Annotated in this window: 179 protein-coding genes, 5 other RNA genes, 1 pseudogene and 2 riboswitches (2 of these 187 running past the window's edge); of the genes and pseudogenes, 88 read left to right on the forward strand and 97 right to left on the reverse strand. The window is 65.8% G+C overall.

The window, feature by feature from the left end:
- A protein-coding gene (gene gap / locus ABQY74_RS15650) for a type I glyceraldehyde-3-phosphate dehydrogenase (protein ID WP_024938165.1) crosses the window boundary here: on the reverse strand, positions 1 to 871 show its 5' portion. The gene continues 131 nt to the left of window position 1, outside the view; the window shows 871 of its 1,002 coding nt (coding positions 1–871); it begins with the start codon at positions 869 to 871; its stop codon lies beyond the left edge, outside the window.
- A gap of 489 nt (positions 872 to 1,360) precedes the next feature.
- Here gap and ABQY74_RS15655 point away from each other — a divergent pair, with 489 nt between their 5' ends.
- The 9 genes from ABQY74_RS15655 to ABQY74_RS15695 all read left to right on the forward strand — a co-directional run bounded on the left by ABQY74_RS15655 (position 1,361) and on the right by ABQY74_RS15695 (position 8,033).
- Entirely contained in the window at positions 1,361 to 1,873 is a 513-nt protein-coding gene (locus tag ABQY74_RS15655; RefSeq protein ID WP_184229920.1) for an SgcJ/EcaC family oxidoreductase, read from the forward strand.
- Positions 1,874 to 2,160: 287 nt separating this feature from the next.
- A complete protein-coding gene (locus tag ABQY74_RS15660) occupies positions 2,161 to 2,784 on the forward strand; it encodes an OmpW family protein (RefSeq protein ID WP_115511513.1) in 624 nt (207 codons plus the stop codon).
- Positions 2,785 to 2,903: 119 nt separating this feature from the next.
- Complete coding sequence (locus ABQY74_RS15665; protein WP_024938162.1) at positions 2,904 to 3,518, forward strand: OmpW family protein; 615 nt, start codon at positions 2,904 to 2,906, stop codon at positions 3,516 to 3,518.
- Positions 3,519 to 3,607: 89 nt separating this feature from the next.
- A complete protein-coding gene (locus tag ABQY74_RS15670; protein ID WP_065046627.1) occupies positions 3,608 to 4,423 on the forward strand; it encodes a S1/P1 nuclease in 816 nt (271 codons plus the stop codon).
- Positions 4,424 to 4,436: 13 nt separating this feature from the next.
- Entirely contained in the window at positions 4,437 to 5,261 is an 825-nt protein-coding gene (locus ABQY74_RS15675; protein ID WP_115511514.1) for an MBL fold metallo-hydrolase, read from the forward strand.
- A gap of 75 nt (positions 5,262 to 5,336) precedes the next feature.
- Complete coding sequence (modA, locus tag ABQY74_RS15680) at positions 5,337 to 6,113, forward strand: molybdate ABC transporter substrate-binding protein (protein WP_349792172.1); 777 nt, start codon at positions 5,337 to 5,339, stop codon at positions 6,111 to 6,113.
- Positions 6,114 to 6,128: 15 nt separating this feature from the next.
- The gene (gene modB, locus ABQY74_RS15685; protein ID WP_016902263.1) at positions 6,129 to 6,815 is read left to right on the forward strand and encodes a molybdate ABC transporter permease subunit; all 687 of its coding nucleotides are present in this window, start codon (positions 6,129 to 6,131) and stop codon (positions 6,813 to 6,815) included.
- Positions 6,815 to 7,429: a molybdenum ABC transporter ATP-binding protein gene (modC, locus tag ABQY74_RS15690; RefSeq protein ID WP_016902262.1), complete on the forward strand. Its 615-nt coding sequence runs from the start codon at positions 6,815 to 6,817 to the stop codon at positions 7,427 to 7,429. The genes modB and modC overlap by 1 nt, the downstream gene beginning before the upstream one ends.
- Positions 7,430 to 7,475: 46 nt before the next feature.
- Positions 7,476 to 8,033 carry a flavin reductase family protein gene (locus tag ABQY74_RS15695; RefSeq protein WP_349792174.1) on the forward strand — a complete coding sequence of 186 codons (558 nt, stop codon included), beginning with the start codon at positions 7,476 to 7,478 and terminating at the stop codon, positions 8,031 to 8,033.
- An 18-nt stretch (positions 8,034 to 8,051) separates the two neighbouring features.
- On the opposite strand, the gene ABQY74_RS15700 is transcribed toward ABQY74_RS15695, so the two are convergent.
- The 4 genes from ABQY74_RS15700 to ABQY74_RS15715 form a co-directional block, all read right to left on the reverse strand.
- Positions 8,052 to 8,645, reverse strand: a complete 594-nt coding sequence (locus ABQY74_RS15700; protein ID WP_372469919.1) for a hypothetical protein — start codon at positions 8,643 to 8,645, stop codon at positions 8,052 to 8,054.
- Positions 8,634 to 8,709: non-coding RNA, sX9 sRNA (locus ABQY74_RS15705), on the reverse strand. The genes ABQY74_RS15700 and ABQY74_RS15705 overlap by 12 nt, the downstream gene beginning before the upstream one ends.
- Before the next feature lie 70 nt (positions 8,710 to 8,779).
- Positions 8,780 to 10,072: a TonB family protein gene (locus ABQY74_RS15710; RefSeq protein ID WP_047127147.1), complete on the reverse strand. Its 1,293-nt coding sequence runs from the start codon at positions 10,070 to 10,072 to the stop codon at positions 8,780 to 8,782.
- Positions 10,062 to 10,430, reverse strand: a complete 369-nt coding sequence (locus tag ABQY74_RS15715; protein ID WP_047127148.1) for a BlaI/MecI/CopY family transcriptional regulator — start codon at positions 10,428 to 10,430, stop codon at positions 10,062 to 10,064. Before ABQY74_RS15715 ends, ABQY74_RS15710 begins: the two co-directional genes overlap by 11 nt.
- Before the next feature lie 152 nt (positions 10,431 to 10,582).
- Between ABQY74_RS15715 and ABQY74_RS15720 the strand changes: the two genes are divergently transcribed.
- The 5 genes from ABQY74_RS15720 (at position 10,583) to ABQY74_RS15740 (ending at position 18,729) form a co-directional block, all read left to right on the forward strand.
- On the forward strand, positions 10,583 to 12,541 hold the full coding sequence (locus ABQY74_RS15720; protein WP_349792177.1) for an acetyl-CoA hydrolase/transferase C-terminal domain-containing protein: 1,959 nt from the start codon (positions 10,583 to 10,585) through the stop codon (positions 12,539 to 12,541).
- 131 nt (positions 12,542 to 12,672) lie between these two features.
- Positions 12,673 to 13,848 carry a phosphatidylinositol-specific phospholipase C1-like protein gene (locus ABQY74_RS15725; protein WP_039525715.1) on the forward strand — a complete coding sequence of 392 codons (1,176 nt, stop codon included), beginning with the start codon at positions 12,673 to 12,675 and terminating at the stop codon, positions 13,846 to 13,848.
- Between the two features lie 134 nt (positions 13,849 to 13,982).
- The gene (locus ABQY74_RS15730) at positions 13,983 to 16,697 is read left to right on the forward strand and encodes a TonB-dependent receptor (protein ID WP_349792179.1); all 2,715 of its coding nucleotides are present in this window, start codon (positions 13,983 to 13,985) and stop codon (positions 16,695 to 16,697) included.
- A gap of 371 nt (positions 16,698 to 17,068) precedes the next feature.
- Positions 17,069 to 17,998 carry a L,D-transpeptidase gene (locus ABQY74_RS15735; RefSeq protein WP_205622423.1) on the forward strand — a complete coding sequence of 310 codons (930 nt, stop codon included), beginning with the start codon at positions 17,069 to 17,071 and terminating at the stop codon, positions 17,996 to 17,998.
- A 2-nt stretch (positions 17,999 to 18,000) separates the two neighbouring features.
- Positions 18,001 to 18,729: a M23 family metallopeptidase gene (locus ABQY74_RS15740; RefSeq protein ID WP_166764780.1), complete on the forward strand. Its 729-nt coding sequence runs from the start codon at positions 18,001 to 18,003 to the stop codon at positions 18,727 to 18,729.
- Between the two features lie 55 nt (positions 18,730 to 18,784).
- On the opposite strand, the gene ABQY74_RS15745 is transcribed toward ABQY74_RS15740, so the two are convergent.
- Positions 18,785 to 19,546, reverse strand: coding sequence for an SDR family NAD(P)-dependent oxidoreductase (locus ABQY74_RS15745; protein WP_166764781.1), 762 nt, complete (start codon positions 19,544 to 19,546; stop codon positions 18,785 to 18,787).
- Between the two features lie 98 nt (positions 19,547 to 19,644).
- Here ABQY74_RS15745 and ABQY74_RS15750 point away from each other — a divergent pair, with 98 nt between their 5' ends.
- On the forward strand, positions 19,645 to 20,616 hold the full coding sequence (locus ABQY74_RS15750) for a LysR family transcriptional regulator (RefSeq protein WP_180969176.1): 972 nt from the start codon (positions 19,645 to 19,647) through the stop codon (positions 20,614 to 20,616).
- A 290-nt stretch (positions 20,617 to 20,906) separates the two neighbouring features.
- On the opposite strand, the gene fhuE is transcribed toward ABQY74_RS15750, so the two are convergent.
- Positions 20,907 to 23,096 (reverse strand): ferric-rhodotorulic acid/ferric-coprogen receptor FhuE, encoded by a 2,190-nt coding sequence (gene fhuE, locus ABQY74_RS15755; RefSeq protein WP_349792182.1) that lies wholly within the window; start codon positions 23,094 to 23,096, stop codon positions 20,907 to 20,909.
- Positions 23,097 to 23,412: 316 nt separating this feature from the next.
- On the opposite strand from fhuE, the gene ABQY74_RS15760 reads away from it, so the two are divergent.
- Both ABQY74_RS15760 and ABQY74_RS15765 read left to right on the forward strand, forming a co-directional pair.
- Positions 23,413 to 23,847: an alpha/beta fold hydrolase gene (locus ABQY74_RS15760; protein ID WP_372470109.1), complete on the forward strand. Its 435-nt coding sequence runs from the start codon at positions 23,413 to 23,415 to the stop codon at positions 23,845 to 23,847.
- A pseudogene (locus ABQY74_RS15765) lies at positions 23,844 to 24,347 on the forward strand (alpha/beta hydrolase); the annotation flags it as partial. The gene ABQY74_RS15760 and the pseudogene ABQY74_RS15765, both read left to right, overlap by 4 nt.
- A gap of 254 nt (positions 24,348 to 24,601) precedes the next feature.
- Here ABQY74_RS15765 and tkt read toward each other — a convergent pair.
- From tkt to ABQY74_RS15830, 13 genes are all read right to left on the reverse strand, one after another.
- Positions 24,602 to 26,602 (reverse strand): transketolase, encoded by a 2,001-nt coding sequence (gene tkt / locus ABQY74_RS15770; RefSeq protein ID WP_349792184.1) that lies wholly within the window; start codon positions 26,600 to 26,602, stop codon positions 24,602 to 24,604.
- Positions 26,603 to 26,848: 246 nt separating this feature from the next.
- Positions 26,849 to 28,129, reverse strand: a complete 1,281-nt coding sequence (locus ABQY74_RS15775; RefSeq protein ID WP_349792186.1) for a dicarboxylate/amino acid:cation symporter — start codon at positions 28,127 to 28,129, stop codon at positions 26,849 to 26,851.
- A 1,103-nt stretch (positions 28,130 to 29,232) separates the two neighbouring features.
- Positions 29,233 to 30,972, reverse strand: coding sequence for a BatD family protein (locus ABQY74_RS15780; RefSeq protein WP_349792188.1), 1,740 nt, complete (start codon positions 30,970 to 30,972; stop codon positions 29,233 to 29,235).
- A complete protein-coding gene (locus tag ABQY74_RS15785; protein ID WP_349792190.1) occupies positions 30,969 to 32,822 on the reverse strand; it encodes a tetratricopeptide repeat protein in 1,854 nt (617 codons plus the stop codon). Before ABQY74_RS15785 ends, ABQY74_RS15780 begins: the two co-directional genes overlap by 4 nt.
- Entirely contained in the window at positions 32,819 to 33,826 is a 1,008-nt protein-coding gene (locus ABQY74_RS15790) for a VWA domain-containing protein (protein WP_016903579.1), read from the reverse strand. Before ABQY74_RS15790 ends, ABQY74_RS15785 begins: the two co-directional genes overlap by 4 nt.
- Entirely contained in the window at positions 33,823 to 34,284 is a 462-nt protein-coding gene (locus ABQY74_RS15795) for a DUF4381 domain-containing protein (protein ID WP_047129725.1), read from the reverse strand. The genes ABQY74_RS15790 and ABQY74_RS15795 overlap by 4 nt, the downstream gene beginning before the upstream one ends.
- A gap of 2 nt (positions 34,285 to 34,286) precedes the next feature.
- Positions 34,287 to 35,249: a DUF58 domain-containing protein gene (locus tag ABQY74_RS15800; protein ID WP_349792193.1), complete on the reverse strand. Its 963-nt coding sequence runs from the start codon at positions 35,247 to 35,249 to the stop codon at positions 34,287 to 34,289.
- Positions 35,250 to 35,271: 22 nt separating this feature from the next.
- Positions 35,272 to 36,291, reverse strand: coding sequence for a MoxR family ATPase (locus ABQY74_RS15805; protein ID WP_039525693.1), 1,020 nt, complete (start codon positions 36,289 to 36,291; stop codon positions 35,272 to 35,274).
- 288 nt (positions 36,292 to 36,579) lie between these two features.
- Positions 36,580 to 38,487 (reverse strand): type IV pilus secretin PilQ family protein, encoded by a 1,908-nt coding sequence (locus ABQY74_RS15810; protein WP_349792195.1) that lies wholly within the window; start codon positions 38,485 to 38,487, stop codon positions 36,580 to 36,582.
- A gap of 19 nt (positions 38,488 to 38,506) precedes the next feature.
- Positions 38,507 to 39,040, reverse strand: a complete 534-nt coding sequence (locus tag ABQY74_RS15815) for a pilus assembly protein PilP (RefSeq protein WP_016903584.1) — start codon at positions 39,038 to 39,040, stop codon at positions 38,507 to 38,509.
- Positions 39,037 to 39,702 (reverse strand): type 4a pilus biogenesis protein PilO, encoded by a 666-nt coding sequence (locus ABQY74_RS15820; RefSeq protein WP_016903585.1) that lies wholly within the window; start codon positions 39,700 to 39,702, stop codon positions 39,037 to 39,039. The genes ABQY74_RS15815 and ABQY74_RS15820 overlap by 4 nt, the downstream gene beginning before the upstream one ends.
- Positions 39,699 to 40,472 carry a PilN domain-containing protein gene (locus tag ABQY74_RS15825; protein WP_024938131.1) on the reverse strand — a complete coding sequence of 258 codons (774 nt, stop codon included), beginning with the start codon at positions 40,470 to 40,472 and terminating at the stop codon, positions 39,699 to 39,701. The genes ABQY74_RS15820 and ABQY74_RS15825 overlap by 4 nt, the downstream gene beginning before the upstream one ends.
- The gene (locus ABQY74_RS15830; protein WP_039423791.1) at positions 40,472 to 41,530 is read right to left on the reverse strand and encodes a pilus assembly protein PilM; all 1,059 of its coding nucleotides are present in this window, start codon (positions 41,528 to 41,530) and stop codon (positions 40,472 to 40,474) included. Before ABQY74_RS15830 ends, ABQY74_RS15825 begins: the two co-directional genes overlap by 1 nt.
- Before the next feature lie 118 nt (positions 41,531 to 41,648).
- Between ABQY74_RS15830 and ABQY74_RS15835 the strand changes: the two genes are divergently transcribed.
- Together ABQY74_RS15835 and ABQY74_RS15840 are read left to right on the forward strand one after the other, a co-directional pair.
- Positions 41,649 to 44,171, forward strand: coding sequence for a penicillin-binding protein 1A (locus ABQY74_RS15835; protein ID WP_349792283.1), 2,523 nt, complete (start codon positions 41,649 to 41,651; stop codon positions 44,169 to 44,171).
- 214 nt (positions 44,172 to 44,385) lie between these two features.
- A complete protein-coding gene (locus ABQY74_RS15840) occupies positions 44,386 to 45,036 on the forward strand; it encodes a hypothetical protein (RefSeq protein ID WP_102585199.1) in 651 nt (216 codons plus the stop codon).
- Positions 45,037 to 45,136: 100 nt separating this feature from the next.
- Here the strand turns inward: ABQY74_RS15840 and ABQY74_RS15845 are convergent, their stop codons facing one another.
- From ABQY74_RS15845 to ABQY74_RS15885, 9 genes are all read right to left on the reverse strand, one after another.
- Positions 45,137 to 46,426, reverse strand: coding sequence for a citrate synthase (locus ABQY74_RS15845; RefSeq protein WP_024938127.1), 1,290 nt, complete (start codon positions 46,424 to 46,426; stop codon positions 45,137 to 45,139).
- A 228-nt stretch (positions 46,427 to 46,654) separates the two neighbouring features.
- Complete coding sequence (locus ABQY74_RS15850) at positions 46,655 to 46,897, reverse strand: type B 50S ribosomal protein L31 (RefSeq protein ID WP_024938126.1); 243 nt, start codon at positions 46,895 to 46,897, stop codon at positions 46,655 to 46,657.
- Positions 46,898 to 46,968: 71 nt separating this feature from the next.
- Positions 46,969 to 47,907: a nucleoside hydrolase gene (locus tag ABQY74_RS15855; protein ID WP_104555325.1), complete on the reverse strand. Its 939-nt coding sequence runs from the start codon at positions 47,905 to 47,907 to the stop codon at positions 46,969 to 46,971.
- Between the two features lie 128 nt (positions 47,908 to 48,035).
- Positions 48,036 to 50,180: an ATP-dependent DNA helicase RecG gene (gene recG / locus ABQY74_RS15860; protein WP_349792197.1), complete on the reverse strand. Its 2,145-nt coding sequence runs from the start codon at positions 50,178 to 50,180 to the stop codon at positions 48,036 to 48,038.
- Positions 50,181 to 50,209: 29 nt separating this feature from the next.
- Complete coding sequence (locus tag ABQY74_RS15865; protein WP_024938123.1) at positions 50,210 to 50,590, reverse strand: RidA family protein; 381 nt, start codon at positions 50,588 to 50,590, stop codon at positions 50,210 to 50,212.
- Between the two features lie 272 nt (positions 50,591 to 50,862).
- Positions 50,863 to 53,034 carry a bifunctional (p)ppGpp synthetase/guanosine-3',5'-bis(diphosphate) 3'-pyrophosphohydrolase gene (locus tag ABQY74_RS15870; protein WP_039525675.1) on the reverse strand — a complete coding sequence of 724 codons (2,172 nt, stop codon included), beginning with the start codon at positions 53,032 to 53,034 and terminating at the stop codon, positions 50,863 to 50,865.
- Between the two features lie 127 nt (positions 53,035 to 53,161).
- Positions 53,162 to 53,461: a DNA-directed RNA polymerase subunit omega gene (rpoZ, locus tag ABQY74_RS15875; protein WP_002812428.1), complete on the reverse strand. Its 300-nt coding sequence runs from the start codon at positions 53,459 to 53,461 to the stop codon at positions 53,162 to 53,164.
- 127 nt (positions 53,462 to 53,588) lie between these two features.
- Positions 53,589 to 54,200 carry a guanylate kinase gene (gene gmk, locus ABQY74_RS15880; RefSeq protein WP_039525672.1) on the reverse strand — a complete coding sequence of 204 codons (612 nt, stop codon included), beginning with the start codon at positions 54,198 to 54,200 and terminating at the stop codon, positions 53,589 to 53,591.
- A gap of 151 nt (positions 54,201 to 54,351) precedes the next feature.
- On the reverse strand, positions 54,352 to 55,212 hold the full coding sequence (locus tag ABQY74_RS15885; protein WP_104626543.1) for a YicC/YloC family endoribonuclease: 861 nt from the start codon (positions 55,210 to 55,212) through the stop codon (positions 54,352 to 54,354).
- A gap of 109 nt (positions 55,213 to 55,321) precedes the next feature.
- Between ABQY74_RS15885 and rph the strand changes: the two genes are divergently transcribed.
- The 8 genes from rph to ABQY74_RS15925 all read left to right on the forward strand — a co-directional run bounded on the left by rph (position 55,322) and on the right by ABQY74_RS15925 (position 63,017).
- Positions 55,322 to 56,047, forward strand: a complete 726-nt coding sequence (rph, locus tag ABQY74_RS15890; RefSeq protein WP_024938119.1) for a ribonuclease PH — start codon at positions 55,322 to 55,324, stop codon at positions 56,045 to 56,047.
- Complete coding sequence (locus tag ABQY74_RS15895) at positions 56,044 to 56,436, forward strand: VOC family protein (RefSeq protein WP_016903569.1); 393 nt, start codon at positions 56,044 to 56,046, stop codon at positions 56,434 to 56,436. Before rph ends, ABQY74_RS15895 begins: the two co-directional genes overlap by 4 nt.
- Positions 56,433 to 57,032 (forward strand): RdgB/HAM1 family non-canonical purine NTP pyrophosphatase, encoded by a 600-nt coding sequence (rdgB, locus tag ABQY74_RS15900; protein ID WP_349792200.1) that lies wholly within the window; start codon positions 56,433 to 56,435, stop codon positions 57,030 to 57,032. The genes ABQY74_RS15895 and rdgB overlap by 4 nt, the downstream gene beginning before the upstream one ends.
- Positions 57,033 to 57,048: 16 nt before the next feature.
- Positions 57,049 to 58,206, forward strand: coding sequence for a radical SAM family heme chaperone HemW (hemW, locus tag ABQY74_RS15905; RefSeq protein ID WP_349792202.1), 1,158 nt, complete (start codon positions 57,049 to 57,051; stop codon positions 58,204 to 58,206).
- 222 nt (positions 58,207 to 58,428) lie between these two features.
- Positions 58,429 to 60,855 carry a DUF1631 domain-containing protein gene (locus ABQY74_RS15910; protein ID WP_349792203.1) on the forward strand — a complete coding sequence of 809 codons (2,427 nt, stop codon included), beginning with the start codon at positions 58,429 to 58,431 and terminating at the stop codon, positions 60,853 to 60,855.
- A complete protein-coding gene (locus ABQY74_RS15915; protein ID WP_349792205.1) occupies positions 60,852 to 61,199 on the forward strand; it encodes a PilZ domain-containing protein in 348 nt (115 codons plus the stop codon). Before ABQY74_RS15910 ends, ABQY74_RS15915 begins: the two co-directional genes overlap by 4 nt.
- A 65-nt stretch (positions 61,200 to 61,264) precedes the next feature.
- Complete coding sequence (pepQ, locus tag ABQY74_RS15920; RefSeq protein ID WP_349792207.1) at positions 61,265 to 62,590, forward strand: Xaa-Pro dipeptidase; 1,326 nt, start codon at positions 61,265 to 61,267, stop codon at positions 62,588 to 62,590.
- Between the two features lie 28 nt (positions 62,591 to 62,618).
- Complete coding sequence (locus tag ABQY74_RS15925) at positions 62,619 to 63,017, forward strand: XVIPCD domain-containing protein (protein WP_054592124.1); 399 nt, start codon at positions 62,619 to 62,621, stop codon at positions 63,015 to 63,017.
- A 185-nt stretch (positions 63,018 to 63,202) separates the two neighbouring features.
- Here the strand turns inward: ABQY74_RS15925 and ABQY74_RS15930 are convergent, their stop codons facing one another.
- Positions 63,203 to 64,543, reverse strand: coding sequence for an aminopeptidase P N-terminal domain-containing protein (locus ABQY74_RS15930; RefSeq protein WP_039519200.1), 1,341 nt, complete (start codon positions 64,541 to 64,543; stop codon positions 63,203 to 63,205).
- 13 nt (positions 64,544 to 64,556) lie between these two features.
- A complete protein-coding gene (locus tag ABQY74_RS15935; protein ID WP_016903562.1) occupies positions 64,557 to 65,099 on the reverse strand; it encodes a YecA family protein in 543 nt (180 codons plus the stop codon).
- A gap of 236 nt (positions 65,100 to 65,335) precedes the next feature.
- On the opposite strand from ABQY74_RS15935, the gene ABQY74_RS15940 reads away from it, so the two are divergent.
- From ABQY74_RS15940 to ABQY74_RS15975, 8 genes are all read left to right on the forward strand, one after another.
- Positions 65,336 to 65,557 (forward strand): TIGR02449 family protein, encoded by a 222-nt coding sequence (locus ABQY74_RS15940; RefSeq protein WP_024938110.1) that lies wholly within the window; start codon positions 65,336 to 65,338, stop codon positions 65,555 to 65,557.
- Complete coding sequence (locus tag ABQY74_RS15945; protein WP_016903560.1) at positions 65,554 to 65,853, forward strand: cell division protein ZapA; 300 nt, start codon at positions 65,554 to 65,556, stop codon at positions 65,851 to 65,853. The genes ABQY74_RS15940 and ABQY74_RS15945 overlap by 4 nt, the downstream gene beginning before the upstream one ends.
- Positions 65,854 to 65,949: 96 nt before the next feature.
- A non-coding RNA gene (ssrS, locus tag ABQY74_RS15950) (6S RNA) lies at positions 65,950 to 66,134 on the forward strand.
- A 276-nt stretch (positions 66,135 to 66,410) separates the two neighbouring features.
- Positions 66,411 to 67,001, forward strand: a complete 591-nt coding sequence (locus ABQY74_RS15955; RefSeq protein ID WP_184229951.1) for a 5-formyltetrahydrofolate cyclo-ligase — start codon at positions 66,411 to 66,413, stop codon at positions 66,999 to 67,001.
- The gene (locus tag ABQY74_RS15960) at positions 66,998 to 67,468 is read left to right on the forward strand and encodes an EVE domain-containing protein (RefSeq protein ID WP_039512412.1); all 471 of its coding nucleotides are present in this window, start codon (positions 66,998 to 67,000) and stop codon (positions 67,466 to 67,468) included. The genes ABQY74_RS15955 and ABQY74_RS15960 overlap by 4 nt, the downstream gene beginning before the upstream one ends.
- A 120-nt stretch (positions 67,469 to 67,588) precedes the next feature.
- Positions 67,589 to 68,236 (forward strand): ribose-5-phosphate isomerase RpiA, encoded by a 648-nt coding sequence (gene rpiA / locus ABQY74_RS15965; RefSeq protein ID WP_349792210.1) that lies wholly within the window; start codon positions 67,589 to 67,591, stop codon positions 68,234 to 68,236.
- Positions 68,237 to 68,399: 163 nt separating this feature from the next.
- Positions 68,400 to 68,849 carry a DUF192 domain-containing protein gene (locus ABQY74_RS15970; RefSeq protein ID WP_024938108.1) on the forward strand — a complete coding sequence of 150 codons (450 nt, stop codon included), beginning with the start codon at positions 68,400 to 68,402 and terminating at the stop codon, positions 68,847 to 68,849.
- Between the two features lie 40 nt (positions 68,850 to 68,889).
- Positions 68,890 to 69,771 (forward strand): SirB1 family protein, encoded by an 882-nt coding sequence (locus ABQY74_RS15975; RefSeq protein WP_024938107.1) that lies wholly within the window; start codon positions 68,890 to 68,892, stop codon positions 69,769 to 69,771.
- 104 nt (positions 69,772 to 69,875) lie between these two features.
- Here ABQY74_RS15975 and ABQY74_RS15980 read toward each other — a convergent pair.
- Together ABQY74_RS15980 and ABQY74_RS15985 are read right to left on the reverse strand one after the other, a co-directional pair.
- A non-coding RNA gene (locus ABQY74_RS15980) (sX9 sRNA) lies at positions 69,876 to 69,952 on the reverse strand.
- Positions 69,953 to 70,012: 60 nt separating this feature from the next.
- Positions 70,013 to 70,252, reverse strand: coding sequence for a rubredoxin (locus ABQY74_RS15985; RefSeq protein ID WP_024938106.1), 240 nt, complete (start codon positions 70,250 to 70,252; stop codon positions 70,013 to 70,015).
- A gap of 23 nt (positions 70,253 to 70,275) precedes the next feature.
- On the opposite strand from ABQY74_RS15985, the gene thiE reads away from it, so the two are divergent.
- A complete protein-coding gene (gene thiE / locus ABQY74_RS15990; RefSeq protein WP_349792213.1) occupies positions 70,276 to 70,899 on the forward strand; it encodes a thiamine phosphate synthase in 624 nt (207 codons plus the stop codon).
- Between the two features lie 894 nt (positions 70,900 to 71,793).
- Here thiE and ABQY74_RS15995 read toward each other — a convergent pair.
- A complete protein-coding gene (locus tag ABQY74_RS15995) occupies positions 71,794 to 74,970 on the reverse strand; it encodes a TonB-dependent receptor (protein WP_349792297.1) in 3,177 nt (1,058 codons plus the stop codon).
- 308 nt (positions 74,971 to 75,278) lie between these two features.
- Between ABQY74_RS15995 and hemL the strand changes: the two genes are divergently transcribed.
- The 3 genes from hemL to ABQY74_RS16010 all read left to right on the forward strand — a co-directional run bounded on the left by hemL (position 75,279) and on the right by ABQY74_RS16010 (position 81,091).
- Positions 75,279 to 76,568: a glutamate-1-semialdehyde 2,1-aminomutase gene (gene hemL / locus ABQY74_RS16000; RefSeq protein ID WP_349792299.1), complete on the forward strand. Its 1,290-nt coding sequence runs from the start codon at positions 75,279 to 75,281 to the stop codon at positions 76,566 to 76,568.
- A gap of 488 nt (positions 76,569 to 77,056) precedes the next feature.
- Positions 77,057 to 79,828 carry a LuxR C-terminal-related transcriptional regulator gene (locus ABQY74_RS16005; protein ID WP_184352126.1) on the forward strand — a complete coding sequence of 924 codons (2,772 nt, stop codon included), beginning with the start codon at positions 77,057 to 77,059 and terminating at the stop codon, positions 79,826 to 79,828.
- Between the two features lie 72 nt (positions 79,829 to 79,900).
- Positions 79,901 to 81,091 carry an FAD-dependent monooxygenase gene (locus ABQY74_RS16010; protein WP_349792301.1) on the forward strand — a complete coding sequence of 397 codons (1,191 nt, stop codon included), beginning with the start codon at positions 79,901 to 79,903 and terminating at the stop codon, positions 81,089 to 81,091.
- 224 nt (positions 81,092 to 81,315) lie between these two features.
- Here the strand turns inward: ABQY74_RS16010 and azu are convergent, their stop codons facing one another.
- The 6 genes from azu to ABQY74_RS16040 all read right to left on the reverse strand — a co-directional run bounded on the left by azu (position 81,316) and on the right by ABQY74_RS16040 (position 88,025).
- A complete protein-coding gene (gene azu / locus ABQY74_RS16015; RefSeq protein ID WP_016903022.1) occupies positions 81,316 to 81,765 on the reverse strand; it encodes an azurin in 450 nt (149 codons plus the stop codon).
- Positions 81,766 to 81,856: 91 nt separating this feature from the next.
- Complete coding sequence (locus ABQY74_RS16020; RefSeq protein WP_349792303.1) at positions 81,857 to 83,059, reverse strand: pyridoxal phosphate-dependent aminotransferase; 1,203 nt, start codon at positions 83,057 to 83,059, stop codon at positions 81,857 to 81,859.
- A 30-nt stretch (positions 83,060 to 83,089) separates the two neighbouring features.
- Positions 83,090 to 83,593 carry a RidA family protein gene (locus tag ABQY74_RS16025; RefSeq protein WP_104571603.1) on the reverse strand — a complete coding sequence of 168 codons (504 nt, stop codon included), beginning with the start codon at positions 83,591 to 83,593 and terminating at the stop codon, positions 83,090 to 83,092.
- A gap of 32 nt (positions 83,594 to 83,625) precedes the next feature.
- Positions 83,626 to 84,051 carry a cytochrome c gene (locus ABQY74_RS16030; protein ID WP_104571602.1) on the reverse strand — a complete coding sequence of 142 codons (426 nt, stop codon included), beginning with the start codon at positions 84,049 to 84,051 and terminating at the stop codon, positions 83,626 to 83,628.
- Positions 84,048 to 85,655, reverse strand: coding sequence for a flavin monoamine oxidase family protein (locus ABQY74_RS16035; RefSeq protein WP_349792306.1), 1,608 nt, complete (start codon positions 85,653 to 85,655; stop codon positions 84,048 to 84,050). Before ABQY74_RS16035 ends, ABQY74_RS16030 begins: the two co-directional genes overlap by 4 nt.
- Positions 85,656 to 85,742: 87 nt before the next feature.
- On the reverse strand, positions 85,743 to 88,025 hold the full coding sequence (locus ABQY74_RS16040) for a TonB-dependent receptor (protein WP_026064441.1): 2,283 nt from the start codon (positions 88,023 to 88,025) through the stop codon (positions 85,743 to 85,745).
- 297 nt (positions 88,026 to 88,322) lie between these two features.
- Between ABQY74_RS16040 and ABQY74_RS16045 the strand changes: the two genes are divergently transcribed.
- Positions 88,323 to 88,940 carry an HAD-IA family hydrolase gene (locus ABQY74_RS16045; protein WP_104555311.1) on the forward strand — a complete coding sequence of 206 codons (618 nt, stop codon included), beginning with the start codon at positions 88,323 to 88,325 and terminating at the stop codon, positions 88,938 to 88,940.
- 299 nt (positions 88,941 to 89,239) lie between these two features.
- Here the strand turns inward: ABQY74_RS16045 and ABQY74_RS16050 are convergent, their stop codons facing one another.
- Positions 89,240 to 90,466 carry an acetylornithine transaminase gene (locus ABQY74_RS16050; RefSeq protein WP_104555310.1) on the reverse strand — a complete coding sequence of 409 codons (1,227 nt, stop codon included), beginning with the start codon at positions 90,464 to 90,466 and terminating at the stop codon, positions 89,240 to 89,242.
- 72 nt (positions 90,467 to 90,538) lie between these two features.
- Here ABQY74_RS16050 and ABQY74_RS16055 point away from each other — a divergent pair, with 72 nt between their 5' ends.
- Positions 90,539 to 91,411, forward strand: coding sequence for an ion transporter (locus ABQY74_RS16055; RefSeq protein ID WP_102585218.1), 873 nt, complete (start codon positions 90,539 to 90,541; stop codon positions 91,409 to 91,411).
- An 816-nt stretch (positions 91,412 to 92,227) separates the two neighbouring features.
- On the opposite strand, the gene ABQY74_RS16060 is transcribed toward ABQY74_RS16055, so the two are convergent.
- From ABQY74_RS16060 to ABQY74_RS16075, 4 genes are all read right to left on the reverse strand, one after another.
- On the reverse strand, positions 92,228 to 93,169 hold the full coding sequence (locus ABQY74_RS16060) for a YiiG family protein (RefSeq protein WP_181105562.1): 942 nt from the start codon (positions 93,167 to 93,169) through the stop codon (positions 92,228 to 92,230).
- 107 nt (positions 93,170 to 93,276) lie between these two features.
- Entirely contained in the window at positions 93,277 to 94,248 is a 972-nt protein-coding gene (locus tag ABQY74_RS16065) for a YiiG family protein (protein WP_372469925.1), read from the reverse strand.
- Between the two features lie 218 nt (positions 94,249 to 94,466).
- Positions 94,467 to 95,282, reverse strand: coding sequence for an NAD(P)-dependent oxidoreductase (locus tag ABQY74_RS16070; RefSeq protein WP_102255919.1), 816 nt, complete (start codon positions 95,280 to 95,282; stop codon positions 94,467 to 94,469).
- Between the two features lie 128 nt (positions 95,283 to 95,410).
- Positions 95,411 to 96,070, reverse strand: coding sequence for a serine/threonine-protein kinase (locus ABQY74_RS16075; RefSeq protein ID WP_126967869.1), 660 nt, complete (start codon positions 96,068 to 96,070; stop codon positions 95,411 to 95,413).
- 158 nt (positions 96,071 to 96,228) lie between these two features.
- Here ABQY74_RS16075 and ABQY74_RS16080 point away from each other — a divergent pair, with 158 nt between their 5' ends.
- Entirely contained in the window at positions 96,229 to 98,316 is a 2,088-nt protein-coding gene (locus ABQY74_RS16080) for a bifunctional DedA family/phosphatase PAP2 family protein (RefSeq protein ID WP_104623711.1), read from the forward strand.
- 380 nt (positions 98,317 to 98,696) lie between these two features.
- Here ABQY74_RS16080 and ABQY74_RS16085 read toward each other — a convergent pair whose 3' ends face one another.
- From ABQY74_RS16085 to ABQY74_RS16100, 4 genes are all read right to left on the reverse strand, one after another.
- The gene (locus tag ABQY74_RS16085) at positions 98,697 to 99,581 is read right to left on the reverse strand and encodes a bestrophin family protein (protein WP_053054571.1); all 885 of its coding nucleotides are present in this window, start codon (positions 99,579 to 99,581) and stop codon (positions 98,697 to 98,699) included.
- A gap of 146 nt (positions 99,582 to 99,727) precedes the next feature.
- On the reverse strand, positions 99,728 to 100,324 hold the full coding sequence (locus ABQY74_RS16090; RefSeq protein ID WP_024940084.1) for an LON peptidase substrate-binding domain-containing protein: 597 nt from the start codon (positions 100,322 to 100,324) through the stop codon (positions 99,728 to 99,730).
- Positions 100,321 to 101,691: a UDP-N-acetylmuramate:L-alanyl-gamma-D-glutamyl-meso-diaminopimelate ligase gene (mpl, locus tag ABQY74_RS16095; RefSeq protein ID WP_349792310.1), complete on the reverse strand. Its 1,371-nt coding sequence runs from the start codon at positions 101,689 to 101,691 to the stop codon at positions 100,321 to 100,323. The genes ABQY74_RS16090 and mpl overlap by 4 nt, the downstream gene beginning before the upstream one ends.
- 341 nt (positions 101,692 to 102,032) lie before the next feature.
- Positions 102,033 to 102,596, reverse strand: coding sequence for an adenylate kinase (locus ABQY74_RS16100; protein WP_047127187.1), 564 nt, complete (start codon positions 102,594 to 102,596; stop codon positions 102,033 to 102,035).
- A 156-nt stretch (positions 102,597 to 102,752) separates the two neighbouring features.
- Between ABQY74_RS16100 and ABQY74_RS16105 the strand changes: the two genes are divergently transcribed.
- Positions 102,753 to 104,009: a 6-phosphofructokinase gene (locus tag ABQY74_RS16105; RefSeq protein WP_104600051.1), complete on the forward strand. Its 1,257-nt coding sequence runs from the start codon at positions 102,753 to 102,755 to the stop codon at positions 104,007 to 104,009.
- Between the two features lie 261 nt (positions 104,010 to 104,270).
- On the opposite strand, the gene ABQY74_RS16110 is transcribed toward ABQY74_RS16105, so the two are convergent.
- Entirely contained in the window at positions 104,271 to 104,792 is a 522-nt protein-coding gene (locus tag ABQY74_RS16110) for a hypothetical protein (RefSeq protein ID WP_349792661.1), read from the reverse strand.
- Between the two features lie 249 nt (positions 104,793 to 105,041).
- On the opposite strand from ABQY74_RS16110, the gene ABQY74_RS16115 reads away from it, so the two are divergent.
- Entirely contained in the window at positions 105,042 to 107,069 is a 2,028-nt protein-coding gene (locus ABQY74_RS16115; protein WP_349792312.1) for a sodium-translocating pyrophosphatase, read from the forward strand.
- 273 nt (positions 107,070 to 107,342) lie between these two features.
- Here ABQY74_RS16115 and ABQY74_RS16120 read toward each other — a convergent pair whose 3' ends face one another.
- Positions 107,343 to 107,825, reverse strand: coding sequence for a hypothetical protein (locus tag ABQY74_RS16120; protein WP_349792314.1), 483 nt, complete (start codon positions 107,823 to 107,825; stop codon positions 107,343 to 107,345).
- A 198-nt stretch (positions 107,826 to 108,023) separates the two neighbouring features.
- Between ABQY74_RS16120 and ppa the strand changes: the two genes are divergently transcribed.
- Together ppa and ABQY74_RS16130 are read left to right on the forward strand one after the other, a co-directional pair.
- Positions 108,024 to 108,560 carry an inorganic diphosphatase gene (gene ppa, locus ABQY74_RS16125; protein ID WP_002804918.1) on the forward strand — a complete coding sequence of 179 codons (537 nt, stop codon included), beginning with the start codon at positions 108,024 to 108,026 and terminating at the stop codon, positions 108,558 to 108,560.
- Between the two features lie 113 nt (positions 108,561 to 108,673).
- On the forward strand, positions 108,674 to 109,822 hold the full coding sequence (locus ABQY74_RS16130; protein WP_026064365.1) for an HDOD domain-containing protein: 1,149 nt from the start codon (positions 108,674 to 108,676) through the stop codon (positions 109,820 to 109,822).
- A 291-nt stretch (positions 109,823 to 110,113) separates the two neighbouring features.
- On the opposite strand, the gene ABQY74_RS16135 is transcribed toward ABQY74_RS16130, so the two are convergent.
- From ABQY74_RS16135 to thiC, 4 genes are all read right to left on the reverse strand, one after another.
- Positions 110,114 to 112,957, reverse strand: coding sequence for a TonB-dependent receptor (locus ABQY74_RS16135; protein ID WP_349792316.1), 2,844 nt, complete (start codon positions 112,955 to 112,957; stop codon positions 110,114 to 110,116).
- Between the two features lie 48 nt (positions 112,958 to 113,005).
- Complete coding sequence (locus ABQY74_RS16140; RefSeq protein ID WP_047127192.1) at positions 113,006 to 113,899, reverse strand: AraC family transcriptional regulator; 894 nt, start codon at positions 113,897 to 113,899, stop codon at positions 113,006 to 113,008.
- 110 nt (positions 113,900 to 114,009) lie between these two features.
- Positions 114,010 to 116,343 carry a winged helix-turn-helix domain-containing protein gene (locus ABQY74_RS16145; protein WP_349792663.1) on the reverse strand — a complete coding sequence of 778 codons (2,334 nt, stop codon included), beginning with the start codon at positions 116,341 to 116,343 and terminating at the stop codon, positions 114,010 to 114,012.
- Between the two features lie 424 nt (positions 116,344 to 116,767).
- On the reverse strand, positions 116,768 to 118,645 hold the full coding sequence (thiC, locus tag ABQY74_RS16150) for a phosphomethylpyrimidine synthase ThiC (RefSeq protein WP_167709634.1): 1,878 nt from the start codon (positions 118,643 to 118,645) through the stop codon (positions 116,768 to 116,770).
- Between the two features lie 114 nt (positions 118,646 to 118,759).
- Positions 118,760 to 118,857: riboswitch (TPP riboswitch) on the reverse strand.
- 430 nt (positions 118,858 to 119,287) lie between these two features.
- Between thiC and ABQY74_RS16155 the strand changes: the two genes are divergently transcribed.
- Positions 119,288 to 122,059, forward strand: coding sequence for a TonB-dependent receptor (locus ABQY74_RS16155; protein WP_349792665.1), 2,772 nt, complete (start codon positions 119,288 to 119,290; stop codon positions 122,057 to 122,059).
- Between the two features lie 311 nt (positions 122,060 to 122,370).
- Positions 122,371 to 124,269 (forward strand): prolyl oligopeptidase family serine peptidase, encoded by a 1,899-nt coding sequence (locus ABQY74_RS16160; RefSeq protein ID WP_372469926.1) that lies wholly within the window; start codon positions 122,371 to 122,373, stop codon positions 124,267 to 124,269.
- Positions 124,270 to 124,338: 69 nt separating this feature from the next.
- Here the strand turns inward: ABQY74_RS16160 and ABQY74_RS16165 are convergent, their stop codons facing one another.
- Positions 124,339 to 126,177: a methyl-accepting chemotaxis protein gene (locus ABQY74_RS16165; protein ID WP_349792319.1), complete on the reverse strand. Its 1,839-nt coding sequence runs from the start codon at positions 126,175 to 126,177 to the stop codon at positions 124,339 to 124,341.
- Positions 126,178 to 126,256: 79 nt separating this feature from the next.
- A complete protein-coding gene (gene ggt, locus ABQY74_RS16170) occupies positions 126,257 to 127,966 on the reverse strand; it encodes a gamma-glutamyltransferase (RefSeq protein ID WP_104560004.1) in 1,710 nt (569 codons plus the stop codon).
- Between the two features lie 642 nt (positions 127,967 to 128,608).
- Here ggt and ilvC point away from each other — a divergent pair.
- From ilvC to ABQY74_RS16195, 5 genes are all read left to right on the forward strand, one after another.
- Positions 128,609 to 129,610 carry a ketol-acid reductoisomerase gene (ilvC, locus tag ABQY74_RS16175; RefSeq protein WP_016902672.1) on the forward strand — a complete coding sequence of 334 codons (1,002 nt, stop codon included), beginning with the start codon at positions 128,609 to 128,611 and terminating at the stop codon, positions 129,608 to 129,610.
- A 42-nt stretch (positions 129,611 to 129,652) separates the two neighbouring features.
- On the forward strand, positions 129,653 to 131,374 hold the full coding sequence (gene ilvG, locus ABQY74_RS16180; RefSeq protein ID WP_349792321.1) for an acetolactate synthase 2 catalytic subunit: 1,722 nt from the start codon (positions 129,653 to 129,655) through the stop codon (positions 131,372 to 131,374).
- Positions 131,358 to 131,615, forward strand: a complete 258-nt coding sequence (locus ABQY74_RS16185; protein ID WP_016902670.1) for an ACT domain-containing protein — start codon at positions 131,358 to 131,360, stop codon at positions 131,613 to 131,615. Before ilvG ends, ABQY74_RS16185 begins: the two co-directional genes overlap by 17 nt.
- Positions 131,616 to 131,738: 123 nt before the next feature.
- Positions 131,739 to 132,809, forward strand: coding sequence for a threonine dehydratase (locus ABQY74_RS16190; protein WP_253657821.1), 1,071 nt, complete (start codon positions 131,739 to 131,741; stop codon positions 132,807 to 132,809).
- Positions 132,806 to 134,368 carry a 2-isopropylmalate synthase gene (locus ABQY74_RS16195; protein ID WP_065048240.1) on the forward strand — a complete coding sequence of 521 codons (1,563 nt, stop codon included), beginning with the start codon at positions 132,806 to 132,808 and terminating at the stop codon, positions 134,366 to 134,368. The genes ABQY74_RS16190 and ABQY74_RS16195 overlap by 4 nt, the downstream gene beginning before the upstream one ends.
- Before the next feature lie 1,322 nt (positions 134,369 to 135,690).
- Here the strand turns inward: ABQY74_RS16195 and leuB are convergent.
- The 4 genes from leuB to leuC all read right to left on the reverse strand — a co-directional run bounded on the left by leuB (position 135,691) and on the right by leuC (position 139,739).
- A complete protein-coding gene (leuB, locus tag ABQY74_RS16200; protein ID WP_166773185.1) occupies positions 135,691 to 136,764 on the reverse strand; it encodes a 3-isopropylmalate dehydrogenase in 1,074 nt (357 codons plus the stop codon).
- Between the two features lie 37 nt (positions 136,765 to 136,801).
- Positions 136,802 to 137,551 (reverse strand): class I SAM-dependent methyltransferase, encoded by a 750-nt coding sequence (locus ABQY74_RS16205; RefSeq protein WP_166773642.1) that lies wholly within the window; start codon positions 137,549 to 137,551, stop codon positions 136,802 to 136,804.
- 29 nt (positions 137,552 to 137,580) lie between these two features.
- Complete coding sequence (gene leuD / locus ABQY74_RS16210) at positions 137,581 to 138,228, reverse strand: 3-isopropylmalate dehydratase small subunit (RefSeq protein ID WP_349792325.1); 648 nt, start codon at positions 138,226 to 138,228, stop codon at positions 137,581 to 137,583.
- A gap of 71 nt (positions 138,229 to 138,299) precedes the next feature.
- The gene (leuC, locus tag ABQY74_RS16215; protein ID WP_102580725.1) at positions 138,300 to 139,739 is read right to left on the reverse strand and encodes a 3-isopropylmalate dehydratase large subunit; all 1,440 of its coding nucleotides are present in this window, start codon (positions 139,737 to 139,739) and stop codon (positions 138,300 to 138,302) included.
- Between the two features lie 120 nt (positions 139,740 to 139,859).
- On the opposite strand from leuC, the gene ABQY74_RS16220 reads away from it, so the two are divergent.
- Entirely contained in the window at positions 139,860 to 140,744 is an 885-nt protein-coding gene (locus ABQY74_RS16220) for a LysR family transcriptional regulator (RefSeq protein WP_349792328.1), read from the forward strand.
- 36 nt (positions 140,745 to 140,780) lie between these two features.
- On the opposite strand, the gene ABQY74_RS16225 is transcribed toward ABQY74_RS16220, so the two are convergent.
- Positions 140,781 to 143,828: a ligand-binding sensor domain-containing diguanylate cyclase gene (locus tag ABQY74_RS16225; RefSeq protein ID WP_243851927.1), complete on the reverse strand. Its 3,048-nt coding sequence runs from the start codon at positions 143,826 to 143,828 to the stop codon at positions 140,781 to 140,783.
- 232 nt (positions 143,829 to 144,060) lie between these two features.
- Here ABQY74_RS16225 and ABQY74_RS16230 point away from each other — a divergent pair, with 232 nt between their 5' ends.
- The 3 genes from ABQY74_RS16230 to ABQY74_RS16240 all read left to right on the forward strand — a co-directional run bounded on the left by ABQY74_RS16230 (position 144,061) and on the right by ABQY74_RS16240 (position 146,902).
- Entirely contained in the window at positions 144,061 to 144,714 is a 654-nt protein-coding gene (locus ABQY74_RS16230; RefSeq protein ID WP_102253463.1) for a TetR/AcrR family transcriptional regulator, read from the forward strand.
- A 128-nt stretch (positions 144,715 to 144,842) separates the two neighbouring features.
- Positions 144,843 to 145,499 (forward strand): protein-L-isoaspartate O-methyltransferase, encoded by a 657-nt coding sequence (locus ABQY74_RS16235; protein ID WP_024938983.1) that lies wholly within the window; start codon positions 144,843 to 144,845, stop codon positions 145,497 to 145,499.
- Positions 145,500 to 145,519: 20 nt separating this feature from the next.
- A complete protein-coding gene (locus tag ABQY74_RS16240; RefSeq protein WP_039525568.1) occupies positions 145,520 to 146,902 on the forward strand; it encodes a TolC family outer membrane protein in 1,383 nt (460 codons plus the stop codon).
- A 576-nt stretch (positions 146,903 to 147,478) separates the two neighbouring features.
- On the opposite strand, the gene waaA is transcribed toward ABQY74_RS16240, so the two are convergent.
- On the reverse strand, positions 147,479 to 148,795 hold the full coding sequence (waaA, locus tag ABQY74_RS16245; RefSeq protein ID WP_349792331.1) for a lipid IV(A) 3-deoxy-D-manno-octulosonic acid transferase: 1,317 nt from the start codon (positions 148,793 to 148,795) through the stop codon (positions 147,479 to 147,481).
- A 76-nt stretch (positions 148,796 to 148,871) separates the two neighbouring features.
- On the opposite strand from waaA, the gene ABQY74_RS16250 reads away from it, so the two are divergent.
- Positions 148,872 to 149,792, forward strand: a complete 921-nt coding sequence (locus tag ABQY74_RS16250) for an LpxL/LpxP family Kdo(2)-lipid IV(A) lauroyl/palmitoleoyl acyltransferase (RefSeq protein ID WP_349792333.1) — start codon at positions 148,872 to 148,874, stop codon at positions 149,790 to 149,792.
- A gap of 61 nt (positions 149,793 to 149,853) precedes the next feature.
- On the opposite strand, the gene ABQY74_RS16255 is transcribed toward ABQY74_RS16250, so the two are convergent.
- From ABQY74_RS16255 to ABQY74_RS16265, 3 genes are read right to left on the reverse strand one after another with little or no spacing between them, the layout of a single operon-like run.
- Positions 149,854 to 151,188, reverse strand: coding sequence for an O-antigen ligase (locus ABQY74_RS16255; RefSeq protein ID WP_166764564.1), 1,335 nt, complete (start codon positions 151,186 to 151,188; stop codon positions 149,854 to 149,856).
- Positions 151,169 to 152,281: a glycosyltransferase gene (locus tag ABQY74_RS16260; RefSeq protein ID WP_166773182.1), complete on the reverse strand. Its 1,113-nt coding sequence runs from the start codon at positions 152,279 to 152,281 to the stop codon at positions 151,169 to 151,171. Before ABQY74_RS16260 ends, ABQY74_RS16255 begins: the two co-directional genes overlap by 20 nt.
- A gap of 10 nt (positions 152,282 to 152,291) precedes the next feature.
- Complete coding sequence (locus ABQY74_RS16265) at positions 152,292 to 152,489, reverse strand: zinc-finger domain-containing protein (protein ID WP_016902555.1); 198 nt, start codon at positions 152,487 to 152,489, stop codon at positions 152,292 to 152,294.
- Between the two features lie 293 nt (positions 152,490 to 152,782).
- Here ABQY74_RS16265 and ABQY74_RS16270 point away from each other — a divergent pair, with 293 nt between their 5' ends.
- Complete coding sequence (locus ABQY74_RS16270; protein ID WP_115511552.1) at positions 152,783 to 156,145, forward strand: GH92 family glycosyl hydrolase; 3,363 nt, start codon at positions 152,783 to 152,785, stop codon at positions 156,143 to 156,145.
- A 323-nt stretch (positions 156,146 to 156,468) separates the two neighbouring features.
- On the opposite strand, the gene ABQY74_RS16275 is transcribed toward ABQY74_RS16270, so the two are convergent.
- The gene (locus tag ABQY74_RS16275) at positions 156,469 to 158,778 is read right to left on the reverse strand and encodes an NADP-dependent malic enzyme (protein ID WP_166773180.1); all 2,310 of its coding nucleotides are present in this window, start codon (positions 158,776 to 158,778) and stop codon (positions 156,469 to 156,471) included.
- 198 nt (positions 158,779 to 158,976) lie between these two features.
- Entirely contained in the window at positions 158,977 to 160,323 is a 1,347-nt protein-coding gene (locus ABQY74_RS16280; RefSeq protein WP_016902552.1) for a dicarboxylate/amino acid:cation symporter, read from the reverse strand.
- Between the two features lie 286 nt (positions 160,324 to 160,609).
- On the opposite strand from ABQY74_RS16280, the gene ABQY74_RS16285 reads away from it, so the two are divergent.
- The 4 genes from ABQY74_RS16285 to ABQY74_RS16300 all read left to right on the forward strand — a co-directional run bounded on the left by ABQY74_RS16285 (position 160,610) and on the right by ABQY74_RS16300 (position 167,074).
- The gene (locus tag ABQY74_RS16285) at positions 160,610 to 161,782 is read left to right on the forward strand and encodes an OprO/OprP family phosphate-selective porin (protein WP_016902551.1); all 1,173 of its coding nucleotides are present in this window, start codon (positions 160,610 to 160,612) and stop codon (positions 161,780 to 161,782) included.
- A gap of 203 nt (positions 161,783 to 161,985) precedes the next feature.
- A complete protein-coding gene (locus ABQY74_RS16290; RefSeq protein WP_349792670.1) occupies positions 161,986 to 164,634 on the forward strand; it encodes a PAS-domain containing protein in 2,649 nt (882 codons plus the stop codon).
- A gap of 314 nt (positions 164,635 to 164,948) precedes the next feature.
- Entirely contained in the window at positions 164,949 to 166,298 is a 1,350-nt protein-coding gene (locus tag ABQY74_RS16295; protein WP_349792672.1) for an MFS transporter, read from the forward strand.
- On the forward strand, positions 166,295 to 167,074 hold the full coding sequence (locus ABQY74_RS16300; protein ID WP_349792336.1) for a substrate-binding domain-containing protein: 780 nt from the start codon (positions 166,295 to 166,297) through the stop codon (positions 167,072 to 167,074). Before ABQY74_RS16295 ends, ABQY74_RS16300 begins: the two co-directional genes overlap by 4 nt.
- On the opposite strand, the gene ABQY74_RS16305 is transcribed toward ABQY74_RS16300, so the two are convergent.
- The gene (locus tag ABQY74_RS16305; RefSeq protein ID WP_349792674.1) at positions 167,066 to 167,968 is read right to left on the reverse strand and encodes a LysR family transcriptional regulator; all 903 of its coding nucleotides are present in this window, start codon (positions 167,966 to 167,968) and stop codon (positions 167,066 to 167,068) included. The two genes, ABQY74_RS16300 and ABQY74_RS16305, sit on opposite strands and share 9 nt — an antisense overlap.
- A 363-nt stretch (positions 167,969 to 168,331) precedes the next feature.
- On the opposite strand from ABQY74_RS16305, the gene ABQY74_RS16310 reads away from it, so the two are divergent.
- The gene (locus ABQY74_RS16310; RefSeq protein ID WP_241235790.1) at positions 168,332 to 170,452 is read left to right on the forward strand and encodes a TonB-dependent receptor; all 2,121 of its coding nucleotides are present in this window, start codon (positions 168,332 to 168,334) and stop codon (positions 170,450 to 170,452) included.
- Positions 170,453 to 171,398: 946 nt separating this feature from the next.
- Positions 171,399 to 172,469, forward strand: a complete 1,071-nt coding sequence (locus ABQY74_RS16315; RefSeq protein ID WP_349792339.1) for an aldo/keto reductase — start codon at positions 171,399 to 171,401, stop codon at positions 172,467 to 172,469.
- 193 nt (positions 172,470 to 172,662) lie between these two features.
- Here the strand turns inward: ABQY74_RS16315 and ABQY74_RS16320 are convergent, their stop codons facing one another.
- The 4 genes from ABQY74_RS16320 to ABQY74_RS16335 all read right to left on the reverse strand — a co-directional run bounded on the left by ABQY74_RS16320 (position 172,663) and on the right by ABQY74_RS16335 (position 176,622).
- Positions 172,663 to 173,301 (reverse strand): response regulator transcription factor, encoded by a 639-nt coding sequence (locus ABQY74_RS16320; protein WP_024938967.1) that lies wholly within the window; start codon positions 173,299 to 173,301, stop codon positions 172,663 to 172,665.
- Between the two features lie 192 nt (positions 173,302 to 173,493).
- Complete coding sequence (locus tag ABQY74_RS16325; RefSeq protein WP_024938966.1) at positions 173,494 to 174,543, reverse strand: ABC transporter substrate-binding protein; 1,050 nt, start codon at positions 174,541 to 174,543, stop codon at positions 173,494 to 173,496.
- The gene (locus tag ABQY74_RS16330; protein WP_349792341.1) at positions 174,543 to 175,928 is read right to left on the reverse strand and encodes a sensor histidine kinase N-terminal domain-containing protein; all 1,386 of its coding nucleotides are present in this window, start codon (positions 175,926 to 175,928) and stop codon (positions 174,543 to 174,545) included. Before ABQY74_RS16330 ends, ABQY74_RS16325 begins: the two co-directional genes overlap by 1 nt.
- The gene (locus ABQY74_RS16335; protein ID WP_016904741.1) at positions 175,921 to 176,622 is read right to left on the reverse strand and encodes a response regulator; all 702 of its coding nucleotides are present in this window, start codon (positions 176,620 to 176,622) and stop codon (positions 175,921 to 175,923) included. Before ABQY74_RS16335 ends, ABQY74_RS16330 begins: the two co-directional genes overlap by 8 nt.
- A 240-nt stretch (positions 176,623 to 176,862) precedes the next feature.
- Here ABQY74_RS16335 and ABQY74_RS16340 point away from each other — a divergent pair, with 240 nt between their 5' ends.
- The 3 genes from ABQY74_RS16340 to phbB all read left to right on the forward strand — a co-directional run bounded on the left by ABQY74_RS16340 (position 176,863) and on the right by phbB (position 180,397).
- On the forward strand, positions 176,863 to 178,056 hold the full coding sequence (locus tag ABQY74_RS16340) for an OprO/OprP family phosphate-selective porin (protein ID WP_047129291.1): 1,194 nt from the start codon (positions 176,863 to 176,865) through the stop codon (positions 178,054 to 178,056).
- Positions 178,057 to 178,158: 102 nt separating this feature from the next.
- Complete coding sequence (locus ABQY74_RS16345; RefSeq protein ID WP_039519049.1) at positions 178,159 to 179,487, forward strand: CitMHS family transporter; 1,329 nt, start codon at positions 178,159 to 178,161, stop codon at positions 179,485 to 179,487.
- Between the two features lie 169 nt (positions 179,488 to 179,656).
- Complete coding sequence (gene phbB / locus ABQY74_RS16350; protein ID WP_016904744.1) at positions 179,657 to 180,397, forward strand: acetoacetyl-CoA reductase; 741 nt, start codon at positions 179,657 to 179,659, stop codon at positions 180,395 to 180,397.
- A 4-nt stretch (positions 180,398 to 180,401) separates the two neighbouring features.
- Here the strand turns inward: phbB and ABQY74_RS16355 are convergent.
- Positions 180,402 to 180,477: non-coding RNA, sX9 sRNA (locus tag ABQY74_RS16355), on the reverse strand.
- A 291-nt stretch (positions 180,478 to 180,768) separates the two neighbouring features.
- Here ABQY74_RS16355 and ABQY74_RS16360 point away from each other — a divergent pair.
- Positions 180,769 to 181,800, forward strand: coding sequence for a LacI family DNA-binding transcriptional regulator (locus tag ABQY74_RS16360; RefSeq protein ID WP_024938961.1), 1,032 nt, complete (start codon positions 180,769 to 180,771; stop codon positions 181,798 to 181,800).
- A 136-nt stretch (positions 181,801 to 181,936) separates the two neighbouring features.
- Here the strand turns inward: ABQY74_RS16360 and ABQY74_RS16365 are convergent, their stop codons facing one another.
- Complete coding sequence (locus ABQY74_RS16365; protein WP_039525534.1) at positions 181,937 to 183,256, reverse strand: MFS transporter; 1,320 nt, start codon at positions 183,254 to 183,256, stop codon at positions 181,937 to 181,939.
- A gap of 267 nt (positions 183,257 to 183,523) precedes the next feature.
- On the opposite strand from ABQY74_RS16365, the gene ABQY74_RS16370 reads away from it, so the two are divergent.
- From ABQY74_RS16370 to ABQY74_RS16380, 3 genes are all read left to right on the forward strand, one after another.
- Entirely contained in the window at positions 183,524 to 185,980 is a 2,457-nt protein-coding gene (locus ABQY74_RS16370; RefSeq protein WP_164737014.1) for a TonB-dependent siderophore receptor, read from the forward strand.
- Positions 185,981 to 186,014: 34 nt separating this feature from the next.
- On the forward strand, positions 186,015 to 187,934 hold the full coding sequence (locus ABQY74_RS16375) for an alpha-amylase family protein (protein ID WP_349792344.1): 1,920 nt from the start codon (positions 186,015 to 186,017) through the stop codon (positions 187,932 to 187,934).
- Between the two features lie 415 nt (positions 187,935 to 188,349).
- Positions 188,350 to 188,426, forward strand: a non-coding RNA gene (locus ABQY74_RS16380) — sX9 sRNA.
- A gap of 64 nt (positions 188,427 to 188,490) precedes the next feature.
- On the opposite strand, the gene ABQY74_RS16385 is transcribed toward ABQY74_RS16380, so the two are convergent.
- From ABQY74_RS16385 to rsgA, 3 genes are all read right to left on the reverse strand, one after another.
- The gene (locus tag ABQY74_RS16385) at positions 188,491 to 189,171 is read right to left on the reverse strand and encodes a type 1 glutamine amidotransferase domain-containing protein (RefSeq protein WP_102585268.1); all 681 of its coding nucleotides are present in this window, start codon (positions 189,169 to 189,171) and stop codon (positions 188,491 to 188,493) included.
- Between the two features lie 217 nt (positions 189,172 to 189,388).
- Complete coding sequence (locus tag ABQY74_RS16390; RefSeq protein WP_115511561.1) at positions 189,389 to 190,651, reverse strand: flavohemoglobin expression-modulating QEGLA motif protein; 1,263 nt, start codon at positions 190,649 to 190,651, stop codon at positions 189,389 to 189,391.
- Positions 190,651 to 191,742, reverse strand: coding sequence for a ribosome small subunit-dependent GTPase A (gene rsgA / locus ABQY74_RS16395; RefSeq protein ID WP_024938955.1), 1,092 nt, complete (start codon positions 191,740 to 191,742; stop codon positions 190,651 to 190,653). Before rsgA ends, ABQY74_RS16390 begins: the two co-directional genes overlap by 1 nt.
- A 153-nt stretch (positions 191,743 to 191,895) precedes the next feature.
- On the opposite strand from rsgA, the gene ABQY74_RS16400 reads away from it, so the two are divergent.
- The 3 genes from ABQY74_RS16400 to ABQY74_RS16410 all read left to right on the forward strand — a co-directional run bounded on the left by ABQY74_RS16400 (position 191,896) and on the right by ABQY74_RS16410 (position 194,588).
- A complete protein-coding gene (locus ABQY74_RS16400) occupies positions 191,896 to 193,167 on the forward strand; it encodes a pyridoxal phosphate-dependent aminotransferase (RefSeq protein WP_115511562.1) in 1,272 nt (423 codons plus the stop codon).
- A complete protein-coding gene (locus ABQY74_RS16405) occupies positions 193,167 to 193,844 on the forward strand; it encodes an SGNH/GDSL hydrolase family protein (RefSeq protein WP_053045781.1) in 678 nt (225 codons plus the stop codon). Before ABQY74_RS16400 ends, ABQY74_RS16405 begins: the two co-directional genes overlap by 1 nt.
- A gap of 72 nt (positions 193,845 to 193,916) precedes the next feature.
- Positions 193,917 to 194,588 carry a methyltransferase gene (locus ABQY74_RS16410; RefSeq protein WP_003483442.1) on the forward strand — a complete coding sequence of 224 codons (672 nt, stop codon included), beginning with the start codon at positions 193,917 to 193,919 and terminating at the stop codon, positions 194,586 to 194,588.
- 1,240 nt (positions 194,589 to 195,828) lie between these two features.
- On the opposite strand, the gene ABQY74_RS16415 is transcribed toward ABQY74_RS16410, so the two are convergent.
- Positions 195,829 to 198,024 (reverse strand): TonB-dependent siderophore receptor, encoded by a 2,196-nt coding sequence (locus tag ABQY74_RS16415; protein WP_349792347.1) that lies wholly within the window; start codon positions 198,022 to 198,024, stop codon positions 195,829 to 195,831.
- 290 nt (positions 198,025 to 198,314) lie between these two features.
- On the reverse strand, positions 198,315 to 199,106 hold the full coding sequence (locus ABQY74_RS16420) for a polysaccharide deacetylase family protein (RefSeq protein WP_181109910.1): 792 nt from the start codon (positions 199,104 to 199,106) through the stop codon (positions 198,315 to 198,317).
- Positions 199,107 to 199,151: 45 nt separating this feature from the next.
- Here ABQY74_RS16420 and grxD point away from each other — a divergent pair, with 45 nt between their 5' ends.
- Entirely contained in the window at positions 199,152 to 200,078 is a 927-nt protein-coding gene (gene grxD / locus ABQY74_RS16425; RefSeq protein WP_102255887.1) for a Grx4 family monothiol glutaredoxin, read from the forward strand.
- A gap of 165 nt (positions 200,079 to 200,243) precedes the next feature.
- Positions 200,244 to 201,113, forward strand: a complete 870-nt coding sequence (locus tag ABQY74_RS16430; protein ID WP_184352096.1) for a hypothetical protein — start codon at positions 200,244 to 200,246, stop codon at positions 201,111 to 201,113.
- A gap of 292 nt (positions 201,114 to 201,405) precedes the next feature.
- Here ABQY74_RS16430 and ABQY74_RS16435 read toward each other — a convergent pair whose 3' ends face one another.
- Positions 201,406 to 201,966: a DUF924 family protein gene (locus tag ABQY74_RS16435; RefSeq protein WP_349792350.1), complete on the reverse strand. Its 561-nt coding sequence runs from the start codon at positions 201,964 to 201,966 to the stop codon at positions 201,406 to 201,408.
- Between the two features lie 140 nt (positions 201,967 to 202,106).
- Here ABQY74_RS16435 and ABQY74_RS16440 point away from each other — a divergent pair, with 140 nt between their 5' ends.
- From ABQY74_RS16440 to ABQY74_RS16465, 6 genes are all read left to right on the forward strand, one after another.
- Positions 202,107 to 203,507, forward strand: coding sequence for an amidohydrolase (locus ABQY74_RS16440; protein ID WP_039519021.1), 1,401 nt, complete (start codon positions 202,107 to 202,109; stop codon positions 203,505 to 203,507).
- Positions 203,504 to 204,784, forward strand: a complete 1,281-nt coding sequence (locus tag ABQY74_RS16445) for an amidohydrolase family protein (protein WP_039525514.1) — start codon at positions 203,504 to 203,506, stop codon at positions 204,782 to 204,784. Before ABQY74_RS16440 ends, ABQY74_RS16445 begins: the two co-directional genes overlap by 4 nt.
- Positions 204,785 to 204,923: 139 nt before the next feature.
- Entirely contained in the window at positions 204,924 to 205,490 is a 567-nt protein-coding gene (locus ABQY74_RS16450; protein ID WP_104627800.1) for a hypothetical protein, read from the forward strand.
- Positions 205,487 to 205,903 (forward strand): DUF2809 domain-containing protein, encoded by a 417-nt coding sequence (locus ABQY74_RS16455; RefSeq protein WP_349792352.1) that lies wholly within the window; start codon positions 205,487 to 205,489, stop codon positions 205,901 to 205,903. Before ABQY74_RS16450 ends, ABQY74_RS16455 begins: the two co-directional genes overlap by 4 nt.
- 141 nt (positions 205,904 to 206,044) lie before the next feature.
- Complete coding sequence (locus ABQY74_RS16460; RefSeq protein ID WP_181109916.1) at positions 206,045 to 206,371, forward strand: hypothetical protein; 327 nt, start codon at positions 206,045 to 206,047, stop codon at positions 206,369 to 206,371.
- A gap of 246 nt (positions 206,372 to 206,617) precedes the next feature.
- Positions 206,618 to 208,219, forward strand: coding sequence for a rhamnogalacturonan lyase B N-terminal domain-containing protein (locus ABQY74_RS16465; RefSeq protein ID WP_349792354.1), 1,602 nt, complete (start codon positions 206,618 to 206,620; stop codon positions 208,217 to 208,219).
- 292 nt (positions 208,220 to 208,511) lie between these two features.
- Here ABQY74_RS16465 and ABQY74_RS16470 read toward each other — a convergent pair whose 3' ends face one another.
- Positions 208,512 to 209,258, reverse strand: a complete 747-nt coding sequence (locus ABQY74_RS16470) for a cellulase (RefSeq protein ID WP_349782679.1) — start codon at positions 209,256 to 209,258, stop codon at positions 208,512 to 208,514.
- Positions 209,259 to 209,682: 424 nt separating this feature from the next.
- Positions 209,683 to 210,498: a cellulase gene (locus ABQY74_RS16475; protein WP_016902289.1), complete on the reverse strand. Its 816-nt coding sequence runs from the start codon at positions 210,496 to 210,498 to the stop codon at positions 209,683 to 209,685.
- A 479-nt stretch (positions 210,499 to 210,977) separates the two neighbouring features.
- On the opposite strand from ABQY74_RS16475, the gene ABQY74_RS16480 reads away from it, so the two are divergent.
- Positions 210,978 to 211,922, forward strand: coding sequence for a DegV family protein (locus ABQY74_RS16480; protein ID WP_039525510.1), 945 nt, complete (start codon positions 210,978 to 210,980; stop codon positions 211,920 to 211,922).
- A 1,126-nt stretch (positions 211,923 to 213,048) separates the two neighbouring features.
- Here ABQY74_RS16480 and ABQY74_RS16485 read toward each other — a convergent pair.
- The 6 genes from ABQY74_RS16485 to ABQY74_RS16510 all read right to left on the reverse strand — a co-directional run bounded on the left by ABQY74_RS16485 (position 213,049) and on the right by ABQY74_RS16510 (position 219,094).
- Positions 213,049 to 214,629, reverse strand: a complete 1,581-nt coding sequence (locus ABQY74_RS16485; RefSeq protein ID WP_349792357.1) for a CocE/NonD family hydrolase — start codon at positions 214,627 to 214,629, stop codon at positions 213,049 to 213,051.
- Between the two features lie 425 nt (positions 214,630 to 215,054).
- Positions 215,055 to 216,029, reverse strand: coding sequence for a thiamine-phosphate kinase (gene thiL, locus ABQY74_RS16490; protein ID WP_047129305.1), 975 nt, complete (start codon positions 216,027 to 216,029; stop codon positions 215,055 to 215,057).
- A gap of 119 nt (positions 216,030 to 216,148) precedes the next feature.
- On the reverse strand, positions 216,149 to 216,637 hold the full coding sequence (gene nusB, locus ABQY74_RS16495; RefSeq protein WP_024940797.1) for a transcription antitermination factor NusB: 489 nt from the start codon (positions 216,635 to 216,637) through the stop codon (positions 216,149 to 216,151).
- A complete protein-coding gene (gene ribH / locus ABQY74_RS16500; protein WP_005997267.1) occupies positions 216,634 to 217,098 on the reverse strand; it encodes a 6,7-dimethyl-8-ribityllumazine synthase in 465 nt (154 codons plus the stop codon). The genes nusB and ribH overlap by 4 nt, the downstream gene beginning before the upstream one ends.
- 257 nt (positions 217,099 to 217,355) lie before the next feature.
- The gene (gene ribB, locus ABQY74_RS16505; RefSeq protein ID WP_039525502.1) at positions 217,356 to 218,495 is read right to left on the reverse strand and encodes a 3,4-dihydroxy-2-butanone-4-phosphate synthase; all 1,140 of its coding nucleotides are present in this window, start codon (positions 218,493 to 218,495) and stop codon (positions 217,356 to 217,358) included.
- Positions 218,492 to 219,094 carry a riboflavin synthase gene (locus ABQY74_RS16510; protein WP_104600012.1) on the reverse strand — a complete coding sequence of 201 codons (603 nt, stop codon included), beginning with the start codon at positions 219,092 to 219,094 and terminating at the stop codon, positions 218,492 to 218,494. Before ABQY74_RS16510 ends, ribB begins: the two co-directional genes overlap by 4 nt.
- 162 nt (positions 219,095 to 219,256) lie before the next feature.
- A riboswitch (FMN riboswitch) is annotated at positions 219,257 to 219,435 on the reverse strand.
- A 218-nt stretch (positions 219,436 to 219,653) separates the two neighbouring features.
- Between ABQY74_RS16510 and ABQY74_RS16515 the strand changes: the two genes are divergently transcribed.
- Positions 219,654 to 220,277, forward strand: coding sequence for an outer membrane beta-barrel protein (locus ABQY74_RS16515; protein WP_104644510.1), 624 nt, complete (start codon positions 219,654 to 219,656; stop codon positions 220,275 to 220,277).
- Positions 220,278 to 220,372: 95 nt separating this feature from the next.
- Here ABQY74_RS16515 and ribD read toward each other — a convergent pair whose 3' ends face one another.
- The 5 genes from ribD to ABQY74_RS16540 all read right to left on the reverse strand — a co-directional run bounded on the left by ribD (position 220,373) and on the right by ABQY74_RS16540 (position 224,527).
- Positions 220,373 to 221,467 (reverse strand): bifunctional diaminohydroxyphosphoribosylaminopyrimidine deaminase/5-amino-6-(5-phosphoribosylamino)uracil reductase RibD, encoded by a 1,095-nt coding sequence (ribD, locus tag ABQY74_RS16520; RefSeq protein WP_104644509.1) that lies wholly within the window; start codon positions 221,465 to 221,467, stop codon positions 220,373 to 220,375.
- Entirely contained in the window at positions 221,464 to 221,949 is a 486-nt protein-coding gene (locus tag ABQY74_RS16525) for a GNAT family N-acetyltransferase (protein ID WP_046344295.1), read from the reverse strand. Before ABQY74_RS16525 ends, ribD begins: the two co-directional genes overlap by 4 nt.
- On the reverse strand, positions 221,946 to 222,470 hold the full coding sequence (gene nrdR, locus ABQY74_RS16530) for a transcriptional regulator NrdR (RefSeq protein WP_006453216.1): 525 nt from the start codon (positions 222,468 to 222,470) through the stop codon (positions 221,946 to 221,948). The genes ABQY74_RS16525 and nrdR overlap by 4 nt, the downstream gene beginning before the upstream one ends.
- A gap of 101 nt (positions 222,471 to 222,571) precedes the next feature.
- Positions 222,572 to 223,825, reverse strand: coding sequence for a serine hydroxymethyltransferase (gene glyA / locus ABQY74_RS16535; RefSeq protein ID WP_047127243.1), 1,254 nt, complete (start codon positions 223,823 to 223,825; stop codon positions 222,572 to 222,574).
- A 195-nt stretch (positions 223,826 to 224,020) separates the two neighbouring features.
- On the reverse strand, positions 224,021 to 224,527 hold the full coding sequence (locus ABQY74_RS16540; protein WP_039518985.1) for an RcnB family protein: 507 nt from the start codon (positions 224,525 to 224,527) through the stop codon (positions 224,021 to 224,023).
- A gap of 226 nt (positions 224,528 to 224,753) precedes the next feature.
- On the opposite strand from ABQY74_RS16540, the gene ettA reads away from it, so the two are divergent.
- Complete coding sequence (gene ettA / locus ABQY74_RS16545; protein WP_039512462.1) at positions 224,754 to 226,415, forward strand: energy-dependent translational throttle protein EttA; 1,662 nt, start codon at positions 224,754 to 224,756, stop codon at positions 226,413 to 226,415.
- Positions 226,416 to 226,475: 60 nt separating this feature from the next.
- Here ettA and def read toward each other — a convergent pair whose 3' ends face one another.
- Both def and arsC read right to left on the reverse strand, forming a co-directional pair.
- Positions 226,476 to 226,991 (reverse strand): peptide deformylase, encoded by a 516-nt coding sequence (gene def, locus ABQY74_RS16550; protein ID WP_024940593.1) that lies wholly within the window; start codon positions 226,989 to 226,991, stop codon positions 226,476 to 226,478.
- 190 nt (positions 226,992 to 227,181) lie between these two features.
- Complete coding sequence (gene arsC / locus ABQY74_RS16555; protein WP_104600010.1) at positions 227,182 to 227,604, reverse strand: arsenate reductase (glutaredoxin); 423 nt, start codon at positions 227,602 to 227,604, stop codon at positions 227,182 to 227,184.
- A 682-nt stretch (positions 227,605 to 228,286) separates the two neighbouring features.
- Between arsC and ABQY74_RS16560 the strand changes: the two genes are divergently transcribed.
- Positions 228,287 to 228,700 (forward strand): post-PEP-CTERM-1 domain-containing protein, encoded by a 414-nt coding sequence (locus ABQY74_RS16560; protein ID WP_039525487.1) that lies wholly within the window; start codon positions 228,287 to 228,289, stop codon positions 228,698 to 228,700.
- Complete coding sequence (locus tag ABQY74_RS16565; RefSeq protein WP_349792362.1) at positions 228,693 to 230,351, forward strand: PA domain-containing protein; 1,659 nt, start codon at positions 228,693 to 228,695, stop codon at positions 230,349 to 230,351. The genes ABQY74_RS16560 and ABQY74_RS16565 overlap by 8 nt, the downstream gene beginning before the upstream one ends.
- A gap of 237 nt (positions 230,352 to 230,588) precedes the next feature.
- Here the strand turns inward: ABQY74_RS16565 and ABQY74_RS16570 are convergent, their stop codons facing one another.
- On the reverse strand, positions 230,589 to 230,686 hold the end of the coding sequence (locus tag ABQY74_RS16570) for a cellulose biosynthesis protein BcsC (protein WP_126968303.1). The gene runs 4,438 nt beyond the window's last position; only the last 98 of its 4,536 coding nucleotides appear in the window; its start codon lies off the right edge, out of view — the gene reads right to left on this strand; the stop codon is at positions 230,589 to 230,591.

Below are 230,686 nucleotides of genomic sequence, written 5' to 3' on the forward strand. Positions count from 1 at the left end.
AGGTTTCGCCGCGGAAGTCGGTGGCCACGACCTTGTCTTCGGTGTAACCGAGCACACCCTTCAAGGCGCCTTCGCTCTGCGCCTTCACTTCGGCGCAGATCTCGGCGTAGGTAGCCGGCTTTTCCAGTTCGACGGTGAGGTCGACCACCGACACGTCCGAGGTCGGCACGCGGAAGCTCATGCCGGTCAGCTTCTTGTTGAGCTCGGGGATCACCACACCCACGGCCTTGGCGGCACCGGTGGAGGACGGGATGATGTTCTCCAGGATGCCGCGCCCACCGCGCCAATCCTTGTTCGACGGGCCGTCCACGGTCTTCTGCGTCGCCGTGGCCGCGTGCACGGTGGTCATCAGGCCGCGCTTGATGCCCCACTTGTCGTTGATCACCTTGGCCAACGGCGCCAGGCAGTTGGTGGTGCACGAGGCGTTGGAAACGATCGCTTCGCCCTTGTAGGTGTTGTCGTTGACGCCGAACACGAACATCGGCGTGTCGTCCTTGGACGGTGCCGACAGGATCACCTTCTTGGCGCCCGCGTCGAGGTGCTTCTGCGCGGTTTCCTTGGTCAGGAACAGGCCGGTGGACTCGATCACCACGTCGGCGCCGACTGCATCCCACTTGAGGTTGGCCGGATCGCGTTCCTGGGTCAGGCGGATCTTGTTGCCGTTGACGATCAGCGTGTTGCCGTCGACCGACACATCGGCCTTGAAGCGGCCATGCACCGAGTCGTACTGCAGCATGTAGGCGAGGTAATCGGGCTCGAGCAGGTCATTGATGGCCACGATCTCGATGTCATTGGCGAAGTTCTGCACCGCAGAGCGCAGCACGTTGCGGCCGATGCGACCGAATCCGTTGATGCCAACCTTGATTGCCATGTTCACTAGCTCCTGCGGCCGCGATGGCGCGGCGGATGGAAAGGGACCGCCATTCTAGCAGCGTCGCACTCGTGCAGCCGTGCTGCCGCCAGCGCTGCAGCATATGGCGCTAGGACTTTGTGCCGTGGTGCATGCGTGGTGGGGGATTGGGGAATCGGGAATCGGGAATCGGGAATCGAAAGGTGGGCACGCTATGTGGGTGCCGTCAATCGACAAGGTGATGAGCTCGATGCTGCCGGCGCGATGCGGTGGGGCTGACGCCTGCCTGACTCGAGGGCCCGTGACGATCTGAGGTGCGGCACGGACGCGGCAGTCGAAACCACGCCTTATCTTTCGATATATCCAATCCAATTCAATTACTTAAGTTCTACGCCGATACGCTGAGAGGCGTATCGATGCATATGCCGAACAGCAGCATTTCGGCGCTCCGTGGATTTCGATACTGGCCCTGCCTGCTGAGGCGCCCATCCATCACAACGGAGATTCCCCATGCGTCGCACCCTTTTCTCTCTGGTTCTGGCCCTGGCCACCACCCCGGCGCTGGCTGGCGGCGTGATGCACTACACCGAAAAGGCCTCGCTGCCCGCCGATGGCGAAGCGCGCGAAGTCGCTGCGCTGTTCGACACCTGGAACGCGGCGCTGGCCACCGGCAACCCGCACAAGGTGGCCGACCTGTACGCGCCGGACGGTGTGTTGCTGCCGACCGTCTCCAACGAAGTGCGCGCCTCGCGTGCGCAGATCGAAAAATACTTCGAGATGTTCCTGACCAAGAAGCCGCAAGGCGTCGTCAATTACCGCACCGTGCGCGTGCTCGATGACGACAGTGCAGTGGATGCCGGCGTCTATACCTTCACGCTGACCGACAAGGACGGCAAGAAGAGCAAGGTGCAAGCGCGCTACACCTTCGTGTACGAAAAGCGCGACGACAAATGGCTGATCATCAACCACCACAGCTCGGCGATGCCGGAAGTGGATGCGCCCAAGCTCGCCAAGGTCAAGTAAGTGCGCGAGCGCTGCAGCCACCTGCTCGCTGCCTGCTCCACCGCGCACGCAGGCGGCGGCGCTCCTCCCCCGCCGCCGCCTGCGCCAGGCGCATCGCGTTGCAGACCGGACGCGATGCGCCGGTGCGATCACCGGTATGGCGCAGATCGCTGCTGTCGCTGCCGGTCCCTGCTCGAATCCGCGCATGGCCCACAGCGTCGTTACACGGACGGATTGATCAGGATCAAGGCATCCAGCGGGCAAACCATCAAGACTTCTTCCATCCCCTGCACACAACGAGAGTTTCCATGCGCATGCGCTCTACCCTTCTGCTCGCCGGCCTGGCCGCCAGCTTCGCCAGCGTCCCCGCATTGGCTCAATCCAAAGGTGACTGGACCGTTGCCGTCGGTGCCCACCAGGTCGCTCCCAAGTCCGATAACGGCCGTCTGGTCGGCGGCACGCTGGAGGCGGAGGTCGGCAAGGACATCAAGCCGACCTTCACCGCCGAATACTTCATCGCCGACAACCTGGGCATCGAAGTACTGGCTGCGCTGCCGTTCGAGCACGACATCGCGCTCCGTGGCTTGGGGCGTGTCGGCAGCACCAAGCATCTGCCGCCGGTGATCTCGTTGCAGTACCACTTCAACAGCCAGGGCAAGCTCTCGCCGTTCGTTGGCGCGGGCATCAACTACACCCGTTTCTTCAGCACCGACACGCGCGGCGCGCTGGCCGGCAGCGAGCTGGAACTGGACGATTCCTGGGGCCTGGCACTGCACGCGGGCGTGGACTACAAGCTCAGCGACCGCGGCGCGCTGCGGGTAAACCTGCGCTGGATCGACATCGACACCGAAGCGCGCCTCGACGGCAACCGCATCGGCACCGTCAACATCGACCCGCTGGTCTACGGCGTGGCCTACGTGCACCGGTTCTGAGCTCGGCAGCGTGCGCGATGCATCTCTGGCACACTTGGCGTCCAGGGACGTGAATCCACCGCCGGAGTTGCGGACAGGTTGGTCACGTCGACCGCCTGTCCGACCTATCCGGGGATTCCATGAGCATGCTGATCCGTACCGCCCTCGCCATCGCACTGGCCGCCTCGGCCGCACCCGCCCTTGCACAATCGGCCGGCCACTGGACCACGGGCTACGGCGCCGGCTATGTCTCGCCCAAGTCCGACAGCGGCAGCTTCGGCGGCACGCGTGCCGAGATCAAGGGCGCCCCGGCGCTGTCGTTCACCTACGAATACTTCCTGCGCAACAACCTCGGCATCGAGGTGCATGCCGCGGTGTCGGGCAAGCACGATCTGGAGCTTGAGGGCGTCGGCAAGGTGGGCAGCTATTGGTCGGTGCCGCCGAGCGTGCTGTTGCAGTACCACATCAATGGCTACGGCACGGTGTCGCCGTTCGTGGGTGTCGGCATCAACTACACCACGTTTGTCGGTGAGGACGTCGATGACGCCTTCGGCAATGGCGACCTGAGCTTCGACGACTCGGTGGGCGCCACCGCGCATGTCGGTGTGGACTTCATCTTCAACGATCGCAGCGGCCTGCGGGTGGACGCGCGCTGGACGAATTCGCGCAGCAACGTCGACTTCAATGGCAGCCGGCTGGGCAAGGCGCGGATCGATCCGCTGACCTATGGCGTGTCGTACCTGGTGTACTTCTGAGCATGCCGCTGACGCCACGCTGAGCCGTGGCTGTGCTTCGACCGGAGACGGCCATCAAACCGTCCCGGACCGATGCGTACAATTGCCGGATGAAGACCTTCTCCCCTCGCATCCTCCTTGTTGCCGCAACCGTGGTCGCGGCCCTTCAGCCCATCAGCGCCTTCGCCTGGGGGCCTCAAGGCCACCGCCTGGTGGCGCGCATTGCCGAGACCGAACTGAGCCCGCAGGCGCAAGCGCAGGTGGCGCAATTGCTCAAGGGCGAAGCCAACCCGACATTGGCCGGTGTCGCCAGCTGGGCCGACGAGCTGCGCGAGCACGACCCGGAGCTGGGCAAGCGCTCCGGGCCCTGGCATTACGTCAATCTTGGCGAGCACGACTGCACGTATGCGCCGCCACGCGACTGCCCGGATGGCAACTGCGTGATCGCCGCGCTCGACCGGCAGACCGCGCTACTTGCCGACCGCAGCCAGCCGCTGGATGTGCGCCGGCAGGCCCTGAAGTTCGTGGTGCATTTTGTCGGCGACATCCATCAGCCGATGCATGCCGGCTACGCGCACGACAAGGGCGGCAATGAATTCCAGCTGCAGGTCGCCGGCAAGGGCAGCAACCTGCATGCGCTGTGGGACAGCGGCATGCTCAACGACCGCCATCTTGATGACGATGCGTATCTGCAACGCTTGCTGGCGTTGCCGGCGACCGCTGCGACATCGCCGGTGCTGCCACCGCCGGCTGCGGCATGGGCGCAGGCCTCCTGCAAGATCGCGGTCACGCCCGGCGTCTATCCGAGCAAGCACGTGTTGCCGGACGACTACATCGCGACCTATCGTCCGCTTGCCGAGACCCAATTGCGCGAGGCTGGCGACCGACTGGCCGCCGTGCTCAATGCGGCGCTGGCCGCGCCCTGAGATGGAGACGCCAATGCAGCCCGAGGTGCTTGCGTTCTTTCACGCCGACAGCAACACCTTCACCTATGTGGTCGCCGACGCGGCGACCGGGGCGGCAGCGGTGATCGACCCGGCGCTGGACTATGCGGCCGACACAGGCAAGGTCGGCACGCGCGCCGCGCAAGCCATCGTCGATGCCGTCGCCCAACACGGCTGGCAGGTGCAGTGGCTGCTGGAAACCCATGCGCATGCCGATCACCTGTCTGCCGCACAGTGGCTGAAGCAGCACTGGCCGCAGGCACGCATCGGCATCGGAGAGGGCATACGCGATGTGCAGCAGACGCTTGCGCCACGTTGTGCTTTACCGGACGACTTCCGTGCCGACGGCTCGCAGTTCGATCATCTGTTCGCCGATGACGAGCGCTTCGAGCTCGGCACGCTGCAGGTACGTGTCATCGCGGTGCCCGGGCATACCAGCGACAGCATCGCGTACCTGATCGGCGATGCGCTGTTCCCCGGCGATTCGTTGTTCATGCCGGACGCCGGCACCGCACGCTGCGATTTCCCCGGCGGCGATGCACGGCAACTGTTCGCCTCGATCCAGCGCATGTACGCGCTGCCGGAAGACACACGCGTGTTCGTCTGCCACGACTACGGCCCGGGCGGCCGTGAGGTGGCGTACCAGACCAGCATCGGCGAGCAGCGGCGCAGCAATATCCACGTGCGCGACGGCGTGAAAATCGATGCATTCGTGGCGCAGCGCCAGGCCCGCGATGCCACGCTGCCCGAGCCCAGGTTGATCCGGCCGGCATTGCAGACCAATCTGCAGGCCGGCCGCTGCGACGGCGTGCTTGGCTGACGCGCCAGCATAGCCACCACGCGGCGCATGACGCGCAGCCGCTATGATCGCTGCCTGACCCTGCTGGAGCTTCCCATGCGCACGATCGGTTTTTGGCAGCGCGCGTTCTGCGTGCTGATGCTTGCCCTGCCCGTCCTGGCCACTGCGCAGACCGCGCCGGTGACGGTGTTTGCTGCAGCAAGCCTGAAGGAATCCATGGACGAGGCCGCGGCCGCTTACGAAAAGGCGACCGGCACGCCGGTGCGCGTCTCCTACGCCGCCAGCTCAGCACTGGCGCGCCAGATCGAGCAAGGCGCACCGGCAGACGTGTTCTTTTCGGCCGACCTGGAATGGATGGACTATCTGCAGCAACGCGGCCTGGTCGTGCCGGCGCAGCGCCGCAACCTGCTCGGCAATACCCTGGTGTTGATCGCCCCGGCCACCAGCAAGCTGCGCGTGGATCCGCGCCAGCCCGGCGCGATTGCCAAGGCGCTCGGCGACAGCGGTCGGTTGGCGGTTGGCCAGACCAACAGCGTGCCGGCCGGCAAGTATGCCGCCGCAGCGCTACGCAAACTCGGCCAGTGGGAGGGTGTGCGCAATCGCCTGGCCGAGTCCGAAAGCGTGCGCGCCGCATTGATGCTGGTCTCGCGTGGCGAAGCGCCGCTGGGCATCGTGTACGGCTCGGATGCACGCGCCGAACCCAAGGTCCGCGTGGTCGCCACCCTCCCCGCCGATAGCCACGACGCCATCGTGTATCCGGTGGCTGCGTTGAAGAACAGCAGCAATGGCGGCACGGCCGCGTTCGTGCAATGGCTGGGCAGCAAGCCGGCCAGGGCGATCTTTGTTCGCCATGGTTTTTCGTTGCAGGATTGAGGCGCGCCGTTGTCGATGTTCACCCCGCAGGAGCTGACCGCGATCGGCCTGAGTCTCAAGGTCGCCATCGTTGCGGCCATCGCCAGCCTGCCGCCGGGCATCGCCTGCGGCTGGCTGCTGGCGCGGCGGCGCTTTCCGGGCAAGGCGCTGCTGGACGCCCTGCTGCATCTGCCGCTGGTGATGCCGCCGGTGGTGACCGGCTACGCGCTGCTGGTGGTGCTGGGCACGCAGGGGCCGGTCGGCAGCTGGTTGCTGGAACACCTCGGTGTCCAGTTCGCGTTCCGCTGGACCGGCGCGGCGCTGGCATGCGCGGTGATGGGATTTCCGCTGATGGTGCGCGCGATCCGCTTGTCCATCGAAGCAACCGACCGCCGTCTTGAAGCAGCCGCCGCCACGCTCGGTGCGGGCCCGTGGCGGGTGTTCTTCAGCATTACCTTGCCGCTGGCCTGGCCGGGCCTGGTCGCCGGCATGGTGCTGGCGTTCGCCAAGGCCTTGGGCGAATTCGGCGCGACCATCACCTTCGTGTCCAATATTCCTGGCGAAACCCAGACCTTGTCGTCGGCCATCTACGGGCTGATGCAGGTGCCGGGCATGGAATCGGGCGTGTGGCGGCTGGCCGGCGTTGCGCTGGCAATTTCGCTGGCGGCGCTGCTGCTGTCCGAGTGGCTGGTGCGCAGGCCGCATCCGCGCGAGGACGGCTGATGCTCGATATCGACCTGCAGCTGCAGCGCGGCAATTTCCAGCGGCATCTCCACATCCAGGACCAGGCGCGGGTGGTGGCCCTGGTCGGTCCTTCCGGTGCGGGCAAGACCACGGTGCTCAATGCCATCGCCGGGCTGGTGCAGCCGCAGGCCGGGCATATCCGCATCGACGGGCGCTGCCTGTACGACGCCCGGCAAGGCATCAACCTGCCCACGCACAAGCGCAGGATCGGCTATGTGTTCCAGGATGCGCGGCTGTTCCCGCATCTGGATGTGCGCCGCAATCTGCGTTACGGCCGGCATGCGCGTGGCACGGCGCCATTCGGTTTCGACGATGTGGTGGCGCTGTTGGGGATTGGGCCGTTGCTGCAACGCCGGCCGCGCAATCTGTCCGGGGGCGAAGCGCAGCGCGTGGCGATCGGCCGCGCCTTGTTGTCGCAACCGGCGATCCTGTTGTTCGATGAGCCCTTGTCGGCACTGGATCAGGCGCGCCGCGAAGAACTGATTCCCTACCTGCAACGCGTGCGCGACGAGATCCGCCTGCCGATGCTGTATGTCAGCCACAATCCCGACGAGGTGCAGCGCATCGCCGATAGCGTGCATGTGCTGGAATGAGCGCATCGGCATTGTCGATCACCGCATTCAATCAGTTGGTGTGTCCATGAAACAGTATCGAAAGCACGAATTCCCGGTGGAGCAGGCGCGCCGCTTCCTGGAACCGGGGCCGGTGGTGCTGGTGAGCTCGGCCCACAAGGGCCAGCGCGACATCATGACCATGGGCTGGCACATGGTGCTGGAGTTTTCGCCCTCGCTGATCGCGTGCTGCATCGCCCCCGGCAACCACAGTTTCGAACTGGTCCGGCGCAGCAAGCAATGCGTGATCAACCTGCCGACGGCCGAGCTGCTCGACACCGTGATCGGCATCGGCAACAGCAGCGGTGCACAGATCGACAAGTTCGACCACTTCGGGCTGACCGCCGTGCCCGGCCAACGGGTCGCAGCGCCGGCCATCGCCGAGTGCTACGCCAGTTTCGAATGCCGCCTGCACGACGGCCGGCAGATCAACCGCCACGCGCTCTTCGTCTGGGAAGTGGTGAACGCGCAAGTGGCCAAGCGGCCTGCGCTCCCAAGAACGGTGCACTACCGCGGCGATGGCCGCTTCATGCTGTCCGGCGACGAAGTCTCGCGGCGGCGCCTGTTCGCACCCGACATGCTCTGATCGCAGCGATGCGCGCGCTCAACGCGCCACCTTGCCGGTGCGCACGCTGACCTTGCCCTGCCGCATTTCGAAGGTGAACGCGAACGACAGCGTCACCGGTACCGGCTGCTGGCTGATGGCGCCGCTGCAATCGTCCAGCGCAGCCGGCTGCGCCACACCTGCGGCAAACGTGCACAGCGCAGCCGGAACAAACTGCCATTGCTGCACCGTGGTACGCACCGACTGCACCAGATCGGCGTTATCCGGCAGCAGACCGGCCGCGCATTCGTCGCGATCGGACATGGGGTCGACGCGCTGTACCGCGCCGTCGGCGGTCAGGATCACATGCGCGCACACGGTGGTCGGCGGCAAGCTCTGCCGTGGCGAATCGGCCGGCAGCACCGGCGCATCGCTGCGCAGCGCGCGCGGCATGCGGAAGCGCTGCGCCGGCGCCAGTGTGTAAGACTGGATGGAGCCGCCGCCATCGCCGCCCGATTGCGCGCTCAGCATGCGCTGGTCCACCGAATCTTCGCGCTGGCTGCGCTGCTGTTCCTGCACCCCTTGCGTTGCACATGCGCCAAGCGACAGCGCCAGGATTGCAGCGCAGGTCGGCGCGAGGGCGGCCGACAACACGTGGCGAGCAGTCGTCGGGTGGGCGTGGCCAGCGCGCAGGAACCGGGGTGTACGAGTGGTACATGCCAATCCTGGGCACCGGCCCCGCCCGCCAGACAGTTGTGCAGTCGTTTTGCTGGTTGCGCTGGATTGCATCACGGCCTCTCCCGCCTTGCGCAGCCCGCTGAAGCACAACCGGCAAGGCGGTTGGACGCTGGCGCCTCCGAGCGCGCGGCGGCGGCATCGGTAGACGTTTGCTCCGGCCCATCCAGTTCGAACTTCACCGGCACGCGCACCGTGGAAGCAATCGGCTTGCCATGTACATAAACAGGTTTCAGCCGCCACTGGCGCGCTGCCTCCAGCACCGCTTGATCGAACACGCCGGCCGGCCTGCTCTGCACAATGTCGATGTGCTGCGGCCTGCCCGCAGAGTCGATGTCGATCTGCAGTTCGACAAAGCCCTCGATACCGCCGTTAAACGCGGCTGCCGGATATCTCGGCGGTTGCATCGTGGCGAAATCCACCGCGTTGCCGGCCGCCAGCGCCGGTTGTGCCGCTAACGCAATGCGTGCCGGCTGCAGCGCCCAGGCGGCTGTACTGATCGTCGCCGCCAGCAGCAGGACCATCGCCACGCGCCAGCGCGCACGTCCGGCAGCGATGGGGGAACCGCGCAGCGCCGCGATCCGCTGCGTCAACGGATGCGATGCAGCCCAGTGACAGGCGAGCGGCGTAAAGTCGCGTCCAAGCTGAGTCTTGAGCATGGCGGTGGCGTAACTGCGGCGCTTGCCCGGATGTTGCGCTAGCACGGCCGCATCGCAGGCCAGTTCCTGATCCAGCCGGAACGCACGCCAGCCCAGATGCATCAGCGGGTTGAACCAGCCGATGCAGAGCATCAGCGCCGCCAGCAGATTGGCGTGCAGGTCGCCGCGGCGCAGATGCATGCGCTCGTGCGCCAGGATCAGGGCGCGCTCATCGGCGTTGTAGCGCTCACTGAAATCCACCGGCAGCACGATGCGCGGACGCCAGAGTCCCAACGATGCAGGAAGACCGGCATCGCGCGCGGCCGACCAGAGCCGGTCGTCGAGCCGGTGCAACGGCCCCAGGCTGCGCATGAAACGCCGTTGCCGCGTCCACAATCCGATCGCCATCACCATCGCGCCGCCCAGCCATGCTGCTGCCAGCCATGTTGCCCACGCACGACCTTCGCCATGCACGCTGGACAGCGCCGGCATGGCGGTCAGCGCCGGCAATCCTGGCACTGTGATGCCCAGAGACGGACCGGGCAACAAGGCCGCCACCAGCGCCAGCGGGACGCAGGGCCAGATCGCATACGCCGCGCCGGCACCCGACAGCTTGCGCAGTGGGCGACGCAGGAGCAGGCAGACCAGCAGCGCAGCGGTGGTGTACAGCGTTGCGCGCGACAACAGGACCCAGGCCTCAGGGTTCATCGTCCAGCTCCTTGAGCAGTTGTTTCAGTTCCGCGATATCGGATGCGCTGAGCTTTCCGCGCTCGCTGAAGTGCGCCACCAATGGCGCCACCCGCCCGCCGAACAGGCGCTGCAGCAATCCCTCGCTCTGTTGCTGCACCCATTGCTCGCGCGCCAGCAAAGGCGAATAGAGATAGCGTCGCCCTTGTTTCTCGGCACGGATGGCGCCCTTGCCAAGCAGGCGGTTGAGCAAGGTCTTGACGGTGGGCTCGGCCCAGTCGCTGTGGCCTGCCAGCGCGGCGACCACGTCGTCGGCGCTGCGTGGCGCCGCATCCCAGAGCACCTGCATCACCACCGCTTCGGCGTCACTGATCGACATGCGATTACATCCGTAATTTTTATCGATTACGCATGTAAAACTTGCGCCTGTCAAGCGTGTTTTCGATTGCCTTGCGGGAAATGCATGCGCCGACCCGGCCTTGTCGGCAATCCAGATACCTGCCCCGCCATCGCCTCGGCTACCCTGCACCGATGACCGAACACCTCACCGACCTGCCCGGCGCGGTTGCGCACATCCTGCAACGCCTCGATGGCCCGCTGCGCGTCGGCGCGCCGTTGGGCATCGGCAAGCCGCACCGGTTGTTGAACGCGTTGTATGCGCAGCTCAAGCACATGCCGACGCGGCCGCTGGCGCTGTACACGGCGCTGTCGCTCAACCCGCCCAAGCCCGGCGCGGGACTGGAGGCACGCTTTGCGGCGCCGTTCATTGCGCGCCATTTCGGCGAGGATTTCCCGCGTCTTGCCTATGTCGATGACATGCTGCGCGATGCGCTGCCGGCGCATGTGCAGGTGGAAGAGTTCTACATGCAGTCCGGCGGGCTGCTGCACTCCACCCAGGCGCAGGCCGACTACACGAGCCTCAACTACACCCATGCTGCCGCGGCGGTGGCGCAGCGCGCGCCGAACCTGATCGTGCAGAAGGTGGCGCGCGAACCGAGCGGCACGCGGCTGTCGTTGTCGTGCAACAACGACATCACCCAGGACACGCTGGATGCGGTGCAGGCGCTCGGCCTGCCGCGCCCCATGCTGGTGGCGGAAGTGGACACGCAACTGCCGTGGATTGGCGGGACCGCGGCAGTGGAGGAGGCGTTCTTCGATCTGGTGATCGACCTGCCCGGTCCGTCGCCGCGCCTGTTCGGGTTGCCCAGGCAACCGGTGAACAGCGTCGACTACGCCATCGGCCTGTATGCCAGCGCGCTGGTCCGCGATGGCGGCACCCTGCAGATCGGCATCGGTACCCTGGCCGATGCGCTGAGCCATGCGCTGGTACTGCGACATACCGACAACGCCACCTACCGGCGCGTGCTGCAGGCGCTGGACCCGGAACTGGAACAGCATCCTGCGGTGCGCGCCAGCGGTGGCCTGGCGCCGTTCGAGATTGGCCTGTACGGCTGCAGCGAAATGCTCAACGAAGGGTTCAAGCAGTTGGTGGACAGCGGCGTGATCCGCCGCAAGGTGCACGACGATCTGGCGCTGATGCAGCGCATCGCCGACGGCAGCGCCGATGCGGCCGATCACGCGCGCCTGGCCCGCGAAGGCGAGTTCCTGCATGGGGCGTTCTATCTCGGCTCACCGGATTTCTACCAGTGGCTACGCGAGCTGGATGCGGACACGCGCGATGCCATCGGCATGCGTCGCATCAGCGAGATCAATCAGCTGTATGGCGGCAACGAAGCGCTGGAGCGGCTGCAACGCCGCGATGCGCGCTTCTTCAACTCCTGCATGATGGCCACCGCGCTCGGCGCGGCGGTGTCCGACGGGCTGGAAGATGGCCGTGTGGTTTCCGGCGTCGGCGGCCAGTACAACTTCGTGGCGATGGCGCATGCCCTGCCGCAGGCGCGCAGCGCGTTGATGCTGCGGGCCACGCGCGATGCCGGTGCACACGCAGCGAGCAACGTGCGCTGGAATTACGGGCACACCACCATCCCGCGCCATCTGCGCGATCTGTACATCACCGAGTACGGCATCGCCGACCTGCGCCACCAGACCGATCAGGATTGCGTGCTGGCGATGGCCGGCATCTGCGATGCACGCTTCCAGGACGCATTGCTGGCAACCGCCAAGGCATCGCGCAAGCTGCGTGGCGACCCTGCACTGCCTGCGCGTGCGCAACGCAACACGCCGCAGGCACTGGAACAGGCGCTGGCGCCGTACCGCCGCGATGGCAGCCTGCCCGACTACCCGCTCGGCAGCGACTTCACCGAGGTCGAACAGCACCTGCTGCGCGCCCTGAGCTGGCTCAAACGCGCAACCGCCGGCAATAGCGCAAAGCTGATGACCGTCTGGCGGGCACTGCTGTCACGCAAGAGCGACGATGCATACGAAGCCGCCGGTCTGCAACGGATGGCACTGGATGCGCCACGCAGCATCGCCGAACACGTGCAGGCGCGGCTGCTGGCGTATGCCTTGCGGAAGACCGGAGTGCCCTGAAGCGTCCGTGTCGCGAAAAGCGATGCCATGGCGCGTTTTTCGCACTGTGACGCACGACGGCAATACGGCGGAAAGCCTTGCGTCAAATTTGGCTCGGATGATGGCGACCACCTTCTTTCCGGCTTGGCTGCATGCGCTGCTTATTCGTTGTTTCGGCTGTGAATCCAGGCGATGACCGCACAGCGAAGCCATCACGCGCAAGGCGAAGCAACACACGCAGCGCTGCATGCCTTGGCCTGCTGATGCTGGCCGGCGTGACCGCGCATGCCGCGCCTCGCCTCACCGATCTGCAATACATCGGCAGCCACAACAGCTACCACGCCGGCTTCGCCCCCAGCGAAGCGACGCTGCTGCAACGACTAAGTCCGGAGCTGTTCGCGGCACTGGATTACCGCCATCCGCCGCTGAGGCAACAACTGGACGATGGCGTCAGACAACTCGAACTGGATGTCTTCGCCGACGCCAACGGTGGTCGCTACGCACACCCGGCCATCGTCGCGCAAATCGCCAGGGCCGGCTTGCCGCCCGCACCGCCCAGCGCACCGGCCGGAGTGATGGATAAACCCGGCTTCAAGGTCATGCACGTGCAGGACGTGGACCAGCGCAGCACCTGCCAGCCCTTGATCGCGTGCCTGCAGGAAGTGCGCGCGTGGTCGAAGCAGCACCCCGGGCATGTGCCGATCTTTATCCTGCTGGAAACCAAGCAGGCGCCGGTGCAACTGGCGTTTCCGACCGTGCAGCCGGAGCCGTTCGATCCGGCGGCGATGGATGCATTGGATGCCGAACTGCGCTCGGTGTTCCGACCCGGCGAGTACCTCAGCCCGGATCAGGTCCGTGGCAACGCAGCCACGCTCAACGCCGCGGTGCTTGCGCACGGCTGGCCGTCGTTGAGCGAGGCACGCGGCAAGGTGGTGTTCCTGCTCGACCAACGCGCGGCCGGTGCCAGCTACCTACCCGGGCATCCGTCGCTGCGCGGACGCGTGTGCTTCACCAATGCCGTGCCTGGCCAAGACGATGCCGCCTTCACCGAACTCAACGATGGCCCTGCCGAGACGATCACCCAATTGGTGAAAGCCGGCTACCTGGTGCGCACGCGTACCGACGCCGACCTGAAGGAAGCGCTGCAACACGACACCACCCGCCGCGACCGCATGCTGGCCAGCGGCGCACAGTTGCTCAGCACCGACTTCCCCGCACATGAGCCGGCCGGCAACGGTTACGTGGTGCGCTTCGAAGGCGATGCGGTCGCACGCTGCAATCCGCAGCTGGCGCAGGCGCACTGCAAGGGCGTCGACCTCGGGCATTGAGTCGGGGTCACTGCCGTCGTCGCAATCTCCGCACCACACACAGACCTGTCGCAACGGAAGGCGTCGGCGATGCACACCCGCACCCGCGATACGGGGCCGGGCACTCCACCTTCTCCAACCACGCGAGCCATTGCATGCAGTCCCCACGCACCACCCATCGCCTGACCTGCGCCATCGCACTGGCACTGTGCGCGCCGGCGTTTGCCGAGACGCCGGAGCTCGGCACCACCACGCTGGATTCGGTCAACGTGCAGGCCAAGCACACCGCCGCACCGGGATCACTCAACGAACAGCGCCTGTCCAGCAGCGTCAACAGCGTGATGAGCAAGCAGCAGATCGATGCAATCCCCTCGGGCGGCATCGCCGATGTCGTGTCGCACATGCCGGGCCTGTCCGCATACAGCGACATGCACCTGGGCCAGGCCACCACCGGCGAGAACGCCTACGTCAGCATTCGCGGCATGGACGCCAGCTATAACGCCTACACGCTCAACGGCTTCGGCATGCCGGAAACCGATTCATCCACGCGCGCCATCCCGTTGAACATGCTGGCGCCGTTCGGCATCCAGTCGGTGCAGGTGTCCAAATCGCCCACACCCGATATGCCCGGCGATTCGATCGGCGGCGCGATCGACATGCGCACGCCCAATGCCTTTGACTTCGGCCAGGATGTCTACGCCAAGAGCACCGCGCAGGGCCAGTTCAATGCCCTGGCCTCGAAGCTGGGCGGCAAGGACAGCGGCGGCACTTTCCAGCAGGAGCTGGCCTGGAAGTTTGGCGATGGCCATGCCTTCGGCCTCTACGCATCGGCGTATTACGGCAGGAACAACAACATGGCGCAGGCGCCGGCGCCCAACAGCAAATACGTGCCGGCCGATCCCGCCCTCGCCACTGCAACCGACCTGCGCGATGTCGGGCCGTTGATCAGCACCCGCTACAAGTACAGCCTCTACACCAGCCAGATCGAACGCTACGGCGGCAACCTCTCGCTGGATTGGCAAGGCGACAACAGCGCGCTGTACGCGCGTGCCATCTACGGCAGCTACGGCGTCACCGGGCAGCAGGACCAGTCCAGCGCGCGCCTGGAAACCTATCGCAACCAGCCCACCGCCGTGCGTGGCGGCTACTTCAACACGCACGATATCGACGAAAAACTGGCAACGCTGCAATTGGGAGGCCAGACCACGCTGGGCCGCCTGCGCTTCGACTACGGCAGCTCGGTCGGTCGCGGCACTCGCAGCCGCCCGGACTACGTGTCGGCAAGCTTGTATGGCTTTACGCCCGGCAGTTTCGCCTTCGACCTCAGCAACCCCCGCTATCCCAGCATCGCGCCAAGCACGCCGGGCTTGCAGGACTTCTTCTACAACCTGGATTCGTCGTTGCTGTGGAAGGTGCAGGGGCACGACGCCGGCAGTCACGACAACCGCGTCAACGCACACACCGATATCACCTACCAGGTCGACGGCGATGTGCTGGACAGCATCAAGCTCGGGCTGTCTGCCGACCACTCCGACCGCGGCGCCTACGATCACCCGTTCTTCCACAAGGACGGCAACTTCGTCACCAACGGGCCGTATTTTGGCGGTCCCAATTACGCCTTCCCCACCGCAGGCGGGCCGCCACTGAGCGCGATCCCGGGCCGCGTCACCTATAACGCCTTCGATGGGCGTTACGCCGGACCGTTCAAACTGCTGGACCGCAACTGGATGCTCGCGCAGGCGCTGCCCTACAAGTACGTCGACGATCCCAATGGCGCAGGCGTCTATACCGCCAACGACTACAACGCCAACACCACCTCCAGCACCGAGGCGATCTATTCCGGTTATGCAATGGCCGCGCTGCATGTCGGCTCAGTGAGCGTACTGCCCGGCGTGCGCTACGAGTTGACCCGCTATGCGGCCGAATCCTGGCAATCCAGCGGCGATGGCAGCACCGGCAGCTTCGTCGGCACCGGAAGCACCTATGGGCAAGTGCTGCCGGGCATCAGCATCAACTATCGGCCGGATGATCTCACCGTGTATCGGGCTTCGTTGCGGCGCAGTTTCAGCCGGCCGGCGTTCGGCCTGATCTCCGGCGAGACGGTGTACACCATCGACGATACCCAGAAAGTGGTCGGCATCTCCAGGCCCAATCCCGATCTGCAGCCGAGCAAGGCCGACAACGCCGATCTCTCCGCCGAGTTCTACGATCACAGCGGCGGCGTGCTCAGCGCATCGACCTATTACAAGCGCATCACCGGCTTCGTCTACACCTCGCAATCGGCGACCAGCAACGACAACACACTGGGCGGGCTGGTACCGACCGGCACCACCTTCGAAAACGGCGTGCCGGTGACCATGCCGCAGAACGGTGGCACCGCCAAGCTCTATGGACTGGAGCTGGCAGCGAGCAAGCGCCTGCAGGAGTTGCCGGGCCTGTGGAGCAACGTCGGCGTCACCGCCAACCTCACGCTGCAGCACAGCGAAGCAGACAGCAGACGCAGCGACCAACCGGAAAAGACCTGGCTGCCACGCGCACCCGAGCGCATCTACAACCTGGATCTGTTCTACGACGATACGCATCTGCGCGCCGACCTGAGCTACAACTACACCGGCCTGCAATTGCTGGGGCTGACCAGCGACCGGCTCAACTATTATCTGCAACCGGTCAAATCGCTGGACTTCACCGCCACCTATCATCTGCCGCACCACGTCGATGTCGGTGTGTCGGCCAAGAACCTGCTCAATGCCGCCACGTTCTACGAAACCCAGGGCAAGTCCAGGCGCTACATGGCCTACGACCCCGGCGCCGACGGCGCCTATGTACAGACCGGACGGGTATACATGCTGACCTTGGGCTACACCTACTGACGGCAGACCTGCAGACAGCTGCGGCGCAATGTCTGCAGCTGCAGGGACCGGGTCTGCACCACTCCGTATCGATCGCCTGACTGACATGCAGGCGATCGATTGCGGTGTGGCGCACCACGCCCACCGCCAACCGGATGGAAGCATCAACAACGGGTGGCGGCATCGAATCGGCAGCTGTGCGGAGGCGAGATAGCAGGTATCCACTCCTGACCCGCATCGCGACTGCGTCCCCAGTCAGTCCCGGTGCAGCCATTTCACGCAGACCACGCAGGCGGCTCGGGCAAGGTGCGCGCATGCCTCTTCCGGACCTGCTCATGCCACCACGCATCTACGCTCGCGCCTGCTTGCTCGCCCTTGCTCTGGGCACCTCCCTGTCCGCACTGGCGCAAGCGCCGCAGCCTGCCGCGGCACCTGCGCCTACACCTGCAGCAGCTCCCGCTGCAACGGTCGTGCCGACCGGCCCGCGTTCGGACCTGCATGCGCAGGTGCTGCTGGATCGCGCGCATTTCTCGCCGGGACAGATCGACGGCGAGCGTGGTTCCAACCAGAAGCGTGCGGTGTCCGGATTTCAGGCAGCGCACAAGATCAAGGTCACCGGTGAGCTGGATGACGCCACCTGGCAGGCCTTGCAGGCCGACACCACGCCGGCGCTGGTGCAATACACGCTCACCGATGCCGATGTGGCCGGGCCGTTCCTGCCGATTCCGAAAGGGCCGGCCGAACAGGCCAAGCTGACGTCGCTGGGCTACACCTCGGTGGACGAGGCGCTGGGCGAGCGTTTCCATGCCGCTCCGGAACTGCTGCGCCAGCTCAATCCCGGCGTGGATTTGAACAAGGCCGGTGGCGTGATCCAGGTGCCCAACATCGACGGCGTCCCGCCATTGGCCAAGCCGGCCAAGCTGGTGGTCGACAAGTCCGAGTCGACGCTGCGCCTGTTCGATGCCGACGGCAAGGTGTATGCGCAGTTCCCGGTGTCCTCCGGCAGCAAGCACGATCCGCTGCCGATCGGCCGCTGGAAGGTGCTGGGCGTGGCGCGCGACCCGGTGTTCAAGTACAACCCCAAGCTGTTCTGGGACGCGAAGAAGGGTGATCAAAAGGCCACCCTGCCCTCCGGCCCGAACAACCCGGTCGGACGCGTGTGGATCGATCTGTCCAAGCCGCATTACGGCCTGCACGGCACGCCGGAACCCGGCCATGTCGGCAAGACCGAATCGCATGGTTGTGTGCGCCTGACCAACTGGGACGTGGTCAATCTGGCCAGCGTGGTGGGCCCGTCCATGCCGGTGGTGATGCAGGAGTAAGCATGAAACTGCTGATGATGCTGGTGGTCGGTGTCTTGCTCGGTGCAGCCGGCTATTGGTGGCTGGAACGCGAGGCACCACAGGCGGCGGTGGCACCGACGTCCGCAGCTGCACCCGCGGTGACAGCGCAGCCCGACGCGGCAGAGGCGGCAATGGCAACGTCTTCTGCGGCTCCAGCGGTTGCCGCTCCAGCCGTTGCCGCATCGTCGCCATCCACCGAGGTGATGCCCGCCGCAAATACGCCAGCCGCGCCTGCGTCTGCAGGCTCTCCTGAAGCTGCGAATTCAGGCAGCGGCCTGCTGATTCCGGTGCAAGGCATCAGCAGCGGCCAGCTGCAGGACACCTTTACCGACGCACGCAGCGAAGGCCGCGTGCACGATGCCATCGACATTCTTGCTCCGACCGGCACACCGGTCATTGCAGTTGCAGACGGCACGGTCGAGAAACTGTTCAACAGCGAGCGTGGCGGCCTGACCGTCTACCAGTTCGATCCAAACGGCACGTATTGCTACTACTACGCGCACCTGGAACGGTATGCCGACGGCCTGGCAGAAAAGCAGGCAATCAAGCGTGGCCAGGTCATCGGCTACGTCGGCAGCACCGGCAATGCCGATCCTGCCGCACCGCATCTGCACTTCGAGATCCACCGCCTGGGGCCGGAAAAACAATGGTGGAAGGGAGAGGTCTTGAATCCCTATCCCGTATTGCATGGCGACCAGACCCTGCAGTGATGCACCAGGCGGTGATGCAGACACAGGCCTGCGCGTGATGCGCAGGCCTGTGCATTCAGATCAACATGCCGCCCGATACCTCGATGCGTTGCGCATTGATCCAACCGGTTCCCGGCGCGAGTAACGCAGCGACCACCGGCCCGATATCGTCCGGCAGCCCTGGGCGCCCCAGCGCCGTGACCAACGACACCATCGCATTGACCTGTGCGTTATCGCGCACGCTGCCGCCGTTGAAGTCTGTCTCGATCGCACCCGGCGCCAGCGTATTGGCACGAATGCCACGCGCGCCCAGTTCCTTGGCCAGATAACGCGTGAACACCTCCACCCCGCCTTTCATCATCGCGTAAGCCGAGGCACCGGGCAGCGCGAAGCGTGCCAGGCCGCTGGATACATTGAGGATGCGTCCGCCGTCGGCGATCAACGGCAGCAACGCCTGGGTCAGGAAATACGGCCCCTTGAGATGGATGTTGACCAGGGCGTCGAACTGCGCCGGCGTGGTGTCGGCGATGGCCGCGTGCAGCCCGGTACCCGCGTTGTTGACCAGCGCATCGAACTGCGTGCGATCCCAACCGGCCAGCACCTGCTTCAACTGCTCAGCGAATGCCGCGAATGACTCGGCGTCGGCAACATCCAGCGGCAGTGCCTGCGCACGGCGGCCAAGCGTTTGGATCTCGGCGACCACCGCAGCGGCCTCATCTGCCTGGCTGCGGTACGTCAGCACGATATCGCTGCCGTCTGCAGCGAGCGCAAGCGCGGCATTGCGGCCCAGGCCGCGGCTGCCGCCGGTGATCAGGGTGATCGGTGTGGTGGTCGACATGGATGGACTCCGTTGCGTGTTGGGATGCGATTTGGGGCGATCACAGCGCTGGTTTGTAACCGCTGGCGGGGGTGACATTGCCTGGCCGTCCAAGACTATTGCGCTTGCCGCGCCACATAAATCGGTCCAACCTGATTGCACCGTTCAAGAACGTCGACCAATCGATGGATACCCTGGAGTCGCTGCGCGCCTTCCTGCGCGTCGCCGAGCTCGGCAGTTTCACCCGCGCCGCCGAAACGCTGGGCCTGCCCAAAGCCAGCGTCTCCACCGCGGTGCAGCGGCTCGAAGCCTCGCTTGGGACGCAGCTTTTGCATCGCACGACGCGCCGCGTGCAACTCACCGGCGACGGCACCGCGTTCTACCAACGCAGCCGCGATCTGCTCGACGACATGGACGAGTTGCAGAGCATGTTTCAGCGCGAACGCAGCCAGCTGCGCGGGCGCTTGCGGGTGGACATGTCCTCCGGCATCGCGCGCAATTTCGTGATTCCCGCGCTGCCCACGTTCCTGGCGCAGCACCCGCAGCTGGAGGTGGAAATCAGCGGCACCGACCGCCGCGTCGATGTGGTGCGCGAAGGCTTCGATTGCGTGTTGCGCGTGGGCACGCTCGAAGACACCAATCTGGTCGCACGACCGCTCGGCGTGTTTCGCATCATCAACTGCGCCAGTGCCGACTACCTCGCACGACGGGGCATGCCGCAGCGCCTGGACGATCTGGCTCACCACGATCTGGTGCATTACGTGCCGACGCTGGGCCAGCGATCGTCCGGCTTCGAGTACCGCGATGGACCGGCCTACCAGCTACTGCCGATGCGCGGCCCGGTGACGGTCAACAACGGCGATGCCTATCTTGCTGCGGCATTGGCGGGCCTGGGAATCATCCAGGCGCCGGCCAGCCCGTTGCGCCCGCACCTGGACAGCGGCGCCTTGATCGAGCTGCTGGCCGCCATCGCGCCGGAACCGATGCCGGTCACCTTGCTCTACGCGCAGCGTCGCCATCTGCCGCAACGCGTAGGTGCGTTCATGGACTGGGTTACGGAGGTGATGGCACCGTATCTGGAACCGCTGTAGCCCCGGGCCACCGTCGATGCGATTGCCGGCACGTCTTCGCGTGCGCGTGTGCGCAGGCAGGAAGTGTTTCTGTAGCGCGCCGACATTGGCGGGAGGCATCAGTCGCTTGCGTGCCACTTCGATACCACCGAAGCAAACCGATATCAGCAGGCAGTGCGGCATGCGCCGCAGATCCACGATCACTCCGCTGGCGCCAGACACAAAAACAGGCACCTTCTGCAAGGTGCCTGCATCGTTGCAACATGCAACACCAGGCCAGGCGCTGACATCGCGCCCAGCCCGGTCTTCGATCAGAACGTGTAGTTGAAGGTCAGCATGCCGTTGCGCGAGGCGCCCCATGCGCCATAGCCACCGTTGAACTGAGAGTAGTAGCGCTTGTCGAGCAGGTTGTCGATATTGAGCTGCACCGAGAACTGCGGCGACAGCCGGTAGCGCGCAAACGCGCTGACCAGTGCGTAAGCGCTCTGCTGAAAGGCACCGTAGACCGGGTCCACATAGTACGAGCGGTTCTGCCAGTTGACGCCACCACCCACGGTCAGATCGCTCCACGCACCTTGCGGGGTGTAGCTGTTGAACAGCTTGAGGGTGGTGCGCGGCAGATGCGTATTGATCGAGGTGCCGCTGTCATCGCGGGCGGTGTAGTGCGAGGCGCCGAAGGTGGTGTTCCAGCTCTCGGTCACCCGCCCGGACACCTCGAAATCGAAGCCTTCGCTGACCACGCCGTTGGCGGCTTCATACGCCGACTCGCTGCTACCGGGAACGAAGCCGCCGGTGGCCACGCCCAGGTTGTCCTGCTCGATGCGGAACACCGCAAGCGAGGCGTTGAGCCTGTCGTCGAACCACGCTGCCTTGACGCCGGCTTCGTAGCCCTTGCCGGTCAACGGATCCAGGTAGCCGCCATTGGCATCGCGCAGGGTCTGCGGGTTAAAGATTTCGGTGTAGCTGACGTACGTCGACCACACATCGTTGATGTCGTAGACCAGACCGGCGTACGGGGTGACTTCGGTCTGGCTGTCGGAGAACGGCGCCAGTCCCTGCGTGGCATCGAAGTTGCCGCCATCGATCTGCCAGTCGGTGTAGCGCGCGCCCACCAGCAACTTCAGCGAATCGGCCAGCGAGAAGCGTGCAGCCACGTAGGCCGCCTTCTGCTTGATGGTGCCGGTGCTCTGCACCGTGCGCGGGCTCCAGTTGGGTTCCGGATAGGCACCGGTCCAGCCGAGGTAGCTGTCCAGCGGCGCCGGGAAATCGAAGGTGCCGTTATTGACGTACTCGCGGCGGTTGTAGCTGGCGCCGGCAACCAGCTGATGCTCGCGGCCGAACAGCTGGAACGGACCTTCCGCATAGACGTCGGCACCATCGGCCTTGCGCTCGGTCAGGTAGTTGCCCGAATACGGCACCACGCCGCCACCGGTGGCGCGGTCGAACCCGAAGATCGTATAGAACGGATAGAACAGGTGATTGGCCGCTTCGGTCTTCTCGTGGCTCAGATTGGCCTTGAGGGTCCAGCCGTTGTTGAAGCTCTGCTGCAGGCTGGCGAAGGTGCGCTGCAGGCGCGTGTCCCAGAACGTCCAGTCGGCCGCCGGGTTGAACGACCGATCATAGTTGGTGCGGGTGCCATCGCTGTAGAACAGCGGGAAGCCGCCCCAGGTGACATCGTTCGATTCCTTCTTCTGGTACTCGTAGCCCACGCTCAGCAAGGTGCTGTCGGTGAGATCGGCATCGATGATCGCCGAGCCGATCTTCTTGCGCAGGCCGTAGCGGTCCATGTCCGACTCGCCGTCCTGGTACACGCCGATCACGCGCGCACGCACGGTGCCTTCGGGGCTGAGCGGCACGGTGACATCGGCCACGCTGCGGGTCTTGTTGAAATCGCCACCGCCCACCGACACGGTGCCGGTGAAGTCGCGGCTGAGCGCATGCTTGCGCACCAGGTTGATCGAGGCCGACGGGTTGCCCGAGCCGGTCAGCAGGCCGGTGGCGCCACGCACCACTTCGACGCGGTCGTACAGCGCCACGTCCAGCGCCGAATCGCCGTAGCTCCAGGCCTGCTCCATGTAGGCCGGGATGCCGTCGAACTGGTAGTTGTCGATGTAGAAACCACGCGCGTAGAACTCCAGCCGCTCGCTGTCGCTCTGCGCCACCGAGATGCCGGTGACGTTGTTGAGCACGTCGGTGATGCTCTGCAGGTTCTGGTCGTCCATGCGGTCGCGGGTGATCACGGTGACCGACTGCGGGATCTCCCGCAGCGACAGGTCCATGCGCGTGCCGGCGGTGGTCTTCTCCACCGTATAGCCCTTGGCCTGCTCGCCCTGCACGATGAGCCGGTCCAGGGTGGTGACCTCGGCATCGCCGGCGGCGGCAGGCGTCTCGGCCAATGCCTGGCCAGCGGCCATCGCGCACAGCGCGGCGAACAGCGCGCGCGGCAGGGCACGGCGACGCGCGCCCACGGAAACAAGACGCAACTCGGTACTACGGATCATCGGGAACTCCAACGCAGACGGATCAGACCACGCGCTGCGAAGACGCCGCGCCGGCAACAAGGGGGAGGAAACGGTGTGCCTTACCAGCGGCAGCGCGCCATTTTAATGGGAATGATTCACATTTTAAATAGCCGGATTGACATATTTTTAGCATTTACTTGACACAAGCGAGCGCTACCTGGGCAGGAGGAGCACTACGCAACTCCCGGTTTGACCTCAGCCATTGCAGCCGAACTCGCATAGACGCGACACTCGGAACGGGAGCTACTGAACAGTTGGCTGACGTAGCGACGGAACGCACTACAACGGGGATCACATGAAGAAATGCTGGATAGCTATCGCTCTACTGCTGTTGTGCACGCCGGCAGTGAGCGCTGCTGCAGGGCCAGATAAAACGTCGCTGAACGAGGCTTGCCGGGTACCCGGCAACGCCGTGCACGAGGCAGGTCTTGTGCAGATCGGAGGCATCCAGCAATGGGTCACGATCGAAGGTCAGGACTGCCGCAATCCGGTGGTGCTGATCGTCCATGGCGGGCCGGGCAACCCCAACACGCCGTTCGCGCATCGCCTGTTCGGCAGCTGGACGCGCGACTTCACCATCGTGCAGTGGGATCAGCGCGGCTCTGGCAAGACCTACGCGGCAAGCAAACCTGCCGACGGCGAGACGCTGACCATGCAGCGGCTGACCAGGACGGTAGCGCGGTCGCGCGCTATGCCACGCAACGGCTGGGCAAATCCAAGCTCATCCTGATGGGTGGATCGTGGGGCTCGGCACTGTCGGTCAATATCGCCAAGGCAAATCCCAGTCTGTTCCATGCGTATGTCGGTACAGCGCAACTGGTCAATTACCAGGACGATATGGCGGCCAGTTACACCAAGACGCTGAGCCTGGCCAGCGTAGCCAGCGATGCAGACGCGATCGGCAAGCTAGAGAAGATCGGCCCGCCGCCATGGACCAACCCGCGCAACTTCGGCGTTTTGAGGCGCCTGACGCGCAAGTACGAAGCCTTGAGTACCGACCCGGCACCGGAAGACTGGTTCACCTTCGCAGCGGAGTACGACACGCCCGACTACCGTGCAGCCTATGAGGCCGGAGAAGACTATTCCTTCCTGCAGTTCGTCGGGCTGGCAGGCGACGGCATGGGCCCGCAGATCGACCTGCGCACACTCGGGCCGCAGTTCGCCATGCCTGTCTATCTGATTCAGGGCGAACAGGATCTGGTCACCCCAGCCCAGATCAGCAAAGCCTATTTCGATGGTCTTTCTGCACCGAGCAAGGAATTCCTGCTGCTGCCACGCACCGGGCACGACCCCAACCCGCCGATGATGGACGCACAGCTGAAAGTGCTGACCAGAATCCGCGCAGCGGCGATGGCCAACGACGCACGCTGAAACACGCAACGCGCTCGTTGAATGATGAAGTACCGCACATCGCGCATTGATCACGAGATCCAACAAAAAAGCCGGCTTTCGCCGGCTTTTTCTTTCAGGCACCACGCAAGGCGTTACAGCGCCTTGGCTGCCGCGACCACATGCTCGGCGGTGATCTTGAAGTACGCGTACAGCTGATCGGCCGGTGCCGAGGCGCCGAAGGTGTCGATACCGACCGCATCGCCATCCAGGCCCACGTACTTGCGCCAGAAACCGGTCACGCCCGCTTCCACCGCCACGCGCTTGCGCACCGCATTGGGCAGCACCGACTCGCGATAGGCCGCATCCTGGCGATCGAACACATCGGTCGACGGCATCGACACCACGCGCGTCTTCAGCCCGGCCGCGTCCAGGGTCTGCTTGGCTTCCACCGCCAGCCCGACTTCCGAACCGGTGGCGATCAGGATCACGTCGGGCGTGCCGCCTTCAGCATCGGCCAGCACATAACCGCCGCGCTCGATCAGCTTGAGCTGCTCATCACTGCGCGGCTGGTGCTGCAGGTTCTGGCGACTGAACACCAGGCAGCTCGGGCCGTCCTTGCGGGTGATGGCGGCCTTCCAGCTCACCGCCGATTCCACTGCATCGCCCGGGCGCCACACATCGTTGTTAGGGATGTAGCGCAGCGAGGCCAGGTGTTCCACCGGCTGATGGGTCGGGCCGTCCTCGCCCAGGCCGATCGAGTCGTGCGTGTACACGTGGATGGCATGGGCCGGATTCAACGCGCTCATGCGCACGCCGTTGCGCGCGTAATCGCTGAACACCAGGAAGGTGGCGTCGAACGGAATGAAGCCGCCATGCAGCGCCAGGCCATTGGCGATGGCGGTCATGCCGAACTCGCGCACGCCGTAATAGACGTAGTTGGCATCCGGATCATCGGTGGCCACCGACTTGCTGGCCTTCCACAAGGTCAGGTTGGAATGCGCCAGATCGGCCGAACCGCCGATCAATTCGGGCAACAACGGCGCGAACGCTTCGATCGCCAGCTGCGAGGCCTTGCGCGAGGCGATGGTCTGGCCGTCCTGCTGCGCCTTGGCGATGTAGGCATCGGCCTGGGCGATGAAGTCGGCCGGCAGCTCGCCGTGCGAGCGGCGGGTCAGCTCGGCAGCTTCGGTGGCGTACTGCTTGCCGTACTTGTCGAACAGCTGCTCCCACTCGGCCTGACGCAGGGTGCCGGTGCCACCTGCGCGCCAGCCGGCGTAGATCTCTTCGGGAATCTCGAAGGGGCCGTACGGCCACTCCAGCGCCTTGCGGGCGCCCTCGAGTTCTTCCTTGCCCAGCGGTGCGCCGTGCGAGGATTCCTTGCCGGCCTTGCTCGGTGCGCCGAAGCCGATCTTGGTGCGGCAGCAGATCAGCGTGGGCTTGTCGGTGTTCTCCAGCGCGGTCTCGATGGCGGCCTTGATCTTCTCGGCGTCATGTCCGTCCACATCGCGGATCACATGCCAGCCATAGGCCTCGAAGCGCTCCGGGGTGTTGTCGCTGAACCAGCCGGCGGTGTTGCCGTCGATGGAAATCTGGTTGTTGTCCCAGAACGCGACCAGCTTGCCCAGGCCCCAGGTGCCGGCCAGCGAGGCGGCTTCATGGGAAATGCCTTCCATCATGCAGCCATCGCCCATGAACACCCAGGTACGGTGGTCGACGATTTCCAGCTCCGGGCGGTTGTAGCGCTGCGCCAGCAACTTCTCGGCCAGCGCGAACCCGACCGCATTGGCGAAGCCCTGCCCGAGCGGGCCGGTGGTGGTCTCCACGCCGGGGGTTTCGCTGCGCTCGGGGTGACCGGCGGTCTTGCTGTGCAGCTGACGGAACTGCTTGAGCTGCTCGATCGGCAGGTCATAGCCGGACAGGTGCAGCAGCGCGTACTGCAGCATCGAGCCGTGGCCGTTGGACAGCACGAAACGGTCGCGGTTGAACCACTGCGGGTTGTTCGGGTTGTGCCGGAAGAAATCGTTCCACAGCACTTCGGCGATATCGGCCATGCCCATCGGCATGCCGGGATGGCCGGATTTGGCGGCTTCGACCGCATCGGCGGCGAGAAAACGGATGGCGTTGGCCAGCTGGCGGCGGGTGGGCTGGGTCATGGGCGTCTATGGAAGCGGAGGGGAACACCGCTGGAAGCGGAGACGCTCATTCTCCCACAGAGCGCGTTAGGGGGCTGGGATTGGGGAGTCGGGAATGGACAATCGGGAATTGGGAATCGGGTGCAGTGCTGCAGGTTGGTCGCTGACGCCGCTCTCACCAAAGCTACCGCTGCGGTGCAACAGGACCTCACTTCACACGCAACGATCGCTATAGCCCGCTCTTACCCATTCCCGATTCCCCACTCCCTATTCCTCGCCCTTGGCAACCAAGGTCGTCAGCGCCAGATCGCCGGTCACGTTCAGCGCTGTCCGGCACATATCCAGGAAATGATTGACGCCCAGGATCATGCCGATGCCGACCGGGTTGACCCCGACCATCGCGCAGATCAGCGCCACCACCGGCAGCGAGCCGGACGGCACGCCGGCGGTGCCGATGCCACCCAGGATGCAGACCAGCATCACCATGAACTGCTGGCCGATGCTCAGGTCCACGTTGAAGAATTGCGCCAGGAAGATCACCGTCACCCCTTCGAACAAGGCGGTGCCGTTCTGGTTGGCGGTGGCGCCCACGGTCAGCACGAAACGCGACACCCGCGGTGGCAGGCCCATCTCGTCAGCCACGCGCAGCGCGGTCGGCAGGGTCGCGTTACTGGAGGCGGTGGAGAACGCCATCATCGTGGCCGCCTGGGTCTGCCTGAAGAAGCCGATCGGCGAACGCCCGGCGAACTTCACTGCCAGCCCGTAGCTGACCACCATGTGCAGGCCCAGCGCCAGCACCACCACGCCCACATAAGCGCCCAGGCGGATCAGCAGATCAAAGCCGAACAGCGCGGCCAGATTGAACATGAAACAGGCCACCGCATACGGCGCCAGGCGGATCACCAAGCCGATCAGGGTCATCGAGATTTCGAAGATGCCCTCGATGCCGCGCTTGAGCGTGGCCACCTTTTCGTCGGCGGTCAGCACCATGCCCACGCCGAACATCACCGCAAAGAACATCAGCGACAGGATCGCGCCGTTGCTGGACGCTGCCGCGATCACGTTGCTGGGCACGATCGACAACAGCATGTCCATGCCCTGCGGCTGGGTGCCGGAGCTGGAGATAATCTCGCGGGTGCGCTCGGCGTTCTGCTGGATCAGCTGGTTGGCCAGCTGCGGGTCCACGCCGGCACCAGGCTTGAGCACATTCACCAGCACCAGCCCCAGCAACACCGCCACGCCGGACAGCACGACGGTGTAGCCCAGGGTGCGCCAGCCCACACGCCCGAGCGCACGGATGTCGCCCATTTCGGAAATGCCCATCACCAATGCCGAGAACAGCAGCGGCACGATCAGCATGAAGATCAGATTGAGGAAGATCTGCGAGAACGGAGTGGTGACGTATTTGGTGACCACGCGCACCCAGTCGGCATCGCTGCCGGCCAGGTAGTAGACGGCCAGACCCAGCAGCAGACCGACGGCGAAGCCAATGCCCATCTTCCAATGCAGGGGCAGGACCGAGCGGCGTGCGGCGGGGGATGCAGTCATCTGGTCGGGCCTTGATCTGGACACAAGTCACGGAGCTTAACAAACGCCATCGACGCGGCCACCTACCCGGCCTGCCGCGGTGCGCCCGCCCGAGGGTAGGTGGACCTCCTCACGTCAGCCGATACGGGCGCTGGAGCGTTCAACACATCTGGCACGCTCGCCGTTGGCAGGCAGAGCCGATATTTGGAACTGCCTATAGCGGGCCGCGATGCCCAATCGCTTTTTTTGGACGCCATGGGAGCCGGCCATGAGTTCTTGCTTGCGACCATGCACACCGACCATCCCGACAGGTCCTTGCCCGCTCACCGTCGCGGGACCTTACGCGGCATGGATGCCGCGTAAGAGCCTACAAGGACGTACTTGCGGCGTGTCCCGCGAGGGTGGGCGGGCAAGGGCCCTGCAGCGAAGTCGCAGACCCGTCGCTCTGTAACTGATCTCTCCACACTATCCAAGCGCATCGAGACACAACGTACAAAGCAACCAAGACTTCAAACTGTAGTGTCGTCGAGGCGCGATCGGATGCTTGAATCAGAAGCCTGGTGAGTCGAGTGCGCGGTGCCCTCGCCGCTTGCGGGACACGCCGTGAATCCGTCCATGGAGGCTCCTTGGCGGCATCCATGCCGCCAAGGGTCCCGCAACCGGCAAGGACACCGCGCCAGAGAGTTGGCCGATTGCTTTCTTGAAGGCATGTCGCTCGACTTGCGCTAGGCAGGTGAGAAGCCTGTAGGTTGCGTGTTGAAAGCCTGTCGGCTATTTGCAATGGGAAGGCGATAAGAAGCTGGTGGGACCCAGAGTGATGCGCCCAGCGCACTCGTGCTCTGCTTGCAACCAACCACACCGACCATCTCGACTGGCCCTTGCCCGGCCACCGTCGCGGGACCTTACGCGGCATGGATGCCGCGTAAGAGCCTACAAGGACGTACTTGCGGCGTGTCTCGCGAGGGTGGGCGGGCAAGGACCTCGCAGCCAGGTCACAGACCCAACGCCTTGTTTTAAGCAGCACAGGTGAACAACCAGGTGCAACCGGGATCAATCCGTCAAAGCCGGACAGGACATGGTGATCATCTAGACCCAGTCAGCAACTTCCGACGCAGCGAAACCGATCAAGGCGCCGGCGGATACAGCGGCGCCAAGACCTCCGGCTCCGCAGCCGTGGCATGTCGCCAACGCGGGCCCTTGGCAAAGGCCTCGCGCAAGGCCGAACGTGCACTGGTCACGTCGCCATCGCCGCCCCAACGGGCACGCTGCATCTGTGCCACCGCTGCCCGCTGCGCCGGGTCGCTCAACGCTGCCAGCACGCTGTCGATATCGGCAACGCCGGCCATGCCGCACAACACTGCGGCCACGTCGTCCATGCCGCCGGTATCGAGCGCGCGTCGCAGCTCGGCCACACCGTGCGTCACACGCCGGCCGGGCGCAGCTGCATCGCTGGTGTTGATCACCGGCGCGCCGTGCGAACCGCCGCGACGCCGTAACAAGGCCCACACCAGGGTGGCAATCCACAGCAGCGCAAAGCCGCTCGCCGCAGCGATCCAGCCCCATGGCCGTTGCGTGGCCGCAGCCTGCTGCAGACTCAGCGTGCCGGCCGCAGCGGTTGGCGCAGCGTTATCCGGTGATGGACTGGCTGCAGGCGTTGGCGCGGGCGCGGGCGTCGCAAACGCACCGCTGCCTGCCGCCACATCCAGCGTAAGGTCCGGCAACGCCGCGGTCTTGGCTGCCGCCGCGCCCACATCCCACCATGCCACCTGCAAGCCGGGCACCACCAGCGGACCGGCGCGATTGGGCACGATCGAATAACGGCGGGTCAGCCGCAGCTGCGGCGAGCCATCCACGAAGCGTTCTTCATACTGCGGCGGCTCGGCGAACACCTGCGCGTCGGGCACGCTCGGGGTCGGCAATTCCGGGAACTGCGCCTGGGTGGCGCCGCGTGCGCTGGCCTCCACCACGATCTGGGCCGCTTCACCGGCGGTGGCGCGCTGCGGCGTGGTCGTATACCGCAACTGCAGGCTGCGCAGCGGCAACCACGGCTGCGGCGCGTTGGCTGGTTGTGCGCGCACCTGCAGTGGGATGCTGGCACTACGCGCGCTCAGCTCGCCATTGCCACGACCGAAATAGTCGTCGAAGAAGCCGCCGACCGAGCGGCCATTGAAGCGCGCCGACGGCAACACCAGCCGGCCGCTGCGCTCGGGCACCAGCAGATAGCGCCGCTCGACCACGTTGTATTGGCGGTTATTGAGTACCTTGACCGAACTGACGTCGTCGCCGATGCGCTGCAGCGATGCACCATCGGGCGCTTCCAGATCCAGCTCGCCGGACGCCAGCTGCGTGGCGAAATACAGCCGCACCACTACGCCCACACTTTGCTGCACATAGGGCTGCGGATCGTCCACCTGCGTCTGCACAAAGGCATCCTCGTTGCCTTGCGCCGCCGCTGCTGCGCCGGGCGCGCTACTGCCGGCATCGCTTGCCGACGCGCCCACCTGCAACCGCAACGGTTCGGTGCGCTCGTTACCCACGCGGATCGCCGGCACGATCAGCTCGCCGCTCTTGCGCGGCGTCAGCACCACGCCGAACAGCGCGCGCACCGTCACCGACCCATTGGTCACCTGCATCTGCTGGTTGGCGCTCTTGGCCCCCAGCGCGAAGTCGTTGCGCAACGGCGTGTAATCCGGATCGACACCGCGTTGATCGGTTTCGATATTCAACATCACTACGTCGCCGGCATCGGCGCTGTCGCGGTCCAGCCACGCGCGCGTGACGGCACCCACCGGTGCACAGGTGAGCAGCATCACGCTGGCCAACATGCCGATCGCCGCGCGGCGCAAATGGTGTGTGCCGATCATCGTCCGTCCCGTTGCCTGCGTTCGTGTTCCAGCCTGAATTTGGTGCGCAGCAGGCTGCCCGGATCATCCGGCACCCGCCGCAACCAGGCATCCACCGCCTGACGTTGCTCGCGTTGCTCCGGCGTTTCGTTCGCCGATGCCGCAGCGGCCTGCTTGCCGTTTGCATCGGCGCTCTTGTCGCCAGCCTGCGCCATCGCCTGCTGCATCTTTTGCCGCTGCGCGGCATCGGCCTGCTGCTGCGCCTTGGCATCGGCCGATTGCGGCGCTGCGTCCTGCTTGCTCTGCTCGCCCTGGCCGTTTTTGGACTGCTGGTTCTGCGAGGCTGCGTCCTGCGGCGCCTGCGCAGGCGGCTGATCCTTGCCGTCCTGTTTGCCTTGCGCATCCTGCTTGCCTTGTCCGTCCTGGCCGGGCTTTGGAGCGTTCTGCTTGTTCTGCCCGGACTGATTCTGGCCGGAGCCGTCCTGACCGGATTGCTTCTGGTAGTCGGACTGGCCCTTGCCGTCCTTGCCCTTGCCGTCCTTGTTGTTTTGCTGCTGACGCTTGCGCGCCGCCTCCACCGCCGCACGATTGGCGATGGCGTCGGGCTGATCCGGATGTTGCTTGAGCGCCCGGTCGTAAGCCGCAATCGCTTCGTCGTACTGGCCCTGCCTGGCCAGCGCGTTGCCGAGGTTGTACAGACCCTCATCGGTGGGCACATTTTCGAAGGCTTTTTGTGCCGCGGCGAAATCGCCCTTGCGATACGCCTGCACTCCGGCATCCAGGCGTTGCTGCTGCACCTGGTCGGCGCGTTGCCACAAGGTGCCGTCGGCAGCATGCGCGGGTTGGGCCAGCGGCAACACGCACACCAATGCAAGTACCGTCACAACCGCACGCCGCCGGAACGCCAGCAGTGCCAACAGCATCACCGGCAGCAGCAGCCAGTAGCCCTCGTCCAGCCAGGTCTTGCCGCCGGTGGACTCGGCAGCTTCATCGGCCAGCGGCTGTTGCGCCGGGTCGAGCACGCCAAGCGCACGCAGGTCCGCATCGTCGGCGGTGATGCGCGCATAGCGACCACCGCCCTGCCCGGCAAGATCGCGCAGGCTGCCTTCATCCAGTTTTGTCTGCGCAATCTCACCGGTCGTGGTGCGATAGGCCGCGCCGCGCGCGCTCCCCACGCCGAGCGCGGACACGCTGAATCCACGTGAGCGCGCCAACCGTGCGGAACTTCCGGCCGCACGATCAGCGCTGTCGCTGACCAGCAGGATGTCGCCTTGCTTGAAGCCCGCCTGCAGCAGCAACTGCGTGGCCGCGTCGATCGCCGCATCGGCGCGCTTGCCGTCCACCGGCATCACCGATGGCGACAGCGCATCCAGAAACAACGCCACGTTGGCGGTGTCTTCGGTCAACGGCGCAACGGTGAAACTCTCGCCCGCATAGACCAGCAATGCGACTTCGCCACCGGCCCGCTTGCGTAACAACGTGGCCAACTTGGCCCGCGCCTGCAGCAGACGCGATGGCGGCAGGTCGTTGGCGGTGATGCTGGAGGACAGGTCCAGCGCCACCACCAGCGGCATGCTGGAGTGATACACCGGCCGCTCGGTCTGCCGCCAGCTCGGCCCGGTCATCGCCAGCACCGCCAGCGCATAGGTCAGCGCAGCCAGCACGAATCCCAGCCATCCCCGCCGACTGCCGGACACCAGCAAGGTCGGCAACAGATGCGCATCCACGCTTTGCCGCCACACGTCCGCATCGCGTCGACGCAACTGCCACAGCACTGCCGCCGGCACGATCGCCAGAAGCGCCCACAGCAACCCCGGGCGCAGCAGATGCAGCGACTGCAGCCCGCCTGCCAGTTCGGTCAGCGCGTTCATCGCCATCTCCGCGGCAACACATAGGCCAGCAGCGCAATCACGATGGCAGCGCCCAACGGCCAGTAATAGCGTTCCACGCGCGGCTGCACCGAGGGGCCGAGCGCCTTGACCGGCTCCAGCCGATCCAGCTCGGCATAGATGCCGGCCAGTTCTTCGGTATCGCGGGCACGGAAAAAGCGCCCACCGGTTTGCGCGGCGATCTTGCGCAAGCCGTCTTCGTCGATATCGTCGTTGCCCGTGGCCGGAATCGGCACGCCGAACAACGAATAGCCGCCGTTGCCGCCGAAGGCGATCGTATGCACGCGCACGCCTTCGGCCTTGGCAAGCTCGGCGGCCTTGAGCGGATTGAGCACGCCTGCGGTGTTGACGCCGTCGGTGAGCAACACCACCACGCGCTGGCCCTGCTTCTGCTCGCGCAGCCGTTTGACCGACAACGCGATCGCATCGCCGATCGCCGTTTCGCGCCCGGCCAGTCCCACCACGCTGTCGGCCAACTGGTCGCGCACGGAGGTCAGGTCGGCGGTCAACGGCGTCAACGCGTAGGCGCGCTGACCGAACACCAGCAAGCCGACCCGATCGCCGTCGCGACGATCCAGAAAGTCCGACAACACCGCCTTGGCGGCGGTCAGGCGATCCACCACATTGCCGCCGAGCACCATGTCCGGCTCGCTCATGCTGCCGGACAGATCCACCGCCAGCATCATCTGCCGTGCCTCGCGCGGCGGCTGGATCACATCGCCCAATTGTTGTGGGCGCGCGAGCGCTGCGCATAGGAAAAACCAGCCCAGCCAGGCAAGCCAGCGCGGCACCCGCAATACCGGTGCGCTGTTTGCCTGCGCAACCGCATGCAGTTGATCGGCGTAAGGCACACGCAGCGCCGCCGTATCGGCACGGCGCTGCGGCCAGAACCACATCAGCAACGGCAGCGGCATCAACCACCATGCCCACGGCCATGCGCAGTGCGCCAGCGCATCCTGCCATTGCGACCATTGCAGCCAGTTCATCGCCGGCCTCGCATCAGACTCAGAAAACGCTGCCGCGCCAGCGCCTGCACCGCATCCAGATCGGTCACCGCCGGCGCACGTTGAAAGCCGCCGTCCAGCAGCGCGCGCCCCGGTCCCTGCGAAAAGGCCTGCGTCTTGCTTTTGCGCCCGTCCAGAAACTGCAGCCATGCCTCGCCCTGCAGCCGGTCGGCCTGCGCATCGACGCTGCGCGCTGCGCGTCGCAGCAACACCGACAACGCGGCCAGACGCTGCGCAGGAGTCGTTGCGCGCTGCAGCTCGGCATCGAATGCCGCCAGCCAGCGCCGCTGCTGCTGACGACGGCGACGCCACCACCACCATGCGCTGCCAAGCACCAGGACCACTGCCGCGATCACCAGCCACCAGCCCGGCGCCAGCGGCCACCATGGCGGCGACGGCGGCAGATGGACATCGCGTAGCGGCAGCGATTGCGGCGACATCGTCATCGACTCCGCACGGCGCTACTGCCGCCCAACCAGGCATCGCTGGCATCGTCGGTGGACAGGCGATGCAAGCGCACACCGCGTGCCTGCAAGACCGCGGTCAATTGTTCCAGCGGCGCCACGAATTCGGCCTGCCAACGCGCACGTCCGGCCTGCGTGGACAGGTCGATCGCAATGCGCTCGCCGCGCACATCGAAACTGAGTGCGCGGGCCGGTGGCGCCAGCTCCAGCGGGTCGACCAGCACGATCACCACCACCTCGTGATGCAAGGCCAGGCCCGACCAGCGCGTGGCAGAAATCCTGCTGGCGCTGCGCGCATCGGCCAGCACGGTCAGCCGCGCACCCGGGCGCAGCAACCGCGCGGCATGGTCCAGTGCCACCTCCAGACCTGCATCGCCGGACGGCGGCTGCGTGTACCAGCGCGCCAACGCATCCAGCACCGGTAATACGCCGCGTTGACCCGAGCGTGGTGCAATCGGCGCCTCGCTGGCAGTGCCACGCAGCGCGGCGATCCGGTCGCCCTGCCGCTGCGCCAGCCACGCCGCGACCGCGCCGGCACGGGCGGCCTGCACCGATTTGTAGCGCACCCGCGTACCGAAGAACAGCGCCGGTGAGGTATCGGCCACAATCAGGCTCAAGCGTTCGCGCTCGGCCTGGAACAATTTGGTGTGCGCGCGCCCGGTACGCGCGGTGACCCGCCAGTCGATATGCCGCGCATCGTCGCCGGCCACGTACTCGCGCGACTCGGCGTATTCCATCCCGCGCCCACGCGTTGCCGCCGGCACCGGCCCGACCAGCCCATGGCGGCCACGCCCTGGTTGCCCGCGATGGGTCGCGGTGCCGCGCAGCGCGATCAGCTCCGCCAGCGTCGGCCGCAGCCCATCGCCGGCGATCGACGCCGGAGCGGTGACAGGGGAAGAAGACGGCATCGAAGACATCGGATTCTGGTCAGAGGACGGCATACCTCGGCGACACGCTACCCGATCAGGGCAGCGGAATCTTTTCCAGCAAGGCGGCGACCAGACGTTCGCCATCCCAGCCTTCGGCAGTGGCTTCGTAGCTGGGAAGCACGCGATGACGCAGCACATCCGGCGCAATTGCGCGGATATCGTCCGGGGTCACGTAGTCGCGCCCGGCCAGCCATGCACGCGCCCGTGCGCAGCGCTCCAGCGCGATCGACCCACGCGGGCTCGCGCCCCAGGCAATCCGCCGCGCCAGTGCCGGGTCGTAGCGCTGCGCATCACGCGATGCGAGCACGATCTCGATCAGGTAACGCTCCAGCTGCGGCGCCAGATGCACGTCCAGCACCACCCGACGCGCGGCGAAGACATCTTCCAGCGGGATCTTGTCGGGTACCGTCTCGTGCTTTTCCAGGGTGTCGCGCGCGGCCTCACGTGCCAGCCGCAGGATCTCCGCCTCGGCATCGGCCTGTGGATAACCGATACGCACGTGCATCAGGAAGCGATCCAGCTGCGCCTCGGGCAACGGGAAGGTGCCTTCCTGCTCGATCGGGTTCTGCGTAGCCATCACCAGGAACAGCTGCGGCAGCGCATAGGTGTGCCGCCCGACGGTGACCTGACGCTCGCCCATCGCCTCCAGCAGTGCCGACTGCACCTTGGCCGGTGCACGGTTGATCTCGTCGGCCAGCAGGATCGGATGGAAGATCGGCCCGGGCATGAACTCGAACCGGCTGTCCTGCGGTCGCCAGATCTCGGTGCCGGTCAGATCGGAGGGCAGCAAGTCGGGGGTGAACTGCACCCGCGCAAAATCCGCCTCCAGCCGCGAGGCCAGCGCGCGGATCGCGGTAGTCTTGGCCAACCCGGGCGCGCCCTCGACCAGCAGATGCCCATCGGCCAGCAGGGCGATCAGCAACCGTTCGACCAGCGCGGACTGGCCCACGATGCGCTGCGCCAGCGACTCGCGCAGCAGGGTGAATTGACGGTGCAACCGGTCCTCGGCGGGCGCGGCAGCGGCTTCTGGGGGCAACAGCGGCGGTGCGTTCATAGGCCCAGTGTGACCGATTCGAGCGCAATTGGTTCATTCAGTAGCACACGGATGTTCAGTGAGTGGCGCAGGTTTGACTTACGTCACTATGCAACTAGCTACTTGGAAGATCTTGTTGGACGGATCGAATGCTGGAACGCTTCCATTTCTGTCACCGGTGCGCGCGCGGGCCTCAGAAAACGTCAAGCCCTAGCAAAAGCGATCCTGACCTGGTATCGCTTGCTATGCGTTCAATCACCGCATAAAGAAAAAAGCCGCTTTCGCGGCCTTTTTCCGATTCGGCTTCTCTTATGGAGTAGCGCTTGCGACACGCAATACCTTAGGTGTTACGAAGACGAGCAACTCGGCCTTCTCCTTGCTGCGCCCCCTTTTCTTGAAAAGGTTCCCGAGGAACGGGATGTCGCCAAGGAAAGGGACCTTCGCAATGCTCTCACGATCGTTGAACTCGTAGACGCCGCCGATGACGACTGTCTCACCATCACCAACCAGAACGGCCGTATTAACTTCACGACGGTTGATCTCTGGAACGGTACCGTAGCCATCGAGCACGATGAAACGAGCAACCTCATCCTTCTTAACATTCATATTCAAGAACACGCGATTGTCATTGGTGATGGTCGGAGTGACCTTTAGCTCCAACAGCACTTCTTTGAACTGCACGTTGGCCTGGGACTGACCACCGCCACTGGCAGCAGTAATCGTCACATAACCAATTTCCCGACCCTGCTTGATAACGCCTTCACGCTGATTTGCCGTAACGATACGCGGATTGGAAACGACTTCCCCTCGCCCCTCTTCCTGCATCGCCGACAACTCCATGTCGAGAGCGAAGTTGCGTCCAAGCAAGGTGTATGCAATAGCACCTGGCGTGTTTGTAGTGAAAACTCCACCCGCGGGAAGGTTGAAGTTTAGACCCCCAGGAACATTATGAATTCCATCATTAATAATTGACACATTATTAGAAGTACTACCACTGATAACACTGGTATTGTCGCCATACTGACGACGCCCGGCGATACCAAACCGCGCACCCAAGTCACGTGCAAACGTATCGGTCGCGATCACAATGCGGCTTTCGATCAACACCTGATCCACCGGCCGATCGATATGCGAAATCAGCTCGCGCATCTGCGCGACCTTCTTCGGAATATCGCTGATCATCAGGGTGTTTGTGCGCTCGTCGGCAACCAGGCGACCGCGAGGCGACAAAAATCCATTGTCCTGCTGGCCACCTTGTCCACCTTGACCGCCGCCCTGACCACCACCACCGCCACCAATCCCCTTGGCCTCCGTCAGCGCTTTGAAGATCACGGCCGCGTTGTGGTAATTGATCTGCACGTAATCGGTGATCAGATCCTCGCGGTTTTCGATCGCGATGCGGGCGTCTTCTTTGTCCTGCTCGAACTTGGCCAGCTCCGGCTGCGGGGCGACCCACACCACGCCGCCGTCGCGGCGCTTGTCCAGCCCCTTGGCGCGCAGCACGATGTCCAGCGCCTGGTCCCACGGCACGTTCATCAGGCGCAACGTGACATTGCCCTGCACGGTATCGGAGGCGACGATATTGAGGTTGGATTCCTCGGCGATCAGCTGCAGCACGGTGCGTACCGGCACGTCCTGAAAGTTGAACGTCACCGGGCGGCCGCTGTAACCGCGCGCAGCGATCTGCGCGGCGGCCTGGGTGACGGCTGCGGCGCTGACGCCACCGACCGCGGGCTGGCCCTTGCGCGGAGTGATTTCGACCACGTATTCGTTGCCGGTCTGGTAGGCCAGCGAATCGAACGCGCCCTTGGTCGACAGCACCAGCTGCGACCCCGAGCCCGACGGCTTGACCTCGACGCGCTGCACCGGCGTTGCAAAGTCGGTGACGTTGAGCGGGCGCTGCAGTTCGGCAGGCAGGCGTGCGTTGCTGATGTCGACCAGCACGTTGTCGCCCTGCGTGCGCAGATCCGGGCTGGCGCCCTGGCCGTCGAACTGCAGGATCAGACGGCCAGCGCCATCCTCACCACGTTTGAAATCGATCTTGGACACCGCCAGGCTCGCCGGAGCGGTCTTGGCCGGGTCCTGCACAGGCTGCTTCAGTGCCGCCGCCGAGAACGCGCTACCGCTCGCCAGCGCCAGCGCGAACCCCATCGCGCAGGCCTGGAATACCGCGTGGCGTCGAACCGGACGCAGCCGCCGGGCATTGGAAAACGTCATCGTGCTATCCCCTATCACTTTATTGATCATCCAATGCGAGCGCGGCCGGCCGTTCAAGCCATCCGCCCGCACCGTCCGGCACAAGTTCAATCAGCTCGATGCGGTCTTCGTAGACCCCGGTGACCCGGCCATCGCTCTGTCCCAGATACACGCCCGGCCGCACCCGGTAGGTCACCTTGTCGGGCGCCATGACCAGCGCAACCAGGCCCGAGCCGCCGCCAATGGTCCCCACCATGTCGAGGGCGTCGAGCGGATAGGCCTCCAGCGGCTCCTTGCGCCGGTTCGGATCCGGACGCGTGCCGTTGCCGCCTTCCGCACTGACCCAGGCATCGCTAAACGGGTCGCGCATCGATTGCGCGGCATATTCGAACGTCTCGAACTGCTGCATCACCGGCAATGGCTCCAACGGCGGCGCCGGCCGTGCGCGCACTTCGGCGACCCAGGCTTCCAGGTTCGGCGCATCGCCCGGTGTGCTGGTCACACCGCGCGTACACGCCGGCAATACAGCAATTAGCGCCACGCAGGACAGGATCTTGAGCAGTTTCGTGGTCATTGGCCGCCCTTCTTCGCAGCGTCGGCCGCAGCCTTCTCCTGCTCGGCCATTTCCTCATCGTCCAGATAACGATAGGTCTTGACCGTGCCGGACAGTTCCAGCGCCCCGCGCGGGGTGATGCCGGCCTTGGGATCCTTCGGCTTGAGGTTGATGTCGTGCATGGTCAGGATCACCACGCGCGGCAACGACGCCACACCGCTGACGAAGGCACCGAACTGGTGGTAACTACCCACCATGCGCAAGGCGATCGGCTTTTCGGCGTAGAACTCCTTCGGCGATTCCGGGCCCGGCTGGAACAACTCGTTGGACAGGCCGCTGGACAGCGCGGTCTGCGAGATGTCGATGATCAGATCCGGCATTTCGGTCTTGCTGGGCAGCTGCCGCAGCATCTGCTGCAGCACCTGTTCCATCTGCGCGAGCTGCTGCTTGAGCGGCTCCAGATTCACCGCGCGGCCCTGCTGGGTCTCGAACTCGGTGCGCAGCTGTGTTTCGGTACCTTCCAGGCCTTCGAGTTCATCGCGCTTGCCGCTGATCAACAGGAACCAGGCCAGCACCATGATGAACAGGCCGACCACCACGCAGAACACGATGCGTGCCTGCTGCGGCCAGCCGCCGATGTTGTTGAAATCCAGATCGCTGAGCTTGAATGCTTTCTTACTCATGACGCCGCCCCCTCCTGCGGCCGATTGGCGGACGCCGGCGCTGGCTGCACGGGTGCAGGAGCAGCGGCCGGCGACGTGGCAGGCGCAGGTGCTGCAGGTGCCGCCGCTGGCGCGCCCGCAGGGGCCGTACCGGCTGGCGTTGCACCCGGCGCTTGCGCATCGACCGGTGCGGTGCCGTTCTTGTCGGCCTCGTTCGGATTGGCCAGCTTGACCTTGAGCGTGAACACGTACGGCAGCGTCTTGGTGTCCATCGACGGTCCCGCGGGCTGCCCGGCCTTGTCCTGGCTCTTGGCCTCGATGATCGACAGGTCCGGATTGGTCATCCAGCCCGAGCCTTCCAGGTTGCGCATATAGGTACTGACGCGCGCGTTGGACTGCGAACGTCCTTCCAGGGTGAGGATGTCGCCGTCCTGCTTGATGTTGGTCAAGGCCACGCCATCGGGGATGGTGCGCACCAGCGAATCGAACAGATGCACCATCTGCGAACGATTGGCCTGCAGTTCCTCGATCACCTTCTTGCGGGCGAGCAGGCGGTCCTTCTTCTTGTCGAGCTCCTTGATCTCTTCGTTCTGCGCCTTGACCTTGTCGATCTCGGCGGTCAGGAAGGCATTGCGCTCGGTCTGGCCGCTGATCTGCGCGTCGTAGTAGAACCAGATCAGGACCGACAGCAGCACGCCGCCCAACGCGGCGAAGCCCAGCATCGAATAGAACTCACGCTCGCGCGCCTTCCGGCGCTCGGCGCGCCAGGGCAAAAGATTGATTCTTGCCATCAGTCAAAGCTCCTCAGGGCCAGGCCGGTGGCGATCATCAATGCAGGTGCATCCAGCGCCAGCGCATGCGCCTGGACCTTCGGGCCCAGCGTCATCTGCGCGAGCGGGTTGGCGACCACGGTGGTCACGCCGAGCTGTTCTTCCACCATTTCCGGCAGGCGCGACAGCGCAGCGCAGCCGCCGGCCAGCACGATGCAGTCGACGCGATTGAATTCGCTGCCCGCGTAGAAGAACTGCAGCAAGCGGCTGATCTGCTGCACCGTCGCCTCCTTGAACGGCTCCAGCACTTCGACCTCGTAGCTCTCCGGCAAGCCGCCCTGACGCTTGGCCAGGCCGGCCTCCTCGTAGGTCAACCCGTAACGGCGCATCACCTCGTCGGTGAGCTGCTTGCCGCCGAAGACCTGCTCGCGGCTATACAGGCTGCGACCGGAGCGCAGCACGCTCAGCGTGGTCATGGTCGCGCCGATGTCCACCAGCGCAACCACTGCGTCGGCGGCCACCGGCAACTCGCTGGCGACCAGGGCAAAGGCGTTCTCGACCGCGAAGGCCTCCACGTCCATCACCTTGGCGGTCAGGCCACCGAGTTCCAGCGCGGACTGGCGCAGTTCCACATTCTCCGAACGCGAGGCCGCCAGCAGCACCTGGACCATGTCCGGGCTGTTGGGCATCGGGCCGAGCACCTCGAAGTCAAGATTGACTTCCTCGATCGGGTACGGGATGTAGTTGGTGGCTTCCAGTTCGACCTGGGCTTCCAGATCGCTGTCGTCCAGATCGGCCGGCATCGGAATCAGCTTGGTGATCACCGCCGACCCGGCCACCGCAGCTGCGGCGTTCTTGGCCTTGCTGCCGGAACGGTTGATGGCGCGACGAATCGCTTCGCCAACCGCCTCGACTTCGACGATGTTCTTTTCCACGACCGCATTTGGCGGCAACGGTTCCACCGCGTAATGCTCCACGCGGAAACGGTTCCCGCTGCGCGACAGCTGCAAGAGCTTGACCGCAGTGGAACTGATATCGACACCAATCAGTGGCGATTGACTCTTGGGTAGAAGCCCCACGGAAACTCCCCTGCCGATGGGCACTTGGACGCTTGTCTGCGCCCTCGTATTAATAATTAAATTTTAACAGGTGACAAGCCCTTCACGCGCAAGGCAATGGCCCCGCGACGTGACCCCAGTGCTGTTTCCTGCGATCCCCAGAGTTCGGCCCCAGCCAAACCCGGCGTCATCTATACTCTGTGACCAAGAAATCTGCAATCGGAATCTCTCTTACATGCCCCGTATTCGCCGTTGGCTGGGCTGGATCCTGGCCGCGTTCGTGGTGCTCGCCCTGCTTGGCGCTATTGCTGCCGGCGGCCTGTATTACGCCATTTCCTCCAAGTTGCCGGACGTGCAGTCGCTCAAGCAGGTCGAGCTGCAGGAGCCGATGTACGTCTATTCCAGCGACGGCCGCCTGATGGCCGTCTATGGCGAGACCCGGCGCTACCCCGTCCAGATGAAGGACGTGCCGCTGCGCCTGAAGCAGGCCTTCCTGGCGACAGAGGACGCGCGCTTCTACGAACATGGCGGCGTGGACTACAAGGGCATCGCCCGCGCGGTGTGGCTGCTGGCCAGCACCGACGCCAAACGCGTGCCGGGTGGTTCGACCATCACCCAGCAGGTGGCACGGCAGTTCTTCCTCAGTTCCGAATACAGCTACACCCGCAAGCTCGCCGAGATCCTACTGGCGCGCAAGATCGAGAGCGAGCTGAGCAAGGACGAGATCTTTGAGCTGTATCTCAACAAGAGCTTCTTCGGGAACCGCGCCTACGGCGTGGGTGCTGCGGCCGAGTACTACTACGGCAAGAAGATGAGCGAGTTGAGCCTGGACGAGATGGCCTCGCTGGCCGGCATCCCCAAGTTCCCGTCCAGCGGCAACCCGATCAGCAATCCGGAACGCGCGCAGGAGCGCCGCGATTACTACGTGCTGCAACGCATGGCCGACCTGGGCTTTGTCAGCCAGGCCGAAGCCGATGCCGCCAAGGCGGTGCCGATGCACGCCAAGCCGCACGAGCCGCCGGTCGAGGTCTACGCCCCGTACGTGGCCGAGCTGGTGCGCCAGGAAATGATCGCCAAGTACGGCGGCGATGTGCTCAACAAGGGCTACCACGTCACCACCACCATCGATGCCACGCTGCAGACCGGCGCCGATGCGGCGGTTGCCGAAGGCCTGCGCCTGTACGACCACCGACACGGCTGGCATGGCGTGGAGCAGCATTTCGATGTCGCCGCCGATGCGGATGCCGCGGCACTGGCCAAGCATCTGTCCGGCGTGTTCACCCAGGGCGGCCTGCGCGCGGTGATCGTGGCACGCACCAATGCCGACGGCGGCGTGACCGTCGTGCAGAGCGACAAGACCGAGCTGACCTTGCCGGCCAGCGCCAGTCGCTGGACCAACAAGACGCCGGCCAAGCTGCTGACGCGCGGCGACCTGACCCGCATCCGCGCCGGCGAGAAGGAGGGCGAGTGGATCATCGACCAGTTGCCGCGCGGCCAGGCCGCGCTGGTGTCGCTGGATGCCAACAGCGGTGCGCTGCGCGCGCTGGTTGGCGGTTTCAGCTTCGCCGGCAACAAGTTCAACCGCGCCACCCAGGCGCGCCGCCAGCCGGGCTCCAGCTTCAAGCCGTTCGTGTATGCGGCCGCGTTCGAGAAAGGCTTCAACCCGGCCTCGATCGTGCTCGATGCGCCGGTGGTGTTCCGCGACCGCCGCGGCAAGACCTGGTCGCCGCAGAACGATGGCGGTGGCTTCCGCGGCCCGATGCGCTTGCGCGAGGCGCTGGTGCAATCGCGCAACCTGGTCTCGGTCCGCTTGCTGGATGCGATCAGCGTCGATTTCGCACGCAAGTACATCAGCCAGTTCGGCTTCCAGGAAGCTGAGCTGCCGCCCAACCTGTCGATGTCGCTGGGCACGGCCTCGCTGACGCCGTTGTCGGTGGCGCGTGGCTATGCGGTGTTCGCCAATGGCGGCTCGCGAGTGGAGACCTGGATCGTGGACGAGGTCAAGGACCGCGACGGCAATGTGGTCTTCAAGGAAGTGCCGGCGGTGGCCTGCCGTACCTGCGCCTTGCAGGGCGGCAATGTCGCGCCGGTGAGCCAGGTGGTGGACGGCTTCAACTTCGGCGCCCCCGCCCTGCCCAAATCGATCGAACCGACCACGACAACGCCGGCCACGCCGGCAGAGACCGCCCCGGCAGCCACTGCCGAAACCAAGATCGCGCCGCGCGCCATCGACGAGCGTACCGCCTACCAGCTGGTCTCGATGATGCGCGACGTGGTCCAGCGCGGCACCGGCACCGCGGCCAAGGTGCTGGGGCGCGAGGACGTCGGCGGCAAGACCGGCTCGACCAACGATCACCGTGACGCTTGGTTCTCCGGTTTCGGCGGTCCCTATGCCACCACGGTGTGGGTGGGTCGCGACGACTTCCGTTCGCTCGGCTATCGCGAGTACGGCGGCAAGGCGGCACTGCCGATCTGGATCGACTACATGCGCGTGGCGCTGAAGGACAAGCCGATCGCCGCCAACGACCCGCCCGACGGCATGACCCAGGCCACCCTCAATGGTGCGGTGGAATGGGTGAAGAACGAGGACCTGGATCGCCTGCAGGACTACGACTACGGCCTGCAGGAACAGCAGGACGAGAAGGCCTTCGATATCTTTTGAGGGCGGGGATTCGGGAATCGGGATTGGGGAATCGGAACGGCTTCGTCCGCCCGATTCCCCGATCGGGTCCGCGGAATCGACTGTCTCCGGCTGCAGTAGAAGGGACCGGGCAATCGCCATCGCGTGATTGCCCTTGCAGGGAAACACGGGGCATTCGCCACCTCTTCATGCCGCTGTTGTAGAGTCGAACCAGGTTCATTAGGGGAGCCCGGTCATGCATCACGCGCGCGAACACGCCGATACGCGAACCCGAGAACGTCGCCATCGCCTGGCGCACGAAGCGGCCCGGCTGATGGCCGAGGGTGGCATCCGTGATTTTCATCAGGCCAAGCTCAAGGCGGCCAGCCGGCTGGGCATCCACGACGACGCATCGCTGCCGCGCAACCGCGAGATCGAAGATGCGTTGCGCGAGCACCAGCGCCTGTTCGCCGGGCCTGCGCACGGGCTGCGGCTGCGCCAACGTCGCGAAGCCGCATTGCGCGCGCTGGAGTTTCTTAGCCCGTTCCAGCCGCGCCTGGCCGGCCCGGTGCTCGATGGCACGGCCGACGCCAACGCGCCAGTGCAGCTGCAGTTGCACAGCGACGATGCCGACGCCGTGCAGCGCTTCCTGGAAGAACACCGCATTCCGGCCGAATCGCGTACGCGCCGGCTGCGCCTGGACCGCGAGCGCACGGCCGAGTTTCCGGTGTGGCTGTTCAGTGCCGAGGAACTGACCTTCGACCTGACCGTGCTGCCGTACGATGCCTTGCGCCAGGCACCGTTATCGCAGCTGGACGAAAAACCGATGCAGCGCGCCTCGGCCGCCCAGTTGCGTCAGTTGCTGGCAGAAGGGGATGGTGGCGACGCCCTGCCGCGCACGCGCTGATCGCAGCGCCATGACGCGTGACCACTGACCACAACGCCAACCCGCAAAAGCAAACGCCCCGCAATGCGGGGCGTTCGTTCAAGCAGACAACCGCAGGCGCTTAGCGCTGGCCGGCGTCGGTGTAGTCGCGCTTGTCGTAGCCGGTGTAGATCTGGCGCGGACGGCCGATCTTCATTTCCGGGTCGACCTGCTGCTCCAGCCAATGCGACACCCAGCCGGCGGTGCGTGCGATGGCAAACATCACGGTGAACATTTCCACCGGGATGTTCAGCGCCTTGTAGATCAGGCCCGAGTAGAAGTCGACGTTCGGGTACAGCTTGCGCTGCACGAAGTAGTCGTCCTTCAGCGCCGCTTCTTCCAGTTTCAGCGCCACTTCCAGCAGCGGATCGTTGACGCCCAGTTCGCCCAGCACCTTGTGGGTCATCTCGCGGATGATCTTGGCGCGCGGGTCGAAGTTCTTGTAGACGCGGTGACCGAAGCCCATCAGGCGGAACGAGGAGTTCTTGTCCTTGGCCTTGGCCACGGCGGACTCGACGTTGTCGGCGGTGCCGATCTCTTCCAGCATCTTCAGCACGGCTTCGTTGGCGCCACCGTGTGCCGGGCCCCACAGCGCGGTGATGCCCGCTGCGACCGAGGCGTACGGATTGGCACCGGTCGAACCGACCAGACGCACGGTCGAGGTCGAGGCGTTCTGCTCGTGATCGGCATGCAGGATGAACAGCAGATCCAGCGCCTTGGCCACCACCGGATTGATCTCCAGCGGCTCGCTCGGCACCTCGAACATCATGTGCAGGAAGCGGTCAACGTAGTTGAGGTTGTTGCGCGGGTAGCGGATCGGCCAGCCGATCGAATAGCGGTACGCGGCAGCAGCCAGGGTCGGCACCTTGGCGATCAGACGGATGGCGGCCTGGCGGCGCTGCTCCGGATCGTTGAGGTCCAGGGTGTCGTGGTAGAACGCCGACAACGAGGCGACCGAACCGGCCAGCATGGCCATCGGGTGGGCGTCATGGCGGAAGCCACCGAGGAAGTTCTTCAGCGACTCGTGCATCATCGTGTGATGCGTGACTTCGTGGTCGAACTTCTTGAATTCGTCCGCGGTCGGCAGCTCGCCGTTCATCAGCAGGTACGAGACTTCGAGGAAGCTGGACTTCTCGGCCAACTGTTCGATCGGGTAGCCGCGATACAGCAACACGCCGTTGTCGCCATCGATGTAGGTGATGGCCGACTTGCAGCTGGCGGTGGCGGTAAAGCCCGAGTCGTAGGTGAACAGACCGGTTTCTTTGGTCAGCTTTGAAATATCGACGCAATCATTGCCAAGCGTGGGCTTGAGAACCGGCAGAACAACCGACTTGTCGCCGGCGTTGAGCGTGACCTGATCAAGATCGGACACTGTGTACGCTCCTTCAGTGGAAGGCGCCTGTCACCAAATGGGCAGGCACGTGATGGAAGTCCAGGGCATCGCCCCGGATCACGTCATTATCGCACAGCAACATTTTGGCCGTCGCTTGGACAGAAGTCGTAGACGCCCCGTCGACGGCGTGAAAACGAAGTTGCCGCCGCCCAAAAAACAACGGCCGCGCAATGCGCGGCCGCTGCTGGTACAGCCCGTCCTGCAAGCTCAGCGCGCGTAGCGCTTCTGGAACTTGTCGATCCGGCCGCCGGTGTCGATCACCTTGTGCTTGCCGGTATAGAACGGGTGCGAGGCCGAGGAAATATCCACCTTGATCAGCGGGTATTCCTGGCCGTCTTCCCACTTCACGGTCTCTTTCGAGCTCATGGTGGAACGGGTCAGAATCTTGAAATCGGACGTCACGTCGTGGAAGACGACGTCGTTGTAGCTGGGATGAACGTTATCTTTCATGGACTTGGCGCCGGGCTGCCTGGATAAGCCGGGCATTATAGCGGCCTCCAGACGCCCGACGCAAGATCGCCCTAGCCCGCCGCCAACGCCGCCGCGACCAGGCCGAAGAATTGCGGGCGATCGTAGTCCAGCAGCAGGTTGGCGTTGTCGGGGTTGCCATCCCGGCGCTCCCAGTCCACCAGGGTCATGCCGCGGGTGTGGGTACCGGTCAGCTCGATATGCACCGGCCGCTGCTCCAGTCGCTGCGCGCCCTCCGGATGCAGCGCGAACGCCATCGCAAGCGCGTCGGCGGCGTACCAGTGCTCGCCACGGCTGTCTTCGGACCACAGCCGGGTCTTGCGCGAAATTTCCTCGTAGAACCGCGCCTGCGCGGAGTCAGCTGCCAGCCACTGCTCGACATCGCGATGCAGCAGCCCGTGCGCGATGGTGGCTTCCCAGTCGGCCACGTCGAACTGCGGAAAACCGCGGAACACGATATGTGCCGCTTCCGGGTCGAAGCCGATATTGAATTCGGCCGCGGCGGTGATGTTGCCGTGCCCGGTCAGCGCCCCGCCCATCACCACCAGCCGCGCCACGCGCTGCGGCAGGGTCGGATCCAGCGTCAGGGCCAGGGCCAGATTGGTCAGCGGACCGAGCGCGACCAGCAGCAGCTCGCCAGCGTATTCGTGCGACAGGCGCAGGATGGCCAGCGCGGCGTGCTCGGTCTCGGCAGTGCGTTTGGCCGGCGCCAGGCCGACATCGCCAAAGCCGTCGATGCCATGCACATGCGCCGCGTCCACCGAGGGATGCAGCAGCGGCTGCGGGCAGCCCGCATAGACCGGCACATCGTCGCGCCCGGCAATCTCGCAGACCTTCAAGGCGTTGCGCACGGTGTGCTCCAGGCCCACATTGCCGGCGGCGATGGTCAGGCCAACGACCTCATGCCGGGTGTCGTTGAAGGCCATCAGCAAGGCCAGCGCGTCGTCCACGCCCGGGTCGGTGTCGATCAGCAGCGGTATCTTTTTGGTCATGGGATTGGAGATTGGTCATTCGGGATTCGTTGCCGCATCTTCGCAAGGATCGGCCGGTCACGCGAACCTATAGGCCGCAGCAGCCAGCTCTGACCAATCCCGAATCCCGAATCCCCAATCACCGCCGCTCAAGCCGCGGCATAACGCACCGCGCTGCCGATCCAGCGCGCGACCACGCGGTCGGCAATGTCCGGCGCTTCGGCCAGCAGCCGTTCGGCGAGCACCTGCACGCGCGGCAGCAGCCCGGCATCGCGGGTGAGATCAGCGATGCGGAAACTGGCCAGACCGGTCTGCCGCGTGCCCAGCAATTCGCCGGGGCCACGCAGCTCCAGATCCTTTTCTGCGATCACGAAGCCGTTGTTGGTCTGGCGCATGGTTTCCAGGCGTTGCCGCGCCATCATCGACAACGGGGCCTGATACAGCAGCACGCAGCTGGACGCGGCTGCGCCGCGACCGACCCGGCCGCGCAACTGGTGCAACTGCGCCAGACCCAGGCGCTCGGCATTCTCGATGATCATCAGTGAGGCGTTGGGCACGTCCACGCCGACCTCGATCACCGTGGTGGCGACCAGCAGATCGGTCTGGCCCTGCTTGAAATCCAGCATCGCCTTCTGTTTTTCCGCCGCTTTCATGCGCCCGTGCACCAGCGCCACGCGCACGCCGGGCAATTGCGCGGACAGGGCTTCGAAGGTGGCCTCCGCTGCCTGGGCCTCGATCCTCGGCGGGCCACTGGGCGCGCCCTTGCCGGGCTCCTCGCTTTCTTCGATCAAGGTGCAGACCCAATACGCCTGGCGCCCTTCGGCGCAGGCGGCGCGGATGCGCTCGACCAGGTCCGGCCGACGCTCGGCACTGAGCACGATGGTCTGCACCGGCGTGCGCCCGGGCGGCAGTTCGTCGATGGCCGAGACATCCAGATCCGCATAGGTGGACATCGCCAGGGTGCGCGGGATCGGCGTGGCGGTCATCACCAACTGATGCGGCACGCTGCCGGCGGCCGCACCCTTGTCGCGCAAGGCCAGGCGCTGATGCACGCCGAAGCGGTGCTGCTCGTCGATGATGGCCAGTGCCAGATCGTGGAAGACCACCGCGTCCTGCATCAGGGCGTGGGTGCCGACCACCACCTGCGCCTGGCCGGAGGCCACCTCGGCCATTGCCGCAGCGCGTGCCTTGCCGGTGACCTTGCCGGCCAACCAGACGATGCGCACGCCCAGCGGTTCCAGCCAGCCACGTAGATTGGTCAGGTGCTGCTCGGCCAGCAGCTCGGTCGGCGCAGCCAGTGCGACCTGCTTGCCCTGCTCCACCGCCAGCATCGCGGCCAATGCGGCGACCACGGTCTTGCCGCTGCCGACATCGCCCTGCACCAGCCGCAGCATCGGCGACGGTTTTGCCAGGTCGCGGGCAATCTGCGCGAACACGCGCTGCTGCGCACCGGTAAGCTGGAACGGCAATGCCGCGCGCAGCTGCTGTACCAGGGTGCCGTTGCCAGGCAGCAGCGGTGCGCGGAAGCGCTGCAAGGCGATGCGCTGGCGACGCAGGCTGAGCTGATGCGCCAGCAATTCTTCGATCGCCAGGCGTTGCTGGGCCGGATGACCGCCTGCGAGCAGTTGCTGCGGGTCGGTGTTCACCGGCGGGCGATGCATCGTCAGCAGCGCGGCGCGCAGCGAGGGCAGTTGTTCGTCCTGCAGCCAGTGCGGCGGCAGCAGTTCCAGCGCGGCCTCGGCCGGCAAGCGCTCCAGCGCCTGGCCGATGAGCTTGCGCAATGTGGCCGGGCCCACGCCTTCCAGCACCGGATAGACCGGATCCAGGCTGTCACCTAGGCCGGCGTCCTCGCCCGGTGCCAGCACGCGGTAACTGGGGTGCACGATTTCCCAGCCGTTCTGTCCTGGCTTGGGCGTGCCGAACACCCGCAGCCGCGTGCCCGGTGCGAACTGCGCGACCTGCGCCGCGCGGAAATGGAAGAAGCGCAGCACCACGCTGCCATGCGACTCGTCCGAGACCGCCACCCGCAACACTGGCCGGTAACGGAAGCCGCGCTCCACCGCATCCACACGCCCTTCGATCTGCGCCGGCACGCCGCTCTGCAACTGCGCGATCGTGGTCAGCCGGGTGCGATCTTCGTAGCGCAACGGCAGATGCAGCCACAGATCCTGCAGCGTCGAGATGCCGCGCGCAGCGAATTTCTCGGCCACCTTGGGGCCGACGCCGGGCAGGCTGGCAAGCGAGGCCTGGCCTGCGACGGCCAGGCGCGGGGTGACGGTCGCTGCGCGCGGCACGGCAGGGCGCTCGGGTCAGCCGAGCTGGATCAGTCGAGCACCATCACCGCATCGACCTCGAAGCCGGCACCCTTGGGCAGGCCGGAGACTTCGATGGTCGAACGCGCCGGGAACGGGGCCTGGAAATACTCCTGCATCACTGCGTTGACGGCGGCAAACTGGCCGAGATCGGTGAGGTACAGGCCCAAACGCACGATCTTGTCGAGCGAGCCACCGGCGGCTTCGGCCACCGCCTTGAGGTTGTCGAACGCGCGGCGTGCCTGCACGCCAACATCGCCCGGCACGATCTCGCCGGTGGCCGGATCCAGCGGGATCTGCCCGGAGAAATACACCGTGTTGCCGGCACGCACGGCCTGCGAATATGGGCCAATGGCGGCAGGCGCCTGGTCGGTATGGATGATCTGGGACATGGAAGCTCCACTGCAAAGATGTGTGCTGCAGTTTAGGCGTTTGTGCGGATTTGCTCGACTGTTGCGCACGATCTTGTTGCCACGCATCTTGCGAAGATCGCCAGACACCGTGCTGGCGTACCGGACAGATCGCGCTGCAAGGGCGGCGTGGAGCCTGACCGAGCACGCGCGCGGCGCTCGCTACCTGCCGCCGCGGCAGGCCCGAGACACGGCGTCGGCGCATCAGTGCAGGCTGTTGCGCGGGCGGCCTCAGCGCGCCGCCACCCGGGCCGCTACTGCCGCCCTACGCTCTGCACCACATGCAGGCGCCGCAGCCGGCGCATCACTTCGGCTAGATGGCGGCGGTCGCGGACCTGGATGTTGAAGCGCAGCACCGCGGCGTTGAAATCGCGGTCCAGGTAATCCACGCGTTCGATATTGGACTGGCTCTGCGCAATCGCCGCAGCCAGCTGGGCCAGCACGCCGGTGCGGTTTTCCACCTCGACCACCAATGCGGTGTCGTAATCGCCGGTCACGCCCGAGTCCCAGTCGATCGGCACCCAGCGTTCGGGCGATTTGCGCAGCTCGGCCAGGTTGGGGCAGTCCAGACGGTGCACCACGATGCCCTTGCCGGCGGTGTGGTAACCCATGATTTCGTCGCCGGGAATCGGCTGGCAACAGTTGGCGAAGCTGATCACGCCGCGCTCGCTGCCGTCGATCAGGATCTTTTCGTGCGAATGCTTGGAGTGGCCGCCACCGCGCAATTCGGCGTAGGCCATCAGCGCCTGCGCGGCCTGGGTCGGCATCCAGTTGCCCAGCGCCACGTCGGCCAGCAAGGCTTCCAGGCGGGGATAGCGATGCTCGGTGAGGAAGGCGTCCAGGCGGCCCTTGGGCAACCGCTCCAGCGAGCTGTCCATCGCTTCCAGCGCGCGATCGAGCATGCGGTGGCCGAGCTGCACGGCGTCCTCATGTTCAAGCTGCTTGAGCTGGTGACGGATCGCGGTACGCGCCTTGCTGCTGACCACGAACTCCAGCCACTGCGGCTTGGGCGTGGCCGAGCGCGCGGTGATGATTTCCACCGCCTGGCCACTGGCCAGCTTGGTGCGCAGCGGCACCAGCTTCTTGTCCACCCGCGAGGCGACCGCGCGGTTGCCCACGTCGGTGTGCACCGCGTAGGCGAAATCCAGCGCGGTGGAGTTGCGCGGCAGCGCCAGGATCTTGCCCTTGGGCGTGAACAGATAGACCTCGTCCGGGAACAGGTCGACCTTGACGTTGTCCAGGAACTCCAGCGACGAGCCGGCCGCACGCTGCGAATCGATCAACTCCACGATCCAGTCGTGCGCGCGGCTCTGCGCGCTGTTGGGCGAGGCCGAGCCGACCTTGTAGGTCCAGTGCGCGGCCACGCCGCGTTCGGCGATCAGGTCCATCTCCTCGGTGCGGATCTGCACTTCGATCGGCGAGCCGTACGGGCCGAACAACACGGTGTGCAGTGACTGATAGCCGTTGGCCTTGGGGATGGCGATGAAATCGCGGAAACGCCCGTCCAGTGGCTTGAAGGTGGCATGCACCGCACCGAGCGCGTGATAGCAATCGGCCACCGAGCGCACCACCAGGCGGAAGCCGAACACATCCATCACCTGGTCGAAGGACTTGTTCTCTTCGTGCATCTTGGAATAAATGCTCCAAGGCGTCTTGATGCGACTGACCAGGCGATGCTCCAGCCCTTCCTTGGCCAGCCGCTGCGACAGTTGCACTTCCACCTGCGCCATCGATTCGCGCCGCACCACCGGCTGGCTGCGGATATGTTTTTCGATGATGGCGTGACGCCACGGATACAGCGCGCGGAAGCCCAAATTCTGCAGCTCGGACTTGATCAGGCTCATGCCCAGGCGCTGGGCGATCGGCGCGTAGATCTCCAGCGTTTCGCGCGCGATGCGGCTGCGCGCCTCGCTGCTCTGCGCGCCCAGCGTGCGCATGTTGTGCAGGCGGTCGGCCAGCTTGATCATGATCACGCGCAGGTCGCGCGACATCGCCAGCAGCATCTTGCGGAAGCTCTCCGCCGCCGCTTCCTGGCGGTCGCGGAACTTGAGCTTGTCCAGCTTGGTGACGCCATCGACCAGCTCGGCCACCGCTTCACCGAATTCCGACGCCAGCTCTTCGCGGGTCAGCGGGGTGTCTTCGATGGTGTCGTGCAGGATCGCGGCGATCAGCGATTCCATGTCCAGGCCGAGCTCGGCGAGCACGCCGGCCACCGCGACCGGATGGGTGATGTACGGCTCGCCCGACTTGCGGGTCTGGCCGGCATGCGCGCTGGCGCCCACTTCCCAGGCACGGCGCAGGATCGGCAGCTGCTCCTTGGGAAGGTAGCTGGCCGCGCGTTCGAGGTGCAGGACGTAGTCGGGGATGGCCTGGTCGGAAGACGGAGACGTCACGACGGTCGCCTGGGCAGTGGGGCCTGGGTTCATGCCGGAAGACTATGCCAGCAACGCAGTCACGGCAAACGTTTGCACACCGCAGGCGACAAAGCGGGCCCGAAACGAAAACAGCCCGCACATGGCGGGCTGTTCAGATCGATCGCAGCGATGCGAACAATCAATCGTCGTTCTTGGACATGTCTTCGTCGGCAACGACTTCGGCAGCAGCCCATTCCAGCGCTTCGCGTTCGGCGCGTTCGCGCTCGGCCTTCTCGACTTCGTCGATCAGCGCGTTGTCGATCCGGCGTGCGGCGATCTCGCGCAGTGCCATCACGGTGGGCTTGTCGCTGGCGTCGGCATTTTCGATCAACGGCTGCACGCCGTTGGCGAGCTGACGGGCGCGCTTGGACGCCATCATGACCAGCTCGAAACGGTTGTTCACGACTTCCAGGCAATCTTCTACGGTAATGCGGGCCATGCGGGCTCCCGGCGACCAGCAACGGCCGCGCATCGAATGAGGGAAAGGGGGCGGAGTGTACGCCCGGGCCGCCGTCACGGCAACCTGGGCCTATTCAGTTTCCTTTGGAATCAGGGATTTGAGCCGCTCAGTCCAGCAAGGCCCGGATCAACTCCGCATGCCGCTGCTGTTGCGCCTGCCGGCGCAGCCGGCTGGCGGTGAAGATCGCGCACATCTCCGAGACCGCGGTGTCGAAGGTCTCGTTGATGATGACGTAGTCGAACTCCTCGAAATGCAGCATCTCTTCGCGGGCGGCGGCCAGACGCTGCGCCATCACGTCCTCGCTGTCCTGGCCGCGCTTGCGCATGCGCTCGTCCAGCGCCTGGCGCGACGGCGGCAGGATGAACACGCTGACCGCGTCGGGCACCTTCTGGCGCACCTGACGCGCGCCCTGCCAGTCGATCTCCAGCAGCACGTCGTGACCGGCGGCCAGCTGCGGCTCCACCGACTGCCGCGCGGTGCCCTTCCAGTCGCCATGCACCAGTGCGTATTCGAAAAAGTCGCCCGCTTCGATCATGCCCTGGAACTCGTCGGCGGAGACGAAATGGTAGTGCTCGGCATGCCGTTCGCCCGGCCGCGGCGCACGCGAGGTGAACGAGATCGACAAGGCGATCTTGGGATCACGCGCCAGGGTGGCGTTGACGATGCTGCTCTTGCCGGCGCCGGAAGGGGCCGCAACGATATAGAGGGTGCCGCGCATAGGGTCAGGGATTCGGGCTTGGGGAGTCGGGATTCGCGAACGGGCTGCGGACCGGTACCACCGGGGTCGATATGCTACCGGTATTGGCCGCGCCCCGCTGAAACCCGGGATGGCCGTCGACCAATCCCGAATCCCCAATCACCACTCCCGGCTACTCGATGTTCTGCACCTGCTCGCGGATCTGGTCGATCAGCACCTTCAGATCCACCGCGGCGTTGGAGGTGCGGCTGTCCACCGACTTGGAGCCGAGCGTATTGGCTTCGCGGTTGAATTCCTGCAGTAGGAAGTCCAGGCGGCGGCCGACCGGCTCGCGTTGCCTGAGCACGCGGCGGATCTCGGCGATGTGGCTGGACAGGCGGTCAAGCTCTTCGTCCACGTCCAGCTTCTGCAGCCACAGCACCAGTTCCTGCTCGGCGCGCCCCGGGTCCACCGGATGCGGCAGATCGGCCAGCCGGGCGGCCAGCTTGGCACGCTGACCTTCGCGGATGACGGGAATCAGCGTGCGCACCTCGGCGGCGATGCGTTCGATGGCATCGACCCGCTCGCTGATCGCCTCGGCCAGCTTGCCGCCTTCGCGCTCGCGCGCGGCGACGAAACTGTCCACCACTTCGTCCAGTAATGCCAGGGCCTGCGCCTGCAACGCCGGTGCGTCCACGTCCTGCACCTGCAGCACGCCGGGCAACTGCAACAACTCGGTGAAGCCGACCTGCAGCTTGGGGAACATCCCATCTAGACGCGTTGCCAGTGCGCCCAGTTCCTGCAGCAGCGATTCGTTCACGGCCAGGGTCTGCGCGTTGTCCGGCGCGCGCAGGCGCAGCGCCAGATCCAGCTTGCCGCGGCTGTTTTTCGCCGCCACGCGCTCGCGCAGCAGCGGCTCCAGCGCACGCAGTTCTTCGGGCAGGCGCACGCCCACTTCCAGAAACCGATGGTTGACCGAGCGCAGCTCGCAGCCGAGCGTGCCCCAGGGCGTGATGCGTTCGCCACCAGCAAACGCGGTCATGCTTCGAATCATCGTCAGTCCCATGCCTTCAAAGCGCGAATGGTACCCTAGCGGCCCGCGCTGGCTGACCGCCCCGCCACGCGCCGACCCAGACCCACCTCCCGACTTCCGGACTCATCGCATGACCTTTTCCCGTCCCAGCGGCCGCACGGCCGACCAGCTGCGCCCGGTGCGCATCGAACGCGCCTTCACCCGTCACGCCGAAGGCTCGGTGCTGGTCAGCTTCGGCGACACCCGCGTGCTGTGCACCGCCAGCGTGGAAAACCGCGTCCCCGGATTCCTGCGCGGCAAAGGCGAAGGCTGGGTGACCGCCGAATACGGCATGCTGCCGCGCTCCACCCATACCCGTTCCGATCGCGAAGCCGCACGTGGCAAGCAGGGTGGACGCACGCTGGAAATCCAGCGCCTGATCGGCCGCGCACTGCGCGCCTGCGTGGATCGCAATGCCCTGGGCGAACGCACCATCACCCTGGACTGCGACGTGCTGCAGGCCGATGGCGGCACCCGCACCGCCGCGATCACCGGCGCCTACGTGGCGCTGGCCGATGCGGTGAACCTGCTGCTCAAGCGCGGCGACATCAAGAAGCACCCGCTGATCGGCGCCGTGGCCGCGGTGTCGGTGGGCATCTATCGCGGCGAGCCGGTGCTGGATCTGGACTATCCCGAAGACAGCGACTGCGACACCGACATGAATGTGGTGATGAATGACGGTGGCGGCTTCATCGAGCTGCAGGGCACCGCCGAAGGCCACGCCTTCCGCCGCGACGAACTCAACGCATTGCTCGCACTCGCCGAACAAGGCATGAGCGAACTGTTCGCCCTGCAACGCGCTGCACTGGCCGGATGAGCCGGCGCATCGCCCTGACCACCTTGCTGGTCGCCGACTACGACGCGGCGATCGCCTGGTACACCGGTGCGCTGGGCTTCCAGGTGCTGGAGGATCGCGCACTTGGCGACGGCAAGCGTTGGGTGGTGATCGGCCCGGGCAGCGCGCAGGACGCCGGCTTGCTGCTCGCGCAGCCGGCCGACGCCGCCCAGCGCGCGCGCATCGGCGACCAGACCGGGGGGCGGGTGGATCATTTTCTCTACACCGACGACTTCTGGCGCGACCACGCGGCGATGCAGGCGTTCGGGGTGGAATTCCTGGAAACCCCGCGCGAGGAACCGTACGGCACGGTCGTGGTGTTCCGCGATCTGTACGGCACCAAGTGGGACCTGCTGGAGCCCAAGCAATGAAACAACTGGTCCTGGCCAGCGGCAACGCCGGCAAGCTGGAAGAACTGCGTGCCATGCTCGCCGACCTGCCGCTACGCATCGTGGCGCAAGGCGAGCTCGGCGTGGACGATGTGCCGGAAACCGGCCTGACCTTCGTCGAGAACGCCTTGATCAAGGCACGCCATGCCAGCGCGGTCACCGGCCTGCCGGCAATGGCCGACGACTCCGGCCTGATCGTCGATGCGCTCGGCGGCGCACCCGGCCTGTACAGCGCGCGCTATGCCGGCAGCCCGACCGATGCGCAGGCCAACAACGCCAAGCTGCTCGACGCCATGCGCGCCGTGCCGGCCGAGCGCCGCAGCGCGCGGTTTTACGCGGTGATCGTACTGCTGCGTCACCCGGAAGATCCGCAACCGCTGATCGCCGAAGGCAGCTGGGAAGGGGTGATCACCACCGAACCACGCGGCACCGGCGGCTTCGGCTACAACCCGGTGTTCCTGGATCCGCTGCATGGCCTGACCGCTGCGGAGATGGATACCGCGCTGAAGAACCGGCTGAGCCACCGTGCGGTGGCGCTGGCCACGCTGCAGCACAAACTGCACGCCCTGTCGCTGTGAACCCTGGCCTGACGCAGTGCCCGACCTGATTCCACCGCCGCTGTCGCTTTACGTGCACCTGCCCTGGTGCGTGCGCAAATGCCCGTACTGCGATTTCAACTCGCATGCGGCCAAGGGCGCCCTGCCGTTCGAGGACTACGTGGATGCGCTGATCCGCGACCTGGATGCGGACCTGCCGCTGGTGTGGGGACGCGTGGTGCATTCGGTGTTCTTCGGCGGCGGCACGCCGAGCCTGTTTCCGCCCGAAGCCATCGACAGATTTCTGCAAGCCGCCGCCGCGCGGCTGCGCTTTGCACCAAATCTGGAGATCACCCTGGAAACCAATCCAGGCACCGCCGAGCATGGCCGCTTCGACGGCTATCGCGCCGCCGGCGTGAACCGGCTGAGCTTCGGCGTGCAGACCTTCGACGATGTGGCGCTGCAGCGGCTGGGTCGCATCCACGACAGTGCCGAGGCCGAGCGTGCGATCAAGCTGGCGCAGGACGCCGGCTACGACAATTTCAATATCGACCTGATGTACGCGCTGCCCGAGCAGACCCTGGCACAGGCCGAGCGCGATCTCGAACGCGCCTTCGCGCTGCAGCCCACCCACATGTCGCATTACCAGCTCACGCTGGAGCCGAACACGGTGTTCTTCGCGCGGCCGCCCAAGGGCATTCCCGACGACGATGCGGCCTGGGACATGCAGGAGCATTGCCAGCGCCTGCTGGCCGAGGCCGGCTACGCGCAGTACGAAGTGAGCGCCTACGCCAGGCCCGGGCGGCAATGCGCGCACAATCTCAATTACTGGCGCTTCGGCGATTACCTGGGCATCGGCGCCGGGGCGCACGGCAAGATCAGTTCCGGCGCCGAACAGCATGTGCTGCGACGCTGGAAGCACAAGCATCCGCAGAGTTACCTGGCCAGCGCCGGCAGCGCGGCGTCGATCGGCGGCGACGAGATCGTGCCGCGCGAGCGGCTGCCGTTCGAATACATGCTCAACCTACTGCGCCTGCACGAGGGCTTCGCCCTGCGCGACTTCGAAGTCTCCACCGGCCTGGCCGCGTCGGTCATCGAGTTGCCCGTGGCCCGTGCGATCGCGCGAGGCTGGATGACCGCGCAGCACGGACGCGTGGTGCCGACCGAGCTGGGCCGCCGCTTCACCAATGACGTGGTCGAGCTGTTTCTGGGCTGATCGCGGCGATCGCGGCGCGGCACAGCAGCCAGCACGCCGCGCCGTGATCGGTAGCGCACGCGACAGCACTGGCGCGTAGATCCAGCGATTTTGCGTCACACGCGCCCTCGTATGAGGGTAGCGACCGTAGCGGGCAAGCCGCGTCATGCGCCCGCGCGGTCGCTGCCCGGCGGAAAAACATGCTACATAGCTCACGCCTCGCACCGAGCCCGCCTCCCCCGGATGTCCACTCCCGCCTCCTCCCTGCAGCACACGCTCAGCAGCCCGCTCGCCGATGCGCCGGTTTCCGCGCGCGGGCGGCGCCTGCTCGCCGCGCTACACGCGCACTGCGTGCAGGCGCTCAGCGGGCCGCTGCGGCTGACCATCGTCGAGCTGGAACGCGAGCTGCTGCATCAGGCCGAGCATGCACGCAACAGCCAGATCCAGGCCGAAACCTATGCGCAGACGCGCGGCCTGCGTGACCACATCGATCGGTTTCCGCAGGCGTTCCTGCAGCAACTGGCGCAGGACCTGGCCACGCTGCGCGATCGCCCGTCGCTGATGCCAATAGCCGATGTATCGGCGCATCCGCAGATGCTCACCCTAGTGGAGGACACCGATATCGATCGCGATATCGTGCTCAGCGAGATTGCGCGCCGTGAGACCTCCCGCCGCGCCGATGCGCTGCAATTGCTGGCGCAGCGGGTGGCGGTGATCGGCGCGGTGGCCGAGTTCGAACTGGAAGCAGTGCCGCTCGGCCCGTACGCCTTGTGCCGCGTGCTGCGCCAGTGCGGCGAAACGCTGGGACTGAGCCTGGATGGGCAGCTGACGCTGTACCGCGTGTTCGAGCGTCAGGTCATCGAGCGTTTGAACGATCTGTACGAGCGCGCCAACGGCACGCTCGCGCAGGAGGGCATCCTGCCGGGGCTGATCTATCACCCTTACCTGGTCAAGCCCACCCAGGTGCAGACGCGGCGCGCACCGCCCGCAGCAGCCACCGCACCGAAGGATGCTGCGGCCGCCAGCGCGCGCGCGCTGCCGCCGCGCAACGGGCGGCCTGCAACCGGCTGGAGCGGGCAATCGGCACCGACACCGTGGCAGAGCGTGCTACTGGATCCGCCCGCTCTGCCGATGACACTGGCAGGGGCGACCTACGGTGAGCAGACAGCACCTGCCCTGAGCGATGCAGTGCAGGCGCTCGGCGGCCTGATGTCGTCGGCGCGTCAGTCGCAGGCAGCCGGTAACCTAGGCGCAGCGGCGAATCAAAGCTCTGCAAATCACGGCGCAGCGCCTGCGGCCAGCGCGCAGACAACACCCGAAAAAGCATCTCCCCGGCTCGCCGCCTCGGCCGTGCCCAAGGCAGCCGTCAGCGACGCACTGGCCAGCCTGCAGGGCACGCTGGCGGCACAGGCAGCAGCGGCGGCGCAGCCCAGCGGCATCGATGCGGTGCAGCGCCAGCTGCTTGCCTTGCTGCGGGCGCAACACGGCCCCGACGCCGCGCTGTCGCCGCAGGACACCGACACCTTCGATCTGCTCGGCCTGCTCTACGCGCAGATGCAACGCGAAGTCCGCGAGCAGACCCCGGCGCAGGCCCTGCTCGCCAAGTTGCAGGTGCCGGTGGTGCGCGCGGCCTTGGCCGATACGCATTTCTTCGTGCGCGACCAGCACCCGGTGCGCGAATTGCTCAACACCGTGGCCGAGTCCGGCGCGGTCTGGCTGGGCGACGACGACGTCGACCCGCAGTTGCTGCACAAGCTGGGCAGCGCGGTGGACCGGATCGTCAACGACTACCAGGGCGACGAGGCCGTATTCGCCGCGGCCAACGACGATATCCAGGCGCATCTGCGCGCCTCGGCGCGCAAGGCCGACCTCGCCGAGCGCCGCCATGTGGATGCGGCGCGCGGCAAGGAGCGGCTGGAGTCGGCCAAGCAGCAGGCCGAGGCGCGCATCGAGCAGTTGTGCGAGCAGAGCGTTCCGCCGCGCTTCGTGCAGGCGCTGCTGCGTCAGGCATGGTCGGACGTGCTGACGCTGACATTGCTGCGCCAGGGCGAGCAATCGCCCGAATGGGACGAGCGCCAGGCCCTGACCGCGCGTATCGCCGAAGTCACTTGCCGCAGCAAGGGGCAACCTGCCGACATCGCGCTCGGCACCGAGATCGAAACCGCGCTGCTGCAGGTCGGCTATCACCACGATGAAGCGGCGGCGATTGCGCGGCGCCTGTCCACGCCCGGCGGCGAGGACGAGATGACCTCGCGCACCGAACTCGCTTCCAGGCTCAAGGCGCGCACGCGGCTGGGCGACCAGGGCGACAGCGCACCGCGCAAGGACGTCGCCGGCCCGCGTTCGCCGACCGAAGAGGCCTGCTACACGCAGCTGCGCAGCCTGCCGTTCGGCAGCTGGTTCGAGTTCGTGATCAACCAGCAGGGCGACCTGCGTCGGCAACGGCTGTCCTGGTACAGCCCGATGACCGGCAACGCGCTGTTCGTCAATCAACGTGGGCAAAAGGTCGCCGAGCACTCGCTGGATGGCCTGTCGCGGTTGATGGCCGGCGGCCAGGCGCGCCTGCTGGTCGAAGAGAAATCGCGGCTGATCGACCGCGCCTGGCATGCCACCGTGCGCACGCTGCGCAGCCTGGCCGGCCAGGCGCCCATTGCAGAGGCCAACCCATGATTCAGGACACCCGCCGCGCACCGCGCCGCCAGCCGTCCGACCTGCTACCGGTGACCGACATGCTCAGCGAGGCGCAGATCGGCCGGGTCGGCAATGTCTCGGAAACCGGCATGCTGCTGCTGGCCTCGGTTCCGCTGCATGACGACGCCCTGTATCAATTGCGCTTCAGCCTGCCCGAGCGCATCGGCCGTGCCACCGAGATCGATGTCGGCGTGCATCTGTTGTGGACCGAAGCCGCGCACGCACCCGGACAGGCCTGGGCCGGCTTCCGCTTCCTGACCATGTCCGAGCCGCATCGCCAACGCCTGCGCGCCTGGATCGCCGAAGAACACATGCTGGGCTGAAGGACAGCATCACCACGATTACGGCAAAATCGCGACCTGTCTTTGCATTGCCGATCGAGCCCCGCATGCCCCAGCCGTCCTTGAGCCACCTGTATTCCGACCACCTGCGCACGCTGACCGCGCGCGCCGACGAGGCGCTGCAGCGCGGCGGCTTCGACCACCTGGTGGTGCCCAGCGGCAGCCTGCATTACCAGGTGTTCGACGACCGCGACTATCCCTACGCGGTCAATCCACAGTTCAAGGCCTGGGTGCCGCTGACGCGGGTGCCCAACAGCTGGCTGGTCTACACCCCGGGCAAGCGCCCGACGCTGATCTTCTGCCAGCCGTTCGACTACTGGCATGTGGTGCCCGACGCGCCCAGCGGCTGGTGGGTGGAGCACTGCGACATCCATATCATCCGTACCCCGGACCAGGCCCTGGCGCTGCTGCCCAGGCAGATCGACCGTTGCGCCATCCTGGGCGAGGCGCAGAGCGCGCTCGGTGCGTATGTGCCGAACAATCCGCAGCCGGTGCTCGATTACCTGGAGTACCAGCGCGCGTTCAAGACGCCGTACGAACTGGCGTTGCTGCGCATCGCCCAGCAGTTGGCAGTGCGCGGCCATCGCGCCGCCGAAGCGGCCTTCCGCGCCGGCCAGAGCGAGTTCGGCATCCATATGGCCTACTGCGCCGCCGTCGGTCAGGACGCCAACGAACTGCCCTACGGCAACATCATCGCGCTCAACGAGCACAGCGCGGTGCTGCACTACACCGAACTCGGCCAGCAGCCGCCGCAGCCGCTGCGCAGCTTCCTGATCGATGCCGGTGCTTCGGCCTACGGCTATGCCAGCGACATCACCCGCACCTATGCCGCCGACCCCGGCAGCGAATTCCAGGCCCTGATCGATGCAGTGGATGCCGCACAGGTGCGCATGGGCCAGGGCGTGCGCAGCGGCGTGGATTACAAGCAGTTGCACGTGGATGCGCATCTGGCCCTGATGGGCATCCTCAAGGACTTCGGCATCCTCACCGTGTCGCCGGAAGCTGCGCTCGCCACCGGCGTCAGCGCCGCATTCTTCCCGCACGGCCTGGGCCATCTGATCGGCCTGCAGGTGCATGACGTGGCAGGCTTTGCGGCCAGCGACCGCGGCGGCCGCATCGAACGCCCCGCCGGCCACCCGTATCTGCGCCTGACCCGCGTGCTGGAACCGGGCATGGTGGTCACCATCGAACCGGGCGTGTACTTCATCGACATGCTGCTGGACGAAGTGAAGAAGAACGGCCACGCCGCCAGCGTCGACTGGGCACGCGTTGCGCAGTTCAAACCCTACGGCGGCATCCGTATCGAAGACGAGGTGGTGTGCACCGATGGCGCGCCCGAAAACCTGACCCGCCCGGTGTTTGCCGCCCCTTGAATCCTTCCGCACCGCACGGAGCATTGCCATGAACGATCCACGTCAGTCCTCGCATCCCGACCATCCGATGTATCAACAGATCCAGCGCGGCGTGCATGCAATCGATGCGGCACATGGACGCACACCCGACCAGACCAGCGACCGGCTCAGCGCCGCCCTGTTGCCGCTGGCCAAGGAAGGCGGCCTGTCGCGCGTGGACCACGTGCTGATGAGCGAGGCCAACAATCGCGGCGTGCACGGTGGCGAAAACGTGTTCGTGGTGCAGGGCGACCCGGCCAACCCGGCGCATCTGCGCGCGCACATGAAGACCGAGCAGGCATTGAGCACGCCGGAAGCGCAGTCGTTTGCACGCGCGCAGCAACTGGTGACGCCGGGCGAACAGGTCCAGCAGCCCGAACGCACCCAGACGCCCCAGCTGGGCCAGTAGAACGGCGCGCAGCACAACGGCCGGGCGCCTCATGTTTGCAAGGCGCCCGGCGCAGCGCGCGCCGAGCGACGCCGCCGCCCTCAGCCGGATACGCCGCGCAATCTCAACCAAGCCGGCAGTGCGCGTGTTGCTCGCAAGGCAATGCACCGATCCAGGTCAGGACGGCTCATGGCGGCATGACCGCGCTATGCGCGCAACGCGTCGCGGTCCGCCATCTCCGCTTCGATCTCATCGGCGCTGCGCGCCAGCGCATCGGTCAGCACCCGATGGCCGTCGGCGGTGATCAGCACATTGTCTTCGGTGCGAATGCCGATGCCGCGCCACCTGGCCTCCACCGTGGTGTCGTCGGCGGAGATGTAGAGCCCCGGTTCGATGGTGAACACCATGCCGGGCTCGAGCAGACGCGAGTCGCCAGCCAACCGGTAGTCGCCCACATCGTGCACATCCAGCCCCAGCCAGTGGCCGGTCTTGTGCCGATAGAAGCGCTTGTAATGGCCGTCGGCGATATTGCGCTCCAGCTTGCCCTTAAGCAGGCCGAGCTGCAGCAGTCCTTCGGTCAGGGTCTGCACCGCGGCCAGATGGCCGGCTTCGTAGGGCACGCCGGGGCGCGCCTGCGCCAGCGCGGCAGCCTGCGCAGCGCCGACCAGATCGTGCAGCGCACGCTGCGCCGGGGTGAAACGGCCGTTGACCGGAAAGGTGCGGGTGATATCAGCCGCGTAACCGCGGTACTCGGCGCCGGCATCGATCAGCACCAGCTCGCCATCGCGGCTGCGCGCGTTGTTGGCGCGGTAGTGCAGCACACAGGCATTGCTGCCGGTGCCGACGATGCTGCCGTATGCCGGCCACGCATCGGCGGCGCGGAACGCGCACTCCACCTCGGCCTGCAGTTCGTACTCGTGCACCCCCGGCCGCGCCAGCCGCATGGCGGCGCGATGCGCGCGCACGCTGATGTCGGCGGCCTGCTGCATCAATGCGATCTCGTCGCGCGACTTGAACAGCCGCTGCTCGTGCAGCAGATGCCCGAGCTCGAGGAATTCATGCGGCGGCTGCGCGCCGTGGCGCACCTGCTCGCGCACGCGCTTGAGCCAGCCGATCAGCTTGAGGTCGAAGTCGACATCGCGCCCGAAGTGGTAATAGACGCGGCTGCGCCCTTCCAGCAGGCCCGGCAGGATCTCGTCGACATCGTCGATGGGATAGGCATCGTCCATGCCGTAGCGCTCCACCGCGCCTTCCTGGCCCTCGCGCGGGCCATCCCAGGCCTCGCGCTCGGCATCGCGCTCGCGGCAGAACAGGATCGCCTCGCCATGCTTGCGGCCCGGCACCAGCACCAGCACCGCTTCCGGCTCGGGGAAGCCGCTCAGATACCAGAAATCCGAATCCTGCCGGTACGGGTAGTGGGTGTCGTGGCTACGCACCCGCTCGGGCGCGGCCGGCAGGATCAGGATGGCCTGATCGCCGGCCATCTGCATCAGCTGCTTGCGCCGACGCGCGTACTCGGCCGCGCCGATCCCGGTGAGTTTTTTCATGGCGGTTACGCGGTCAGTTCAGACGTTGGCGGAAGCGCGGCCCCATCACGCAGTCGCCATGCAGCAACAGCACCGCCACGCGCACGAACTCCTCGATCTCCGCCAGGGCGGTGTCGTCTTCGTCGGCTGCATCGAAATCGTCGCTGGACGCCTGCGCCAGCCGCGCCAGGTCTTGCAGCGCCTCTTCGCCCTCTTCGGTCAGTGCCGGGCGCTGCTGCGCCGCCAGGCCGAAGCCGCCCAGAAAGGCGCGACACCAGTCGAACAAGGCATCGGTGCGCGCCGCCAGCGGTGCACCGTCATCGATCAGCAGCAGTTCGAAGGCGAAATCGCGGTCTTCCAGCTGCGCCACCGTGGCCTGACGCATCTGGTCCAGCGCCCCGCCCTGCTTGGGCGCCACCTGCGCGGTGTCGGCCAGAATGCGCGCCAGCCAGTCGCCGCTGTCGGCACCGCCACCGGAGAGCCACCCGCACAGCCCGCCATGCAACTCCGCTGCGGAGGAAGCCAACTCCAACTGGCGACTTTCGTTTTGCACAGCGGTTACATCAGGCAGATCCATCGGGTCATCCAGGCTGGGAACAGGAGGTGCCGGCACATGGGCCGGCGATTTGACTTCCCAGTGTATCAAGGCACCCCGCGTCGGCCGCCAGCGGCGCGTTCCATACGGGTTCAACGCGTGTGACGCCGGCCGCGCCGGGCGCAGCGCAAGCCCTTGTCGGGATTGGCCTGACGGCGGGTAAGCGGGCTGCGATCGGGCGCTTGACCGCCGCGCGCACGCGCCCCTATCGTGAGCGCATGGACAACGCCGCTGCCCTCGCCCAGATCCGCGCACTTGCCGCCCGTGTGGAGGCCCTGGTGGAGCGCAGCCAGCGGTTGACCGACGAGAACCGCAGCCTGCGTCACCAGCAGGAACAGTTGATCGGCGAGCGTGCGCAATTGCTGACCAAAAACGAACAGGCGCGCTCGCGCGTGGAAGCGATGATCGTGCGGTTGAAATCCCTGGAGCAGCACACGTGAGCAACAACGAGCCGGTCAGCGTGCGTATTCTGGATCGTGAATACACCGTTGGCGTCACCGCCGACGAACGCGAGAGCCTCACCGCTGCGGCGCGCCTGCTGGATCTGCGCATGCGCGAGATTCGCGGCAGCAATCGCATGGCAGCGGTGGACCGCGTTGCGGTGCTGGCCGCACTCAACCTGGCGCATGAATTGCAGCAGCTGCGCGATCAGCAAGCGCTATACGACCGTGAACTGGCCAACACGCTGGACAGCTTGAATCGCCGCCTGGACAGCGTGTCCGACACGCCGCGTTGAGGTGCAGTTCGCACTGTCGTCGCAAATATGAACTTTCAATTGCGCCGGCCGACGAATGGGCTAGCCATCGCGCAGCAGAGGTCTATACTTCACCTGCGTTCTCTGCTGTAAACGACAGCGTGCAAAACATTCGCCTTGTCCCTTAATTACGACCACGGGGGCGCGACGAAGCCGGGAGTGCAAGTCCGCCTTGTAGCGGGAAGCCCGATGGCCTCACAACGTCCCCACTTGAACCCCGGGTTCAAGGTCGTTTCGCCCGCATCGTTCACGGCGGAGAATGCAAATCTGAAACGGCGCCTTCGGGCGCCGTTTCTTTTTGCGTGCCTGAAAGGCGCGGCACGCGCAGTTCGGCTGCGCCGCTGTTGCAATGACTGCGCCAAGGCATGCGTGCGTGCGTGCGTGCGTGCGTGCATGCGGCGCAATGTTGCAAGTACTGCACGCACGCGCCCAACGACAGGCGAGAGACTTGCCGGCACCGCGATCGGTGGGACACACGCAGCTAGGCAGGCGCGCCCACGCGATCGACAATATCCCTCCGCCCATCGCTGCGAGACGCCATGACCGACGACCGAGACGCCTTGCGCCAGCAGTTGCGCGCGCTGCGCCGCAGCCTGCCCGCAGCGCAGCGCCTGGCAGCCGCCGATGCGCTGGCCGAGCGCCTGCTGGCGCTGCCGTTCGCGCCGCAGACCGGTGCGGTGGCCGGGTACTGGGCAATGGATGGCGAAATCGCGCTGCACCGCTGGCAACTGAGCCTGCCGCCCGGCGTGCGCTATTGCCTGCCGGTGCTGGATGGGCGCGTCTTGCGCTTTGCGCCGTGGCGGCCGGGCCAGGGGCTGGTCAGCAACCGCTACGGCATCCCCGAGCCGGACGTGGCACGCGCCGAGCTGCTTGCACCCGAGGAGATGGCGCTGGTGGTGACGCCGTTGACCGGCTTCGACGCGCAGTGCCGGCGGCTGGGCATGGGAGGCGGCTGGTATGATCGCAGCTTCGCGTTCCGGCACCGCCAGACGCCGCCGCCCTGGCTGGTCGGCGTCGGCTTCGCCGCGCAGCAGCTACCCGCCCTGCCCACCGAATCCTGGGACGTGGCGGTGGATGCGATCTGCACCGAACACGCCACCTTCCTGAAAGACGACGCCGTTTCCGTATGACTGCCCGCAAGCGCTACTGGTTGATGAAGTCCGAGCCGGACACGTTTTCCATCGATGATCTGGAACGCGTCGGCACCGAACCGTGGAACGGCGTGCGCAACTACCAGGCGCGCAACTTCATGCGTGACGGCATGCATGTCGGCGACGGGGTGTTGTTCTACCACTCCAACTGCAAGGTGCCGGGCATTGTCGGCATCGCCAAGGTCGCCAGCGCGGCGTATCCGGACGACACCCAGTTCGACCCCAAATCCGACTACCACGACCCCAAGGCCACCCGCGAAGATCCGCGCTGGATGCTGGTGGACGTGGCCTTCGAGCGCAAACTCAAGCGCACGATCGCACTGGACGAAATCAAGCAGCAGGCCGACGCACTGGGCGAAGGCTTCCCACTGATCGCCCGCGGCAACCGCCTGTCGATCCTGCCGGTCACCGCCGCGCAGTGGAAATTGTTGCTGGCGATGGAGTAGCCGGGAGTAGAGATTCGGGATTTGCGATTTGTAAATCCCGGCTCGGCCCAGCCGCTCTTGCGATTCCCCAATCCCGATTCCCCAATCCCGATTCCCGATTCCCCAATCCCGAGCCCCCAAATGTCCGAAGCAAAACGCCTGGCCGCCGAAAAAGCGATCGATTACGTGGAAGACGGCATGATCGTCGGGGTCGGTACCGGTTCAACGGTGGCCTACTTCATCGATGCCTTGGGCCGCATCAGCCACCGCATCAAGGGGGCGGTGTCCAGCTCCGAGCAGAGCAGCGCGCAGCTCAGGCGCCACGGCATCGAGGTGCTGGATCTCAACCACACCGGCAATCTGTCGCTGTATGTGGATGGCGCCGACGAGTGCGACCCGAACCGTTGCCTGATCAAGGGCGGCGGCGCAGCGTTGACGCGCGAGAAGATCATTGCCGAGGCCAGCGAGCGCTTCATCTGCATCGTCGACCCGAGCAAGCAGGTGCCGGTGCTGGGCAAGTTCCCGCTGCCGGTGGAAGTGATTCCGATGGCGCGCAGCCTGGTGGCCCGCCAGATCCTGGCGCTCACCGGCGGTCAGCCGGTATGGCGCGATGGCGTGGTCACCGACAACGGCAACGTGGTGCTGGACGTGCACAACCTGCAGATCACCGACCCGGTGGCGCTGGAGCGCAGCTTGAACCAGATTCCCGGCGTGGTCTGCGTGGGCCTGTTCGCGCGTCGCCCGGCCGATGTGGTGATCGTCGGTGGCGAGCCGCTGCGGGTGATCTGAGCGATCGCGTGCAGGCACGCGCATACGCAGTTGCGGCCCGCGTTGCGAAGCGACAGCGGGCCGGACTCCTGTCACCTGCGATGACGGTACGACGCACCACAGCGGCTTGACGCACGCGGCCGCTTGGCAGATGGTGCGGCATCCCCGCCCACTGGTATGCCGCATGCGCCGTCTTTGCCTCCTCGCCCTTGCGTTGTTGATCCTGCTCAGCGGCTGCGCCAGCAGCGGCGGCACCTGGGTGGAACTGGCCGGCACGCGCTACCAGGTGGAGCTGGCGCAAAACGATGCCGACCGCGCCAAAGGCCTGATGTTTCGCGATGCCATGGCGGACGATCACGGCATGCTGTTCGTCCACGACCGCCAGGAACCGCTGGCGTACTGGATGAAAAACACCAAGATCGCGCTGGATATCCTGTATTTCGACAATGAGCGTCGGCTAGTGTCGCAACAGCGCGACGTGCCGCCGTGTTCGGCCGGCGACGCCTGCCCGCCCTACCCCAGCAAGCGCCCGGCCCGTTATGTGCTGGAACTCAATGCCGGCCAGGCCGCCAGGCTCAACCTGCAGGACGGCGCCAGCCTGACCCTGAGCCCGGATATCCCAAAGCTCAAGTGAATCTCACGCGACAGGCCCTTCCTGTCAGGAAGTACCGGACTTGAACCACGCGCCGCTTGCCGACACTCTTGGCAGCATGGTCGACATGCTCCCACTTCCCCATTGGACCGCGCTCGCCAGCCTGGACGACGACGCAGTGCCGTTGATGTCCACCGCGCTGCTCATCGCGCGCGACGAGTATCCGCAGCTGGACGCCGAGCTGTACGACACGCTGGTGCAAAGCCACGTCGAGCATCTGCGCCGCGAGGTGGAGGCGATCGACCTATGGCCGCTGAAGATGGCCGCGGTCAATCGCTACCTGTTCGACGAGCTGGGCTATTCGGGCAATCACGACGAGTACTACGACCCGCGCAACAGCTACCTCAACCAGGTCTTCGAGCGCCGCCTGGGCAACCCGATCTCGCTGGCGATGGTGCAGATCGAAGTCGCGCGCCGGCTGGGCATTCCACTGGCCGGCGTGTCGTTTCCCGGGCATTTCCTGGTGCGTTTGCCAGTGGACGACGGCGTGCTGGTCATGGATCCGTTCAACGGCGGCCGCCCGCTGGGCGTGGACGAGCTGCGCGAGCGCGCGCGTCCGCACCTGGGTGGCGAGATCCCCGACGACCGCGCCCTGGCGCAGATCCTCGACCCCGCACCGCATCGCGCGATCCTGATTCGCATCCTGCGCAATCTGCACGGCGTCTACGCCGATGCCGAGCACTGGGACCGCGCCGCGCGCAGTGCCGACCGCATCCTGAAGCTGGTGCCGGACCAGCCCGAGGCACTACGCGATCGCGGCATGGCCTATCTGCATCTGGGCCACCGCAACGGTGCACGCCACGATCTGTCGCGCTATCTGCAGCTCAACCCCAGTGCGCAGGATGCAACCAATCTGCATGAGCATCTGGTCGAGCTGAACAGTCAGCGCGCGCGCGCGCACTGAAAACACAGCCTTCGAGGCCCTCGCCGGCGCCATGCGAACGTGTGCCGGCGATGTTGTGGCGCGAAAAACGCAGCGACCCAGCTGAGCCGCCAAGACAGTAGAGCGGCGAACAAAAGGTAGAGAGCGGTCGTCAGGTGGGTGCGGACGGCGCGCTCAGAACCGGAGTGTACGAGTGGTACATGCCGATCCCGAGCACCGCAGCGCCCGCCTGACGGCGGCGCAGTAGTTTTGTTGGCCGCTCTTAGTCGATCTCGACCATCTCGAAGTCGTCCTTGGTCACGCCGCAATCCGGGCAGGTCCAGGTGTCGGGAACGTCCTGCCAGGCGGTGCCCGGGGCGATGCCCTCTTCGGGGATGCCGTCGGCCTCGTGGTAGAGAAACCCGCAGACGACGCACATCCAGGTGCGGTAGGTGGTCGTGGATGTCTCGCTCATCGGATAATCGCGGTCACGCAACGGTGGGGCTGCATTGTCCCATCCCACCCACCGCTTCCGGAAGCGCTGCCATGCCCGACCTGCACAACGCCCGCGGCGTCTACCTCATCACGCCCGACGAACCCGACACCGCACGCCTGATCGCGCGCACCTTGCCGCTGCTGCCCGCTGTCACCTGGCTGCAGTACCGTAACAAGCAGGCCACCGCGCCGCTGCGCCTGGAGCAGGCCAGCGCGCTGCGCGAGGCGTGCGCTGCGCACGGCGTGCCGTTGATCATCAACGACGATGCACAGCTGGCACGACAGGTGGGCGCGCAGGGCGTGCACCTGGGCGAAGACGATGGCGAGGCGGCGGCCGCACGAGCGCTGTTGGGCGAACAGGCCATCATCGGGGTGTCGTGCTACGACGAGATCGCGCGCGCGCGCGCAGCGGTCGCGGCCGGTGCCAGCTACGTGGCCTTCGGCGCGTTCTTCCCAACGACCACCAAGGTGACGACACGTCGCGCAACGCCGGCGTTGCTGCAGCAAGCCGCAGCGCTGGAAGTGCCGCGCGTGGCGATCGGTGGCATCGCGGCTGCGCAGGTGCCCGAATTGGCGGCTGCAGGTGCCGAATTGATTGCGGTGGTCAGCGGCGTGTACGCCGCGCCTGACCCGCTCGCGGCAGTGCAGGCATATCGGGCCGGGTTTGCACGCTAGCGTGGCTGGCAGACGACAGACGTCACCCGCGACACGCGCAAGCGAAGACACAAGAGACCGAGACTCGAGTCGAAGCGTTGTTTATTAGATGCAGTCAAAAGCTCGGTTGGTCGAGGGCGCAGTGCCCTCACCGCTCGCGGGACACGCCGTGAATCCGTCCGTGGAGGCTGCTTGGCGGCATCCATGCCGCCAAGGGCCCCGCAATCGGCAAGGACACCGCACCAGGAAATTTGCCGGCTGTTTTCTTGAGAGCTTGTTGCGCGGCTTACGGTGGCAGATGAGGCGCTTGCAGGTCGCGTGTTGAAAGCTTGTCCACTGCCCGGCTTGCGATAGGGAGGTGGCGGGAAGCTGGTTGATGCATAGTGATTCGACCAGCGCACGCCATGCCCTGCTTGCAACCACGCACGCCGACCATCTTGACCGGTCCTTGCCCGCCCACCGTCGCGGGACCTTACGCGGCATGGATGCCGCGTAAGAGCCTACAAGGACGTACTTGCGGCGTGTCCTGCGATGGTGGGCGGGCAAGGACCCCGCAGCAAACTCACAGCGTAGAGGGCGCGGCGAGGACACCCACCAGAAAGTCAGTCGGTTGCTTTATCCAAAACCATGCACACCCACTATCCCGACTGGCCCTTGCCCGCCCACCGTCGCGGGACCTTACGCGGCATGGATGCCGCGTAAGAGCCTACACGGACGTACTTGCGGCGTGTCCCGCGATGGTGGGCGGGCAAGGGCCCCGCAGCCAAACTGCAGATTAACCGCTCTACAACCGATCTATGCGCACGACCAATCCTCCAACAGCGCATACGAAGAGCGGCGTGACGTACAGACAACAAGGCAGCGACGCGTGCCATCACGCGTCGCTGCCGGGACCGACCTTATCGCCTGCCGCGATTAGAAGTCGTAGCTCAATGTCACCCGGCCCGAGCGCGGTGCCTGGTAGGCCACGACCTGATCCCAGAGCGGATTGGTGGTGTTGTCGGGCAACTGCGAGAACGGGTAGATGTTGGTTGCGGTCTGCTCGTTGGTGATGTTGAACACGTCAAAGCGCAGTGCCAGCTTGCCGGCGGCGAATGCCGGCTTGTAGGTCACGCCCATGTCGAGCTGCGCGATCCAGCCCAGCCGCCCCTGCGAGCCGGGAGGCGATGCTACGCCGGTACCGGTCTCCGGGTTGTAGCAGTAGTGGTAAGGACCGCCGGTGATCGCGCTGCCACCGTAGCCGGCCGGGTCGGTGCCGGTGTAGTTGTCGCCGTAGTAGTTGCCCAGGCAATTGTGTGGCGCGCCCGAGATCAGGCTGAAGTTGGCCGACGCGCCCCATTGCGGAGTGAACTGGTAGAAGCCGAACAACTTGAGCTGGTGGCGATGATCGTTGGATTGGTCGCCGTTGAAGTGTTCCATCAGCGCCGCGTGGTCCCAGCTCTGCGTGGTGGAGACCGAGGCCTGGCCCTGGTAGCTGCCCAAAGCGCCGCCGGTGCGCCACAGGTCAGAACGCACCTGACCTTCGGTGGTGCCGTAGCTATGCGACCACACGTAGTTGACCTTGGCGTACCACTTGCCGTCGAACGGACGTTCCAGATTGAATTCGACCGCCGAGTAATTGCGCTTGAACTTCGGGAAGCCGGCCGCCTCGCGGCTCACCGACACTTCATGGAACTGGCCATCGGTGCCGATCACGCCCCAGGTGTTGGTCTGGCCCGGATTGATCAGCGATGCACCGGCAACCTGCGAGGAGTCGATGGTCACGCCCTGCGCGGCCGCAGCGGCGATCAACGCCGTATTGGAAACGTCGTAGTTCTGATCGTCGATCCCCGCATTGAGGCGGCGGTGCGTGCCGCGCACGCCCAGCACCCAGCCGGTGTCCAGCTGCTTGGTGAAACCGAGGATGACTTCGTCCTGGTTCTCGCCCTCGATGTCCTTGACTACTGCGGTGCGCACGTCGGCGATGCGGCCGAAGCGCGAATTGGCCGACACGGCCGAACCCAGCTGCTGCGCCAGAATCGGCGTGCCATCGGCGTTGATGCCGCTGTAGGTGAAGTAGGTATCGGTGGTGGTGGCCGGGGTGAACAGGCTCACTGCCGACAACGGCAGGCCGAGGTAATAACGGCCCACGTTGCCGAACACCTTCAGGCTGGAATCGCCGTTGACGTCCCAGCTGAAGCCCAGCCGCGGCGCCCAGGCGTTATCCACTTCGATGTAGGGGTCGCCGAACGGGGTGTAGTTGGTGAACTCGTCCTTGCGCAGGCCGATGCTCAGCAGCAGGTTGTCGGTGACCTGCCACTTGTCTTCGATGTAATAGGCGCGTTGCTTGGCCTCGTAGGAATACAGGCTGGTGTTGATGTTGCGCACCACGTAATAGCCGCTGGACCCGTTGACCGGATCGACCAGGCCCGGGCTCGGCGCGCCGATGCCGCCGGCTTCGTTGGCCGACTGGCTGACCAGCCCGCCAGTCCGCAGGCCATTGGGATCGTTGGTCTGGCCATAGGTCCACGCAAAGCCCGGGCCGGACAGCACCGAGCCCACATCGATACCCTCGGACTTCTGGTTATCGATACCGAAGTTGAGCGTGTGGTGGCCGATGCGCCATTCCAGATTCAGGCGTTGATTGTCTTTCTTGTATTCGCGATCCGGTGAACTGACCGAGGTGACCAGCTGATTGCCGATGCGCGGTGTGCCGCCGGTGTAGGCCGGATTCTGCAGCGCGGCACTGTTGATGACCGGCCCGCCGGCCGCGTTGTAGTTGAAGGGCGTCAGCTCGTCGGGCGTTTTCATCTTGCCGTACAGCGCGGTCACGGTGAGGTTGTTGCTGAGGTAGCCGGTGTACTTGCCGGTGAACAAGGTCGGCCCGGTCTTCCAGGTGGACTCGTCGGTGAAATAGCTGCCGCGCTGGCGATTGACATAGTCGTAGCGGTAGATCGACCCGTTGGTCTCTGCCTCGTCGCTGGCGCCGGTCACCTCGATCAGGTGGTTGTCGGTGATGTTCCAGTCCACCTTGGCGTACCAGCGCTTCTGCTTGTAGTCGTAATCGGTCAGACCACCGGTGCGGCCGTTGTCGGTGTCGCGATTGGTGCCGACGCGTACGCCGTCCGAATCCACCTGTTCGGCGGCCAGGAAGAAGAACAGCTTGTCCTGGATGATCGGCCCGCCGACATAGGCGCTGTAGGTGGTCTGGTTGGCTTCGGCCTCGCTCGCCGGCTGATACAGGCCATTGGCCGAGCGCGCGTAGCGGTAGGCGGCGTTGTTGATCGTGCTGCCCTGGCTGTCCGGGCGCCAGTAGATGTCGCGCTGATTGGCCTTGAGGCCGTTCGGCTCCCAGATCACCGCCGCGCCGAACTTCCACTCATTGGTGCCGCGCTTGCCGATCTGGTTGATCACGCCGCCATTGGCGCGGCCGTACTGCGCGCCGTAGCCGCCGGTGAAGATTTCCTGCTGGTCGATGGCGCCGTACGGCAGGGTCAGGCCGCCCAGGTTGTTGCTGATGGTGGTGGTGTTGAAACCGTTGAGGTAATAGGCGTTTTCGCTGGCGGCCGAGCCGCCGAAGCTGGGCAGCGAGCCGCCGAGCGGGCCATTGTCGAAACCGCCGCTGTTGACCACCACGCCCGGTGCGAGCAGCGCGATTGCCTCGGCGGTGCGGCCCAGCGGCAGTTGCTGCAACTGCTCGGCGGTGACCACGGTGCGGGTGTCCACGCTGCTGACGTCGATGGTGGTCAGGCCTGCGGCGGTGACGGTCACGCTGTCCAGGGTCTGCATGCCGCTACCCGCTGCGGCGGCGAACGAGACGTCGGTGTTGGCGCCGACGGTGATCGCGACGTTCTCGCGCGTCTCCACCACCGCGCCATCGCGCTTGACGGTGACTTTGTAGGTGCCCAGCGGCAGGTTGCCGGCGGTGTAACGGCCGCGCGCATCCACCGGTACTTCGCGGCTGAACCCGCTGTTGTTTTCCACCAGCACGCTGGTGCCGCTGCTCTGCCCCACGCTGCCGACGATGCTGCCGCTGGTGGACTGCGCGTGGACGCTCCCCATGGCCATGACCAGCGCCAACGCCAAGGCACGCTTCTGGATACTACGGTTCATGCTGTCTCCCCCAAGTCTGGAACTGTCGGCAACGCGACAAAAATGAACGGCGCCAATGGCTACCGGAATCACACTCTCTGAACATCCGCCGCAGGAGGCCAATGACCGCGGGTCATCTGCTCATGCCAAACCGTCGATACCGTCCCGTTCGATCATAGGCAGCCGGGTTGCCCTACCCGCCCGCTCCGACGGGTAGGCAGGCACCTGGTGGGTAGGCGGATAGGGGCCGCAAGCCTGACAATGGCAAGTGCGCTGCCCGCAATCGGGTCGCGCCGCCCCCACTCGGTACCACTCAAGGATCTGCGCGCATGAACCACACCCGCTCTCACGCCCTGTTCGCCCAGGCGCAGACGCTGCTGCCCGGCGGCGTCAACTCACCGGTGCGTGCGTTCAAGTCGGTCGGCGGCGAGCCGTTCTTCGTGGCGCGCGCCGATGGCCCGTATCTGTATGACGTGGACGACAACCGCTACATCGACTACGTGGGCTCGTGGGGGCCGATGATTGCCGGCCACAATCACCCGGCAGTACGCGAAGCGGTGGAGCGCGCGATCCGCGACGGCCTGTCCTTCGGTGCACCGTGTGCGGCCGAAGTCACCATGGCCGAGACAATCCACCGGCTGGTGCCGTCCTGCGAGATGGTGCGCATGGTCAATTCCGGCACCGAAGCCACGCTGTCGGCCGTGCGCCTGGCGCGCGGCGCCACCGGGCGCAACCGCATCGTCAAGTTCGAAGGCTGCTATCACGGCCATGGCGACTCGTTCCTGGTCAAGGCCGGCAGCGGCATGCTGACCCTGGGCGTGCCGACCTCGCCGGGCGTGCCGTCCGGCCTGAGCGAGCTGACCGCCACCCTCAGTTTCAACGACTTCGAAGGCGCCACCGCCATGTTCGACGAGATCGGCGCCGACGTGGCGGCAGTGATCATCGAACCGGTGGTCGGCAACGCCAACTGCATTCCGCCGCAGGCCGGCTACCTGCAGCATCTGCGCACGCTGTGCACCCGGCATGGCGCGCTGCTGATCTTCGACGAGGTGATGACCGGTTTCCGCGTCGCGCTCGGTGGCGCGCAGGCGCATTACGGGGTCACCCCGGACCTGAGCACCTTCGGCAAGATCATCGGCGGCGGCATGCCGGTGGGCGCGTACGGCGGCCGGCGCGACTTGATGGAGCAGATCGCTCCGGCCGGCCCGATCTACCAGGCCGGCACCTTGTCGGGTAACCCGGTGGCGATGGCGGCCGGCTTGGCGATGCTGGAACTGGTGCAGGAGCCGGGCTTCCACGCCCGCCTGAGCGAGGCCACCAGCGTGTTGTGCGAGGGACTGGAAGATGCCGCGCGCGCGGCCGGCATTGCCGTCACCACCAATCAGGTCGGCGGCATGTTCGGGCTGTTCTTCACCGACAAGATCGTGGAGAGCTACGCGCAGGCCACTGCCTGCGACATCACCACCTTCAACCGTTTCTTCCACGCGATGCTGCAGCGGGGCGTGTATCTGGCGCCGTCGGCGTACGAGGCCGGCTTCATGTCCAGCGCGCACGACGCGGCAGTGATCGAGGCCACGCTGGCCGCCGCGCGCGAGGCGTTTGCGGAAGTGGCGCACTGAAGCGTCTTCGGACGTCGTCTTGTCTGCGAGCTGGCACGGACACGCTGACCTTGTGTGGCGTTGAAAGCCAGGCGTGATCGCGTGCGTCGCGATGCTCACCGATGGCGCTGGCCGCAAGGCTCGCGGCACCGGTGATGCCTGATGTGTATCTCGGGCCCGCGCCGACGCTGAACAGGCGCGGCGCCGGCGTCGGGTCCGGGCCCATGGTGTCCGGATGGACTCGGCTGTTGCCTGGCGCCGGCGCACACCCTGCGCCAGCGCTTGCGCCATTCAGGCGACGGCGCAACGACAAGCTTTGCTTTTGTCTTGTGGCTGTCATACCTTTCTGAAAGGTGTCCACGGATGGGCATGGGTGGGGACCCTCGAAGCAGCCGATATGACGTTGTCGCCGGTCACGGTGACGCGATCTGCATCGCCGCTGGTTCATCACGATCTGCAGCGTGTCGAGCCGGCGCGCTGCCGACGCTTGCCAGGGCCGCCCTCGCCTCATGCTCAAGCCTGTTGCGTTGCTCACACCGCGCCCCTCACCGTCGCGCGATTCCGCCCTTCCCGATTGGCTGCTTGCCAGCAAGCTGGAGCCGCCGCTGCCGCGTACCGGTGCGGTGGTGCGCGGCGCGTTGCTGGCGGCGCTGGATCAGGCCCAGGCCCGGCCACTCACCCTGCTGCTGGCACCGCCCGGATTCGGCAAGACCACGCTGCTGGCGCAGTGGCATGCGCAGCTGCGCGCACGCGAGCACGCGGCCGTGGCCTGGCTGTCGCTGGACGAAGAGGACGCCGATGCCGCGCGCTTCCTTGGCCATCTGGCGTTGGCGATCCAGCACGCAGGTGCCGATCCGGCGCTGTGCGCCGCAGTGCTGCACAACCGCGACCAGGATCCGCGCGAGGCGGTGACGGTGCTGATCCGCGCACTGCGCACGGCGCCACGGCGCATCAGCGTGATTCTCGACGATTACGACCGGCTCGGCAGCGGCATCGTCGACGAGCTGGTGCTGCGGCTGGTCGAACACGGCGGCGGACGCCTGCACCTGCTGCTGGCCACCCGGCGCGTGCCGGCACTGCCGCTGGCGCGGCTGGACCTGCAGGCGCAGCTCAGCCGTCTCGGCAGTGCGCAACTGGCGCTGGATGAGCACGAGGCACAGGCATTGCTGGGGCCCCAGGTCCCGGCGCCGGTGGTGGACGAATTGCTGCGCTACACCGAAGGCTGGCCGGTGGCGCTGCATCTGGCGCGCCTGTGGCTGGAGGGCGGCGCGCAACGTCAACAGGAGGTGGCCGCGCGTTTTTCCGGCCGCAGTGCGCAGATTGCCGCGTACCTGGCCGAACAGGTGGTCAACGACCTGGATGCCGACACGCGCGACCTGCTGTTGCGGACCAGCCCACTGGAGCGCGTCAACGCAGCGCTGGCCGATGCGGTGCGCCAGCGCGACGACAGCGGCCGGTTGCTGGCGCGGCTGGAACATTTTCACGGCCTGCTGGTGCCCATGGATGGCGAGCGCGAATGGTTCCGCTATCACCCCTTGTTTGCCGACTTCCTGCAGCAACTGCTCGATCGCGAACATCCCGGCCAGGCCACGCACCTGCATCAACGGGCCGCACGCTGGTTTGGCGAGCATCAGCATCTGGCCGAAGCGGTGCGGCACGCATCGCGTGCCGAGTGCGGCGACCTGGCCGCCAGCTACATCGCGCGCGCCGGCACCTGGCAATTGGTGCTGACCCACGGCACGCACGAGGTGCGTGCATTGCTCCGGCATTTCGAACACCGCACCATCCGCGACACCCCGGCGCTGAATCTCACCCAGGCGCATCTGCATGCAAGGCTCGGCGAGTTCAGCCATGCGCGCCTGCTGCTGGAACGCTTCCGCGACTTTCCAGCGGCGCTGCGTGAGCCCTTGCAGCGCGACTACACAGTGGTGGTGGCGCTGTTGCGCGATCGCCTCGACGAAATCTGCGGCAACCCGCATGGCCTGACCCAGATCGCCGCGCAGGCATCCGCGCTGGACGAGGACGATCATCTGGGCCGCGGCATGCTGCTGTGCATCTGCGCCACCACCGCCATTGCGCAGGGCGCCTTTGCATTGGCCGAACGCTACGCCCTGAACGCACGCGACGCGATGCAGCGCGGTGGCAGCGAACCGGGCGCAAGCCAGGCGCTGCTGGCGTTGGGCCAGAGCTTTTTCTACCGCGGGCAACTCGGCGACGCCGAAGCCTGTTACCGGCAGGCCCTGAACTGGTGCGCCCGCACCCCGCAACTGGATCGCGTGCTGGAGGCCGCCGGCCAGTGCCTGCTCGCGCAATTGCATTACGAACGCGGCCACCATGACGATGCGGCCGACCTGCTGCATCCGGCGCTGGAATTGCTGGAGCAGCACGACGGCGGCATGGACGTGCTGGCTGCCGCCTACGACACCGCGCTGGGACTGGAGCGTGTGCGCGACCACAGCGGGCGCAGTGCACTGGCGCTGCTCGAACACGTCGAACAGATCGCCCACGGGCGCAAGCTGACGCGCCTGTCGGAGCTGGCTGCTGCCTGGCGCTTGATGCTGCTGCTGGAACATCCGGGCAATGCCGCCATCGATGTGGTGATCGCCCGTACCGGCGGCGAATCCGGCTTGGCGCATACGCTGCGCTCGCCCCACCGCTGGCGCGATCGTGCGGCGATGGGCTTTGCGCTGGCACGCTGGCACCGGCTGGCCGGACGCAGCAGTGCCGCGCTGACCATCCTTGGCCAGATCGAACAGGCCTGCCTGGCCAATGACAATCTGTGCCACCTCGCGCGCACCCGCGCACGCATCGCACTGGTGCTGCAGCAGCGTGGCGAACTGGCCGCGGCGCTGCCGCATCTGTACAGCGCGCTCGATCATGTAGCGCTGACGCAGAGCTGGCAGGCGATCGTCGAACTCGGACTGCCGGCCAAGGCAATGCTGCGCTCGCTGCGTCAACACGACCCGCAGACCGTCGGCGGCACCACCCGCGCACTCACCATCCAGGCCCTGCTCGAACGCCTCAGCGGCGACGAGGACCCGGCCGGCGACATCTTCAGCGAGCGCGAGCTGGAAGTGCTCGCGCAGCTGGCACGTGGGTATTCCAACAAGCAGATCGCGCGCTGTCTGCACCTGTCGGAAAACACGGTCAAGTTCCACTTGAAGAACCTCTATCGCAAGCTCGATGCACGCAGCCGCGAAAGCGCGTTGGCGCAGGCCTTGCAACGCGGGTTGTTGCGCGCAGCGGATCCGCCTGGCAGTGCGGAGACGTCGCCAGGCTGACCGCCAGCGCCGGCGCTGGCTTCCGTCGAAAAATACATCATGTATGATGTATTTTTGTCGGGGGCTCACAGCATGGCTGGTCGCATCCTTGTCACGGGCGCCAGCGTTGCCGGCACCACCACGGCCTGGTGGCTTGCCAGGTATGGCCGCGATGTTGAAGTCGTGGAGCGCGCGCCGGCGTTCCGCGACGGCGGGCAGAACGTGGACGTGCGCGGCACTGCGCGAGACGTGCTGCGCCGGATGGGCCTGGAGGCGTTGCTGCTCGAACGCAGCACCCGGGAGCGCGGCACCGATTGGGTCACCGAAGACAATCACGTGGTCGGCCGCTTCGAAGCGGCGCACTCCGACACCGACGGCGGCCCGACCGCGGAGATGGAAATCCGCCGCGGCGATATCGCCCGGATCATCTACGAGGCCGCAGCAGCGCAAGGAGTGCGCTTTCGCTTCGGTGACAGCATCGAACACATTGAGCAGCACGACGGCGGCGTCCAGGTCACCTTTGCCAGCGGCCATCAGGAAACCTATGCACTTGTAGTGATCGCCGAGGGCGTCGGCTCGCACACCCGGGAGCTGGTTTTCCCCGCAGAGAATCGGCCGCGCTGGATGGACCTGACGATTGCCTATTTCAGCATTCCGCAGATCGCCAGTGACGGCGTCTATGCGCGGCAATACAACACGCTGGGTGGTCGGGGAGCGGTGGTGAAACCTGCACGCGACGGCAAGTTGGGAGTCTATCTCGGCATCCAGAAGCGACCCGGTCACGAGAACGGCTGGAGCGTGGCGCAGCAGCGCGCCTTCATTCACGCGCAGTTCTCCGCGCTGGGCTGGGAGTTTCCGCGCATCCTGGATGCGATGACGGACGTCGACGACTTCTACTTCGATGTGCTGCGCCAGGTACGCATGGACCGCTGGTCCAACGGTCGGGTGGTCCTGACCGGCGATGCGGCATGGTGCCCGACCGCACTGTCCGGCATCGGCACCACGCTTGCGATCGTGGGTGCCTACGTCCTTGCCGGAGAGCTTGCCAGGTCGGACACGCCGGCAACCGCCTTCGCGCACTACGAACGCATCATGCGCCCCTTCGTCAAACAGGGGCAGAACATTCCCAAGCTGGTTCCGCGCCTGCTGTGGCCGCATACCCGCTTTGGCCTGGCAGTGCTGCGCAACGCCATCCGCCTGGCCAGCCGGCCCGCACTCAGGTCGTTCATCAACAACCATTTTGCACGGGACGCCAATGCCATCGCCTTGCCAAGCTACGAGTAGACCAACCGATTGACCGGGAGAGCCCGTTAAAAACGCAGACCACATAGCGTTCGGCGAAAGACGCTGATGCGCCAACGCCGGAACCAGAAGCACCGTCTACGACTGTAGTTGGCGCTGCCGTCCGCTCCGCTCACGATTGCCCTGGAGCACGCGGCGTGACCGCGTGCCAGCTCCCTCACACTTCACTCCTGCCGCGGCCACGCACACCTGCGGCACGTGACAGCTCAACCAAAACTCAGCGTGCCCTTCATCATCGCCCAGTGGCCGGGGAACGAGCAGAAGAAGGTGTAATCGCCGCCCTTGCTCAACTTGCTGGTGGGAAAGCTGACCGTGGTGCTGTCGCCGCCGCCGATCACCTTGGTGTGCGCGATCACGCGCGCGTCGGCCTTGGGCAGATAGCTGTCGGCAATGGTGGAGCGTATGCCGGCATTGGCCACTGCCTGGAAGTCGGCGGACTTGGTCAGCACCCAGTTGTGCCCCATCACCGTGGCGGCCATCTTGCCGGAGTGCTTGAGCGTGAGGTCCACTTGCGTGCAGTCGGGTGCCAGCTTGATCGCGCTCTGGTCGAACTTCATCTGATCGTTGCCGGTGATGGTGACAGCGCAGGTACGCGCCCATGCCGAAGGCGCCAGCAGCACCAGACCAAGCACGGCAAATGTCGAAAACACTTTCAAGGGAACACTCCTGCGTTAAGGGATGCGCGACGCCCAGCGCGCCTGGCCACACCAGCGCGTTCGCATGCGCCGGTGGTGCCAGAGTAACGCCTCATGCGTAACGGAAAAAATCATCCATCGGATCATGCACAGCGGCCGTGGCGTCCGGCAGCGGTAACGGGCCGCGCTTGCCGGCGATCACCTGCACGAAGGCCTGCTTGAAGCGTGCCATCTCCGCGTCGGTGCCGACGGTGATGCGCGACCAGGTCGGCCACACCGGCCAGCTGCGCCCGATGAACACGCCATGGGTGGCCATGTCGTCCTTGAAGCCGGCGGCCGGGCGCTTCACATCGACCATGAAGCAGTTGCTCTCCGAGGCGGTGCAGGCGTAGCCCTGCCTGGCGAGAAACTCCATCACGTCCTTGCGTGTGGCCGCGGTGCGTGCGCGGCGCTGCGGCACCAGTGCGGGATCGCGCAGGCTGGCCAGGCCTGCGGCGGCGGCGGTCACCGGCAGGCTGTTGACGCTGTAGAACATCAGCTTGGCCAGCAGGTCCGGGCGCGCGGCCGCATAGCCCAGGCGAATGCCGGCCATGCCGTAGAGCTTGGAGAAGGTACGCAACACCACCACGTCCTCGCCCGCGGCGACCATGTCGACCACGCTGCTGGTGCTCTGCGCGAAGTGGATATAGGCCTCGTCCACCACCAGCACGCTGCCCTTGGGCTTGTGCGCCAATGCGTAGTCCAGATCCTTGCGTGCGGTGACCGACCCGGTGGGATTGTTGGGATTGCAGATGTAGATCACGCCGGGGCTGGCGTCGGCGGCGCACATCGCCTGCACATCGTGCGAGAAGTCCTTGCGCAATGGCACCTTGATCAGGTTTGCGCCATTGCGGGTGGCGGCGCGCCAACCGGATTCGTAGGTGGGGTCGGCAGTGACCAGCGCGGCGCTGGGCGAGGTGAACGCCAGCATGGTGTAGTCCAGCGGCTCGGTGGAGCCGGCGTAGGCCATCAGGTGATTGACCGGCAGCTTGAGCTCGGCGGCCAGGGTATCCATCAGCTCCATCTGCACATCGCGCAGGTAGCGTCCGCCTTGCGGTGCGATCTGCGCGATGGCCTTGACCGCGGCCGCCGACGGGCCATCGGGAAACTCGTTGGAGCCGATCATCACCGGCGACAGCGCACTGGCCGGCATCGGCGCGATGGCGGCGGAACGTTCGGCGGCACTGGCCAGCAGCGGCAGCGCACTTGCACCGGCAGCGCCGGCAAACAGCGCGGAATCGCGCAGAAACGAGCGGCGCGAAAGAGCAGTTTTCATGACAACCTCCAGCAGGACGGCACGACGGATTCAGGGACGAACGGCGACCACTTCGATTTCCACCCGATACAGCGGATTGCCGAGCGCGGCGATCTGGAAGGCCGAGCGTGCCGGCAGGTTGGGCTGCTCCTTGGTACCGAAGAACTGGCGGTAACCCTCCATGAATCCGTTGAAATCCATCTTGCCGCCCATGGCCGGATCGCCGACCAGAAACACCTGCATCTTCACCACATCGCCCATCCCCAAGCCGAGCGCTGCGAGTTGCTGCTTGATCTGGTTCAACACGCTCACCGTCTGCGCCTTGGTATCGCCATAGGCGGCAGCCGAATCTTTGGGCACACTGGCATCCACCACCGCCGGCACCTTGCCGCTGACATAGACGGTGGCCTTGCCGGCGGGAATTTCCACGGCGGCAGCGATGGGGAAATCGCTGTTGGGGATCTTGTGGCGGATCACCTCGGCGGCGTGCGCAGCGGTGAGGCCCGCAGACCACAACAGGGCAGCGGTGAGGACGGCTGTCACTGGACGGGACATGGCAACTCCTTGCATGAGAGGGAAAGGGGGCATCAGTGACGCAGCAATTTGACGTCGTCGACGGTGACGCGCTCGGCGTGGTCGTTGCCGAAGTGCGTGCGTACATAACTCACCACTTCGGCCACCTGGCGGTCGTTGAGCATCTCGCCGAAGCCGGGCATGCCGGCGTGGCCGTCGAGCACCATCATGGTGACGTAGGGTCCAGCGGCCAGCTTTGGATTGCCGGCAAGCGCGGGGTATTCGCCGGCACCTTGCGCGCCGTGCCCGGCCGGCATGTGGCAGCCCTGGCAGATCGCCTGGTAGACATCCTGGCCGGATGCCTTGGCAAAGCCCTGTTGCGGGAACAGCTGGGTGGCATCGGAACTCTGCGCCCGCGCATCGTATGCGCCCGGCGGCACCAGCAAGACAGCCATCGCAACGACGAAGCTGACCCCGGCCAATCGTGGTAACAGATTCATGCGCGACCTCCTCCGGCCAGCACTTTGCGATGCAGACGGCCGACGACATCGTGCGCGGACAAGATCGCGCCTTCCTGCCAGGCCGGAATATAGGAGACGTGTTCACCAGCCAGCGCCAGGCGCCCATCGATCTGGCACAGCGGCGTGTAGTGCTCGGCACGCGCCTGCTCGCTCCACATGCCGAAACAGCCATGCGTGAACGGCACACGGTGCCAGCCGACCGAAATGCCGTTCTCGAACTCGCGTGGATATTGCGGATGCAGCTGCGTGCCGTATTCGACCGCCTTGCGCACGCGCTGATCCGGCGGCATCGAGGTGAACTGGTAGGCGTCCAGTCCCCAGACGTAGGCACCGAGCAGCACGCCCTTGCCGGGGCTGTGATAGTTGGTGCTGGGATAGCTGATCAAGGTGATCGGCAGATCGGTGTAGCTGATGCCGCCGTAGATGGCCTCGTCCTCTTCCCAGAAGCGGCGCTTGAACTGCAGGCCCACCTTCACCGATGCCGCGTACGGCACCTGGCCGATCGCGGTGGTCATCGCGTCGCCGGCGGTGACCGGAATGCGGCTGAGCACCGACAACGGAATCGTGCAGATGCACCAATCGGCGCTGGCGATGCGTTCTTCGCCGCCATGCGCGGCGTCCTGCCAGGACACACGCACGCCGTTGCCGTCCTGATCGATCCTGGTGACCTTGGCGTTGTAGGTGATGGCATTGCCAAGCTGCTTCGCGAATGCCTTGCCGATCTGGTCCATGCCGCCCACCGGCTGGAACATGGTGGTCTGCATTTCGTAGTTGTTGCCGGCCGCCAGCGTGGTCCACAGACGCGAGCGCAACACGTCCTGCACGCTGAAGGGATCGGAGAACTCCGGCTTGCCCGACAGGCCGCCGCCGGGATATCGCGCAAAGCCGCGCCGCTCGCTGCTGTCCTTGCCTTTGACGTAGCCGAACTTGTGGTCGAGCGCGCCCCAGGTCCGCAAGGACTCCAACAGCACCTCCTGGTCTTCGCGGCTCACGCTCTTGTCCAGCGCCTGCTGCTGGGTGCACTTGGCCAGCAGCTCGGACACGTGGCCCTTGTAATCGGCATCGATGGCGCGAAAGCGCTGCGGTTTGCCGCCAAAGCCTTGCTGGCTGTGCAACAGCGCGTTGTAGTTGACCTGGTTGAATGCCTCTAGGGCCACACCGAATTGCTTGCAGTAACTCAGCACCGCCTTGTGGTGATGCGGAATGCGCCACGGCCCCGGATTGAGGTACAGCCCGTCGTCGAACTGGCAATGCTGGGTCGCCCCGCCGAGTTCGGTATAACGGTCGCCGCCGCGCAGCGTCCAGTTACGCCCACCGGGGCGGTCGTTGTATTCCAGCACCTGCACGCGGTACCCCGCCTTGCGCAGTTCGAAGGCCGCAGCCATGCCGGCCAGCCCTGCCCCCAGAATCAGCACCGAGGCGCCCTTTGGGTCGCCATCCAGTTGCAGCGGCCCTTTGAAATTTGATTCGGCGGCCATGCCCAGGCTGCTCATCGCCTGGTACATCATCGCGCCGCCAGCGGTCATGCCGATGCGCGCCAGCAGTTGCCGCCGCGTCATCGCCCCAGAATGATTGCCTTGCATCAACGCGTAGTCCTTGCATGTCATGGAACGAGTGCGACTGACAAAACGCATGACGCGGCCGGCAGTGACGCCGGCCGCATCACCGCCTCAGAACTTGTAGGACAGACTGGCGAACAGCTGGCGCGGTGCGATCAACTGGTACGAGCCGGAACTCTCGTTCGGGAACACCGCACCGATCGCATCGTCCTTGTCGAACAGGTTGTAGACCGACAACTGCAGCCGCCCACCGGCCAGGAACCCGGCATCCTCGCCCTGGTAGCCGAGGCTGCCGTTGACGATGAAGGTGGCATCCACCTGGTCGGTATTGAGCGTGTCGCCGTAGCGCTTGCCGGTGTATTTGGTGTCGAGGTTGGCGAAGAAATGCTCGCCCTCCCAACCGCCGTTGAGGCTGAACATCACCTTGGGCGAGTCCGGCACTTCGTTGCCTTCCACCTGCACCAGGTTGCCGCTGACCGGGCCGAAATAGTTGTCCTGGAACTCGGACTTGTTCCAGGTCAGCGACGCCCCCAGCCGCCAGCCCGGTGCCGGCTTCCACATGCCGGACACTTCCGCGCCATAGGTCTGCACGTCGCCGACGTTGGCGTAGATCGTGGGCGCGACCACCAATGGATCCGGGTCGGTCAGCGCGATGATGCGGTTTTCGTAATCGATCTTGTAGGCGGCGACGTAGCCGCTCCACTGGCTGGATTCGGCGCGGATGCCGATATCGATATTGGTGGATTCCTCCGGCGCAATATCCGGATTGAATGCGCCCGAGGTCAACGCCAGCCGCGGCGCCGAGCTGAAGTTCTCCGCGTAGTTGGCGAATACCTGCACGCCTTCGGCGAGCTGGAAGCTGGCGCCGACCTGCGGCTGGAACCAGTCGCTGTTCTTGATGGTGACATCGCGGCGCACGCCGACATTGAAGTCATCGAGATTGGCGATGCCGTTGTAGTCGCGTTTGACATCCAGTCCCTTGGCACCGAACTCCATGGTGAGCCGGTCATCGAGCAGGCGCAGCGTGTCCTTGATGTAGAGCTGCTTCACCTCGGTGGAGAAATGGTTGTCGTAGTAGATGACGATCGGCAGCGAGCCCTTGAGCAGTGCGCCGGTGGCCGGGTCCAGGTTGTACAGCGGGCGCACCTGGTCAAAGTCGTAGTTCTCGTACCACGCACCGACTTCGAGCTTGTTGTGCTCGGTCTCCCACGACACCGCAGTAGTCACGCCGTAGCGATCGCCACCCATGATTTCCTCGCGCCGCGTCATCGCACCGACGCGGGTGACATTGCCGTTGGCATCGACGATCTGCGGGTCGTTGATGGCGATATCGGTGCGCCCCGGCGTACCGGCGATGGCATCGTTGTACAGGCCGGTGGCCGTGCTCGGCGGCGTGCCGCCGACGCCGTAACCATGCTTGTTCTCGTAGTAGCCGGTGAAGGTGAAACCGATCGCGTCGTTGAACAGGAAATCGCCGTGCAGGCTGAGCAGCGAGTCGCGGCGGCCGTTCTGCCATTCGCTGTAATGCTCGGCATCCACTTCCGGATTGCCGGTGATGCGTTCGTGCAGATCCCACGCGACCGAGCCGTCAGAGTTGTACGACTGCACGTCGTAGTCCTTGCGGTTGTTGTAGATCCAGCCCAGGGTCAGGTGGCCCACGTCCCAGGCCTGGCGGATCTTGGCTTCGAAGTGATCGCTCTTCTGCGTGGCCGGTTCCATGTCCCACACCCCGCCCTGCGTGCGCGAGGCAGACAGATAGGCGCTGGGGCCGCCTTCCCACCAATCCGGCGTATCCAGGCGCACGAAGCTGCGTACCAGATCGTCCGAGCCGATGGTCTGGGTGAGATTGCCGCTCCAGCTATCGCCGCCTTTCGGGGGCAGGCTGGTGTAGCGGATCGCACCGCCAAGTGCGTGGTACGAAGGCTGGGTGACATCGCCGGAACCGGCCGACACGGTGACGTCGAGCAGGTTCTCGCTGGACACGTAGCGGGTGATCGGGCCGCCTTCGCGGGTGTCGAAGGTTTCGATCGGAATGCCGTCCAGGGTCACGCCGATCTGGTTGGCGGAAAAGCCGCGGATGGTCATCGAGTCGCCGAATTCGTACAGCCCGAACGGATCGGTGGTCTGCACATTCACGCCGGGCAGGCTCGCCAGTAACTGCTGTGGTGCCACGCCGGGCACCTGGGCCTGGATCTCGGCAACGGAGATGGAAGCCGTGGTGCGCGTGGAGCCGGTACCGACCACGCTGACCGCGTCCAGCGTGCGCGCTTCCTGTGCCAGGACGGGCAGGCTGTGTGCACCAGCCAGCACCAAGGTCATCGAAGCCAGCGTGCGACCACGCGTGGCGGTGGTGAGAATGGCGGCGACCGACGCCGCCAGTTGATCGGTGTTCAAGCGCTTGCGCATGCAATCGACCCCCTGGATGGTGTGACGTGCTGAGTGACCGGGCCCGCTCCCCAAGACCGGCTGACACCGCGGATGCGGCATGCATCGACCATACCCAGCACAGTTCCACCGCAAGTGCCGCGCGGAGGGTAGGGGCGGCGCGGGTGGGTAGGTTGCTGCCGAATTCAACGATCTGAATAGGTACTATCCCCACCCACCTGCGTGCATCCGGACATACCAGGTCTTGCACGCTTGCCATGCCGCGGCGAATCGACAACGCTGCCCCGCCACATCCCGAGTCCGCCCATGCCGCCTGCAGCACCGTCCCTGTTACTGCTCGATTTCGACGGCGTGCTGGCCAGCTATTCGCGACCGCGCCGTGTGGCGGCGCTTGCCAATGCGGCGGCGTGCACGCCGCAGCGTGTGCAACAGGTGTTGTTCGAGCAGGGCCTGGAGCGCGCCTACGACGCCGGGGTGATCGACACGCCGGCGTATCTGGCACAGCTCAGCGAGGGTCTTGGCTGCGCGATCGATCGCGCCACCTGGATCGACGCACGCGTGGCGGCATGCCGCGCCGACCCGGCGGTGCTGACGCAGGTGCTGGCGGTGGCGGCAACCACCGCGGTGGCGGTGCTCACCAACAACGGGCCATTGATGGCGGAAGCGATTGAGCGGATCGTGCCGCCGCTGTTTCCGCTATTGCAGGGCCGCGTGCTGTGCAGCGGCGCGCTCGGCGGCCGAAAGCCCGATGTGCAGGTGTATCAGCGCGCGCTTGCACAACTGGATGCTAGTGCTGCGCGCACGTTGCTTGTCGACGATCTATTCGTCAACGTCCGCGGCGCCCGCGCTGCCGGCCTGCATGCGGACACGGTGCGCGATGCGCGGGCGTTGCGGCGGGTGTTGAAACGGTATGGGCTGGGGTGAAGGGCCGGGATTGGGGAATCGGGAATCGGGAATCGGGAATGGTTGAGCATCACGAAACACTGATCACCCTCAAGGGTTAGGCAAGACGCTGCTCGCAGCATTGAACGCGTTGGCGTCCACGATCGGGTACAGCGTTGGCGCTGTGAGTCCGTGTCGGGTTAATGACGAACGCAGAAGCGAGCCCCTCTCGCGCCGGGTGACTTAGCGCCAATCAAGAAACCCAACGACCCGCGCCGCTTACCCCGCCGCGCTCACCGTCGCGGCACCCGCCACGACGGCGCAGAAAGCGCAGGACTCCATCACTTCTGCGCCACGTACTCGGCAATCGCCAGGCGCAAGCGCTCCAACCCATCGGCCAGCTCGGCATCGGTCAGATTCAGTGCCGGCACGAAGCGCAGCACATCCGGCCCCGCCTGCAGCAACAACAGGCCATGCTTGGCGGCAAAATCCAGGATCGCGCCGGCCTGCCCGGCATGCGCCGGCGCCAGTACCGCGCCCAGCATCAGGCCACGCCCGCGGATCTGGGCGAACAGGCCGAACTCGGTGTTGAGCGCCTCCAGGCCGGTGCGCAGCGCCGCAGACTGACGCGCTACGTTCTCGGCGATGTGCGGCGAGGCCAGCTTGCGCAGCGCCACGCGCGCCACCGCCGCGGCCAGCGGGTTGCCGCCGAAGGTGGTGCCGTGCGCGCCAAACTGCATGGTTTCGGCCACCTTGGGGCCGGCCAGCATCGCGCCGATCGGGAAGCCGCCACCCAGCGCCTTGGCCAGCGTCACGATGTCCGGCGTCACCTGCTCCTGCCAATGCGCGAACAGCGTGCCGGTACGGCCCATGCCGCACTGGATCTCGTCCAGCACCAGCAGTGCATCGTGCTGGTCGCACAACGCACGCACGCGGCTCAGGAAACCCGGCGCCGCCGGCATCACCCCGCCCTCGCCCTGGATCGGCTCGACCATCACCGCGGCCACATCGCCCGAGGCCATGGCCGCTTCCAGCGCGGCGACATCGTTGAAGTCCACATAGCGAAACCCGCCGGGCAGCGGCTCGTAGCCTTCCTGGTACTTGGGCTGCGCGGTGGCGGTGACCGCCGCCAGGGTGCGTCCATGGAAGCTGCCGCGGAAGGTCACGATCACGCGCTTGTCGGCCGGGCGGCCCTGACTGCTGGCCCACTTGCGCACCAGCTTGATCGCCGCTTCGTTGGCCTCGGTACCCGAATTGCACAGGAACACCTTGTGCGCGAAGCGCGAGGCGGTGACCAGCTCTTCGGCCAGCTTCAGCGGCGGTGCGCTGAAGAACACATTGCTGGTGTGCCACAGCTTGCCGGCCTGCTCGGTCAGCGCGGCCATCAGGTCCGGATCGTTGTGGCCCAGCCCGCTGACCGCAATACCGGCGGACAGATCCACATACTCGCGGCCCTGGTCGTCCCACACGCGACTGCCCTGGCCACGCTCCAGCACCACCTGGCGCGGGCGATACACCGGCAGGTAGTAATGCGCGAGGGACAGGGGCGAATCGGCAGCGGTGCTCATGATGGTGGGTCACAGAAGCGGAGGGAGAACGCGCATTCTCGCGCATTCGCCGGCCTGCGGCACAATGCGCGGATGCGCCCCTTCTCCGATCCTCAGCTCACTCCCGCCACCGACCACGGCTGGCGCCGGCAATGGTTCGACATCATCTACCGGCACGACACCCGCCCATCGCGCAATTTCGACCTGATGCTGGTGGTGGCGATCCTCACCAGCGTGGTGGTGATCATGATCGACAGCGTGCCGCGCATCCATTCGCATTCGGCGCACTGGCTGGTGCCGCTGGAATGGGCGTTCACGGTCTTGTTCACCATCGAATACGCGTTGCGCTTGGCGGTGGTGCGGCGCCCGCTGCATTACGCACTGAGCGTATGGGGCGTGATCGATCTGCTCTCGATTCTGCCCAGCTATCTGTCGTTCTTCGTGCCCGGTGCGCAGACGCTGCTGGTGGTGCGCGTGCTGCGCATCCTGCGTCTGTTCCGCATCCTCAAGCTCACCCGCTACATCGAAGAAAGCGGGCAACTGGTGGACGCGCTGTGGCGCAGCCGGCGTAAGGTGCTGGTGTTCCTGTTCAGCGTGCTCACCATCACCGTGATCGCTGGCGCCACCATGTATGTGATCGAAGGACCGCAACACGGGTTCACCAGCATCCCGACCAGCATGTACTGGGCCATCGTGACCATGGCCACGGTGGGGTTTGGCGACCTAGTGCCGCAGACCACGCTGGGCCGCTTCATCACCTCGGCGCTGATCCTGATCGGCTACAGCATCATCGCCGTGCCCACCGGCATCTACACAGCCGAACTGGCCAGCACGCTGCGCGAAGGTGGCCACACCGGCAAGCGCGATACGCGCAATTGCCCACGTTGCGGGCTGGAAGGCCACGCGCCCGATGCACGCTATTGCCGCCAGTGTGCCGAGCCGCTGCCGGAGATCTCCAACGGCTGAAGCGGTGCTGCCGACGCGACGCAACGCCTGCGCCCGCCGAGAAGCGGAGGCAGCCGGCTTTGCGGTTCCCATCGGCACACCACAAGGCTGACATGTGCGGTGGTCTTATCGATTTCGGAACCCTTGGCGGCAAGGATGCCGCTACGGAGCCTGCTGGCACGGATTCACTGCGTGTCTCGCAAGCGGTGGGGGCATCGCGCCGTCGACTCGCCGAACTTTTGATCTGAGCAGCTGATCGCGCCTAACACGGTCACGCTTCCAGGTCTCGACTTCTTTATGTGTTGTGTTTCGATGGACTTGAATAGTGCTGATGGATCAGTCGTAGAGCGAATGATCTGTGCTTGGCTGCGGGGCCCTTGCCCGCCCACCATCGCAGGACACGCCGCAAGTACGTCCATGTAGGCTCTTACGCGGCATCCATGCCGCGTAAGGTCCCGCGACGATGGGCGGGCAAGGACCTGTCGAGATGATCGGTGTGCATGTTGCAAGCAGGTAATGAGGTGTGCTGCTTGTTTAGTGGCGTGCTCACTCAGTTGTCCAAGGCAAGCCGAGCAATAAGCAGGCTTTCAATAGAGCAACCTGGAAGCTTTCTGGTGCGGTGTCCTTGCCGATTGCAGGCCCCTTGGCGGCATGGATGCCGCCAAGGGGCCTCCACGGATGGATTCACGGCGTGTCCCGCGAGCGGTGAGGGCACCGCGCCCTCGACCAACTCTGCCTGGAAACATCCGCTGAAGTTCTAGATCGCAGCGTCGTTGAAGCTTGCACAATCACCTGCGCGATGCGCTTACACAACGCGACAGGAGTGCCTGCAGAGCATCAATGCGACATGCGGTTGCTCATATCGATCAGATCGTTGTAGCTGGCCAGCACGGCCTGGCGGGTGCCGCCCGGCGGCATCGAACCGCTTTCCAGCAGCATCTGCTCGCTCTTGTTCAATGGTGTCTTGGTGCGGATACGTTCGACCAGTCGTCCCGACTCGCGCGCCAGCTTGTCGGCGGAGCGTTCCATGTGGCCCCACATCGCATCGCCCTGGCCGACCTTGGCCTTCTGCGCCTCTTCCAGAATGCCTTGGTAACGCGCGAGCTGGGACTGCGCTGCGGCAAGATCCGGCGTGTCGCTGTCGAGCACCTGCACCAGCTGCTTGCCTTCGCCGATGATCTTCAGGTGATACCAGGAGGCGCTGCGGCCTTCTTCCTTTTCGATCGCATCGATCTGCGCCTGGCGACGCATGTCTTCGTTACGTTCGAGTGCGGTATTCATGGCTTCACCGGCTTCGAAGAAGGCGTGATAGGCCTGCATCAACGGCGTGTGCAGCGCCTTCATGCCCTTGCCGTCGTCGCGCAGATAATCCTCGCGGTCGTAGTAGCGCACCGCTTCGCCGATACGCTCGTTGAGCGTGGTGAACCGTTCCTGATAGGTCTTGGCCACCGGATCGAGCTCGGGGTTGGCCGGCGTTTGCGCCAGCGCCGCGGTCATCGGCGCACCACATTCGTCCACGTGATGCGACAGTACCGTGCCCGGTGCATGGATACCGCTTTCCTTGCCGGTCGGGCCAGCCTCGGGGTCCTGCATCCACTCGATGTATTGCTGGTAGCTCTCGTGGATCGGCTGCTCAACGCCGTTGAAGCACGTGATGTAGGCATTGATCTTGTCGGCGCCTTCCACTGCGGCGGCGGGTGCGTCTTTCTGGCAGCCGGCAAGCAGCGCGGCGAAAGTCATCGCCGCGGTGAGCGGCGCATAACGAAGTCGAAGGGTCATCTTGGGTTCCAGTGATGGGTTGAACGAGGTGGCTGCCGCAGCGTGCGGCCGAATGACATCTGGCGCGGCGCACCCTCGGTACGCGCGCGGCGGGTGCAGCGCGGCAATTACTGACGATTGCTTTCGAACACCAGCGCGTTGTACGTGTTGAGCAACTTGCGTGGCGAACCCTCCGGCGCCAGCGAGGGGTTGTCCAGCCAGCCCTGTTCCATCTTGCTATAGGGCGTTCTTTCGACCACGCGTTTCACCCGCGCCTTGGCTTGTCTGCGGAAGGTTTCCGCAGCGGTCTCGAAGCTATTCCAGTCCAGCCTGCCCGGTTCCTGATCGGCCACCTGGGCATGCGCCTCGTCGGAGAGGCGGTTGAAGCCGTCCAGCAGCGTAGTGACCCGTGGCACGTCGAACTGCTGCTCTTCCAGCGCATCGGCGATCTCCTTGGCGTCGAGTATCATCGCCAGCCGGTAGTATTCGCGCGTGCGGCCCTCGCCCTGCTCCAGCATCTTGAGTTTTTCGCGTTGCGCCGCGTCGTTTTGGGTGTCAAGTTCGGCGCTAAAGGCGGTGCTGGCATCGGCATAGGTGGCCAGCACCTCCATCAGCTCCGGGTGCAGCTGCTTGCCCTTGGCGAACTGGTCGTCTTCGTAGTCCTGACGCGTGTAGTAGTCGGCTACCGCGTGACTGATCGGCTGCAGCGCCTTCAATGCCGCGCGGTAGTCGCGCGCCGCCTTGTCCAATGCAGGCAGCGACGGGTTCGCCGCAGCGGCCGCGCTGACCGGCGCATCGCACTGCTTCATGTCGTAGGCGTCGATATCGTACGGGCCGGTCATGCCGGATTCGCGACCGGTCGGGCCGGCGAACGGGTCCTGCATCCAGCCGGTGTATTGCCTGGCGCCGGCGTGCACCTTCGCATCGATGCGGTTGAAGCAGTCGATGTAGGCGCCGAGCTTTGCGGTCACGCCTTGCAGGGAGTCCGGCTGTTTTTCACTCGTCTTGGCATCGGTTGCAGGCGGCGACTTGCCTTCGCAAGCGGCCACCAGGACGGACACGGACGCCGCCAAAACGACTACACGGAACATCGAAGACACGCGCTGCACATCCCTGTTGGAAACGGTTTCAGCTGCGCACGATAGCAAACACGACTGTGAACTCCCTGTGCTCACGCCCGGGCGCCTACGGCATGGCTTGCACGCGCGGGCGCGGCCGCTGGTCCGCCGCATCGATTTTTTCGAATCGCGCTGGCCGCATGCGCCGCTGACGGCGTACCCGTATGAGACCGGCTGCGCGCGCGGGCCGTTGGCCGCGCTCAGTCGAGAAACAGATCCGGCAACAACGCGCGCGACGGGTCGACCGCGTAGCCGCTCAGATCGGTGATGCCGGCCTCGGCCAGCACCTGGTCGTCGATCAGGAACTGGCCATGAAATCCGGCCGCCTCACGCGTCAGCACCGCATGTGCCGCGTCGGCCATGATTTCCGGCCGGCGACACGCGGCCGCATCCACGCCATCGATCATGTTGATCGCATCGGTGGCGATCACCGTGCGCGGCCACAGCGCATTGATCGCCACACCTTGCGGGCCGAACTCGGCTGCCAGCCCCAGCGTCACCAGGCTCATACCCATCTTGGCCAGCGTGTAGCCGGTATGCGCGCCCCACCACGCCGGGTTCAAGGACGGTGGCGGCGCCAGCGTGAGGATGTGCGGATTGGGCGCCTGCAACAGATGCGGCAGGCACGCTTGTGCGCACAGAAAACTGCCGCGCGCGTTGACCTGCTGCATCAGGTCAAAGCGCTTCATCGGCGTCTCCAACGCGCCACGCAACCAGATCGCACTGGCGTTGTTGACCAGGATATCGATGCCGCCAAACGCATCGACCGTGGCAGCCACCGCGGCACGCACCTGCGCTTCGTCGCGGATATCGCACTTGAGCGCCAGCGCCTGCCCACCAGCCGCAGTCACCGCCGCGGCCGCGCTGTGGATGGTGCCGGGCAACTTGGGATTGGCCACTGCCGATTTGGCCGCAATCGCCACATTGGCCCCATCCCGCGCCGCCCGCAACGCAATCGCCAGGCCGATCCCGCGCGAGGCACCGGTGATGAAGAGGGTTTTGCCGTTTAGGGTCATGGGATTGGGGAATCGAGAATGGGGAATCGCAAAAGCTTAGCCCCTTGGACGTTCAGTAGCCGACGAACGATCAGCTGCCGCGATGTGCTCTACCGATTCCCTACTTCCGATTCCCGATTCCCCGCACCTCAAGGCCTCGGCCCCCGCCCCTCGTTGTCTTCCCAATGCAGCACGCGGCGGGTCACGAAGCGGTAGACCGGCTTGCCGGTGGCGAACCACAGCTTGCGGACCCAGGACGTGCGCTTGAGCACGCGGCGTTCCACCGGGGTGATCGCGGCCGGGCAGTACATGCGCTTGTGCTTGAGCAGGTGCCGCAGATCTTCGCGTGCAAGCAGACGCATCCAGGGCGCGCGTGGATTGCCGCGTACCGCCAGCTGGAAATCGATCACCGCCGGGCTGCCGTCGTCCTGCACCAGCCAGTTGGCTTCCTTGGCCAGATCGTTGTGCGCCACCCCGCGGCGGTGCAACTGCTGCAACAACCTGCGCGCACGGCGGAAGTAGGCCAGATCGCCGCGCGGTGGGCGCTGGTACATCGCATCGCCGGCCAGATAGCTGCGGTCCAGATGGCGTCCGTCCCAGTGCAACAGACGCGGTGTCCGCGCCAGGCCATCGAGCTGGCGCAGGGCCAGGGCTTCGCGCCGCGCCAGCCACCAGGCCACACCGCGCAGCAGCCACGGCGCCGCGCTCAGGTCGCGCCGCACGAACAGGCGATCGGCGTCGCGGATCAGCAGGATGCGCCCGAAGGTATCGGACTTCAGCGGTAGGTTGCCGACGGGTTCGTCACTCATCCCCCATTGTAGGCGGGGCGCCTGCATCGCCACAGCGGGCGTTGCCTGCGGTCAAGCTCGCGTACGCTCTGATCCGCCCGCAACCCGAGGTGAAGCGGACCGGGCGATGTGACGAGGGCGCAAGTCACCTGGTCGCCATGCCCACCTATAATCGTGGGATGAATTCATGGATCGACGCCACGCTGGAGTGGATCGGACACCACCCCACCCTGGCTGGCGTGGTGATCTTTGCCATCGCATTTTCCGATGCGGTGATCGTGCTCGGCGCCATCGTGCCAGCGCTGCCATTGCTGTTCGCCATCGGCGTGCTGATCGGGCTGGGGCAGATCAACGGGCCGTATGCGGTGGCCTGCGCCACCCTGGGCGCCTTCGTCGGGGATGCGCTGAGCTTCTGGGTCGGCCATCGTTGGGGCCACCAGTTGCACGCCTACTGGCCGTTTCGCCGCTACCCGCAACTGCTGGAGCGTGGCGAGCTGCTGTTCCGGCGCAATGCCTTCAAGAGCATCCTGATCGCACGTTATGTGGGCGCGGTGCGGCCATTCGTGCCGGCCATCGCCGGCATGTCGCACATGCCGTTCAAACGCTATCTGATCGCCAGCGCCCTGGCGTGCATCTCGTGGGCGCTGCTGTTTCTGGTGCCCGGCTGGGTACTGGGCACCGCCTACGACGCGGTGGCCGCGGTGGCCGGCAGGCTGTTCGTGGTGGTCGCCTTGCTGGCCGCCGTGATCGGCCTGGCCTGGGCGATGGTGCTGTACTCGTACCGCTGGTCGGCCGGCCATCTGGACGCCTTGCTGGCGCGCCTGCTGGAGTGGTCGCATCGGCATCCGGTGCTGGGCAACTGGTCGGTGAGCGTGTTCGACCCGCGCCGTCGCGAGTCGGTGCCGCTGGCGATGATGGCGTTGATGCTGTTGCTGCTGGGCTGGGGCTGGTTCGTGTTGCTGATGGTGGTGCTGGCGCACGGTGAGCCGCTGCGCGTGGACCTGGCCGTGCACGACCTGATGCTGGCGCTGCGCAACCCGCTGGCCGACTACCCGATGGTGGCGCTGGCCTCGCTGGGCGATTGGCAGGTGCTGCTGCCGGCGATTGCGGCGGCGATGGGCTATCTGGCCTGGCGGCGCCGCTGGATGGCGGTGGCGCACTGGGTGATCGCGCTGGCCTTCGGCCTGGCGTTGACTCAGTTGCTGGGCGCCACCGTGCAGGTCGTACGCCCGCCGGCGGCCAGCAGCGGTTTCGGGTTTCCGTCGGTGGCGGTCACCATGGCCACGATCGGCTTTGGTTTCTTTGCGCTGCTGATCGCGCGCGAGCTGCCAGGACGGCGCCGGGTGTGGCCGTATCTGGTCAGCGGCGCAATCGTGTCGCTGATCGGCTTCGCGCGCCTGTATCTGGGCGCGCACTGGCTCAGCGACGTGGTCGGCGGCATGCTGTTCGGCATCTTCTGGCTGCTGGTGCTGGGCATCGCCTATCGCCGTCGCGCCACCCGCGCGTTCTGGGTCAAGCCGGTCTCGTGGATCTTCTACGGCGTGTTCCTGACCTGCGCGATCATGTTCGCGCCGCGCAACCTGGGCACCAAGCTGGCCAGGTTCGAACCGCCGCCGCCGTTGCTGATGGAGTTGCCCGCCAGTGACTGGTGGAATGGCCAGTGGCGCCTGCTGCCCGCACGCCGCAATGAATTCGACGACGACCAGCGCTGGCCGCTGGACGTGCAACTGGCCGGCCCGCTGGCACCGCTGCAGCGTCAGCTGGAAGCACGCGGTTGGCGGGTGCAACCGCAAGCCGGTTGGGAACAGGCGCTGCATCTGCTGGATGTCAGTGGCCGCCCGGACGAGGTGCCGATCCTGCCGGCCACGCTGGACACGCAGGTCGAAGCCCTGCTGATGGTGCGTCACGCTGCGCCCGGCCATGTGCATGTGTTGCGCCTGTGGCCGGCGGCCGCACGCCTGCAGCCCGGCGCGCAACCGTTGTGGGTGGGCAGCACGCAGACGCTGCGCTACAGCCGCCACTTCAGCCTGATCGGCCTGTGGTATCCGCTGCGTGGGGTCGACCCGGCACTGAGCGCCCTGCGCCAGGCACTGGACCCATTACCGTATCGCCTGGAACAGCGCCGACGCTCGCAGGTGCCGGTGATCCTGATCGACAGCACGTCGGGAAATGCGCTGTGGCAAGAGGACAAAGACAACGCTGCACCGCAGACGGAAACCACGGCATCCGATCCGGCCGCATCGGGTTCGTCACAACAGCGCCGTTGATGGATCGGGCAACAGCGATCGGTCAACGAACGCGCTGTCCTGTAGATAAGAACTGCTAATAAAACTTCTTGAACGCTGTATCGATGGCGGCAACGTATCCGCATCGCTTGGATGCAGCCGAATGTATAGGCCACCAGCCTGGTTGGTCGAGCGCGCTGCGCCCTCACCGCTCGCGCGACACGTAGTGCACCCGTCCGTGGAGGCTCGGTGGCAGCATCCCGCGACGGTGGGCGGACAAGGGCCCCTGCAGCCGAGCCGCAGATCAGCCGCTCTACAACCGACGCATCCGCACTGTTCGATCAGCTCTCGAGGTGACCGAGAGCGTGCGCTTCAGCGCCGTTTGGATACGCACGAACCGCATTGGTGCAGGCGCAATGCACTCACCACAGCACGCCATCCACCGGCTGCATCGGCTCGGGCGCCTGCTCGCCGATGGCCTGCAGCGCGTCGATTTCCACCGTCCGGCACATGCTGTCCAGCGGCAGGTCGTGGATGGTATTGGCGAACGGGTCGACCAACTCATCGCCGATCTTGAGCACCGCCAGGAACATCAGGCCCGCCACGGTCGACCCCACCGGCGTTGCGTATTGCAGCGTCTCCACCAGGCCGATCGGCAGCAGCACGCAGAATAGCCGCGTGAACAGGTTCGGATAGAAGCGGTATTGATACGGCAACGGCGTATTTTTCAGCCGTTCCATGCCGCCCTGCGCGTTGGCGATATCCACCAGGATGCGCTCGACACTGGCTTGTTGAATGCTGTCGATCCAGCCATCACGACGCGCCTGCTCGACGCTGCGGCCGGTGGTGTCGAGCAGGCCATTGGCGACATTGGTGCGCGTGATCACCGCGGCCACTTCGTCGGCATGCAGACGCGGCTCCAGCGCCATCGCCACCGGAAGCCGGCGCAGCTGGCAGCGCAACGCATTGACGTAAGCGATCTGGCGCAGCGCGATGGTGCGGCCCAGCGCTGCCGCTTCCGGCGCGGACAGGATGCTGATGCTCAGGCGTACCAGATTGCGCGATGCATTGATCATCTGGCCCCACAGCACACGCCCTTCCCACCAGCGTTGATAGGTCGAGTTGGCGCGAAAGCCCAGGAACAACGCCAGCGCCGAACCGAAGATGGTCAACGGCAATGCGGGCGCGCGGAACGGCAGCACGTAGTAGATGATCGTGATCAACACGTCCCAGACGAACAACACCGCCAGGGTCCGCCAGACCTGACTGAACACATCCGCCACACGCGGTTTGACATCGATGATCAAGGCACACTCCGTGGATCGAAAACGGGTGACACCCATGCGCGCATCCACTGCATGGATGCCATCGTGAGCGCACTCAAGCGTGGCGAGTGTGCCGTTGCAAGGGTGCAAGCGCGGTGACGGATTACGCGCGCGCTTGGCTCACCGCGTCACGGCATCCAGGCCAGCAACTGGTCCAGGCGCCGATGCGGATCGTCCAGCTGCAACAGCGACAGACGCTGCTGCTCGGTCAGCGGCAGCAGTTCGGCCAAGCGCCAGCCGACCCATGCCGCCTGGTCCAGCAGTTCCGGCCCGGCAGAGGCGAATTGGCCGCCGACCTGTTCGAGCATGCGCTCGAGCACGGTCGCCAGCAGGCCATGCTCGGGCCGCAGTTCGTCATCGCTGTCGGGCTCGCACCAACTCACCTCGCCAACCACCAACCCGTTGTCGCGGATGCGCGAGCGCTGCACACGGAAGCGACGCGTGCCACGCAGGCGCAGCACCAACACGCCGTCGGCACCGACATCGAAATCCTCGATACGCACTTCGGTACCGAACGCAGCGGGTGTTGCCGGCACGCCGACTTCGCTGCCATCCAGGATCAGGCACACACCGAAGCTGCTGCCGGCGCGGCCGCTCTCGCGCACCAGGTCCAGATAGCGGCGCTCGAACACGCGCAAGCCCATTGCCGCACCCGGCAACAGCACGTTGTGCAGCGGAAACAGCGGCAAGGCGCTGGTGTCGGCGGTGGTCGTGAGGCCGGTCATCGGGACAATTGCGCCAGGAAGCGACGCGGCGCGCCATCGAAACCGCCATTGGACATGAACACCACATGGTCGCCCGGCTGCGCAATCTCGCCCAGTGTCTGCAGCAACGCCTCCACGTCATGCGCCAGGTGCGCGTCACCGCGCACCTGCGCGATGATCGGTGCGGCATCCCAGGCCAGTTCGGGGCGATGCAGAAACACCACCGCATCGGCATCGCGCAACGACGGCGCCAACGCCTGCGCATGTGCGCCCAGCCGCATCGAATTGCTGCGCGGCTCCATTGCCACCAGCACGCGCGCCGCACCAACCTTCGCACGCAAGCCCTGCAAGGTGGTCGCAATCGCAGTGGGGTGATGAGCGAAGTCGTCGTACACGGTGATCTCGCGCGCCTGCCCCAACAGTTCCAGCCGCCGTTTGACGCTTTGAAAGCGCGCCAGCGCCGGCATCACCGTCGCCGGATCCACGCCCACCGCATGCACGGCCGCCAGCGCCGCCAATCCATTGAGCACGTTATGCCGCCCGACCAGCGGCCACTGCACCTGGCCGATCTCCACTCCACGCTGCAGCACCGCGAACGCGCTGCCGTCCGCGGCGATCAAGCGGGCGCTCCACTCGAGAGAGGCATCGAAACCGAAGCGCTCCACCGGCGTCCAGCAGCCCATCGCCAGCACCTCGGCCAAGCGCGCATCCTCGCCGTTGACGATCAGCCGCCCGCGCGCCGGCACCGTGCGCACCAGATGATGGAACTGGCGCTGGATCGCGGCCACGTCCGGAAAGATGTCGGCGTGGTCGTACTCGAGGTTGTTGAGGATCGCCACCAGCGGCCGGTAGTGCACGAACTTGCTGCGCTTGTCGAAGAACGCGGTGTCGTATTCGTCCGCCTCCACCACAAATTCACGCCCCTGGCCCAACCGCGCCGAGACCCCGAAGTCTTCGGCCACGCCACCGATCAGAAAGCCCGGCGCGCGCCCGGCGGCCTCCAGTAGATAGCTCAGGATGGTGGTGGTGGTGGTCTTGCCGTGGGTGCCGGCCACGGCCAGGGTGTCGCGGCCCGGCAACACCTGCTCGGCCAGCCACTGCGCACCGGAGCTGTAGCGACGGCCGGCATCGAGCACGGCTTCCACCGCCGGGTTGCCGCGCGACAAGGCATTGCCGATGACGACATCGCTGGCATCGGCCGAAATATTGGACGGCGCGTAGCCTTGTGCCAGCGCGATGCCGAGGGTTTCCAACTGGGTGGACATCGGCGGATAGATGGCCTGGTCGCTGCCCTCTACCTGCCAGCCCAGCTCGCGCGCAAGGGCGGCGACACCGCCCATGAAAGTCCCGGCGATGCCGAGGATGTGGAGTTTGGTCATGGAGCGCATTGTCGCCGATCGCCGGAGTTGCCGGCCATTCCGCCTCGCTGCCGAGCGCAGCGTCAGGAAAGACCTACCGTACTGTCGGGAATTTCCCGATATGCGAACTGCGTCACACCCATCACTATACTGAACGCCAGTCGCAGCACCCCTTTGGTCCTACTCCCCAAGAGGCCAAATCCCCAGGGAGCTCATGCTGTGGGGCTCTGAGCAAGCTCATTACTGGCGTTATTCTGCCCCGGGCGTCTTGTACGCCCGGGGTTTTTCTTTTGTGCAATCAACGCATTGCGTGAGCCATGCGAGCTGCCAGCGCGCGGATGGACCGGGCGCACTGCCCGGTCCGAACCGTCTCAGCGACCGAGCGCGGTGCCGATACGCTGCAGCACTTCATCCAGCGAGCCCACGCCATCCACGCGTGCCAGCTTGCCGCGCTGTTCGTAGAAACCGATCACCGGTGCCGTGGAGTCGGTATAGACCTGCAGGCGCTTGCGCACCGACTCGGGATTGTCGTCCTCGCGGCCCTCGGCCTTGGCGCGGCCGGCGATGCGCTCCACCAGCAATTCGCTGGCCACATCCAGCTGCACCACCGCATCCAGCGGCTGACCGATCTTGCCGAGCAGGTCGTCCAGCGCATTGGCCTGCGCCACGTTGCGCGGATAGCCGTCGAGGATGAAACCCTTGGCGACATCGGCCTGACCGAGCCGCGCCTCCAGCATGCCGAGCAGGATCTCGTCGGAGACCAGATCGCCGCGTGCCATCACTTCCTTGGCCTTCAGGCCAAGCGGCGAGCCGGCGGCCACTTCGGCGCGCAGCAGATCGCCGGTGGAAATATGCGGGATCTCAAACTTGTCTTTGAGACGTGTCGCCTGGGTGCCCTTGCCCGAACCGGGCGGTCCCAACAGAACCAATCGCATCAGTGGACTCCACTTTCGAATAAAAACGCGTTGCGGTTGGCGGCGTTAGACTCAGGTCTTCGCCAGCGCTGACCGTATGGTCGTGCAGCTTACCGCATCCGGGGAATGTCCCGGCACTGTCCCCTGCGCCATGTCCCATCGAGGAGCCCGTCCCCTATGTCTACTGGCAACTTGCTGTATGCCCAATCCGGCGGCGTCACTGCCGTCATCAACGCCACCGCCGCCGGCGTGATCACCGAGGCGCGCGCACGCAAGATCAAGGTACTGGCCGCACGCAACGGCATCCTGGGCGCATTGCGCGAGGAGCTGATCGACACGTCGAAGGAGTCCGCCGCCGCAATCGCCGCACTGGCGCAGACCCCGGGCGGCGCGTTCGGTTCGTGCCGCTACAAGCTCAAATCGCTGGAAGAAGACAGCGCCAAGTACGAGCGCCTGCTCGATGTGCTGCGTGCGCACGACGTGCGCTGGTTCCTCTACAACGGCGGCAACGACTCGGCCGATACCGCCTGGAAGGTCTCGCAGCTGGCCAAGGCCTATGGTTACCCGTTGCACTGCATCGGCGTGCCCAAGACCATTGACAACGATCTGGCGGTGACCGACACCTGCCCCGGCTTCGGCTCGGCGGCCAAATACACCGCAGTGTCGGTGCGCGAGGCGGCACTGGATGTCGCCGCCATGGCCGACACCTCGACCAAGGTCTTCATTTATGAGGCGATGGGCCGCCACGCAGGCTGGCTGGCCGCTGCCGCAGGCTTGGCCGGCCAGGGCCCGGACGACGCACCGCAGATCATCCTGCTGCCCGAGCGGGCCTACGACCAGGCCGCGTTTCTGGCCAAGGTCAAGCAGGTGGTGGAAAAGGTCGGCTGGTGCGTGGTCGTGGCCAGCGAAGGCATCCAGGACGCACACGGCAGCTTCGTCGCCGATGCCGGCGGCGCGGCCGATTCGTTCGGCCATGCGCAACTGGGCGGCGTTGCCTCGTTTCTCGCTGCGCAGGTAAAGCAGGAACTCGGCTACAAGGTGCACTGGACCCTGCCCGATTACCTGCAGCGTTCCGCACGCCATCTGGCGTCCAAGACTGACTGGGAACAGGCACAGGCGGTCGGCAAGGCCGCGGTGCAATACGCGCTCAAGGGCATGAACGCGGTGATCCCGGTGATCGAACGCGTCAGCGACGCGCCGTACCGCTGGAAGATCGTGCCGGCTCCGCTGCACAAGGTGGCGAACCACGAAAAGAAGATGCCGCCCAGCTTCCTGCGCAAGGACGGCTTCGGCATCACCGAGCGCGCCCGCCGCTACTTCGCCCCGTTGATCAAGGGCGAAGCGCCGCTGGCCTACGGCAGCGATGGGTTGCCGAAGTATGTGACGTTGAAGAACGTGGCGGTGGCGAAGAAACTGCCGAAGTGGGAGGGATAACGTCGGCATGGGCGATCGGAAGAGGTAATGGGCACTGCACGCCCATACACTCGCTCGCACTTCTGCCTTAGTGCTCATGCGCCGCGACACGGGATGCGGGACATCGATACAGCGCTTACCTTCATCGTCCAGGCTTTTTGCGGCACTGATCGATGAATCCGCCGCTGCGACGGTAGATCGCGGTCTTGCGAAGCGTCATATAAACAACCCCGGCCTGGCCGGGGTTTGTCGTTGATCGCGTGACTGAAGCGAACGCCTGAGTTACTGACAGGCCTTGCCTTCCATCGTCTGCTGCGCAGCAAACATCGGCACCTGCGGGATCTTTCCGGCGGCAGCCTGTTGCTTGGCGTCTTCCAGATAGATGCGCGACTGGCCTTGCCCGTCGAGCTGCGGCTTGGCATCCACCGGCTTGCGCCAGACGCGCACCACCGCCTGCTGCGCGGGGCAGGCCGCGCTGGGGACGCGAATCACGTCGTTGAAGATCCAGCCCGATGCGACGCTGGGCGTGGCCTTGGCGAAATCCACGAAGCGGGCGCGTGGCTGGCAGGTGGGACTGCTGCGCACCACCGACAAGGTATACGGCTGTGCAGCATTGCCGGTGAACACGCCTTCCAGGCGCGCACAGGCTTCGGGAATATGGCGAAGGGTGTGCACGGCGCCAACCGCTTGCGCGGTGCCGGCCGGGCGCTGTTTCAATTCCGGCGTCGGTTCGGCAGCCAGAGCATGGGCGCTGAGCAGTACTGCAGCGATCGTCACGGCATATTTTGACGCGTGGTTCGACATATTCACTCCTGGATCGGCTCGATCACGTTGGCCGCAGGCTGTCATGCCGCGACTGAACGACGCGCCAAAGCCGCGGTGGTGGCAGCGGCGCAGGCCGCGGCGCATACTCGCCCGCAATCCGGCCACCCGAACATCGCGACGCGCATTACGGCCTCCATGGCCGTCGAGTCCGTATTCGCCACCCCACTCGCTGCGTGCATCGCCCTTGGTTCGTCCCGACCGGACGACATCCATTCTCTGGGAGGGGTCATGCTGGAACACTACGGGTTACCACTTGCGCTGGGGTGTGCGGTCCTGGCAATCGTCTATGGCGGTGTATCGGCACGCTGGGTGATCGCGCAGCCGAGCGGCAACGCACGCATGCAAGAGATCGCCGCCGCGATCCAGGAAGGTGCACGCGCGTATCTCAACCGGCAATACCTCACCATTTCGATTGCCGGCGGCGTGCTGTTCGTCCTGGTCGGGCTGTTTCTGAGTTGGTACACCGCCATCGGGTTTGCGATCGGTGCGGTGCTATCTGGGTTGGCCGGCTATATCGGCATGAACGTGTCGGTACGCGCCAACGTGCGCACGGCCGAGGCCGCACGCCATGGCATCGGCCGTGCGATGGATGTGGCGTTCCGTGGTGGCGCCATCACCGGCATGCTGGTGGTGGGGCTGGGATTGCTCGGGGTGGCAGGCTATTACGCGGTGCTGCAAGCGATGGGACTGCCGCTGGAGCGCAACCTGCATGCGCTGGTAGGGCTGGCATTCGGCTCGTCGCTGATTTCGATCTTCGCGCGCCTGGGTGGCGGTATTTTCACCAAGGGTGCGGATGTGGGCGCCGATCTGGTCGGCAAGGTGGAAGCCGGCATCCCCGAGGACGACCCGCGCAACCCGGCGGTGATCGCCGACAACGTGGGCGACAATGTCGGCGACTGCGCCGGCATGGCGGCGGATCTGTTCGAAACCTATGCGGTCACCGTGATCGCCACGATGCTGCTCGGCAGCCTGACGTTGAGTGAAACCGGTCCGCACGCGGTGCTGTACCCGCTGGTGCTGGGCGGTGTCTCCATCATCGCCTCGATCGTGGGCGCCTCGTTCGTCAAGGTCAAAGCGGGCGGCTCGATCATGGGCGCGCTCTACAAAGGCGTGATCGTTTCCGGCGTCTTGGCCGCACTCGCCTACTGGCCGATCACCCAGTCGCTGATGCGCGATAACACCCATGGCGCCACGGCCTTGTATGCCTGCGCATTGATCGGCCTGGTGCTCACCGGCCTGATCGTCTGGATCACCGAGTACTACACCGGCACCCAATACAAGCCGGTGCAGCAGGTGGCCGCCGCAAGCACCACCGGCCACGGCACCAACATCATTGCCGGCCTGGGCGTCTCGATGAAATCCACCGCGCTGCCGGTGATCGCGGTGTGCGCGGCAATCTGGGGCGCGTTTCATTTTGGCGGTTTGTACGGCATTGCAACCGCAGCGACCGCAATGCTGTCGATGGCCGGTATGATCGTGGCGCTGGATGCGTACGGGCCCATCACCGACAACGCCGGCGGCATCGCCGAGATGGCCGAGCTGCCGCCGGAGGTGCGCAACATCACCGACCCGCTGGATGCGGTGGGCAACACCACCAAGGCGGTCACCAAGGGCTATGCGATCGGCTCGGCCGCGCTGGCCGCACTGGTGCTGTTTGCCGACTACACGCACAACCTGCAGGCGGCCAATCCCGGCGAGGTCTTCGCCTTCGACCTGTCCGACCACAGCGTGATCATCGGCTTGTTGATCGGCGGCTTGATCCCTTATCTGTTCGGCGCAATGGCGATGGAAGCGGTGGGGCGCGCGGCAGGCGCGGTGGTCGAAGAAGTGCGTCGCCAGTTCCGCGAGATTCCCGGGATCATGGCCGGCACCGCCAAGCCTCAATACGACCGCGCAGTCGACATGCTGACCCGCTCGGCGATCCGCGAAATGATCCTGCCCTCGCTGCTGCCGGTGGTGGTGCCGGTGGTGGTCGGGCTGCTGCTCGGCCCGCGTGCCCTGGGCGGCTTGTTGATCGGCACGATCGTGACCGGCCTGTTCCTGGCGATCTCGATGACCACCGGCGGCGGGGCCTGGGACAACGCCAAGAAGTACATCGAAGACGGCCACTTTGGCGGCAAGGGCAGCGAGGCGCACAAGGCCGCCATCACCGGTGACACGGTAGGCGACCCGTACAAGGACACCGCCGGGCCGGCGATCAATCCGCTGATCAAGATCATCAACATCGTGGCCCTGCTGCTGGTGCCGCTGCTTTGAGGCCGACTTTTCGCAAGCCGCAGGCCGATCGAAGCTGATGGGAACCGGGACCCGGAACGTGCCGGCTCACGTTCCGGGTCCCAGGCACCGCACCGGTCCCTGCGCCGGCTTGCACCGCTTGTCGGCCCGCTACGGGCAGGCGATAGGTCTGTGGCCTTGAGGTCCGCGTGCCGCATCGGCTCGCACCGGCCGACGCGGGGCAGGCCCCGCGCCCGCACGCAATCACTGCACCGGGCAGCACACCGGGCCACAGCTTGCGCTGTGACACGCCCCTCAGAGGCAACCGATCAAGCCGTCATAGATCGGCGGCGCGCCACCGGGCAGCGGCTCGAACAGCGGGTTGTTCACCGCCAGGGTGCGGTACATCTCGTCCAGACGCGTCCCTGCCTTCAGGGGTGCCGTGCAGCGCCAGACCCGACTGTCCGAGCGCAGGTAGCCGCTGCCGGGATCGACGCTGACCTCGCTGGCACCGAAGGTCCAGATGCAGCTGCGCACCACCCCGCTGACCCGATGCACCGAGCAACGCAAGCGCAGCGGCTGGTAGTCGCTGAACTCGCCGCCGCAAAAGGTGTCGCCGCAGATGTTGTCGAAATCTTGTTCCAGCCGCTGCTCCAGATCGACAAAGGCTTCCCAGCCTTCGCCATTGGCGGGCCAGTCCACCGCATCGACGAAGGTCGGCGCCGGCGTCGCCGCAGAGGCGAAATTGACGGCACCGGAGAGCAGCAGCACAACGAGCAAACGCACAGGTTTGAACATGGCAGTTCCCAAGCAGTGGATGAGTCTGCAGCGTGCGCCGCGCCGCGGGCCGCGACGATCGGGGAGCTTCCCGGGATGAACGCGGGCTATGCCGCACGCGGCGGTCAGAACATTGCCCATTCAGTGTCGCTGCACCGCAACAGCCGAACGCGTAGAATCGCGCTCCACACACTAGATGACGCCTCGGGAGTTACGCGCATGGGTCTTGAACTGGTCACCTCCGGCAAGAATCTGCCGGAAGAAATCAACGTCGTCATCGAAATTCCGAAGGATTCGGAGCCGGTCAAGTACGAAGTGGACAAGGCCAGCGGCGCGATCTTCGTCGACCGCATCCTGTCCACCCCGATGCGTTACCCCTGCAACTACGGCTATGTGCCCAACACCCTGTGCGGCGACGGCGACCCGGCCGATGTACTGGTGGTGCTGCCGCTGCCGTTGGTGCCCGGTTCGGTAGTGCGTTGCCGTCCGGTCGGCGTGCTGCGCATGAGCGATGAGGCCGGCAGCGACGAAAAGATCCTGGCTGTGCCGATCGAGAAGATCTTCTCCGGCTACGCGCATATCGAGGATATCGACCAGGTGTCCAGCCACTGGATGGAGCGCATCGGCCATTTCTTCGAGCATTACAAGGACTTGGAGAAGGGCAAGTGGGTCAAGCTGGATGGCTGGGGCGGCGCGGCCGAGGCCAAGCGCATCCTGGTGGAGTCGGTGGAACGCTATAATTCCGACGCACCCTGATCCAACGACCGTGATGCAGCCCCGCAACCGCGGGGCGATCGGGATCACGCTTCCGGCGTGATCCCGGTGACCGCCGGCGGCAGATTGGGTACATTGCCGACAGCGTTTGGCCGGTGTCTGCCACCGGTGACTCTTGGGGAAGTGTCTTGCGTATTCTGTTTGTTGGGGACGAAGCCAGTCTTCCGTCCGAACTGAGCGACTATGTCGCCGATCTGGGTGATCAGTGGCAGGTACAGCAGGTTGCCGACGGCAATTCGGCGATCGAAGCGGCTGCGTTGTCGCCGTTCGATGCGGTCATCGTCGCCCCCGTCCTGCCTGATCTCACGTCCGCCACGTTGCTGGGGCAGATCCGTACGCTGCGCCCGGACACCATCCGCATCGCCCTGATCGATGCCCAGGATGGTCAGCGCACGCCGCCGGCGCGCATCATTGGCGTGGCGCACCGCTTCCTGCCGATGCCGCTGGCCCCGGAAGTCCTGCTTGAAGCCATCACCAGCCTGGAAGAACTGCGCGATCTGCTCGGCAACCCGCGCCTGCGCGCGGCAATCGGCCGGATCGAAAAACTGCCGTCGCCGCCGCATCTGTATCTGAGCCTGATGCATGCGCTGGAAGAAGACGAAGGCGCCGACGCGGCCGATATCGCCAAGCTGATCGCCGGCGATCCGGCGATTGCGGCCAAGGTGCTGCAGCTGTGCAATTCCGCGTTCTTCTCCGGCGGCCGCAGCATCACCGATCTGCGCACGGCAGTGACCCGCCTAGGCGTGGCCACGTTGCGCGACCTGGTCCTGGCCAGTGAAGTGTTCTCGGTGCAGACCCTGACCCCGGCCGAGCGCAATGCGATGCAGCGCCGCGCCCTGCTCTCCTCGCGGCTGGCCGCCAAGGTGTTGCCGCCGACCAGCGCAGAACTCGGCTCCACCGCCGCGCTGCTGGCCGATATCGGCCTGCTGCTGCCTGGCGTGCGCGACGAACGCGAACCGCCACTGGAAGGCGGCGACGATCGTCTGGGCCATACCGAAGCCGGCGCGTACCTGCTCGGCCTGTGGGGCCTGCCGATGCCGATCATCGAAGCGGTGGCCTTTCATCGCCACCCGCAACGCTCCAGCCTGCGCAGTTTCTGGGTGACCGGCGCGGTGCATGTGGCCACCGCATTGGCCAGCGGCGAAACCGTGGACGAAGAGTACCTGTCCAAGGTCGGTGTACTCACACGCCTGCCGACCTGGCGCGAACAGGCCGATACCTTGTTGGGGCTTGCTGAGGCTTGAACTGCTGGCAAGTAAAAAAGCGCGGCGAAAGCCGCGTTTTTTTTTGCCTGTGCTGCAACAAAGCTGCACTGGGAAGACAGCTAGTGCGCCTGGCGTTTCCCTTTCATTCCACGGATTGTCACATCCACGCAGATGTCATCAGTGATGGCTGTCGCGTCGGCTGAGCGTCAGCACAGTCGCTTGACGAGCGGACGATCAAGAAAGCCGGCGATGCCTTTATCGCATCCGCCTCACCATAAAAAAAGGACGGGCCTTGCGGCCCGTCCTCTTGTGTTACAGCGCGTCGATGGATCAGAAACGCTGGGTGTACTTCATGTACACGAAGCGACCGATTTCGAAGCCGCCGTAATAGGCAAAGCTGCTGTTCGGTGCCGAGTACTGCAGCGGACCGCGGTGATCGAACACGTTGTTCGCGCCGAGTGCGATCGTTGCGTCCCACGGTGCCTTCCAGTTGACCTGCAGGTCGTGGAAGGTGTTGGAACCAGTGTGGCGCAGCGGATCGGATTCGCCGTTGGCGAAATGGTCGGGTGCATCGCAATAGCCCTCGGCCAGCGTGATGCAGCTTTCCTTCATGCCCGAGTAGTAACGCAGGGTGTAGTTGACGCCGAAATCACCCAGCGCCCAGTTCACGCCAACGTTGGAGCGCACGCGGAAGATACCCGGCTCGCCAACGCGGCCGATCATGATGGCGTTGCCCGCGCTGTCCTGGCCGGCTTCGTCGTACTTGCTGACGTAGCTGGTCTGCCAATCCAGGGTGAAAGAGCCGATTGCAGTTTCCGGCAAACGATACTTCACGCCCAGGTCGTAGCCTTCGGTTTCCATCTGGCCGAGGTTGGCCACGCCGTAGGTCATCGACGAGATATGGCCGTCGGCTGCACGCGTCACGCCTGCGCAGCGCTCCGAGTTGCCCAGCACATAGCAGTCGCGCAGGATGCGGTCGACGCTATCGGCGATGATCATGTCGTTGATCTCGTAGCGGTACCAATCCAGCGAGATATCCAGGCCCTGCACCCAACGCGGGCTCCACACCAGACCAGCGGTCTTGCTGGTGGAGGTTTCCGGCTTCAGGTTCGGGTTGGCACCGCTGACGAATTCGTCAGGCGTCTGGCACGGGTAGGTCGTGCAAGGCACGAAGCCCTGGCCGAGCTGGGTGTAGCCCAACGGTACACCAGCATTGGTACAGGCCGCATTGCCGTTGACGCTGTTCGGAGCACCGACGCCGCAGGGATCGATGTAATCCTCGAAGCTGCTGCTCAGGCCGCCGTACAGATCGCTGATGGTCGGAGCGCGGAAGCCTTCCGCATAGGTCGCACGCACCAGCAGGTCTTCCAGCGGACGCCAGGTCAGGCCGAACTTCGAGTTCAGCGTGTCACCGAAGTTGCTGTAGTCCGAATAACGCGTCGCAGCGTTGAAGGTCAGTTCCTTGGCGAATGCGACGTCGCTCAGCAGCGGCACATTCAATTCAAGGTAGACCTCGTCCAGCGAGTACTCGCCCTGCGTGGTCTTGGCACCCAGGCCCGTGCTCTCGCCCGACTGCGCGAATGCGTCAGGAGAGAAACGGCCTTCTTCCTTGCGGTGTTCATAGCCAACGGCAATGCCCAGGTCGCCAGCCGGCAGTTCAACGATCGAACCGGACAGGTTGGCAGTGAAGCTGGTGGTCTTGGTCAGGCCGGTATCGGTGAAGGTGGGGAACAAGAATTCCTGCAACGCCGGATCGGCGAGCGAGCCCTGACCTGCAACGTTATACGGCAGCAACGGATTCCACGGACGGCAAGCCGACAGCGAGGTCGGGTTGGCAGCGGTACCGCACTGTGCAACGCCCTGGCCGTTGATGAAGGACGGGCCCAGTGCCTGACGCGATGCGATCAGGCTCATGTCGCCACGGCTGCGCTTGGTGTTCTCGTTGCGATTCCACAACGCGCCAACGTCCCAGTCCCAGGTCTTGCCACCGAGATCGAAGTAACCGCTCAAGGTCGGCGCGAAGCGCAGGGTCTTGAGCTGGTTTTCGGTGGCGCGCGGCACTTCCCACAGACGGCGACGGAAATCGACGTCCTGGCCAACCGGGTTGAATGCGCTGCCGGCTTCCAGCGGCGTGCCGAACGAGCCGGACTGGTACGGATAACCCGCGATCTGTCCGTCGGTCGTGCGCTCGTTGTAGGCGATGTCGGCGTTGAAAGTGATGGCATCGGCAACGTCATAGTTGACGTTGGCAAACACCGACTTCCGCTCGATACCGGTCTGCACCATCATCTGCTGGTTCGAGTTGGCGTACTCGGCCGGGGTGATGGGGTGATAGTCGGCCGGATTGTTCGGGTTGCCGCCAGCATTGAGGGTCTGCCACACCGCGGTGTCCGGATCCGCACAGTCGACCTGCAGCGGATTGCACCACGAGCCATTCTGGCTGATCGGGCTCCAGCTGTTCGGGGTGGAGTTGGGACCACGCGAGCCGTCGCGGCTGAACCAGCGGTTCTTGGCGAACACCGGATCCTGCTTGGAATACTCAGCCGACAGCGTCACGCCACCGCGCTCGCCCTGCGAGCCGACAGTGAAGGAGTACTGCGTGCTATCACCGTCGCCCTGACCAAACTGGCCGAACTGCACGCTGGCTTCAGCGCCGTCGAAACGCTTGCGGGTGATGACGTTGACCACACCGGCAATGGCATCAGAGCCGTAGATGGACGAGGCGCCATCCTTCAGCACTTCGATACGCTCGATTGCCGACATCGGAATCTGGCTGAGATCCTGCAGACCGGAGGTCGATGCACCCAGACGCTTACCGTTCACCAGCACCAACGTACGCTGCGCACCGAGGTTACGCAGATCGACGTAGTAACCGCCGACGTCTTCGCCCGACGACAACGCATCAGCACGCGAAATCGCCGGCGAGCCAGCGGAGGTCAGGTTCTGCAGCACGTCGGCGACGGAGGTCAGACCCTGCTTTTCCAGTGCCTGACGGTCAAGCGTCAAGATCGGCTGCTGGGTCTCGACATCGGCGCTGCGAATGCGCGAACCGGTGATCTCGATACGGTCCAGCGTGGTGGTCGATTCTTGCGCGACGGCAAATGCCGGCGTCAACGCGATCGCAATACCGGCGGGCAACAGGCCCAGCCGCACTGCGGAGGTGCGAAGGTTCATCAATCTCTCCAGGGTTCGTTAGTGGCGCGTTAAGCGCCCCTGTGCAAATTACGATTGCGTGAACATCGTCGCTTTGCGCGTCACGTTCCGTGGCTTTGCCGAATCTGGCGGATTTGTCGTTTGGTCGCGGTAATGCGATGCGGAGACACCGAAACGCGCACGAAATGCGCGCGCAAAGCTGCAGCAATTGTCGAACCCGCTTGCCGCCGCAACCTCGCCGATCATCATCGAGGTATCGCGCAGCAGATCGGAGGCGCGCTCCAGCCGCAACCGTGCCGACAGGGCCTGCGGACTTTCCTCGTACAGGCTCTGGAACGTCTTGGACACATACCAGCTGGAGAAGTTGGTCAGCTGCGCCAGCTCGGCGATGCGCACCACGCGGTCGCTGTTGCCTTCCAGATACAGGCGCGCGCGTTGCATGCGACCGAAGACCTGACGACGACGGCTGCGCGAGCGCCCCGGGCAGCGCTGCTCCTGCGCGATGAAGTCGCGTTGCATCGCAGCCAGATGCAGCAACAACGGGCGTGCCGATGCGCTGCCGCTCTGTGCGGCCGCGTTGCGCCACAGGCGCAGTGCAATACGCAGATCGCCACGCGACAGCTGGCTGCGTCCCGGATACAGCGTGGCGTCGGTCAACTCGGCCAGCGATTGCAGGCTGTCGCCATCGAGGCTGACGCCGACACAGAGCGCGCTGCGATCAGCCTGCACGGTGGGATGCGATTCCTTGTCGAAGGCGATCCAGTCGCCAGCGCGTAGACGGAAGCGCCCTTCCTTGGACTCCACCCAGGCGCGGCCGCGCAGCTGCACCCACAGCGTGAAGGTGGTGGCCGCGGTCCGGATGCTGCCCAGGCGCGAGACCGCCAGACAGGTCGTCGACGTCGGCTCGCTGGCACCGTCCAATGAGAGTGCGAGTCCGCGATCTGCGGTGATGACCTGTTGCATGGTGGCAGCCCCCTGTACAAAAGAGGGCGTAGTGTTTTGCCGAATCTGGCGTGAGTCAGGAAGTTCCGACGAAGGTCTGCCGAAATTGCCACGAAGTCTTTCCGAAGAACTTACGAGGCGACTTTCCTCAGCACGATCAACAGGTTGGATATCACACCAAGCGGTGTGGCCAGGCGTTCCGGCAACGGCATGAAGGCGATCGAGCTGCCATCTTCCTCCGCCAGTGCCACATACAGCGCACCACTGCGCTGATCCACGCTGAAACCGTTGATGGTGGTGTACTTGGCCGCGTCCAGGCAGCGCCCGTCACCACCGCGCAGCTCACTGTCATGGGTGGCGCAGGTGTCGGTGGACGACAGGTAATGCACCTGGCCACGCGCGCCGGGCGCCCAGCTGCGATAGCGCCAGCGCGAGGGTTGCTGCGGATCGACCGGCTGCAAGGTGTCGGCCGCCAGCGACGGGGCGACCTGCCATAGCCCGCCACCGGTCAGACGCGTCAGCAATACCTGGCCGCTGACGCGGTCCAGCCGCAACTGCGAGACGTCCTGCAGCGACGCCAGCGCGCGCCATGGAGCGCTGCGTCTGTCGTAGAGCGTGGCGAAGGTGTGCCCGTCATCGGCGGCAGCCACCACCAACAACCGATCGGGATCGGGAACATGGATCGCCTGCAACGGTCGCGCCTGCGGCACCGGTAGCCGCAACGCCTTGCCCGTGCCCGGGGTCACTTCGAACAGTGCCGCATGCCCCTGCGCGTCGCTGCCGCTGACCAGCACGCGTTGCGAGTCGGCCGACCAATCGGCGGCCTGGCGCGCATCCGGCCGCAGGCCTTCGATCAGGCGCACCGAGCCAGGTTTGCCGACATCGCCCCACCACAGGCCGTACGCACCGGAGCGATTGGAGGCAAAGATCAACTGGCGCCCGTCCGGCGCGATCATCGGCTGGTCGTCGCGCCCGCTGGAAGGAAACAGCCGGCGGCGGATGTAGCCGCCATTCATGGGGTCGTGGATGACCTGATAGACGCCAAATTGTGGTTTGCGCTGCACGAAGACCAGATGGCCGTGCGCCACATCCGGCGCCTGCGCATCGTCCACACCGAGGTCATGCAGGCTGTGGTCGACCAGATCGAGCCGGTAGAGCCGCGCCTCGCTGTCCACACGACGCCCGAAGATCAGGCCGCTGCCGTCGGGCAACCAGCTCCAGCCGCGGATATCGGCGTTGTCGTGGGTCAGCCGCTCGGCGGTTCCACCGTTTGCCGGGATGCGCCACAGATCGCCAAGCTGCGGATTGCGCAGAAACACGATCCAGTGCCCGTCGGGCGAATAGCGCGGCGTGTAGTCGAAGTCGCTCGGTTGCGCGCTGTAGCTCAGCGGCTGCCATTGGCCGGTTTCCAGATCCAGCCGCCGCATGCGCGGCGCTCCGTGCGCGCCGGTCATGCTGCCGAACAGCAGGGCACGGCCGTCCGGCGACCAACTGAAACTCAGCATGTCCGCACCGTCGCAGCGCGCCACCTCGCGTGCAGCAGCCGGGCCGTTGGCGGCGGCAATCATGATGCGGCAGCTGCCATCGGGCGCCTGCCGCGAAAAGGCGATCTCGCGTCCATCCGGCGACCAGGCCGGCAACCGATCGGAGATGCCGGCCGCCGGCGTGTCGAGCACGCGCGGGTAAGCATTGTTGGTGGTCTTGACCAGGATCGAGGTGCCTGCGCGATCGCTGGTCAGCGAGGCGTAGGCCACCATCGCCCCGTCCGGCGACAGGCTGGGCGTGAGATCGAAACCACCGCCTGCGGTGATGATCTGATACGGGCGCTTGGGGCTGCCGAGCACTGCCGAGGCCGCTGCCGCATCGCGCTCGGGCGCGCGCATCCATAGCGTCCGCGCCGCCAGCGCCAGCACCACCAGCAAAGCCACGCTGGCCACCGCCAGGGCCATCCATCGGCGCTGCTTCGCTGCAGCCGACGCAGCCGGAACCGGTGCTGGGGGCTGCCGGGTGACCGGGCTGCGCTGCAACGCGGCAGTGGCGGTGACGCCGGCGGTGCGGTTGCGCTCGTCGGGCTCGTTGTCCGATGCGGTCACCGCCGTTGCAGGCGCGGCAACATCGGCCGGACCGTCCGACGGCTGCTCCCACGCAACCGGGGCCAGCAGCCGATAGCCGGTTTTGGCAATGGTCTCGATATGCTCGAAGCGCTGGCTGCCGTTGCTGGCCAATGCCTTGCGCAGTTGCGTGACCGCCTGGGTCACCACGTCGTTGGTCGGCAAGGTGTCGGGCCAGACCTCGGCCAACAGCTGCTCGCGCGTCACCACCTGGCCCGGCTGCCGCGCCAGCGTCAGCAATACCGCCAGGGATTTTGGTGCCAGACGCGCGGCGCGCTTGGCGCCGGGCGCATGCACTTCGCGCGAGGCGACGTCGACCACGCACTGGCCGACACGTAACCGGCCCGATGGCATCGCATTAGCGGGAGGAACACTCATCGGCAAGAAACACGCATCGGCATGCAAGGACTACAAAGAACGCAACACGCACTTCGCGCGAAACGCCAAATTCAGCAAAGGACCACAACCAACTGTGTCATGCATCCATTTGGTGCAAATTTTACTCTATGCCTCGTTGCTTCCCTACGACAGGTGGCGACGTCAGGCTCTCTCTCTCTCGCCGACGAATTCAAATAATTACGATGTCCCCTTCGCGCCTCTGGCGCGATTTTTTTATCTGCGATTCAGGAAAATGCCGCGAAATGCTTGCGCGCTGTAACCGCTTGCAACGCAGTCGCAACGCGGCACTTGCGCACCGCGCTGCGATCTGACTAAGCCGAAACTGAATTTTTCTTAAGCAGCCAGTCGATTTGTAGCAACGCAACGATGGCGCTGCATGTCACGTGGCGCGATACACCTGCGCGCCTTGCGCCAGAAACTGCGCCGACTTTTCTTCCATTCCCGCCGACAAGGCATGCGCCTCGCCCATACCGTGCTCGGCCGCGTAATCGCGCACGTCCTGGGTGATCTTCATCGAGCAGAAATGTGGCCCGCACATCGAGCAAAAGTGCGCCAGCTTGTGTGCGTCCTTGGGCAGGGTTTCATCATGGAACTCCTTGGCCTTTTCCGGATCCAGCCCGAGATGGAACTGGTCGTCCCAACGGAATTCGAAACGCGCCTTGCTCAAGGCGTTGTCGCGCACCTGCGCACCGGGATGCCCCTTGGCCAAGTCCGCGGCATGCGCGGCGATCTTGTAGGCCATGATGCCGTCGCGTACGTCCTGCCGGTTGGGCAGGCCCAGATGTTCCTTGGGCGTGACATAGCAAAGCATCGCGGTGCCGAACCAGCCGATCATCGCCGCACCGATGGCGCTGGTGATGTGGTCGTAGCCAGGCGCGATATCGGTGGTCAGCGGCCCCAAGGTATAGAACGGCGCCTCGCCGCATTCGCGCAGCTGCTTGTCCATGTTTTCCTTGATCAGTTGCATCGGCACGTGCCCCGGACCTTCGATCATGGTCTGCACATCGTGCTTCCAGGCGATCCTGGTCAGCTCGCCCAGCGTTTCCAGCTCGCCGAACTGGGCTGCGTCGTTGGCATCGGCAATGCAGCCCGGGCGCAGGCCATCGCCCAGCGAAAACGCCACGTCATAGGCCTTCATGATCTGGCAGATGTCTTCGAAATGCGTGTAGAGGAAGTTTTCCTTGTGATGGGCCAGGCACCACTTGGCCAGGATCGACCCGCCGCGCGAGACGATGCCGGTCACCCGCTTTGCCGTCAGCGGCACATAGCGCAGCAGCACGCCGGCGTGGATGGTGAAGTAATCCACGCCCTGCTCGGCCTGCTCGATCAAGGTGTCGCGAAAGATCTCCCAGGTAAGCTCTTCCGCACGCCCGTCGACCTTTTCCAGCGCCTGATAAATCGGCACCGTGCCGATCGGTACCGGCGAGTTGCGGATGATCCATTCGCGCGTTTCGTGGATGTGCTTGCCGGTGGACAGGTCCATCACCGTGTCGCCGCCCCAGCGGATCGACCACACCAGCTTTTCAACTTCCTCTGCGATGCCGGACGACACCGCGCTGTTACCGATGTTGGCGTTGATCTTGGTCAGGAAATTGCGACCGATGATCATCGGTTCGCTTTCCGGGTGATTGATGTTGTTGGGCAGGATCGCGCGGCCACGTGCGATTTCGTCACGCACGAATTCCGGCGTGATGCGTTGCTGGATCGCGGCCCCGAAAGCTTCGCCCGGATGTTGCTTGCGCAGCATCGCGTCGGCCACCGCTTCCAGGCGCTGGTTTTCGCGGATCGCCACGAACTCCATTTCCGGGGTGATGATGCCGCGCCGCGCGTAATGCATCTGGGTGACATTGGCACCCTCGCGCGCCACGCGTGGCAGGCGCCGCGCAGGAAAACGCACCGCATCCAGACGCGCATCGTGCTCGCGGCCGCGGCCGAAGCTGGAACTCAGGCCGTCCAGCGCAACGGTATCGCCACGCTCGGCGATCCAGCGCGCGCGCAGCGGCGCCAGACCGGCTGCAAGATCGATCGCGGCATGCGGGTCGGTATACGGCCCGGAGGTGTCGTAGACGCTGAGCGGCGCATTGTCTTCGCCACCGAACAGGGTCGGTGTGCGGGTCAATGCAATCTCGCGCATCGGCACCTGCAGGTCGGCGCGCGAGCCCTGCACGAAGATCTTGCGGGAGCCTGGAATCGGCTGGGTCACAGCCTCGGACAGCGACTGGGCTTGTTGCTGCAAAACGGTCGGCGCGGCATTCATGGCGTTCGTCCTGTGTGCTGGAAGACCAGCACCCACGGCGCTGGCCCTGCGAAGGATTCGCAGGCGGACGAAGCGGCGGCGCTCAATGGCGATGCACCCGTGCAGGCACGGACCATCGCATCTAACGAAGCTTCCCTACGCCGGTATCAGCCGGATCAGGTTCGAAGGGACTATCTCAACCGCAGCGCACTGCGGTACCCCCACTTCGGCGGCGATTAAACCACATCGCACCGTGCACGGCTGAAAAAAATATCGCGGGACGTCGGCAACGCGCCCGCACCGAGTGCGCCAGCGGCGCATGCCGTTCTGGGCAGCGAACGCTGCCCACCTGGCAGAGCGTGCAGCAGTAGCCTCGCCTTCCACAGCGACATATGTCTCCGCCTGCCACCGCAGGTCGGCGGTGCACATGCACGGCCTCGCCACGGCATTGCATGGCGCGTCCACGCACTACGCGCGCCGTGCCGCAACAAGGCGCCGATTGGCGAAAAACGGTGGCGATACCCGCTCGTTAAATTCCCGCTAAGCCTGCGTGTCGTGTCGATGAACACACGCGTGCAGGTGCCATCCAACGGGGATCGCGCTGTCGTTCCTCCTCTACCGGAAATCGCCGTACACATGACTATGTCCACGCTCCACCCGACCCTGCATCGGGGCTCGCTCGCGATCGCCATCGGCCTGTGCATCACCACCAGTGCCGTTGCCCAGGAACAGACCGACAAGAGTCCGACCAATCTGGACAAGATCGAAGTCACCGGCTCGCGCATCCGCTCGGTCGATGTGGAAAATTCGCAACCGGTGCTGGTGCTCACGCGCCAGGACATCGAAAAGCAGGGCCTGACCTCGGTGGCCGACGTGCTCAAGCGCATCCCCTCCAATGGCGCCACGATGAACTCCACCGTCAACAACGGCGGCGACGGCTCGGCCACCGTGAGCCTGCGCAACCTCGGTGCCTCGCGCACCTTGGTGCTGGTCAACGGACGGCGCTGGGTATCGGGCCTGTCCGGCTCGGTGGATCTCAACACCATTCCGTCGGCCATCGTGGAGCGCGTGGAAGTGCTCAAGGACGGTGCCTCGTCGATCTATGGTTCCGATGCCATCGCCGGCGTGGTCAACATCATCACCCGCAGCGATTTCGATGGTGCCGAGGTCAATGCCTACGTCGGCCAGTACGGCCAGGGTGACGGTCAGCGCACCTCGTTCGATGCCACCGTGGGCGCCACCAGCGAGCATGGCAATCTGGTGATCGGGCTGTCCAGCGTCAAGGAAGATGCGGTGATGGCAGGCGACCGCGAGATATCGGCCGAGCCGGTGTATGGCGCAGGGTCGTCGGCCTACAGCAGCTACTCGGCAAGTGGCCGTCTGCGCGCAGGTGGCAACAGCGGTGCCTGGACCGTGTTACCCGGCAGCGCAACCGCCAGCGGCGACAGCAATTATCCGCGCTACGGCCTGGACGAGTACACCGCCTTCAATACCTCCGACTACGGCTACAACTACGCCAAGGACAATTACCTGGTCACGCCGCAGAAGCGCGATGCCTTGTACGTGCAAGGCAACTACGCACTCACCGACAACGTGCGCTTCAAGTTCGATGGCCTCTACAACCGCCGCCAATCGTCGCAGCAGCTGGCCGGCTTTCCGCTGGCCTCGGTCAACACCGGCATCCTGATGAGCGGCGACAGCTACTACAACCCGTACAACAGCGCCTACGGCGGCGACGGGCGCGATGTGGGCTGGTCGCACCGGTTGACCGAATTCGCGCGCACCTACCAGCAGGACGTCAAGACCTCGCACGTGTATACCGGGCTGGAAGGCGATTTCCAGTTTGCGGACAGGCAGTTCAGCTGGGACGTGGGCTTTGCGCACAATCAGACCGACCAGACCGAAACCCAGTACGGCGACGTCAATCTGCTAAACCTGGGCAACGCGCTCGGTGCCTCCGGCATCGTCAATGGCACCCTGTCGTGCCTGGACAGCGGCGGCGCCGTCATTGCCGGCTGCGTGCCGTTCAATCCCTTGTCGCCGGCCGGTGGCGTGACCCAGGAGATGCTGGACTACATCCTGTTCACCGCGCACAACACCTACCAGTACAAGAACAGCAGTTTCACTGCCAACCTCACCGGCGATCTGTTCGAGCTTCCCGCCGGCTGGATGAGCTTTGCCGCCGGTGTCGAGCATCGCGAGGAAAGCGGCTTCTCCTCGCCGGATGCGTTGATTTCGGCCGGTTACACCTCGGGCAATTCGTTTACGCCCACCTCCGGCTCGTACACGCTCAACGACTACTACACCGAAGTGGCGATTCCGCTACTGAAGGATGTGGCCGGTGCGCAGTTGCTGGAATTGAGCGCAGCCGTGCGTTACTCGGACTACAACACCTTCGGCAGCACCACCAACAGCAAATTCGGCTTCAAGTGGAAGCCGGTCGCCGACCTGTTGATCCGTGGCAACTACGCCACCGGCTTCCGCGCGCCATCGATCGAAAACCTGTACCTGGGCGCATCGGACAGCTTCGATACCTATTCCGATCCCTGCTCGACCAACAGCACCTCCTACATCGGCACGATTGCCGCCGCGTGCGCGGCCGGCGGCGTACCGGCCAATTACGTGGCCGAGTACAACAGCGCCAGCGGCAACTCCGGCCAGACCATCTATCCGTTCACCTACACCAGCAACGCCAACCTGCAGCCGGAAAAATCCAAGAACGCCACGCTCGGTTTCGTCTACAGCCCCGCCTCGGTGCAAGGCCTGGATGTGTCGCTGGACTGGTGGAAGATCAAGATCACCGACGCCATCACCGAATTCAGCGCCAACCAGATCCTGTCGCAGTGTTATCAGTTCAATGTCTCGGCGTTCTGCGACCTGGTCACCCGCGATGCCACCGGCGCCATCACCGGCCTGGTGATCCAGCCGGTGAACGTCGGCGAGCAACGCATGGAAGGCTACGATTTCACCGCACGCTACAAGCTGCCGCAGACCGCGATCGGCCAGTTCATGCTGACGCTGGATTCGACCTACGTGGCGGTCAACGAGCAGAAGCAGGACGACAATTCGGCCTGGGAAAGCTACAACGGCATCTACCACACCGATAACCCGAACTGGCGCACGCGCGGCACGCTCACCCTGGACTGGAGCTACGGCAACCTGGCCGCCAACTGGGCCGTACGTTACTACTCGGGCATGAAGGACTACGACTCGGAGCTGGACGATGCCGGCAACTATCGCCACGTCGCGGCAACTGCGTTCAACGACATGCAGGTGTCTTACCAGCTGCCGTGGAATGCAACCGTGCGCGTGGGTTTGAACAACGTCTTCGACCGCGACCCACCGGTGGCGCTCAGCGCCTCTGCCAATTCGTTCGATTCGGCCTATGCCATCCCGGGACGCTACAGCTATCTGCAGTACACCCAGCGCTTCTGATCGCGCGCCCTTGGGCCGCCGGGCCCGCTGGCTGGATACGCCGGTTGTCACAACGGCCTCCCTCGGGAGGTCGTTGTGCATGTGCCAGGGCTGACACGCAGGCGGCCGCCTGGCACGCAGCACGCCAGCGGCGCCATGCAGGGACATTTCCACGGCACATCACCCCGCTAGCCTGCAGTCACTACAACAAGAAACCCGCTCTCTCTCCCTGCCGCCGATCTTTGGCGGCTTTTTTTTGGACCTACTTGCCACAGCCGTCGCCGGTTCGTTATCGTTCTGTGAAACAGGGGATGGACGACGCAGATGCAGGTATGCACCGGTTTGGCTGGGCGGCAGTGCTGCTGACGGGAATATTTTCAGGGACCGCGCAGGCCGCCTCTGCGCCGCCTGTCGAGGCATTCGTCGAATCCGGTCCGATCACCTCGCCGGCGATGTCACCCGATGGAAAGCATCTGGCGGTCAGCGCGGATCTGGGCGATGGCAACTACGCGCTGGTGGTCTACCGCATCGCCGGCATGCAATCCACCACGATGCTGCGCTTGCCGCGCTATGAATTGCCGGTGCGCATTGCCTGGGTCAGCGACCGGCGGCTGGTGATCGGCAAGGGGCGCAAACTCGGCTCGCTGGAAGAACCCGTGCCGATGGGGGAGATCATCGCCACCGATCTGGATGGCAGCAATCAGCGCTATGTGTACGGCTACCTGCAAAGCACGCGCAATGCGGGCCTGGAGCGCGGATTCGGCTATATCGAGGGCCTGCCGAGTCGCCGCAACGGGCACTTCTACATGCGGCGTCTGTCACTGGACTCGCGCCACTCGATGCTCTACGACGTCGACGCCAACACCCATCGCCTGATGGCCGACATCGACGTCCCCGATCTGCGGTTCGTGCTCGACCACGATGGCGTGGCGCACTACGCGTACGGCACCGACGACAACGATAACCCGTTGCTGTTCCGCCGCTCGGGCAATGGCTGGTCGCCAATGACCCAGGTCCAGGCCAGCTGGCGACCAATCGCATTCGCGCGGCAGCCGGGCCGCCTCTATGGCTGGTACAGCGACGCGGGTGGCCCTGCAGTCCTGGTGGCCACCGATCCCGATGGCCAGCAGCGCAGCGTGCTTGCGTCGGACCCGTTCTACAGCGTGGATGACCTGCAGTGGGGTTCGGCGCCGCAAACGCCGTTTGCTGCACGGCTGGGGCCAGGGCGGCCGACACTGCGCTATTTCGAGCAGGACACCGCCGAAGCGCAACTGCACCGGAGCCTGAGCCAGACCCTGGCCGGCCAGTACGTGGACTTCATCAATTTCACCGAGGACGGCAATGGCCTGCTGCTGAGGGCCTACAGCGACCGCGATGCCGGAGCCTGGTACATCTTCGACCGGCCGAGCAATACGCTCAAACTCGTCATCAAGGCACGCAATGCATTGCAGGCGGCGCAGATGAGCGAGCGGCGCATGGTGACCTTTCAAGCCAGCGACGGCTTGACCCTGGACGGCGTGCTCACCGTTCCCGGCAACGCCGCAAACGGGGTGCGCATGCCGATGATCCTGCTGCCGCACGGCGGCCCGCACGCAGATGGCGATGGCTGGGCCTTCGATACCGACGCCCAGTTCCTGGCCAGCCGCGGGTATCTGGTGCTGCAGGTTAACTATCGCGGCGGCCTGGGTCGTGGCAACCGGTTCGAGCGCGCCGGATATCGCCAGTGGGGCGAACGCATCCAGGACGATCTGATCGACGGCGTACGCTGGGCGGTGGGCCAGGGACTGGCCGATCAGACGCGCATCTGCAGCTATGGCGCCAGTTTCGGCGCGTATGCCGCCATGATGGTGCAGGTCAAGGCGCCGGAGTTGTTCCGCTGCGCGGTCGGTGTGGCCAGCATCTATGATCTGCAGATGATGTACAGCAAGGGCGACATCAATCGCAGCGAGTACGGCCTGAAGTATCTGGAGCGCGCCATCGGCCGTGATGCCGCCGAACTGGCCGCACACTCCCCGGTGATGTTGGCCGAGCGCATCAAGGTGCCGGTGCTGCTCGTGCACGGCGAAGAGGACGAACGCGCCCCGTTTGCACAGGCCAAGAGCCTGCGCGCGGCATTGACGCGCAGCGGCAACGCGCCGCAGTGGATGGCCGTTGCCAAGGAAGGCCACGGTTTCTACAAGGAAGCCAATCAGGTCACCTTCTACCGCACGCTCGAACGCTTTCTTGCCTAGCAGTTGGGTGACACCACCACAGCGACGACGTCCAGTGCCGTATCCGCCGCGCCGCAGTGACCACGCAAGCTAGTCCAGCGTATAGCCCACCCGCAAACCACCCCAGTGCTTGCGGCCGACGTAGATCGGGGCCGACAGGTCGAACATGATCTGGCCGGTGTCGCGGCGGTAGACCTGCAGGCGATACGGGTCGGTGTGCGCGCCCACGCTGCGGCCGACGCGGTCGGTGAACTTGCGCTTGGTGCGGTTGCCGACCAGATCGCGCTTGGGATCGCCGGTCAGCGGCTGGGTGAAGCGCAGATTGTGCGTGGGCACGTAGCCGTCGGGATTGGCGCAGATGGCGAACACGATCCACGGATGCGCATCCAGCAGTGGCTCCTGCAGGGCGGGTAACACCTCGTCGCAAAGTACATCGAAGTCGGTGCTGAACTTGGCAGGCTCCACGCCGGCAATCGGTGTGTAGGTGCGGGCGAACAGCGCCGCTTCGTCGATCTGGCCGCGTGCGATGGCCTGCGCCAGGGCAGTGCCGATACGAGCGGCGGTCGCCACGGCGAGTTCCTTGACGCGCGCGTGCCGGGGCACTGTCAGCGGGTCGGCCGGCAGACGGAACAGGCCCACGCAGTCGCGCAGCGTCTCGGTACCGCGCTCCAGCGCCTCGCTGCGTTCGGCCACATGCGCGGCGTGCTGCAGGTTGCTGCGCCCCAGCGCCACCACGCCATCGACGGCGCTTTCGATGCCGCGAATCTCGCCGTCCTGCGCCTGGATCCGCCCGGCCACCGTGGTCATCGCGCTGCTGGCCTGGCCGAGCACGCGGGTGATGCCGTCGAGTACCGCTTCGGTGCCGCGCGCGGAGGCTGCGCCCTCGCCCACCGCGGCGCTGGTTTCGGCCAGGATCGCGCGCACGTCGCGCGCTGCCGCTGCCGCGCGTTCGGCCAGGCGGCGGATCTCGGTGGCGACCACCGCGAACCCGCGCCCTGCATCGCCGGCATGCGCGGCTTCGATGCTGGCGTTGATCGACAGGATATTGGTCTGGAACGCCACCGAGTCGATGACTTCGATGACCTCGCCGGCACGCGCGGCGCGGCGTTCCACTTCGTGCATGGCCTGGCCCAGCGCGTGCGCGGCGGCGACGCCCTGACGTGCGCTGTCGTCGGCGCTGGCGGCCAGCGCGATCACCTGTGCCAGATCGGCATTGACGTCGTGCAGGCTCGAAGCAAGCCGCTCCACCGCCGTGCGGGCGCCATCCAGTGCTTCGGTCTGCGCCTGCGACTGACGCACCATCTCGTCGTTCTCGGCCACCAGCGGCGGCACTTCGGCGGCGATCTGCACCGACAACGCCACTGCCTGGCGGATCGCCTCGGCCAGATTGCCGAAGCCGGCCTGCAGCCGGCGCCCCATGTCGGTCTCCGCCAGACCGGGCGGCAGCAGCAGTTCCAGCTCGCAGCCGGCCAGCGCCTGGGCGGTGCGCTCCAGCACGGTGCGGTCTTCGTGCTCGGCCTGCAGGCGCGCCACCAACGGCTGCAGCAGCGGCGAGATCGGCACCGGCCGGCTGTCTTCGGCCAGGCGGGTGGCTTCGCGCAGCAGGATCGCGGTTTCCACATGCGGCAGCGACAGCATCCAGCCACCGTGCTCGCGGTCGCGCACATAGCGCACGCGCCGGGCCGGGTCGTCGCCGGGGGCCGCCCAGACGCCGTCTTCGCCGACCAGATCGGCTGCGCTCAATCCCCACAACACCGACGCCGGCGCGCCCTGCAGCTCCCCAGCGGTCTTGCCCAGGACGTCCAGGCCGGCGCGATTGCAGGCCACCACACAGACCTCGGCCGATAGCCGCAACAACGCGACCGGTGCATCGGGGAGCAGCGCCGCATGCGTTTGCGACGGCGGATAGGGCTGTTGCATCGAGCTCATGGGAATTCCTAATCCATCATGATCATTAGCGGCGCGCTGCAGCCGGAATTGAGCGGTGCCCCGCACCGCCGGCGCTTGCTCAGTAGCCGGCGGCCTGCCCGTCCTTGCGGCTTTCCGAAGCGCCGTAGTACACGCCGCTGGCCGGGTCGCGCGCGATCGCCTGGTACCCGCCATACGGGCCATCGGCAAAGATCACCCGGTGGCCTTTGCGCATCAGTGCGCGGATGGTGTCGTAGGAGAAGCCGGTTTCCAGGTTGACCTCGCCACCATCGCTCATCGCGGTGGCCTGGCCGGTCGGCTCGGTGGAGCCTTCATGCTGGATGCGCGGCGCGTCACCGGCTTCCTGCAGATTCATATGGAAGTCCACCAGGTTCATCACGATCTGCACGTGCCCCTGCGGCTGCATCGCCCCGCCCATAACCCCGAAACTCAGCCACGGCTTGCCGTCCTTGGTGACGAAGGCGGGAATGATGGTCTGGAACGGCCGCTTGCCCGGCGCGTAGCCGTTGGGGTGATCCTTTTTCAGCACGAACATCTCGCCGCGGTCCTGCAGGATGAAGCCCAGCCCGGGCGGGGCCATGCCGCTGCCCATGCCGCGGTAATTGGACTGGATCAGCGACACCATCATGCCGTCGGCATCGGCCACGGTCATGTAGATGGTGTCGCCTTCTTCCAGCTGCTTTGGCGTGCCGGGCTGCACTTCCTTGAGCGCCTTGTCCATGGAGATCAGCGCGCGACGCTGCGCGGCGTAGTCCTTGGAAATCAGCCTGGCCAGCGGCGCCGGCTGGAAGGCCGGGTCGGCATAGAAGCGCGCGCGGTCGGCGAAGGCCAGCTTCTTGGCTTCGGTGAACAGGTGCACATGCTCGGCCGAGCCGTACGGGATCTTGGAGAAATCGTAGCCCTCCAGGATATTGAGCATCTGCAGCGCGGCGATGCCCTGGCTGTTGGGCGGCAGCTCCCAGACGTCATAACCACGGTAGTTGGTGGACACCGGCTCCACCCACTCGCCGGTGTGGCTGGCCAGATCCTCGTAACTCAGGTAGCCGCCATTGGCCTTGAAATAGGCGCCGATGGTGCGGGCGATGTCGCCCTTGTAGAACGCATCGCGGCCACCGTCGGCGATCTGCTGCAAGGTGTTGGCCAGGTTCGGGTTCTTCCACAGCTCGCCCTTGCGCGGGGCATGGCCGTCGATGGTGAACTGCTCCTTGAAACCGGGGTACTGCGACAGCCGCGGCACCGAGCGGTCCCAGTAATAGGCGATGGTCTCGGCCACCGGATGGCCCTCGCGGGCGTAGCGGATCGCCGGGGCCAGGTTCTGCGCCATCGGCTTGCGCCCGAAGCGCTCGTGCAGCGCGAACCAGCCATCCACCGCGCCCGGCACCGAGACCGGCAACGGGCCGGTCGGCGGTATGTCCTTCAGCCCACGGCGCTGGAACTCGGCCAGGGTCAGCGATCTGGGCGAGCGGCCCGAGCCGTTGTAGCCGTAGAGCTTGCTGGTCTTGGGGTCCCAGACGATCGCAAACAGATCCCCGCCGACGCCGTTGCCGGTGGGCTCCATCAGGCCCAGCGCGGCATTGGCAGCAATCGCCGCGTCCACCGCCGAGCCGCCCTCCTTCATCACATCCAGCGCGATCTGGGTGGCCAACGGCTGCGAGGTCGCCGCCATCGCATGCGGGGCGATGACTTCCGAGCGGGTGGCGAACGGCTGCCCGGTGATCCGGTCGGCAGCACTGAGGGGTGGCGCGAGCAGCGCCAGGGCAGACATCAACAACACAGGTACGCGACGCATGACAGAAGATCCCCGGACACCACAGGTGAGTGGCCAACCATACCAGCGGGTCGGGCCGCCTCGCTCGGTGAGCACTGTCTGCCAGCACAAATGCCGCGCATTTAGTGACTCGCATCGCCCGTTACCGGCCTGCAGCGATGCGGTTTCAATAGCAACCATGCTGCTGCCACGCGGTTTCGCGCGGCACAGCGCCGATTGATGCGGCCGTTTCATGCGCAAGGGTTGACACCCCACCTGCAGCGATGGTTATCTCAGTCTCATGTCGCACCGCCACACCACCTCGAACGCCCCAGTGTCCGCGCCCATCGGCGCGTCGGCAGCGTCGCTTCTCGTGCTCGTACTTATTACCTCGCCAACCGGTGCGGGACGGGACTTCGTGTAGGCAACAGACACACAAGGCTTCGATCAGACCCCGCACCGGCAACGGCGCGGGGTTTCGCGTTTCAGGGACCACCAAAAGTTTCGAATGACATGAACGACATCACCGACATCGCCATCAACTGCCCTACCCGCGCCGACCACTGCGCTGGCGCAGTGCCTGCATGGCCGGTGCCGTCGTCCATCCCCGCTTTGCTTGGCCGGCCAGCCCCTGACGCTGCCTGCTGATCCTTTTCCCACTGCCAACCCCGCAAGGACTACTCCATGAGCAACGACACCCAACCGAAAATCGCGATCATCGGCTACGGCAGCCAGGGCCGCGCGCATGCGCTGAACCTGCGCGATTCTGGCTTCGACGTCACCGTCGGCCTGCGTGCCGGTGGCCCGACCGAATCCAAGGCCCAGGCCGACGGCTTCACCGTGGTGGCGCCGGCCGAGGCGGTCAAGAGTGCCGACCTGGTCGCGATCCTGACCCCGGACATGGTGCAGAAGAAGCTCTACGAAGAAGTCATCGCCCCGAACATGAAGCAAGGCGCCTGCCTGCTGTTCGCGCATGGCCTGAACGTGCATTTCGACATGATCACCCCGCGCGCCGACCTGGACGTGGTGCTGGTCGCGCCGAAGGGTCCGGGCGCGCTGGTGCGTCGCGAATATGAGATCGGCCGCGGCGTGCCGTGCATCTATGCGGTCTACCAGGACACCAGCGGCAAGGCCGAACAGTTCGCGCTGACCTATGCCGGCGGCCTGGGCGGCGCGCGCGCCAACATCATCAAGACCACTTTCAAAGAAGAGACCGAAACCGACCTGTTCGGCGAGCAGGCCGTGCTGTGCGGCGGCGCATCGTCGCTGGTGCAGGCCGGTTTCGAAGTGCTGGTGGAAGCCGGCTACCAGCCGGAGATCGCGTACTACGAAGTGCTGCACGAACTGAAGTTGATCGTGGACCTGTTTTACGAAGGCGGCATCACCCGCATGCTGGAATTCGTGTCCGAAACCGCGCAATACGGCGACTATGTCAGCGGCCCGCGCGTGATCGACGCTAGCACCAAGGCGCGCATGAAGGACGTGCTGACCGATATCCAGAACGGCACCTTCACCAAGAACTGGGTGGCCGAGTACGAAGCCGGCCTGCCGAACTACAACAAGTTCAAGCAGGCCGATCTGGAGCACCCGATCGAGGAAGTGGGCAAGAAGCTGCGCGCCAAGATGGTGTGGCTCAACGGGCAGCAGCAAGCCGCCGCCACACCTGCGAATCAACAAGCGGCGTAATGCCGCCGCACCCCCACCGCTAACACCGAAGGTCCGCAACGCATGAACACCTCCGCACACAGCACGCCCCGCAACGGCGCGCGCTGGCTGACGCAGGCCCTGGAAGCCGAAGGCGTGGAAACGCTGTTCGGTTATCCGGGCGGCACCATCATGCCGTTCTACGACGCCCTGGTGGATTCCAGGCTCAAGCACATCCTGGTCCGTCACGAACAGGGCGCCGCCCTCGCCGCCAACGGCTACGCTCGTGCCAGCGGCCGGGTCGGCGTGTGCGTGGCCACCTCCGGCCCGGGCGCGTCCAATCTGGTCACCGGCATCGCCGATGCGATGCTCGATTCGGTCCCGATGGTGTGCCTGACCGGCCAGGTCGCCACGCCCCTGCTGGGCACCGATGCGTTCCAGGAACTGGACGTGTTCGGCATGACCATGCCGATCGTCAAGCACAGCTTTCTGGTGCGGCGTGTGGAGGATCTTCCGGAGATGGTGCGTGAAGCGTTCCGCATCGCACGCGAGGGACGTCCCGGGCCGGTGCTGATCGACCTGCCCAAGGACGTGCAGATCGCCGATGCCTCGCATCTGCCCGATCATGTGCCGGCGGCGGTGTTGCCACCTCCGGCCCCGGAAGATGCGAAATTGGCCGAAGCGCTGGCGGCCATCGCCAGCGCCGAACGCCCGGTGTTGTACGGCGGTGGCGGCATCGCCCTGGCCGGTGCGGTGGAGGCGTTTCGGCGCTTTGTCGAAGCCACCGGCATTCCCACCGCGCTGACCTTGCGCGGGCTGGGCGCGTTGCCGCATGCGCATCCGGATTATCTGGGCATGCTGGGCATGCACGGCACCCGTGCGGCCAATATGGCGATCCAGGAATGCGATCTGTTGGTGGTGGTCGGCGCGCGCTTCGACGACCGTGCCACCGGCAAGTTGAGCGAATTCGCACCATTTGCGCGCGTCATCCATCTGGATGCCGATGCGTATGAAATCTCCAAGCTGCGTACGGCCGACATCGCTGTGCCCGGCGATGTGGCGGTCAGCCTGAAAGCGCTGAGCGCGGCACGTGGCAATTGCCAGGCATGGCGTACGCGCTGCTTTGCCAACCGCGAAAAATTCGGCGCGCGTTACGACGCGCCCGGCACCGATATCTACGCACCGGCGCTGCTCAAGCGCCTGAGCGAAGTGGCTCCGGCCGACACCATCATCGCCTGCGATGTAGGTCAGCATCAGATGTGGGTGGCCCAGCATTGCCGCTTCAACGATCCGCGCAATCACCTCACCAGCGGCGCGCTCGGCACGATGGGCTTCGGCCTGCCGGCGGCGATGGGCGCGCAGTTCGCCTGCCCCGACCGCACCGTGGTACTGGTCTCCGGCGACGGCAGTTTCATGATGAACGTGCAGGAGCTGGTGACGATCGCGCGCTGCAAGCTGCCGGTGAAGATCGTGCTGCTGGACAACAGCTCGCTGGGCATGGTGCGGCAGTGGCAGGAACTGTTCTTTGCCGAGCGTTACAGCGAAATCGATCTGTCCGACAACCCGGATTTTGCCGCCCTGGCGCAGGTCTTCGGCATCCCGGCCAAGCGCATCATCGCGCGCGGCGATGTCGATGCCGCACTGGCCGAACTGCTGGCGCAACCCGGCCCCGGCCTGCTGCATGTGGCCATCGACGCGCGTGCCAACGTGTGGCCGCTGGTGCCGCCCAACAACGCCAACAGCACCATGCTGGACAGCAATCCCGCACACGCGGCCAAGGAGACATCGCATGCGTTACCGGCTTGATCTGGTGCTGAAGCCGGCCGAAGGCGCATTGGTGCGCGTGCTCGGCATGACCGAGCGACGCGGCTTCCGCCCCTGCGCCATCCAGGGCGCCAGCGCCCCGGACGATGCCGGCCGCTGGCATCTGCAATTGGACGTGGACAGCACCCGCCCGCCGGAGACGCTGCGCCTGCAGTTGGAGAAGGTGTACGACTGCGAGTCGGTGGTGATCACCGCGCTGGACTCGGTCGAGGTCGCGGCGTGAACGCCCGGACCTCGCGCGAGCATGAAACCGCTGTCCGGAGGTGTCTTCTCCCGGATCGGCCGCGCGCGTGCCGCAATGCCTGATTCCGGCCGCCCCTCCTCGCAGGAGCCAGACGTAGGCGACGTGGCGGTCAGCGTGGCCGACGTCCTGGCCGCGCAGGCCCGTCTGCGCAAGTATCTGTCGCCCACGCCGCTGCATTACGCCGAGCGCTTCGGTGTGTGGTTGAAGCTGGAAAATCTGCAGCGCACCGGCTCCTACAAGGTGCGCGGCGCATTGAACGCCCTGCTGGCAGGGCTGGAACGCGGCGACGAGCGCCCGGTGATCTGCGCCTCGGCCGGCAATCATGCGCAAGGTGTGGCGTGGTCGGCGTACCGGCTGGGCGTGCAGGCCATCACGGTGATGCCCTACGGCGCGCCGCAGACCAAGATCGCCGGCGTTGCGCACTGGGGCGCCACCGTCCGCCAGCATGGCAACAGCTACGACGAGGCGTTTGCGTTCGCGCGCGAGCTGGCCGACCAGAACGGCTACCGTTTTCTGTCCGCCTTTGACGACCCGGATGTGATCGCCGGGCAAGGCACGGTCGGCATCGAACTGGCCGCGCATGCGCCAGACGTGGTGATCGTGCCGATCGGCGGCGGCGGGCTGGCCTCCGGGGTGGCGCTGGCGCTGAAATCGCAAGGCGTGCGCATCGTCGGCGCGCAGGTGGAAGGCGTCGATTCAATGGCGCGCGCCGTGCGCGGCGATCTGCGCGAAATCACTCCCGTCGCTACGCTGGCAGACGGCGTGAAGGTCAAGATTCCCGGCTTTCTGACCCGCCGCCTGTGCTCGAGCCTGCTCGACGATGTGGTGATCGTGCGCGAGGCCGAATTACGCGAAACGCTGGTGCGCCTGGCCCTGGAAGAACACGTCATCGCCGAGGGCGCTGGCGCGCTGGCCTTGGCCGCCGGCCGCCGCGTTTCGGGGAAACGCAAGTGTGCGGTGGTCTCTGGCGGTAATATCGACGCAACTGTTCTGGCCACACTCTTGTCCGAGGTACGGCCGCGGCCGCCACGCAAGCCGCGTCGTCGCAACACCGAGCGACTTCGCAACGAACGCAGCGCCAAGTCACTTCCCGAAACACCCGTTATTTCCCGCCCATCCGCAGTCGCTCCAACGCCTGTCACCGCCATCGCCGTAGAGGAGTCTTCCTGGTGAACACGATCGTATCCAACCAGACCCCGCGTATCCGAATTTTCGACACCACCCTGCGCGACGGCGAGCAATCCCCCGGCTGCAGCATGACGCCCCAGCAAAAGCTGGTGATGGCGCGCGCGCTGGACGAACTCGGCGTGGACATCATCGAAACCGGTTTCCCGGCCAGTTCGCATTCGGACCGCGAGGCCGTCGCGATGATCGGCCGCGAGCTGCGTCGCCCCACGCTGGCGGTGCTGTCGCGCTGCCTGCAGGCTGATATCGAAACCTCTGCACGTGCACTGGAGGCGGCCGCCAATCCGCGCCTGCATGTCTTCCTGTCCACCAGCCCGCTGCACCGCGAGCACAAGCTGCGCATGAGCCGCGAGCAGGTGCTGGAGTCGGTGCACAAGCATGTGACGCTGGCGCGCGGCTATATCGACGACATCGAGTTCTCCGCCGAAGACGCCACCCGCACCGAAGAAGATTTCCTGGCCGAGGTGGCGCGCGTGGCGATCGCCGCCGGTGCCACCACGATCAATCTGCCGGACACGGTAGGCTTTACCACGCCGGAAGAAATCCGCGGCATGTTCTCGCGCCTGATCGCCAGCGTGGAAGGTGCCGATACCGTGATCTTCAGCGCGCACTGCCACAACGATCTGGGCCTGGCGGTGGCCAACTCGCTGGCGGCGATCGAAGGCGGCGCACGGCAGGTCGAGTGCACCATCAACGGTATCGGCGAGCGCGCCGGCAACTGCGCGCTGGAAGAAATCACCATGGCACTGAAGGTGCGCGGTGCGTTCTACAACATCGATACCGACATCAACACCCCACGCATCGTCTCCACCTCGCAGTTGCTGCAGCGCCTGGTCGGCATGCCGGTGCAGCGCAACAAGGCAGTGGTCGGCGGCAATGCGTTCGCGCACGAGTCGGGCATCCATCAGCACGGCATGCTGCGCCATCGCGGCACCTACGAAATCATGCGTCCGGAAGACGTAGGCTGGGAGTCCTCGCAGATGGTGCTGGGCCGCCACAGCGGCCGCGCGGCGGTGGAACAGCGCTTGCGTGCCTTGGGGTACCTGCTGGAGGAAGAAGAGGTCAAGCTGGTCTTCGAGCAGTTCAAGGCATTGTGCGAAAAGCAGCGCGTGGTCACCGACGCGGACCTGCAGGCCTTGATGCAGGACGCCACCGTGCAGGAAGGCTATCGCCTGGCGTCGATGACCATCAGCGATGTCGGCAGCCGCGCCAATGCGCTGGTGGAGCTGTCCGACCCGGAAGGCAATCGCGTGGCCGAAACCGCGCAGGGCAATGGCCCGGTGGATGCGCTCTTCGGCGCACTAGCCTCGGCCACCGGTGTGAAGCTGGAGCTGGACAGCTACCAGGTACATAGCGTGGGCATCGGCGCAGATGCGCGCGGCGAAGCCAGCCTGAGCGTGCGCCACGATGGCGTGGAATACGAGGGCACCGGCACCAGCAAGGACATCATCGAAGCCAGCGCCTTGGCGTGGCTGGATGTAGCCAACCGCCTGCTGCGTCAGCGCGAGCGCGGCGTGGTCGCCGGCAAGACGGCTGCGGTGGCGTAATACCGCTCATTCGCTGGACGATGCAAACCTGACGGCCGGCAGCGTGATCTGCCGGCCGTTTTGGTTTTGGTATCCCAACTTTCTTGCAAGTGCGTCGATTTGCTGCGGGCGCCTGTGCGCCTACCGACCCTGGATGCGGCGCCGCGCACCGATCTTGTGGGCGGCATCTGCGGGTTCTGTACGAATGCGTCGGGTTGCTGCAGGCGCTTGCACGCGTACCGACACAGAACAGCCTCGCACACGAGGTCTGCCGGCTTTGTGCGAATGCTTCGGTTTGCTGCGGCTGCTTGCACGCGTGCCGGTGTGGGACACGCCGCAAGTACATCCATGTAGGCTCTGGCGCGGCATCCATGCCGCTCAAGGTCCCACGCCGGCACCCGCGCAAGCACCACCAATTGCTATCGGGTGCGGAAAGAAATGCAGAGGGCATGCTGGCTGCAGGTCCTTCGTAGCGTCCATCCTGGCGCAGTAAGAGCAGATAGATGGCTTACCGATTACGTTGGCCATGAAATCGGCAGGCAACCACACGTGCTTGAAAGCATTGTTTGCCCATCAGCGGCGGCAATGTTGGGAGCGTGGTGTCGCGTCCGGGGGCGGGACCGTGTGGCGGCATGGATGCCGCCACCGAGCCTCCAGGGACGTACTTGCGGCGTGTCCCGACACCGGATGCGGCGCCGCGCTGCCGACCGACTCCGCCTACCGATCAATCTTGTGCACGACATCCGGAGCTCCACGCGAATGCTTCCATTTGCTGCGGGCGCTTGCACGTGTACCGGCGTGGGACACGCCGCAAGTACGTCCGTGTAGGCTCTGGCGCGGCATCCATGCCGCTCAAGGTCCCACGCCGGCACCCGCGCAAGCACCACCGGTTGTTGTCGGTTGCGGAAAGAAATGCCGGGGTCCTGCTTCGCTACAGCTCATTCGTAGCGTCCATCCTGGCGCCGTAAGAGCAGATAGATGGCTTACCGATTACGGTGGCCATGATAGGCAGGCAACCACACGCGCTTGAAAGCATTGCTTGCCGATCAGCGGCGACAATGTTGGGAACGCGGTGCCGCGTCCGGGGGCGGGACCGTGTGGCGGCATCCATGCCGCCACCGAGCCTCCAGGGATGGATTCACGGCGTGTCCCGACACCGGATGCGGCGCCGCGTCACCGACCGACCTGCATGCCGACCAGTCCTGCGCACGCCATCCGCAGGTTCATGCAGATGCTTCGGTCGAACGATGTGATCACGAATCGGTCAACCAAACGAAAGTGGCTATCGTCCGAAGAACGATAGCCACCAGTACAGCCAAGACGCCTCGGGGAAGCGAGCGCTGTTACAGCGCGGCCACCACTGCATCACCCATTGCCACCGTGCTAACCTTGGTCGTGCCTTCCGACCAGATGTCAGCGGTGCGCAGGCCCTGGTCGAGTACCTTGCCGACCGCTTGCTCGATTGCATCTGCTGCAGCAGATTGCGCAAACGTATAGCGCAACATCATTGCCACCGACAGGATGGTGGCCAGCGGATTGGCGATGCCCTTGCCTGCGATGTCCGGCGCCGAGCCATGACACGGCTCGTACATGCCCTTGCTGTTGGCATCCAGCGAGGCCGAAGGCAGCATGCCGATCGAACCGGTGAGCATCGACGCCTGGTCGGACAGGATGTCGCCGAACATATTGTCGGTCACGATCACGTCGAACTGCTTGGGCGCACGCACCAACTGCATCGCCGCATTGTCCACGTACATGTGCGACAGCGCGATGTCCGGATAGTCTTTGGCCACTTCTTCGACGACGGCACGCCACAGTTGGCTCGATGCCAACACGTTGGCCTTGTCGACCGAACACAACTTTTTGCCGCGCAAACGCGCCATCTCGAAGCCGGCCTTGGCGATGCGGCGGATCTCGCTTTCACTGTATGGCAGCGTGTCGTAGGCCTGACGCTCGCCATTTTCCAGCGTGCGCGTGCCCCGCGGCTGACCGAAATAAATACCGCCGGTGAGCTCGCGCAGGATCAGCAGATCCAGTCCGGACACCACCTCCGGCTTGAGCGTGGAGGCATCCGCCAGTTGTGGATACAGCAGTGCCGGACGCAGATTGGCGAACAACCCCAGCTGCGAGCGGATCTTGAGCAGGCCCCGCTCCGGACGCAGCGATGGGTCGATGGTGTCCCATTGCGGCCCACCGACGGCGCCCAGCAGCACCGCGTCGGCAGCGCGTGCGCGCTCCAGCGTTTCGTCGGCCAGCGGGCTGCCGTACTTGTCGTAGGCCGCGCCACCGAGTTCGTCGTACACCAGGGTGAAACCCAGGCCATGCTGCGCATCGATGCGCGTCAGCACCTTGACCGCTTCGGCCATGATCTCCGGGCCAATGCCGTCGCCAGGAAGAATCAGAATCTGCTTGCTCATGCAACCCTCATAAGTTGGCGCCGTAGCGCCCTGAAAATCAACGTGCCGCCCATACCACCAGCACATCCGTGCTGAAGGAACCATCGGCCGCAATCTGAAAATATTCGCGCACTTCGTCTACCGCCGCGCCCTGCAATGCGCGAATGGCCGCGCGCAGCACTTCCGGCGTGCGCATGCGGTCTACCCAGCTCAGATAGTCCAGCTGCAGCCGTTGGCAATGATGCCGCTGCACCTGCAAGCCGGCATCGCCTAGCGTCTGCAACCACTGCGCAACACTGTAGTCACGCACATGGCTGGTATCGCGCAGCAACTCGATCGCCTGCAGGTGCGTATCCAGCAGCGGCAGGCCGGGAGCCACCACGTCGACAAAGGCCGCAATTCCGCCTGGACGCAGCACGCGCCGCACTTCGCGCAGTGCCTGCCCCAGGTCGCTCCAATGGTGCGCCGAGTAGCGGCTGACCACTGCATCCATGCTGCCAGTCTCGAACGGCAGGCGCTCGGCGGCACCTTGCACCGTGCGCACTTGGGTCAGCCCACGCTCTGCGGCGGTGGCCGCTACGACCTCGAGCATGTCGGCAGACAGATCGTAGGCCACCACCTCGGCCATCAGCGGCGCCAGCTGGAAACTCACATGCCCGGCACCGCAGCCCAGGTCGAGCAATCGCCCGTTGCAATGACCCTGCAGACCAGCGCGGAGCTCGGCGAACTCGGCGCCTTGCGCATGCACGTCGCTGTGCAGATAAGCCTGCGCCTGCGGACCGAACTGCGCAGCGACATGCTCGCTCAGCGCACCCGCCTCAGCTGTGGCAACCACGCTCACTGCAGCGCGCCGAACAGCCACGGTTGACGCGCGCGATGGTCTTGCTCGAAGCGACCGATCGCATCGGCGTCCTGCAGGGTCAGGCCGATGTCGTCCAGGCCATTGAGCAGGCAGTGCTTGCGGAATGCATCGATGTCGAAGCCGTATTCCACGCCATCGGGGCGCCGCACGCGCTGTGCGGCCAGATCCACGGTGAGTTGGTAACCCTCGGTGGCCAGGCATTGCTCGAACAAGGCGTCCACTTCCGCTTCGGCCAGCACGATCGGCAGCAGGCCGTTCTTGAAGCTGTTGTTGAAGAAGATGTCGGCAAAGCTGGGCGCGATCACGGTGCGGAAGCCGTATTCGTCCAGCGCCCACGGCGCGTGCTCACGCGAGGAACCGCAGCCGAAGTTCTCGCGTGCCAGCAACACACTGGCACCCTGATAGCGCGGGAAATTGAGCACGAACTCCGGATTGAGCGGGCGCTGGCTGTTGTCGCGACCGGGCTCGCCGATATCCAGATACCGCCATTCGTCGAACAGGTTCGGCCCGAAGCCGGTGCGCTTGATCGACTTGAGGAATTGCTTGGGAATGATCTGATCGGTATCGACATTGGCGCGATCCAGCGGCGCCACCAGTCCGGTGTATTGGGTGAAAGGGGTCATTGGGATGCCGGGAATTGGGAGTGGAGAATGGGGAATTGGCAGAACGGAGACGGGACGGACGTTGCGATTCTCTATTCCCGATTCTCGATTCCCTGCAACGCACGCACATCAACAAAATGCCCGCTGACCGCCGCCGCTGCGGCCATCGCCGGGCTGACCAGATGGGTGCGGCCACCGGCGCCCTGGCGGCCTTCGAAATTGCGGTTGGAGGTGGAGGCGCAGTGTTCGCCGCTGCCCAGCTTGTCCGGGTTCATCGCCAGACACATCGAGCAACCCGGCTCGCGCCATTCGAAGCCGGCGTCCAGAAACACCTTGTCCAGGCCTTCGGCCTCGGCCTGCGCCTTGACCAGGCCCGAGCCGGGGACCACCAACGCCTGCTTGATGGTGGAGGCGACCTTACGGCCCCTGGCGACCGCTGCGGCCGCGCGTAGATCTTCGATGCGCGAGTTGGTGCACGAGCCGATGAACACGCGGTCCAGGCGGATCTCGGTGATCGGCTGGTTTGCGCGCAAGCCCATGTACTTCAGCGCGCGCTCGATCGAGTCGCGCCGGGTCGGATCCTGTTCGGTTGCCGGGTCCGGCACCTGCTGATCCACCGCCAGCACCATCTCCGGCGAAGTGCCCCAGCTGACCTGCGGCTTGATGTCTTCGGCGCGCAGCTCCACCACCGTGTCGAAGTGCGCGTCGGCATCGGAGACCAGCGTGCGCCACAGCGCGACCGCCGCCTCCCAGTCGGCGCCCTTGGGCGCGAACGGGCGACCTTGCACGTAGGCAATCGTCTTTTCGTCCACCGCCACCATGCCCACGCGCGCACCGGCTTCGATGGACATGTTGCAAATGGTCATGCGGCCTTCCATCGACAGGTCGCGGATCGCGCTGCCGGCAAATTCCAGTGCATGGCCGTTGCCGCCGGCAGTGCCGATCCTGCCGATCACCGCCAGCACGATGTCCTTGGCGGTCACACCGAACGGCAGCGTGCCTTCCACCCGCACCTGCATGTTCTTCATCTTCTTGGCGATCAGGCATTGCGTGGCCAGCACATGCTCGACCTCGGAGGTGCCGATGCCGTGCGCCAGCGCGCCGAACGCACCATGCGTGGAAGTGTGCGAATCGCCGCAGACCACGGTCATGCCCGGCAGGGTGGCGCCCTGCTCCGGGCCGACCACATGCACGATGCCCTGGCGCGCATCGTTCATCTTGAACTCGAGGATGCCGAAGTCGTCGCAGTTCTCATCCAGCGTCTGCACCTGCAGCCGCGAGACTTCGTCGGAGATCGACTCCAGCCCGCCCTGGCGCTCGGCACGCGTGGTCGGCACGTTGTGGTCGGGCGTGGCGATGTTGGCGTCGATGCGCCACGGCTTGCGCCCGGCCAGGCGCAGGCCTTCGAACGCTTGCGGCGAGGTCACTTCATGCAGGATGTGGCGGTCGATGTAGATCAGCGACGAACCATCGTCGCGGCGCGTGACCTCGTGCAGGTCCCACAGCTTGTCGTACAGCGTCTTGGCAGTCATTGCGGCGATCCGGTTGGCGGATGGTGGGAGCACCCACCTGGCTGCATTCGATGCTAGGAGCTTGCCTTGGATAACGCAAATTCATATTGTTTATTCAACAAATGAAATTTGGGAATGGCAATGGACCTGGCAAGCCTCAGCGCCTTCGTGGCGATCGCCGAGAGCGGCAGCTTTTCGGCAGCCGGCGAGGCCTTGCATCTCACCCAGCCGGCGGTGAGCAAACGGATCGCCTTGCTGGAAGCGCAACTGTCGGCGCGGCTGTTCGACCGCCTTGGTCGCCAGGTGGTGCTGACCGAGGCCGGCCAGGCCTTGCTGCCGCGTGCGCAACGCATCCTGGCCGAGCTGCAGGACACCCGCCGCGTGCTGGAGCATCTTGGCGCGGCGGTCGGCGGGCGCCTGAGCCTGGCCACCAGCCATCATGTCGGCCTGCACCGCCTGCCCGCCCTGCTGCGCGGCTTCGCTGCGCAACACCCGCAGGCCGCGCTGGACATCCAGTTTCTGGATTCGGAGCTGGCCTATGCCGCGGTGCTGCGCGGCGAGGTGGAGCTGGCGGTCACCACGCTGGCACCGGATACGCGTGCGCCGCTGCGCGCGCAACCGATCTGGTATGACCGCCTGCAGTTCGTGGTGGCGCCAGATCACCCGCTGGCCGCATTGCGCGCGGTGTCGCTGGAAGATGTGGTGGCACATCCGGCGGTGCTGCCGGACCCGGGCACGTTCACCCATCGCATCGTCGCCGGCCTGTTCGCCGAGCGCGCCCTGGTGCCGAGCCTGCGCATGACTACCAACTATCTGGAGACGATCAAGATGCTGGTGTCGGTGGGCCTTGCGTGGAGCGTGTTGCCGGAGCGCATGATCGATCATCAGATCGTGGCGCTGCCGCTGCCCGACGTGGCGCTGTCGCGCGAGCTGGGCTGCGTGACCCATGGCGGGCGCACCCTGTCGCGCGCCGCGCAGGCGTTTGTCGCGTTGTTGCATGCACAGGCGGATCAGCTGCAGACGTGAGCGCAGCAGTCCAGCGCAGCCGGCAACACAGCAGCCTTATTGATCCACCAACCGATCGCGCCCCAGCCGCTTGGCGTGGTACAGACGGCGGTCTGCCAGCGCCAGCAATTCGCGCCGGCTCGGTGCCTCATCGCTCATCGCCATGCCCATGCTGGCGGTGCAGCGCACCGTCGTGCCCTGCGTCTGGACAGCGATCGCGGCGAGCCGCTGGCGCATGCGTTCGAACAACGCGCGCGCCTGTGCCGCGTCCACACCCACTGCCGCGAGCAGAAACTCTTCGCCACCGTGGCGCGCGGCAAAGCACTGTGCCCGATCCTGTTCACTGAGTGCTTCGCCGATCGCGGACAGCACCGCGTCGCCGACCTCGTGGCCGTATTCGTCGTTGATGTGCTTGAAGTGGTCAATATCCATCAGCACCAACGCCAACGGGGCGCCACCGGCGTGCGCATCGTCGAACCATTGCTGCAGGACCCGCTCGGCCTCGCGGCGATTCGGCAAGGCAGTCAGCACGTCATGGCTGGCGCGGTATTCGAGCTGGCGCATCAGCGCTTCGCGCTCCTGGCTGGCCTGCTGCAGCGCGAGGTTCTTGTCGCTCAGCTCGCGTGTGCGTGCGTCGATCACCGTATTGAGCTGGCGCTGCCGGCGGCGATAACTGGCGGTACGCCACAGATAAAACCCGTAGATCAGGCTGCCCAGCCCGAGGATGCCCAGGGCGATCACTTCGCCACGCCGCCACCACGGCGGCGCCAGGGCGATCACCAGGCTGGACTCGCCCAACAGCGCGGTCTGCCGCCAGTCCACCGGCAGCGACATCGCCTGGACACGGAAGCGGAAACGGCCCGGCGGCAGATTGGTGTAGACCGCCTCGCTGGCGCTGTCGGCGTCCACCCAGTCCGGGTCGAAGCCCTCCAGCCGGTAGCGGTAGCGCACCTTGTCCGGGCCACGGAAATTCAACCCGGCATAGCCGATGGCGATGCGCCGGGTCTCCGCACCGAAGCGATGCAGGCCAGTGAGCGGCTGCACCATGCCGTCGACCAGCAGGCGCTCGAACACGATCGGCACGCGATGGCCTTGCAAGGTGCCCACGCGCGCCGGATCGATCACGCCCAGGCCTGCAGCGGTGGGGAACAGCAGCTGCCCGGACTGCGTCATCCAACCGGCCGGCGCGCTGCTGCCGTTGCCCTGATTACCGGGCATGCCGTCGCTGCGATCCACCACCTCCACGCTCAACTGCTCGCGCGTGCCGGCATCGAGCTGGTCGAAGTCGCTGCGCGCGATGCGGAACACGCCATGGTTGCTCGACAACCAAAAATAACCGCGGCCGTCATCGATCACCCGGAACACCTTGTCGCGCGGCAGCCCGACCCGGTGGTCGTAGACGCGAAAGGTCTCACCACTCAGGCGCAGCAGGCCGCGATCGCTGGCGATCCACAGGTCGCCCTTGGCATCGCGCAGGAAGTCGAAGGCGTTCTGCCCGGGAAAATCCTGCTCGCCCAGCCATGCGCGCGTGCTGCCGTTTGCCGACAGCGCGGTCATGCCGCGATCGGTGCCGATCCACACGGTGCCCAGCGTGTCGCGATACAGCACCTGCACCGAGCCATCGGGTACGCCGTCGGCGGCGGTGTAGCGGCGTGCCTTGCCATCGCGCCAGCGCACCAGCCCGGCCGTGGTACCGATCCATAGCGTCTGGCCATCCGGCAATACCGCGCGCACCGACAGCGACGGCAGGCCGTCGGCCGCACCGATGCGCGCCAGCACGCGACCTTGCGCATCCAGCCGCACCACGCCCTGGCTGTAGGTGCCGGCCCAGACGCCGCCATCGCCGGCGTCGGCCAGGGCCAGCACCGACTGCTCCAGCACGCGTCCGCCCTGGTTCGGCACCACCGACACGCGGCTGATCTGACGATTGCGCCAGCGGTCCAGGCCCACCGCGCTGCCCACCCACACGGTACCGTCGCCGGTCTGAAGCACCGTGCGCACATAGTCCGAGGCCAGCCCGTCTTCGTGGGTGATGCCGTGCGCGGCGCCTTCGGCAATGCGGAACAGGCCGTGCGTGCTGCCGACCCAGATCAGGCCCTCGGCGTCTTCCAGCAGCGCCGGGCTGGCGACTCCGGAAATGGCGATCTGTTCGTCCGGCGCATCCGCGCCGCTGTGGACCACCAGCGTGCCCGACGGCAAGCTCATCCACAGATGCCTGCGCCGATCCAGCAGCAATGCATCCACCCGCTGGCCCTGGCGGAACCGCTGCAGGCCACCGCCGCGGCTCCACCACCACACGCCGTCGTCGCCAGCAACCAGCAAGCCGCCCTGACGATCGCCGGCCAGCCGCCGCACCGGTGCGGCGCGCATCCCATGCGTCTTGCCCCAGGCCTCGGCCGCACTGCCATCGTGGGGCAGACGATAGAGTCCGACTTCAGTACCCACCCACAAAGCGCCGTCGCCCTCGGCCGCCAGCGCGGTGATGCGCGCGCGCGGCAGGCCGGCCTGGCGACCGACGTCCACCACCCGCCCGTCCGGCTCGATGCGGTACAGCGTCTGCGGCGTGCCGACCCACAGCGCGCCATCGGCGCGTCGCAGCAGTGCACTGACCGCCAGGTGCCGCGCCGAAGCGTCGCCCAGTTGCTGCCAGTGGCCGTCCTGGTAGTGATAGACGCCATCGAACGCGGTGCCGAACAACATCCCGCCGGTGCTGTCCCGTACCACCACGAACACGCCCCCCAGCTCGACGCCCGGTGTGTTCTGGCGGTCATACACGGTGAAGTCGCGGCCGTTGAAGCGCGCCACGCCTTCCCAGGTACCCAGCCAGATCAGGCCATCGGCGCCCTGCGCCACCGCATGCACCAGATTGTGTGGCAGGCCGTCGTCCATGCTCCAGCGCGTGACGGTGTGATACGCGGTATGGGTCGGCGACTGGGCGCCGGCCGGCCACACGCCGAGCAGGATGCAGGCCAGCAACGCCCATCGCCACAGCAGCCCGGTCCGCCGCACGCATGTGCTGCGGACGCAGCCTGTATGCGCATGCGCCCCGACCCTTTCCACGCTCTCCCATCCCCTCGTTGTGCTGGCAAAAGGGGCTGCCGACATGCGCCGACAGACCGTTAGTCAATCTATCACCGGGGGTTTTTCAGCGCGCTAGGTGGATTCCCCACAAGGATGGGACGCACCATGACACCGGGAGGCATTCAGTTGAAACAATTACCGGCCATAACCAAGCTGGTGCGCAGCTAACGCGGTGGCGCGACCGTTCCTGAGCGCTTCAAAGGGTTTGGCGGGCGGCGAGTATAAATATAGAACCCGATGGTCTAGTATTGACACCATGTCCAGCTCGCCCCCCCTCAAGTCCAAGGCCAAGAGCAACGGCCCCGGACGGCCCAAGGATCTTGGGAAACGCGCCGCCATCCTGGGCGCTGCCCGCACCATGTTCATGGAGCAGGGGTATGCCGGTGTCAGCATGGATGGCATCGCCGCGCAGGCGGGCGTGTCAAAGCTCACGGTCTACAGTCATTTTGGCGACAAGGAGAGCCTGTTTTCCGAGGCGATCCGTGCGCAATGCCAGCACATGATGCCGGACGACCTGTTCGACCACGCCCCCAAGGGCGCGCTGCGCGATCAGCTGATCGAAATCGCCGACGCCTTCTTCGCCATGGTCAGCACCGACTCGGCCATTGCCACCCACCGCATGATGATGGCGCCCGGCACCGGCGACGTACATGTGCGCGAGATGTTCTGGGACGCCGGCCCCAAGCGAACCCAGCAGGCGCTGGCCCATTTCCTATCCGCACGCGTGGCCGATGGCCAGCTGAAGATCGACGATGTGGCGCGTGCGGCCTCGCAGTTCTTCTGCCTGCTCAAGGGCGAGCTGTATGCGCTGATGATGTGCGGCCTGCATGGCCAGCCCACCCGCGCGCAGGTGGACGAGCACCTGCAGGCCAGCGTGGATTTCTTTTTGAGGGCGTATGCGCCGCGCTGACCGCCCCCGGCCTTTGGTGGCGATGACTTCCGGCACTGCGCCGTTTGGCGGCGCGCAGCGATGCTAGATGCGCCAGTTGCCCCGTGCACCGGTAAAATGCCTGCCCCACCGCGTTGGATAACCGCACCATGACGATCGATTTCTCCCAGGCCCGCGAAAAGATGGTCGAACAGCAGATCCGGCCGTGGGACGTGCTGGACCTGCGCGTGCTCGAGGTGCTGGCGCGCCTGCCGCGCGAAGCCTTCGTGCCCGAGGCCTACAAGACCCTGGCCTATGTCGACGTGGAAATCCCGCTGTCGGCCGGCCACAAGATGATGAAGCCGGTGGTGGAAGGCCGCATGTTGCAGGCGCTGGATCTGCAGCCGGGCGAAGACGTGCTGGAAATCGGCACCGGCAGCGGGTTTTCCACCGCCTGCCTGGCCGCGCTGGCCCGCGAAGTGCTGAGCCTGGAGATCGACCCGGCATTGGCCGCCGCTGCACGCGCCAATCTGGACAGCAGCGGCCTGGGCAGCAACGTGCGGATCGAGACCGCCGACGTGTTCGGCTGGCAGAGCGAGCGCCGCTTCGACGCCATCTGTGTGACCGGCGCGGTCGAGTCGCTGCCGACGCAATGGCTGCAGTGGCTGCGCCCGAACGGTCGGCTGTTCGTGGTGCGTGGTCACGATCCGGTGATGGAAGCGGTCCTGGTCCGTGGCGACGTCAACGCGCCGCGCATCGAATCGTTGTTCGAAACCGACCTCGCCTATCTGCAGGGCGCCGCACCGACGCCCCGATTCCAATTCTGATTCCCAAGGAAGCTTCCCCGATGATCCGCCGATCCCTCGTCCTGGCGCTGGCCGCCGCCCTGTCTCCGATGGCCGCGAACGCCACCGATCTGCTGCAGGTCTACGAAATGGCCCGCAACGGCGATCCGCAGCTGGCAGTGGCCGAGTCCACCCGCCTGGTCAACCGGGAAGGTCAGGTGCAGGCGCGTGCGGCGTTGTTGCCGCAGCTGGATGGTAGCGCTGGCTTCACCCAGTCGCATCGCGAACTGGAAGGCCAGCCGGGGCGCTCCACCACTAAACAACGCCAGTACGCGATTCAGGGTAGCCAGACCATTTTCAATTGGGCGCAGTTCTCCAACCTGCGTGCACAACGCGAAGTGGCCAAGGCGGCAGACTTCACCCTGGAATCGGCCAACAATGATCTGATCACGCGGACCTCGGCGGCATATTTCCAGGTGCTGGTCGGCATTGAGTCGCTGGCGGCAGCCGAGACCAACGAAGCGGCGGCCAAAAAGCAGTTCGACTACGCCGACAAGCGTCTGGAAGTGGGCCTGGCACCGATCACCGACGTGCACGAAGCGCGTGCTCAGTATGACCAGGCGCGCGCCGACACCATCAATGCCCGCAATACGCTCAAGGATTACTACCAGGCACTGACCGAGCTTACCGGCCAGCCCGTCGTCGGCTTGCGCGCGTTGCCGGAAGAATTCCGCCCGGAAGTACCTGCTGCCTACAGCAATGTGGATCAGTTGGTCTCCACTGCCATCGCCGATAACCCGGCGTTGAAGGCGCAGCAGCTGCAGGTCAGTGCCGCCGAGGCGCAGGTTAGTGCCGCGCGCGCTGGCCACCTCCCGACACTGAACCTGTCCGGCAGCATGGGACGAACCAATAGCTGGGGCGGTGCCACCGATATCGATACAGCTGCCGGCAACTTCACGACCAATAATCGCAACATTGATACCGATTCGATCGGCATCACGCTGTCGATTCCGATCTTCGCTGGCGGTGCCACCCAGTCGGCCGTGCGTCAGGCGCTGTCGCAGCGCGATATCCAGCAGGACACCTACGAGCAGCAGAAGCGCGCGCTGGATCGCAACACGCGCAATGCCTACCAGACCGTGGTCGCCGGCATCAGCGAAGTGGAAGCACGCCGCCTGGCCGTGGTCTCCGCACAGGCCGCATACGACGCCTCGCAGGTGGGCCTGGAAGTCGGTACGCGCACCGTGCTGGACGTGGTGCAGAACCAGCGCACCTTGTTCCAGGCGCAGTTGAACTATGCGCAGTCGCGCTACAACTTCCTGCAGAACCGTCTGCTGCTGGGCCAGGCGATCGGCAAGCTCGACATCACCGACCTGCAGGACGTGAACCGCCTGCTGTCGCAGGATGCCGAGTCCAAGCTGCAGGGCAGTGGCTCGCTGCAGTAATGCAGGCGGATAGGTAACTAAAAAGGCGGGCGCAGGCCCGCCTTTTTTATGTCCGATGCACACGCGTACCTGGCTGCGTGCGATCCCTGCGATAACTGCGGCATTAGCAGCTGATCTGCGACTTGGCTGCAGGGCCCTTGCCCGCCCACCATCGCGGGACACGCTGCAAGTACGTCCCTGTAAGCTCTTACGCGGCCTCCATGCCGCGTCAGGTCCCGCGACAGTGAACGGGCAAGGACCAGTCAAGGTGGTCGGTGTGCAGGTTTGCAAGCAATTTCAACAAAGCAACCGGCGAACTCTCTGCTGCGGTGTCCTCGCCGGTTGCGGGACCGTGCGGCGGCATGGATGCCGCCACCGAGCCTCCACGGTCGGATTCACGGCATGTCCCGCGAGCGGCGAGGACACCGCACGCTGGAACAATGCGGCTTGAGACTCTCCAGATGACGCTCAAAGCGGCTGATAACACGACTGCGCGATCGCCACGTCCTGTTGGCACTCCAAGCTCGTTGGATGACGCGCATTAGCGTGACTGCGGCAGGATCACTGCTACGCTGCAGTGCAGGCGCAGTGACATTCTCAGGACGCCGCGCCCTCGCTCACCACCGGCGGCAGGTCCGGCGCGATCTGCACCAGCGTCCGCGCCACCGCGCCCTTGCCATTGGCGACCAAGGCGAGCCCTGCCGCGGCCATCGCCTCGCGCTGGGCAGGGTCGCCGAGCAGGCGCGCAAGATCGTGGTAGACGCTGTCGGCATCGTCGCAAATGGCCACCGCATCGGCCTCGCGCATGCGCCGCGAAATCTCCGAGAAATTGTGCAGATGTGGGCCGGTGACTGCCGGCGTGCCGACTGCTGCCGGTTCGAGCAGATTGTGCCCGCCGATCGGCTGCAGGCTGCCGCCGACGAAGGCGACCTGCGCGCAGGCGTAGAAGCTCATCAGCTCGCCCAGGGTATCGATGACAAACACCTTGTCGCGCGCCTGCGGCCATTGCTGGCTCTTGCGTGTGGACACGGCCCAGCCACGCTCGCGCGCCACGGCCTCGACCTTGGGAAAGCGCTCCGGGTGGCGCGGCGCCCATAACATCAGCAGGTCAGGAAACTGCAGCAGCAGGCGCGCATGGATGTCGGCCACGGCCGCTTCCTCGCCTTCGTGCGTGCTGGCGGCAATCCACACCGGCCGCGTTGCCGGCACATGCGTGCGGAACTGTGCGACCAGGGCCTGCAACTGCGCAGGTGCGGCGATATCGAATTTGAGATTGCCCAGTGCGATCACCTGGTCGGGCCGCGCACCCAGCGTGATGAAGCGTTCGGCATCGTCGTGCGACTGCGCCGCCACGCAGATGACGCTGCGCAGCGCGCGGCTGATCAACGGCGCCAGCAGGCGATAGCCACGCAGCGAGCGCGCCGACAGCCGCGCATTGAGGATGTACACCGGAATCCTGCGGTCGCGGCAGCCGAACAACATGTTCGGCCACAGTTCGGTTTCCAGGATCAACGCCAGGCGCGGGCGGAAATGCTCCAGGAACCGGCCGACGCTGCCGGGTACGTCGTAGGGCAGATACACGTGGTCCACTGCATCGCCCCAGACCGCGCGCACGCGCTCGGAGCCGGTGGGGGTGATGGTGGTGATGACCCAGCGGATATCCGGACGCTGCGCGCGCAAGGCGTTGACCAGCGGCGCGGCGGCATTGACCTCGCCCACCGACACCGCATGCACCCATACGCGCGGGCGACCGCAGGCATGCGTGTAGGAGGCATAGCGCTCGTTCCAGCGGTTGAAGTATTCGCGCACGCGAAAACCGCGCCACACCAGGTGGTACACCGTCACCGGCAGCAACAGGTACAACAGCGCCGAGTACAGTCCGCGCAACAGCCATTCGATCGGGTCTTTCCGCATCGCTGCAGGATACGGGAGCGTTGCGGCGTGCGCATGTGCACGCCGACGCGCGCGCGTGATCCCTTAGAATTGACGCATGTCCGAACCCGCCAACGTCGCTGTCCGCCCCTCCCTGCGCAACCCCAGGCACTGGCCGATGTATCTGGCCCTTGCCGTCATGGTGATCGCCGGGCGCCTGCCCTGGACACTGCAGCGCGCGCTCGGCCGTGGCGTGGGCTGGATCGCGATGCGCCTGGCCGGCACGCGCCGGCGCGCTGCCGAGGTCAACCTCGCGCTGTGTTTTCCCGAACAGGACGATGCCTGGCGGGCGCGGCTGTTGTGCGACAGTTTCGATGCGCTGGGCGTGGGCCTGTTTGAATTCGCGCGTGCCTGGTGGGGCAGCATCGATGCCATCCGTCCGGGCGTGCAGGTCGAAGGGCTGGAACATCTGCAGCGTCTGCAGGAACAAAAGCGCGGCGTGTTGCTGGTGTCCGGCCACTTCATGACGCTGGAGATGTGCGGGCGGCTGCTATGCGATTACGTGCCGCTGGCCGGCATGTACCGCAGGCATCGCAACCCGGTGTTCGAGTGGGCGGTCAAGCGCGGGCGGCTGCGCTATGCCACGCACATGTTCGCCAACGAGGATCTGCGCGCCACCATCAAGCACCTCAAGCGCGGCGGTTTCCTGTGGTACGCGCCGGATCAGGACATGCGCGGCAAGGACACCGTGTTCGTGCCGTTCTTCGGGCATCCGGCCTCCACCATCACCGCCACCCACCAGTTGGCGCGGCTGACCGGCTGCGCGGTGGTGCCGTACTTCCATCGGCGCGAAGGTGGCCGCTACATCCTCAAGATCGCACCGCCGCTGGCAGACATCCCCTCCGACGATGTGATCGCCGATACCGCGCAGGTCAATGCGGCGATCGAGGACATGGTGCGCGAGGCGCCGGACCAGTACCTGTGGATCCATCGGCGCTTCAAGCGCCAGCCGGGCGGGCGCAGCGAATTTTATCGCTGATGTCGGCGGGCCTCAGGCCTGCGCTGCGTGCAGCCGCAGCAGCGCACGGACGTGCGGCGAGTCAGCGCGGCGGCGGCTGATCTGCGTCGTCGTTGAGCAAGGCACCGGCATACAGGCCGGCCAGCATCAGGCTCAGCCCGCCCCAGAAGCTGGAATAGAACGCCAGATGCGTATTGAGCGGGAACACGGTTGCCACCAGCGCGATCATTGCCGGGCGTGCCTGCGCGCGCGCGGCCGGGCTGGAATAGCGCCACGCGCGCCAGGCCTGGGCCGCACCGGCCAGCCACAGCAGCAAACCGATCACCCCGGTTTCGGCCAGGATTTCCAGCACGATCTGGTGCGCATGGAAGGCCGGCCCGTCGCCCCATGCCGGCGCCTGCGCGGGGGCCGGATTGCAGGCCGGATACGCCTGCCGAAATCCGCGTGCGCCCACGCCATTGAGCGGATGCGCGCGGATCATGCATAGCGCCGCGCCCCAGATCTGCGCACGCCCGGACAGGGCCTGGTCGACGCCCTGCTCGCCATCGCTAAAGGCCAGGGCGGTGCGCTGGATCCGCTCGCGCGCCTGCGGCGCCACCGCCACCACGCCGGCCGCCAGCAGCGCGCCGATCAGCGCCACTCCCAGCAGACGACGGCCACCCAGCAACTGCCAGCCGGACAGCAGCACGATCACGCCGTAGGTGATCCACGACGCCCGCGAACCGGCCAGCACCAACACCACCCCGACCGCCGCCGCAGCGCCTGCCCAGGCCCAGGCATGGCGCCGGCCAAGCGCCAGCAACAGGAAGGGCGACAGGCTGGCCAGGGTCTGGCCGAACTTGAGGTTGCACGGCCCCAGCACGCCGCTGAGGCGGTCGACCAGGGCCAGCTCCTGCGGCGTGCACAGGCCATGCCCGCTGATCAGCTGCTTGATCTGATCCAGGCCGAAGAACAACGGGCTGTTGCCGAACGCGGCCTGCAGCAGCGCATCCAGCGTCCACACCGCGCCGATCACTGCCAAGCCGGTGAAGGTGCGCCGACGCCGCTGCGCATTGGCCACCGCGATCGCGCACAACCACATGAAAGGCAGATAGCGCAGATCGGTGGCCGACTTGCGCAGCGCGCGGCCCACGTCCACCGCATCGAACGCCGACAGCATCTGCGGCAACCAGTACGCGAAGAACAACACGCTGGTCAGCGCCCAGGCCGCACCGCTGAGCAGCCGGGTGCCGCCGCGGAACCGCGCGTGCAACAGGCGATACGCCGCAAACAGCGCGCCCAGCGACAACACCGTCTCGGCCAGCCCGGGCGTGGGCCACAGGGCCACGAACAAGATCACCCACAGCGGCGCCCAGCGACCGGCATCGGGCGTCAGCACGGACGCGGGAGGGATGGCCTCAGCGGCGGAGTTCGTCATAGACCTTCAGGGTGGCCGCTTGCATGGCCTGCAACGTATAGGGAAGCACGGCGGGCGCTGTCGGCGCCTGCTGCAGCAAATGAAGCGCCTGGGTGCGCAAGGCAGCGGCATCGAAGGCCGGTACCGCGCCGCCGGGTTGCAATTCGGCCAGCAGCTCGCCGACGCCGCCATGCGCCCACCCCAGCACTGGCCGGCCTACCGACAAGGCCTCCACCACGGTGCGGCCGAAGGCCTCGGGTTTGCGCGACAGCTGCAGCACCAGATCGCTGGCGGCATAGGCCTCGGCGATGCGTGCGGTGGGTTCGGTGAAGGCGACCGCCTCGGCCACGCCCAGTCTGGTGGCCTCGGCTTCCAGCTCGCGCAGATAGGCCTGGCGGCCCGGCTCGCGCGCGCCCGGCAGCCACAACCAGGCCGGCACGCCGGCAGCGCGCACGTCGGCAAGCAGTTGCAGACCGTCGGTGTGCCCCTTCAGACGGGTGCCGCGCCCGGGCAGCAGCAGCAGTGGTGCATCGGCCGGCAAGCCGGGCAGCATGCTCTGTGCCCAGGTGCGCGCGTGGCGATCCGGACGCGGGCGACGCGGAAACTGCGCGATATCGACACCGCGCGGTATCGTGCGCAAGCGCGCGCTGTCGGTCTGAGGATAGTGCGTGCAGACGTACTCGCGCACCGTCTGCGACACGCAGATCACCCGCTCGCCGTAGGTCATCACCGCGCTATAGCGGCTGGGCGAGTTGAGCCCGTGCACGGTGGTGACAAAGCGCGGCCGCGTGGCTGGCGGCATGCCGCGCAACGCGTACCAGCCCAGCCAGGCTGGCAGGCGCGAACGCGCATGCACGATGTCGGCGCCCAGTTCGGCGAACAGCCGGCGCAGGCCGATCACGTGGCGCAAGGTCAGCAGCGACTTGCGCCCGATGTCCAGGGTGAGATGTTCGCCACCCGACTCCAGCAGCGGCTGGACCAGGCGACCGCCGGCCGACACCACCACCGCGCGGTGGCCGGCGCGCACCAGCGCGGCGGCGATTTCCAGGGTGGAGCGCTCGACGCCGCCGGACTGCAGCGCCGGCAGCAGTTGCACCACGGTCAGGCGGTGCATCCGGCCAGGATCAGTCGGCGAGCACGAACAGCGCGCCGCAATACGGGCACTTGGCTTCGCAGTTGGGCTCGTCTTCGATCGGCAGGTACACGCGCGGATGCGAGTTCCACAACGCCATCTGCGGCGTCGGGCAGCTCAGCGGCAGATCGCTGCGATGCACGGTGTAGCGCGATTCGGCATTGGCGGGCGCGGTGGCGGTCTGGCTCATGGCGGCACGATCGTAAAGGCAAGGCAGAGCGCGGATTCTAGCAGCCTGCGTGGTGATCGGCCCATTGAGCGGGCGACGCCGGTTTGGGTGGAGATGGTCTCGGCGCCAGCGCGGGCGCCGGCAACCTTGAGAGATGCGGCAGGTCCGGCAGCGCCAGACCACCCCACACGGACATCGCGCTTATCATCGCCTGACCATGGCGCACCGCCCCGTGCCTGCGCCCCGTGTCCGGATCGCACGCAGCACTCGGCCGGACCTGCCCTGCGGTATCGCACCCAAGGAGACATCGCCACGTGACCTCGTCTGTTGTGCTGTTGCACCCGCGTGAGCTGTGGCTCCGGCTGGTTGTCGCCCTGGGCTGCGCCGCGCCGCTGTCGGTGAGCGCGGCGATTGAGTTTTCGACCTCGTTCGAGCCCGGACAGCCGTTGCCGGTGAGCGCGGCGGCAGGCGATGTGCAGATTGCCATCGGCACCGGCCCGGCCGCGCCGTATGCGGCCAAGCCCAACGCCGGCTACAGCGGTGCGCATGCATTGCGGTATCAAAGTCATGCCGCTGGTGGGCGGCGCACCCTGTTTACCGCCGATGTGCCGATCAGTGCCGATACGACGCTGTCGTGGCTGGTATTGCCGGAGAGTGTGGGCGGCGAGCATGTGGCATCGACCTATGTGTCCCTGGATCTGCTGCTGGACGACGGCACGCGCGTGTCTGCCAGCGCTGCGCGGGATCAGCATGGCGTCGCGCTGGCTGCGCAGGCGCAAGGCGACTCGAAGACGCTGTATCCGCAGCAATGGGCGCGCAAGGCGGTGCGGCTAGGCGACGTGCCCGGCCTGCGTGGCCGCCGTGTGCGTGCGATCGAGCTGGACGTTGCGCCGCCCGCAGGCGCGACCAGTGCCGGTTGGATCGACGATATCGCGCTTGCCGAGGTACCGTTGACGCCGGCAACGCGTCCGTCGGATTGGGTGCTGACCACGCGCGGCACGCAGTCCAATGGCACGTTCTCGCGCGGCAATAATTTCCCTGCAACGGCCGTGCCGCATGGCTTCAACTTCTGGACGCCGGTGACCGATGCGGGCACGCTGACCTGGCTGTATCGCTGGAACGAACACAACGATGCGGACAATCGCCCGCGCCTGCAGGCGTTGTCGCTCAGCCATCAGCCCAGCCCGTGGATGGGCGACCGCCAGACCTTTCAGGTGATGCCGTCGTTGGCCGCCGGCGTGCCGCCAGCCGATCGCAAACAACGTGCGCTGGCGTTTTCGCATGCCAATGAAACTGCGCGTCCCTATCGCTACGCGCTGCAGTTGGATAACGGGATCCAGGCCGAGATCGCACCGACCGACCATGCCGCGCTGTTCCGCTTTCGCTTTCCGGCGCAGGGCGATGCCAATCTGGTGTTCGACAATGTGGACGCGCGCGGCACGCTGCGCCTGGATGCAGCAACACAGACGCTCTCCGGCTACACCGATGTGCGTAGCGGACTATCGACCGGCGCCACGCGCATGTATGTCTATGCCAGCTTCGACACGCCGTGGAAAACCAGCGGCCTGAGCGACACCGGCCGGCCCACCGGCTGGATCAAGTTCGATCCAGGCAGCACCCGGCAGGTGCAGATGCGTATTGCCACCTCGCTGATCTCGCTGGATCAGGCCAGGCACAACCTGGCCCTGGAAATCGCGCCGCAGGCAACATTCGAGCAGGTTGCCACGCGTGCGCAGGACGCCTGGGATGCGTTGCTGGGACGCCTGAAGGTGCCCGATGCCACCGCCGACCAGAAGACCACGCTGTACTCCAACCTGTACCGCCTGCACCTGTATCCCAACTCCGGCCACGAGAACGTCGGCAGCGCCAGCGCACCGGACTGGCGTTACGCCAGCCAGAGCAGCTGGTCGGACGACAACATCGATGCCAGCGCGGTGCGCAGCTTTGCACCGATCCGCGATGGCCGGGTCTATGTCAACAACGGCTTGTGGGACACCTTTCGCACCGCGTGGCCGGCGTACGCCTTGTTCGCCCCCGACGATGCCGGTGCGCTGGTGCAAGGCTTTCTGGAGCAGTCGCGCGCGGGCGGCTGGGTGGCGCGCTGGTCGTCGCCCGGCTATGCCGATCTGATGGTCGGCACCAGTTCCGACGTGGCCTTTGCCGATGCCTGGCTCAAGGGCGTGCAGGGCTTCGATCCGCTCGAGGCGTATGTTGCCGCACGCAAGAACGCCACCGTGGTGGCGCCCGACAGGCATGTCGGCCGCAAGGGCATGGCGCGTTCCACCTTTCGCGGTTATGCCGATACCGACACCCACGAAGGCATGTCGTGGTCGATGGAAGGCGCGCTCAACGACTTCGGTATCGCCAACATGGCCGATGCGCTGGCCACACAGGCGAAAACAGCCACGGCGCGCGAGCGTTACGCGACTGAGGCTTTGTATTTCCGTCACCGCGCGGCGGGCTATTCGGCATTGTTCGATCCGGCGATCGGGTTCTTCCAGGGCCGCACCCCGGACGGCAACTGGCGCGTGGACGCGGCACGGTACGATCCGCGTGTCTGGGGCCACGATTACACCGAGTCCAGCGGCTGGACGTTTGCGTTCACCGCACCGCACGATGGGCAAGGCCTGGCCGCGTTGTATGGAGGACGCGCCGGTCTGGCAGCGAAGCTGGATACGTTCTTCGCCACCCCCGAGACCGCCGAGGCCAGGTTCGCCGGCTCTTACGGCTCCACCATTCACGAGATGACCGAAGCGCGCGACGTGCGCATGGGCATGTACGCGCACAGCAACCAGACCGCGCACCATATCCCGTGGATGTACCTGTACGCCGGGCAGCCGTGGAAGACGCAACGCCTGACCCGCGAGATCCTGGCGCGCCTGTACCTGGGCAGCGAGATCGGCCAGGGCTACCCCGGCGATGAGGACAATGGCGAAATGTCGGCGTGGTATCTGTTCGCAGCAATGGGGCTGTATCCGTTGCGCATGGGCACGCCGGAGTATGTGATCGGCTCGCCGCTGTTCAAGCACGCCAGCCTGCGCTTGCCCAACGGCGGGACGCTGACGGTCAATGCGCCGCAGAATTCGCCGCAAAACGTCTACGTGCAATCGCTCAAGGTCAACGGCAAGCCCTGGCGCAAGACCTGGTTGCCGCATGCAGACATCGCTGATGGTGCGACGCTGGACTTCGTCATGGGGCCGACGCCCTCGCGCTGGGGTACCGGGCCGGACGATGCGCCGCCATCGCTGACGCCTGCGGGTGAACGCCCTGCCCCGTTGCGCGATGTGCTCGGAGACACGGCGCGCATCACCCTGCCCGATGGAGCCGATGTCGCGGCGCTGCATGACGACGATGCGGGGACGGTCGCTGCAGTTGCATCGGCATCGGCACTGACGTTCAGCGGCATGGCGCGCGGCACGCCGACGCTTTACACACTGACCAGCGGCAACGCGGCGATTGCTGCAAGCGGATGGACGCTGGAAGCGCGTATGGCAGATGGTGTGTGGAAGGTGGTCGATCAGCGCCGCGAGGAAACGTTTGACTGGCCATTGCAGACGCGGCCGTTTCGCATTGCTGCACCTGGTGCGTATGAAGAGTATCGGCTGCGATTCAGCGCACCTGCGAAACTGCAGCTTGCGGAGATCGAGTTGTTAGGGGTGGAGCCTGCGGTGCGTTGAGGCGCCGGTCTCGCATCGCTGGTCGCGCTGCTTTCTGCAGGCAGGTGACTGCAGGATGCAGGCACCTGCTCACGCAATTGACGGAATTGCACGGGGCTACCGGAGCGGGGTTTCGCTGCAACGTCAGCAGCGCTGGTGAGCCGTACCCTTCCCCCCAACCCCCGCTCCGCGCCCCGGCCCGCGCTTGCGGCGCGGGCGCTTCAAGGCACGCGTGCCAGTAGCGCGCAAGCAGTGCCTTGTCGCCCCGATGGGAGAGGGGCGTTGGCGCGGCACGTGGGGTGCCGCTAGCGATCGGTCTTTGATGTTTTCCCGGTGGGGGGATCTCAACCGCTATTTTTTTCGCTGGCGTTCTTCTCGGCATCGCGCTGCCGGCGGATCTGCGCATCCACCGCTGCGATCGCGGTCATGTTCATCACCCGGCGCGAGGTGGCGCTGGTGGTGAGGATGTGCACCGGCTTGGAGATGCCCATCAGGATCGGGCCGATCGCCACGCCGTCGGTGAACACGCGCACCAGGTTATAGGCGATGTTGGCCGCCTCCAGGTTCGGCAGCACGAACAGGTTGGCGCGGCCCTTGAGCGTGCTGTTGGGCATGATCTGCTTGCGCAGCGCCTCGTCCCAGGCGGTGTCGCCCTGCATTTCGCCGTCGATGTTGAGCTCGGGCTTGCGCTTGAGCAGGGCTTCGCGCACTTGGCGCATCTTCAGCGCATCGCGCGAGTCGTGGCTGCCGAAGTTGGAGTGCGACAGCAGCGCGATATTGGGCTCGATGCCGAACAGCTTCAGGCGGTACGCAGCCTGCAGCGTCGCTTCGACCACCTGCTCCACGGTCGGGTCTTCCTGCACGTGCGTGTCCAGGAAGAAGAACACGCCCAGCTGGTTGATCACGCCGGTCATCGCCGAGGTGGAGCTCACCCGCGGCTCCAGCGGAATCACGCTGCGTGCGTAGCCCAGCTTCTTGTGGAAGCGGCCGACCACGCCGGACAGCATCGCATCGGCTTCGCCACGCGCCACCATCACCGCCGCGATCAGGGTCGGACGCGAGCGCATCAGTTCCTTGGCGGCGGTGACGGTCACGCCGCGACGCTCGGTGAGCGCGTGGTAGTACTGCCAGTATTCGTTGAAGCGGGGATCGTCGAGGATGTTGGTGATCTCGAAATCCACCCCGGCGGTCAGACGCAGGCCCATGCGCTCGATGCGCGCCTCGATGACGTCCGGGCGGCCGATCAGGATGGGGAACGCCAGGCCTTCGTCGACCACGTTCTGCACTGCGCGCAGCACCACTTCCTCTTCGCCCTCGGCATACACCACGCGCTGCTTGTCGGCGCGCGCGCGGTCATAGACAGGCTTCATCATCAGGCTGGTGCGGTAGACGAACTGGCCGAGCTTGTCGCGATAGGCCTCCATGTCGGTGATCGGGCGCGTGGCCACGCCCGAATCCATCGCCGCCTGCGCAACGGCGGACGACAGCTCCACCAGCAGGCGCGGGTCCAGCGGACGCGGAATCAGGTATTCCGGGCCGAAACTCGGGGTCTCGCCGCCATAGGCCGCGCCCAGGTCGGAGGCTTCGCGCCGCGCCATCGCCGCAATCGCCTTGACGCAGGCGATCTTCATTTCCTCGTTGATGCCGGTGGCACCCACGTCCAGCGCGCCGCGGAACAGATACGGGAAGCACAGCACGTTGTTGATCTGGTTCGGGTAGTCCGAACGGCCGGTGCCGATGATGCAGTCCGGACGCACCGCCTTGGCCGCTTCCGGGGTGATTTCCGGGTTGGGATTGGCCAGCGCGAAGATCACCGGTTGGCGCGCCATGCTGACGACCATCTCCGGCTTGAGGATGCCGGCCGCCGACAGGCCAAGGAAGATATCCGCGCCCTCGACGATCTCGGCCAGGGTGCGCTTGTCGGTGTCGCGCGCATAGCGCTGCTTGTCCGGGTCCAGGTCGGTGCGGCCGGTGTGGATCACACCGTCGCGGTCCAGCGCCAGGATGTTCTCCGGCTTCAGGCCCAGCGAGACCAGCATGTTGACGCAGGAGATACCGGCCGCGCCCATGCCGGTGGTGGCCAGCTTGACCTCTTCGATCTTCTTGCCGGTGACCACCAGCGCGTTGAGCACGGCGGCGCCGACGATGATCGCGGTGCCATGCTGGTCGTCATGGAACACCGGGATGTTCATGCGCTCGCGCAGCTTGCGCTCGACGATGAAGCACTCCGGCGCCTTGATGTCTTCCAGATTGATGCCGCCGAAGGTCGGCTCCAGGCTGGCGATGATGTCGACCAGCTTGTCCGGGTCGTTCTCGTTGATCTCGATGTCAAACACGTCGATGCCGGCGAACTTCTGGAACAGCACGCCCTTGCCTTCCATCACCGGCTTGGAGGCCAGCGGACCGATGTTGCCCAGGCCCAGCACGGCGGTGCCGTTGGTGATCACCGCCACCAGATTGCCGCGCGCAGTGAGCTCGCTGGCCTGGGTGGGTTCCTCGACGATCGCCTCGCAGGCGAAGGCCACGCCCGGCGAATACGCCAGCGACAGATCGCGCTGGGTCAGCATCGGCTTGGTCGCGGTGACCTTGATCTTGCCGGCCGGCTGCTGGCGGTGGTAGTCGAGGGCGGCCTGTTTGAAGTCGTCGTTGGACATCGGCTGTGTGGGTCTCGAAGGCGCAGGAGGGCTGAATTCTACCCTCCTGCCTGAACAAGGGCCTGTCGCGCAGCTGTCGGCGTGGCAGGAAGATCGCAGGCTGCAGCGCGTCGTGCGCGGCGGCCGGTGTGGGCTGGAAGCGGAAACGGCCCTGCACCCCGCCGGCAGCGCCGACGGAATACAGGGCCGTAGGAAGCATCAGCGTGCGCTGATCGGGGCAACGACGTCGGTCGAGGCCACCGGTGCCTGCAGCGGCGGCGAGCCGCCATCCAGCACCAGCTTGAGCTGGTCGCGGTCCAGCGCATTTTCCCAGCGCGACACCACCACGGTGGCGACTGCGTTGCCGATGAAGTTGGTCAGCGAGCGGCACTCGCTCATGAAGCGGTCCACGCCCAGGATCAACGCCATGCCGGCCACCGGCACGTCCGGCACCACCGACAGCGTGGCGGCCAGGGTGATGAAGCCGGCACCGGTCACGCCAGCCGCGCCCTTGGAGCTGAGCATCGCCACCGCCAGCAGGGTGATCTGCTGGCCCAGGCTCAGGTCCACATTGGTGGCCTGGGCGATGAACAATGCGGCCAGGGTCATGTAGATGTTGGTGCCATCCAGATTGAACGAGTAACCGGTCGGCACCACCAGGCCCACCACCGACTTCTCGCAGCCGGCCTTTTCCATCTTTTCCATCAACGACGGCAGTGCCGACTCCGACGAGGAGGTCCCCAGCACCAGCAGCAGTTCGGCCTTGAGGTAGCGAATCAGCTTGAGCACCGAAAAGCCGCACAACCGGCACACGATGCCCAGGATCACCAGCACGAAGAACAGCGAGGTCAGGTAAAACGACCCCACCAGCCAGGCCAGGTTGACCAGCGATTCCACCCCGTACTTGCCGATGGTGAAGGCGATCGCACCGAATGCACCGATCGGCGCGGCCTTCATCAGCATGTGCACCAGGCGGAACACCGGCGCGGTCAGCGCTTCCAGGAAGCTCAGCACCGGGCGGCCACGCTCACCGACCAGCGCCAGCGCGATCCCGAACAGCACCGCCACGAACAGCACCTGCAGGATGTTGCCATCGACGAACGCGCTGACCAGCGTGGCCGGGATGATGTCCATCAGGAAGCCGACCAGGCTCAGCTCGTGCGACTTCTGCACGTAGGTGTTGACCGCGCTCTGGTCCAGCTCGGCCGGGTTGATGTTCATGCCGGCGCCGGGCTGCACCACGTGCGCCACGATCATGCCCACGATCAACGCCAGCGTGGAGAAGAACAGGAAGTAGGTCATCGACTTGGCGAAGACCCGGCCCACCGTCTTGAGGTGGGTCATGCCGGCGATGCCGGTGACGATGGTCAGGAAGATCACCGGGGCGATGATCATCTTCACCAGCTTGATGAAGGCATCGCCCAGCGGCTTCAGGCTTTCGGCGAAGGCCGGCTCGAAGTGGCCCAGCAGGGCACCCAGGACGATCGCCACCACCACCTGGAAATACAGCTGACGGTAAAACGGGACGGGCGCCGGCAAGGGGCCGGCAGGCTTGCTGATGTGCATGACGCCACTCCGAGGGAACATAGAGGGTGCCTGAGCAGGTACCCGGTGCGGGCATTCTGGCCGTACGTCACAGCCCGAGCCGATAGCCCATTGGTACTACGCACTGTCCCCGGGCTGAACGTCGCCTTACACTTCAGCCGCGCCACCACCGGCCGTTAATTCCGTTTAACGCAGACACCGATTCCTGTGTTGTTGGCCGTCCGGAACCTGCGCGCTTGCTGAAGCTGTTCAGTGCGACCGCCATGGCAGGACGCCCGGCCCCTTCTCCTTGCCGAAGACCACACCTATGCGCCTCAATCCGCTCGTTCTTGCGTTGGCCATCGCCGCCGCGCCCGCTGCCGCCAATGCGGCCACCTCGCTGGAAAACTGGCCCACCAAATACACCTTCGGGGATGGCACCGAGCTCGGCCTGACCGGCAACTATGCCTACGACGACAACAACTTCTCCGGCGACGACCGCCTGGAAGACCGCACCGACTTCCGCCGCAAGGAATTCGGCGCCACCCTCAAGAAGAAGGGCGTCTACGACGCCATGGTGTATTTCGACTTCGAGTCCAAGCTGTGGCTGGACGTGTTCTTCCGCGTCGAGACCAAGGCGCTGTTCGGCCAGGATTACGGTCGCGTGCGGATGGGCTACATGAAGGTGCCGGTGGGTCTGGAAGCGGTGCAGAGTTCGCGTGCGGGCAGCTTCATGGAACTGGGCCTGCCGATCCAGGCGGTGTTCCAGGGCCGTCGTACCGGCGTGGAATGGACGCTGGAGCGCCAGCAGTACCTGCTGCAGGCCGGCGCCTACGGCGGCAAGGACCTGCAGGGCGACAACCCGGGCACCACCCAGGCCGTGCATGCCGCCTGGACTCCGTTCAAGGCCGAAGGCAACGTGCTGCACCTGGGCCTGGCCGGTTCGGTGGAAAACCCGCGCGGTTTTAGCGACGGCCGCGGCGTGTCGTTCAGCCCGCGCGTGCGCCTGCGTGCCCGCCCGGAAGCAGGCCTCACCGACGTGCGCCTGATCGACACCGGCACCATTCTCGATGTGGACCACGTGATCCGCGCTGGCGTGGAAGCGGTGTGGATCCACGGCCCGTTCTCGCTGCAGAGCGAAGCGCTGCGCGCCGAAGTGGCGCGTAACGACAACCTGCCGCATTACATCGCGCAGGGCCAATACCTCTATGGCACCTGGACGCTGACCGGCGAGTCGCGCAGTTATGCCGGCGGCGTACCGGGCAACATCAAGCCGGCGCACGATTACGGCGCGGTCGAGCTCACCGCCCGCTACAGCCGCCTGGATCTGGAAGACAACCGCGTCAGCGGCGGCCGCCAGCACGACACCACCATCGGTGCCAACTGGTACCTCACCAGCCACTTCAAGATGCAGGCCAACTACAGCTGGGTGGATGCCACGCGCAACGGCGTGCACGAAACCCCGCATGTGATGGAGCTGCGCGCGCAGGTACAGTTCTAAGCCTTATCGCGCAACGCTGACGCGGGCCTTGCCGGCCGCGGGTTGGCTTCGGTTGACCGCTTCAACGCAGTAACCTGGCTATTCAAGCCAGCATGCAGGCCCCTGCGGCCGCTTCCTTCCGGGGTTGCGGCCGCAGTCGTTTTTGGGGGCGCCGTGGCGGCGATGGCTGCACGATGCATCGGCGCACCGCCATACTTGTCGGCATGTACGCCTCGCAACGCCGCCGCCTGCTGCTCACCCTGACCATCGTGTTGGGCGGGATGCTGGTGGCCATGCTGGCAGCCGGGCACTTTGTCGAACAGAACGCCCTGCACGAAGAAAGCGCCACCGTGCGGCGCCAGCTGCGCCTGTACGCGCAGGCCCTGCAGCAACGCATCGATCGCTATCGCACGCTGCCGCAGATCCTGGCGCTGGACCCGGAACTGCGCGCGGCCGTTTCCGGCCCGTTGTCGCCCGCGCAGGTGGAGCGGCTCAATCGCAAACTGGAGCGCGCCAACAACGTCACCCAATCCTCCACGCTGACGCTCATCAACCGCGACGGCATTGCGCTGGCTGCCAGCAACTGGCGTGCAGCGCGCAGCAACGTGGGCGTGGACTACGCCTTCCGCCCGTATTACCAGCAGGCACTGAGCAACGGCAGCGGCAGTTTCTACGGCATCGGCATGACCACCAGCGAGCCGGGCTATTTCCTGTCGCAGGCCATCGTCGATGCCGATGGCCAGGTGCAGGGCGTGGTGGTGATCAAGATCGCGCTGGCCGCGCTGGAACGCGAGTGGCTGCAGACCCCGGACATCGTGCTGGCCTCCGACGCGCATGCGGTGGTGTTCCTGGCCAGCCGCCCGCAGTGGCGCTACCGCATGCTGGCCCCGCTGAGCCTGCGCGACCGCAGCGAATTGCGCAGCACCCGCCAGTACGCCGACCAGGGCTTGCTGCCGCTGCGGCGCCGGTTGATCGAGCAGACCGGCAACGGCGGCGTGCTGGCCGAGGTCAGCGACCCACCGCTCGCCGGCCCGGTGCTGTGGCAGACCCTGGAGGTGCCCGAAAGCGGCTGGCGCCTGCATCTGCTGCACGACACCCGCGCCAGCGCGGCGGCCGGCCGCGCCGCGGCGATTGCCGCGGCCGGTGCGTGGTTGGCGCTGGCGCTGCTGTGGTTGTTCGTGCAGCAGCGGCGGCGCCTGTCCGCGTTGCGCCAGCGCAGCCGGCACGAGCTGGAAACGCTGCTGCAACAACATGCCGAAGAACTGCGTACCGCGCAGGATGGCGTGGTCACCGCCGCACAACAGGCCAACGCCGGTCTGAGCCGCAGTCTGGAACACCTGCCGCAGGGCGTGGTGGTGATCGACGAGGCGCTCAATCTGGTGGCGTGGAATTCGCGCTATGTGGAGCTGTTCCGCTTCCCGCCAGAACTGCTGAAGATCGGCCGGCCGATCGAAGACCTGTTCCGCTTCAACGCACGCCGCGGCCTGCTCGGACCAGGACCGATCGAAGCGGCGATCGAACGCCGCCTCAATCATCTGCGCAGCGGCAAACCGCATATGCGCGAGAGCGAAAAGGAAGACGGCACCGTGCTGGAAATCCGCGGCAATCCGCTGCCCGATGGCGGATTCGTCACCAGCTATGCCGACATCACCAGTTACAAGAACGCCGCGCGCGAGCTGCGCTCGCTGGCCGATGCACTGGAACACCGCGTGGCCGAACGGACCCGCGACCTGGCCGCGGCCAAGCGCGAGGCCGAGAGCGCCAACCGCTACAAGACCCGCTTCGTCGCCTCGGCCGTGCACGACCTGCTGCAACCGCTCAACGCAGCGCGCATGTTCGTCTCGGTCCTGCGCGGGCAGGTGCGCGAGCCCGGCAGCGCGCGCGTGGTCGACAACATCGAAGGCGCGCTCGCCGCGCAGGACGCCATCCTCAACAGCCTGCTGGATATCTCGCGGCTGGAGGCCGGCAGCCTGAAGACCCAGGTGCGCGATTTTGCCATCGCCCCGCTGCTGGAAACGCTGGCCCGCGAGTTCGGCATCCTGGCAGAAGACCGCGGCCTGGTGCTGGATTGGGTGCCCACGTCCGCGGTGGTGTTAAGCGATGAAAACCTGCTGCGGCGCATCCTGCAGAACTTCCTGTCCAACGCCATCCGTTACACCCCGCGCGGGCGGGTGCTGATCGGCTGCCGTCGTCGCGGCGGCTGGCTGCGCATCGAGGTGCACGACCAGGGGCCCGGCATTCCCGAGGCCTTGCAGGAAGAGATTTTCGAAGAATTCCGGCGCCTGGATGACGGCGTGGCCAACGACCGCGGCGCCGGCCTGGGCCTGGCCATCGTCGAGCGCATCGGCCGGCTGCTCGGCCACCGCATCGGTCTGCGCTCCACGCTGGGCAGCGGCAGCGTGTTTTCGGTGACCGTGCCACTGGGCGAACGCGCTGCGATCGTCAAGCAATTGCCGCCGCCAACCACCACCACCGCAGAAAACGCCAACGACCCGATCCTGCACGGCTGCCGCGTGTGGTGCGTGGACGACGACCCGCGCGTGTGCGAGGCCAGCCGTGCCCTGCTGGAACGCTGGGAATGCCGCGTGGACTTTGCCGGCGGCCCCGATGAGGCATTGGCCACCGCCAGCCCCGACGAGGTCCCGGAGCTGCTGTTGCTGGATGTGCGCATGGGCGAGCACTACGGCCCCATGCTGCTGCCGCAGTTGGTGCAACGCTGGCAACGCGAACCGCGCGTGATCCTGGTCACCGCCGAACCCGACCCGGCGCTGCGCGAACACGCGCTCGACCTGGGCTGGGGATTCCTGACCAAGCCGGTGCGCCCGCCCGCGCTGCGCGCATTGGTCACCCAGATGTTGTTGCGGCGCGGATAGGTTGCCCGGCTGCCGGCACGGCATGCTGCCTCGTACTTGATGCAGAGCTGTAGCACGCGCGTCGCTCAAGACTGATCTGCGCATCGGCAGATCGAGACAGCGTTCGCTTCTACATCCTGGATCGATAAGCACCCACGCCTTGCGGAATTCCTGCATGCACCTGCTGCGTGCCACGTTCGTCGCATTGCAGCCATGAGAGTCGAGCGCTGCTCCAGTGCAGGCTGATGTTCAACGCGCATCAGTCGATGAGAAAGCAGCAATTATCAATGCCGGCCCGCTCCACCAGAATCGATCGCCTCACCTATCAGACGCACGTGCATACCTATCGTGGAGGGCGATCTATGCAGACTTCGAACCTTGAGGCAACGCGGCAGTCGAAACTGGGGATGGTGCTGAGGGTGACCTCGGGCAACTTCCTCGAGCAGTTCGACTTTTTCCTGTTTGGTTTCTACGCAACCCAGATCGCCGCGGTGTTCTTCCCGGCGAGCAATGAATTCGCTTCGCTGATGATGACCTTCGCGGTGTTTGGCGCAGGCTTTCTGATGCGCCCGCTGGGCGCGGTGATCCTGGGCGCCTACATCGACGATGTCGGGCGTCGCAAGGGCTTGATCGTCACCCTGGCGATCATGGCCAGCGGCACGGTGCTGATCGTACTGGTGCCGGGCTATGCCAGCATCGGTTTGTGGGCACCGGCACTGGTGCTGCTCGGACGGCTGCTGCAGGGCTTCTCGGCGGGTGCCGAAATGGGCGGTGTGTCGGTGTATCTGGCCGAGATGGCCACGCCGGGGCGGCGCGGCTTCTATGCCAGTTGGCAATCGGCCAGCCAGCAGGTGGCCATCGTCGCTGCGGCCGCCATCGGCTATGCGCTCAACCAGCTGATGCCACCGCAGGATCTGGCGCAGTGGGGCTGGCGGATTCCCTTCGCCATCGGTTGCGTCATCATCCCCTTCATCTTTTTGCTGCGGCGCCGCCTGGAAGAGACTGCGGAGTTCGCGCAGCGCACCCAGCGGGTGACGATGAAGCAGGTGATGCGCGGGCTGGCGAACAATGCCGGCACCGTGATTGCCGGCGGCTTGATGGTGGCGCTGACGACGACCGCGTTCTATCTGATCACCGTGTACGCACCGACCTTCGGCAAGAGCGTGCTCAAGCTCAGCACCGGCGACGCATTGATCGTGACGCTGCTGGTGGGCATCTCCAACTTCCTCTGGCTGCCGATCGGCGGCGCGCTCAGCGACCGCTTCGGCCGCAAGCCGCTGCTGGTGACCATGGCGGTGGTGTGCGCACTGAGCGCCTATCCGGTGCTCGCGTTCCTTGCATCCGCACCGAGCTTTGCGCATATGTTGCAGGCGCTGCTGTGGCTGTCCTTCCTCTACGGCATCTACAACGGTGCCATGATTCCCGCGCTTACCGAACTGATGCCGGCGCATGTGCGGGTGGCGGGCTTCTCGCTCGCCTACAGCCTGGCCACGGCAGTCTTTGGCGGGTTTACGCCGGTGATGTCGACCTGGCTGATCCATGTCAGCGGCGACAAGGCGGCCCCTGGGTACTGGTTGGTGTTCGCGTCGGTGTGCGCGCTGTTGGCGACGGTGTTCCTGTATCGCCGGCATGGCAACGCAGCAGCGGCGACCGGCTTCGATGCGGCTGCGGGAGCGGCGAAATGATGCGGGCCCTCTGGAAAAAACTGCTGGCTGCGGTTGTCGCCACGGCCCTGCTGCCGCCGGCCGCAGCCGCGCAGGATCTGACTGTGATGACCTCCGGCGGTTTCACCGCCGCCTTCGAATGTCTGGCGCCGCAGTACAGCAGGCAGACCGGAGTGACAGTTGCGACACTGCACGGCCCTTCGATGGGGCAGACGCCGCAAGCCATTCCCAACCGGCTTGCGCGTGGCGAGCATGCCGATGTGGTGATCATGGTGGGCAGCGCATTGCAAAAACTGATCGATGCAGGACTGGTGGATCCGGCATCGCGGGTGGAGCTGGCCGATTCCCGGATCGGCATGGTGGTGCGCAGCGGCGCACCCAAGCCGAAGATCGATACCGTCGAGCAGTTCAAACACGCGCTGCTGAAGGCCAATTCCGTTGCCTATTCCGACAGCGCCAGTGGCGTCTACATCGAGACCACGCTGTTCAAGCAGCTGCAGATCCAGGGCCCGATGATGGCCAAGAGCCGCAAGATCGAACGCATCTCTGTGGGCTCGGTGGTGGCCGACGGCAGTTATCAGCTGGGCTTTCAGCAGGTGGCCGAACTGCTCCCGGTGGCAGGCGTGGATGTTGTCGGCAAGATCCCCGAGCAGCTGCAGTCGATCACGCGCTATGCGGCGGGCGTGCCGGTTAGCGCGGATCATCCCGTAGCGGCCAGGCGCCTGCTTGCCTACCTGCAGTCGGGTGACGCGCAGGCGGTTGCGCGCGCGACCGGCCTGGATCCGGTCTCACCGTGAGCGCGCGGGCATCCGTCGCACCAGTTCCGCCAGTTCGAGCGCGGTTGGTGTCAGCGTCCGCCCACGGCGTTTGAGGATCCCCACATTGCGCAACACCTCCGGTTCGACCAGCGGCACCGCGGCCAGCACCGGATGCGGGCCGGAAGGCATGGCGATCGAAGGAACGGCGGCAATGCCGACGCCGGCCTCCACCAAGCCCAGCAATGTCGTGACGTGGCGGGTTTCGCAGATGCTCGGGTGCTCCGGCGTGAATGCAGACAGCGCCCGGTCCAGCACCAGCCGGTTGCCCGAGGTCTTGTCGAGCGTGATGTAGTCATGGCCATAGGCTTCCTGCCAGCTGACCTGCTCGCGTCCGGACAGGGGATGGTCCCGGCGGCAGGCAATCACATAGCGCTCCTGCAGCAACGGCTCGAACTCGACCTCCGGTGCCAGGTTGCCGCTGAAGCTGACGCCGAAATCCGCCTCGCCGGAGGCCACTGCCGCACTGACGTGACTGGCGCTGCCATCGAACAGCCTGATGCGGATCTTCGGAAACAGCTGATGCAGCCCGTGAATTGCCTGGGGCATGAAGTAGTACGCCGCAGACGGCACGCACGCCACGGTCACCGTGCCCATCCGGCTGGATCCGGCATCGCCGATGCTCATCAGCGCCATGTCCAGGTCGTCGAGCATGCGCTCGACCTGCGGCATGAACGCCTGCCCGACCGTGGTGAGCGCAACCTTGCGCGTGGTGCGCTCGAACAGCTTGACGTTCAACGCCGACTCGAGCTTGTCGATCCGGCGGCTGAGCGCCGGCTGGGTGATCCGGATGCGTTCGGCAGCGCGGCGGAAGCTGCCGTTTTCGGCAACGGCGCGGAATGCCTGTAGATCGTTGAGGTCGAATTTGATGGTCACGATGCCGCGGCTGCGATGTTCGATGGCGGTCGCCATAGCATAGACAGTTGCCTGCTGCGCTGCGTGCGCAGACGCATGCAGATGCGGCGCGCGCGGCTTGCAACATTCGTGCAGACGGTCATCGCCGCAGGAATGCACAGGCCTGTTTCCGACGCAGGTGAGGCCTGCGCGCGCAGCGCATGGCTCGGGCATCGCCGATGCTGCCAACGCGCGCATTCGCAACGCGCCGCGCTACGGCATGCCCAGCGTCACGGCGCTCGTGCCTGCTAGAATGGCGATAATGATTCCCATTTAATCTTTAATTTGCGCGTTGCCGTGCAGGTGCCGTTCCTGTGCCGGCCGCGCCTTGGAGTTCCTTGCCCGATGAAGTCTCCCGTCTCCGGATCGGCCGGCATGCCGTTCGTTGCCACCCTCTGCCTGCTCGCCTCTGCCACCGCGTCCGCGCAATCGGACGTCACCGACACGCTGGATACCGTGGTGGTCGCCGCCTCGCGCTCCAACATGACCGTGGCCGAATCGCCGCAGACGGTGTTGATCATCGACAAGGCGCAGATCCAGCAGCAGCTGACGATCTCCAGCAACTCCTCCGACGTGCTCGCCAATCTGATTCCCTCGTACACGCCCAGCCGCGGCAAGATGAATGGCAGCGGCGAAACCCTGCGCGGGCGCACGCCGCTGATCCTGATCGACGGCGTGCCGCAGTCCAATCCGATCCGCCCCACCGGGCGCGAAGCGCACACCATCGACTATGCGATGGTCGAGCGCATCGAAGTCATCCAGGGCGCCAATGCCATCAACGGCCTGGGCGCCACCGGCGGCACCATCAACATCATCACCCGGCGCCCGCAGGACGGCTCGTTGAACCAGCACATCGACGTGCAGGCCACCGCACCTACCTCCGAAGCGCGTGCGGAAACCAGCAGCGTCGAGACCCGCTACCGCGTGGACGGCCGCTCGGACAGGCTCGATTACCTGTTCTCGGCCAGCTACAGCGACCAGGGCCTGTATGTGGATGGACAAGGCCGGCCGATCGGCGCCGACAATACCCAGGGCGACCTGATGACGTCCAAGAGCTACGACGTCCTGGCCAAGCTCGGCTACGCGCTCACCGACACCCAGCGCCTGAGCGTCAGCGTCAACCGCTACCGCATCAAGAACGACAACGACTACATCGGCGTGGCCGGCAACCGCGCGCAAGGCCTGCCCACCAGCTCGGTGCGCGGCACCCCGCAGGGCACCGCGCCCTGGAACGATGTGCTGACCTCCAGCCTGTCGTACACCCATGACGATCTGGCCGGCATGCAGCTGAGCGCGATGGTGTTCAACCAGGAATTCGAAGGGCTGTTCGGCGCCGACAACTCGTCCACGTTTCAGGACCCGCGCATCGCCCCGGTCGGCACCTTGTACGACCAATCGCGTTCGGTCGCCTCCAAGTGGGGCAGCAAGATCACCCTGACCAGGGACGACCTGCTCGACAGCCGGCTCAAGCTCACCGGCGGCGTCGACCTGCTGGCCGACACCGGCAAGCAGGATCTGTACGGCACCGGGCGGACCTATGTGCCCGAGTCGGACTACCGCAATCTGTCGCTGTTCGTGCAAGGCGAATACAAGCTGCTGCCCACGCTGACCCTGCATGCCGGCGTGCGCCGCGAAGAAGCCGAGTTGAAGATCGACAGCTACCAGACGCTGTGGCGCTACAACCGGGTCGCTGTCGAAGGCGGCACGCTCGACTTCAACCAGACCCTCTACAACACCGGTCTGGTCTATACGCCGCTCGAGGGTGTGAGCTTTTTCACCAGCTATTCCGAGGGCTTCGGCATGCCGGACGTGGGCCGCGTGCTGCGCGCGATCAACACGCCGGGCACGCGCGTGGCCAGCCTGAGCACGCTGGAGCCGATCCTGACCAAGAGCGTGGAAGCCGGCACCCGCCTCACGCGCGGCGCCTTCGACGCGGACCTGAGCTACTTCCAGTCCAACTCGGACCTGGGCACGCGCGTGGTGCCGATCAACGGCGCCTTCATGATGAGCCGCGAAAAGACCCGCGTGCAGGGCGTGGACGCCAGCCTGGGCTATCGCCTGGATGCGGCACATCGCCTGCGCCTGTCCTACGCCTACACCCGTGGCCGCTATGACAGCGATAACGATGGGCAGCTGGACGCACGCCTGGATGGGCTCAACGTGGCACCCAATCGGGTGATCGCCTCGTGGTCGGCGCAGTGGACGCCGAAGTTCTCCTCGTTCGTGCAGGCTCAGCATGCCTTCAGCCAATCCTTCGACGAGGCCGACAAGCGTTTCAGTGGCTACACGCTGGTGGATGCGACCTTCAACTACGCGTTGCCGCGTGGTGCAGTGCGCATGGGCGTATCCAACCTGTTCGACAAGCAGTACATCACCTACTACTCGCAATCGGCCCTGGTCGAACCGCTGCGCTACTTCGCCGGGCGCGGCCGCACCATCACGCTGGGGTATTCGCTGGATTTCTGATGGCGCGGCGTGATTGTCAGCAGCGCGCGCGATACGCCTGTGCGAGCGTGCTGCTGCGCATGTATGCCAAGTCCTCGCGTCGTTAGATGCAATCAACAGCCTAGGCGGTCGAGGGCGCGGTGCCCTTGCCGCTTGCGGGACACGCCGTGAATCCGTCCGTGGAGGCTCGGTGGCGGCATCCACGCCGCCACACGGTCCCGCAAGCGGCAAGGACACCGCACCAGAGAGCTTGTCGGTTGCTTCGCTGAAAACCATACCCGCCGATCATCTCGACTGGTCCTTGCCCGGCCACCATCGCGGGACCTTACGCGGCATGGATGCCGCGTAAGAGCCTACATGGACGTACTTGCGGCGTGTCCCGCGAGCGTGGGCGGGCAAGGGCCCTGCAACCACCCCGCAGATCATCCGAACAACATGCACGTGCATTGCTTGCACCATGCACACCCACCATCTCGACTGGTCCTTGCCCACCCACCGTCGCGGGACCTTATGCGGCATGGATGCTGCGTAAGAGCCTACAGGGACGTACTTGCGGCGTGTCCTGCGAGGGTGGGCGGGCAAGGACCCTGCAGCCACCCCGCAGATCATCCGAACAACCTGCATCGCGCATTGCTTGCACCATGCACACCGACTATCCCAACAGGTCCTTGCCCGCCCACCGTCGCGGGACCTTACGCGGCATGGATGCCGCGTAAGAGCCTACAAGGACGTACTTGCGGCGTGTCCCGCGAGGGTGGGCGGGCAAGGGCCCTGCAACGAAGTCGCAGATATCAGCGTCTTGGTCGCTCAATCGCGCCCCAGGAGCACGCATCCCTACGTGACGATGCCGAGGTGACGATCCGGACGATCGGGCAAGGATGCCGGATCACCAGGCTCACGCCGGGCCGGCGGTCCGCGGCACAGTGCATCGCAACACGCACAACGCCACTACCGGGAGACACACCGCATGAGTCAGACACTGTCGCTGGACCACTATCGCCTGCTTGGCCGCTCCGGCCTGCGCGTCTCGCCGCTGTCGCTGGGCACCATGACCTTCGGCGAAGACTGGGGTTGGGGCGCGAACGCGGACGAAGCCAGGCGCATCTTCGATGCGTATGCCGACCGCGGCGGCAATTTCATCGACACCGCGGTCAACTACACCAACGGCGGCGCCGAGCGCATCCTCGGCGCGCTGCTCAAGCACCGCCGCGAGCGCTTCGTGCTGGCCACCAAGTTCACCATGGCGCGCGATCCGGACAACATCAACGCAGGCGGCAATCATCGCCTCAACCTGATCCGCTCGGTGGAGACCAGCCTGCGCCAGCTCGACACCGACCGCATCGACCTGCTGTACCTGCACGCCTGGGATTTCACCACCTCGCCGGAGGAAGTGATGCGCGGGCTGGAACATCTGGTGCAGTCGGGCAAGGTGCTCTATCTCGGCATCTGCAACACCCCGGCCTGGCGGGTGGCGCAGTTGCAGACATTGGCCGACCTGCGTGGCTGGTCGCCGCTGGTGGCGCTGCAGATCGAATACAGCCTGGTCGAGCGCAGCGTCGAACACGAGCTGCTGCCGATGGCACGCGAGCTGGGCCTTGGCGTGTTGCCATGGTCGCCGCTGGGCGGTGGCATCCTGACCGGCAAGTACAGCCGCGCCGATCTCTCCGACGACAACGCAGCCGAGGTCTCGACCAGCCGCAAGGGCGTGATCGCCTCGACCGGGCATCTCAATACACGCTCGCTGGAGATCGCCGATGCGGTCGGTGCGGTCGCCGAGGAACTGGGCGCCTCGCGCTCGCAGGTGGCACTGGCCTGGACCTTGCGCAATCCGGCCGTGGTCTCGCCGGTGATGGGCGCGCGCACGCTGCAGCAGGCCGAGGACAACTTCGGTGCGCTGGAAATCGTCTTGAGCGATGAACACCTGGCTCGGCTGGATCGGATCAGCGCGCTGGCGCCGATCTTTCCGGAACGCTTTATCGGCCGGCCGATGGCGCAGCAGCTCATCTACGGCACCTACAAGGTGCAGTTACGCAGTTGATGGATGCATCGCCGACGGACGATCCGTCGGCAGCGATGCACTGCCTCACGTGCAATGATCTTTCACCGACAACGGCACGACTGATCAATCCGTCGCGTCATCGCGCGTTTGCATCGCCGTTCTGCACGGCGCTTCGTCCCAGCACGTCATCGTCATCGCAAAACACGATGCAGTACACGATCAGCAGGAGCGATCAGCCCTCGCCTTCCGGCTCCAGCGCCTTGACCAGCACTGCCGCCTGCGTGCGGCTGTAGCAGTCCAGCTTCTTCAGGATGGCGGTGACGTGCACCTTGACGGTGTTCTCGGCCAGCCCGAGTTCGTGCGCGATCTGCTTGTTGAGCAGGCCGTCGGCCAGGCTCAGCAGCACGCGGAACTGTTGCGGGGTGAGCTGGGCGAGCTTGGAGGCCAGTTGCGCGTCGGCCTCCGAGCGCTCGGCGGTCATCGGTGGGAACCAGGTGCCGCCCTCCAGCACGCTGGCCACCGCGGTGCCGATCGATTCGGCCGGGGTGGATTTGGGAATGAAGCCGGCCGCGCCGAACTGCTGCGCGCGCCGGATCACGCGTGGGTGATCGTTGGAGGAGATCACCACCACCGGGATGTCCGGATGCTCGCCACGCACGTGCAACAGCGCCGAGAAGCCGCGTGCGCCCGGCATCGCCAGGTCCAGCAGCACCAGCTCGGCCTGTGGGTGCGAACGCAGCATGGCGCTCAGCGTGGCGGCGCTGGAGGCCTCCACCACATCGGCCTGCGGCAGGGTCTGCTGCAGCACATGGATCACGGCGGCACGGAACAACGGGTGGTCGTCGGCGACGAGGATGGTGAGATCGGCCATGCGCCAAGTCTGGCACATGGCTGTGTCGGTTTCCCGCGCCCGGGCATCCACCCCCGCCCCGCTGCGCAGGCATCCGGCCTGCCGCGCAGCCAGCATGGGCGTGGAAACCGCCGCCTCCATGCCCTGCACGCCAAGGCCGGCAGCGCGCACCGCGCCGGCATGCGGCCGTTCGCGCAGCTCGTCAGCGCTCGCCTAGCGCGGCGGCTGCGTGCTGGCCCGCCAGGCATCCAGGAACTGCCGGCGTTTGAGCTTGTCCAGATACACCAGCAGGCCGGGGCCAAGCGGGATCGGCCGGAACGGCGGCTGCGCCGGGCCGCCACGGCCGCCGGCGGCCGGCAGGATCGGCATCAGCCGCGCCTCGCGCGAGAGCACCTGCTGGCCGCGCGGCGAGAGCAGGTAATCCAGGAACCTGCGTGCCTCCGGCGCGTGCGGTGCAGTCCTGGGGATCACCGCAGTGCGTAGCGCCACCAGCGTGTAGTCCTGCGGCTGCACGATGCCCAGCGGCGCGCCTGCGTCGATGCGCGTCTGCGCGTAGGAGCCGAGCACGTTGTAGGCCAGCAGCAGCTCGCCACGGCTGACGCGGTCGAGCAAGGTGCCGGTGCGTTCTTCCAGCCTGACCTGGTTGGCCCCCAACGCGGCCAGCAACGCGCCGGCAATGCTGCCGACCTGCCCGTCCTGGGTGGCGAACAGATAGCCCACGCCGCTGCGCTCGACATCGTAGGTGCCAACCCGGCCGCGCAGCGGCGCGTCGGGCGCGCGCAGCAAGGCCAGCAACTGCCGACGTGTGCGCGGCACCCGCGCGGCCGCCAGCTTGCGTGTGTTGTAGACGATCGCCACCGGCTCGTAGCTGATGCCGAACACTTCGTGCCGCCACTGCGCCCAGGCCGGCAACGCTTCGGTCTGCGCGGAGCGATGCGCAAGCGCGTGGCCGTCGTTCACCAGCTTGGTCTGCAGGTCCATGCTGGCGCTGATCAGCATGTCGGCGGCAGGCGTGGCCTTGCCCGGATGCAGATAGCGCTCGTAGATGTCCCAGGCGATCACGTCCTCGTAGATCACCTCGGTGCCCGGATGCAGGCGCTGGTAGTCCTGGATGACCGCGCCGAACACTTCCAGATCGGTGGAGCCTTGCACGCGTAATTGCGCCTGTTTCGGGCCATGCGCGGGAAACACCCGCACATCGCCGGGCGCGGCGCGCGCAACAACCGGCGCCAGCAAGACCACCATCAGCAACAGCACGCGCATCACCGCGCTCCTCCAGGAAAATGCAACGAGGCGATCAGCCCGCCGCCGACGCGGTTGCTCAGATCGATGCGCCCGCCGTGCGCTTCGACCACGCGCTTGACGATGGCCAGCCCCAGCCCCGCGCCGCCGGCCGGTGCATCCGGCCCGCGGACGAAACGCTCGAACACGCGCTCGGCCTCGGCTGCGGGAATGCCGGGGCCGTGATCGGCGATGGTCAGCACGTGATGGCTGCCGTCGCTGGTGAGCGCCACCTGCAATGGCGCCCCGGCACCGTATTTGCAGGCGTTGTCGATCAGGTTCTTCAGCGCCTCGCGCAACAGCAATGCATCGCCGCGCAACAGCGCCGGTTGCGGGTCGATCGCCAGGTGCACGCGCGGTGCGCCGTCGCTGCGCGGCAAGGCCTCGTGCAAGGCCTGGTGCAGCACTTCGGCCAGGTCCACGGTGGCAAAGCGCTGCAGGTTGGCGCGGTGGATCACGCTGGCGTCGCTGAGCAATTGATTGAGCAGCCGGCTCATATGGCTGGCATTGCGCTCGATCGCCACCAGGCTGCGTTGCATCTCGCGCGGGTCGTCGTCGTCCATCGCCAGCTGCGCCTGCGCGCGCAAGGCGGCCAGCGGCGTGCGCATCTGGTGCGCGGCTTCGGCCATGAAGGCGCGCAGGGTTTCGTTGCTGGACGACAGCCGCGCCATGAAGCGGTTGAGCGCAGTCACCATCAACTGCATTTCCTGCGGCGCCGGCACGCTGAGCGGTTTCAGGTCGGAGGGCTCGCGCCGCGACAGGTCGCGCTCGATACGCTGCAACGGGCGCAGGGCGCGATACACGCCCAGCCACACCAGGCCCAGGGCGAGCAGCGACAGCACGCCGATCGCCACCAGCGCGTTGAGCACCACATCGCGTGCCACCGCATCGCGCGCGCGCCGGGTCTGACCAACCTGCACGCGCACCTCGCCCTGCCCGGAGGCCGATGCCACCCGATGCATCACCACCGCAAAGCGCACCGGCTCGCCGCTGTAGTCGGCATCGAACAGCACCGGGCGCTCATCGCCGGCGGCGCGCGCCGGCAACGGCAAGCTCTCTTCGCCGGTGATGGTGCGGCCTTGCGCATCGAACACGCGGTAGAACACGCGGTCTTCCGGTGCCATGCCGAGCAGGTCCAGCGAGGCATACGGCAGGTCCACCTGCCAGTCGCCGCCGACCAGCGCCACGCTGTCGACGATCGACAGGGCCGAGGACACCAGCAGGTGGTCGTAGGAGCGGTTGGCGGCCCGCTCGCCGTAGTCGCGTGCGGCAAAGAACAGCACCACCGCGCCCAGCACCGACAGGCTGCCCAGGTACAGCAGCAAGGTGCGCCGGATCGACGGTGCCACCATGCGCGGCTCAGCCATCGACGCCTGGCTCCACCGGCGCATGCGGATCGGCTTCTTCGAGCTTGTAGCCGGCGCCGCGCACGGTGACGATGCGCAACGGCGCGCCCGCCAGCTTGCGACGCAGGCGGCCGACATACAGCTCAATCGCATTCGGCCCGGCATCGTCGTCGAAACCGAACAAGCCGTTGCCGATCTCGTCCTTGCCCACCACATGGCCCAGGCGCCCGATCAGGATCTCGAACAGGCGGTATTCGCGATTGGGCAACTCGATCGGCACCCCGTCCAGCACCAGCGTGTGCGCAGCGTTGTCGAACACGAACCCGCCGATCTGCACCACCTCGCTGGCCTGCCCGCGGTTGCGTCGCAGCAGCACCCGGCAACGCGCCTCGAACTCGCGGAAATCGAACGGCTTGCCCAGGTAGTCGTCGGCCCCGACATCCAGTGCCTGCACGCGGTCTTCGATGCCATCGCGCGCGGTCAGCATCAGCACCGGCGTGGTATCGCCACGCTCGCGCATCCCGGCCAGCACGCGCAAGCCATCCAGCTTGGGCAGACCGATATCCAGCACCACCAGATCGAAGCTCTGATAGCGCAGCACACTCGCCGCCGCGAGGCCATCGGACTGCCAATCCACCGCATGCCCGCTACGGCGCATGCGCCGCACGATGGCATCGGCGAGGTCGGCGTTGTCTTCGACTAGCAGCAGGCGCATGAGGCGGGGAATCGAGAATGGGGAATCGGGAATCGGAACAGCGGTTGTCCGCGGCCGGAAGGTAACAGCCCTCGCGGACAAAAGCTCTTGGGCTTTTGCGATTCCCCATTCTCCATTCCCGAATCCCCCGCCCTGACAGGTCCATGACAGCTTCACCGGACTAGGCTGCTGCCAACGCGCCGCAGCGTGCTTGTGCGGTGCATTGCTGAACGTGATTCACACATGTACCTGGGAGGGTCTGTGAGCAACGACACCTTGCGTCTGCGCGTCTTCACCACCTGCGCCGCGCTGTGCCTGGCACCGGCCGCGCATGCGGCCGACGGCGACGGCCCGGTCACCGCCGAGGTGGGTGGGCGCGTGCACTGGGACTTCACCGTGTTCGACAACGACGAACGCGGCACGCCCGAGCGCAACGACACCCAGTTCCGCCGCGTGTGGCTGGATGTGGCCGGCAAGTTCTACGGTTTCACCTACAAGGCTGAGGCGGAATTTGCCGGCCTGCAATACGAGTCCGGCAGCCGCGGCATCCTGGCGCGCGATGTGTACATCGCCAAGAAGTTTTCCGCCGGTACGCTGACCGTGGGCCAGTTCAAGCAGTACTTCTCGCTGGACGATCGCACCGGCTCCAACTACGGCCCGTTCCTGGAACGCGGCTATGCCTCCACCACGCTGGCGCCGATCTATCGCAAGGCGATCTCCTGGCAGGCCAATCGCCCCGATGCGACCTGGTCCACCGCGGCCTACAGCCTGGAAAGCATCGACAATTCCTCGACCAAGGGCGGCGCGCTCGGCACGCGGCTGACCTTCGCACCGGAGATGGGCGAGGCACGGCTGCGCCACCTGGGCGTGTCGCTGGCGCACGAGCGCTATTCGCATCCGGGCAGCGGCGGCGCGGCGTCCCTGTTGATCCGGCCACGTCCGGAAAACGATCTGGCCAACAACAGCCGCATCACCCTGGCGCGCTTTGCCGATGGCCGCGATACCGATTTCGATAAATGGTCGCTGGAATACGCCGAAGTGCTGGGCCCATGGTCGTGGCAGAGCGAATTCAGCGGCGGCCTGCTCGACGACGGCTCCCAGCATGCCAAGGTGTTGGCCAGCTACGGCCTGGTCAGCTGGTTCGTCACCGGCGAGTCGCGCGGCTACGACCGCAAGACCGGACGTTTCAGCCGGATCAAGACGCCCAATCGCCCCTCCGGCGCGTTCGAGCTGGCCTTGCGCTACGACTACATGCGCGGCGATCAGCATCTGGATGGCCAACCCGACTTCATCGATGCCAGCACGCAGTCGTGGACGCTGGGCGGCAACTGGTATTTCAAGCCGAACCTGCGCGTGATGCTCAATGTGATCGACAGCCGCAACCGCGACCGCATGGTCGATGCGGTGGTCGATCACACGCTGGCGGTGACCGGCCGCTTCCAGTACGACTTCTGACCGTTTGCCTGGTCTTCGCATGACGCGTTACCGCTGCTGCAATGCACCCGCCGCCGCGCGCTCCACTCTCCCCCTGCTGTACGCCTCAAAGGATTTGCCCGCATGCTGACCGCGCTCGGTTTCGGAATGGTGATCACCTTCATGTACCTGATCATGAGCAAGCGGCTGTCGCCGCTGGTGGCTCTGATCACGGTGCCGATCGTGTTCGCGCTGCTGGGCGGCTTCGGCACCGGCATCAACGAGATGATGCTCGACGGCATCAAGAAGATCGCGCCCACCGGCGTGATGCTGATGTTCGCCATCCTCTACTTCGGGGTGATGATCGATGCCGGCCTGTTCGATCCGCTGGTCGGCCGCATCCTGCGCCTGGTCAAGGGCGATCCGCTGAAGATCGTGATGGGCACGGCGATCCTGGCGATGCTGATCTCGCTCGACGGCGATGGCTCCACCACCTACATGATCACCGTGTCGGCGATGCTGCCGCTGTACCAGCGCCTGGGCATGAACGCGCTCAACCTCACCTGCGTGACCATCCTGGCCAGCGGCGTGATGAACCTGACCCCGTGGGGCGGCCCTACCGCGCGCGCCGCCACCGCACTGCACGTGGATCCGGCCGATGTATTCGTGCCGCTGGTGCCGGCGATGGCGATGGCGATCGCCGGAATCCTCACGCTGGCCTGGTATCTGGGCATGCGCGAACGGCGCCGCCTGGGCGTGGTGCGCCTGCCCGCCGACGGCAACTGGCTGGACACCAGCATCCCCGAGGAAAGCGATGCGCTGCCGCGCGTGGAAGACACCGAGGACATGAAGCGGCCCAAGCTGCTGTGGGTGAATCTGCTCCTGACCCTGGCGCTGATGGCCGCGCTGGTGGTCGGCGTGCTGCCGATGCCGGTGCTGTTCATGATCGGCTTTGCGCTGGCGCTGATGATCAACTACCCCAACCTGGCCGAGCAGCGCCGTCGCCTGGTCAATCACGCCGGCAATGTGCTGTCGGTGGTGTCGCTGATCTTCGCCGCCGGCATCTTCACCGGCATCCTGTCCAACACCGGCATGGTCGAAGCGATGTCGCGCAGCTTCCTGGCGGTGATCCCGGACAGCTGGGGCCCGTATCTGGCGGTGATCACCGCGATTGTCAGCATGCCGTTTACGTTCTTCATGTCCAACGACGCGTTCTACTTCGGCGTGCTGCCGATCCTGTCCGAGGCCGCCGGCCACTACGGCATCACCCCGGTGGAAATGGCGCGCGCCTCGCTGGCCGGGCAACCGGTGCATCTGCTCAGCCCGCTGGTGCCATCGACCTATCTGCTGGTCGGCCTGGCCAAGGTCGACTTCGCCGACCATCAGCGCTTCACGTTGAAATGGGCGGTGCTGATTTCCCTGTTGATGTTGGCGGGCGGGTTGTTGTTTGGCCTGTTTCCGTTGGCGCGCTGATCGCGCGCCGGGAATGGGGAATCGGGAGTGGGGAATCGTAAGGGCGGCACTGTGCTGTCATGTCGATTCCTGAGTTCCACATGGCGAACAGAAGCCGCAAAAGCGGCTCCTGCTCTACCGATTCCCCACTCCCGATTCCCCATTCCCAAACTCCGAAGGAGTTCAAGCAATGACACTTCGCATCGCATACGTCACCAGTGGCATGGGCAGTGTGGGTACCGCGATCTGCCAGAAGCTGGCGCGCAGCGGGCATACCGTGGTCGCCGGTTGCGGGCCCAATTCGCCGCGCAAGACCTCCTGGCTGCGCGAGCAGCGCGAGCAGGGCTTCGAGTTCGTCGCCTCCGAAGGCAATGCCGCCGATTGGGATTCCACCGTGGCCGCGTTTGCCAAGGTCAAGGCCGAGGTCGGCGAGATCGATGTGCTGGTCAACAACGCCGGTGGTAGCCGCGACACCCTGTTCCGGCAGATGAGCCGCGACGACTGGAACGTGGTGATCGCCAGCAACCTGCATTCCCTGTTCAACATCACCAAGCAGGTGGTCGACGGCATGACCGCGCGCGGTTGGGGACGCATCGTCAACATCGGCTCGGTCAGTGCGCACAAGGGCCAGATCGGGCAGATCAATTTCGCTACCGCCAAGGCGGCGATGCATGGCTTCAGCCGCGCCCTGGCGCAGGAAGTGGCCTCGCGCGGGGTCACCGTCAACACCATCTCGCCGGGCTATATCGCCAGCGCCTCGATCAGCAGTTTCCCACCCGACGTGCTCGACCGCCTGGCCACCTCGGTGCCGATCCGCCGCCTCGGCAAACCGGCCGAAGTCGCCGGGCTGTGCGCCTGGCTCGCCTCCGATGAGGCCGCCTACGTGACCGGCGCCGACTATGCGGTCAACGGTGGTCTGTACATGGGCTGAGAGCCGCTGACAGACCGTAGCGAGCGGTCGTCAGCTCGATACAGACGGCGCGCCCGAGCAGGACTGTGCGGAGGAGACATGCGGTTCCAACGCCGAGCGCGCCAGCCGGGCGCTGAGCGCAGTCCTTGCTAATGGCGGTGAAGCATCACCGCTCTGATGCATCACTGCTCTGAAGCCTCACTCCCCTGAAGCCTCACCGCTCCAAAGCCCCGCGCTAGTCGTGGCCTCTGTCATGCACGCCCCGCGCGCCTGCCGCTTGCATGCAGGTGTGTGATCGCATTGCCCAGCGCGCACAAGCGGCCGCCACTGCGTCGATCAACCCGCCTCCAGCGCGAACTGATTACACTCGGGTTTTTCCGCACTGCGCTGACATGGCCAAACCTTCAGAACGCGCCACGCCGGGTGCCCGCCCGCAGATGGCCGACATCGCCCGCATGGCAGGCGTGTCCGAATCCACCGTGTCGCGTGCCCTGGCCGGCAGCCCGGTGGTGGCCGAGCGGACGCGTGCGTACATCAAGCAGATTGCCGCCGATGCCGGCTACCAGGTCGATCCGATCGCGCGCAGCCTGCGCGCCAAACGCTCCAACACGGTGAGCGTGGCGGTGCCGATGATGCATGCGCTGGACCAGCCACTGTCGGACCCCTTCATGATGACGATGCTGGCGCTGCTGGCCGAGGAACTAACCGGGCGCGGCTACAGCATGCTGCTGTCCAAGCTCGACCGGCATCAGGACGGATGGGTGGAACAACTCGCACGCGGCAGCCGCTCCGATGGCGTGATCGTGCTGGGGCAAAGTTCCGAACATGCCGCGCTGGACGAAGCCGCGCGCGATGGCCTGCCGATGGCCGTCTGGGGCAGCCGCATCGACGGGCAGTCGTACATCAGCGTGGGCAGCGACAATTTCCAGGGCGGCGCGCTGGCTACCGAACATCTGATCGCCAGCGGCCGTCGCCGTATCGCCTTTCTCGGCGACGACCAGTTGCCCGAGGTTGCACCGCGCTTTGCCGGCTATCGCCATGCGCTGCAGCGGCACGGGCTGGAGTTCGATACGCGCCTGCATGCGCGCAGCCACTTCCTCAGCGAAGACGCCTACCGCCTCACCCGCGCCATGCTCAAGAAGACCGATCCGCCGGATGGGCTGTTCGCCGCCTCCGACGTGATTGCGGTAGGCGCGATCCGCGCCCTGGTCGAAGCCGGGCATCGCGTGCCGCAGGACATCTCGCTGGTGGGCTTCGACGATATTCCGCTCGCCGCCTACAGCCAACCGCCGTTGACCACGGTGCGGCAGGACCTGGGCCTGGCCGCGCGCCTGCTGGTGGACCGGCTGCTGGCGTTGATCGGCGGCGAAGCGGTGGAGTCGGTGGAGATGCCGGTGAAGTTGGTGGTGCGTGAGTCGGCTTGAGGCCGGGAATGGGGATTGGGGAATCGGGAATCGTAAGAGCGGGCGTGCTGGTGTGCGGTGCATAGCTACGCGTTGCTGCCCGCGTGATCGCGGTCGGCTGCTTCAGTATGCAGCGACACAGACGTAACCGTCGCGGCTACACCACTGCTGCCTTGGGCTTGCGGACGCGTACGCATAGCATCGCCACCGCGGCGGCCAGCATCAGTGCGCCGGCCAGGCGGATCACGTTGCGCGGGTCGCCGTGCAACAGCCACTCGTAGTACAGCGGCAAGGTGACGATCTGGATCAGCATCGGCAGCACGATGAACAGGTTGAACAGGCCCATGTACACACCGGTGCGCTCGGGCGGAATGCTGTCGGCCAGCATCAGGTACGGGTTGCCCATCATGCTGGCCCAGGCGAGCCCGATGCCGATCATCGGCAGCAGCATCAGCCAGCGGTCCTGGATGCCCGGCAACACCCACATGCCCACACCGGCCGCGACCAGGCAGGCCGCATGCGTGTACTTGGGGCCGATGCGGCGCACCACCGGCACCATCGCAAACGCGGCCAGAAACGCGACGAAATTGTAGAACCCGCCGATCTGCCCATTGACCAGGCCGGCCTGGCGGAAGCCGTGCGAGTCGGCTTCGGTGGTGCCGAACAAGCTGGTCGATAGCGACAGCACGATGTACTGCCAGTAGCAGAAGATCGCGTACCACTGGAACAGCATCACCGGCGCGAGCTGGCGCATGGTCGGCGGCATCGCGCGCAGGGCGCCGTAGATTTCGCGCACTGTGGCGCCCAGGCCGGCACCGGTCTGGCGCATCCGCGCGATCTCTGCCGGCGCAAGCACCGGCTCGCGCACGCTGCGCGCGGTGAGCAGGATCGAGGCCGCGGAAAACCCCGCACCGATCACGAAGGCGGCAATGGTGACATAGGGAATGTGGTGCGCATTGGCGGCATCCTGGTTCATCCCCATCCACACCAGCAACGGCGGGGTGAGATAGGCCAGCGTCTGCGCAAGCCCGGTGAACGCGCTTTGGGTGAGATAGCCCAGCGGCCGCTGCGGTGGCGCCAGCACATCACTGACCAGCGCACGATATGGCTCCATCGCCACGTTGTTGGCCGCATCCAGGATCCACAGCAGGCACACCGCCATCCACAGCGCAGTGCTGAACGGCATCGCCAGCAGGCACAGGCTGCACACCAGCGCGCCCAGCACCATGTAGGGCATGCGCCGGCCCCAGCGGGTCACCGAGCGGTCGCTCCACGCGCCGACGAACGGCTGCAGTACCAACCCGGTGATCGGCCCGGCCAGCCACAGGTACGGCAGGCTCGCGTGATCGGCGCCCAGATAGTTGTAGATCGGGCTCATGTTGCTCTGCTGCAGGCCGAAGCTGTATTGCACGCCGAAGAAGCCGGCATTGAGCGCCAGGATGCGCGCGAAGGAGAACGGAGTGGCGGTCGACGACATGCAGAACCCTGGGCATCGGTGCGGCTCCCAGTGGCCGCAGCGCACTGTACCCTGCCGTCTTTGCAATCGATTGTAACGCTGCGCCGCAACACGTTTTCGCTTACCGAAACATAAGCTCGCAAGCCTAGAAATGATGCTGCAGCGCAAGATTGCAATCGATTGTATTGGGGCGTATTACTGCGCTCGCACTGCAGGCCACCCGGCCACTCCCTGGGAGGGGACGATGCAGGCGTCGGCACACCACCATCCGTGAGAGAGAGAACCGCGATGTCCACCTTGCACACCCTGCGCCTGCATGCCCTGGCCTGCGCGGTCGCCTCCTGCCTGTGCGCGCCTGCCGCGCTGGCGCAGGACGCGACCACGGCCGCACCCGTCACCCCGCCGGCCGCCGACAGCGCCGCGGTCAATCTGGATTCGGTGTTCGTCACCGGCACCTCCACCGCCACCACCAAGCTGAAGTCCAGCGTGTCGGTCAGCACCGTGGGCGCCGAGGCGATCGAACAATCGGCGCCGCGCAGCACCGCCGAGATCTTCCGCAACATCCCCGGCATCCGCTCCGAATCCAGCGGTGGCGAAGGCAATGCCAACATCGCCGTGCGCGGCCTGCCGGTCGCCTCCGGCGGCGCCAAGTTCCTGCAGCTGCAGGAGGACGGCCTGCCGGTGATGGAATTCGGCGATATCGCCTTCGGCAACTCGGACATCTTCCTGCGCTCGGATTTCACCCTGGACCGCATCGAAGCCATCCGCGGCGGCTCGGCATCGACGTTCACCAGCAACGCGCCCGGCGGCATCATCAACTTCATCAGCAAGACCGGCGACACCGCAGGCGGCAGCGTCGGCGTGAGCCGCGGCCTGGATTACGACAACACCCGCGTGGACTTCGACTACGGCGCGCCGTTCGCGGAAAACTGGCAGTTCAACATCGGCGGCTTCTTCCGCCAGGGCGATGGCGTGCGCGATGCCGGCTACACCACCGACAAGGGCGGCCAGCTCAAGGCCAACCTGACCCGGCTGTTCGAGAACGGCTACGTGCGTGTCTACGGCAAATACCTCAACGATCGCGCCGCCGGTTATCTGCCGGTGCCGACCTCCGTGCGTGGCCGCGACGGCTCGCCGGACCTGGGCGGCTTTGCCGGCTTCGACCCGGGCAACGACACCTTGTACAGCCGCAATTTCCGCAGCGATGTCGGCCTGGACGGCAACAACCAGCCGCGCCGCACCGACCTGGGCGACGGCATGCACCCGATCTCGCGCACCATCGGCGCCGAGGCCTGGTTCGACCTGGGCAGCGGCTGGAACCTGAGCGAAAAGTTCCGTATCGCCGACAACAGCGGCCGCTTCGTCAGCCCGTTCCCGGCCGAGGTCACCGATGCCGCCACGCTGGCCGCGTCCATCGGCGGCGCCGGCGCGCAACTGGTGCAGGCCAGCGGCCCGGACGCCGGACAGGCCTACACCGGCAACGCGATCCGCACGCATCTGTTCAACGTGGCGATCAACGACCTGGGCAACGTCACCAACGACCTCAGCGTCTCGCGCGAGTTCGGCGGCGACGGCCGCACGCTCAACCTGCGCATGGGCTATTACAGCTCGCGCCAGACCATCGACATGGACTGGACCTGGAACTCCTACGTGCAGAGCCTGGGCCGCGATTCGCGCCTGCTCAACGTGGTCGATGCCGGCGGCGTGTCGCGCTCGCAAAATGGCCTGTATGCGTACGGCACCCCGTTCTGGGGCGATTGCTGCATCACCCGCAGCTACGACGTGCGCTACGATGTCAACGCGCCGTACGTCGCACTGACCTTCGACAGCGGCAAGTTCAGCATCGACGGCAGCCTGCGTTACGACATGGGCGATGCACGCGGCAGCTATGCCGGCACCGCGATCGCGCAGAACCTGGACGTCAACGGCGATGGCGTGATCCAGCCGGTGGAACAGCGCGTGGCCACCGTCGATACCGCCAACGCACGGCCGGTGGATTACGACTGGAACTACCTGTCGTACTCGCTGGGCAGCAACTACCTGATCAACGACGACCTGGGCGCGTTCGCGCGCATCAGCCGCGGCGCACGCGCCAATGCCGACCGCCTGCTGTTCGGCGTGGTCCGCGACGACGGCTCGGTCTCCTCCGATGAAGGCGTCAACGTGGTCCGCCAGGCCGAAGCCGGCCTGAAGTGGCGCCGCGACGGCCTGAGCCTGTTCGCCACCGCGTTCTCGGCACGCACCGAGGAACAGAACTTCGAAGTCACCAGCCAGCGTTTCTTCAACCGCAGCTACGAGGCGCACGGCGTGGAGCTGGAAGCCAGCTACCGCTACGAAGGCTTCACCGTCAACGGCGGCCTGACCTGGACCGATGCGGAGATTTCCAAGGACCAGATCACTCCGGAAAACACCGGCAACGTGCCGCGTCGCCAGGCCGATGTGGTGTGGCAGTTGACACCCAGCTATCGCGGCGACGGCTACCAGTTCGGCATCAACCTGATCGGCACCACCGATGCCTACACCCAGGATTCCAATCAGCTGAAGATGCCGGGCTATACGCAGGTGAACCTGTTCGGCGACTACCGCGTGACCGACGCACTCACCGTCGCGCTCAACGTCAACAACCTGTTCAACACCTTCGGCCTGACCGAGGCCGAGGAAGCCAGCATCCCGGCCAACGGCATCATCCGCGCGCGCTCGATTGCCGGCCGTACCACCAGCATCAGCCTGCGTTACGACTTCTAAGGACCCCTCGCCGGGTTCGTCCCGGCGCTTGCCAATGAGCACCTCCCCCACCGATTTCTCTGCATTGCGCGCGGCCTTTGCCGCGCCCCTGGATGCGCAGCGTGCCAGCGCGCTATTGCCGCGCTTCGACCGGCATGCGTCGCGCCTGCTCGACGCGCTACAAGCGCTATATGGGCAACGCCCGGACTATGCGTCGTGGCTAACGCAGTGGTTGAGCGCGCTTGGCAGTAGCGCGCAACAGCGGCCACAGCCACTGCAACAGCTCGACACAACGCGTCAGCCCGGCTGGTTCGGCGAGCAGCACATGCTGGGCTACAGCGCCTACGTGGACCGCTTCGCCGGCACGCTGCAAGGCGTGGCCGAACGCGTGCCGTATCTGCAGGAACTGGGTGTGCGCTATCTGCACCTGCTGCCGTTCCTGCGTGCACGCGCCGGCGATAACGATGGTGGCTTTGCGGTCAGCGATTATGGCCAGGTGGAGCCAAGCCTGGGCAGCAACGACGATCTCGTCGCGCTGACCACACGCCTGCGCGAGGCCGGCATCAGCCTGTGCGCGGATTTCGTGCTCAACCATACCGCCGACGATCACGCCTGGGCGCAGGCGGCGCGGGCCGGCGATGCGCGCTACCTCGATTACTACCATCACTTCGCCGATCGCACGCAGCCCGACCAGTACGAAGCCACGCTGGGGCAAGTCTTCCCGCATACCGCACCCGGCAACTTCACCTGTGTGGACGCCACCGGCCAGTGGATGTGGACCACGTTCTATCCCTATCAGTGGGATCTGAACTGGAGCAACCCGGCGGTGTTCGGCGAGATGGCGCTGGCGATGCTGCAGCTGGCCAATCTGGGTGTGGAAGCCTTCCGCCTGGATTCCACCGCGTATCTGTGGAAGCGCTCCGGCACCGACTGCATGAATCAACCCGAGGCGCATACCTTGCTGGTGGCGCTGCGCGCGGTCACCGACATCGTTGCGCCGTCGGTGGTGATGAAGGCCGAAGCCATCGTGCCGATGACGCAATTGCCGCCCTACTTCGGCAGCGGTGCGGACCAGGGCCACGAATGCCACCTGGCCTATCACAGCACGCTGATGGCGGCCGGCTGGTCGGCGCTGGCACTGCAACGCGGCGACATCCTGCACAACGTCATCACGCATAGCCCCGCCTTGCCGGCCAACTGCGCATGGCTGAGCTATGTGCGCTGCCACGACGATATCGGCTGGAACGTGCTGCACCACGAAGCCGCCGGCAACACCGCGCAGCCGCCATTCGCGTTGCGCGATGTCGCGCGCTTCTATGCCAACGAGGTGCCGGGCAGCTACGCGCGTGGCGAGAACTTCCAGAGCAGTGGCGACGGCGTGCACGGCACCAATGGCATGGCCGCGGCACTGGCCGGGATCCAGGCCGCACAGGCATCGGGCGATACGGCGGCGTTGCGCATGGCGGTGGATCGGCTGGTGTTGCTCTATGCCATCGCGCTGGCGATGCCGGGCGTGCCGTTGATCTACATGGGCGACGAACTCGCCCTGCCCAACGACGGCAGCTACCGCGACGATCCGCAGCGTCGGCACGAAGGTCGCTGGTTGCATCGCCCGGCAATGGATTGGCCGCTTGCAGCACAGCGCGAAGATCCAGCCAGCCTGAGCGGCACGGTGTATCGCCGGCTACGTGGATTGATCCGGCAACGTGCCGCGCTGCCCGCACTGGCCGCCGATCAGGCGCTGGGTAGCCTTGCACTGGGCGATCCGCGCCTGTTTGCATTGACGCGTGGCGATCGCTTCCTGGCCGTGCACAACTTCGGCGTACAACCGCTGACTGTGGCGCTTGCCGCGTTCGGAGATGGCCGATGGAAGGTGGTGGCGGATGGCGGCGAGACGGCTACTGAGTCGCTGGGCGATGACATGCGACTGGTGCTGCCGGCGTATGCAGTGCGTTGGCTGGAGCGTATTGCTTGAACGCGATTGTGCAGGTGTGTCGCGCGCCTGCAGGGCGGACCATCTGCCGCTTGAACGGACGATCTGTGGCTTGAACGGACGATCTGTGGCTTGAACGGACGATCTGTGGCTTGAACGGACGATCTGTGGCTTGAACGGACGATCTGTGGCTTGGCAGCCGGGCCCTTGCCCGCCCACCATCGCAGGACACGCCGCAAGTACGTCCGTGTCGGCTCTTACGCGGCATCCATGCCGCGTAAGGTCCCGCGACGGTGGGCGGACAAGGACCAGTCAGCATGGCCGGTTCGTTTGGTTGCGAGCACCGGACTGCTTCCGGTTGTTGGACGATGCGGCGCTTTTAAAGTACACGGCGAAGGACGCTAAAAAAGCTACTGCGCTCACCGTCAGACAGGTGCGGCCGCCGCTCGGCACCGGTGTGTACCACGCGTACACTCCGGTGCCTCCGCGACGTCCGCACCTCACCTGACGGCTACTCGCTCCGTGCTGCTAGCCGCTCCAAATCAAACGTCGCGATGTCTTCCGGTGGCCGTCATGCATCGCCACACGACAACCAGAATCAGCGCTTGGACAACTCAAGCAGCGCCTCGGCAGCCTTCTCCGACGAAGCCGGGTTCTGGCCGGTAACCAGCAAGCCATCGGTGACCACATACACGCCCCAGTCGGCGCCCTTTTCGTAGCGGCCGCCAAGTTCGGTCAGCACGTCTTCGACCAGGAACGGCACGATCTTGGTCAGGCCCACGCCCTCTTCTTCGCTATTGGTGAAGCCGGTGACGCGGCGGCCGTTGACCAACGGCTTGCCATCGCTGCCCTTGACCCGGCGTAGCGCGCCCGGTGCGTGGCACACCAGGCCGTGCGGCTTGTTGGCCGCGGCAAACGCTTCGATCAGCGCGATCGAATCCGCGTCTTCGGCCAGGTCCCACAACGGACCATGGCCGCCCGGGTAGAACACCGCATCGAAGTCAGCGGCCTTGACGTCCGCCAGGCGCTGCGTGCTGGCCAATGCCTGCTGCGCGTCGGTGTCCTGCTTGAAGCGCTTGGTGGCCTCGGTCTGTGCATCGGGCTCGTCGCTCTTGGGGTCCAGGGGCGGCTGGCCACCCTTGGGCGAGACCAGGGTGATGTCTGCGCCGGCGTCCTTGAACACGTAGTACGGCGCGGCAAATTCCTCCAGCCAGAAGCCGGTCTTCTTGCCGGTATCGCCGAGTTGGTCGTGGGAAGTGAGCACCATCAGGATTTTCATCGTATCGCCTCGTGTCATGGCCCATCTCGGGCAAGGCGAACAGTGTCCGGTGCAGTCCGTTGCAGCATCGTGTAGAACGCGTCGGCACGATGCCTACGGTTCAGCGCCTTGCACTGGTAGCAATGCAATGCCAGGCATGCGTCACGTACTGCGCTTTGTCACCCGACCCGCGCCGCCGAGCTGACGCGACAACTGCGCGCAAGTTGCGCGGCAGGCATCAGACGTTCATCGCCGGTGGCTGCAGCTGATCCATGCGGATGCGATTGGCGAACAACGAAAACGCCAGCATGCCGGCCAGGCCGCTGACCCGGCTCACCCACGGCGGCAACCAGCGCGGGGCGACCAGCACGCCGCTGTCGAACAAGGGCGCAAAGCGCGCCACGTCGCCCAGGGCCATCTTGCCGGCGAACAGGTAACGGCACAGCTGCAGCTGATCGCGTTGCAGCGCATGCCGGAAGAAGGTGTGCACCGCCACCAGCCCGCGCAGGTACACCGTGTCCTTGGTGAAGGCACCGCCGCCGGAGGTCGGCACGCCGCGGAATACGCGCTGCGCCGAGGAAAAGCTTTCCGCCGCGCTCTGCCCGCCTGCGGTGAAATAGCGGAACACCTCGATGAAGTCCGCACCCGAGCGTGCCATCGCGATCGCCTCGATGCGCAGGCTGATGCGCTTCATGCGTTCGATATCGATGCTACCGGTGATCTGCTCGGCAAAGGTCGCCAGGCCTTCCTGGGTCGCGGTGGTCCGCGGCGAGGAAATGCCCAGGCTGGGCAGGTGCACCTGCGCGCGCCCGTTGAGCGCGGTCAGCGAATGGACCAGTGCCTCGTGATGGAACAACTGCGCGCGGTCGTAATCGCTGAAGGTGGCACCGCTGCGCAGGCGGATGCGATGCGCGCCGGCCGCCGCCTTGGCCAGCAGATCCGGATCCAGCGTGACGGTGATGACGCGCCCTTCGAAGAACGCGTCCAGATCGTTCTGCAGCTGCATGCGCAAGGCCGTCGCCGACACCGGCACCTGTTCTTCCGGCGCCAGCAGTTCGCGGTCCAGCTCCTGCGCGATCTGGATGAAATGCCGCGCCGCCTCGCGCGTGCTCGGGCCGTTGCCCGGCATCGGGTCGTCGGGCACGCCGAACAGCTGCGCCGAGTAATCGCTGACTGCGGGAGTGCCCAGCGATTCCAGCAGGCCGGCGGCCAGGCCCCAGCTATGCGTCGAGTCGATCAGGTAGGCGCCCAGCGGGTGATGCGGATCGGCCTGCTTGGCGATCGCCGCCAGCTCGCGCCGGGTATCGCCGAAATCCAGTCGCGGATACTCCACCTGCGGCAGCTCCGGCTGCCCACGTGCCACGCTCTGCAGGAACGGCTCCTGCAGCGAGCGCGGCCAGCTGGCCAGCGCGAGCAGGCGCACGCCGCGCACGGCCTTGACCAGGCGCGCATCCAGCGCCGCATGGTGGACGATGTCCGGCGGCCCCTTGCGCGATGGCATCAGCGGCGTCCGTTGCGGTCGACGCTGGCAGGCCGCCGGCCCGATCCCTTGCCCCGGTTGTTTTGCGCCAGGCGTGTGGCGAGCTTTTCGGCCGCTGCGGCCACTTCCACGCGCAGCTTCATGTAATTGGCTACCCGCTCCGGATCCAGCGTATCGGCCTCGATCGCCGCACGCACCGCACAACCGGGCTCGGCGATATGCGCGCAATCGTTGAAGCGGCACTGCGCCGCCAACGCTTCCACATCGGAGAAGCCGCCCTCGGCCAGATCCTCTTCGCCGGTGGGCTTGAGTTCGCGCATGCCGGGCGTATCGATCAGGCAGGCACCGGACGGCAACGGAATCAAGGCGCGGTGGGTGGTGGTATGCCGGCCGCGCGAATCGTTCTCGCGCACCGCATTGGTCTTCATCTTCTGCGACCCGAGCAGGGTATTGGTCAGCGTCGACTTGCCCGCGCCCGACGAGCCCACCAGCACCGCGGTACGGCCATCGCCCAGCCACGGCCGCAGCGCCGCCACGCTGTCCGGATCCTTGGCGTTGACCGCGCGCAACGGGATGTTCTGCGCTTCCAGTTCCTCCAGCACCGCCAATGCGTCCTCGGCGTATTCGGTCTGATCGGCCTTGGTCAGCACCACCACCGGCTCGGCACCGCCGCCGCCGACCAGCAGCAGATAGCGTTCGATGCGGCGCGGATTGAAGTCCGCATCCAGCCCGCACACGATGAACACCGTATCGATGTTGGCCGCGATCACCTGCTGGTGGTAATGCTCGCCGGCCGCACCGCGCTTGATCGAGGTGCGCCGCGGCAGCAAGGCCACGATGCGCTTGCCCTCCATCAGCACCCAATCGCCCACCGACGCCCGCTCATGGCTGGGAAACCGCGGCCGCTGCCACTCCGGCAACGATTCGGCCTTGAGACCGGCCTCCGGCGTATCGGCCACCACGTAGCCGGTGCGGTGCTGCTCCACCACCCGCGCCGGCAGTGCCTGCGGATGCGCGGCAAAGAGCGCCTGCCAGGCCGGATCCTCGGCAGGGCCAGGCCAGGGCCAGCCAATGGACTGGAGGGTGGGGTAATCGGGGGACACAATGCTCATGGGGCGATTCTAGCTGGCTGGCCGCAGCGGCTTGTGCAATCGGGCCTTGCGCCCGGGCTGAAGCGCCCCTTGACATCGTTGCCGATGCAAGCATGTCCGCCTGTCATATTTCCGCTACCATGCCAAGCCTCACGCCTACAACCGGCCCGTCGCATGTCCACTGCCCCGCAAAAGCCGCTCGCCATCCGCGAGCGTCTGTCCGAAGTCCGCTACGAGATCCGGGGCGAGCTGGCGCGGCGAGCGCGGGAGCTGGAGGCGCAGGGCCGCAAGCTGATCAAGCTCAATATCGGCAACCCAGGTGCATTCGGGTTCCGCGCGCCGGAGCATCTGCAGCGCGCCATCGCCGACGACATGGGCCGCACCGATCCCTACACCCATCAGCAAGGCCTGCCGGAAGCGCGCGAGGCGATTGCCACCGCGTATGCGCGGCGCCAGCACCCGGATGCGCATCCGGACCGCATCTTCGTCGGCAACGGCGTCAGCGAGCTGATCGACCTGTCGCTGCGTGCGCTGCTCAATCCCGGTGACGAAGTGCTGGTGCCCTCGCCCGACTATCCGCTGTGGTCGGCCGCCACCATCCTCAACGATGGCCGGCCGGTGTATTACCGCTGCGCCCCGGAAAACGGCTTCCAGCCGGACCCGGTGGAAATCGAGACATTGGTGTCTTCGCGTACCCGCGCCATCGTGCTGATCAATCCGAACAATCCCAGCGGTGCCAGCTATTCGCGCGAACTGCTGGAGCGCATCGTGGCCATCGCCAGCAAGCACAACCTGCTGCTGATGGTCGATGAGATCTACGACCAGGTGCTCTACGACGACGCCGCCTTCGTGCCGGTGGCGCCGCTGGCCGGTGCGCATCCGTGCATCACCTTCGGCGGCCTGAGCAAGGTGCACCGCGCCTGCGGCTGGCGCGTGGGCTGGGCGCTGCTGTCGGGCGAGCAGCCGCGCATCAACGACCTGCGCAACGCGATGGACCTGCTCGGCGCACTGCGCCTATGCGCCAACGTGCCGGGCCAGTACGCCATCGACGCGGCAGTCAACGGGCCGGACACCATCTCGGCGCTGTGCGCGCCGGGCGGCCGTCTGTACGAAACCCGCCGTGCGGTGATTGAGGCCTGCGCGGCCAGCGAGCACCTGTCGTTGGTGGCGCCGGCCGGTGCGCTGTACGCGTTCCCTGCGGTGGTCGGCCCGGCCGCGCGCAACTTCGACGACCATGAATTCGCGCTCGACCTGATGAACGAGGAAGGCGTGCTGGTGGTGCCGGGTTCCAGCTTCAACGTGCCCTACCGCCACCACTTCCGCGTGACCCTGATGCCGGAAGCGCCGGTGATGCGCGATGTGTTCGCACGCATCGACCGTGCCCTGGCGCGGCGCGCCGAGGCGGTCACCAAGGTCGTGCCGCTCAAGTCGCGCAGCGTGGCGTGATGGCGGCGGCCGGCACGCCGCTGCGCTATCTGGCGCTCGGCGATTCCTACACAATCGGCGAAGGCGTTGCCCCCGAGCAGCGCTGGCCGGTGCAACTGGTCGACGGTTTGCGTGCCTACGGCTGGAATGTGGCGCCGCCGCAGATCATCGCCACCACCGGCTGGACCACCGACGAGCTGCAGGCCGGTCTCGATGCCGCTGCGCCGCAGGGGCCGTTCGAGCTGGTGAGCCTGCTGATCGGTGTCAACAATCAATACCGCGGACGCTCGCTGGACGAATACCGCAGCCAGTTCGATGCGTTGTTGCAGCGTGCAATCGGGTTCGCCGGCGGGCTTGCGGCACGCGTGTTCGTGCTGTCGATTCCCGATTGGGGGCTGACCCCGTTTGCGCATGCGCAGGGCGGCGATGCGGCACTGATCGGCGCACAGATCGATGCCTTCAACAACGTGGCCGCCGAACGCTGCGCCGCGCGCTCGGTACGCTTTGTCGACATCACCGCCACCAGCCGCGATGGCGGCGACGCTGCCGACATGCTGGTCGACGATGGCCTGCATCCCTCCGGCGCCATGTATGCGCGCTGGACCGCACTGGCACTGCCAGCGGCGCGCGATGCGATAGCGGCTGCCAACGCGATCGGGACGGACCACGCCACGCGCGGGCAGCCCCAATCGCGTTAGCAGGCCCCAAGCTAGCCGCGCACCAAGTCTCATTGCCAAGGAACGACATTGCACAGCACCGCCACCCAACCCATGAGCCGCGCGCAGGCGCTGGCGATCGCGCGCGCGTTCCTGCCGCCGCATCCGCTGGGCAATCGCTACGACTATTACTACACCCAGGCCAAGCTGCGCACCGACCCGCTGTATCCGGGCGTGCTGGCCGAGTTGCGCAGCACCACCGCGCCCGTGCTGGATCTGGGCTGCGGGCTGGGCCTGCTTGCGCACGCATTGCGTGCCGATGGCCAGGCATTGGCATATCACGGGGTGGATGTGGACGCGTCCAAAATCCGCCGCGCGCAACACATCGCGCAGCGCTCGGCATTGGGCAATACGCAGTTCGCCGTGGTCGATCTGAGCGTGGCCTGGCCGCAACACCGCGGCAGCGTGACCATTCTGGACGTGCTGCAGTATCTGCAGGCCGACATGCAGGCCAGCCTGCTGCGCAGCGTGGCGCAGATGCTGACGCCGGGCGCGAAGCTGGTGATCCGCAGCGCATTGGGCGATGCCAGCAGCCGTGGCCGCACCAGCCGCGTGACCGACGTGCTGGCACATCTGAGCGGCTGGATGCAGCGCATGCCGCGCAGCTATCCCACCCGCGACAGCCTGCAGGCGCAGCTGGACGCTGCCGGTCTGCGCGCGACATTTGCGCCGTTGTATGGCAACACGCCGTTCAACAACTGGTTGATCGTGGCCGAGCCGCGCTGAGGCCGTGCACAACGTGCCTGGCTCGATTCAGAACGAGTGACAAAACGTAACGCGCGGTTGCCGGACGGATGTGGATGGCACGCAGTAACCGGGGTGGACGCGTAGCACATGCCGCACCGGGCACCGGCCGCGCAGTCGTTTTGACAGCCGCTGTTGACGTCATGCGGATGATCCCGGGCCACGTTTTCAAGGGGTGGTGCCCCATGCCCCAGAGAGTCCGCTGGTTGCCTTGTTGAAATCCATGCACACCGACCATCTCGACGGGTCCTTGCCCGCCTACCGTCGCGGGACCTTACGCGGCCCGGATGCCGCGTAAGAGCCTACAGGGACGTACTTGCGGCGTGTCCCGCGACGGTGGGCGGGCAAGGGCCCTGCAGCCAAACAGCCAAACAGCAGATATACCGCTCTACCGCTGATCTATCGCACCTTACAAGCCCCAATACACAACGCAGCAAGCAATCAAGACTTAGAGCGATGGCGTCGTTTAGGCGCGATCAGCAGCTTGAATCAAAAGCTCGGTAGGTCGAGGGCGCGATGCCCTCACCACTTCCGGGACACGCCGTGAATCCATCCATGGAGGCTCCTCGGCGGCATCCATGCCGCCAAGGGTCCCGGAACCGGTAAGGACATCACGCCTCCAAAGTTGCTCGTGCGCTGATGCAACCGCAAAACCGAGATGACCTATGCGAGGTGACTTAACGCAGCGGCTTGGTTGCTTGCATGCATGGGTGCATGGCTATTTAGCGATAGGGGCAAACCCAACCAACTTGCTGCCCGCCTTCGACGGAACATGTTGCTCGGAAATCAGACCACGTCGTCCAGATCGCACAAGGCCCATGCAACCACAGCTGCATCTGACCCGCCGGCCGCCGTTCCTGCTCTTGCCATGCATACCGACGCTCTCGACTGGTCTTTGTCCGCCCACCGTCGCGGGACCTTACGCGGCATGGATGCCGCGTAAGCGCCTACATGGACGTACTTGCGGCGTGTCCCGCGACGGTGGGCGGGCAAGGGCCGTGCAGCGAAGTCGCAGAGCAGCCGCTCTACAACTGACCCCTCCGCGATGACCAATCACTTCGGGACAACCAAGTGATCGAGTCGCCGCGCCGTTTGGATGCAGGCAAAGGCCTGGTTTGCCAAGTGCGCGGCGCCCTCGCCGCTAGCGGGACACGCCGTGAATCCGTGCGTGGAGGCTCAGTGGCGGCATCCTTGCCGCCAAAGCCTGTCGTCTGGAGCAATCTCAGAACTTCCAGGACAGCGTCAGCTCCACATCGCGCGGGTCGCCGTAGATCAACTGGCTCTGGTACACGATGTTGGCGTAGTAGTTGCGGTCGAACAGGTTGCGCACGTTGAGCTGCGCCGACCATGCCTGGTTGATGTCGTAGCGTGCCATCGCGTTGGCCAACACCACGCTGCCCTGGGTCAGCCGCTGCGTGCTGCCCTGTGGCCCGGACATCAATTCGTGGATGGCCGACTGCCAGCTCAGGCCACCACCCACGCGCCATGGGCCGGTCTGCCAACTGGTGAACAAAGTGGCCTCGCGACGCGGGCTGGTCGGATTGACGTCGACACCGCTGGCATCGTTGGCATCGAACTGGGCAAAGCCGAACGCGATCCGCCACTGTTCGGACAGCTGCCCGTCGAGCTGGAATTCCACCCCCTGGCTGACCGTGCCCTTCGCGGCCAGGAAGGCCTGATTGGTGGTGCCGGGCACGAACTGTCCGGGGTCGTTGACCGCCAGGTTGTCCTGCTCGATACGGAACAACGCCAGCGCCGCGTTGAGCTGGCCGCCGAGGTATTCGCCCTTGGCGCCGACCTCGTAGCTGTTGCCTTCCAGCGGGGCGAGATAGCGCCCGCTGCGGTCGCGATTGTTTTGCGGCTTGAAGATGCCGGTGTAGCTGGCGTAGAGCGAATGGTGGTCGTCCACGTCCAGGATCAGGCCGGCGTACGGCGTGGTGCGGCCGCGACGCTCGTAGGTATTGGCCGGCACCAGTTGATCGGTGTTCTTCCAGTCGGTGACGCGTGCGCCGACGATGGCCGTGAGCGCGTCGGTCACGCTGAAACGGCCGGCAGCGTAGGCGGCCACCTGGCGCACGTCGCGTTCTTCGCCCTTCACCAGCGGCGTCCATTGCGGCTGCGCCATGCTGCCGGTCCAGGCGTAGACGCTTTCGGCCGTCAGCACCTGCGGTGGCTGCGGCCCGTTGGACCAGCTGCGCACGTTGCGGTTCATCCAGGTGGCGCCGGCGACCAGTTCGTGGTTGCGGCCCCACCAGGTCAGCGGCACGCTGAGATAGGCATCCAGGCTGTTTTGCGCCGTGAGTGCGGGATAGCGCCCGCCAAAATTGGTGGCAAGGCCCAGGCCGGTCTGGCGGTCCGGGTAATCGAAGTAGCCGAACAGCACCGACTTCCAATCGGCTTCGAACCGCTGATGCGAATATTCCACGTGCAGCTGCGCACCGTTGTCGAAGCGATGGGTCAGGCCGGCAAACGCATTGGTGGTGTCGGCCACGCCGCGCGCCCAGCGCGGCGTGAACGCATCCGAGCGTGCAAAATCGGTGCGGCTGCCGTCGCTGAAATACGCCGGCACCCCGCCCCAGGTGGTGCCGCGGCCGTCGTTGCGCTGCTTGTTGATGCCGATGTAGCCGCGGGTGGCATCGCTGAAATCCGCATCGACGATGCCGTAGAACAGCGACGATTGCTTGCTGTAGTAATCGCGGAACGACTGCTTGTCCTCGTAGCTGGCAACCACCCGCCCACGCACGTTGCCGGCGGCGTTCAACGGCGATTGCAGGTCGACGGTGCCGCGATAGCGGTCCCAACGCCCTGCCGACAGATCGACCCGACCGGTGAACACATCGCTGTCGGCATGCTTGCGCACCAGGTCGATCGACGCGGCCGGGCTGCCCGCGCCGGTGGTCAGGCCGTTGGCGCCGCGGATGATTTCCACCCGGTCGTAGATCGCCATGTTCTGCTGCACATCGCCGGTGTAGTCGGTGGGAATGCCGTCGATGCGGTAGTAGTCCACTTCGAAGCCGCGCGCATTGATGTAGGTGCGCTCGGTGTCCCAGGTCGGCGAGTTGAAGCCGGCCACGGTGTCGGTGACGTCCTGCAGCGATTGCAGGTTGCGGTCGACGATCTGCTGGCGCGTCACCACCACCACCGACTGCGGCGTCTCGCGCAGTGACAGCTCCAGCTTGGTCGAACTGCGCGCCACATCGGCGGTGTAGGAGTCGCTGCCTTCGGTCGCGGCGCCGCGGTGTGCCTCGATCTGCAGGCGGTCCAGATCAACCGGGTCGCGCGTGATCGATTGCGCCGCAGCCGCCAACGGCCATGCGCAGGCCAGCGCCAGCGCCAGCAGGGAGTACGCCAGCGGGAGCTGCGGCGAACGGATATCCGCACGCGGGAGCGCGCGCGCAGGGACGATGCGATGGGACATGGGGTCAGCCTCAAGAGCGAATATGGCCGTCGATGACGGCTATTGAGGCTGGCGTCGGCAGCGCCATCGGAAGGCGCGCACCGTTTGCTGGCTGGGGGCGCATGTTCGATCCGCGTTAAATCGCTGTCAATACATGCGTGGGTCGACGCCGGAACTCAGGAGCGCCAGCTCCGGGCAATCCGGCGAACAAAAAAGACGCGTCGCACCAGAGCGTTCCCGCAGACAAGGACGATGGATCCGGCAACACACGCTCTGCTTCCACGCCATCGGCTAGGCGGTGCGCAAAGACCTCAGAGCGGACGCCGCCCGGCCAGGCCGCGTGCGTGCATCGCCTCCAGCACGCCGCGCAGGATGGTGAGGTTGTGGCCGTGCGCGGCGCCTTCGTGCAGCAGCACGATGGCGCCGGGGCGAAGGTCGCGCACGATGCGGGCCACGGTGGCCTCCGGCTCGCAACGCACGCCGTCGAAACCGCGCGCGCTCCAGGCCACGCGGGTCAGCCCGTGCGCACGCAGCGGCGAGGCGACGAAGGGATTGGTCATGCCCACCACCGAGCGGTACAGCCGCGGCGCCTGCCCGGTGATGGTGGCCAGCACGCGCTGTGCCTGGCCGATTTCCTGCGCCATGCGGTGCGGGCCCAGCGCCCAGAACCAGGCCTGCGGATGGGTATGGCTGTGGTTGCCGATGCCATGCCCGCGGCGCACCATCTCGCGCACCAGTTCAGGCCGTTGCTCGGCGCGCGCGCCGACCACGAAGAACGTGGCCTTGGCATCGAAGGCGTCCAGCAGGTCCAGCATCGCCGGGGTGTCGTCGGAGGGGCCGTCGTCGATGGTCAGCCATACCTGCGGGGCGCGGCCCGGCAGGCGCGCCAGCACCGGCGCGTACAGGCGCGCGCGCGGCAGGAACACCGGCACCACGAACAAGGCGTGCGACACCAGCAACGCCGGCACGCCCCAGGCCCAGCCCAGATGCCACCACAGTAGCGCCACCGCCGCCTGCGACAGGGCCAGCAGGCCCACCCAGCGGTAAGGGTGCGAGGGGATGCGATACAGCGTTTGAAGCGTGGTCATGCCGCATGATGCCATGCGGCGTAGAATGCCCGGACTCCACGATCTGACCGAAGTGCTGCCATGTCCCTCGATCCCGCCCTGCGTTCCCGCATCGATACGCTGCTGCAATCCAGCCGTGTGGTGCTCTTCATGAAAGGCCAGCCCGGCATGCCGCAGTGCGGTTTTTCGGCCAAGGCGGTCGGCGTGCTGGACGGTCTGGGCATCGACTATGCCCACGTCAACGTGCTGGCCGACCAGGAGATCCGCGAAGGCATCAAGGCCTACGGCGACTGGCCGACCATTCCGCAGCTGTATGTGGACGGCGAGCTGATCGGCGGCAGCGACATCATCCTGCAGATGGCCGATAGCGGCGAGTTGAGCAGCATGCTCGGCCTGCAGGCGCCAGACCGGACTCCGCCCAAGATCACCATCACCCCGGCCGCGGTCGAGATGCTCAAGGGCGCGCTGGCCGATGCGCCGGATGCCTCGCTGACGCTGGCCATCGACGCCAACTTCCAGCCGAACTTCCAGCTGGCGCCGACCAACCCGAACGCCATCGCGGCCGAGTCCAACGGCCTGCGCGTGCAGTTCGACCTGGCCAGCGCCCGCCGCGCCGACGGCATCACCATCGACTGGGTGGACGACATCCGCGGCCGTGGCCTGGCCATCGACAACCCCAACGCGCCCAAGCCGGTGCAGGAGCTGTCGGTGCGCGAGGCCGACGACCGCATCAAGGCCGGTACGCTGACCCTGGTGGACGTGCGCCCGGCCGACGAGCGTGCCCTGGCCAGCGTTGCCGCGCCGTTCCGCACGCTGGACGCGCATGAGCGCGCCGCCATCGAGCAGTTGCCCAAGGACACCCCGCTGGCGTTCCTGTGCCACCGCGGCGGGCGCAGCCTGCAGGCGGCCGAGCATTTCCGCGGCCTGGGTTTCAGCAACGTCTACAACGTCACCGGCGGCATCGACGCCTGGTCGGACGAGGTGGACAACGGCGTGGCCAAGTACTGAGCAAGCCAGACGGCACAGCCGGTGGCGGGAATCCGCATCCGGCGATGGCCCGCCGCAATCGCCGGCCAGGTTTTTAGCCGCGTTTGCTACAGTGCACACCCCGAACGGGCGCTCCACCGAGCGTCCGTTTTTTCATGGATCGATATGCACAAGGACGTCGCTGCAATGCACACCCGCCTGCTCTCTCTCGCACTGGCCGGGCTGTTGCCCCTGGCCGCACAGGCCACCGAGCCGGCGCGCGCAGTCGTGCTGGTACAGACCTACGACAACCAGCCAAGCGAAGACCCACTTGAATACATTCCGGTGTGGCTGGGCAGCGACGTAGCGAAGGAGTCCAGCATGCCTAGGTCGCTGCTGAGCCAGCCGCTGCAGGTCTTCAATGCGGGCGTTTCCACCGGCACCGTGCGGCTTGCGTCGCTGAGCGTCGACGACAACAGCATGTGCGGCGGCACGGCAAAACTGCGCTTGAAGGGCACCAGCACGCTGTCCGATTCGCCGCTGTTATCGACGGTGGATCTCAATCCCGGCAAGCGCTTTGCCAGCCGTGACGCCACCGCTGCCGAACAGGCCGAGCTGTTGCGCCAGGCCGGCGCGACCGCGCAGCTGCGCAACAGCGTCAAGCCGGCGGCGCTGGCCCAGGCGTTGACGGCATTCCCTGCCGATCGTGCGCAGGATCTGGCGGCGCTGCAGATCGTGACCGACACCCGGCAGCCGCAGCGACGCGTGGCCGTGCTGACTTCCCATCACCCGACCAGAACCGGCAACCCGGACAACCCGACCGGCGTCCTGGCCATGCTTGCGATCTACGAGCATGACGGCAGCCGCTGGCAGTTCCGCAAGGGCAGCGCGGCCAGCGGCTGCGACGATTGCGAAGACCTGCCACTGCGCACGCATTTGCTGCAGTTCGGCGATATCGACGGCAACGGCACGCTCGATTTCGTGCTGTCGGAAAGCGGCTACGAGAGCTACGGCTTCTACCTGCTGCTCGGCGAGGGCACGCACTGGCGGTCGCAAGGCTTGATGGGCGGCTGTTGATCGATCGCAGCGCGATGGCCGATGCCCGCAGCGGTATCGGCGTCGCGTTGCGGCACGCACAGGGTACGCAAGCGCGCGGCTTGCCGCCGCGCAAGTCATTCGCATCGCCGGTGCGAGGCTCTTGGTGTGATTGCACCGCTGCACAATGTCGATCAACGCGCGACAGCGCGCGTATGTGCGCCATCAGCCGATCGCATCGATCGCTCACTCGCTCCGCGTGCCCATACGCAATGTGCAGCGAGGGAAAGCCACAGCGGCGTGCAACCGCGGCAGGCCACAATCGTCGCCTTCCTCAGCCGGCAAATCCGCCGTCATCGAGAAACTGCTGCTCTTCGGCGGTGGTCTCGCGCCCCAGTACCGCATTGCGATGCGGGAACCGTCCGAAGCGCTGGATGATCTGCTGATGCTCCACTGCCCAGCGCGTGGTTTCTGCATCGTCCAGCGTGGTGATCAGCTGTACCGAGCGCGCCTGCTCCTGCAGATCTTCGGCATGCTCGAACGGAAGATATAAAAACAGCCGCAACTGCGCGGAGACCTGTTGATCGAAGCCGCTGGCGATTGCCTGCCTGGCGCAGGACAGCGCCAGGCCGTCGGTGGCATAGGCATGCGCGCTGCCGCGGAACGCGTTGCGCGGAAACTGGTCGAGCAGGATCAGCAGGGCCAGCGCATCTTCGGCACGCTCCATCCAGTGCGCATATTCGCCACGCGCCGCTGCAAAGTGCTGCTCGCTGAAATGCTGGCGGAAGTTGGCATCAAACGCATCGTTGTGCGTGAACCAGCGGGCCGAGCCGGCCAGTTCCCAGAAAGCCAGTACCACATCGGCCTGTTTGTTGCGCTCTGACTTGACGATCATCGACGTATTCCCTGACGAATACGGCATAGCATGCACTGGCGCATGTGATGAGCCCGCCGCCACCGACGGTGCAGCACTTGGCAAGCACGCCGCCGGCCGCTAGGTTTGCGGCTGACGTTTTCGTTGCACCGGGGAAATCCATGCGTTCCATCCTGTTCGCCGCGCTCGGCGCGGCCGTGCTGTGCGGTCCTGTGTCTGCGGCATCGCGTTTCGTGCAAGACCCCTATCCCAGCACCTACCGCGCGCTCGCGTCCGCTCCGGTATTGATCCAGCACGCCACCGTGCTCACCGGCACCGGCCAGCGGCTGGACGATGCCGACGTGCTGCTGCGCGACGGCAAGGTGGCCGCGGTCGGGCGCGGGCTGGAGGCGCCGGCCGATGTGCGCCGCATCGACGGCACCGGCAAGTGGGTCACGCCCGGCATCATCGACGTGCACTCGCATCTGGGCGTGTATCCCAGCCCCGGCGTCAGCGCGCACAGCGATGGCAACGAGATGACCGCCCCGGTGACGCCGAACGTCTGGGCCGAGCATTCGATCTGGCCGCAGGATCCCGGCTTCGGCACCGCCCTGGCCGGCGGCGTCACCTCGCTGCAGGTGCTGCCCGGCTCGGCCAATCTGATCGGCGGGCGCGGCGTCACCCTCAAGAATGTCGCCTCCACCACCTACCAGGGCATGAAGTTTCCCGGTGCCCCCTGGGGCCTGAAGATGGCCTGCGGCGAGAACCCCAAACGCGTGTACGGCCAGAAGGGCGGCCCCGGCACGCGCATGGGCAACGTGGCCGGCTACCGTGCCGCCTTCATCGATGCGGCCGAGTATCTGCAGAAGAATGCGCCGAAGAAAAAGACCGCGAAAAAGCGCCATTGGTGGAGCAGCGGCGGCGACAACGACAGTAGCGGCGATGCCGGCGGCAAGCGCGATCTCAAGCTCGACACGCTGGCCGGCGCGATCAACGGCGACATCCGCGTGCATATCCACTGCTACCGCGCCGACGAGATGGCGACCATGCTGGACCTGTCCAAGGAGTTCGGCTTCCACATCGCCGCCTTCCATCACGGCGTAGAGGCCTACAAGCTGGCTGACCGGCTGGCGCAGGAGAACGTCTGCGGCGCGCTGTGGGCCGACTGGTGGGGCTTCAAGATGGAAGCCTTCGATGGCATCCAGGAAAACATCGCGCTGGTCGACAGGCCGGCCAACAGCTGCGCCATCGTGCATTCGGATTCGGAAGAAGGCATCCAGCGCCTGAATCAGGAAGCGGCCAAGGTGCTCGCCAATGCGCGCCGCAGCGGAATGGAGATTCCGCCCGAGCGTGCGATCCGCTGGCTCACCAGCAATGCCGCCAAGGCGCTTGGCATCGAGCAGCAGACCGGCGCACTGGAGCCGGGCAAGATGGGCGATATGGTGGTGTGGAACGGCAATCCCTTCAGCTCCTACGCGCTGGCCGAACAGGTCTATATCGACGGCGCACAGGTCTACGACCGCCACGATCGCCGCCTGCAGCCGGTGTCGGACTTCATGCTCGGCCAGGAGGTGGCGCGATGAGCCGCACAACTGGAATGCGCCCGCGTCTGCGCGTGATCTCCGCGGTGGTCCTGGCAGTGCTTGCATTGCCCGCATTCGGCCAGCAGGTGCTGATCCGTGGCGCAACCGTGCATACCGCCACCGCACAAGGCACGCTGCGCAATACCGATGTGCTGGTGCAGGGCGGCGTGATCCGCGCGATCGGCAGCAACCTGGCCGTGCCGGCCGATGGCCGCGTGGTCGAGGCCAGGGGCCGCCCGCTGACGCCGGCCCTGTTCGGCGGCATCACCGAGATCGGCATCGAAGAAGTCTCCGGCGAAGACAGCACCGTGGACAGCGGCGTCAAGCTCAGCGACCAGCCGATGCGTCCGGAATTCGACGTCACCCTGGCCTACAACCCCGATTCGGTGCTGGTGCCGGTGGCGCGCGTGGAAGGCATCGGCTTCACCGCGCTGGGCGCGACCACCAGCGGTGCCTTCATCGCCGGGCAAGGCGGCGTGGTGCGGCTGGATGGCAGCCCGGACCCGCTCGGCCCGCATGCCCTGTTCATCCGCATCGGTGCGGCGGCCTCCGATCTCACCGGCAGCTCGCGTGCCGCGCAATGGATGCTGCTCGACCAGCTGGTGGCCGAAGCGCGCGGACGCGTGCCGGCCGACTCGCCGCATGCGCTGCTGACACCGGTCGGCCGCAGCGTGCTGGCCACGTACCTGGCCGGGCAAGGCCGCATCGTGGTGCAGGTGGAGCGTGCCGCAGACATCCGCCAGTTGCTGCGTTGGGCGCAGCGCGAAAAGGTGCGCATCGCCATTGCCGGTGGTGCCGAGGCCTGGAAGCTCGCGCCGCAACTGGCGCAGGCCAGGGTGCCGGTGCTGGTGGACGCGCTGGCGGACCTGCCGTCCACCTTCGACCAGATCGGTGCCACGCTGGAAAACGCCGCACGGCTGCGCGCGGCCGGCGTGGAGGTCAGCTTTGCCCAGAGCGGCGATGCCTCGCATAACGCGCGCAAACAGCGCCAGCTGGCCGGCAATGCGGTGGCCAACGGCTTGCCGTGGGAAGCCGGCCTGGCCGGCCTGACCCGGGTGCCGGCGGAGATCTTCGGCGTGGCCGATCGCATCGGCAGCATTGCGGTCGGCAAGCAGGCCGACCTGGTGCTGTGGGAAGGCGACCCGCTGGATGTCGCCCACTACGCCGAGCAGGTGTGGCTGGGCGGTCGCGACATGCCGATGCGCTCACGCCAGACCGAGCTGCGCGAGCGTTACATGCAACCGGCCGGTGCGTTGCCGCGGGCCTATCTGAAGTGATCGGGAGCGGCGTGCGGTTGCGCGCGCCGCCGTTGCGATACCGCCACATTGCGACAGCTGCCGGCGCCGCGTGCGCTGGCACACTGCATGCCTTGCTCGCCGGCACCGTGCCGGCGGCATTGTCTGCAAAGGACCGGCCATGCGCTTGTTATGCATCCTGATCGCATCGCTGGTGCTGCTTCCACTCGCTGCCTTCGCCCAGTCGGGCTGGGTCGACCGGCAAGGCCGGTCGGTTCCCGCCTCGCCCAGCCGCAACACCGTGCAGGACTTCGGCGCCAGCCTCCTGGTGACCTCCGATACGGACTGGGAGCAAAAATGGACTACGCCCAGCGATACCGTGCCGCACTTCAAGGCGGTCGATCATGTCGGCACCGGCGAGGCGTTGTTCGTGCTGACGTTTCTGTCCAACCCCGGCCTGGACGAGCGCCGCCATGCCGATGTGGTGTGCAGCATCCGGGTGACCGACCCCACCGGGCATGTGGCGCAGGACACGGTCGATACGCCGTGCCTGCAGGGCGAGATCAAGGGCGATCCCCGCAATGTCTATCTGGCGCAGGCGACCTTGCAGGTGATTGCCGAAGCGAGCGATCCGCCCGGCCGCTGGCAGGTGCAGGTCACGGTCAAGGACCGCCGGCGCGGCGTCAGCATTCCGCTGACCGGCGCGTTCACGCTCGGGCGCCAACGCACCCGCGTGCCAGCGCAATGACCCGCATGGCATTGGGCGTGCGCTGCGTCTACCTGCTGATCGCACTGGCCGTGTTTGTCATCGAAGTGGCGATCGGCGCTGGCAGACTTGGCGGGCCGTGGGTACGCGGCAGCCTGGGCGATGTGCTGGCGGTGATCCTGGTGTATTGCGGACTGCGCGGTGTGCTTGCGCTGCCGCCACGCTGGGCGTGCGTGCTGGCGGTGGCGATCGGGTGCCTGATCGAAGGGCTGCAGGCGCTGCATCTGGCCGACCGGCTCGGACTGCGCCCGGGCAGCGCGGCCTACATCGCGCTCGGCAATACCGCCACCGTGCACGATCTGCTGATGTACCTGGTCGGCGGCGGCGCGGCGTACATCGGCGATGTGGCGTCGTGCCGCATCGCTGCGTCCTCCCGGCGGCAAACGCCGCATTGATGCATTCCTTCGGGCCTACCGCATGTTTTCCGTCTCCTCATTGGCACTGATCGACAGCGTTGGCGTCCTGTTTCGGCAGCAGCAACGGCGTGCCTGCGCCGCCGCTGCGTCACCGTGACCTCGCTGTTCCAGGGAGGCGGTTTGCGCTCGATCGATCGCGTCGTGCTGCGCCAGGCGCCGGCCAATCTGCTACGCGGACTGGAAGCGGTCGGCGGGCGGCTGATCCTGACCGCCGATGCGCTGCACTTCCAGCCGCATCCCTACAACATACAGACCCGGTCGCTGACCGTGCACCTGAGCCAGATTGCAGCAATGCAACCACGCTGGACGCGCCTGTTCGGCCTGCTGCCGGTGGCGCCGACATCGCTGGCGGTGCAGCTGCACGACGGCGGCGAGCACCGTTTCGTGATCGGCAAGCGCGAACAGTGGATGGCTGCCATCGCCTCGGCGCGCGACGCCCCGGGCTGACGCTGCACGACAAGCGCGGCCGCACTGATGCGCAAGGGCGCTTGCCCGGCTGGCGCACCGCAATGCCCTGGCGTCGTCCCGCATGCCTGCGCATCGCAGAGGGAGCGTGAACTGCGCTGCGTTTCAGCACTGCATTTTGTACGCGGTGCACGCTCTGCAGGTCCGGCCATCGCCGCCGTTGTCCAGCCCGCCTAGCATCGCGCGTCGGCACCATAGCGACGCCCCTACTTCGGCATGGAGATCGATATGCCCCGCACTATCCTGCGCATCCTGGCGTGCACATTGTTCCTGTACGGCAGCGTCAGCGCGCCGGCCATCGCCGCATTTGGCGTCACCCGCAGCGGCGACCGTGTGGTTGTCGATACCGGCGCCGAGCTGGTGTTTGCGGTCAACACCGGCAACGGCGACATCGTCTCGATGCGTTATCGCGACAACGAGCTGCAGACCACCGAGTCCAAGGGCTCGCAGATCGCCTCCGGCCTGGGCAGCGCCAGTGTGGAGGCGCGCGTGGTGGGCGGAACGATCGTGGTCTCGGCCAAGGCCGGCGACCTGACCCAGTACTACATCGCACGCAAGGGCCGCAACGCGATCTACATGGCCACCTATGCACCGACATTGCTGCAGATCGGCGAGCTGCGCTTTGTCACCCGCTTGAACGTTGCCAAGCTGCCCAATGCGCAGCAGGAGCCGGACTCCAATGTCGGCAGCCCGGTGGAAGGCGAGGACGTGTTCCTGCTGCCGGACGGACGCACCAGTTCCAAGTTCTATTCGGCGCGCCGCATGATGGACGACCAGGTGCACGGCGTCAGCGGTTCGGGCGTGGCGGTGTTCATGCTGATGGGTAACCGCGAGCGCAGTTCCGGCGGGCCGTTCTTCAAGGACATCGCCACCCAGAAAACCCGCGTGACGCATGAGCTCTACAACTACATGTATTCCGATCACACCCAGACCGAGGCATTCCGCGGTGGCCTGCATGGGGTGTACGGGCTGCTGTTCACCGATGGCGGGACGCCTTCCAGCGCGCAACTGGACACCGCTTTTGTCGATGCAACGCTGGGTTTGACCGGTTATCTCGCCAGTGACGGGCGCGGAGCGCTGAGCGGCCGGGTGAGCGGCGTGCTGTCCGGCCAGCCTGCCGTGATCGGCCTGCGCAACGACCAGGCCGAATACTGGGCCACCGCCAACGGCAGCGGCGATTACCAGATTGCCGGCGTGCGCCCGGGACGCTACCGCATGACGCTCTACCAGCACGAACTGGAGGTCGCGCAACGCGATGTGGAGATCCACGCCAACGCGACCGCGCAGGCGGCACTGCAAGCTGTTGTGCTGCCGGGAACGCTCAAGTGGCAGATCGGCACGGCCGATGGCACGCCGGCCGGTTTCCGCCATGCGGATCTGCTGCCACGCGCGCATCCATCCGACAAGCGCATGAGCTGGGTCCCGGTGACCTATACGGTTGGATCGAGCAGCGCGGCCAGCTTTCCGGCAGTGCAATGGCGCGGTATCAATACCCCGACCCGTATCGACTTCACCCTGGGCTCGAGTGAAGTGCGTGGCTATCGCCTGCGCATCTTCGTGCCACTGACGCAGGTCGGCGCGCGCCCGCAGATCAGCGTCAATGCGCGCTGGAATGGCCCGGTGCCGGCCGCGCCCACGCAACCCAAGACACGCGGCATCACCCGCGGCACATGGCGCGGCAACAACACGCTGTATGAGGTGGACATCCCGGCATCTGCGCTGCAATCGGGCAGCAACCGGATCGAGATCGGCATCGCCTCGGGATCGCCGGACAACGGCTTTCTCAGCCCGGCCGTGGTGTTCGACAGTATCCAGCTGGTGGCGCTGTAAGCGCTTTGGCGAGCGGGATGGCCGGACAGAAACAAGTTCTCACACGCATCGCGGAGTCCGTGGCACGTGCCGCATTTGATTGGCACGTTCGCAGGGCTGGCGATGGCAGTGAAAGACACACCGATGTCGCATTCACCGCACGCGGCTGCGTACGGTGAGTGCGGTGGTGCATAAGATTCCGGAAGCGGAACGCCCTAACAATGCATGGTCAATGCACGCCGTCATGCATAAGCCGTACGCGCTGACTCGGCCTGCCTGACTGCCGTCAGTCGATCGCTGTCGGCAAGCATGCTTACTTGGCGGCAATCGACCCGCTGAGCGACACCGTACCCATGCCGCCGGTGACCTCGAAGCCGCCTTCCACCACCTGCAGATACAGCGCATTGCTGTAGCGGCCATCGCTGGCACGCAGGTCCTGCAACCTGGTCAGGAAGGCCTTGACGTCGACATTGACACTACCCTTGGCAGGCAAGGCATTGCTGTTGCCGGCCGTGCCATGTGGAATGAAGGTATAGACGTAATAGCCGGCGGCATCGTTGTTGCCTTCCCACAGATCGTAGGTGACGCCGCCTGAGGTGATGGCATTGGAGGTCGTCAGGGTGCCCAGCGGATACGAATTATTGGCGCCCCAGATCATCACTTCCAGCTGCGGATTGCCCTTGCTGGTGTCCTTGCGGAAGAACAGGTCGTAGGCGAAATCGCCGGTCTGCCCGCTACCCTTGGTGGTGAATGCCAATGCGCCGCTCAAGCTGGCGATCTTGGACACCTGATGCGGAAAGTAGCTATCGGTGGCCGGATTCATCGTGTAATGCCAACCGCGGCAGATCGCCGGGTAGCCATACAAGGTGCCACTGGGCAGGTTGTAGCTGATTGTCATGCTCGGCGTGCTGCCCGACCCGAACGTCGCCTGGATATTATTGTTTTTGTCGTTGAAATTATTGTTGTAGGCGTACTGCGTGCCGTAGACCTTGGTCTGGCCGGTATAGGCAGTGGCGCTGGCAGCGGCCAGTGCCAAGGCCAGCGCAGCGGCGCGCGGCAACGACAAGCCGCAACGCAGGGACAGCAGCGAACGGAAACCGTCGTGCACTTGCATGGGGTGTACTCCGATGAGGGATGATTGGACACAGGTACCCACCACAACGGCGCAACACCGCGCAGTGGATGACCGACCCTTGCGCATCCGGCACCACGACGCAGGCGCGCGGTATTCCGAATGTCCACGCACTGACGGGGCGCAGATGTGGTCATCCATGCGAACCGGTCACCGTGGCCTCATCCAGTACGCGAGGCATGCAATGCATGCGCCGCGCACACGCCACCTCATTGACTCTCAAGTGGTCGGCAATCGTCGACGATTATCTTCAAGCCAGCACTGCAGATGCGGGCACCGGCGTGCGTTGTACTGCACGCCGGTCTCAAACGCCAACTACGCACCTCAGCCATGCGGCCGATGGACGCTGTACTTATTGCGCATCCAGCGTCGCGCTCACCTTGGCCCAACCATTGCCGCGCACCACTTCAAAACCGGCTTCGGCTGCATGCAGATACATGCTGTTGTTGTAGCGCCCATCCTTGGACCGGTTGGTCTGCAACCAGTTGAGGAAGGGCTTGGCGTCCACGTTGAGGCTGCCGCTGGTCTTGAGCGTGGCCTGCCCGGCGGTGCCGGTCGGAATGAAGGTGTAGACGTAATAGCCGGCACCGGAGTTGAAGCCCTCCCACAGGTCGAAGGTGCGCCCGCCCGCGGTGATCACCTTGCTGGCAGTCAGTGTGCCGATCGGCCAGGAGTTGTGGTCGCCCCAGATCATCACTTCCAGCTGCGGGTTGCCCTTGGCAGTATCCCAGCGGAAGAAGATGTCGTAGGCAAAGTCGCCTGCGAGATTGGTCCCGCCGGCGCTGTAGGTGAACTTGAGCGGGATCTTGCTCAGCGAGGAAATCTGCCGCGGAAACAGCGTGTCGCTGGTCGGGTTCCAGTCGTAATGCCAGCCGCGCACGATCGCCGGATAGCCATAGAGATTGTAGTCGGCGAAGTTGAAGGTGACGGTCAGCTCAGGCGTGCTGCCGGTGCCGAACGTGCCCTGGATGATGTTGTTGGGATCGTTGAAATTATTGACCCACGCATAGTGGTTGCCGAAGACCTTGTAGGGACCGGCCAGCGCCGCCGGCGCCAGGGCGACCAGACCCACGGCCAGTGCAGCCTTCCACCAGCGCGATGCGCGCCGCCGTGTAGTCGGCGCCTGTGCGCCGGTCTGAGTAAGGGTGCTGGATTGGCTGTTCTGCATGTTGACTCTCTCCGTGTGGGTTCAGCGCGGCGATGCCGGTGCGGCAGCGTCGAGAAGCCGCTCTGCAGCGGTCGCGTTGGACCCTAGCAGCGGCCTTGTGACGGGAGCTATAGCAATTGCGGCAGGCCTCGCTCGTCATCTGCGATAGCGGGCGCTACCTTGCAGCCGAAGCGTGCGCAGATGCTCAGTTCGCAGCGTAAATCGCAGCATCTCAGGATGTACCGGTCATCTGCATGACGGTGCGGTGCGCGCGAATGGTGCAGAGCCACATGGCGGTGGTCTGCATTTCGGCCATGCCTGCGGCTGCTTGCTCCAGGCCCTATTCGGATGCGTCGAGCTTGCCTGGTGGCAGTGCGCGGGGCTCCCCTCGCGCGCTCTTGCGTAGGGGACCCAGCTTTCGGCCGGCAGCCCTACTCGCCTCCGCTGTTTTGCGATAGCGTTCGCAGTTGCAGATAACGCAACAGCCGGAGGGGGCGACGATGCGCATCGGAATCGTGGTGGACAGTGCCTGCGATTTGCCGCAGGACTTCATTCAACGCAACAACGTCATCGTATTACCGATCAGCGTACGCATCGGCGAAGCGGTGCTGGCCGATCACCGCGACGAGGAAGCGACGCTGAGCTTTCTGCAGGCGCATGTGGCCGAGCGTGGGCACGAGGCGGAAACCACGCCGTTTTCTGTCAATCAGATTCGCGACCTGTTCCTGCAACGGCTGGTCATCGACTACGACCACGTGTTCTGCCTGACCATCTCCAAGCTGCGCAGCCAGATCTTCGACAACGCGATGCAGGCCAGCTTCGCGATCCTCAACGATTACAAGCCGATCCGGCAGGCCGCCGGCCACACCTCGCCGTTCGCGCTGCGCGTGATCGATACGCTCAACCTGTTTGCCGGCCAGGGCATCACTGCAGTGGAAGCAGTACGCCTGCGCGCGCAGGGTCAGGGCGTGGCGGCAATCCGCAGCCGGCTCGAACAGCTGGCCGAACACACCTACGGCTACATGATTCCACGCGATCTCTATTACCTGCGTGCGCGTGCACGCACCAAGGGCGATCGCAGCGTGGGCCTGATCGGCGCCGCGCTCGGCAGCGCGCTGGACATCAAGCCAGTGCTGCGCGCCTACCGCGGCGTCACCGAACCGGTGGCCAAGTTGAAAGGCTTCGAGCCGTCGGCCGAAAAGCTGTTCGGCTTCACCGTGCGCAAGGTCCGCGAGGGCTTGATGACACCGACCGTGTGCGTGGGCTACGGCGGCGAACTGGCCGAGCTGCACGCCCTGCCCGGCTACGCCGCCCTGCAAAGCGCCTGTCAGACCCACGACGTGGAATTGTTCGAAAGCGTGATGAGCCTGACCGGCATGGTCAACGTCGGCAAGGGCGCACTGGCAGTGGCATTTGCAGCCGAACCGCATACTTTTTCGGCCTGAAGACAAGGCCGAGGGCGCGGCGCCATCGCCGGCTTCGGGACACGCCGATCTACAGCTGACCTATCCGCGCACCCCGGATCTCCAAAGACAACCACGCACACCGACCATCTCGACATGTCATGCGCTGCTTGCCCGTGCAAACCGACCATCTCGATGGTTCCTTGCCCGCTCACCGTCGCGGGCCCTTACCCGGCATGGATGCCGCGTAAGGGCCTACACGGACGTACTTGCGGCGTGTCCTGCGAGGGTGGGCGGGCAAGGGCCCTGCAGCCAAGCCGCGGATCAACCGCTCTACAGCTGATCTATCCGCGCTATCCAGGCCTTCGGAGTACGACGCCCAAAGCGCATAGAGACTTGGAACCGTGACGTCGTTTAGGCGCGATCAGATGCTTGAACCAAAAACTTGGTCAGTCGAGTGCGCGGTGCCCTCACCGCTTGCGGGACACGCCGTGAATCCGTCCATGGAGGCTCCTTGGCGGCATCCATGCCGCCAAGGGTCCCGCAACCGGCAAGGACACCGCACCAGGAAGTTTTTAGGTTGCTTCATTGAAAGCCTGCTGATTGCTTTGCTCGGCTCGTCTTGGACAACTGACTGGGAATGCTGCTGTACAAAAACGCATGTCATGCCTCGCTTGCCTACGCACACCGACCATCTCGACCGGTCCTTGCCCGCTCACCGTCGCGGGACCTTACGCGGCATGGATGCCGCGTAAGAGCCTACAGGGACGTACTTGCGGCGTGTCCTGCGAGGGTGGGCGGACAAGGGCCCTGCAGCGAAGCCGCGGATCAACCGCTCTACAACTGATCTATCCGCGCTATCCAGGCCTTCGGAGTACGACGCCCAAAGCGCATAAAGACTTGGAACCGTGACGCCGTTTAGGCGAGATCAGATGCTTGAATCAAAAACTTGGTCAGTCGAGTGCGCGGTGCCCTCACCGCTTGCGGGACACGCCGTGAATCCATCCCTGGAAGCTCAGTGGGCGGCATCCGTGCCGCCAAGGGTCCCGCAAGCGGCGAGGACAACGCACCTGAGAGTTAATCGATACTTTGCAAAGCTTGCGCGTTGCTCGGCTTGCATTGGGACCATGACCGGACGCGGCGCTATCCGAGTTAGCCCAGCGCAGTGTTACCGCAGCGGCACGTTCAATACCGATGGCGTTGCCGCCGGCGAGGTAAACGTCACCGTGCCACCGCCATCGCTGGCATCGGTGTAGCGCACGTCCTGCGTGTCGATCACCAGCACCAGGCGTTGCCCTGCCGGAATCTCCGTAGCAGCCGCTTGCAGTGGCCAATCCAGCGTCACTGCTTGGCCTGGCGTGGCCCCGCGTAGCGAGTACGGCGCATGCGTGATCAGTTGCGCCACGCCTAGCGCGTCCATGCGATACAGATAGGCGAACAGGCTTACTTTCGATTGGCTGGGTACCACGGTCACGCGCAACGATGGACTGCCGGCCAGTCGCCGTAGCGTGTTCGATGGCGCACCCACCCACACTGCCGCGCCGATGCGATTGACCAACGGAATCGAGGTGGTGACCGGCACACCGATGCCTTGCAACAGGCCACTGACCAGGACCACGCCCGAGTCGGCCAACGTCGGCACATCAGTGGCGATGCGCGATTGCCACCCGCTGGCGGTGCCGCCGATCAAACCGCCGGTGGGGCTGAGCAATCCGGACGGTGCGGATAACCCCAGGCGCGTGTTGCCTTGCTGCACCGACGCCCAGTCCGCGTACTCCAGCCATTGCCCCGCGCGCGGCGACAGCCGCACCGGCGCTTCGCTGTCCACGCCGTTACGTAGCTGCTTGAGATGACGATCGAACCAGCGCGTGGTCGCCGTGTAGACCTCGTTGGGCAGGCCGAGCGCGCCCGGCAATTCTGCGGTGGCATGATCGCCCTGACTGAGCAGCAACTGCTTGGGCCCACGCAACTGGTTGAAGAATGCGATGGTCTGGTTCGGCGGAAACAGGCCGTCGTTGAAGGCATTGCCCAGCAGCACCGCCGTGCCACGCGCATTGAGCGCGGCCACATCGCTTGCCGGGCTGCGCGACGCGGCCTGCGGCAGGAAGCCCTGCACGGCGCCGTCGTAATCGCCAACGGCAACCCGTGTGCTGATCTGCGCCAGATCCGGGCCGGGACGTCCGGTCAACGCGCCGGCACCAACCAACAGCCCAACGCCTTGCTGGCTGACGGTGCGGTTGGAATACAGCGACGCTTCCAGGTCCGCCCAGCCGCTGAGCGCAGCCACGGCCTTGATGCGCGGATCGCGCTCGGCCGCCAGCAGGCTGATGCCCGCGCCATACGAGATGCCCGACGCACCGATCGCATTCGCATTGGCCGGCGTATGCGCCAGCGCCCAGTCGATCACCGCGCTGACGTCTTCCACCGTGTCGGCGCCGGCGATATCGATCTGCCCGGCCGAATCCCAGAACCCGCGCGAGGTATAGCTGACGACCACGTAGCCATCGCTGGCCAGCTGGGTCGCGCGGCCCAGGTATTCCAGATTCGGCAACGACCAGCTAGCCGGCATCACGATCAGCGGAAACGGCCCGCTGCCCTGCTCTTGCGGCACCAAGACCAGTGCGCCCATCGGCGCGCCGTCCCAGCCGGGAATCCGTTCGTAAGTCTTACTGAAAGCGCCCGCCACCGCCGACGCCGATGCCACCAGCAACGCCAATGCGGCGATGCCTCCGATCCAAGGCTTGTTCATGGTTCTCTCCCACGCAAGGCCGGGCCGGGATGGCCCAGCGGCAACTGCCATGCATCCGTGGTTCGGGGGAGAACGCCGCGAACGTACCAGACGGTACGGTATGGCTCAAGGGCTGGGATTCGGGATTCGGGATTCGGGATTCGGGATTCGGGATTCGGGATTCGGGATTCGGGATTCGGGATTCGGGATTCGGGATTCGGGATTCGGGATTCGGGATTCGGGATTCGGGATTCGGGATTCGGGATTCGGGATTCGGGATTCGGGATTCGGGATTCGGGATTCGGGTGCGTGCGCGTGCGCGTGCGCGCCGCAGTCGCGGGCCCGGCCGGCGTGGAAACAACGTGCGTTTATCGTCTGGCCGCTCCGGACCTGCAGACGTTGGCTGCAATGCAGCACGCCCGCGCAACGCCTTCTGCGCGCTCAGCTCAGCCGACGAAGTGCTGATATCCGCGTTGCGGCGGCTGCCACGGGTTGCCGTCGGCGTCGTGGACCACCACGCCTGGCGTGGCGACGATCTGGCCGATGCGCGTCACCGCGACTCCGGCGAAGTCCATTGCCTGCGCCACCGCGTCGCGGTGTTGCACGGCGGCGGTGAAGCACAGCTCGTAGTCGTCGCCGCCGCCGAGTTGCCAACCGATGCATTGCAGCGCGCTGATCCCGGTGCTGCGCGGCATCGCCGGCAGTGCCGCCAGCGCCAGCTGCGCGCCCACACCGCTGCGTTCGCACAGATGGCCCAGATCGGCCAGCAAGCCGTCGGAGATGTCCACACAGGCGTGCGCAAGCCCACGCAAGCGCAGCCCGGCCTGCACGCGCGGCTGCGGGCGCAGCAGGCGGCCGCGCCACAGTTCGTGCAACGGATCGGCCGCCGCGCAGGTCACGTCCAGCTGGCCGGCTTGCCACAGCGACAACGCCGCCGCCGCCTCGCCCGGCGCGCCGGTGACCCAGACGTCATCGCCCACACGTGCGCCATCGCGACGCAGCGCCGCACCCGGCGGCAGGCTGCCGATCGCGGTCACCGCGCACGACAACGGCCCGCGCGTGGTGTCGCCACCGACCAGCGCAATGTCATGCGCATCGGCCAGTGCAAAGAATCCATCGGCGAATGCGTCGACCCATGCGGCATCATCGTGCGGCAACGACAGCGACAAGGTGCACCAGCGCGGCTGCGCGCCCATCGCCGCCAGGTCGGACAGATTGACCGCCAGCGTCTTCCAGCCCAGATCCTCGGCACGCGTCTCGTGCGGAAAATGCACGCCCGCATTGAGCGTATCGGCGGTGATCGCCAGCTGCTCGCCCGGCGGCGGCTGCAGCAGCGCCGCATCGTCGCCAATCCCCAACGGCACATCCGCACGCGCCGCAATGCGCGCGCGCAAGCGGGCAATTAGATCGAATTCGGGCATGTGGGCGGGAATCGGGAGAAGGGAATCGGGAATCGCAAAAGCGCGTCAGGAGATATCGGAGATGGTGCTCTTACGATTCCCCATTCCCGACTCTCCATTCCCGCGGCGCCTCAGGCGCCTCAGGCGCCGCTAGCGCCGCTAGCGCCCGACTCCACCTTGCGCCACTCCACCGAGGCGCGATCCAGCACGCCGTTGACGTAGGTGTGGCCGTGCTCGGAGCCGAAGCGCTTGGCGGTTTCGATCGCTTCGTTGATCACCACGCGGTACGGCACGTCCTGGCGATACAGCAGCTCATAGGCAGCCAGGCGCAGCACTGCACGTTCGATCGCGTCGACTTCTTCCACGCCGCGATCCAGATACGGCGTCAGCGCGGTGTCGAGCTCGGCGCGGTTGCTCAGCACGCCTTCGACCAGGTTTTCGAAATAGGCCAGGTCGGCCACTTCGTGCGCCTGCTCATGCGCAAACTGCGAGATCACCTGCTTGGCGAACCCGCCGGAAATCTGCCAGGCATACACCGCCTGCAAGGCACGCCGACGCGCGCGCGAACGCAGCACCGGGTCGATGCCGTCGCGACGGACGTGGCGGGCGTGTCCACCGGACTTGCTCATGGCAACAACTCCATCAAATTGACCAGTTCCAATGCCGCAAGCGCGCATTCTTCGCCCTTGTTGCCATGGCTGCCACCGGCACGCGCCTCGGCATCTTCCACGCGCTCGACCGCGAGCACGCCGTTGAGCACCGGCACGCCGGTCTGCAACTGCACGCTCATCAGGCCTTCGGCGCACAGGTCGGCGACGTGTTCGTAGTGGCGGGTGTCGCCGCGGATCACGCAGCCCAGCGCGATGATCGCCGCATGCTGTCCGGATTGCCCCAGGCGGTTGGCGGCAATCGGAATTTCCCAGGCGCCCGGCACGCGGATCACGTCGATGGCGTCCTCGCCGATGCCGTTGCCGGCCAGGCTCTGACGCGCACCGGTGACCAGCGCGTCGGTGATGCGGGCATTCCAGCGGCTGGCGATGATCGCAAAGCGCGCGGTGGTGGGGCGGAGATCGCCTTCGTAGTGGGTCATGCGGGTCGGCAACTCGAGGGGGCGGCAAGTTTAACAGCTGCCGGGCCCTGGCCCGGCCGGTACGTGGCGGCCGGGGTGCCGAAGCAGCCCCGGCCATGTCGCCAGGAAACGAATGTGGAGCGCGCAGCACGGGCTGGTGCGGCTCGCAGCTGGCAGGGTCGATACGCAACAACCGCGCGAACCACTCGGACAGCGCGGTTCCTGTTGCGCGCCCTGCAACCATCGGACAGCGCCGGCTCCAGGCCGCCCGCGCTACGTCAGGGCAGCGCGGCCGCCGGCACCGAGCGCACACCTTCGCCCGCGTGGCATTCCAGGTACTCCACCACCTCCAGCCCGAACCCGGCCAGGCCCACCTGACGCCGCGGCGTGCCCAGCACGCGCAACTTGCCCAGGCCCAGTTCGGCCAGGATCTGCGCCCCGGCCCCGTTGCGCCGCCACTGGCTGACGTCCTTGGCGTTGGTGGCCGCTTCCGGTTGCTGGCGCAGCCGCGCCAGCAAGGATTCGCTGTCGCGCGGTGCCGACAGCACCACCATCACGCCCTGCCCTTCGGCGGCGATCGCACGCAAGGCATCGGTGGCGGCCACGCCAAAGTCGTCGCGCTGCCAGTGCAGCAGATCGGCCAGCGGGTTTTCCACCTGCACACGCACCAGCGTCGGCGTGGCCGGATCGGCAGTGCCGCGCACCAGCGCAAAGTGCAGGTCGTGGGCGATGCGGTCGCGGTAGGTCACCAGCGTGAACGGGCCGAACTCGGTGCTGATCTCGCGCTCGTCCACGCGCTCGACGGTGTGCTCGTTGGCCAGGCGGTAGGCGATCAAATCAGCGATCGAGCCCATCTTCAGCCCGTGCTCGCGCGCGAACACTTCCAGCTGCGGGCGCCGCGCCATGCTGCCGTCCGGGTTGAGCACTTCCACCAGCACGCCGGCCGGTTCCAGCCCGGCCAGCATCGGCAGGTCGCTGGCCGCTTCGGTATGGCCGGCGCGGGTCAGCACGCCGCCGGGCTGGGAGATCAGCGGGAAGATATGCCCCGGCTGGCTCAGATCCTGCGGCTTGGCATCCGGCCGCACCGCGGTGCGCACGGTGTGTGCGCGGTCGTAGGCGGAGATGCCGGTGGTCACGCCTTCGGCCGCCTCGATGCTGACGGTGAAGTTGGTCTGGAACTGCGCGGTGTTGTTGCGCACCATCGGCGCCAGGCCGAGCTGCGCGCAGCGCTCGCGGGTCAGCGACAGACACACTAGCCCGCGCGCGTGGGTCACCATGAAATTGATGTCCGACGGCTTGACCAGCTCGGCCGCCATGATCAGATCGCCTTCGTTCTCGCGGTCCTCGTCATCGACGATCACCACCATGCGACCGGCGCGCAGTTCCTCGATCAATTCCGGAACGGGTGCGAAATTCATGCCGCACCCCGCGTGCCGAGCAGGCGTTCGACATAGCGCGCCACCAGGTCGATTTCCAGATTCACCGCCGCGCCAACCGCCGTCTGCGCAAACGCGGTGTTGGCCACCGTGTGCGGAATCAACGCGACCTCGAAGCCGTCCTCGTCCACTTCGTTGACGGTGAGGCTGACCCCGTCCACGCAGATCGAGCCCTTCTTGGCGACATAGCGCAACACCGCCGGCGGGGCGGCAAACCGCCAGCGCTGCGCGCGCGCATCGCCATGTACCGACTGCACCCGGCCCAGACCGTCGACATGCCCGCTGACCAGATGCCCGCCGAGGCGGTCGGTCGGGCGCATCGCGCGCTCCAGATTGAGCAACGCACCTTCCGGCAAGGCGCCCAACGTGGTCAGCGACAGGGTTTCGGTGGAGGCGTCGGCCTGGAAGCTGCCCGCGTCAAAAGCGATCACGGTCAGGCACACGCCGTTGACCGCGATGCTCTCGCCGAGCTGCACCGCCTCGAACGGCAGGTTGCCGGTGGCGAAGGTGAAACGCACATCGCCGCCCTGCGGCTGGCGCGCCGCCAGATAGCCGACGCCTTCGATGATTCCGGTAAACATCAGCGCACCCCCGTCGTTGATGACGACAGTGCGGACGGGGTGCGGTGGAAGATCGCGACGCAGCGCGACGGGTGACGCATGGACATAGTCGTTTCTCGCAGGAGTTGAGCGAAAAACGCCACAAGGCAAACAGGCGCGCGCACAGCCGCAAGGCTGCGCGTTGGCCGTCTTCTTTCATCCGGACTATACCGTCGGCCCCGGCATCGCACCGGATCTGCTGACCTTGCGCAGCAGGGGTTTCGCGTGGATCCGCTCAACCCTGAAGTGCAAGCGCTCGCGGGCTCGCATGCTTGCGCATGCCTACCGCCGGTGGGGAATCGCACCCCGCCCTGAAGACGTTCGTGAGTACCGGCGAACCGGTGCGCAAAGTCTAACAGGGCACATCGGCGCGATGGCTGAGCGTGGGCCAAGGCTGGCAGGACACTGCGTCATGTGGGGTAATCCCCCATAGCCAGGATTGTGAAGGATCTGTTAATTTACTCGCCGCGACGGGAGACGTCGCTTTTTCCCTCCCGCAACGGGACGGAGACACGGACATCAATTCGGAGAGAGACATCCAATGCGTAACACCCTGATTCTGGCTGCCCTGCTGGCCGCCGCACCGTTTGCTGCTTCGGCCGAAGGCGTGAGCTATTCCTACGTCGAAGGCGGCTGGAACCGGACCGAGATCGGTGTAGACGGCGACGCCGACGATCTCGACGGTGGCTACCTCCGAGGCTCCTGGCAGATTGCCGAGCCGGTGTACGTCTTTGCTGGCTACCAGCGCGCGACCGAGAATTACAGCCCGTTTCCTGGTATCACTGCAGACATCACTGTGCAGCAGGCACACGTTGGTATCGGTTACCGCCAGGAAATGACCGAGCGTGTGGAGTTCACCGCCGACGTCGCTGCCCTCCGCAACAAAGGCGAAGTCGAATCGCGCGTCAACGGCCGCAGACTGGGTAGCGCGTCCGACTCGACCAACCTGGGCTTCGCCAACCTGGGCCTGCGCGGCAAGCCCTCGCCGCGGACCGAAGCCTGGATCAAGGCCGGCTATATCGACGGTAGCGACGTGGACGAAGGCGAGTTCGTCGGCACCCTGGGTGGTCAGGTCAACTTCACCCGCACCTGGGGCCTGGTCGCCGAAGCGCAGTTCGTCGACAACGCCAACCAGTACAAGGTCGGCGTGCGCGCGAGCTTCTGATCGACGCGACTCAGATACACCAAGGCCCCGCATGCGGGGCCTTTTTCATGCGCACAACAGCACAGCTGCGCGGTATCGCGCAGCCCATGCAGCGCTCACCCGGCAACAACCGGCGCATAGCGCAGACGCAGATCCTGACCCAGCTGGCGCACATCCAGCAGCTGCAACGCAGCGCGCTGCGCCATCGTCTCGATGCCCAGCCCGGCCAGCAGCGGCCTGGCGGTATCGCCCAGCAGTACCGGCGCCATGTAGACCAGCAGTTCGTCGACCAGCCCGGCCTGCAGCAGCGCACCGCCCAGCGTTGCGCCGGCTTCCACATGCACCTCGTTGATGCCGCGCTCGCCAAGCAGGGCCACCACCGCAGCCAGATCGAAGCGGCCGGCATGCAACGGCATCGCAAGGAACTGCGCATTGTCCAGCGACGGCGCGGCCACATTCTCGCCATGCAGATACAGCGTGGGCGCATCGCCCTGACGCAGGTTCCTGCACGCCAACGTCCGTAGCCCGGCATCGAGCACCACGCGTAGCGGCGGCACGACCGGCGTGTCATCGCCCAGCCGCACCGTCATGGAGGGGTCGTCGGCCAGCACCGTGCCTGCACCAGTGAGGATCGCGCCCGCACGCGCGCGCCAGCGCTGCACGTCTGCGCGCGCGTCACTTCCGGTGATCCACTTGGATTCACCGCTGGCCAGCGCCGTACGTCCATCCAGGCTGGCGCCGAGCTTGACCCGCAACCACGGCCGCCCACGCTCCACCCGCGACAGAAATCCCTGGTTGAGCGCGCGCGCCTGTGCCTGCAGAACACCGCTGAGCACTTCGATTCCGGCCTCGCGCAGCAGCGCAAACCCACCGCCGTTGACCTGCGGAAACGGGTCGGCCATCGCCGCAACCACACGCGCAACGCCGGCATCGATCAAGGCCAGCGCACAGGGCGGCGTGCGTCCGTAGTGCGCACACGGCTCCAGTGTGACGTAGGCGGTGGCGCCACGCGCCAGTGCGCCGGCCGCGCGCAGTGCGAACACTTCCGCATGCGGGCCGCCGGCACGTTGATGAAAGCCCTCGCCCACGCACACGCCATCGCGCACGATCACGCAGCCAACCATCGGATTGGGGCGGGTGGTGTAGGCGCCACGCTCGGCCAGGCGCAATGCCTGCGCCATCCAGCGATGGTCGTCGGCCGTTGCGCTCATTGCGTTGCCGCTTGCGGTTCGATACACATCACCACAATCTGCATCGGCCCCAGCAGTAATTCTGCATGCGTCTGCCAGCCCAGCCGCTGATAAAACGGTACCAGCACTGGTTGGCAATACAGGTACAACGCCGGCACGCCCATGCGCGCGGCGGCCTGCACGCAGTGCGTCACCAGCGCCTCGCCAATACCCTGCCCGCGCGCCTGCGGCTGCACGTACAGCGACGCCAGCCATGGCGACCATTGCCGAATGCGCGAATCGTCGTTTTCCAGCAGGCTGACCGACCCGAGCCACTGCGCCTGATCGAGCGCCACCCACGTGGTCGGGATCACCCCGTCGCGGGTGTGGCTGCGCAACTCGCTCAAGGCCTGATCGAAATTCCAGTCCGGCAATAAACTGCCGAAGGCCTGCAGATGCGCCTGCGCGATGGCGGGCAGCAGCTGCGGCGTGTCGGCCACGCACGCAATGCGCATCGCGCTCACCGCTTGCCAGGCTTGCCGGCGCGCTCCAGGGCCGCTTCCAGCAACGGCAACTGCTCGATGCCGACCGGGAGCTCGCGCTCAAGCTTTTCGATTTCCTCGCGGAAATCGGCCACGTCCTGAAAGCTGCGGTACACCGAGGCGAAGCGCACATAGCCCACATGATCGAGCTTGCGCAGCTCGACCATGACGTATTCGCCCACCCGCAGCGAGCCCACCTCGCGCTCGCCGGACATGCGCAACTGATGCACCACCGCGCGCACTGCCGCTTCGATCTGTTCTTCGGACACCGGGCGCTTTTGCAGCGCGCGGTCGAAACTGGTGCGCAGCTTGCGCGCATCGAACGCCTCGCGCCCGCCATCGCTCTTGACCACGGTCGGCAGCTTGAGCTCGATCGTTTCCAGGGTGCTGAAACGCTCGCCACACGCCTCGCACTCGCGACGCCGACGAATCGTCGTCCCGTCTTCGGACACCCGCGAATCGATCACGCGGGTGTCGTTGTGCTGGCAGAAGGGGCAGTGCATCAGGCGTCCGGGAATAGGGAGAGGGGAATAGGGAATCGGAACAGCACGGCTATCGCAGCGTTGCTTTTACCATTCTCGTCTCCCTATTCCCCATTCCCGTATCAGCCATACACCGGATACTTCTTGCACTGCGCGGTAACCGCGTCGCGGACCTTGGCCAGCACCGCTTCGTCGCTGGGGGCGTCGAGCACGTCGGCGATCCAGTTGGCCAGGTCGATGCTGTCCTGCTCCAGGTAACCACGGGTGGTGATTGCCGGGGTGCCCAGGCGCAGGCCGGAGGTGACGAACGGCGAGCGCGGGTCGTTGGGCACCGAGTTCTTGTTGACGGTGATGTGCGCCTTGCCGAGTGCGGCCTCTGCATCCTTGCCGGAGACGTCGCGGCCGATCATGTCCACCAGCATCAGGTGATTTTCGGTGCCGCCGGACACGATCTTGTAGCCGCGCGCGATCAGCGTGTTGGCCATCGCCTGCGCGTTCTTGACCACCTGCTGCTGGTAGGTCTTGAATTCCGGCTCCAGCGCTTCCTTGAACGCCACCGCCTTGGCCGCGATCACGTGCATCAGCGGGCCGCCCTGGATGCCGGGGAACACGATCGACTGCAGCTTCTTCTGCAGCTCTTCGCTCGCGCCCTTGGCCACGATGATGCCGCCACGCGGGCCGCGCAGGGTCTTGTGCGTGGTCGAAGTGACCACGTGCGCATGCTCCAGCGGGCTCGGATACACACCGGCGGCGACCAGGCCGGCCACATGCGCCATGTCCACGAACAGATACGCATCGACGCTGTCGGCGATGGCGCGGAAACGCGCCCAGTCGATCTTCTGCGAATACGCCGAAAAGCCGGCCACAACCATCTTCGGCTTGTGCTCGGTGGCCAGTCGCTGGACCTCGTCATAGTCAATCAGGCCCTGCTCGTTGACGCCGTACTGCACGGCATTGAACAGCTTGCCGGAGACGTTGACCTTGGCGCCGTGGGTGAGGTGACCGCCATGGGCCAGGCTCATGCCCAGGATGGTGTCGCCGGGCTGCAGCAGCGCCAGATACACCGCCTGATTGGCCTGCGAGCCGCTATGCGGCTGCACGTTCGCATAATCGGCGCCGAACACCTGCTTGATGCGCTCGATCGCCAGCTGCTCGGCAATGTCGACGAACTCGCAACCACCGTAGTAGCGCTTGCCCGGGTAGCCTTCGGCGTACTTGTTGGTCAGCTGGCTGCCCTGGGCCTCCATCACCAGCGGGCTGCAGTAGTTTTCGCTGGCGATCAGCTCGACGTGATCCTCCTGGCGGCCGGCTTCAGCAGCGATGGCCTTGGCCAGTTCGGGGTCGTAGGTTTCCAGTCGGACGTCGCGCGAGAACATGCAGAGCTCCGGGGCAGCTGTTGCCAGTAGGGGCGCAGATTGTAAGCCCCCGCGCGGACAGGTGACCAATTGCGACGCTGGCGCAGGCCAGGCGCGCCATGGCGGGTTCCGCCCCTGAACGACAAAGGCGCACCGGAGTGCGCCTTTGCGGATGCCCTGCCCGCCGGCCCGATCGGGTCGAGCCAATGCCGATGCCTAGTTGTTGAGCACCAGGTCGGCGATCACACCGGTGGCGATGGCCACCAGCAGCAGATTGCCGGTGTTGTCGCGCTGCCACCGGTAGCCATACGGCGGGCGGCGCAGGTTGTAGCGGTCGTAGTCGTTGATCACGTAGACCGGGCCGTGGAAACGCTGGCCGCGGGCCCACGGCGGCGGGCCGGCGCGGTAGTAGCTGGGGCGATCGTAGACATAGACCCGGTTGCGGTCGTAGCGACGGTCTTGATAGCGGGCATCGCGATAGCCCTCGCGGTAGCCGTTGCTGTAGTAACGGCGGTCATCGCGGCGGTCGGCCCGGCGCTCGTCATGCCAGTCGCGGCGGTCGTTGCGCCAATTGCCACGGTAATCGCGGTCGCGGTGATCGTCACGGTCATGGCCACGACGGTCGTGGCCGCGGCCCCAGTCGTCGGCAAACGCTGCCGGGGCCACGGAGCCCAGCGCCAGGATGGAGGAAAGCACAACAGTCACGATGCGTTTGCGGTTCATGGGATTGCTCCTGTCTGCGATGTCGCAATTTCATTAAGACGCTGGCCGCCTTAACGCATTCTTGCTGGAATCGATTACGAAAACGCCCATTCAGGTGGACGGTAGGCTGCCGTTTAGCTGCCGCCGCGCCGCCGCGAGCCAGGCCGCTTGCCCGTATAATCGGCGCAATCCCTTTTCCGCTGCCTCCGGCCCCGGCCGGTGGGCTGCCTGCGTCCACGGAGCACCCATGTCGCAATACATCTACACCATGAACCGCGTCAGCAAGGTGGTCCCGCCCAAGCGGCAGATCATCAAGGACATCTCGCTGAGCTTTTTCCCGGGCGCCAAGATCGGCCTGCTGGGCCTGAACGGCGCCGGCAAGTCCACGGTGCTGAAGATCATGGCCGGCGTGGATACCGATTTCGAGGGCGAAGCCCGTCCGCAGGCCGGCATCAAGGTCGGCTACCTGGCGCAGGAACCACAGCTCAACCCCGAGCACACCGTGCGCGAAGCGGTCGAGGAAGGCGTGGGCGACGTGCTGCAGGCCCAGGCCGCGCTGGATGCGGTGTACCTGGCCTATGCCGAGGAAGGCGCCGATTTTGACGCCCTGGCCAAGGAACAGGAACGCCTGGAAGCGATCCTGGCCGCCGGCGACGCGCACACCCTGGAAAACCAGCTGGACGTGGCCGCCGATGCGCTGCGCCTGCCGCCGTGGGAGGCGGTGGTCGGCAAGCTGTCCGGTGGTGAAAAGCGCCGCGTGGCGTTGTGCCGGCTGCTGCTGCAGAAGCCGGACATGTTGCTGCTCGACGAACCGACCAACCACCTGGACGCCGAATCGGTGGAATGGCTGGAGCAGTTCCTGGCGCGCTACACCGGCACCGTGGTGGCGGTGACGCACGATCGCTACTTCCTCGACAACGCCGCCGAGTGGATCCTGGAACTGGATCGCGGCCGCGGCATTCCGTGGAAGGGCAACTACACCGACTGGCTGACCCAGAAGGACGAGCGCCTCAAGCAGGAAGACAACCAGGAAAAGTCACGCCAGAAGGCGATCCAGAAGGAACTGGAATGGTCGCGCCAGAATGCCAAGGGCGGCCGTACCAAGGGCAAGGCGCGTCTGGCCCGCCTGGAAGAACTGCAGTCGGTGGACTACCAGCGCCGCAACGAGACCAATGAAATCTTCATCCCGCCGGGCGAGCGCCTGGGCAATGCGGTGATGGAATTCAAGAACGTCTCCAAGAAGTTCGGCGACCGTCTGCTGATCGACAACCTGTCGATGATCGTGCCGCCCGGCGCCATCGTCGGCATCATCGGCCCCAACGGTGCCGGTAAGTCGACCCTGTTCAAGATGATCACCGGCGCGGAGAAGCCCGATTCCGGCGAGATCGTGGTCGGCCCGACCGTGCAGCTGTCGTATGTGGACCAGAGCCGCGACAAGCTGGAAGGCAACCACAACGTGTTCCAGGAAATCGCAGGCGGCCTGGACATCCTCAACATCAACGGCGTGGAGATCCAGTCGCGCGCCTACATCGGCCGCTTCAATTTCAAGGGCCAGGACCAGCAGAAGATGGTCGGCTCGCTGTCCGGTGGTGAGCGCGGTCGTCTACACATGGCCAAGACCCTGCTGCAGGGCGGCAACGTGCTGCTGCTCGACGAACCTTCCAACGACCTGGACATCGAGACCCTGCGTGCGCTGGAAGATGCGCTGCTGGAATTCCCGGGCAACACCTTCGTGATCTCGCATGACCGCTGGTTCCTGGACCGCATCGCCACGCATATCCTGGCGTTCGAAGGCGACTCGCACGTGGAGTTCTTCCAGGGCAACTACCGCGAGTACGAAGAAGACAAGCGCCGCCGCATGGGCGATGACGCAGGTCCCAAGCGTTTGCGCTTCAAGGCGCTCAAGTAAGCACGACAAGGGCGCCGCAAGGCGCCCTTGTCACATCCGGGTGCAGCTGCGACCGATGGCCTACAGGTCGTAGGACAGCACGTCTTCGAAGCCGAAGGTGTCGAAGTTCTCGATCCGCGAGGGATACAGGCGGCCGACCAGATGGTCGTACTCGTGCTGCACCACGCGTGCGTGGAAACCTTCGGCCTCGCGCTCGATCGGGCTGCCGTCCGGCGCAAAGCCGCGGTAGCGAATGTGGCGATAGCGCGGGATGACGGCACGCAGGCCGGGAATCGACAGACACCCTTCCCAGCCGTTTTCCATCTCCTCCGACAGCGGTTCGATCTGCGCATTCGCCAACGCGGTGCGCGGCACCGCCGGTGCGTCGGGATAGCGTTCACTGGCTTCGAAGCCGAACACCATCAGCTGCAGGTCCACCGCGATCTGCGGTGCGGCCAGGCCCACGCCGCGCGCATCGTCCATGGTCTCGAACATGTCGGCCACCAGCGCGCGCAGCTCGGCACTGCCCAGGTTGGTCACCGGCGGCGCCACACGCAGCAGGCGCTTGTCGCCCATGCGGATAATCTCGCGAATCATCTAGCTGCTCCCTGGAAACGTTGCGGCGATTTTAAGACCTGTGCGGTAGGTGGGGGTGAGGTTGGGGAATCGGGAATCGGGATTAGGGATTGGTAGCTGGGGCGTCAGTGGCGCTGCTTGGCGTTTCGCATCTTGATCTGAGTTGGCTGCGCTTGATGTGGAGCGACCTCATGTTTCGCGTATCTGTCTATCAGCCCGTTACGCGTTGCCCGGCATCGTCCAGCACGCGTTCGCCATCTTCCTTGACGAAGCCGCTCGTCGCGGGCGGCAGCAGGTCGAGCACGCGTTCGGAGGGGCGGCACAAGCGCGTCCCCAACGCGGTTTGCACGAAGGGGCGGTTGATCAGGATCGGATGCGTGAGCATTGCGCTCAGCAGCGCTGCGTCGTCCAGCATGGAATCGTCGAGTCCCAGTTCCAGATACGGGGTGCCTTTCTGACGCATGGCCTCGCGAACCGGGATGCCGGCGGCGGCGATCAGGGACTGCAGCGTTTCGCGGGTGGGCGGGTGCTGCAGGTAATCGACGATCTGCGGTTCGATGCCGGTATGACGGATCAGGGCGAGCGTATTGCGGGAAGTCCCGCAATTGGGGTTGTGATAGATGACGGCGTGCATGGGGACCTGGTGCGCGGAGTGGTCAAGACTGTAACGCGCTGCGGTCGTATGACACGCGCTGCGTGCGGGACAAGCGCAAGGTACGCGAAGAAAGCGCTGATGCCGATGCCGATGCCGATGCCGGGCATAAGCATCTCCCAGCAGGCCACCAACGCATGGCTTGCGCGCATTGGTACGACCGCACTGCCTGCGTAGGCCGGGCCACTGGCCGGGTCGGAATACAGCCCCTATCCCTCGGGAGAGGGGTTGGGGTGAGGGTACGGGGCGAAGCTCAGGCGTACTCGCACCCTGCTCTCAACCTCCACCTGGCTTCGCACGACCCCTCATCCGCCCTTCGGGGCACCTTCTCCCAAGCGGAGAAGGGAATAAGTCGTCCAGATCTTGGCTGGAGCACCTTCTCCCGCAGGGAGGAAGGGAGGCTTCCGGCCCAGTTGGTTCGCGTCAAAAATCTGGCCGATTTGGGTGCCAGCTGCCGCTGCACCGCCCAGAAATTTCCCCAACGCAAGTGCGGCGATAACCGTTTCAGGCTCTCGCTTCGCATTCAGTGGCCTATATGTCAAAAGATTGACACACATCACGGATTCATGATTCAGTCATGAACAGACTGAAACGGAAGGATTCCCCCGATGCCGGTGTCTGCACGGCGTCCCTTTTCCCTGTTGGACTCAAGGAAACCCCAACGATGATGAGCTTTCGTAAGCCCGGATGGATGCTGTCCGGTGTGTTGTGTGTCGTCTGCCTGCCGGCCTTGGCCGTGGCGCAAGAGGCTGCAACCAGCAGTTCCAAGGTGGGTATCGATCCCGTCACCGGCAAGCTGCGCCCGCTGACCGACGCCGAGAGCGCGGCGCTGGATCAGCAGGCTGCGTCGGCTGCCCGCAGCAGCGCTGCCCGCACTGCGGTTCCGCAGACCGAATCTGCCGCACGCGCGACCGAGCGACGCCTGCCCAACGGCACCGTGGCGCGCAAGTTGCCGGCCACGCAGATGAGCTCGCTGGTGGCGACCCGTCAGGCCGATGGCCGCATCGTCATCGAGCACAGCGAAGACGCCGACACCCAACCCGCCCACGCCGAGCACGGAGCGCTGCCGCATGAATAAGCCCTTGTTGCTGTTGTCCCTGGCGGTGGCTGCGGCCATCGCGCCGCTGCATGCAAGCGCCGCCAACGTCACGCTGATAAATGGCGATGCCGGCACCAGCGTCGGCTTGAACGATCCCACCAGCGCTGCGCCCTTGGGCGGCAACCCGGGGCGCTCGGTCGGCGAGCAGCGTCGCATCGCCTACCAGTACGCGATGGACCTGTGGGGCGCGGTGCTGCAGAGCAATGTCGAGATCAAGGTGTATGCCTCGTTCGCGCGGCTGACCTGTACCGCCACCGGCGGCACACTGGGCCAGGCAGGCCCGAACTGGATCGTCAACGACTTCCCCGGTTCCAAGCCCAATACGCTGTATCCGTCCGCGCTGGGCGATGCGATCGCCGGGCAGGATCTGGTCCCCGATCCCAGCGATCCGGCCGACGTGTTCTCGCAATTCAACGGCGATCTGGGCAAGCCCGACTGCCTGGCCGGCTCGGGCTGGTACCTGGGCCTGGACGGCAAGACGCCCGAAGGCCAGATCAACTTCCTCAACGTGGTGATGCATGAGATCGGCCACGGCCTGGGTGCGGCGGGCTTTCTCAACAAGACCACCGGTGTGCTCGGCTCGGGCAGCGGCCTGACCGACGTCTACACCGCGCAGGCCTTCGACAACGTGCAGAACAAGCGCTTCGACGATCCGGCCATGACCAACGCGCTGCGTGCCGAAGCGATGCGCACGCCGGGGCGTACGGTGTGGGCCGGAACGCGCGTCAACCGCGAGGCGGCGCTGATCCTGGATCCGCGCACCCTGTTGCAGGTGAGCGCACCGGCCAGCGCGGCGGGCAAGTTCGAGGTGGGCTTTGCCAGCTTCGGGCCGCTGGCCACGGCGGCCAATTTCCCGGCGCGCGCAGTGGTGACGGTCAACGACGGAGTGGCCGCGGCATCGGCCAGCGATGGCTGCGAAACGCCGTTCGTCAATGAGGCCGAGGTGGCCGGCAAGGTGGCGCTGATCGACCGTGGCACCTGCGCGTTCGCGATCAAGGTCAAGAACGCACAGCTCAACGGTGCGGTGGGCGTGATCGTGGCCAATAACGCGGCCGGCGTGCAGACGATGGGCAATGCCGCCCCGCCGATCACCGACATCACCATCCCGGCGATCATGGTGTCGCAGGCCGATGGCGCGCGACTGAAGGGCAGCGCCGGAGTGGTCGCGGCGTTGTACGAAGACCCCGAGCTGTTGCAGGGCACCGATACTGCGGGCCGCACGCGGCTGTATTCACCCAGCGTGGTGGCCGGCGGGTCGACGTTCTCGCACTTCGATACCGACCTGCAGCCGAACGCGTTGATGGAACCGTTCGATACGCCGGAAGTGCAGGCGCATCTGAACATCGACCTGACCCCGGCGCTGTTTGCCGATATCGGTTGGACGCTCAATCGCGGGCTGGCCAAGCTGGGCAACTGCAATACGCTGGTGCCGACGCTGGAAACCGGCGGGCTGATTCCCGGCGCGAACATCTCGGCCGAAAACAGCCTGTGCAAGGCGCAGAATGCCGGCAACCGTCTGGGGTACCTGACCTGCATGGACGAGCACGCACGCGAGTTGCAGAACCAGGGTGCGATCAGCCGCATTCAACAGGCAGCGGTGTTTGTCTGTGCCACCAAGGTGCGCCCGTAACAACAAGCGCAGTCTGCGGTAATCGATGCAATGCGAACGGCGCCGGGAGGCGCCGTTCGTTTGTCCGTGCTCACACTGTCCAAGCTGCGCCACACGCGGCGATGTCCACGCCCCACCGAGGGCGCGCGCTCGTCAGCAAGCGTGTACAGCGCGCAGCAGAACGCCGGCCAGAGACACCCATCACAGCGCAGACCAACCGCCACGGCCAGATGGCCGCGCGGTCGGTCTGCCTTGTCCTCAACGATCGGCAGCGTATGGCGAGGTCAGCACCTGTGGCGCGCGACCCAGTGCCGCACCCAGCCGATCCATCACGAACCGCAGATAGAGATTGCTGC

Source organism: Xanthomonas sp. WHRI 7064 (genome assembly GCF_040202355.2).
Classification (GTDB): Bacteria; Pseudomonadota; Gammaproteobacteria; order Xanthomonadales; family Xanthomonadaceae; genus Xanthomonas; species Xanthomonas arboricola.

Bases quoted from the DNA above. Each gene is read 5' to 3' on its own strand.
- ABQY74_RS15695 (WP_349792174.1), top strand. From the start codon at position 7,476: ATGAAACAGTATCGAAAGCACGAATTCCCGGTGGAGCAGGCGCGCCGC.
- ABQY74_RS16075 (WP_126967869.1), bottom strand. From the start codon at position 96,070: ATGAGTGACGAACCCGTCGGCAACCTACCGCTGAAGTCCGATACCTTC.
- ggt (WP_104560004.1), bottom strand. From the start codon at position 127,966: ATGCGTCGCGTACCTGTGTTGTTGATGTCTGCCCTGGCGCTGCTCGCG.
- ABQY74_RS16410 (WP_003483442.1), top strand. From the start codon at position 193,917: ATGAGCCGCGCGCAGGCGCTGGCGATCGCGCGCGCGTTCCTGCCGCCG.
- ABQY74_RS15870 (WP_039525675.1), bottom strand. From the start codon at position 53,034: ATGAACCCAGGCCCCACTGCCCAGGCGACCGTCGTGACGTCTCCGTCT.
- ABQY74_RS16265 (WP_016902555.1), bottom strand. From the start codon at position 152,489: ATGAGCCAGACCGCCACCGCGCCCGCCAATGCCGAATCGCGCTACACC.
- ABQY74_RS15915 (WP_349792205.1), top strand. From the start codon at position 60,852: ATGATTCAGGACACCCGCCGCGCACCGCGCCGCCAGCCGTCCGACCTG.
- ABQY74_RS16070 (WP_102255919.1), bottom strand. From the start codon at position 95,282: ATGACCCTAAACGGCAAAACCCTCTTCATCACCGGTGCCTCGCGCGGG.
- ABQY74_RS15715 (WP_047127148.1), bottom strand. From the start codon at position 10,430: ATGTCGATCAGTGACGCCGAAGCGGTGGTGATGCAGGTGCTCTGGGAT.
- ABQY74_RS15730 (WP_349792179.1), top strand. From the start codon at position 13,983: ATGCAGTCCCCACGCACCACCCATCGCCTGACCTGCGCCATCGCACTG.
- ABQY74_RS16285 (WP_016902551.1), top strand. From the start codon at position 160,610: ATGCGCCTCAATCCGCTCGTTCTTGCGTTGGCCATCGCCGCCGCGCCC.
- leuB (WP_166773185.1), bottom strand. From the start codon at position 136,764: ATGAGCAAGCAGATTCTGATTCTTCCTGGCGACGGCATTGGCCCGGAG.
- ABQY74_RS16300 (WP_349792336.1), top strand. From the start codon at position 166,295: ATGATGCGGGCCCTCTGGAAAAAACTGCTGGCTGCGGTTGTCGCCACG.
- ABQY74_RS16335 (WP_016904741.1), bottom strand. From the start codon at position 176,622: ATGCGCCTGCTGCTAGTCGAAGACAACGCCGACCTCGCCGATGCCATC.
- ABQY74_RS16135 (WP_349792316.1), bottom strand. From the start codon at position 112,957: ATGAACCTTCGCACCTCCGCAGTGCGGCTGGGCCTGTTGCCCGCCGGT.
- ABQY74_RS15935 (WP_016903562.1), bottom strand. From the start codon at position 65,099: ATGGATCTGCCTGATGTAACCGCTGTGCAAAACGAAAGTCGCCAGTTG.
- ABQY74_RS16315 (WP_349792339.1), top strand. From the start codon at position 171,399: ATGAGTCAGACACTGTCGCTGGACCACTATCGCCTGCTTGGCCGCTCC.
- ABQY74_RS16290 (WP_349792670.1), top strand. From the start codon at position 161,986: ATGTACGCCTCGCAACGCCGCCGCCTGCTGCTCACCCTGACCATCGTG.
- ABQY74_RS15720 (WP_349792177.1), top strand. From the start codon at position 10,583: ATGACCGAACACCTCACCGACCTGCCCGGCGCGGTTGCGCACATCCTG.
- glyA (WP_047127243.1), bottom strand. From the start codon at position 223,825: ATGTTCTCGCGCGACGTCCGACTGGAAACCTACGACCCCGAACTGGCC.
- fhuE (WP_349792182.1), bottom strand. From the start codon at position 23,096: ATGATCCGTAGTACCGAGTTGCGTCTTGTTTCCGTGGGCGCGCGTCGC.
- modA (WP_349792172.1), top strand. From the start codon at position 5,337: ATGCGCACGATCGGTTTTTGGCAGCGCGCGTTCTGCGTGCTGATGCTT.
- ABQY74_RS16560 (WP_039525487.1), top strand. From the start codon at position 228,287: ATGATGAGCTTTCGTAAGCCCGGATGGATGCTGTCCGGTGTGTTGTGT.
- modB (WP_016902263.1), top strand. From the start codon at position 6,129: ATGTTCACCCCGCAGGAGCTGACCGCGATCGGCCTGAGTCTCAAGGTC.
- ABQY74_RS16345 (WP_039519049.1), top strand. From the start codon at position 178,159: ATGCTGACCGCGCTCGGTTTCGGAATGGTGATCACCTTCATGTACCTG.
- arsC (WP_104600010.1), bottom strand. From the start codon at position 227,604: ATGCACGCCGTCATCTATCACAACCCCAATTGCGGGACTTCCCGCAAT.
- ribD (WP_104644509.1), bottom strand. From the start codon at position 221,467: ATGAGCGCAACGGCCGACGACCATCGCTGGATGGCGCAGGCATTGCGC.
- ABQY74_RS16420 (WP_181109910.1), bottom strand. From the start codon at position 199,106: ATGGCATCATGCGGCATGACCACGCTTCAAACGCTGTATCGCATCCCC.
- ABQY74_RS16465 (WP_349792354.1), top strand. From the start codon at position 206,618: ATGCCCCGCACTATCCTGCGCATCCTGGCGTGCACATTGTTCCTGTAC.
- ppa (WP_002804918.1), top strand. From the start codon at position 108,024: ATGGGTCTTGAACTGGTCACCTCCGGCAAGAATCTGCCGGAAGAAATC.
- tkt (WP_349792184.1), bottom strand. From the start codon at position 26,602: ATGACCCAGCCCACCCGCCGCCAGCTGGCCAACGCCATCCGTTTTCTC.
- ABQY74_RS16450 (WP_104627800.1), top strand. From the start codon at position 204,924: ATGCGCTTGTTATGCATCCTGATCGCATCGCTGGTGCTGCTTCCACTC.
- ABQY74_RS16010 (WP_349792301.1), top strand. From the start codon at position 79,901: ATGGCTGGTCGCATCCTTGTCACGGGCGCCAGCGTTGCCGGCACCACC.
- ABQY74_RS15855 (WP_104555325.1), bottom strand. From the start codon at position 47,907: ATGACCAAAAAGATACCGCTGCTGATCGACACCGACCCGGGCGTGGAC.
- thiC (WP_167709634.1), bottom strand. From the start codon at position 118,645: ATGAATGCCGCGCCGACCGTTTTGCAGCAACAAGCCCAGTCGCTGTCC.
- ABQY74_RS16485 (WP_349792357.1), bottom strand. From the start codon at position 214,629: ATGAACAAGCCTTGGATCGGAGGCATCGCCGCATTGGCGTTGCTGGTG.
- ABQY74_RS15760 (WP_372470109.1), top strand. From the start codon at position 23,413: ATGAAGAAATGCTGGATAGCTATCGCTCTACTGCTGTTGTGCACGCCG.
- rsgA (WP_024938955.1), bottom strand. From the start codon at position 191,742: ATGAGCATTGTGTCCCCCGATTACCCCACCCTCCAGTCCATTGGCTGG.
- ABQY74_RS16360 (WP_024938961.1), top strand. From the start codon at position 180,769: ATGGCCAAACCTTCAGAACGCGCCACGCCGGGTGCCCGCCCGCAGATG.
- ABQY74_RS15840 (WP_102585199.1), top strand. From the start codon at position 44,386: ATGCATCACGCGCGCGAACACGCCGATACGCGAACCCGAGAACGTCGC.
- ABQY74_RS15955 (WP_184229951.1), top strand. From the start codon at position 66,411: ATGACCGACGACCGAGACGCCTTGCGCCAGCAGTTGCGCGCGCTGCGC.
- ABQY74_RS15910 (WP_349792203.1), top strand. From the start codon at position 58,429: ATGTCCACTCCCGCCTCCTCCCTGCAGCACACGCTCAGCAGCCCGCTC.
- ABQY74_RS15865 (WP_024938123.1), bottom strand. From the start codon at position 50,590: ATGTCCCAGATCATCCATACCGACCAGGCGCCTGCCGCCATTGGCCCA.
- ABQY74_RS16145 (WP_349792663.1), bottom strand. From the start codon at position 116,343: ATGCCATCGGGCCGGTTACGTGTCGGCCAGTGCGTGGTCGACGTCGCC.
- ABQY74_RS16255 (WP_166764564.1), bottom strand. From the start codon at position 151,188: ATGACGAACTCCGCCGCTGAGGCCATCCCTCCCGCGTCCGTGCTGACG.
- hemL (WP_349792299.1), top strand. From the start codon at position 75,279: ATGAACCACACCCGCTCTCACGCCCTGTTCGCCCAGGCGCAGACGCTG.
- ABQY74_RS15895 (WP_016903569.1), top strand. From the start codon at position 56,044: ATGAGCCGGCGCATCGCCCTGACCACCTTGCTGGTCGCCGACTACGAC.
- ABQY74_RS15960 (WP_039512412.1), top strand. From the start codon at position 66,998: ATGACTGCCCGCAAGCGCTACTGGTTGATGAAGTCCGAGCCGGACACG.
- ABQY74_RS16005 (WP_184352126.1), top strand. From the start codon at position 77,057: ATGCTCAAGCCTGTTGCGTTGCTCACACCGCGCCCCTCACCGTCGCGC.
- ABQY74_RS16385 (WP_102585268.1), bottom strand. From the start codon at position 189,171: ATGAAAATCCTGATGGTGCTCACTTCCCACGACCAACTCGGCGATACC.
- ilvG (WP_349792321.1), top strand. From the start codon at position 129,653: ATGAACACCTCCGCACACAGCACGCCCCGCAACGGCGCGCGCTGGCTG.
- ABQY74_RS15970 (WP_024938108.1), top strand. From the start codon at position 68,400: ATGCGCCGTCTTTGCCTCCTCGCCCTTGCGTTGTTGATCCTGCTCAGC.
- ABQY74_RS16250 (WP_349792333.1), top strand. From the start codon at position 148,872: ATGTCCGAACCCGCCAACGTCGCTGTCCGCCCCTCCCTGCGCAACCCC.
- ABQY74_RS16280 (WP_016902552.1), bottom strand. From the start codon at position 160,323: ATGCACATCAGCAAGCCTGCCGGCCCCTTGCCGGCGCCCGTCCCGTTT.
- ABQY74_RS16115 (WP_349792312.1), top strand. From the start codon at position 105,042: ATGCTGGAACACTACGGGTTACCACTTGCGCTGGGGTGTGCGGTCCTG.
- ABQY74_RS15795 (WP_047129725.1), bottom strand. From the start codon at position 34,284: ATGTCGCCGCAATCGCTGCCGCTACGCGATGTCCATCTGCCGCCGTCG.
- ABQY74_RS16440 (WP_039519021.1), top strand. From the start codon at position 202,107: ATGCGTTCCATCCTGTTCGCCGCGCTCGGCGCGGCCGTGCTGTGCGGT.
- ABQY74_RS16515 (WP_104644510.1), top strand. From the start codon at position 219,654: ATGCGTAACACCCTGATTCTGGCTGCCCTGCTGGCCGCCGCACCGTTT.
- waaA (WP_349792331.1), bottom strand. From the start codon at position 148,795: ATGCGGAAAGACCCGATCGAATGGCTGTTGCGCGGACTGTACTCGGCG.
- ABQY74_RS16060 (WP_181105562.1), bottom strand. From the start codon at position 93,169: ATGACCCTTCGACTTCGTTATGCGCCGCTCACCGCGGCGATGACTTTC.
- ABQY74_RS16105 (WP_104600051.1), top strand. From the start codon at position 102,753: ATGTCTACTGGCAACTTGCTGTATGCCCAATCCGGCGGCGTCACTGCC.
- grxD (WP_102255887.1), top strand. From the start codon at position 199,152: ATGTCCCTCGATCCCGCCCTGCGTTCCCGCATCGATACGCTGCTGCAA.
- nusB (WP_024940797.1), bottom strand. From the start codon at position 216,637: ATGAGCAAGTCCGGTGGACACGCCCGCCACGTCCGTCGCGACGGCATC.
- modC (WP_016902262.1), top strand. From the start codon at position 6,815: ATGCTCGATATCGACCTGCAGCTGCAGCGCGGCAATTTCCAGCGGCAT.
- leuC (WP_102580725.1), bottom strand. From the start codon at position 139,739: ATGACTGCCAAGACGCTGTACGACAAGCTGTGGGACCTGCACGAGGTC.
- ribH (WP_005997267.1), bottom strand. From the start codon at position 217,098: ATGACCCACTACGAAGGCGATCTCCGCCCCACCACCGCGCGCTTTGCG.
- ABQY74_RS15810 (WP_349792195.1), bottom strand. From the start codon at position 38,487: ATGACGTTTTCCAATGCCCGGCGGCTGCGTCCGGTTCGACGCCACGCG.
- ABQY74_RS15815 (WP_016903584.1), bottom strand. From the start codon at position 39,040: ATGACCACGAAACTGCTCAAGATCCTGTCCTGCGTGGCGCTAATTGCT.
- ilvC (WP_016902672.1), top strand. From the start codon at position 128,609: ATGAGCAACGACACCCAACCGAAAATCGCGATCATCGGCTACGGCAGC.
- ABQY74_RS15925 (WP_054592124.1), top strand. From the start codon at position 62,619: ATGAACGATCCACGTCAGTCCTCGCATCCCGACCATCCGATGTATCAA.
- ABQY74_RS15850 (WP_024938126.1), bottom strand. From the start codon at position 46,897: ATGAAAGATAACGTTCATCCCAGCTACAACGACGTCGTCTTCCACGAC.
- ABQY74_RS15820 (WP_016903585.1), bottom strand. From the start codon at position 39,702: ATGAGTAAGAAAGCATTCAAGCTCAGCGATCTGGATTTCAACAACATC.
- ABQY74_RS16100 (WP_047127187.1), bottom strand. From the start codon at position 102,596: ATGCGATTGGTTCTGTTGGGACCGCCCGGTTCGGGCAAGGGCACCCAG.
- ettA (WP_039512462.1), top strand. From the start codon at position 224,754: ATGTCGCAATACATCTACACCATGAACCGCGTCAGCAAGGTGGTCCCG.
- ABQY74_RS16325 (WP_024938966.1), bottom strand. From the start codon at position 174,543: ATGCGCGTGCTGTTGCTGATGGTGGTCTTGCTGGCGCCGGTTGTTGCG.
- ABQY74_RS16405 (WP_053045781.1), top strand. From the start codon at position 193,167: ATGGCGGCGGCCGGCACGCCGCTGCGCTATCTGGCGCTCGGCGATTCC.
- ABQY74_RS16430 (WP_184352096.1), top strand. From the start codon at position 200,244: ATGCACACCCGCCTGCTCTCTCTCGCACTGGCCGGGCTGTTGCCCCTG.
- ABQY74_RS15675 (WP_115511514.1), top strand. From the start codon at position 4,437: ATGCAGCCCGAGGTGCTTGCGTTCTTTCACGCCGACAGCAACACCTTC.
- nrdR (WP_006453216.1), bottom strand. From the start codon at position 222,470: ATGCACTGCCCCTTCTGCCAGCACAACGACACCCGCGTGATCGATTCG.
- ABQY74_RS16475 (WP_016902289.1), bottom strand. From the start codon at position 210,498: ATGCAGAACAGCCAATCCAGCACCCTTACTCAGACCGGCGCACAGGCG.
- ABQY74_RS16480 (WP_039525510.1), top strand. From the start codon at position 210,978: ATGCGCATCGGAATCGTGGTGGACAGTGCCTGCGATTTGCCGCAGGAC.
- ribB (WP_039525502.1), bottom strand. From the start codon at position 218,495: ATGAATTTCGCACCCGTTCCGGAATTGATCGAGGAACTGCGCGCCGGT.
- ABQY74_RS16080 (WP_104623711.1), top strand. From the start codon at position 96,229: ATGAATTCATGGATCGACGCCACGCTGGAGTGGATCGGACACCACCCC.
- ABQY74_RS16435 (WP_349792350.1), bottom strand. From the start codon at position 201,966: ATGATCGTCAAGTCAGAGCGCAACAAACAGGCCGATGTGGTACTGGCT.
- ABQY74_RS15825 (WP_024938131.1), bottom strand. From the start codon at position 40,472: ATGGCAAGAATCAATCTTTTGCCCTGGCGCGCCGAGCGCCGGAAGGCG.
- ABQY74_RS16055 (WP_102585218.1), top strand. From the start codon at position 90,539: ATGCGCCCCTTCTCCGATCCTCAGCTCACTCCCGCCACCGACCACGGC.
- ABQY74_RS16375 (WP_349792344.1), top strand. From the start codon at position 186,015: ATGAGCACCTCCCCCACCGATTTCTCTGCATTGCGCGCGGCCTTTGCC.
- pepQ (WP_349792207.1), top strand. From the start codon at position 61,265: ATGCCCCAGCCGTCCTTGAGCCACCTGTATTCCGACCACCTGCGCACG.
- ABQY74_RS16540 (WP_039518985.1), bottom strand. From the start codon at position 224,527: ATGAACCGCAAACGCATCGTGACTGTTGTGCTTTCCTCCATCCTGGCG.
- ABQY74_RS15725 (WP_039525715.1), top strand. From the start codon at position 12,673: ATGCGCTGCTTATTCGTTGTTTCGGCTGTGAATCCAGGCGATGACCGC.
- ABQY74_RS15785 (WP_349792190.1), bottom strand. From the start codon at position 32,822: ATGAACGCGCTGACCGAACTGGCAGGCGGGCTGCAGTCGCTGCATCTG.
- phbB (WP_016904744.1), top strand. From the start codon at position 179,657: ATGACACTTCGCATCGCATACGTCACCAGTGGCATGGGCAGTGTGGGT.
- ABQY74_RS15995 (WP_349792297.1), bottom strand. From the start codon at position 74,970: ATGAACCGTAGTATCCAGAAGCGTGCCTTGGCGTTGGCGCTGGTCATG.
- ABQY74_RS16235 (WP_024938983.1), top strand. From the start codon at position 144,843: ATGACGATCGATTTCTCCCAGGCCCGCGAAAAGATGGTCGAACAGCAG.
- ABQY74_RS15940 (WP_024938110.1), top strand. From the start codon at position 65,336: ATGGACAACGCCGCTGCCCTCGCCCAGATCCGCGCACTTGCCGCCCGT.
- ABQY74_RS16140 (WP_047127192.1), bottom strand. From the start codon at position 113,899: ATGCAACAGGTCATCACCGCAGATCGCGGACTCGCACTCTCATTGGAC.
- ABQY74_RS16275 (WP_166773180.1), bottom strand. From the start codon at position 158,778: ATGTCCAACGACGACTTCAAACAGGCCGCCCTCGACTACCACCGCCAG.
- ABQY74_RS16415 (WP_349792347.1), bottom strand. From the start codon at position 198,024: ATGTCCCATCGCATCGTCCCTGCGCGCGCGCTCCCGCGTGCGGATATC.
- ABQY74_RS15885 (WP_104626543.1), bottom strand. From the start codon at position 55,212: ATGATTCGAAGCATGACCGCGTTTGCTGGTGGCGAACGCATCACGCCC.
- leuD (WP_349792325.1), bottom strand. From the start codon at position 138,228: ATGACCCCTTTCACCCAATACACCGGACTGGTGGCGCCGCTGGATCGC.
- ABQY74_RS15740 (WP_166764780.1), top strand. From the start codon at position 18,001: ATGAAACTGCTGATGATGCTGGTGGTCGGTGTCTTGCTCGGTGCAGCC.
- ABQY74_RS16445 (WP_039525514.1), top strand. From the start codon at position 203,504: ATGAGCCGCACAACTGGAATGCGCCCGCGTCTGCGCGTGATCTCCGCG.
- gmk (WP_039525672.1), bottom strand. From the start codon at position 54,200: ATGCGCGGCACCCTCTATATCGTTGCGGCCCCTTCCGGCGCCGGCAAG.
- rdgB (WP_349792200.1), top strand. From the start codon at position 56,433: ATGAAACAACTGGTCCTGGCCAGCGGCAACGCCGGCAAGCTGGAAGAA.
- ABQY74_RS16035 (WP_349792306.1), bottom strand. From the start codon at position 85,655: ATGCAAGGCAATCATTCTGGGGCGATGACGCGGCGGCAACTGCTGGCG.
- ABQY74_RS15745 (WP_166764781.1), bottom strand. From the start codon at position 19,546: ATGTCGACCACCACACCGATCACCCTGATCACCGGCGGCAGCCGCGGC.
- ABQY74_RS16165 (WP_349792319.1), bottom strand. From the start codon at position 126,177: ATGAGCTCGATGCAACAGCCCTATCCGCCGTCGCAAACGCATGCGGCG.
- ABQY74_RS16030 (WP_104571602.1), bottom strand. From the start codon at position 84,051: ATGAATCTGTTACCACGATTGGCCGGGGTCAGCTTCGTCGTTGCGATG.
- ABQY74_RS16390 (WP_115511561.1), bottom strand. From the start codon at position 190,651: ATGCCATCGCGCAAGGGGCCGCCGGACATCGTCCACCATGCGGCGCTG.
- ABQY74_RS15775 (WP_349792186.1), bottom strand. From the start codon at position 28,129: ATGACTGCATCCCCCGCCGCACGCCGCTCGGTCCTGCCCCTGCATTGG.
- ABQY74_RS15790 (WP_016903579.1), bottom strand. From the start codon at position 33,826: ATGAACTGGCTGCAATGGTCGCAATGGCAGGATGCGCTGGCGCACTGC.
- ABQY74_RS16050 (WP_104555310.1), bottom strand. From the start codon at position 90,466: ATGAGCACCGCTGCCGATTCGCCCCTGTCCCTCGCGCATTACTACCTG.
- rph (WP_024938119.1), top strand. From the start codon at position 55,322: ATGACCTTTTCCCGTCCCAGCGGCCGCACGGCCGACCAGCTGCGCCCG.
- ABQY74_RS16025 (WP_104571603.1), bottom strand. From the start codon at position 83,593: ATGTCCCGTCCAGTGACAGCCGTCCTCACCGCTGCCCTGTTGTGGTCT.
- ABQY74_RS16260 (WP_166773182.1), bottom strand. From the start codon at position 152,281: ATGCACCGCCTGACCGTGGTGCAACTGCTGCCGGCGCTGCAGTCCGGC.
- ABQY74_RS16320 (WP_024938967.1), bottom strand. From the start codon at position 173,301: ATGGCCGATCTCACCATCCTCGTCGCCGACGACCACCCGTTGTTCCGT.
- rpoZ (WP_002812428.1), bottom strand. From the start codon at position 53,461: ATGGCCCGCATTACCGTAGAAGATTGCCTGGAAGTCGTGAACAACCGT.
- ABQY74_RS15655 (WP_184229920.1), top strand. From the start codon at position 1,361: ATGCGTCGCACCCTTTTCTCTCTGGTTCTGGCCCTGGCCACCACCCCG.
- ABQY74_RS16510 (WP_104600012.1), bottom strand. From the start codon at position 219,094: ATGTTTACCGGAATCATCGAAGGCGTCGGCTATCTGGCGGCGCGCCAG.
- ABQY74_RS16185 (WP_016902670.1), top strand. From the start codon at position 131,358: ATGCGTTACCGGCTTGATCTGGTGCTGAAGCCGGCCGAAGGCGCATTG.
- ABQY74_RS16220 (WP_349792328.1), top strand. From the start codon at position 139,860: ATGGACCTGGCAAGCCTCAGCGCCTTCGTGGCGATCGCCGAGAGCGGC.
- ABQY74_RS16365 (WP_039525534.1), bottom strand. From the start codon at position 183,256: ATGTCGTCGACCGCCACTCCGTTCTCCTTCGCGCGCATCCTGGCGCTC.
- ABQY74_RS16310 (WP_241235790.1), top strand. From the start codon at position 168,332: ATGAAGTCTCCCGTCTCCGGATCGGCCGGCATGCCGTTCGTTGCCACC.
- ABQY74_RS16120 (WP_349792314.1), bottom strand. From the start codon at position 107,825: ATGTTCAAACCTGTGCGTTTGCTCGTTGTGCTGCTGCTCTCCGGTGCC.
- ABQY74_RS16110 (WP_349792661.1), bottom strand. From the start codon at position 104,792: ATGTCGAACCACGCGTCAAAATATGCCGTGACGATCGCTGCAGTACTG.
- ABQY74_RS15800 (WP_349792193.1), bottom strand. From the start codon at position 35,249: ATGCCGTCCTCTGACCAGAATCCGATGTCTTCGATGCCGTCTTCTTCC.
- ABQY74_RS15670 (WP_065046627.1), top strand. From the start codon at position 3,608: ATGAAGACCTTCTCCCCTCGCATCCTCCTTGTTGCCGCAACCGTGGTC.
- ABQY74_RS16020 (WP_349792303.1), bottom strand. From the start codon at position 83,059: ATGAAAACTGCTCTTTCGCGCCGCTCGTTTCTGCGCGATTCCGCGCTG.
- ABQY74_RS16225 (WP_243851927.1), bottom strand. From the start codon at position 143,828: ATGTCGGCAGCCCCTTTTGCCAGCACAACGAGGGGATGGGAGAGCGTG.
- thiL (WP_047129305.1), bottom strand. From the start codon at position 216,029: ATGCCCGAATTCGATCTAATTGCCCGCTTGCGCGCGCGCATTGCGGCG.
- mpl (WP_349792310.1), bottom strand. From the start codon at position 101,691: ATGCGCTCCATGACCAAACTCCACATCCTCGGCATCGCCGGGACTTTC.
- ABQY74_RS16400 (WP_115511562.1), top strand. From the start codon at position 191,896: ATGTCCACTGCCCCGCAAAAGCCGCTCGCCATCCGCGAGCGTCTGTCC.
- ABQY74_RS16160 (WP_372469926.1), top strand. From the start codon at position 122,371: ATGCACCGGTTTGGCTGGGCGGCAGTGCTGCTGACGGGAATATTTTCA.
- thiE (WP_349792213.1), top strand. From the start codon at position 70,276: ATGCCCGACCTGCACAACGCCCGCGGCGTCTACCTCATCACGCCCGAC.
- ABQY74_RS16330 (WP_349792341.1), bottom strand. From the start codon at position 175,928: ATGGCTGAGCCGCGCATGGTGGCACCGTCGATCCGGCGCACCTTGCTG.
- ABQY74_RS16090 (WP_024940084.1), bottom strand. From the start codon at position 100,324: ATGACCGGCCTCACGACCACCGCCGACACCAGCGCCTTGCCGCTGTTT.
- ABQY74_RS16230 (WP_102253463.1), top strand. From the start codon at position 144,061: ATGTCCAGCTCGCCCCCCCTCAAGTCCAAGGCCAAGAGCAACGGCCCC.
- ABQY74_RS16240 (WP_039525568.1), top strand. From the start codon at position 145,520: ATGATCCGCCGATCCCTCGTCCTGGCGCTGGCCGCCGCCCTGTCTCCG.
- ABQY74_RS15805 (WP_039525693.1), bottom strand. From the start codon at position 36,291: ATGAACGCACCGCCGCTGTTGCCCCCAGAAGCCGCTGCCGCGCCCGCC.
- ABQY74_RS15660 (WP_115511513.1), top strand. From the start codon at position 2,161: ATGCGCATGCGCTCTACCCTTCTGCTCGCCGGCCTGGCCGCCAGCTTC.
- rpiA (WP_349792210.1), top strand. From the start codon at position 67,589: ATGTCCGAAGCAAAACGCCTGGCCGCCGAAAAAGCGATCGATTACGTG.
- ABQY74_RS15710 (WP_047127147.1), bottom strand. From the start codon at position 10,072: ATGAACCCTGAGGCCTGGGTCCTGTTGTCGCGCGCAACGCTGTACACC.
- def (WP_024940593.1), bottom strand. From the start codon at position 226,991: ATGATTCGCGAGATTATCCGCATGGGCGACAAGCGCCTGCTGCGTGTG.
- ABQY74_RS15780 (WP_349792188.1), bottom strand. From the start codon at position 30,972: ATGATCGGCACACACCATTTGCGCCGCGCGGCGATCGGCATGTTGGCC.
- ABQY74_RS16565 (WP_349792362.1), top strand. From the start codon at position 228,693: ATGAATAAGCCCTTGTTGCTGTTGTCCCTGGCGGTGGCTGCGGCCATC.
- ABQY74_RS15930 (WP_039519200.1), bottom strand. From the start codon at position 64,543: ATGAAAAAACTCACCGGGATCGGCGCGGCCGAGTACGCGCGTCGGCGC.
- ABQY74_RS16045 (WP_104555311.1), top strand. From the start codon at position 88,323: ATGCCGCCTGCAGCACCGTCCCTGTTACTGCTCGATTTCGACGGCGTG.
- ABQY74_RS16370 (WP_164737014.1), top strand. From the start codon at position 183,524: ATGTCCACCTTGCACACCCTGCGCCTGCATGCCCTGGCCTGCGCGGTC.
- ABQY74_RS16455 (WP_349792352.1), top strand. From the start codon at position 205,487: ATGACCCGCATGGCATTGGGCGTGCGCTGCGTCTACCTGCTGATCGCA.
- ABQY74_RS15665 (WP_024938162.1), top strand. From the start codon at position 2,904: ATGAGCATGCTGATCCGTACCGCCCTCGCCATCGCACTGGCCGCCTCG.